The organism is Thermasporomyces composti, assembly GCF_003386795.1.
Taxonomy (GTDB): domain Bacteria; phylum Actinomycetota; class Actinomycetes; order Propionibacteriales; family Actinopolymorphaceae; genus Thermasporomyces; species Thermasporomyces composti.
Map to the genome: position 1 here is coordinate 748,184 of NZ_QTUC01000001.1, position 230,686 is coordinate 978,869.

Annotated in this window: 187 protein-coding genes, 4 tRNA genes, 3 pseudogenes and 1 riboswitch (1 of these 195 only partly in view); of the genes and pseudogenes, 66 read left to right on the plus strand and 128 right to left on the minus strand. The window is 69.0% G+C overall.

What is annotated here, in order from left to right:
* The 3 genes from DFJ64_RS03260 to DFJ64_RS03270 form a co-directional block, all read left to right on the plus strand.
* Positions 1-1,340, plus strand: the 3' portion of a protein-coding gene (locus tag DFJ64_RS03260; RefSeq protein WP_115849098.1) for an MDR family MFS transporter. The gene continues 313 nt to the left of window position 1, outside the view; only the last 1,340 of its 1,653 coding nucleotides appear in the window; its start codon lies off the left edge, out of view; it ends in the stop codon at positions 1,338-1,340.
* A gap of 82 nt (positions 1,341-1,422) precedes the next feature.
* Positions 1,423-2,508, plus strand: coding sequence for an S-(hydroxymethyl)mycothiol dehydrogenase (locus tag DFJ64_RS03265; protein WP_115849099.1), 1,086 nt, complete (start codon positions 1,423-1,425; stop codon positions 2,506-2,508).
* On the plus strand, positions 2,505-3,134 hold the full coding sequence (locus tag DFJ64_RS03270; RefSeq protein ID WP_115849100.1) for an MBL fold metallo-hydrolase: 630 nt from the start codon (positions 2,505-2,507) through the stop codon (positions 3,132-3,134). The genes DFJ64_RS03265 and DFJ64_RS03270 overlap by 4 nt, the downstream gene beginning before the upstream one ends.
* 123 nt (positions 3,135-3,257) lie before the next feature.
* On the opposite strand, the gene DFJ64_RS03275 is transcribed toward DFJ64_RS03270, so the two are convergent.
* Positions 3,258-4,181, minus strand: a complete 924-nt coding sequence (locus DFJ64_RS03275; protein WP_115849101.1) for an SMP-30/gluconolactonase/LRE family protein — start codon at positions 4,179-4,181, stop codon at positions 3,258-3,260.
* A 282-nt stretch (positions 4,182-4,463) separates the two neighbouring features.
* Here DFJ64_RS03275 and DFJ64_RS03280 point away from each other — a divergent pair, with 282 nt between their 5' ends.
* Genes DFJ64_RS03280 through panB form a run of 4 tightly spaced genes read left to right on the plus strand, consistent with a single transcriptional unit; the run spans position 4,464 to position 7,634 of the window.
* Entirely contained in the window at positions 4,464-5,357 is an 894-nt protein-coding gene (locus tag DFJ64_RS03280; protein ID WP_115849102.1) for a Rossmann-like and DUF2520 domain-containing protein, read from the plus strand.
* Positions 5,358-5,368: 11 nt separating this feature from the next.
* Entirely contained in the window at positions 5,369-6,304 is a 936-nt protein-coding gene (panC, locus tag DFJ64_RS03285; protein WP_115851790.1) for a pantoate--beta-alanine ligase, read from the plus strand.
* Positions 6,286-6,711 (plus strand): aspartate 1-decarboxylase, encoded by a 426-nt coding sequence (gene panD / locus DFJ64_RS03290; protein WP_115849103.1) that lies wholly within the window; start codon positions 6,286-6,288, stop codon positions 6,709-6,711. Before panC ends, panD begins: the two co-directional genes overlap by 19 nt.
* Complete coding sequence (gene panB / locus DFJ64_RS03295; RefSeq protein WP_115849104.1) at positions 6,708-7,634, plus strand: 3-methyl-2-oxobutanoate hydroxymethyltransferase; 927 nt, start codon at positions 6,708-6,710, stop codon at positions 7,632-7,634. The genes panD and panB overlap by 4 nt, the downstream gene beginning before the upstream one ends.
* Positions 7,635-7,642: 8 nt before the next feature.
* Here the strand turns inward: panB and DFJ64_RS03300 are convergent, their stop codons facing one another.
* Positions 7,643-8,596 (minus strand): universal stress protein, encoded by a 954-nt coding sequence (locus DFJ64_RS03300; protein ID WP_147304573.1) that lies wholly within the window; start codon positions 8,594-8,596, stop codon positions 7,643-7,645.
* Positions 8,597-8,987: 391 nt separating this feature from the next.
* On the opposite strand from DFJ64_RS03300, the gene DFJ64_RS19150 reads away from it, so the two are divergent.
* Both DFJ64_RS19150 and glgX read left to right on the plus strand, forming a co-directional pair.
* Positions 8,988-10,631 (plus strand): GAF domain-containing sensor histidine kinase, encoded by a 1,644-nt coding sequence (locus tag DFJ64_RS19150; RefSeq protein WP_170152479.1) that lies wholly within the window; start codon positions 8,988-8,990, stop codon positions 10,629-10,631.
* A gap of 85 nt (positions 10,632-10,716) precedes the next feature.
* Positions 10,717-12,828 carry a glycogen debranching protein GlgX gene (glgX, locus tag DFJ64_RS03315; RefSeq protein ID WP_170152448.1) on the plus strand — a complete coding sequence of 704 codons (2,112 nt, stop codon included), beginning with the start codon at positions 10,717-10,719 and terminating at the stop codon, positions 12,826-12,828.
* Here the strand turns inward: glgX and DFJ64_RS03320 are convergent.
* A complete protein-coding gene (locus DFJ64_RS03320; RefSeq protein ID WP_115849107.1) occupies positions 12,825-15,389 on the minus strand; it encodes a GH116 family glycosyl-hydrolase in 2,565 nt (854 codons plus the stop codon). The two genes, glgX and DFJ64_RS03320, sit on opposite strands and share 4 nt — an antisense overlap.
* A 101-nt stretch (positions 15,390-15,490) precedes the next feature.
* Between DFJ64_RS03320 and DFJ64_RS03325 the strand changes: the two genes are divergently transcribed.
* Positions 15,491-15,910: an RbsD/FucU family protein gene (locus DFJ64_RS03325; protein WP_115849108.1), complete on the plus strand. Its 420-nt coding sequence runs from the start codon at positions 15,491-15,493 to the stop codon at positions 15,908-15,910.
* Positions 15,911-15,956: 46 nt separating this feature from the next.
* Here the strand turns inward: DFJ64_RS03325 and DFJ64_RS03330 are convergent, their stop codons facing one another.
* The 6 genes from DFJ64_RS03330 to DFJ64_RS03355 form a co-directional block, all read right to left on the minus strand.
* A complete protein-coding gene (locus DFJ64_RS03330; protein ID WP_115849109.1) occupies positions 15,957-16,820 on the minus strand; it encodes a PhzF family phenazine biosynthesis protein in 864 nt (287 codons plus the stop codon).
* 56 nt (positions 16,821-16,876) lie between these two features.
* Positions 16,877-18,178 (minus strand): ATP-dependent Clp protease ATP-binding subunit ClpX, encoded by a 1,302-nt coding sequence (gene clpX, locus DFJ64_RS03335; protein ID WP_115849110.1) that lies wholly within the window; start codon positions 18,176-18,178, stop codon positions 16,877-16,879.
* 259 nt (positions 18,179-18,437) lie between these two features.
* Positions 18,438-19,115, minus strand: coding sequence for an ATP-dependent Clp protease proteolytic subunit (locus DFJ64_RS03340; RefSeq protein ID WP_211310473.1), 678 nt, complete (start codon positions 19,113-19,115; stop codon positions 18,438-18,440).
* A gap of 28 nt (positions 19,116-19,143) precedes the next feature.
* Positions 19,144-19,752 carry an ATP-dependent Clp protease proteolytic subunit gene (locus tag DFJ64_RS03345; RefSeq protein WP_281268483.1) on the minus strand — a complete coding sequence of 203 codons (609 nt, stop codon included), beginning with the start codon at positions 19,750-19,752 and terminating at the stop codon, positions 19,144-19,146.
* Positions 19,753-20,250: 498 nt separating this feature from the next.
* The gene (gene tig / locus DFJ64_RS03350) at positions 20,251-21,684 is read right to left on the minus strand and encodes a trigger factor (protein WP_115849112.1); all 1,434 of its coding nucleotides are present in this window, start codon (positions 21,682-21,684) and stop codon (positions 20,251-20,253) included.
* 294 nt (positions 21,685-21,978) lie between these two features.
* Positions 21,979-22,052, minus strand: a tRNA-Pro gene (locus DFJ64_RS03355).
* Positions 22,053-22,295: 243 nt separating this feature from the next.
* On the opposite strand from DFJ64_RS03355, the gene DFJ64_RS03360 reads away from it, so the two are divergent.
* Positions 22,296-22,366, plus strand: a tRNA-Gly gene (locus DFJ64_RS03360).
* Between the two features lie 378 nt (positions 22,367-22,744).
* Here DFJ64_RS03360 and DFJ64_RS03370 read toward each other — a convergent pair.
* From DFJ64_RS03370 to DFJ64_RS03380, 3 genes are all read right to left on the minus strand, one after another.
* Positions 22,745-23,650 carry an EamA family transporter gene (locus tag DFJ64_RS03370; protein ID WP_115849113.1) on the minus strand — a complete coding sequence of 302 codons (906 nt, stop codon included), beginning with the start codon at positions 23,648-23,650 and terminating at the stop codon, positions 22,745-22,747.
* 36 nt (positions 23,651-23,686) lie between these two features.
* Positions 23,687-24,289, minus strand: coding sequence for a hypothetical protein (locus tag DFJ64_RS03375; protein ID WP_211310474.1), 603 nt, complete (start codon positions 24,287-24,289; stop codon positions 23,687-23,689).
* A 111-nt stretch (positions 24,290-24,400) separates the two neighbouring features.
* A complete protein-coding gene (locus tag DFJ64_RS03380) occupies positions 24,401-24,940 on the minus strand; it encodes a DinB family protein (protein WP_115849115.1) in 540 nt (179 codons plus the stop codon).
* A gap of 309 nt (positions 24,941-25,249) precedes the next feature.
* Between DFJ64_RS03380 and DFJ64_RS03385 the strand changes: the two genes are divergently transcribed.
* Positions 25,250-26,560 (plus strand): aspartate aminotransferase family protein, encoded by a 1,311-nt coding sequence (locus DFJ64_RS03385; RefSeq protein WP_115849116.1) that lies wholly within the window; start codon positions 25,250-25,252, stop codon positions 26,558-26,560.
* 104 nt (positions 26,561-26,664) lie between these two features.
* Positions 26,665-29,499, plus strand: a complete 2,835-nt coding sequence (locus tag DFJ64_RS03390) for an FAD-binding and (Fe-S)-binding domain-containing protein (RefSeq protein WP_115849117.1) — start codon at positions 26,665-26,667, stop codon at positions 29,497-29,499.
* 42 nt (positions 29,500-29,541) lie between these two features.
* Here the strand turns inward: DFJ64_RS03390 and DFJ64_RS03395 are convergent, their stop codons facing one another.
* Entirely contained in the window at positions 29,542-31,071 is a 1,530-nt protein-coding gene (locus tag DFJ64_RS03395; RefSeq protein ID WP_147304575.1) for a M81 family metallopeptidase, read from the minus strand.
* A 338-nt stretch (positions 31,072-31,409) separates the two neighbouring features.
* Between DFJ64_RS03395 and DFJ64_RS03400 the strand changes: the two genes are divergently transcribed.
* Positions 31,410-32,186, plus strand: a complete 777-nt coding sequence (locus DFJ64_RS03400; RefSeq protein ID WP_115849119.1) for an IclR family transcriptional regulator — start codon at positions 31,410-31,412, stop codon at positions 32,184-32,186.
* Positions 32,187-32,216: 30 nt separating this feature from the next.
* Here DFJ64_RS03400 and DFJ64_RS03405 read toward each other — a convergent pair whose 3' ends face one another.
* The 3 genes from DFJ64_RS03405 to DFJ64_RS03415 form a co-directional block, all read right to left on the minus strand.
* Entirely contained in the window at positions 32,217-33,140 is a 924-nt protein-coding gene (locus DFJ64_RS03405; protein WP_115849120.1) for a sulfotransferase domain-containing protein, read from the minus strand.
* 90 nt (positions 33,141-33,230) lie between these two features.
* On the minus strand, positions 33,231-34,880 hold the full coding sequence (locus DFJ64_RS03410) for an SLC13 family permease (protein WP_115849121.1): 1,650 nt from the start codon (positions 34,878-34,880) through the stop codon (positions 33,231-33,233).
* A gap of 106 nt (positions 34,881-34,986) precedes the next feature.
* Positions 34,987-36,012: a sulfotransferase gene (locus tag DFJ64_RS03415; RefSeq protein ID WP_115849122.1), complete on the minus strand. Its 1,026-nt coding sequence runs from the start codon at positions 36,010-36,012 to the stop codon at positions 34,987-34,989.
* A gap of 413 nt (positions 36,013-36,425) precedes the next feature.
* Between DFJ64_RS03415 and DFJ64_RS03420 the strand changes: the two genes are divergently transcribed.
* A complete protein-coding gene (locus DFJ64_RS03420; protein ID WP_170152480.1) occupies positions 36,426-37,643 on the plus strand; it encodes an alpha/beta hydrolase in 1,218 nt (405 codons plus the stop codon).
* A gap of 94 nt (positions 37,644-37,737) precedes the next feature.
* On the opposite strand, the gene DFJ64_RS03425 is transcribed toward DFJ64_RS03420, so the two are convergent.
* A complete protein-coding gene (locus DFJ64_RS03425) occupies positions 37,738-38,088 on the minus strand; it encodes a hypothetical protein (protein WP_115849124.1) in 351 nt (116 codons plus the stop codon).
* 360 nt (positions 38,089-38,448) lie between these two features.
* On the opposite strand from DFJ64_RS03425, the gene DFJ64_RS19815 reads away from it, so the two are divergent.
* Entirely contained in the window at positions 38,449-38,985 is a 537-nt protein-coding gene (locus DFJ64_RS19815; RefSeq protein ID WP_245941349.1) for a hypothetical protein, read from the plus strand.
* 107 nt (positions 38,986-39,092) lie between these two features.
* On the opposite strand, the pseudogene DFJ64_RS20135 reads toward DFJ64_RS19815, so the two are convergent.
* Positions 39,093-39,770 (minus strand): annotated as a pseudogene (locus DFJ64_RS20135) (lytic murein transglycosylase); the annotation flags it as partial.
* A 147-nt stretch (positions 39,771-39,917) separates the two neighbouring features.
* Positions 39,918-41,216: a glucuronyl esterase domain-containing protein gene (locus DFJ64_RS03435; RefSeq protein ID WP_211310475.1), complete on the minus strand. Its 1,299-nt coding sequence runs from the start codon at positions 41,214-41,216 to the stop codon at positions 39,918-39,920.
* Between the two features lie 1,633 nt (positions 41,217-42,849).
* Here DFJ64_RS03435 and DFJ64_RS03445 point away from each other — a divergent pair.
* Together DFJ64_RS03445 and DFJ64_RS03450 are read left to right on the plus strand one after the other, a co-directional pair.
* Positions 42,850-43,266, plus strand: coding sequence for a hypothetical protein (locus DFJ64_RS03445; protein WP_147304576.1), 417 nt, complete (start codon positions 42,850-42,852; stop codon positions 43,264-43,266).
* A 174-nt stretch (positions 43,267-43,440) separates the two neighbouring features.
* Positions 43,441-43,983: a hemerythrin domain-containing protein gene (locus DFJ64_RS03450; protein ID WP_245940928.1), complete on the plus strand. Its 543-nt coding sequence runs from the start codon at positions 43,441-43,443 to the stop codon at positions 43,981-43,983.
* 22 nt (positions 43,984-44,005) lie between these two features.
* Here DFJ64_RS03450 and DFJ64_RS03455 read toward each other — a convergent pair whose 3' ends face one another.
* The 10 genes from DFJ64_RS03455 to DFJ64_RS03490 all read right to left on the minus strand — a co-directional run bounded on the left by DFJ64_RS03455 (position 44,006) and on the right by DFJ64_RS03490 (position 55,840).
* Positions 44,006-46,591: a carbohydrate binding domain-containing protein gene (locus tag DFJ64_RS03455; RefSeq protein ID WP_115849128.1), complete on the minus strand. Its 2,586-nt coding sequence runs from the start codon at positions 46,589-46,591 to the stop codon at positions 44,006-44,008.
* Positions 46,592-46,799: 208 nt separating this feature from the next.
* Positions 46,800-47,633, minus strand: coding sequence for a hypothetical protein (locus DFJ64_RS03460; RefSeq protein ID WP_147304577.1), 834 nt, complete (start codon positions 47,631-47,633; stop codon positions 46,800-46,802).
* Positions 47,634-47,702: 69 nt separating this feature from the next.
* On the minus strand, positions 47,703-48,404 hold the full coding sequence (locus DFJ64_RS19155; RefSeq protein WP_147304578.1) for a hypothetical protein: 702 nt from the start codon (positions 48,402-48,404) through the stop codon (positions 47,703-47,705).
* Between the two features lie 261 nt (positions 48,405-48,665).
* Positions 48,666-49,064 (minus strand): hypothetical protein, encoded by a 399-nt coding sequence (locus tag DFJ64_RS19160; protein ID WP_147304579.1) that lies wholly within the window; start codon positions 49,062-49,064, stop codon positions 48,666-48,668.
* 231 nt (positions 49,065-49,295) lie between these two features.
* Positions 49,296-49,955: an SAM-dependent methyltransferase gene (locus DFJ64_RS03470; RefSeq protein ID WP_245940929.1), complete on the minus strand. Its 660-nt coding sequence runs from the start codon at positions 49,953-49,955 to the stop codon at positions 49,296-49,298.
* Positions 49,952-50,938: a carbohydrate binding domain-containing protein gene (locus tag DFJ64_RS03475; protein WP_115849131.1), complete on the minus strand. Its 987-nt coding sequence runs from the start codon at positions 50,936-50,938 to the stop codon at positions 49,952-49,954. Before DFJ64_RS03475 ends, DFJ64_RS03470 begins: the two co-directional genes overlap by 4 nt.
* A gap of 208 nt (positions 50,939-51,146) precedes the next feature.
* Positions 51,147-52,007, minus strand: a complete 861-nt coding sequence (locus DFJ64_RS03480; protein ID WP_147304580.1) for a hypothetical protein — start codon at positions 52,005-52,007, stop codon at positions 51,147-51,149.
* Between the two features lie 1,204 nt (positions 52,008-53,211).
* A complete protein-coding gene (locus DFJ64_RS19165; protein ID WP_147304581.1) occupies positions 53,212-54,165 on the minus strand; it encodes a hypothetical protein in 954 nt (317 codons plus the stop codon).
* An 18-nt stretch (positions 54,166-54,183) separates the two neighbouring features.
* The gene (locus DFJ64_RS03485) at positions 54,184-54,642 is read right to left on the minus strand and encodes a hypothetical protein (protein WP_147304582.1); all 459 of its coding nucleotides are present in this window, start codon (positions 54,640-54,642) and stop codon (positions 54,184-54,186) included.
* Between the two features lie 349 nt (positions 54,643-54,991).
* Positions 54,992-55,840, minus strand: a complete 849-nt coding sequence (locus DFJ64_RS03490) for an AraC family transcriptional regulator (RefSeq protein ID WP_115851796.1) — start codon at positions 55,838-55,840, stop codon at positions 54,992-54,994.
* Positions 55,841-55,895: 55 nt separating this feature from the next.
* Here DFJ64_RS03490 and DFJ64_RS03495 point away from each other — a divergent pair, with 55 nt between their 5' ends.
* Positions 55,896-56,333, plus strand: coding sequence for a DUF6157 family protein (locus tag DFJ64_RS03495; RefSeq protein WP_115849134.1), 438 nt, complete (start codon positions 55,896-55,898; stop codon positions 56,331-56,333).
* Here the strand turns inward: DFJ64_RS03495 and DFJ64_RS03500 are convergent.
* Positions 56,314-57,294 carry a helix-turn-helix transcriptional regulator gene (locus DFJ64_RS03500; RefSeq protein WP_115849135.1) on the minus strand — a complete coding sequence of 327 codons (981 nt, stop codon included), beginning with the start codon at positions 57,292-57,294 and terminating at the stop codon, positions 56,314-56,316. The two genes, DFJ64_RS03495 and DFJ64_RS03500, sit on opposite strands and share 20 nt — an antisense overlap.
* A 121-nt stretch (positions 57,295-57,415) precedes the next feature.
* Between DFJ64_RS03500 and DFJ64_RS03505 the strand changes: the two genes are divergently transcribed.
* Positions 57,416-57,781, plus strand: a complete 366-nt coding sequence (locus tag DFJ64_RS03505; protein ID WP_115849136.1) for a VOC family protein — start codon at positions 57,416-57,418, stop codon at positions 57,779-57,781.
* A 359-nt stretch (positions 57,782-58,140) separates the two neighbouring features.
* On the opposite strand, the gene DFJ64_RS03510 is transcribed toward DFJ64_RS03505, so the two are convergent.
* Positions 58,141-58,755 carry a TetR/AcrR family transcriptional regulator gene (locus DFJ64_RS03510; RefSeq protein ID WP_115849137.1) on the minus strand — a complete coding sequence of 205 codons (615 nt, stop codon included), beginning with the start codon at positions 58,753-58,755 and terminating at the stop codon, positions 58,141-58,143.
* 51 nt (positions 58,756-58,806) lie between these two features.
* Between DFJ64_RS03510 and DFJ64_RS03515 the strand changes: the two genes are divergently transcribed.
* Positions 58,807-59,622, plus strand: a complete 816-nt coding sequence (locus DFJ64_RS03515; protein ID WP_115849138.1) for a class I SAM-dependent methyltransferase — start codon at positions 58,807-58,809, stop codon at positions 59,620-59,622.
* A 164-nt stretch (positions 59,623-59,786) separates the two neighbouring features.
* Here the strand turns inward: DFJ64_RS03515 and DFJ64_RS03520 are convergent.
* The 13 genes and pseudogenes from DFJ64_RS03520 to DFJ64_RS03575 all read right to left on the minus strand — a co-directional run bounded on the left by DFJ64_RS03520 (position 59,787) and on the right by DFJ64_RS03575 (position 72,551).
* A tRNA-Ala gene (locus DFJ64_RS03520) sits at positions 59,787-59,860 on the minus strand.
* An 82-nt stretch (positions 59,861-59,942) separates the two neighbouring features.
* Positions 59,943-60,581: a histidine phosphatase family protein gene (locus DFJ64_RS03525; protein WP_115849139.1), complete on the minus strand. Its 639-nt coding sequence runs from the start codon at positions 60,579-60,581 to the stop codon at positions 59,943-59,945.
* On the minus strand, positions 60,578-60,994 hold the full coding sequence (rsfS, locus tag DFJ64_RS03530) for a ribosome silencing factor (RefSeq protein WP_115849140.1): 417 nt from the start codon (positions 60,992-60,994) through the stop codon (positions 60,578-60,580). Before rsfS ends, DFJ64_RS03525 begins: the two co-directional genes overlap by 4 nt.
* A gap of 77 nt (positions 60,995-61,071) precedes the next feature.
* Positions 61,072-61,674: a nicotinate-nucleotide adenylyltransferase gene (gene nadD, locus DFJ64_RS03535; protein WP_170152481.1), complete on the minus strand. Its 603-nt coding sequence runs from the start codon at positions 61,672-61,674 to the stop codon at positions 61,072-61,074.
* Positions 61,675-61,733: 59 nt separating this feature from the next.
* Complete coding sequence (locus DFJ64_RS19340) at positions 61,734-61,877, minus strand: hypothetical protein (RefSeq protein ID WP_170152482.1); 144 nt, start codon at positions 61,875-61,877, stop codon at positions 61,734-61,736.
* A gap of 108 nt (positions 61,878-61,985) precedes the next feature.
* Positions 61,986-63,269, minus strand: a complete 1,284-nt coding sequence (locus DFJ64_RS03540; protein WP_115849141.1) for a glutamate-5-semialdehyde dehydrogenase — start codon at positions 63,267-63,269, stop codon at positions 61,986-61,988.
* 106 nt (positions 63,270-63,375) lie between these two features.
* Entirely contained in the window at positions 63,376-64,524 is a 1,149-nt protein-coding gene (gene proB, locus DFJ64_RS03545) for a glutamate 5-kinase (protein WP_211310476.1), read from the minus strand.
* The gene (gene obgE, locus DFJ64_RS03550; protein ID WP_115849142.1) at positions 64,521-65,882 is read right to left on the minus strand and encodes a GTPase ObgE; all 1,362 of its coding nucleotides are present in this window, start codon (positions 65,880-65,882) and stop codon (positions 64,521-64,523) included. The genes proB and obgE overlap by 4 nt, the downstream gene beginning before the upstream one ends.
* A gap of 187 nt (positions 65,883-66,069) precedes the next feature.
* Positions 66,070-66,324 (minus strand): 50S ribosomal protein L27, encoded by a 255-nt coding sequence (gene rpmA / locus DFJ64_RS03555; RefSeq protein ID WP_115849143.1) that lies wholly within the window; start codon positions 66,322-66,324, stop codon positions 66,070-66,072.
* An 18-nt stretch (positions 66,325-66,342) separates the two neighbouring features.
* Positions 66,343-66,657, minus strand: a complete 315-nt coding sequence (gene rplU / locus DFJ64_RS03560; RefSeq protein WP_115849144.1) for a 50S ribosomal protein L21 — start codon at positions 66,655-66,657, stop codon at positions 66,343-66,345.
* A 139-nt stretch (positions 66,658-66,796) separates the two neighbouring features.
* Positions 66,797-69,322 (minus strand): annotated as a pseudogene (locus tag DFJ64_RS03565) (Rne/Rng family ribonuclease); the annotation flags it as partial.
* Between the two features lie 405 nt (positions 69,323-69,727).
* Positions 69,728-70,492 carry a TIGR03936 family radical SAM-associated protein gene (locus DFJ64_RS03570; RefSeq protein WP_115849146.1) on the minus strand — a complete coding sequence of 255 codons (765 nt, stop codon included), beginning with the start codon at positions 70,490-70,492 and terminating at the stop codon, positions 69,728-69,730.
* A gap of 97 nt (positions 70,493-70,589) precedes the next feature.
* Positions 70,590-72,551 carry a TIGR03960 family B12-binding radical SAM protein gene (locus tag DFJ64_RS03575; protein ID WP_115849147.1) on the minus strand — a complete coding sequence of 654 codons (1,962 nt, stop codon included), beginning with the start codon at positions 72,549-72,551 and terminating at the stop codon, positions 70,590-70,592.
* 189 nt (positions 72,552-72,740) lie between these two features.
* On the opposite strand from DFJ64_RS03575, the gene DFJ64_RS03580 reads away from it, so the two are divergent.
* From DFJ64_RS03580 to DFJ64_RS03600, 5 genes are all read left to right on the plus strand, one after another.
* The gene (locus DFJ64_RS03580) at positions 72,741-73,301 is read left to right on the plus strand and encodes a hypothetical protein (protein ID WP_147304583.1); all 561 of its coding nucleotides are present in this window, start codon (positions 72,741-72,743) and stop codon (positions 73,299-73,301) included.
* A gap of 256 nt (positions 73,302-73,557) precedes the next feature.
* Entirely contained in the window at positions 73,558-74,565 is a 1,008-nt protein-coding gene (locus tag DFJ64_RS03585; protein WP_211310478.1) for a LacI family DNA-binding transcriptional regulator, read from the plus strand.
* A gap of 93 nt (positions 74,566-74,658) precedes the next feature.
* On the plus strand, positions 74,659-76,080 hold the full coding sequence (locus tag DFJ64_RS03590; RefSeq protein ID WP_115849149.1) for a sulfatase family protein: 1,422 nt from the start codon (positions 74,659-74,661) through the stop codon (positions 76,078-76,080).
* A gap of 195 nt (positions 76,081-76,275) precedes the next feature.
* Positions 76,276-77,946: a glutamate--tRNA ligase gene (locus DFJ64_RS03595; protein ID WP_115849150.1), complete on the plus strand. Its 1,671-nt coding sequence runs from the start codon at positions 76,276-76,278 to the stop codon at positions 77,944-77,946.
* Positions 77,947-77,990: 44 nt separating this feature from the next.
* Positions 77,991-78,791 carry a CPBP family intramembrane glutamic endopeptidase gene (locus tag DFJ64_RS03600; protein ID WP_115849151.1) on the plus strand — a complete coding sequence of 267 codons (801 nt, stop codon included), beginning with the start codon at positions 77,991-77,993 and terminating at the stop codon, positions 78,789-78,791.
* Positions 78,792-78,842: 51 nt separating this feature from the next.
* On the opposite strand, the gene DFJ64_RS03605 is transcribed toward DFJ64_RS03600, so the two are convergent.
* From DFJ64_RS03605 to DFJ64_RS03640, 7 genes are all read right to left on the minus strand, one after another.
* Positions 78,843-79,337, minus strand: coding sequence for an alpha/beta hydrolase (locus tag DFJ64_RS03605; RefSeq protein ID WP_115849152.1), 495 nt, complete (start codon positions 79,335-79,337; stop codon positions 78,843-78,845).
* Between the two features lie 312 nt (positions 79,338-79,649).
* Positions 79,650-80,060, minus strand: coding sequence for a nucleoside-diphosphate kinase (gene ndk / locus DFJ64_RS03615; protein ID WP_115849153.1), 411 nt, complete (start codon positions 80,058-80,060; stop codon positions 79,650-79,652).
* Between the two features lie 137 nt (positions 80,061-80,197).
* A complete protein-coding gene (locus DFJ64_RS03620) occupies positions 80,198-80,533 on the minus strand; it encodes a DUF4233 domain-containing protein (RefSeq protein WP_115849154.1) in 336 nt (111 codons plus the stop codon).
* A 4-nt stretch (positions 80,534-80,537) separates the two neighbouring features.
* The gene (locus DFJ64_RS03625) at positions 80,538-81,908 is read right to left on the minus strand and encodes a bifunctional folylpolyglutamate synthase/dihydrofolate synthase (protein ID WP_245940930.1); all 1,371 of its coding nucleotides are present in this window, start codon (positions 81,906-81,908) and stop codon (positions 80,538-80,540) included.
* Positions 81,909-82,029: 121 nt separating this feature from the next.
* Complete coding sequence (locus DFJ64_RS03630; protein ID WP_115849156.1) at positions 82,030-84,663, minus strand: valine--tRNA ligase; 2,634 nt, start codon at positions 84,661-84,663, stop codon at positions 82,030-82,032.
* Positions 84,664-84,836: 173 nt separating this feature from the next.
* A complete protein-coding gene (locus DFJ64_RS03635; protein WP_245940931.1) occupies positions 84,837-85,277 on the minus strand; it encodes a hypothetical protein in 441 nt (146 codons plus the stop codon).
* A complete protein-coding gene (locus DFJ64_RS03640) occupies positions 85,270-85,629 on the minus strand; it encodes a hypothetical protein (protein WP_115851799.1) in 360 nt (119 codons plus the stop codon). The genes DFJ64_RS03635 and DFJ64_RS03640 overlap by 8 nt, the downstream gene beginning before the upstream one ends.
* 324 nt (positions 85,630-85,953) lie before the next feature.
* On the opposite strand from DFJ64_RS03640, the gene valS reads away from it, so the two are divergent.
* The 4 genes from valS to DFJ64_RS03660 all read left to right on the plus strand — a co-directional run bounded on the left by valS (position 85,954) and on the right by DFJ64_RS03660 (position 93,431).
* Positions 85,954-88,653: a valine--tRNA ligase gene (gene valS, locus DFJ64_RS03645; protein WP_115849157.1), complete on the plus strand. Its 2,700-nt coding sequence runs from the start codon at positions 85,954-85,956 to the stop codon at positions 88,651-88,653.
* Positions 88,654-90,889: 2,236 nt separating this feature from the next.
* Complete coding sequence (locus DFJ64_RS03650; protein ID WP_115849158.1) at positions 90,890-91,168, plus strand: hypothetical protein; 279 nt, start codon at positions 90,890-90,892, stop codon at positions 91,166-91,168.
* 108 nt (positions 91,169-91,276) lie between these two features.
* Positions 91,277-92,512 (plus strand): Tm-1-like ATP-binding domain-containing protein, encoded by a 1,236-nt coding sequence (locus DFJ64_RS03655; RefSeq protein WP_115849159.1) that lies wholly within the window; start codon positions 91,277-91,279, stop codon positions 92,510-92,512.
* A 79-nt stretch (positions 92,513-92,591) separates the two neighbouring features.
* Positions 92,592-93,431 carry a phosphoenolpyruvate hydrolase family protein gene (locus DFJ64_RS03660; RefSeq protein WP_115849160.1) on the plus strand — a complete coding sequence of 280 codons (840 nt, stop codon included), beginning with the start codon at positions 92,592-92,594 and terminating at the stop codon, positions 93,429-93,431.
* A 93-nt stretch (positions 93,432-93,524) separates the two neighbouring features.
* Here the strand turns inward: DFJ64_RS03660 and glgP are convergent, their stop codons facing one another.
* A complete protein-coding gene (glgP, locus tag DFJ64_RS03665; protein WP_115849161.1) occupies positions 93,525-96,116 on the minus strand; it encodes an alpha-glucan family phosphorylase in 2,592 nt (863 codons plus the stop codon).
* A gap of 485 nt (positions 96,117-96,601) precedes the next feature.
* Between glgP and DFJ64_RS03670 the strand changes: the two genes are divergently transcribed.
* From DFJ64_RS03670 to glgB, 4 genes are all read left to right on the plus strand, one after another.
* Positions 96,602-98,602 carry an alpha-1,4-glucan--maltose-1-phosphate maltosyltransferase gene (locus DFJ64_RS03670; RefSeq protein ID WP_211310479.1) on the plus strand — a complete coding sequence of 667 codons (2,001 nt, stop codon included), beginning with the start codon at positions 96,602-96,604 and terminating at the stop codon, positions 98,600-98,602.
* Entirely contained in the window at positions 98,521-100,290 is a 1,770-nt protein-coding gene (gene treS / locus DFJ64_RS03675) for a maltose alpha-D-glucosyltransferase (RefSeq protein WP_170152483.1), read from the plus strand. The genes DFJ64_RS03670 and treS overlap by 82 nt, the downstream gene beginning before the upstream one ends.
* A gap of 62 nt (positions 100,291-100,352) precedes the next feature.
* Complete coding sequence (locus tag DFJ64_RS03680) at positions 100,353-101,747, plus strand: maltokinase N-terminal cap-like domain-containing protein (RefSeq protein ID WP_245940932.1); 1,395 nt, start codon at positions 100,353-100,355, stop codon at positions 101,745-101,747.
* Positions 101,748-101,784: 37 nt separating this feature from the next.
* On the plus strand, positions 101,785-104,016 hold the full coding sequence (gene glgB, locus DFJ64_RS03685) for a 1,4-alpha-glucan branching protein GlgB (RefSeq protein ID WP_115849165.1): 2,232 nt from the start codon (positions 101,785-101,787) through the stop codon (positions 104,014-104,016).
* A gap of 76 nt (positions 104,017-104,092) precedes the next feature.
* On the opposite strand, the gene DFJ64_RS03690 is transcribed toward glgB, so the two are convergent.
* From DFJ64_RS03690 to DFJ64_RS03735, 11 genes are all read right to left on the minus strand, one after another.
* Positions 104,093-104,287, minus strand: coding sequence for a hypothetical protein (locus DFJ64_RS03690; RefSeq protein WP_115849166.1), 195 nt, complete (start codon positions 104,285-104,287; stop codon positions 104,093-104,095).
* A gap of 346 nt (positions 104,288-104,633) precedes the next feature.
* Positions 104,634-105,626 (minus strand): DUF8094 domain-containing protein, encoded by a 993-nt coding sequence (locus tag DFJ64_RS03695; RefSeq protein ID WP_147304584.1) that lies wholly within the window; start codon positions 105,624-105,626, stop codon positions 104,634-104,636.
* Positions 105,619-107,118, minus strand: a complete 1,500-nt coding sequence (locus DFJ64_RS03700; RefSeq protein ID WP_147304585.1) for a hypothetical protein — start codon at positions 107,116-107,118, stop codon at positions 105,619-105,621. The genes DFJ64_RS03695 and DFJ64_RS03700 overlap by 8 nt, the downstream gene beginning before the upstream one ends.
* Before the next feature lie 208 nt (positions 107,119-107,326).
* Positions 107,327-108,256, minus strand: coding sequence for a tetratricopeptide repeat protein (locus DFJ64_RS03705; RefSeq protein WP_115849169.1), 930 nt, complete (start codon positions 108,254-108,256; stop codon positions 107,327-107,329).
* 165 nt (positions 108,257-108,421) lie between these two features.
* Positions 108,422-110,137, minus strand: a complete 1,716-nt coding sequence (icmA, locus tag DFJ64_RS03710; protein WP_115849170.1) for a coenzyme B12-dependent isobutyryl-CoA mutase large subunit — start codon at positions 110,135-110,137, stop codon at positions 108,422-108,424.
* A gap of 97 nt (positions 110,138-110,234) precedes the next feature.
* The gene (locus DFJ64_RS03715; RefSeq protein ID WP_115849171.1) at positions 110,235-110,765 is read right to left on the minus strand and encodes a MarR family winged helix-turn-helix transcriptional regulator; all 531 of its coding nucleotides are present in this window, start codon (positions 110,763-110,765) and stop codon (positions 110,235-110,237) included.
* A gap of 24 nt (positions 110,766-110,789) precedes the next feature.
* Complete coding sequence (locus DFJ64_RS03720; protein WP_170152484.1) at positions 110,790-111,746, minus strand: phosphatase PAP2 family protein; 957 nt, start codon at positions 111,744-111,746, stop codon at positions 110,790-110,792.
* Between the two features lie 264 nt (positions 111,747-112,010).
* Complete coding sequence (locus tag DFJ64_RS03725) at positions 112,011-112,664, minus strand: PH domain-containing protein (RefSeq protein ID WP_115849173.1); 654 nt, start codon at positions 112,662-112,664, stop codon at positions 112,011-112,013.
* Positions 112,665-112,680: 16 nt separating this feature from the next.
* On the minus strand, positions 112,681-112,848 hold the full coding sequence (locus tag DFJ64_RS19345; protein ID WP_170152485.1) for a hypothetical protein: 168 nt from the start codon (positions 112,846-112,848) through the stop codon (positions 112,681-112,683).
* Positions 112,849-113,031: 183 nt separating this feature from the next.
* On the minus strand, positions 113,032-114,054 hold the full coding sequence (gene meaB / locus DFJ64_RS03730; RefSeq protein WP_115851800.1) for a methylmalonyl Co-A mutase-associated GTPase MeaB: 1,023 nt from the start codon (positions 114,052-114,054) through the stop codon (positions 113,032-113,034).
* Positions 114,055-114,068: 14 nt separating this feature from the next.
* Positions 114,069-115,262 (minus strand): acetyl-CoA C-acetyltransferase, encoded by a 1,194-nt coding sequence (locus tag DFJ64_RS03735; RefSeq protein WP_115851801.1) that lies wholly within the window; start codon positions 115,260-115,262, stop codon positions 114,069-114,071.
* A gap of 156 nt (positions 115,263-115,418) precedes the next feature.
* On the opposite strand from DFJ64_RS03735, the gene mce reads away from it, so the two are divergent.
* From mce to DFJ64_RS03750, 3 genes are all read left to right on the plus strand, one after another.
* A complete protein-coding gene (gene mce / locus DFJ64_RS03740) occupies positions 115,419-115,982 on the plus strand; it encodes a methylmalonyl-CoA epimerase (protein ID WP_211310480.1) in 564 nt (187 codons plus the stop codon).
* Positions 115,983-116,193: 211 nt separating this feature from the next.
* A complete protein-coding gene (locus tag DFJ64_RS03745) occupies positions 116,194-117,441 on the plus strand; it encodes a hypothetical protein (protein ID WP_115849174.1) in 1,248 nt (415 codons plus the stop codon).
* Between the two features lie 21 nt (positions 117,442-117,462).
* Positions 117,463-118,746, plus strand: a complete 1,284-nt coding sequence (locus tag DFJ64_RS03750) for an AI-2E family transporter (RefSeq protein ID WP_115849175.1) — start codon at positions 117,463-117,465, stop codon at positions 118,744-118,746.
* Between the two features lie 128 nt (positions 118,747-118,874).
* Here the strand turns inward: DFJ64_RS03750 and DFJ64_RS03755 are convergent, their stop codons facing one another.
* The 4 genes from DFJ64_RS03755 to DFJ64_RS03770 all read right to left on the minus strand — a co-directional run bounded on the left by DFJ64_RS03755 (position 118,875) and on the right by DFJ64_RS03770 (position 122,223).
* Complete coding sequence (locus tag DFJ64_RS03755; protein ID WP_115849176.1) at positions 118,875-119,654, minus strand: ThuA domain-containing protein; 780 nt, start codon at positions 119,652-119,654, stop codon at positions 118,875-118,877.
* Between the two features lie 110 nt (positions 119,655-119,764).
* The gene (locus tag DFJ64_RS03760) at positions 119,765-120,916 is read right to left on the minus strand and encodes a Gfo/Idh/MocA family protein (protein WP_115849177.1); all 1,152 of its coding nucleotides are present in this window, start codon (positions 120,914-120,916) and stop codon (positions 119,765-119,767) included.
* A gap of 104 nt (positions 120,917-121,020) precedes the next feature.
* Positions 121,021-121,827 (minus strand): alpha/beta hydrolase, encoded by an 807-nt coding sequence (locus DFJ64_RS03765; RefSeq protein WP_115849178.1) that lies wholly within the window; start codon positions 121,825-121,827, stop codon positions 121,021-121,023.
* 96 nt (positions 121,828-121,923) lie between these two features.
* Complete coding sequence (locus tag DFJ64_RS03770; protein WP_115849179.1) at positions 121,924-122,223, minus strand: hypothetical protein; 300 nt, start codon at positions 122,221-122,223, stop codon at positions 121,924-121,926.
* A 94-nt stretch (positions 122,224-122,317) separates the two neighbouring features.
* Here DFJ64_RS03770 and DFJ64_RS03775 point away from each other — a divergent pair, with 94 nt between their 5' ends.
* Positions 122,318-122,530 (plus strand): FmdB family zinc ribbon protein, encoded by a 213-nt coding sequence (locus DFJ64_RS03775; RefSeq protein WP_115849180.1) that lies wholly within the window; start codon positions 122,318-122,320, stop codon positions 122,528-122,530.
* Between the two features lie 88 nt (positions 122,531-122,618).
* Here DFJ64_RS03775 and DFJ64_RS03780 read toward each other — a convergent pair whose 3' ends face one another.
* Entirely contained in the window at positions 122,619-126,107 is a 3,489-nt protein-coding gene (locus tag DFJ64_RS03780) for a S8 family serine peptidase (protein WP_115849181.1), read from the minus strand.
* A gap of 224 nt (positions 126,108-126,331) precedes the next feature.
* Between DFJ64_RS03780 and nucS the strand changes: the two genes are divergently transcribed.
* On the plus strand, positions 126,332-127,009 hold the full coding sequence (gene nucS, locus DFJ64_RS03785) for an endonuclease NucS (protein WP_115849182.1): 678 nt from the start codon (positions 126,332-126,334) through the stop codon (positions 127,007-127,009).
* A gap of 18 nt (positions 127,010-127,027) precedes the next feature.
* Here the strand turns inward: nucS and DFJ64_RS03790 are convergent, their stop codons facing one another.
* Positions 127,028-127,960, minus strand: coding sequence for a helix-turn-helix domain-containing protein (locus DFJ64_RS03790; RefSeq protein WP_115851803.1), 933 nt, complete (start codon positions 127,958-127,960; stop codon positions 127,028-127,030).
* Between the two features lie 93 nt (positions 127,961-128,053).
* Here DFJ64_RS03790 and DFJ64_RS03795 point away from each other — a divergent pair.
* From DFJ64_RS03795 to DFJ64_RS03800, 3 genes and pseudogenes are all read left to right on the plus strand, one after another.
* Positions 128,054-128,590, plus strand: a pseudogene (locus tag DFJ64_RS03795) (phytanoyl-CoA dioxygenase family protein); the annotation flags it as partial.
* Between the two features lie 112 nt (positions 128,591-128,702).
* Entirely contained in the window at positions 128,703-128,936 is a 234-nt protein-coding gene (locus DFJ64_RS20055) for a phytanoyl-CoA dioxygenase family protein (RefSeq protein ID WP_281268484.1), read from the plus strand.
* Between the two features lie 300 nt (positions 128,937-129,236).
* Positions 129,237-130,214 carry an FAD-dependent oxidoreductase gene (locus tag DFJ64_RS03800; RefSeq protein ID WP_245940933.1) on the plus strand — a complete coding sequence of 326 codons (978 nt, stop codon included), beginning with the start codon at positions 129,237-129,239 and terminating at the stop codon, positions 130,212-130,214.
* A 24-nt stretch (positions 130,215-130,238) separates the two neighbouring features.
* Here DFJ64_RS03800 and DFJ64_RS03805 read toward each other — a convergent pair whose 3' ends face one another.
* Positions 130,239-131,111 carry a 3-hydroxyacyl-CoA dehydrogenase family protein gene (locus tag DFJ64_RS03805; protein WP_115849184.1) on the minus strand — a complete coding sequence of 291 codons (873 nt, stop codon included), beginning with the start codon at positions 131,109-131,111 and terminating at the stop codon, positions 130,239-130,241.
* Positions 131,112-131,203: 92 nt separating this feature from the next.
* On the opposite strand from DFJ64_RS03805, the gene murA (DFJ64_RS03810) reads away from it, so the two are divergent.
* Positions 131,204-132,532, plus strand: a complete 1,329-nt coding sequence (gene murA / locus DFJ64_RS03810) for a UDP-N-acetylglucosamine 1-carboxyvinyltransferase (protein WP_115849185.1) — start codon at positions 131,204-131,206, stop codon at positions 132,530-132,532.
* A gap of 132 nt (positions 132,533-132,664) precedes the next feature.
* On the opposite strand, the gene murA (DFJ64_RS03815) is transcribed toward murA (DFJ64_RS03810), so the two are convergent.
* Positions 132,665-133,933, minus strand: a complete 1,269-nt coding sequence (gene murA, locus DFJ64_RS03815) for a UDP-N-acetylglucosamine 1-carboxyvinyltransferase (RefSeq protein WP_115851804.1) — start codon at positions 133,931-133,933, stop codon at positions 132,665-132,667.
* Between the two features lie 176 nt (positions 133,934-134,109).
* On the opposite strand from murA (DFJ64_RS03815), the gene DFJ64_RS03820 reads away from it, so the two are divergent.
* Positions 134,110-134,688 (plus strand): cob(I)yrinic acid a,c-diamide adenosyltransferase, encoded by a 579-nt coding sequence (locus tag DFJ64_RS03820; RefSeq protein WP_115849186.1) that lies wholly within the window; start codon positions 134,110-134,112, stop codon positions 134,686-134,688.
* Positions 134,689-135,243: 555 nt separating this feature from the next.
* The gene (locus tag DFJ64_RS03825; protein ID WP_147304586.1) at positions 135,244-135,873 is read left to right on the plus strand and encodes a hypothetical protein; all 630 of its coding nucleotides are present in this window, start codon (positions 135,244-135,246) and stop codon (positions 135,871-135,873) included.
* A gap of 197 nt (positions 135,874-136,070) precedes the next feature.
* On the opposite strand, the gene DFJ64_RS03830 is transcribed toward DFJ64_RS03825, so the two are convergent.
* The 24 genes from DFJ64_RS03830 to DFJ64_RS03945 all read right to left on the minus strand — a co-directional run bounded on the left by DFJ64_RS03830 (position 136,071) and on the right by DFJ64_RS03945 (position 159,551).
* Entirely contained in the window at positions 136,071-136,517 is a 447-nt protein-coding gene (locus DFJ64_RS03830; RefSeq protein WP_115849188.1) for a DUF2550 domain-containing protein, read from the minus strand.
* A gap of 170 nt (positions 136,518-136,687) precedes the next feature.
* On the minus strand, positions 136,688-137,080 hold the full coding sequence (locus DFJ64_RS03835; protein WP_115849189.1) for a F0F1 ATP synthase subunit epsilon: 393 nt from the start codon (positions 137,078-137,080) through the stop codon (positions 136,688-136,690).
* Between the two features lie 156 nt (positions 137,081-137,236).
* On the minus strand, positions 137,237-138,694 hold the full coding sequence (gene atpD / locus DFJ64_RS03840) for a F0F1 ATP synthase subunit beta (protein ID WP_115849190.1): 1,458 nt from the start codon (positions 138,692-138,694) through the stop codon (positions 137,237-137,239).
* 5 nt (positions 138,695-138,699) lie between these two features.
* Positions 138,700-139,611: a F0F1 ATP synthase subunit gamma gene (locus tag DFJ64_RS03845; RefSeq protein WP_115849191.1), complete on the minus strand. Its 912-nt coding sequence runs from the start codon at positions 139,609-139,611 to the stop codon at positions 138,700-138,702.
* A 6-nt stretch (positions 139,612-139,617) separates the two neighbouring features.
* Entirely contained in the window at positions 139,618-141,261 is a 1,644-nt protein-coding gene (gene atpA, locus DFJ64_RS03850) for a F0F1 ATP synthase subunit alpha (protein WP_115849192.1), read from the minus strand.
* Positions 141,262-141,370: 109 nt separating this feature from the next.
* Positions 141,371-142,192 carry a F0F1 ATP synthase subunit delta gene (locus tag DFJ64_RS03855; protein WP_115849193.1) on the minus strand — a complete coding sequence of 274 codons (822 nt, stop codon included), beginning with the start codon at positions 142,190-142,192 and terminating at the stop codon, positions 141,371-141,373.
* Positions 142,189-142,725: a F0F1 ATP synthase subunit B gene (locus DFJ64_RS03860; RefSeq protein ID WP_115849194.1), complete on the minus strand. Its 537-nt coding sequence runs from the start codon at positions 142,723-142,725 to the stop codon at positions 142,189-142,191. Before DFJ64_RS03860 ends, DFJ64_RS03855 begins: the two co-directional genes overlap by 4 nt.
* Before the next feature lie 28 nt (positions 142,726-142,753).
* On the minus strand, positions 142,754-142,966 hold the full coding sequence (gene atpE / locus DFJ64_RS03865) for an ATP synthase F0 subunit C (protein ID WP_115849195.1): 213 nt from the start codon (positions 142,964-142,966) through the stop codon (positions 142,754-142,756).
* Between the two features lie 33 nt (positions 142,967-142,999).
* A complete protein-coding gene (gene atpB / locus DFJ64_RS03870; protein WP_245940934.1) occupies positions 143,000-143,788 on the minus strand; it encodes a F0F1 ATP synthase subunit A in 789 nt (262 codons plus the stop codon).
* 76 nt (positions 143,789-143,864) lie between these two features.
* Complete coding sequence (locus DFJ64_RS03875; protein ID WP_115849196.1) at positions 143,865-144,083, minus strand: hypothetical protein; 219 nt, start codon at positions 144,081-144,083, stop codon at positions 143,865-143,867.
* 108 nt (positions 144,084-144,191) lie between these two features.
* On the minus strand, positions 144,192-144,635 hold the full coding sequence (locus tag DFJ64_RS03880; RefSeq protein ID WP_147304587.1) for a Cg1360 family ATP-synthase-associated protein: 444 nt from the start codon (positions 144,633-144,635) through the stop codon (positions 144,192-144,194).
* Positions 144,636-144,722: 87 nt separating this feature from the next.
* The gene (locus DFJ64_RS03885) at positions 144,723-145,856 is read right to left on the minus strand and encodes an MraY family glycosyltransferase (RefSeq protein ID WP_115849198.1); all 1,134 of its coding nucleotides are present in this window, start codon (positions 145,854-145,856) and stop codon (positions 144,723-144,725) included.
* Positions 145,857-145,892: 36 nt separating this feature from the next.
* Positions 145,893-146,534: an arsenate reductase/protein-tyrosine-phosphatase family protein gene (locus tag DFJ64_RS03890; RefSeq protein ID WP_147304588.1), complete on the minus strand. Its 642-nt coding sequence runs from the start codon at positions 146,532-146,534 to the stop codon at positions 145,893-145,895.
* 64 nt (positions 146,535-146,598) lie between these two features.
* Positions 146,599-147,246 (minus strand): L-threonylcarbamoyladenylate synthase, encoded by a 648-nt coding sequence (locus tag DFJ64_RS03895; protein WP_115849200.1) that lies wholly within the window; start codon positions 147,244-147,246, stop codon positions 146,599-146,601.
* A gap of 77 nt (positions 147,247-147,323) precedes the next feature.
* Positions 147,324-148,184 (minus strand): peptide chain release factor N(5)-glutamine methyltransferase, encoded by an 861-nt coding sequence (prmC, locus tag DFJ64_RS03900; RefSeq protein WP_115849201.1) that lies wholly within the window; start codon positions 148,182-148,184, stop codon positions 147,324-147,326.
* Positions 148,181-149,266 (minus strand): peptide chain release factor 1, encoded by a 1,086-nt coding sequence (gene prfA / locus DFJ64_RS03905; RefSeq protein ID WP_115849202.1) that lies wholly within the window; start codon positions 149,264-149,266, stop codon positions 148,181-148,183. The genes prmC and prfA overlap by 4 nt, the downstream gene beginning before the upstream one ends.
* A gap of 113 nt (positions 149,267-149,379) precedes the next feature.
* Positions 149,380-149,616 (minus strand): 50S ribosomal protein L31, encoded by a 237-nt coding sequence (gene rpmE, locus DFJ64_RS03910; RefSeq protein WP_115851806.1) that lies wholly within the window; start codon positions 149,614-149,616, stop codon positions 149,380-149,382.
* Between the two features lie 296 nt (positions 149,617-149,912).
* The gene (rho, locus tag DFJ64_RS03915) at positions 149,913-151,775 is read right to left on the minus strand and encodes a transcription termination factor Rho (RefSeq protein ID WP_115849203.1); all 1,863 of its coding nucleotides are present in this window, start codon (positions 151,773-151,775) and stop codon (positions 149,913-149,915) included.
* Between the two features lie 363 nt (positions 151,776-152,138).
* Positions 152,139-153,083, minus strand: coding sequence for a homoserine kinase (thrB, locus tag DFJ64_RS03920; RefSeq protein ID WP_115849204.1), 945 nt, complete (start codon positions 153,081-153,083; stop codon positions 152,139-152,141).
* 29 nt (positions 153,084-153,112) lie between these two features.
* Positions 153,113-154,192, minus strand: a complete 1,080-nt coding sequence (thrC, locus tag DFJ64_RS03925) for a threonine synthase (RefSeq protein WP_115849205.1) — start codon at positions 154,190-154,192, stop codon at positions 153,113-153,115.
* A 229-nt stretch (positions 154,193-154,421) separates the two neighbouring features.
* On the minus strand, positions 154,422-155,750 hold the full coding sequence (locus DFJ64_RS03930; protein ID WP_115849206.1) for a homoserine dehydrogenase: 1,329 nt from the start codon (positions 155,748-155,750) through the stop codon (positions 154,422-154,424).
* A gap of 132 nt (positions 155,751-155,882) precedes the next feature.
* Entirely contained in the window at positions 155,883-157,283 is a 1,401-nt protein-coding gene (lysA, locus tag DFJ64_RS03935; protein WP_115849207.1) for a diaminopimelate decarboxylase, read from the minus strand.
* 86 nt (positions 157,284-157,369) lie between these two features.
* Positions 157,370-158,581 (minus strand): class I SAM-dependent methyltransferase, encoded by a 1,212-nt coding sequence (locus DFJ64_RS03940; protein WP_170152486.1) that lies wholly within the window; start codon positions 158,579-158,581, stop codon positions 157,370-157,372.
* A gap of 19 nt (positions 158,582-158,600) precedes the next feature.
* Positions 158,601-159,551, minus strand: a complete 951-nt coding sequence (locus DFJ64_RS03945) for a hypothetical protein (RefSeq protein ID WP_115849209.1) — start codon at positions 159,549-159,551, stop codon at positions 158,601-158,603.
* A gap of 212 nt (positions 159,552-159,763) precedes the next feature.
* Between DFJ64_RS03945 and DFJ64_RS03950 the strand changes: the two genes are divergently transcribed.
* On the plus strand, positions 159,764-161,989 hold the full coding sequence (locus DFJ64_RS03950; RefSeq protein ID WP_115849210.1) for a hypothetical protein: 2,226 nt from the start codon (positions 159,764-159,766) through the stop codon (positions 161,987-161,989).
* Here DFJ64_RS03950 and DFJ64_RS03955 read toward each other — a convergent pair.
* Positions 161,986-164,181: a glycosyltransferase family 4 protein gene (locus DFJ64_RS03955; RefSeq protein ID WP_115849211.1), complete on the minus strand. Its 2,196-nt coding sequence runs from the start codon at positions 164,179-164,181 to the stop codon at positions 161,986-161,988. The two genes, DFJ64_RS03950 and DFJ64_RS03955, sit on opposite strands and share 4 nt — an antisense overlap.
* A 267-nt stretch (positions 164,182-164,448) precedes the next feature.
* Positions 164,449-165,342, minus strand: coding sequence for a DALR anticodon-binding domain-containing protein (locus tag DFJ64_RS03960; protein ID WP_170152487.1), 894 nt, complete (start codon positions 165,340-165,342; stop codon positions 164,449-164,451).
* 48 nt (positions 165,343-165,390) lie between these two features.
* Here DFJ64_RS03960 and DFJ64_RS03965 point away from each other — a divergent pair.
* The 3 genes from DFJ64_RS03965 (at position 165,391) to DFJ64_RS03975 (ending at position 169,872) form a co-directional block, all read left to right on the plus strand.
* Positions 165,391-165,462 (plus strand) — tRNA-Arg (locus DFJ64_RS03965).
* A gap of 510 nt (positions 165,463-165,972) precedes the next feature.
* A riboswitch (cobalamin riboswitch) is annotated at positions 165,973-166,188 on the plus strand.
* Between the two features lie 68 nt (positions 166,189-166,256).
* Complete coding sequence (locus tag DFJ64_RS03970; protein WP_281268485.1) at positions 166,257-168,776, plus strand: ribonucleoside-diphosphate reductase subunit alpha; 2,520 nt, start codon at positions 166,257-166,259, stop codon at positions 168,774-168,776.
* Positions 168,777-168,789: 13 nt separating this feature from the next.
* Entirely contained in the window at positions 168,790-169,872 is a 1,083-nt protein-coding gene (locus tag DFJ64_RS03975) for a ribonucleotide-diphosphate reductase subunit beta (RefSeq protein WP_245940936.1), read from the plus strand.
* Positions 169,873-170,002: 130 nt separating this feature from the next.
* On the opposite strand, the gene DFJ64_RS03980 is transcribed toward DFJ64_RS03975, so the two are convergent.
* The 10 genes from DFJ64_RS03980 to DFJ64_RS04025 all read right to left on the minus strand — a co-directional run bounded on the left by DFJ64_RS03980 (position 170,003) and on the right by DFJ64_RS04025 (position 181,925).
* Positions 170,003-170,488, minus strand: a complete 486-nt coding sequence (locus DFJ64_RS03980) for an SRPBCC family protein (RefSeq protein WP_115849213.1) — start codon at positions 170,486-170,488, stop codon at positions 170,003-170,005.
* Positions 170,485-170,862, minus strand: a complete 378-nt coding sequence (locus tag DFJ64_RS03985; RefSeq protein ID WP_115849214.1) for an ArsR/SmtB family transcription factor — start codon at positions 170,860-170,862, stop codon at positions 170,485-170,487. The genes DFJ64_RS03980 and DFJ64_RS03985 overlap by 4 nt, the downstream gene beginning before the upstream one ends.
* 201 nt (positions 170,863-171,063) lie before the next feature.
* Positions 171,064-174,414, minus strand: a complete 3,351-nt coding sequence (locus DFJ64_RS03990; RefSeq protein WP_115849215.1) for a S8 family serine peptidase — start codon at positions 174,412-174,414, stop codon at positions 171,064-171,066.
* A gap of 318 nt (positions 174,415-174,732) precedes the next feature.
* A complete protein-coding gene (locus DFJ64_RS03995; RefSeq protein ID WP_115849216.1) occupies positions 174,733-175,827 on the minus strand; it encodes an ABC transporter permease in 1,095 nt (364 codons plus the stop codon).
* Positions 175,824-176,645 carry an ATP-binding cassette domain-containing protein gene (locus DFJ64_RS04000; RefSeq protein ID WP_115849217.1) on the minus strand — a complete coding sequence of 274 codons (822 nt, stop codon included), beginning with the start codon at positions 176,643-176,645 and terminating at the stop codon, positions 175,824-175,826. The genes DFJ64_RS03995 and DFJ64_RS04000 overlap by 4 nt, the downstream gene beginning before the upstream one ends.
* Before the next feature lies 1 nt (position 176,646).
* Entirely contained in the window at positions 176,647-177,435 is a 789-nt protein-coding gene (locus DFJ64_RS04005; protein WP_115849218.1) for an enoyl-CoA hydratase/isomerase family protein, read from the minus strand.
* Positions 177,432-178,700, minus strand: coding sequence for a CaiB/BaiF CoA transferase family protein (locus tag DFJ64_RS04010; RefSeq protein ID WP_115849219.1), 1,269 nt, complete (start codon positions 178,698-178,700; stop codon positions 177,432-177,434). Before DFJ64_RS04010 ends, DFJ64_RS04005 begins: the two co-directional genes overlap by 4 nt.
* A gap of 189 nt (positions 178,701-178,889) precedes the next feature.
* On the minus strand, positions 178,890-180,137 hold the full coding sequence (locus DFJ64_RS04015; RefSeq protein ID WP_115849220.1) for an ABC transporter substrate-binding protein: 1,248 nt from the start codon (positions 180,135-180,137) through the stop codon (positions 178,890-178,892).
* Positions 180,130-181,065, minus strand: a complete 936-nt coding sequence (locus tag DFJ64_RS04020; protein ID WP_170152488.1) for an ABC transporter substrate-binding protein — start codon at positions 181,063-181,065, stop codon at positions 180,130-180,132. Before DFJ64_RS04020 ends, DFJ64_RS04015 begins: the two co-directional genes overlap by 8 nt.
* A gap of 74 nt (positions 181,066-181,139) precedes the next feature.
* Positions 181,140-181,925, minus strand: a complete 786-nt coding sequence (locus DFJ64_RS04025; protein ID WP_115849222.1) for an SDR family NAD(P)-dependent oxidoreductase — start codon at positions 181,923-181,925, stop codon at positions 181,140-181,142.
* 215 nt (positions 181,926-182,140) lie between these two features.
* On the opposite strand from DFJ64_RS04025, the gene DFJ64_RS04030 reads away from it, so the two are divergent.
* On the plus strand, positions 182,141-183,202 hold the full coding sequence (locus DFJ64_RS04030; RefSeq protein ID WP_115849223.1) for a LacI family DNA-binding transcriptional regulator: 1,062 nt from the start codon (positions 182,141-182,143) through the stop codon (positions 183,200-183,202).
* On the plus strand, positions 183,199-183,810 hold the full coding sequence (locus DFJ64_RS04035; protein ID WP_115849224.1) for a LysE family translocator: 612 nt from the start codon (positions 183,199-183,201) through the stop codon (positions 183,808-183,810). Before DFJ64_RS04030 ends, DFJ64_RS04035 begins: the two co-directional genes overlap by 4 nt.
* 107 nt (positions 183,811-183,917) lie before the next feature.
* Here the strand turns inward: DFJ64_RS04035 and DFJ64_RS04040 are convergent, their stop codons facing one another.
* The 3 genes from DFJ64_RS04040 to DFJ64_RS04050 form a co-directional block, all read right to left on the minus strand.
* Complete coding sequence (locus tag DFJ64_RS04040) at positions 183,918-186,092, minus strand: hypothetical protein (protein ID WP_115849225.1); 2,175 nt, start codon at positions 186,090-186,092, stop codon at positions 183,918-183,920.
* A 464-nt stretch (positions 186,093-186,556) separates the two neighbouring features.
* The gene (locus DFJ64_RS04045) at positions 186,557-189,496 is read right to left on the minus strand and encodes a discoidin domain-containing protein (protein ID WP_115849226.1); all 2,940 of its coding nucleotides are present in this window, start codon (positions 189,494-189,496) and stop codon (positions 186,557-186,559) included.
* Positions 189,497-189,543: 47 nt separating this feature from the next.
* Positions 189,544-191,607, minus strand: coding sequence for a glycoside hydrolase family 2 protein (locus DFJ64_RS04050; RefSeq protein WP_115849227.1), 2,064 nt, complete (start codon positions 191,605-191,607; stop codon positions 189,544-189,546).
* A 412-nt stretch (positions 191,608-192,019) separates the two neighbouring features.
* On the opposite strand from DFJ64_RS04050, the gene dgoD reads away from it, so the two are divergent.
* The 5 genes from dgoD to DFJ64_RS04080 all read left to right on the plus strand — a co-directional run bounded on the left by dgoD (position 192,020) and on the right by DFJ64_RS04080 (position 197,814).
* Positions 192,020-193,165 (plus strand): galactonate dehydratase, encoded by a 1,146-nt coding sequence (gene dgoD, locus DFJ64_RS04060; RefSeq protein ID WP_115849229.1) that lies wholly within the window; start codon positions 192,020-192,022, stop codon positions 193,163-193,165.
* Between the two features lie 91 nt (positions 193,166-193,256).
* Positions 193,257-194,579 carry an ABC transporter substrate-binding protein gene (locus DFJ64_RS04065; protein ID WP_115849230.1) on the plus strand — a complete coding sequence of 441 codons (1,323 nt, stop codon included), beginning with the start codon at positions 193,257-193,259 and terminating at the stop codon, positions 194,577-194,579.
* Positions 194,580-194,680: 101 nt separating this feature from the next.
* Positions 194,681-195,655: a carbohydrate ABC transporter permease gene (locus DFJ64_RS04070; protein ID WP_115849231.1), complete on the plus strand. Its 975-nt coding sequence runs from the start codon at positions 194,681-194,683 to the stop codon at positions 195,653-195,655.
* A gap of 13 nt (positions 195,656-195,668) precedes the next feature.
* Positions 195,669-196,505: a carbohydrate ABC transporter permease gene (locus DFJ64_RS04075; protein WP_115849232.1), complete on the plus strand. Its 837-nt coding sequence runs from the start codon at positions 195,669-195,671 to the stop codon at positions 196,503-196,505.
* A gap of 49 nt (positions 196,506-196,554) precedes the next feature.
* Positions 196,555-197,814, plus strand: a complete 1,260-nt coding sequence (locus DFJ64_RS04080; protein WP_115849233.1) for a cellulase-like family protein — start codon at positions 196,555-196,557, stop codon at positions 197,812-197,814.
* Positions 197,815-197,890: 76 nt separating this feature from the next.
* Here DFJ64_RS04080 and DFJ64_RS04085 read toward each other — a convergent pair whose 3' ends face one another.
* From DFJ64_RS04085 to dnaK, 7 genes are read right to left on the minus strand one after another with little or no spacing between them, the layout of a single operon-like run.
* Positions 197,891-198,154: a UBP-type zinc finger domain-containing protein gene (locus DFJ64_RS04085; RefSeq protein ID WP_115849234.1), complete on the minus strand. Its 264-nt coding sequence runs from the start codon at positions 198,152-198,154 to the stop codon at positions 197,891-197,893.
* 20 nt (positions 198,155-198,174) lie between these two features.
* The gene (gene trxA, locus DFJ64_RS04090; RefSeq protein ID WP_115849235.1) at positions 198,175-198,618 is read right to left on the minus strand and encodes a thioredoxin; all 444 of its coding nucleotides are present in this window, start codon (positions 198,616-198,618) and stop codon (positions 198,175-198,177) included.
* 12 nt (positions 198,619-198,630) lie between these two features.
* Positions 198,631-201,273, minus strand: a complete 2,643-nt coding sequence (clpB, locus tag DFJ64_RS04095) for an ATP-dependent chaperone ClpB (protein WP_115849236.1) — start codon at positions 201,271-201,273, stop codon at positions 198,631-198,633.
* Complete coding sequence (locus DFJ64_RS04100; RefSeq protein WP_115849237.1) at positions 201,249-201,593, minus strand: chaperone modulator CbpM; 345 nt, start codon at positions 201,591-201,593, stop codon at positions 201,249-201,251. The genes clpB and DFJ64_RS04100 overlap by 25 nt, the downstream gene beginning before the upstream one ends.
* Complete coding sequence (locus DFJ64_RS04105; protein ID WP_115849238.1) at positions 201,590-202,522, minus strand: DnaJ C-terminal domain-containing protein; 933 nt, start codon at positions 202,520-202,522, stop codon at positions 201,590-201,592. Before DFJ64_RS04105 ends, DFJ64_RS04100 begins: the two co-directional genes overlap by 4 nt.
* Positions 202,522-203,127 carry a nucleotide exchange factor GrpE gene (locus DFJ64_RS04110; protein WP_115849239.1) on the minus strand — a complete coding sequence of 202 codons (606 nt, stop codon included), beginning with the start codon at positions 203,125-203,127 and terminating at the stop codon, positions 202,522-202,524. The genes DFJ64_RS04105 and DFJ64_RS04110 overlap by 1 nt, the downstream gene beginning before the upstream one ends.
* A 4-nt stretch (positions 203,128-203,131) precedes the next feature.
* Positions 203,132-205,036, minus strand: a complete 1,905-nt coding sequence (dnaK, locus tag DFJ64_RS04115) for a molecular chaperone DnaK (RefSeq protein WP_115849240.1) — start codon at positions 205,034-205,036, stop codon at positions 203,132-203,134.
* Between the two features lie 517 nt (positions 205,037-205,553).
* On the opposite strand from dnaK, the gene DFJ64_RS04120 reads away from it, so the two are divergent.
* Positions 205,554-206,090, plus strand: coding sequence for a DUF7144 family membrane protein (locus tag DFJ64_RS04120; protein WP_115849241.1), 537 nt, complete (start codon positions 205,554-205,556; stop codon positions 206,088-206,090).
* Between the two features lie 104 nt (positions 206,091-206,194).
* On the opposite strand, the gene DFJ64_RS19825 is transcribed toward DFJ64_RS04120, so the two are convergent.
* Complete coding sequence (locus tag DFJ64_RS19825; protein WP_147304589.1) at positions 206,195-209,002, minus strand: winged helix-turn-helix domain-containing protein; 2,808 nt, start codon at positions 209,000-209,002, stop codon at positions 206,195-206,197.
* 650 nt (positions 209,003-209,652) lie between these two features.
* Here DFJ64_RS19825 and DFJ64_RS04130 point away from each other — a divergent pair.
* The 3 genes from DFJ64_RS04130 (at position 209,653) to DFJ64_RS04140 (ending at position 214,992) form a co-directional block, all read left to right on the plus strand.
* A complete protein-coding gene (locus DFJ64_RS04130; protein WP_115849243.1) occupies positions 209,653-210,597 on the plus strand; it encodes a hypothetical protein in 945 nt (314 codons plus the stop codon).
* A 408-nt stretch (positions 210,598-211,005) separates the two neighbouring features.
* On the plus strand, positions 211,006-214,788 hold the full coding sequence (locus DFJ64_RS04135) for a multifunctional oxoglutarate decarboxylase/oxoglutarate dehydrogenase thiamine pyrophosphate-binding subunit/dihydrolipoyllysine-residue succinyltransferase subunit (RefSeq protein WP_115849244.1): 3,783 nt from the start codon (positions 211,006-211,008) through the stop codon (positions 214,786-214,788).
* Between the two features lie 24 nt (positions 214,789-214,812).
* A complete protein-coding gene (locus DFJ64_RS04140; RefSeq protein WP_115849245.1) occupies positions 214,813-214,992 on the plus strand; it encodes a DUF6104 family protein in 180 nt (59 codons plus the stop codon).
* Positions 214,993-215,053: 61 nt separating this feature from the next.
* Here the strand turns inward: DFJ64_RS04140 and DFJ64_RS04145 are convergent, their stop codons facing one another.
* From DFJ64_RS04145 to DFJ64_RS04165, 5 genes are all read right to left on the minus strand, one after another.
* Positions 215,054-215,803, minus strand: a complete 750-nt coding sequence (locus DFJ64_RS04145; protein WP_115849246.1) for a PKD domain-containing protein — start codon at positions 215,801-215,803, stop codon at positions 215,054-215,056.
* Positions 215,804-215,913: 110 nt separating this feature from the next.
* A complete protein-coding gene (locus tag DFJ64_RS19170) occupies positions 215,914-216,276 on the minus strand; it encodes a hypothetical protein (protein ID WP_147304590.1) in 363 nt (120 codons plus the stop codon).
* A gap of 382 nt (positions 216,277-216,658) precedes the next feature.
* The gene (locus DFJ64_RS04155) at positions 216,659-217,627 is read right to left on the minus strand and encodes a zinc-binding dehydrogenase (protein ID WP_115849248.1); all 969 of its coding nucleotides are present in this window, start codon (positions 217,625-217,627) and stop codon (positions 216,659-216,661) included.
* A 132-nt stretch (positions 217,628-217,759) separates the two neighbouring features.
* On the minus strand, positions 217,760-218,944 hold the full coding sequence (locus DFJ64_RS04160; RefSeq protein WP_211310720.1) for an NAD(P)-dependent malic enzyme: 1,185 nt from the start codon (positions 218,942-218,944) through the stop codon (positions 217,760-217,762).
* A gap of 270 nt (positions 218,945-219,214) precedes the next feature.
* The gene (locus DFJ64_RS04165) at positions 219,215-219,544 is read right to left on the minus strand and encodes a S24/S26 family peptidase (RefSeq protein ID WP_115849250.1); all 330 of its coding nucleotides are present in this window, start codon (positions 219,542-219,544) and stop codon (positions 219,215-219,217) included.
* 106 nt (positions 219,545-219,650) lie between these two features.
* On the opposite strand from DFJ64_RS04165, the gene sodN reads away from it, so the two are divergent.
* The 3 genes from sodN (at position 219,651) to DFJ64_RS04180 (ending at position 221,680) form a co-directional block, all read left to right on the plus strand.
* Positions 219,651-220,055, plus strand: coding sequence for a superoxide dismutase, Ni (gene sodN / locus DFJ64_RS04170; RefSeq protein WP_115849251.1), 405 nt, complete (start codon positions 219,651-219,653; stop codon positions 220,053-220,055).
* 213 nt (positions 220,056-220,268) lie between these two features.
* The gene (locus DFJ64_RS20180) at positions 220,269-220,856 is read left to right on the plus strand and encodes an ATP-binding protein (RefSeq protein ID WP_211310484.1); all 588 of its coding nucleotides are present in this window, start codon (positions 220,269-220,271) and stop codon (positions 220,854-220,856) included.
* Positions 220,853-221,680, plus strand: coding sequence for an RNA polymerase sigma factor SigF (locus tag DFJ64_RS04180; protein ID WP_245940937.1), 828 nt, complete (start codon positions 220,853-220,855; stop codon positions 221,678-221,680). The genes DFJ64_RS20180 and DFJ64_RS04180 overlap by 4 nt, the downstream gene beginning before the upstream one ends.
* An 18-nt stretch (positions 221,681-221,698) precedes the next feature.
* Here DFJ64_RS04180 and DFJ64_RS19350 read toward each other — a convergent pair whose 3' ends face one another.
* Positions 221,699-222,085 carry a hypothetical protein gene (locus tag DFJ64_RS19350; RefSeq protein WP_170152489.1) on the minus strand — a complete coding sequence of 129 codons (387 nt, stop codon included), beginning with the start codon at positions 222,083-222,085 and terminating at the stop codon, positions 221,699-221,701.
* A gap of 499 nt (positions 222,086-222,584) precedes the next feature.
* Between DFJ64_RS19350 and DFJ64_RS04190 the strand changes: the two genes are divergently transcribed.
* Entirely contained in the window at positions 222,585-222,836 is a 252-nt protein-coding gene (locus DFJ64_RS04190) for a WhiB family transcriptional regulator (RefSeq protein WP_115849252.1), read from the plus strand.
* Positions 222,837-222,978: 142 nt separating this feature from the next.
* Here the strand turns inward: DFJ64_RS04190 and DFJ64_RS04195 are convergent, their stop codons facing one another.
* Positions 222,979-224,445, minus strand: coding sequence for a sensor histidine kinase (locus tag DFJ64_RS04195; protein ID WP_115849253.1), 1,467 nt, complete (start codon positions 224,443-224,445; stop codon positions 222,979-222,981).
* 235 nt (positions 224,446-224,680) lie between these two features.
* Between DFJ64_RS04195 and DFJ64_RS04200 the strand changes: the two genes are divergently transcribed.
* Positions 224,681-225,589 carry a DUF2785 domain-containing protein gene (locus tag DFJ64_RS04200; RefSeq protein ID WP_115851810.1) on the plus strand — a complete coding sequence of 303 codons (909 nt, stop codon included), beginning with the start codon at positions 224,681-224,683 and terminating at the stop codon, positions 225,587-225,589.
* A 23-nt stretch (positions 225,590-225,612) separates the two neighbouring features.
* Positions 225,613-227,373, plus strand: coding sequence for an acetolactate synthase (locus DFJ64_RS04205; RefSeq protein WP_115849254.1), 1,761 nt, complete (start codon positions 225,613-225,615; stop codon positions 227,371-227,373).
* A gap of 38 nt (positions 227,374-227,411) precedes the next feature.
* Here the strand turns inward: DFJ64_RS04205 and DFJ64_RS04210 are convergent, their stop codons facing one another.
* The 3 genes from DFJ64_RS04210 to DFJ64_RS04220 all read right to left on the minus strand — a co-directional run bounded on the left by DFJ64_RS04210 (position 227,412) and on the right by DFJ64_RS04220 (position 230,428).
* Positions 227,412-227,627, minus strand: a complete 216-nt coding sequence (locus DFJ64_RS04210; protein WP_115849255.1) for a biotin/lipoyl-binding carrier protein — start codon at positions 227,625-227,627, stop codon at positions 227,412-227,414.
* 153 nt (positions 227,628-227,780) lie between these two features.
* The gene (locus tag DFJ64_RS04215) at positions 227,781-229,082 is read right to left on the minus strand and encodes an HD-GYP domain-containing protein (protein ID WP_115849256.1); all 1,302 of its coding nucleotides are present in this window, start codon (positions 229,080-229,082) and stop codon (positions 227,781-227,783) included.
* Positions 229,079-230,428 carry an HD-GYP domain-containing protein gene (locus DFJ64_RS04220; protein WP_115849257.1) on the minus strand — a complete coding sequence of 450 codons (1,350 nt, stop codon included), beginning with the start codon at positions 230,426-230,428 and terminating at the stop codon, positions 229,079-229,081. Before DFJ64_RS04220 ends, DFJ64_RS04215 begins: the two co-directional genes overlap by 4 nt.
* Positions 230,429-230,686: the final 258 nt, after the last annotated feature.

Below are 230,686 nucleotides of genomic sequence, written 5' to 3' on the forward strand. Positions count from 1 at the left end.
TGGGGGCCGGCCTCGCCACGAACATGGGCGGTCTCGTCGCCGCCCGCGCGGCACAGGGCGTCGCCATCGGCGGCGTCCTGGCCATGTCGCAGGCGATCATGGCCGACGTGGTGAGCCCTCGAGAGCGGGGCCGCTACTCCGGCTACCTCGGCGCGTCGTTCGGCGTGTCCACCGTCGCCGGACCGCTCATCGGCGGTTTCCTCGTCGACGGCCCAGGGTGGCGTTGGTGCTTCTACGTCGGGCTGCCCATCGCCGTGGTGGCATCCGTGGTCTTGGAGCGGACACTCCGGCTCCCCGCCGTCCGTCGCCAGACTCCCATCGACTGGTTGGGCGCGACATTCCTCACCGCGTCGGCCAGCTCGCTGCTGCTCGTGCTCTCCCTCGCCGGGAACGTGTTCGCGTGGCTGTCGTGGTGGACAGCGGTCCTGGGAGCGGTGTTCGTGGTGACGCTCGTCGGTGCCGTGGTCGTCGAGCGTCGCGCCGCCGAGCCGATCCTGCCGCCCAGGCTCTTCAAGAACCCCACCTTCTGCCTGACCGGCGTGGCCGGCTTCTTCGTCGGCTTCGCGATGTTCGGGGTCATGATCTACCTGCCGCAGTACCTTCAGGTGGTGCGCGGGAAGAGCCCCACGGAGTCGGGTCTGCTCACCCTTCCGCTCGTGTTCGGCATGCTCGTGGTCGGCCTGCTCTGCGGCCGGGCGATCACCCGCTGGGGACGCTGGAAGATCTTCCCGCTCGTCGGGCTGGTGCTGGTGGCGATCGGCTCCGCGCTGCTGTCCACCCTCGACTCCGAGACCAACCTCGTCGCTCTCTGCGTCTACATGCTGCTCTTCGGCTCGGGTCTGGGCTTCACCCAGCAGGTCCTGGTTCTCGCCGTGCAGAACACCTGCGAACGCCGTGACCTGGGCATCGCCACATCGGCGGCGACCTTCTTCCGCTCCCTGGGTGGGGCCGTCGGCGTGGCCTTGTTCGGCGCGATCCTGTCGGCACGGATCACCTCGGCCATCCCCTCGCTGCTCGCCGAGCGCGGAGCCACGGTGCCGTCGTCCGACTCGTCTCCCCGACTGGGCACGCCCTCGGAGATCGCTGCCCTGCCGGAACCCCTCCGCTCGGCGATCCGTGAGGGGTTCACCCTGGGCCTGGACACGATCTACCTCCTTCTCGTGCCGCTGGTGCTGCTGGCGTTCCTCGCCGTCCTCGCGGTCAAGGAGGTACCGCTCCGAGGGCCGGGTCCGGTTCCGGTCCCCGACGTGACCTCAGTGCGTACGCAACCGACGCCGAAGCGTGGATCCTGGTCTTCACAACCAGGCCAGGATCCAGGGCGGGTCCCGACCGAGCACTAGCGCGGGCGGAGGGTACGGGCTCACCGGCGCCGCGTCGGGTTTGGTCGGGCGCCCGGGTGCGGACACGAAGGAGTGGTGGCCCATGCCCGACGTCAAGGCGGTCATCTCGCGGGAGAAGGACGCCCCCGTCAGCGTCGAGACGATCCGCGTGCCGGATCCCGGCCCAGGTGAGGCGCTGGTTCGTGTGCAGGCGTGCGGCGTTTGCCACACCGACCTCCACTACAAGGTCGGCGGGATCGGCGACGACTACCCCTACCTGCTCGGTCATGAAGCGGCCGGCATCGTCGAGGCGGTCGGACCGGACGTCGACGAGGTCGCCCCTGGGGACTTCGTGATCCTCAACTGGCGGGCGGTCTGCGGGCAGTGTCGCGCCTGTCGCCGCGGGCGGCCGTGGTACTGCTTCGACACCCACAACGCCACGCAGCGGATGACGCTCGCCGACGGGACCCCCCTCTCGCCTGCGCTCGGCATCGGCGCCTTCGCCGAGAAGACCCTGGTGGCGGCCGGTCAGTGCACGAAGGTGGACCCCCGGGCGCCGGCGACGGTCGCCGGTCTGCTCGGCTGCGGCGTCATGGCCGGTCTGGGAGCGGCCTTGAACACCGGCAACGTCCAGCGCGGCGACTCGGTCGCGGTCTTCGGCTGCGGTGGCGTCGGCGACGCCGCGATCGCGGGCGCCGTCCTCGGCGGCGCTACCACGGTGATCGGCGTCGACGTCGATGACCGCAAGCTGGAGTGGGCGAGGCGAGTCGGGGCCACCCACGTCGTCAACTCCCGGCGCGAGGACCCGGTGGAGCGGATCCGCGAGCTGACCAACGGCTACGGCGTCGACCTCGCGATCGAGGCGATCGGGCTCCCCGAGACCTACCGGCAGGCCTTCTACGCCCGGGATCTCGCCGGCACGGTGGTCCTGGTCGGTGTCCCCACCCCGGAGATGACGCTCGAGCTGCCGTTCCTCGACGTCTTCTCCCGCGGCGGGGCCCTCAAGTCCTCGTGGTACGGCGACTGTCTGCCATCCCGGGACTTCCCCATGCTCATCGACCTCTACCTCCAGGACCGACTACCGCTGGACGTCTTCGTCAGCGAGGAGATCGGCCTCGAGGACGTGGAGGCCGCGTTCCAGAAGATGCACGACGGCGACGTGCTGCGCTCCGTGGTGGTGATGCGATGAGCGCGCGCATCGAGCGGGTGGTCACCACCGGGACCTTCAGCCTGGACGGCGGCACCTGGGACGTCGAGAACAACGTCTGGCTCGTCGGTGACGACCACGAGGTCCTCGTCATCGACGCCGCGCACGACGCGGCACCGATCCTGGACGCCGTCCAGGGGCGTGCGGTCACGGCGATCGTGTGCACGCACGGGCACAACGACCACATCACCGCGGCGGGAGCGTTGTGGGAGGCCACCAAGGCGCCGCTGTGGCTGCACCCGGCCGACCGGATGCTCTGGGACATGGTGTACACGGACCTGGAACCGAGCGGGGAACTCCTCGACGGGCAGCGCTTCGAGGTGGCCGGTGTCGAGCTGCGCGCCCTGCACACGCCAGGTCACTCACCAGGCAGCACCTGCCTGTACGCCCCCGAGCTCACCGCGGTGTTCACCGGTGACACGCTCTTCGCAGGCGGGCCGGGCGCGACGGGTCGGTCCTACTCCGACTTCGACACGATCATCGCCTCCATCCGTGACCGGCTGTTCACGCTGCCCGTGGAGACGGTGGTCCACACCGGCCACGGTGAGACGACGACCATCGGCTCGGAGCTGCCCCACCTCCACGAGTGGATCGCCCGGGGTTGGTGAGCGCGGCCAGTCCGCCGCGGTGCGAGAAGTCCCGCGCCGAGCCCGCGCGGCTCACTCCGCTGGGCCGACGGCTACTCGCCGCGGTCCCCAGCAACGCCTCAGTGGCCAACTCGCCCGGTGTGATCAGCGCCGCCACCGGGCGCCGACGACGGGGAGGAGCACCGCGTACAGCGAGGTCGTGGCGGTGATGAACAGGCGGTTGCCCCGTGGCCCGCCGAACTCCACATTGGCGACCGCTTCCGGTACCCGGACCTTGCCCAGGAGCGTGCCGTCCGGGTGGTAGCAGTGCACGCCGTCCTCGGCGCTCGCCCAGATCCGGCCCGCCTCGTCCAGGCGGAACCCGTCGAAGATCCCGGCGGTGCACGTGGCGAACACCTCGCCGCCGGACAACGTGCCGTCGTCGCGGACGTCGAAGACCCGGATGTGGCGAGGACCGTCGGCGACGTGCGTGGCACCGGTGTCGGACACGTACAGACGTCGTTCGTCGGGAGAGAAGGCGATCCCGTTCGGCCGGATGAAGTCGTCCGCCGCGATGCGGCAGTCCCCCGTCGCCGGGTCGACTCGGTAGACGTGGCAGGCGCCGATCTCGCTCTCGGCTCGATAGCCCTCGTAGTCGCCGTCGATGCCGTACATCGGGTCGGTGAACCACACGGCCCCGTCCGAGCTCACCACGACATCGTTGGGGCTGTTCAGCCGTTTGCCCTGGTAGTTGTCGGCGATCACGGTGATCGAGCCGTCATGCTCGGTGCGCGTGACCCTCCGGTTCCCGTGCTCACAGGTGACAAGGCGACCTTGACGGTCCACCGTGTTGCCGTTGCTGTACGCGGCGGGCTGGCGGAACACCCCCACCACGCCGGTCGTCTCGTCCCACCGGAGCATGCGATCGTTCGGGATGTCGCTCCACACCAGGTAACGACCAGCCGGGAAGTAGGCGGGTCCTTCCGCCCAGCGGCAGCCCTCGTAGAGCTTGTCGAGTCGAGCGCTGGTCTTGACGCACTCCTTGAACCGCTCGTCGAAGATCTCGAACGTCTGCTCCCGGTGAGACATCCAACTCTCCACGTCCGCCGATCAAGCTGAATCCCTCGACCAGACCGTAGTCGGCGCACGAGAGCACCGCGAGCGTGGCAGGGCGAACGGCCCAGATCGGCCCCGAGCGAGGCGAAGCCGACTGCCGCGACGAGCGGCCCGCCGCCGGGCCGGCTCCTATACTCGGTGGTGCGCCGCGACCCCCAGGGCGCGGACGGGAGCCGTGGACGGCTCCACCCTCGCACCACAACCACTCACAATCGCCCTCCGGGGCCCTAGATCGAAAGCCGTCTGGTATCTCCGATGCGAGAACTAGAACGGAACCAAGGCGCTCCGGCGCTCACCGGCGCGCCGCCCGACTCGCGCCGACTTGTCGTGGTCGGTCACGGACGGGTCGGGGGTTCTCTTGCCCGCGCGGCTCGCGCGGCCGGACTCGACGTGACGGTCGTCCACCACGGCGACGCTCAGCGCGCCACGGCCGGTGCGGACGTCGTGCTCCTCTGCGTCCCCGATCGTGCGATCGCCGACGTCTGCGGCCGAGTCGTCCAGGCCACTCCTCCGCCGCGCTTTCTGGGGCATGTCAGCGGGGCGAGCTCGCTCGACGTCCTCGACCAGGCACGCCAGGACGGCATCGAGACCTTCTCCCTCCATCCGCTCCAGACGATCCCGCACCCGCGGACCGACCTCACGGACGTTCCGTGCGCGGTGGCGGGATCCACCCCCGAAGCCAGGTCGGCCGCCACGCGACTGGGTATCGACCTGGGGATGAGACCGTTCGAGGTGCCCGACGATCGCCGCGCCGCCTACCACGCCGCGGCGGCGATCGCCTCGAACTTCCTCGTCACCTTGGCAGAGACCGCCACCGACCTCCTGGCCCGGGCAGGTGTCGAGGACGCCCGAGCGATTCTCGGCCCTTTGGTCGCACGCACCGCGGCGAACTGGGCTGAGGCCGGCGCGGACGCGTTGACCGGGCCGATCGCTCGTGGCGACGAGTCAACGGTGCGCCGTCACCTCGCGGCCCTGACGGAGCTCGCCCCTGAGCTGCTGCCCCTGTACCAGGTGCTCGCCGAACGAACGCGAACAGTCGCAGCCTCGGCTACTCGATCGCGGACCGGAGGATCTCCCTTCGCCCCCGGAACGGAGCCCGACGGTCGTCCGACGGCGTGGAGGGACGAGTGGTCGCCCACCCATCCTTGAAGGAGACATCGGTGAACCGACCCACGGTAGTCCGGACCCGAGACGAGCTTCGGAACGTCCTGGCCCCGGCGAGGAGGGCCGGTCGGACCATCGGGCTGGTCCCCACGATGGGGGCCCTCCACGACGGCCACCTCTCGCTGCTGCGAGCGGCCCGCCAACGGTGCGACGTCGTGGTGATGAGCCTGTTCGTCAACCCGATGCAGTTCGGGCCGCAGGAGGACTTCGCCAGCTATCCGCGCGACGAGGAGCGGGACGTGGCGCTCGCCGGACAGGTCGGCGTCGACGTCGTGTACGCGCCCGACGCCGCTCACGTCTACCCGCCCGACTTCGCGACCTTCGTGGAGGTCGGCGGTGGCCTCACCGACGTGCTGTGCGGCGATCCCGGCCGCCGGGGCCCCAGCCACTTCCGTGGCGTCACCACGGTCGTCGCCAAGCTATTCAACGCGGTGGAGCCGGACGTGGCCTTCTTCGGGCAGAAGGACGCCCAGCAGGCCATCGTCATCCAACGGATGGTCCGGGATCTGGAGTTCAACATCGAGATCGTCGTCCTCCCGACGGTCCGGGAGCCGGACGGCCTGGCGATGAGCTCCCGCAACGCGTACCTCAGTCCGGACGATCGAGTCCGGGCGCGGGCGCTGAACCAGGCGCTCACGAAAGTGCTCGAGGTGGCGAAGGCGGGTGAGACGTCGACCGAGCGGGCGCTCGCCGAGGCCCGCGCGGTGCTGGCTGAGGCCGGCATCGAACCGGAGTACCTCGAAGCACGTGACGCCGAGAACCTGACTCCGGTGACGCGGTTCGGTCCTCGCCCCGTGCTCGTCGCGGTCGCCGCTCGCGTGGGTCGGGCTCGGCTCATCGACAACGTGGTCGTCGACGCCACGCCGGCCAACGAACCAATGGCGGCGTCGGTGGACACGACAGGAGGAGCTCCATGCGTCGGACGTTGCTGAAGTCCAAGATCCACCGCGCCACGGTGACCGGTTGCGACGTCGACTACGTCGGCAGCATCACGGTGGACGCCGACCTCATGGAGGCGGCCGACCTGCTTCCGCACGAACAAGTCCACGTCTGGGACGTCGACAACGGAGCGCGGCTGGTCACCTACGTGCTCGCGGGAACGAGAGGATCGGGCACGGTGCAGCTCAACGGCGCCGCCGCACGACTCGTCTCGACCGGTCACAAGGTGATCATCGCGTCGTTCGCGAGCTACGACGACGCCGAAGCCCGGCGGCACGTCCCGACAGTGGTGCACGTCGACCACGCCAACACCATCGCTCGCGTGGACGCCGAGCCCGGTCTCCTGCTTGGCGCCGCGCGCGCGTCCGACGCCGACCTCGGGGAGGTCCCGTCCTCATGAGCACACGACCGCGTGCCGACGACGGCGCCGAGCGTGCGCCACGTCGAGGCAAGGTGACCTTGCCGGAGCTGGCGCGCATGAAGGCGGCCGGAGAGCCGATCGCCATGGTGACCGCGTACGACTACCCGTCCGCGTGCGTCGCGGAGGCCGCCGGCGTCGACATCGTCCTGGTCGGTGACTCGGCCGCGATGACGGTGCTGGGCTACGACTCCACGGTGCCGGTGAGCATGACGGAGATGCTGGTCCTCGCCGCCGCGTGCCGGCGCGGGCTGCGCACCCCTCTGCTCGTGGGCGACTTGCCGTTCGGGTCGTACGAGCGCTCCGACGAGCAGGCGGTCGAGAACGCCCATCGGTTCGTCAAGGAGGCCGGGTGCGACGCGGTCAAGCTCGAACGCGGAGGCACGTCGGTCGATCGGGCGCGGGCGATCGTCCGATCCGGCGTGCCGGTGATGGGTCACGTCGGTCTGACTCCGCAGACGGCGAGCCAGCTCGGGGGCTTCAAGGCCCAAGGGCGTACCGCGGCGAGCGCCGCCCGGATCGCCGAGGACGCCCTCGCCCTCCAAGAGGCCGGGTGCTTCGCGATCGTCTTCGAAGCCATCCCCGCCGCCGTCACCGAGCTGATCATGCCGGCGATGGAGGTCCCGGTCATCGGGATCGGCGCGGGACCCGCCACCGACGGGCAGGTCCTCGTCTTCCACGACCTCCTGGGTGTCCTCGGTGGGCGTACGCCGAAGTTCGTCAAGCCCTACGCCAACGTACGCGAGCAGATGGTGGCGGGCGTGGCGGCGTACGTCCGGGAGGTTCGCACCCGAGCGTTCCCCGGACCGGAGCACACCTACGGCATCGACCCGGAGGAGCTCACCGCTGTGCGACAACGGCTTGCCGAGCTTCGCGAGGAGAGACGACAGCGCGTCGGGGTCTGAGCTGCCCGTCAAGGTCCGGTTGCGCTACGGGCTGGCCCCGCGCCGCCGACCGCCTGGGCACCACCGATCGTCCCGGCCACCGGCCGCCACGAACGGGGGGCTGGGATCCGCGGGACGCCGCATTCCGCGGGAATTGGCACGAGCGCGACGGGACACCGAGCGCGGTTGAGCGCGACACATCCCAGCGCCGACCCGAGGCGCTCGGCGACGCCGGCCCGGCTGCCGTGGAGGCTGCCGACGGCCAAGAGATCCGAGGGTCGCGCGATCCGCAGCGGGCCGGCGATCGTGCCATCTCCGTCGGCGATGGTGACCTCGACCCAGGGCCACGCCAGGGCCTGCTCGGCGACGAGATCCTCCACCACCGCGGGTGGCGGGGCGGCGCCGGTACCGAACGGACGACTCACGCTGGTTGCGAGCTCGGCGGGGCGTCTCGCGAGGGCACGCATGGGGGCGCTCGATGGGACCGGGACGGCGACCAACCCGGCGCCCAGGCCAGCGGCAATCTCGAGCGCCCGACTCACCAGGACCGTTCCCCACGCCGTGCCATCGACTCCGACGATGACCTGGCCGCTGTCCGGCGGGACGTTCGCGAAGGCGGCCGCGGGACCCCGTCGTCGCACCAAGACGACCGGCGTCGTCGGTGTCCCCGCGGCAGCGTCGACCAGGCCGAGCAGCACGCCGTTCCCCCTCGCCGCAACGACGTACCAGCTCGGCGATCGCACCGCGTTCCGGAGCACCTCGACGACGGGGCCCGCGGCCGCCCATGGATGCGCCTCGACCTCGGGCACGGCGGCGGTCGCGAAGGCCGCGCCCTCCTCGGCGCGCCGCCAGGCGCGATCCCGCGCGGCGCGCGCCTCCCGCAGGTCGGAGGCTCCCTGGTGACCGTAGGCATGGCACACGACCAAGGGCTTGCGGGACGCCACGGCTGTCCGAGCCGCCCAGGCCAGCACGGCTTTGTCCACGGGCGTCCGGGCCCCGGCCACGACCCCACACACGACGGCCTCAGGAGGGAGACCTGGTGAAGGTCGTGTCAGTTCCCGCATCGCAAGCCCTCCGTGCCCACCCACCAGGACACGCGGTCGTCCAGCGCGCCCGCTTGACCTGCCCGTCTGACAAAGGTGACGTGCGACAGATTGCTGCGCCACCCGGTCACCTCCATAGGGACACTGGTCCCGTGGGTTGAGGACTTCGCACTGACAAAAGCCCTGGTAGTCGCGAAGGCCCGGAAGAGACGGGCGTCCAGCCTCGGCGAACTATCGTGGAAGCCACGGACCGTCCGCGAGCGGTGGACCTGCGAGGATGTTTGGGCTAAGGGTGGAGCATCTGGACAGCGAGCGGACGCCAGATTCCCCGATGAGCGGCGAGGAGTGGCTCGCCGAGTCGGCCAGGCTCGTCAACACCCTGCTCGGGGACGGCGGCCGCGACTCGGCCATGAGCACCGTCCTGGAGTGGCTGCGCGACCTCACCAGCGCCGACGTCGTCGGCATCAACATGGTCGACAGCCTCGACCCGGAGCATGCGCTCCTCGCACAAATCCTCGGGCCCGGCATGAAACGGCCACTCAAGACACGCGTGGGCCGACGTGGCATGACCGCGCGAGTCCTCCACTCAGGACGACGAATCGTCACCTCCGACGTGGTGCGTGAGCGCGACTTCGCACCTCCGGACGAGTTTCGTGAGGTGCTGACGTCCGTGGGCACGTTGATCATGTTTCCGCTCCGGGCCGGCGATACGACGATTGGCATGTTCTGCACCGGCTGGCTGCGGGGCTCACGGAGTGAGAAGCAGATCAGCCAGGAGTTGTCGCTCATCGAGGCGCTCGGGGAGCACGTGGCCCTCGCGCTGCAACGCGTGGAGGCCGAGGAGGCCCACCGGCGTCGCGAGAGCTACCTCCAGGCCAGCACGGAGCTCACCCGGCTGGGCTTGGCCGACGCTGACCGAGACCGCGTGATGCGGGAGATCATCCAGCGGCTGCGCAAGATCACCGCCTGCGATTACTCCGCGATCATCCTGCGCGACGTGGCCGAGCCGGGGAGCGCGATCACCGCCTACCAGGCGGGCAGCGACGAGATCTTCATCTCGTCCCGCGTCGGTCGCTTCGGACTGGTCTCCCGCGTCCTCGAGACCGCCGAGACCATCGTCACCGACGATCTTCCGCACGAGCAGGGGTACGACCCTCCAGAGGAGTGGCGCCGGCTGCTGATCGACGCGGGCTTCGGTGTGCTGACCCCGCTGGTCGCCTACAACGAGGTCATCGGCGTCTTGTGCGTCGTCTGGCGGCGGGACTCCTGGCGAGCGGTGGAGGCCCGCGGTGAGATCGAGCTCATCGAGATGTTCGCCAACCAAGCGGCGGTCGTCCTCCACCGGGTCCAGGCGCAAGAGGAGCGCTCGTGGCGACGCGTCCTGGAGGACCGCGATCGGATCGCCGGCGACCTCCACGACCGAGTACTGCGTCGGATCCTCTCCGTCGTCCTGCGCCTGGAGAGCGCGGCCGCGCTCAGCACCGAGTCCGAGGTGCGCGCCCGGGTGGAGAAGTCGATCGCCGAGCTGGACGACACGACCCAGCAGATGAGGTCCCTGATCTTCGAGCTTCACCATGCCTCCACCGAGCCCGGCTCGGTGCGCGCGGACCTGCTGCGCGAGGTCGACGCCGCGCGCGACATCCTGGGCTTCACGCCGCGACTCGTGCTGCGCGGCCCGATCGAGGAGGCGCTGCCCTCCCACGTGCGCTCCGCGCTCGCGCCGGCACTCCGTCACGCGTTCGAGAACGTGGCGGCGCACGAGTCGACGACCTTCGCCGAGGTCGCCCTCGTCGTCACCGACGACGAGCTCGCGCTGTCCGTCACGGACAACGGGACTGACGTCGGCGGCGCCACCCAGCGAGCCGCGATGTGGGAGCTGGAGTCGAGCGCGCGCCAGCTCGGCGGCACCTGCTCTAGCCGGACACTCCCCGACGGACGCTGCACGACCGAATGGCGGGTGCCACTGCACCGGTGACCCTGCCCGGTCAGCGGCCCACCGCGTGGACTGTCAAGCCGGCCCAGCTGGCCGACGCGGCGCGGCGACCGGCGAGGATGGGGCCGTGACGACGACAGGTGCCACCCTGTGGCGGCCGGACGGCTGTCCCCCGCGCGGCGCCACGTACGACGGGACGGGTGTGACGTTCGCGTTGTGGGCGCCCTTGGCGGAGCGGGTCGAGGTGTGTCTCCTCGACCCCGACGGCCAGGAGCGTCGCGTGCCGCTCACCGAGCAGACGTTCGGCACCTGGCACACGCGGGTCGCTGGCGTGGGGCCGGGCCAACGGTACGGCTTTCGGGTCCACGGCCCCTGGGACCCCCACACCGGTCACCGGTTCAACCCCGCGAAGCTGCTCGTCGACCCCTACGCGCGGGCCATCACCGGCGACCTCGTCGACCACAGCGCGATCTTCGGGCACCAGGTCGAGACCGGTGACGACACCGTGCGCGACGACCGGGACTCCGCGCCCTACGTCCCGACCTCGGTCGTCGTCGACCCGACCTTCGACTGGGGTGACGACCGGCCTCCCCGCGTGCCGTGGAGCGACACCGTGCTCTACGAGCTGCACGTGCGCGGCTACACGATGCTCCACCCGGACGTCCCACCGGAACTGCGGGGGACCTACGCCGGGCTCGCCCAGCCCGCCGTGGTGAACCAGCTCGTCGACCTCGGCGTCACGTCCATCGAGCTGCTGCCGGTCCACCATTTCGTCAGCGAGCCCCTGCTGCGGGGACGAGGCCTCGTCAACTACTGGGGCTACAACACGCTCGGCTTCTTCGCTCCTCACGCCGGCTACTCCGCCTCCGGGACCCTCGGCCAGCAGGTCACCGAGTTCAAGCAGATGGTGCGAGCCTTCCACGACGCCGGGCTCGAGGTGATCCTCGACGTCGTCTACAACCACACCTGCGAGCAGGACGAGCGAGGACCCACGCTGTCCTTCCGCGGCATCCACAACGTCGGGTACTACCGCCTGGAGGGAAGCGGCCGGCACTACCGCGACCTCAGCGGCACCGGCAACACGCTCAACCTGCGGAACCCCGACGTCGTCCGGCTGGTGCTCGACTCGTTGCGCTACTGGGTCGAGGAGATGCACGTCGACGGGTTCCGGTTCGACCTCGCGGCCGCGCTCGCCCGCACCGACGACGAGGTGGACATGGCCGGCCCGTTCCTCACCGCCATCGGCCAGGACCCGGTGCTGTCCCGCGTCAAGCTCATCGCCGAGCCGTGGGACCTCGGCGTCGACGGCTACCAGGTCGGCGCCTTCCCCCCACCGTGGTCGGAGTGGAACGACCGGTTTCGCGACACCGTGCGGGAGTTCTGGCTCGGATCACCGGACGGCGTGCGCGACCTCGCCTCCCGGCTATCGGGGTCGAGCGACCTCTACCGGCGGCGCCGCCCGTTCGCCTCGATCAACTACGTCACCTCCCACGATGGCTTCACCGCACGCGACCTCGTGTCCTACGAGCGCAAGCACAACGAGGCCAACGGCGAGGACAACCGGGACGGCCCGCATGACAACCGGTCCACCAACTACGGGGTCGAGGGCGAGACCGACGACTCCGCGATCGTCGACCTGCGGGTCCGACAAGTTCGCAACCTGCTCGCCACGCTCCTGCTGTCCACCGGTGTCCCGATGCTGCTCGCCGGCGACGAGCGCGGCCGCACCCAACGCGGCAACAACAACGCCTACTGTCAGGACAACCCCATCTCCTGGGTGGACTGGAGCGACCAAGGGCCGTGGAGCGAGCTGCGGTCGACCGTGGCGACGCTCCTCCGCATCCGCCGCGAGCACCCGGTCTTCCGGCGTACCCACTTCTTCACGGGCCGGCTGGACGAGTCCGGTCGGCGCCGCGACGTCGGATGGTTCGGGCCGTGGGGCGGGGAGATGGACGAGGCGGCCTGGCACGACCCGAACGCGCGGACACTCGGCATGTTCCTCGCCGGAGAGCGCGTGGCCCGGCAGTCCGAGGACGGCCACCCCATCCACGACGACTCGTTCCTGCTGTGGCTGCACGCGGGAGCCGAGTCTGTCAAGGTCACCTTGCCTGGGCCGCCGTGGGCACTGGAGTACTCGGTGATCTTCGACACCAGCGCCTCGGTGCCGCCACGACGCTATGCCGCCGGCACCGAGCTCGAGCTACCCGGCCGCTGCGTGGTCCTGCTTCGCGCCGACTAGCGATCAGGCCTCGTCGAGGCGGTCGGCACGTCCACCTCGACACGGCTGCCCTCGGTGAGCCGCTGCCTCGCCTGGAACGCTCCGCCCGCGGCCGACTCAGTGAGGTCCACCGCACCACGTCCGGTCAGGATGAGCCGGTCCAGACGTACGGAGCCGCCCAAGACCTCCAGGGTCACGGTCGTCCGATCCGTGCTCGGGCGCTGGGTCACCGTCCCCCACGCGTGGCCGGTGGACCAGAACCACCGGACCGGCTCGTCAGCGGCGCCGAACCGGATCGTCCCAGTCACACCGTCGTAGCCGAAACCCGACCACGCCGGGACGGCTCCCCAGCTCGCCATCGCTCGCGCGTAATGGTGACCGCACTCACCCTCGTTGAACGGGTTGCGCCGCCGTCCGTCGTAGCGAGCGCGCACGGCCTCGAAGACCTCGACCGCCTCCTCGCGCAGCCCTTCGTAGATCATCCCGACTGCGGCGGTGTACTCCAGGCCGGTCCAGACCTCGGCGTAGTAGGGGAACGGCCGGTCCGGTCGGTTGCCTCGCGGGTACGACGCAACCAACAGTCCCACCTCGTCACCGAGCACGTAGCTGCGCATCGGGTTGAAGTGTCGACCGGTTCCGTTCACACGGTTGTACCGCAGGATGCTGCGCAACGTGGTCCGAACGTGGTCCGGGTCGAGGAGGTGCCCCAGTCCGGACAGATGGGCGAGCACCTGACCGACGAGCTGGTCGGCCAGGCATCCGTCGCCGATCTGCAACTCGGGGTTGACCAGGTCGCGGGCGCCGATCCCGGGGAGTCGCAGTCCTTCCGCGATGGCCTCCTCGGAGCCGGGCGGTCGAATCTCGTGCCGGTAGTACTCGCCGTTGAACAGGTGCTCGTCGATCCAGGCGGCGCCGCGACGTGCCAGCTCGCCGCACGTCTTGGCGAAATCCTCGTCGCCGAGGTGGCGCGCCATCTCCTCCGCCGCACGCAGCGCGGCGAGGTACCAGACACCGACCTCGGGGTTCGGCCCGAAGTACTCGACGTCCATGGTGTTGTGCTGCGCGCCCTCCATGACGCCGTCGCGGTCGGCGTCCCAGCCCCCGGGAATCCAGGCGAACTCCAGCGCCTTGCGCGCCTTCGGCCAGAGCGCTCGAAGCGCCTCGTCGTCGCCGGACAGCCGCCAGTCGCGGTAGAGCTTGACGAGGCACCCCATCTGGCCGTCGGCGGCCGCCACCCCGTCGTCTCGCGCGCGGTCCAGCGGCTGCTGGATCCGGAAGCTCATGTGACCGTCGTCGCCGGTGCCGTAGCGGAACTCGGTGTCGCGCATCGACAGCGCCAGCTCACCGAACAGGAAGGCGGTCGCCTGCTCGTAGTTCCACACGTGCGTGCAGTTGCCGTGGCACGAGCCGCTTCGGTCGTTGCAGCCCTCCCACCCCCAGAACCGGCCGTCCGGTGTGCGGAAGCAGGTCTGAGATCGCAGGGTGCTCAGGTTCGACAGCGCCGCGTCCTTGACCGCCTCGGGCAAGCCGGAGTTGACGAACGCGTTCACGAACGAGAGTGTTCGGCGCTCCAGCTCGGGCAGGCGATCGGCGGTGTCACAGACCACCTGCCAGGCGTCGGCGTACCTGGTCGTGTAGTAGTTGCCGATCGTCACGTCGCGCCGCCAGCTGAGTCGGTTGGGGAAGTGCCAGCCGAGCAGGAACGTGAACGCGTGCGTCTCACCGGCTGCGAGCCGACGTCGCGCGACCACGGTGGCCATGGGCGCGTCCGCGGTGCTCTCCCGTGGGTCGACGTGGCCGTCCGCGGCGAAGTCGTCCCAGAAGTCCAGCAGCGCGCCACCCCAGCTGTAGTCGGCCCAGCCGGTCCTGGTCGACACGTCGTCCTCGCCGAGCACGACGAGCGCGAGGGAGCCCCACTGTTCCGCCGCGGGGTCCACGCCTTCGGAGTCAGCGAAGACACCGACGCACCGCCCTCCGCGCCGAACGGTGTTGCGGTTGCTCGTGGGCGTGCCCTCCGATCCGTCGGTCCCGACGAAGTTCTGCACGTTGCCCGCGACCGACACGTCCAAGGGTCCGCCACTGGTGTTGGTGACGACGTAGCGCAGGACGGCCACGGGAATGCCGCTGGCGTCGAGGTCACACGGCACGAGCGGGTTGAACGCCTGCAGTCGGACGTCGGCGGGCACGTCCGGATCGTCGAGGACCACCTGACCGAACGGGTAGGCGGCCAGGAACCGGGAGTCTTGGAACCGTGGCAGGCCGTGGTTGGGCACCGCCGAACCATGCGCGCCGGCGTAGAGCACGGGATCGATGGGGCCCTCCAGCGCCTTGACCACGACGTCACGGCTCCGCGTGCCCTCGTCGGCGTCCCCCTCGGCCGGCGCGAGACGGATCGCGAAGAAGCTCGACCCCGGGCACCATCCCTTGGCAGGACGGTTGACGATCTCCCAGTCACGCAAGTCCCCGCGGCCCCCGAGGCTGACCGTCCCAGTGCCGATGCCACCCAGTGGCAGCGCCACATGCAGGGAGTGCGCCTGGTCGTAGGTCCGCAGCACTGGCCAATCGGGGACAGTCGAGGTCACAGCGACTCCTCGGACGGGACTGAGGCCGGATCGCAACGGACCAGACGTTATAGTCCCTGGCCGAACGACGCGAGGTGGACAGCTGACCGAGAGGGGCACTCATGCTGCGGTACCGGCTCATCCATCCGGAGATCTTGGCCGCTCTCGCGTCGGCCGGTCATGGCTCGCGCGTCCTCGTCGCGGACGGCCACTACCCGTTCGTCACCGCGGCCGGACCGAACGCGACGCACGTCTTCCTCAACCTCAGCCCCGGTCGGCTCACCGTACCCGAGGTCGTGGAGGTCCTCGTCGACGCCATTCCGGTCGAACGCGCGACGGTCATGGCCCCGCCCCCAGACCAGCCCACCCCGGAGGTCTTCGCGGAGTTCGAACGGCTGCTGCCCGCCGGAACACCCATCGACCGGCTGGATCGGTTCGCCTTCTACGACGCGGCCCGCACCGACGACGTCGCGCTCGTCATCGCCACCGGCGAGCAGCGCACCTACGCCAACATCCTCCTCACCGTGGGCGTCGCGGCCTAGGCGTCGAGGCCGACCCTCGAGGCAGCGCACGTCGCCTGCGACCCCCTCAGGGTGTCGTCGGGACCACGATCCGACCGCGGGCCACGGGCGCGACGTGACCGGTGACGGTCGTGCGCACCACGTGTCCCCTCGCGGCCGTCACGGTGCACGTCAGAGTCGACGGTCGGCCGATCTCGGCACCCTGCTCCACGGTGAACGCTGTCTCACCCTCGCCGGGCACCACGCCGGATCCGACCAGCCATACGCCGAGCCCGAGCGCGGCGGATCCCGTGGCTGGATCCTCCCCGCCGTCGATGTCGGCGAAGAACAGGCGGGCGTGCGCGAGCCGGCGCTCGGGATCCCACGAGAACACGTACAGAGACTCGATGCCGTGAGCCCTCGCTGCCGCCAGATCGAAGCGTGCCCTGGCCACCGCGTCGGCACGGAGCGGAAGACAGACGTGGGGCAGGCCCGCGCCGGCCTCCCGGACGGGCCATCCGAGCAGGTCATCGGACCGTAGCCGGACGGCGGCCAGGTAAGGCTCGGGATCCAGCGCAGGGCCGAGCGTCGGGGCGCCACCAGTCAACGTGGCGGCGTTCTCGTCGACGGTGACGGGAAGCGCGCCAGCGCCGCACTCCTGCACCACCTCACCGGCTCGCAGTCGGCCGAGTCGGACCAGCGTGACGGCGGTTCCGACACTGGGATGGCCGGCGAAGGGAAGCTCTCTGGCCGGCGTGAAGATGCGGACGCGGTAGTCGCCACCGGCGACGGGCGGGAGCACGAAGGCCGTCTCGGAGTAGTTGAACTCCCGGGCCAGCAGCCGCATCTGCTCGGTACTCAACCGCTCGGCGTCGAGCACGACCGCGAGCGGATTGCCGGCGTACGGCCGGGTGGTGAAGACGTCGACGACCTCGTAGTCACACGCATCCATGCCTGCACGATAGGACGCGCTCGGCCGTCCCCCCTGCGTGCGTGGCGCCGCTGTTCTCAGGCCGTCTTCTCGCGGCGCTCACCGCCGCGAGCCTTCCGCCCGGCCTGGTCACGCGGAACGAGCGTCGGGTTGACGTTGTCGAGGACGGTCTCCCGGGTCACGATGACCCGGGCGACGTCGTCGCGACTCGGCACCTCGTACATCACGTTGAGGAGAACTTCCTCGATGATCGCGCGAGTCGCTCGAGCGCCCGTCCCACGCAGCAACGCCTGATCGGCGATGGCGGCGATGGCGTCCTCGGTGAACTCCAGCTCGACACCGTCGAGCTCGAAAAGCTTCTGGTACTGCTTGACCAGCGCGTTGCGCGGCTCGGTGAGGATCCGCATCAAGGCGGTGCGGTCCAGCGGCTGGACCGTCGCGATCACGGGGAGCCGACCGACGAACTCCGGGATCAGGCCGAACTTCAGCAGGTCCTCGGGCATGAGCTCGGAGAAGATGTCGTCCTTCTCCCGCTCTTCCTTGGTGCGGATCGCCGCGTTGAAACCGACGCCCTTGCGGCCGATCCGCTGCTCGATGATGCGCTCCAGACCGGCGAAGGCGCCGCCGACGATGAACAGCACGTTGGTGGTGTCGATCTGAATGAACTCCTGGTGGGGGTGCTTACGCCCGCCCTGCGGCGGCACGCTGGCGGTGGTCCCCTCCAGGATCTTCAGCAGCGCCTGCTGGACTCCCTCACCGGAGACGTCGCGGGTGATCGACGGGTTCTCGCTCTTGCGAGCGATCTTGTCGACCTCGTCGATGTAGATGATGCCGGTCTCGGCCTTCTTGACGTCGTAGTCGGCCGCCTGGATCAGCTTGAGCAGGATGTTCTCGACGTCCTCGCCCACGTAGCCGGCCTCGGTCAACGCCGTGGCGTCGGCGATGGCGAAGGGGACGTTGAGCATCTTGGCCAGCGTCTGGGCGAGGTAGGTCTTCCCGCAGCCGGTCGGGCCGATCAGGAGGATGTTGGACTTCGCCAGCTCGACCGAGTCGTCCTTGGCGTGCCGACCACCGGACGACAAGCCGGACTGGACTCGCTTGTAGTGGTTGTAGACCGCAACGGACAACGCCTTCTTCGCGTTGTCCTGCCCCACGACGTACTGGTCGAGGAACTCGTAGATCTCCCGCGGCTTGGGAAGATCGTGCAGACCCGCCTCGGAGGACTCGTTGAGCTCCTCCTCGATGATCTCGTTACAGAGCTCGATGCACTCGTCGCAGATGTAGACGCCCGGACCTGCGATGAGCTTCTTGACCTGCTTCTGGCTCTTCCCGCAGAACGAGCACTTGAGCAGGTCTGCGCCGTCACCGATGCGTGCCACCCGGAACGTCTCCTTCGCTTGCTACGCCCGGCAGCCGGGCGTGGTCGAACTGCGTCTGGCGGGCGGGTCAGCCTCCGCGTCACGATCCCGGCCTTGTGAGCCGAGGGGCCGCGCGCGCCTCGAGAGTACAGAGACAGACGGTACTCCCTTCTCGGCGCGCGCGGTCGAGTTCAACCACGCGTCCGGGCACGCAGCCGTCATGTCGGGAACGTCCGACTGCGCTCCGTGCTGACCGCGGCCCGACACGCCGGCGACCTCCTCAGACCCCGATCAGGCTCTTCTTACGAGTGGTCAGGACCTCGTCGATCAGGCCGTACTCCACGGCCTGCTCGGCGCTGAGGTACTTGTCGCGCTCGATGTCCCGCGCCACCTGCTCGATCGGGCGGCCGGTGTTCTCGGCGATCATCTCCTCGAGCATGCGCCGCATGCGCAGGATCTCGTTCGCCTGGATCTCGATGTCGCTCGCCTGCCCGTAGCCGCCCTCGGTGTAGGGCTGGTGGATGACGATGCGGCTGTGCGGAAGCGCCGACCGCTTGCCCGGCGCTCCGGCCGCGAGGAGCACGGCGGCGGCCGACGCGGCCTGACCCAGGCAGACCGTGTGGACGTCCGGCGTGATGTAGCGCATCGTGTCGTAGATCGCCGTCAACGCCGTGATCGAACCACCCGGGCTGTTGATGTAGATCTGCACCTCACGCTCGGGGTCCATGGACTCCAAGCAGAGGAGCTGGGCCATGACCGCGTTCGCGATGTCGTCGGTGATCGGCGTTCCGAGGAAGATGATCCGATCCTCGAACAGCTTCGCGTACGGGTCGATCTGCCGGTAGCCGTAGGGGGTGCGCTCCTCCCAGCGGGGGATGAAGTAGTCGGCGCGCGGCAGGTACTCCCGCGGCGTCACCAGCCCCGGTGGCGGTGCGAGGGCGGGTCGGTTCGTCGTCATCGTGCTTGGTCCTCCAGAGTGCTACCGGTCAGCTGACGGGCCCGGCGGTCTTGACCTGACCGGCGTACTTCACCACATGGTCGATGAAGCCGTACTCACGGGCCTGCTCCGCGGTGAACCACCGGTCGCGGTCGGCGTCCCGCTCGATCTGCTCCACGCTCTGACCGGTGTGCAGGGCGGTCAGCTCGAACAGCTGCCGCTTCAGGTGGAGACTCTGCTGCGCCTGGATCTTGATGTCAGACGCGGTGCCGCCAAGGCCACCGGAGACCTGGTGCATCATGATGCGCGCGTGTGGAAGCGCGTACCGCTTCCCCTTGGTGCCGGCGGCGAGCAGGAACTGCCCCATCGACGCCGCGAGGCCCATCGCGACGGTCGCGACGTCGTTGGAGATGTACTGCATCGTGTCGTAGATCGCGAGCCCCGCGTCGACCGAACCACCAGGGCTGTTGATGTAGAGCCAGATGTCCTTCTCAGGGTCCTCGGCGTTCAGCACGAGCATCTGCGCGCAGATCGCGTTGGCGTTCTGGTCGCGCACCTCGGAGCCGAGGAAGATGATCCGCTCCTTCAGCAGCCGCTGGTAGATGTGGTCGTCGAGGCCCATTTGGCCGTTGTAGCTGTGCGCATGGTACGCGTTCACGTCGTCCGCCTCTTCGGTACACCCTCGATCTTGGTCGCACGAGGTGCGGGCCGCCTCGGGCGGCTCCTGGACACCTTGAGAACCTGATCCCGACCCTAGCCAAGCTTGGCCCAGCAGCAGGCGTCCGCGCGCTTCTGTTCGCTCACGGCGCAGAGCCACCGTCGTCACCTCCGGCTTCTGCCCACACCAGGCACCTGGTCCGCCGATCATGATCGACCCATTGCCGGCAGACGTGACGAACGGCTCCGCTGGCCCAGCCGGGGCCAGAGGAGACCCAACGGGCGACAACCGACGATCCGGCGACAACTGGGCGCTGGTACCCGGCGAGACGACCGCTCAAACGGGAGTGGCCACGCCACCCTCGGCGCACAGCTAGCCGACACATACCGTCGCGGCCCAGTCCCGGAACGCCGCGTCGGGCGCCGAAACCCCGCGGCTGGGTCGGACGAAGCGACCCAGCCGACACGACCTCACCGACCTCCGAAGGCAGGGGGAACCTCAGGAGTCAGAGGACTCCTCCCGCGCCTCGTCGGCACCACCGGCGGACCCCGTGCCCTCGGTCTGGTCCTGGGCCTCGGCCTGACCGCCCTCGCCCTCTTCGGGCGCCAGCGTGCCGTCGGGGCGCAGCCGCTTCAGGTCGACCGGCCGACCGGAGGCGTCGGTCACGACGGCGTTCTCCACCAAGACCCCCAGGGCCTTGCTCCGCCGCACCTCACGCACCAGCACCGGCACGTAGTTCGCCTGCACGACCTGCTGGACGTACTCCTCCGGGCTCACTCCGGCCTGCTGTGCCCTCTGCAGCAACGCCTGGGTGAGCTCCGGCTCACTCACCGTCAACTCTTCCTTATCGGCCAGCGTGTCGAGGACGAACTGAGCCTTCATCGCCTCGCGGGCGCGCTCCTCGAGGTCGGCGACGAACTCCTCCTCCGACTTGCCCTCCGCCTTGAGGTACTGCGCCTCGGTGATGCCGGCGTGGCTCAGCTGGTGTCGGATCGCCTCACGACGAGCCCGCACCTCCTCGGCGAGCGCACCCTCGGGCAGCGGCACCTCGACACGCTCGAGCAGCGCCTTCAGCGAGGCGTCCTGGGCCTGGCGCGCCTGCTGGAGTCGCTTCATCCGGGTCAGGCGCTCTCGAAGGTCGGCACGCAGCTCCTCGAGCGTGTCGAACTCGCTGGCAAGCTGGGCGAACTCGTCGTTCAGCTCAGGCAGCTGCTGCTCCCGCACCGCCTGGACGGTCACGGTGACGTCGACGTCCTGGCCCACGTACTGACCGGAGGCGAGCTGGCTGACGAACGTGGCCGACTCACCCGCCCGCTTGCCTCGGACGGCCTCGTCGAGGCCCTCCAACATCGAGCCACTGCCGATGCGGTAGCTGACGCCGGTGGCCTGGGCGTCCTCGATGGGCTCGCCGTCCTTGCTGCCGGACAGGTCGATCGTGACGAAGTCGCCCTCGCCGGCGGGCCGGTCGACCGTGACGAGCGTCCCGAACCGCTCCCGCAGCGAGGTCAGCTCCGCCTCGACGTCCTCGTCGGTGACCTCGGCGTCGTCGACGCTGACCTCGAGCCCGGTGTAGTCGGGAAGCTCGATCTCGGGACGGACGTCGACCTCGGCGGTGAACTTCAGGTCGGCGCCATCCTGGATCTCTTCGACATTGAGGGACGGCTGGCCGAGGGGCTCGACGTCGTTCTCCTGCAGCGCGGTGACGTAGAACTGCGGGATCGCGTCGTTGACCGCCTGCTGGAGGACGTAGTCACGCCCGATGCGCTGGTCGATGATCGGCGGTGGAACCTTGCCCTTCCGGAACCCCGGGATGTTCACCTGCCGCGCGATCTCACGGTAGGTGGCCTTCAGGCTCGGGTTGAGCTCCTCGAACGGCACCTCGACGGTCAGCCGGACCCGGGTCGGGCTCAGGGTCTCGACGGCGCTCTTCACGATCGTGGATCTCCTCGGGGATCGGGCTCGGGATAACCCGGGCGCCGCCGCACGGCGCTCTCAGGACTGGCAGCTCGGAACCACCCGTGGCACGGCGCGATCCCGACGCGCGCGTGGAAGTGTACGCCAGGGCCCCGCCGACGCGCCCGTGCGGGTGATCGTCGACCGCCCGGTGTCGTCCGTGGCGACCACCGCGGTGCCATCCGGCTCCTGCGGGGCGCCCCTGGGTCCTCGACACTGTCGTGGGCCACGAGCAGGCGGGACTCCAGGCCGCCGGGGCTGGGCCCCGTCGAGTCGGGGAGAGGGGATTTGAACCCCTGGCCTTCGGCACCCAAAGCCGACGCGCTGCCAAGCTGCGCCACTCCCCGTCACGCCCGCACCCCGGCCACCATCGGCCAGGCGCGTGGGCCGGGCATCGGTACGGACTGTGACAATAACGGCCCACTCCACCGAGGTGGGGAGCGGGAGGCACTACGCTGATCTCGTGGTGCCGCCGGCAGCTTAGTCCACCGACCGCGCGCACGTCGCGTGGCGGGCGCGTCGGGTGGCCGAATGGGACTGGCCTCCTAGACGGTCGGGGAGCGGTCCATGGCACCATGGATCGCGCACACGCGGGTGTAGCTCAATGGCAGAGCTCCAGCCTTCCAAGCTGGCGGTGCGGGTTCGATTCCCGTCACCCGCTCGACGCACGGCCCCAGGTCGCGGCCCCCGCTGACCTGGGGTTTCTCGTCTCCACCGCCCGCCCGTCCACCGCCCCGCCGCCTCGAGCGGCCCGAGCCAGCCTGCCGGTACCGGGTGCCAGGCTGACGTCATGCCCGACCCCACCAGTGTCCGACCGGGAGACCTCACGCACGTCGCGGCCATCCTCGCCTACGACCACCTCGCCCGGTCCGGGGACGCCGAGCGGGTGGCTGAGCTGCGTCGAACGCGCCCATGGACGAGCTACTGCGTCGGGAGGGCTGGCGGGCAGCCGGGATGCTCCACGACCTGGACGAGGGAGATCCCGAGGTCTTCTACTACGCGTCGGACACCTCGGCTTCCGCATGATCTCTCGAGGCGGTCACGACGCGGGCACGCCCTCGTGATCCACGCTGGAGGACACGGTGCGCTCGCTCCGAGGCCGCTCGAGGACGAGGGCCAGGCCGGCGAGGACCACCACGGCGCCCACCAGGTCGGTGAGGCCGGGCCGCTCACCGAGCCAGACCCACGCCGCGGTCATCCCCACGATCGGCACTGCCAACGAGTAGGGGGCAACGAGGCCCGCCGGGTAGTGCCGGAGCAGCGTGTTCCAGGCGCCGAACCCGACCAACGTCGACAGACCGACGAGATAGGCCAACGCCAGCACCGCCCTGGGCTCGAATGACGTCAGCGCGCCGACGACCGCGTCCCGGCCCTCCACCAGGTACGACAGCGCGGCCAGCGGGAGGGGCGGAACGACGCTCGACCACACCAGCAGTCCGATCCCCGCGGGCGCTCCGGACACCCGGGTGCAGATGTTGGAGGCCGCCCAGCCGATGGCGGCCGCCACGACCAGGAGGAACGGACCGAGAGGCACCGAACCGCCGCTGCCGGCGGCGACCAGCACCAGCCCGCCGGTCGCGATGGCCGTCCCGGCGACGTGCCGCCGTCCGACCCGCTCCCTGAGCAGGAGAGCACCCAGCAGCATGGTGAACATCGCCTGCGACTGCAGCACCAGCGACGACAGCCCGGCCGGCATGCCGAGGTGGATGCCGAGGAACAGTAACCCGAAGTTGCCCACGCCGAGGAAGATGCCCACCGCGATGATCCAGCCGCACGCGATGGGTGGGCGCCGAACGAACACGATCGCGGGGACGGCTGTGAGGGCGAACCGCAACGCGGCCAGCAGCAGGGGTGGGACATCGCGCAGCGCCACGTCGATGACCACGAAGTTGACGCCCCAGATGACGATGACGACGACGGCGAGGAGGATGTGACGAGGACGCACGCCGTCACCTTCTCGATTTGCTCATGATGCGTCCACTCACCATCCGAACACGGCCGTCACGCGCTCGACCAGCTCATTCTCGGACATCGCGGTGTCCACCTCGATGACGGGCAGGTCCAGTCGCTTCACCTCCGCCCGGAGTCGCTCGGTGAACAGTCGATCGCGCTCGAGGAGGTTGCGCAGAGCCCGGTCGGGGTCGCTGGTCTTCCGGGCGATCTCCCACGTCGACCCTCGACTCTCGAACGCGACTCGGCGGAACTCGGGTGTGGGCAGCAGCCAGACGGCCTGGTTGGGCACGGAGAGAAGTGGCTTGACCAGGTGGGGCAAGAGCCGAAACCCCTCGGCGATCACACCGCGGTGGCGCGGGAGACCGAGCAGGTCCTCGACGATCAACCCGAACCCTTCACCCCGATACCAGTGGAACGTCTCGAGCATGGTCTCCGGTGAGCGGCGCACCCACCGTTCGTCCATATCCATGGCCGCGAACTGATGGAGCAAGGGCGCGTCGGCCGGGGTGCACCGACGCGCGTGATCCGACATCACGTCGTCCGTGGCGTAGAGCTGCAGACCGTACTGGGTGGCGAGACGGCGAGCGACCGTGGACTTGCCACCGCCGCTGCCACCTCCGATCCAGTACACGTGCCGGAGCCTCGCACGCCAGGTCTCGACATCACGTGGACGATCCGCCTCGAGGTCGCCGCCGTTCATCGCTCGTGCACGCCACCCTTCCTCGCAAGTCGGACTTGCGCGTCACTCTCCGGTGAGACCGTCGATCGACTCACGAATGAGATCGGCGTGACCGTTGTGGCGGGCGTACTCCTCGATCATGTGGCACAGGATCCACCGCAGGCTCGGCGTCTCACCGCTGGGTAACGGGCGTCGCGCCAGCTGTTCCAGACCCCCGTTTTCGAGCACCTTCACCACCGAGGAGCGCGAGCGGGTCACGGCCTCCTGCCACAGCGCGAGAAGGGCGTCAGGAGAGTCCTGAGCCGCCAATCGCCAGCCCCAGTCCAGGTTCGCCTGCCAGTCGACGGTGTTCCACGGAGGTCCCAAGTCTCGCCCGAGCAAGCGGAGCGAGAACCAGTAATCCTCGACGAAGGCCAGATGCTTCACCATCCCGCCGAGCGTCATCGTCGATGCACCCACGCTGACCCGGAAACCGTCGGCGTCCAGGCCGGAGCACTTCCACGCCAGCGTGGCGCGCTGGAAGTCGAGGAAACCGAGCAGGGTGGCGGTCTCGTCGGCGGCGAGAGGAGGCTCAGGTCGGCCGTGCTCGTCCACAGGCGTCATGGGCGCCGAGTCTAGGACCACACCGTCGACCAGCGTCTCACGTCGTACGCGGCGGCCAGCCCGACAGTCGCCCGCCCCTCCTCGTGCCCACCGGGACGCCACGCGCACGCACGTGGCTGAGCCGACAGGGGCCGCGTGGGTCGGCTCGTGCGCGTGGCGGCGACCCTTGAACGCACCAGTGTGTGTGCGTGATATTGATCGGCACATCGAGACGGGAGTATCGTGCAGCACGATGAAACAATCATTTCGTTAGCCGAAACGCAGTAAGAGGCTTACGCCCGAACCGGGCACTGCGAGGTGCAGCTCCGAATGGTCATCGAGGCGTGGCCGGCCTCGCGGCAGGCATGGGAACGCACCAAGGCGTCCCTCAGTGGCGGGGTCTCGACCGGTCTCCGTGCCTCGATGAAGCCGCATCCCCTGTTCTTTCGCGGCGGCTCCGGACCGCGTCTCACCGACCTGGACGGCAACTCCTACGTGGACTACGTCCTCGGCTGGGGCCCAGTGATCCTCGGCCACGGCCACCCCAAACTGACCGCTGCCGTCGCTGCCCAGCTCCCCTACGGCTCCACCTACGGTGCGGGCCACCTGCTCGAGGCTGAAGCCGCCGAGGCGGTACTCGCCCGCATTCCCGGCACCGAACGAGTGCTGTGGTGCAGCACGGGCTCGGAGGCCAACCTGGTCGCTCTCCGCTTGGCACGCGCCGCCACCGGACGACGGCGGTTCATCAAGTTCGGCGGCCACTACCACGGCTGGACCGACCCGATGCTGATCGGGTACCGCCCGGGCCCTGACGGCACCCTGGGTCTCGGCAGCCTGGGCCAGAACCCAGCGACGCTGGACGACGTGCGGCTGGTGGCGTGGGGAGACCTGGACACGACAGCCGGGCTGCTCACGACGTCCGGCACCGACATCGCCGCGGTCTTCTGCGAGCCGGTGCTGTGCAACTCGGGTGTCCTCGAACCGCCACCCGGTTTCCTCGAGGGTCTGCGCGAGCTGTGCGACGACACCGGAACGGTCCTCGTCTTCGACGAGGTCATCACCGGCTTCCGCATCGACTCAGGAGGAGCGGTCACACGCTACGGCGTCACCCCCGACCTCGTCGTCCTGGCGAAGGCGATCGCGGGCGGATTCCCGCTGGCCGCGGTCGCTGGCCGCGCCGACATCCTCGACCGCACGACGGCCGGCGTAGTCCACGCCGGCACCTACAACGGCAACCCCGTCGTCTTGGCCGCCGCCATAGCGACCCTCGAGGCGCTCGGCGAGCCCGGCGTCTACGACGACTTCGAGCGCCGAGGTCGCGCGCTCGCCGACGGGATGCGTGCGGCATTCGCCCGATACGACGTCCCGGTCACCGTCCACCAGGTGGGCCCGGTGGTGCAGTGCCTCCCCGGGGTGCGAAAGGCACGCACATTCGACGACTTCCTCGCCGCCGACCAGGAGTTCTACGACCGTCTGACGGTCCAGCTGCTGCGTCGTGGTGTCTTCACCCTGCCAGGCGGACGTTGGTACCTCTCGACCGCGCACACCGACGCCGATATCGCCGAAACGGTCGCGGTGATCGACGAATCCCTCGGCGCTACCCTCGACGAGGGGCCGGGGCCGCGTGTCAGCACCGCCTGAGTGTCGTCGGTCACGGCACTCGGCGCGGCGCACGGTCACCGCTGACACAGTGCCGCCACAGAGAACCGGGCCGCGACGGAAGAGGCCGCGACGGAAGGGTGAGCATGGCGCCAGTCATCTCGGAGTCCACGCTGGAGGTCCTCCGCGGGCTCAGCGATCCCCGTGACGTGCGCACTCGGGCGGTGGATCTGGCGGCGATGGCCCACGACGCCTCGCACTACCTCCTCCAGCCACAAGCGGTGGTCATCGCGCGTGACACCGAGCACGTGGCACGTCTGCTGCGCGCGGCGACCGACCGTGGTCTTCCCGTGACGTTCCGCTCGGCGGGCACGAGCTTGTCCGGTCAAGCTGTCACCGACGGCGTCCTCGTCGACACTCGCCGCCACTTTCGGCGTATCGACGTCCTTGACAACGGCGAACGCCTGCGGAGCCAGCCCGGCGCCACGCTCCGACTCGTCAACGCTCGCTTGGCACCGTACGGCACGCGCTTGGGCCCCGACCCTGCCAGCGAGGGCGCCTGCACCGTCGGCGGGGTGGTCGCCAACAACTCCTCGGGGATGGCGTGTGGCATCCGCGACAACGCCTACCACACGCTCGACTCGATGACGTTCGTGCTGCCGTCGGGCACCACGATCGACACCTCCGACCCGGACGCCGACGATCTCCTGCGAAACCGCGAACCCCGACTCTGGGAGGGCTTGGTCGAGCTCCGGGATCGGGTGCGATCGAACCCGGACTCGGTCGAACGCATCCGGCACCAGTTCTCCATGAAGAACACCATGGGGTACGCGGTCAACGCGTTCCTGGACTTCGACCGACCGGTCGACATCCTCAGCCACCTCATCGTCGGCTCCGAGGGCACCTTGGCCTTCGTCGGCGAGGTGACCTTCCGCACCGTGCCGGTGCGGCCGCACGTCGCGACGGCGCTGCTCGTCTTCGACTCCATCGCCGACGCGACCGACGCGCTCCCCGCCCTCGTCGCCGCTGGTGCCCGCACCGTCGAGCTCATGGACGCCGCGTCGCTCCGCGTCATCCAGCGGGACTCGCGGGCCCTTCCCACGCTCCGACAGCTGGACGTGGCCTCCCACACGGCCCTCTTGGTCGAACTGCAGGCCACCACGGCAGACGAGCTCGAGGCGGACCTGGCACGCGCGAGCGCCACGCTGCGCCGCCTGAGGCTCGCCACGCCGGCCGCGTTCACGTCCGACCCAGCCGAACGCGCCGCGCTGTGGCACCTGCGCAAGGGTCTCTACACCGCGGTGGCGGGCGCCCGCCCCACCGGGACCACGGCCTTGCTGGAGGACATCGCCGTCCCACTCCCCGTGCTCACCGAGACCACGCGTGGCCTCACCGAGCTGTTCGACAAGTACGACTACGACGACGCGGTCATCTTCGGGCACGCCAAGGACGGCAACCTCCACTTCATGATCACGCCGCGGTTCGACGACCCGGAGGAGCTGCGGCGGTACGAGGACTTCACCGAGGACCTCGTCGACCTGGTGCTGGGCGCCAACGGCTCGCTCAAGGCCGAGCACGGCACGGGACGCATCATGGCGCCGTACGTGCGACGGCAGTTCGGCGACGAGCTGTACGACGTCATGCGGACGGTCAAACGGCTCTGCGATCCGGCCGGAGTCCTCAACCCGGGCGTCGTGATCAGCGACGACGACCGCGCGCACCTGCGGAACCTCAAGCTCATCTCGCCCGCTGACCCGGCCGTCGACACGTGCGTGGAGTGCGGCTTCTGCGAGCCGGTGTGTCCCGCGAAAGACGTCACCACCACCCCTCGGCAGCGGATCGTCCTGCTGCGCGAGATCGCCCGGGCCGACGCCGAGGGCGACCATCGACGACGTGACGAGCTGCGGCGGGACTTCGGCTACGACGCGGTCGACACCTGCGCCGCCGACTCGATGTGCGTCACCGCCTGTCCGGTGGCCATCGACACCGGTGCGGTGATGAAGGGTCTTCGGTCACGCCGGCACGGTCGAGTCGCGCGACGCGGCGGAGTGGCGGCCGCTCGCCACTGGGCCGGCACCCTCACCGGTCTGCGGGGCGGCCTGCGCGTCGCCTCGGCCCTCCCGCCGGCGTTGCTGTCGGGGGCGTCGCGAGCGGCCCGGAAGGCGCTGCCCGCGGAGTGGGTGCCGGAGGTCGGTGCCGACCTGCCACGTGCCGGGTCACGGCGCCCCGCGCCCCGACGTCCTCAGGACGCCTCGGTGGTGTTCTTCCCCTCCTGTATCGGCTCGTTGTTCGGCCCGCCCCGCGGGGCGTCCGAGTCGCCGGGCGCCAGCGCGGCCTTCCAGACCCTGTGCGAACGGGCCGGGATCGCCCTCGCCGTGCCGGACGGCATCGCCGGCCTGTGCTGTGGGACGCCGTGGCGTTCCAAGGGACTGGACGAGGGTTACGCGGTCATGGCTCGCCGGACGTTCGAGGCGGTGTGGCGAGCCTCGGACGAGGGTCGGCTGCCTGTCGTGTGTGAGGCGTCCTCGTGCGGCCTCGGTCTGCGCGAGATCGGTGACCACCTGGACGGCGAGGACGCTCGGCGCTACCGCTCCTTGCGGGTCCTCGACGCCGTGAGCTTCGCGCGCACCGAGCTCCTCCCCCGCCTCCAGGTGCGGCGGCGGCTCCAGTCCGTCGCGGTGCACCCGACATGCGCGTCCGAGCACCTCGGCTCCACCGATGACCTGCGAGCGGTCGCGGCGGCCTGCGCCGACGAGGTCGTGGTGCCCACGACGTGGGGCTGCTGCGGCTTCGCCGGTGACCGCGGGATGCTGCGCCCGGAGCTCACCGCGGCCGCCACCGCGCCGCAGGCCGCCGAGCTCGCGGGGAGGGCCTTCGACGCCTACGTGTCCAGCAACCGCACGTGCGAGCTGGGCATGTCGCGCGCGACGGGGAAGACCTACCGGCACGTGCTCGAGCTGGTCGAGGAGCTCACACGATGAGCGCCCGGACGCGGCGCGGGACCCGGTTCCCTGAGTGACACGTCACGGCGGTGTCGTCGTGAACCGTCCGGCCTCCACGGGCTGGGGATACACCGCCTCGGGCTCGAAGGGGTACATCGGACGTCGCCGGTGGACGTAGGCGAGCTCGTGGACTGAGAGGCGGGTCACTCCGGGGGTGTCGACGACGATGAGCCCGTCGGTGACGTCGGCGTAGCCTGCCCTGGGCCCGTTGACCCCCTTGGCGACGATGGCGCGGAACGACAGCGGGTCGAGTCCCACGGCGCGCAGCTGGTTCGGCGTGATCGGCTGCACCAGCTTGGACGTCAGGACGACGGTGATGTCGCCGTCGGTGCGCAGGGCCACCATCTCGCCGGCATCGAAGAACCGGAGCCCACCGTGCGCCATCATCGGCTCCTCGTATCGTCCGTCGGCCCGCCCGATCACGACCGCGTCGAGTGGCACCGGGCGGCCGACCTGCTCGGCACTGCGACCGCCCACCTCGACGCTGACTCTCCGGCCGATCTCGACCCCGGCCAGCGACTCGACCGTCTGGGGGTCGAACAGCACCACGACCAGGCCACCGACGTGACGGCGGACCGCCTCCTCCAACAGAACCGTGGAGTCACCTGGCCCACCACCACCCACATTGTCGCCGACGTCGAGCACAAGCACGGGCTTGTGACCCCGGTGGGCGGCCACCTGGCCGATGGCCTCCTCGACGCTCACCCCGCCACCCTGGAGCGCGTCTCGCGCCTCCCACACCATCCGCGCCAGCTCGCACGCGGCTCGCCGCGCCGCGTCGACCCCGTCACGGTGGGTGACAAGCACGGACATGCCCATCTGGGGGACATCGGCGTAGGGGAATCCCTCGAGGATGCTGGCGTCGAGGACCCCGTCGCGGCGCTCGAGGTCCCGTGCCGCCGCCAGCAGCCCCGCCATGGGCTCCTCCCGAGTGTCCTGGCGGGTGATGGTGACGACGAGCGGCAGCTGTTCCAGGGCGACGGCGGGTCGCTGGCCGGTTCGGATGATCTCCAGCACCCGGCGGCGGCACTCCAGGCCACGCTCTCGCGCGTCGACGTGCGGGTTCGTCTGGTACGCCAGGAGGACGTCGACGTTCGCCACCAGGCGCGGATCGACGTTGGCGTGCATGTCGATCACGACGCCCACGGGCGTGTCGGGACCGACGACGTCACGCACGCGCGCGGCGATCTCGGCGTCGGCGTCGAGATACCCCTCCGCCACGGCCGCACCGTGCAGCCCGAGCAGCACACCGTCGAACGGCCCGGACGCGGCGAGCAGGTGGACCATCTCCCCGACGATCGCCTCGAACGCCTCCGCGGTGATCACGCCGCGTGGGTTGGTCCACGCAGCGAGCAACGGGACGAGCTCGGCGGGCTCCTCGTCGTCCTGAGGCGCGAGGAAGCCGGCGAAGGTCGCTTGGGAGGTCGCGTAGTGCTCCACCAGCTCCGGGCCGCGGTGGATTCCGCCGTCCTCGTAGGTCGCCAGGTCAGCCGGGACCGTGGAGAACGTGTTGGTCTCGTGCCCTAGGCCGAGGACCGCCAGGCGGGTCATCGTGGTCACGTCCTTCCCGACATTCGGCGTCGGCTCGACGGCGGTGTTTTCCAGGGATACACCGGCGTTCGTTCCTCGGATAGAGCCTTTCTGTTTTCCTCGGATCGATCGACCGAGGGCCGCAGGACCTCACCCGTGCTGACCTCGTTCGCGGCCACGTACCATGGAGCGCGTGGGCGCGATGCGGATTCCGCCTGCTGTGTAGTGGCTGGACACAGCGTGGCGACGGGAAGCCGACCGGCGGTCCCTCTCCCTCAGCGCTCCTCTGGCTTACGATCTGACCGGCACCCTGGCCAGATCGGTGTGACGATGCCAGCCTGAGAAATTCAGGGGACGACATGACGCGCACGCTGACCGCCGAGAGTTCCGCGTACCCACTCCGCGCGGTAGACCGGGTGTGCGACATTCTCGATATCTTGGCCAACTCCGCAGACGGTGTCTCCCTTTCCGAGGTCGCCGAATCCACGGGGCTGCCCAAGAGCTCGACGTTCCGCTATCTGTCCGCCTTGGCGGCTCGCCGTTACGTCGAACGCGACCCGGAGTCAGGCACCTACCGGCTGGGGGTGGCGTTCCGACCCCAGCACACCCGCGTTCTCGACCAGCTCACCGACCTGGCACGGCCAGCCTTGGAGAAGCTGCGCGACCAGCTGGAGGAGACGACGAACCTCGCCGTTCTCGACGGCGCGTCCGTGTCCTATGCCGTCGTGGCCGAGTCTCCGCACATGATGCGACTCGCCGCGCGGGTCGGCCAGCGAGGCTACGTCCACGCGACCGGGCTCGGCAAAGCCATGTGCGCCACCATGCCAGACGACCGCGTCCTCTCCATCCTCGCGGCCGCGGACATGCCGCGGTTGACGGACGCGACGATCGTCGATCCTGAGGAGTACCTCCGCGAGCTGGAGAAGGTCCGCTCGACTGGGTACGCGGTCGACGACAACGAGAACCAGCCGTCCGGTCGATGCGTGGCGGTCGCGATCGACGGGGTGGGCTTCCCGGCGGCCATCAGCGTGAGCGCTCCCGCCCACCGGCTTCCGCTGGAGAACGCCGACCGGGTGGCCCGACAGCTCCGCAAGCTCGCCCGGTCGCTCTCGCGCCAGCTCAGCGGCCGACGCTGACCGAGCGCTCTACCCGCGCCCCTCGCCGGTCTACCGTCTCCGCGCGGCCGTCGCGGCGGTGCCACGGTCGCGGTGGAGCCAGCTGAGCAGGTCCGACGGCGCCATTCGGGCGGTGCGCCGCTGGTAGTGAGCGAGCTCCTCGGCGGACAGCACCTCTCGCCCGGCCCCCGAGGACCCGCGGCGGAAGAAGGCCCTTCGATCCTTCAAGACGCCGACCGGGTCGGGGGCAAGCTGGTCGGCGTTGGCCCGCATGTGGTCGAACGTCGCCGCACGGACCAGGTCTGGCCAGCGAGCCTCCGGCACGTCAACGCCAAGGCGCGCCGCGATCCGCCGCATCTCGCCCTCGAGGTCCGTGACCAGGTCGTCGTAGTGCACGAGGAGGACATTGGGCGAGGTACGGCGAGCCCAGGCATCGGACAGGTGCCACATCACGCCTGGGAGTGAATCCATCGACTCGCGTGGGTCGGCGTCGTCATCGATCCAGCGCAGCAACCAGTCGTGGAGCTGTGGTCGCGGGCGCGTTGGACGTTCGGGTGCGGGGTCACCGGTCAGCTGGCGAATCCGCTCTCGGTCGAGGTTTCCACCCTGGTGATAGAGCGAGACCGCCATGTCGAGCGGATGCCGGGCGACCACGATGTAGGTGACACGTGGATCGATCGGGATCCCGTCCAGGGGCGTGTGCGTCTTGATGAACCGCCGGTGACGTTGGGCTTCCAGCCGCGCCACCACCTCGTCCCGCGGCACCACCAGCCAGTCCAGCCACGGCGACAGCTCCGCCAGCGGTGCGGGCAAAGCCGGGGTCTGGAAGACCAGGAGCGCGCAGATCATCTGCATCCAGGTCGTGCCGCTCTTGGACCGGGTGCTGATCACGATGTCACCCGGCCGGAACGGGAAACCGAGCCAGCGGGCGCTGTCCTCCTCCGACGAGCGGTAGCGAACGGGTGGCTGGAGCATCCGGGCACCCTACCGGTTCCGGCTCTCCCCCACCCAGCGCGTCCCCGGACCTCACGGCTTGACCGCCGGTTCCCCCGGTCCCGCACCTCGTTAGCCCGCGAGACCGAGGGCGAGCGACATGAGCGGCAGCAGGAGGACGATCAACACCGCGCCGGCGACGTCGAACGCCGCACCGGAGCGGATCATCTTCGTGATGGGCACCATGCCAGAGCCGTAGACGATCGCGTTCTGAGGCGTGGACACCGGGAGCATGAACCCGAACGAGGCGGCGAACGTCGCCGCCATCGCGGGGACGAGCGGATCGACGCCCGCGCCACCGGCCAGGGAGATCACGATCGGCACGACGACCGTGGCCGCCGCGGTGTTGCTCGTGGTCTCGGAGATGAGGATCGCCAGGAGCACCGCGAAGATCGTGAGCGGGACGAGCGCGCTGATGCCGAACGTCTGCGCCGACGCCGTGCCGATCGTCTCGGCCAACCCCGTCGAGCGCAGCAGGCCGCCGAGGATGATGCCGGTTCCGAAGAGCAGGATCGTGCCCCAGTCGATGCGCGCCGCATCGTCCCACGTCATGGTGAAGGTGCGCGTTCGCCAGTTGACCGGAAGGAGAAAGAGCAGGGACGCCGCGAACACGGCGACCACGCCCTCGTCGAGGATGTTGCTCACACTGGCGTAGACATCCGAGCCGTCGCCGGCGACGAGACCGACCACACCGGGCAGGATCCACAGCGTGACCGCCGTTCCGAAGGCGATGAGCGTGTTGCGCTCGTGTGGCGAGAGCGGTCCAAGCTTGCGGCGCTCGGCCGCGACATAGGCGGCGAGCCCTTCGAGGCGCTTGACCTCCGGCCGGTTCAGCAGCAGGAGCACCACGGCCAAGACGACGAACATGACCGCGCAGACCGGGACCGCGAGAGCCATCCATCGGAAGAAGCTGATCCGGGTACCGGTCGCGTCCTCGATCAACCCGCGGCCGATGAGGTTCGGCGGTGACCCCACCGGCGTCAACAGGCCCCCGACGCTGGCGCCGTAGGCGAGCATGAGCAGCAACGCCACGGACACCCGCGGGTTGCCACGACGAGCCAGGGCCTCTTCGCGCGCCGCGCTGTCAGCGGACCTCGTCTCTCCAGCCGAACCGTCCACGCGACTGGCGCTGGCCACCGTGCCGAGGATCGCGACGGCGGTCGGTAGCAGCATCGCCACGGTCGCGGTGTTGGAGACGAACGCCGACAGCGCGCACGTGATGAGGCCGAACGCCACCACCGTCCGTGTCGTCGAGACGGCCACGCCGCGGGTCGCGAGAACCCGGAACGCGAAGCGGCGGGCCAGGCCGTGCCGCAGCATGGCCTGGGCCAGGACGAAGGCGCCGATGAACGTGAAGATCGTGGACGACCCGAACGGGGCGAGGATGTCGTCGGCGGGCGCGACGTTGAGCAATGTCGCGAGGACGACGCCGATGAGCCCACCGACGGGAAGGGGCACGGCCTCGGTGATCCAGAGGATCATGACGCACACCAGCACCGCGGCCAGACGGTGCTCGTCAGCCTCGAGGTCGAGCGGCGCGAGCAGCAGAGCGAGCAACACCAACGGCGCCAGGAACAACCCGACGGTGCGGCGACCGCGCTCGAACCGTTGCTCCGCGCTCGTGAGGAGCTCGCGAGGGACGCCTGGCGCACCGGACGTCCCGCCTGGCTGGGCAGCGCCTGGTTGGGCCGGGCCATCTGGTCCTGCGACGGACGAGCTCATGGCGGTCACCTCCACACGGCCGGCGGAGACCGATATGGCGTAGTTTGCTCCGATCGAGGAGGACGATGGGGCAATCCCCATCGGCCGGATGTGGCCAGGCGACCCGTCACCAGGCGGGATACCACCGGTCGGCGACCGGCTCGGTGATCTCTCGAATCGTGCGCTGTTGGTCGTCGTCGAGCCGATCGCGCCACGCGTTCGCCAAGGACGCGCTGTCGCGGCGAAGCTCGTGCAGCACGCGCCCTGCGGGGATGACGACGTTCTGGGACCCGGTGTAGTGGTCGACGACTCGACGCAGGTCGCGAGGGGGCCGCAACCCGCAGGTCCGGTAGACGTCCAGCATGACGGCGTACGGGTCGGCCGCGAAGTCCTCCATACGCACGACAGACGCCTTGGCACCCGCCTCGAGCTGGACGTCGAGCATCCGCACCAGGCATGCCCACGTGGCAGCGCCCGCCCGCACGATGTCGGCGTTCTCCCAATCGTGCTTCTCCATGAGCTCACCGACGACGGGGTCGCCGTAGCAGGCTTGCTCGCGGATGGACCGTAGCGCCGCGCGCGGATGCATGGACCGTCGTAACAGGCTCATCACCCACGCGCCGGGATGCCGCAACGTCACGATCGGTGGGCGTTCGCTCAGCGCCGTGTTGATCCAGCCCAACGACATCAGGAGAAAGGGGTCCTTGACGATCGCGACATAGCCCAGTGGTCTCAGCCCACGCACGTTGGCACGGTTCGCGCGCATTCGCTTGTGATTCGCGGGCAGTGGTTGACCGTGGCCCATCCACTGGCCCTGTCCCGTGGTGAGGAAGCGCCGCAGCGTCCGCGCCGGAGCGCTCCCTGTGTCCACAGACCGCAGGTAGGGATAGCGATGGGACACGCCCTGCAGCCCCCAGTCGGGGTTGAACGGTTCGTGCACCAAGAACGTGCGCGGCGCGTGTTCGAGCAGGCGACCCATGATGGTCGTACCGGAACGGTGCGGGCCGGTGACCACCACGACATTACGCAAAGGCTTGTCGAGACCCGGTGAGTCGAGCAGTGCGCAGACCGGCAGTGCGCCGACCACGCGGACGGCCATCCGCTTGACCGCGGAGGGGACCGCGTGACGTACCTTCGCGATCGCGCCTGGCACGTGGACTCAGCTTAGCGACCTCATCGCCGCATCCGCTCTGTTCGACTGCCTCGGTATCGACGCTCAGCTCAGCGAAACCCTTGTGAGACAGGGATGCACGGCTCCGCGTGAATGTCGCACCACGTTCAGCGCACGAGCCACGGCATCGCGGGACTCTCGACCCTCCCGGCCAGGGACCGTCGGGACCGCAGTCGAGCTTTGGGCCCTATGCCAGCACGCTGTCCGACCACCATCGTGAGGAATACCAGCCTCGTCATTCGCGACACCAGCGTTCGCTCGTGCTAGCCGCGTGGGAGGTATCCAGCATGGCTGCCGCCGCCCGCGAAGGCCGCACGCGTCGTCCGCCTTTGCGCCACCGCCTCGTCCGCCGCATCGGGAGCCGACCCTCCCGTCAGCGGCGCGGTAGGCGGCCGATGTACTTGCTCGCGCAGGGCACAGCACTGCTTGGTGTCTCTCTCGCGATCGTCGTCGGCTCAGGAGGTTCGCTCCTCGGGCGCGTCCTGCGCGTCGCCCTCGTGCTATTCCTCGCGACCTACGCGACGTTGGCGGATCGGTGGGCGGAACCGTGGCTACGGGTGGCGATCGCGCTCAGTGGTGGGGTGGCTGGTGTCGTCCTCGGCTACGGCATCGGTGTCGAGCATGCGGTGGCGGCAGGCCTCACCCTCCGTGTCGCCGCAGGACTCCTGGCACTTCTGGTCGGACTGTGCATGATGGCCACCGGCACGGCGACGGCGTTGCGCATGCTGCCCGGGCGCTACAAGGTCCTGGTCCTCCTCTGTGTGCCCTTCAGCATCCAGTTCGTCCTCGCGCCGATGGTCGGTGCCGTCGCCGCGGCTAACCCCATGCCGGGTCAACTGGGCGACATCACTCCCGGAGACCGCGGGCTGGTGTACGACGACGTGGAGTTGCGCGCGAGCGGCGCTGTCGTGCGAGGGTGGTACATCCCCTCACGCAACTCCGCCGCTGTCATCCTCGTCCACGACAGTGGAAGCACCCGTTCCAGCATGCTCTCGCGCGCGGTCGCACTGGCTCGCCACGGCTACGGCGTGCTCCTGTTCGACACACGGGGCAATGGCCTCAGCACCGGGGAGCCGATGGAACTCGGCTGGTCCACCGACCTGGACGTACGAGCGGCGGTGTCGTACGTCGCGGAGCGCTACGACGTGTCTCCCAGCAAGATCGCCGTCGTCGGTGTCGGGCGTGGCGGCGAGGCGGCACTGACAGCGGCGGCCTCGGACGAACGCATCGCGGGCGTGGTGGTCGAAGGCATCGGGCGACGGACCCCGGTCGACACGTTGACCCTGCCGTTCACCCCTCGCGGATGGCTCCAAGCCGGTGTGGAGTCAATGACCTATGTCAGCGCGGCCGTCCTTCGCCAGACATTTCCCCCGCGTTCCTTGCGCAGCGCGATCAAGGCCGTCAACCCACGTCCGGTGCTGCTCATCGCGGACGAGGACTCCGTGCTGACGAGCCGTGTCTACGGGCGGGCGTCGCCGTCCAACGTGCGGGTGTGGGAGCTGCCCACGACGCCCAGAGGCGAGGCATACACACTGCACTCGGCGGACTGGGAGTGGTACGTCACCGGGTTCCTGGCCCGCTCGCTCAACCCCAAGTGGGTGCCGGCTCAGTAGCCAGGTGGCGCGACCTCGGTTGTGTCACACGTGTCCTCGGACGCGGAAAGCCCGCGCACTCTCGGGCGCGCGGGCTTTCGATTCCTCGGCATACCTACTTGCAGTACGAGTAGTCGAGGTGGCCCTTCCAGACCCACCCAGTTCCTGCGTACACCCAGCTCGAGGTGTACACGTCACCGTAGTACGTGCCGTTGTCCGCTGGATCGCCCTTGGTGTACACGAAGATGTAGCCCTTGTTCGCGTAGAAGAGCACCTCCTGCGAGCCCGACAGGTAGGTGTACACCGGCGCGCGCTTCTCGAACTTGTAGACAAGCTTGGTGCATCCGCTGGCGGAGGCGGTGTTGGTCGCGCGAGTGTCGGTGGAGGCGGTGTCCGCCGCCGCGCTGCTCACGCCGACTCCGGCGAAGACAAGTGCTGTCGCCAGGAAGAGTACGAGCTTGCGCACGATGCAACTCCCCCGTGTGATCGATTCCCCGTGCGATCGATGGTCAGCTGACTCCCCTACAGCGCGTGCCCCTGCCGGCGCCTCATGGGCCACTGGCGGGCGAGCCGAATGGCAGGGAGCCTAGATGAAACGTACCGAAGGTCGGCATATCCGTCAAAAAGGTACGTGACGTGACCGCTCGGCTCGCTGCCAGAGTTGAGGCGGGATGCCGACCGCACGCGCACGTCTGACACTCCGGCGGCGCCGGTCTGCTCGGTGTCCTCCTCGCTGTCCGGCGGCAGGCATGTCGGACTCGGCGAGGGGGAGGGATCCTCCGGCGGGATCCGCTCCGTGGGTGTGGGAGACGGCCTGGGGGACGACGTGCCTATCGGAGTCGGCGTCGGGCTGGCGGTCGGGACCGGGCACGGCGTCGGTGTCGGTTCTGGCGTCGGTGTCGGTTCTGGCGTCGGTGTGGGATCCGGCGTCGGTGTGGGGTCCGGTGTCGGTGTTGGCTGTGGCGTCGGCTCGGGGCTCGGCGTCGACGTCGGTGTCGGGCTTGGTCTCGGTGTCGACGTCGGCCTGGGTGTCGGTGTCGGCTCGGGCGTGGGTGTGGGCACCGACGTGGGCCTCGGCTTCGGCCTCGGTGACGAGGTGGGAGTCGCGGTCGGCCTCGCCGTCACGGTCGGAGTCGGTCGCGGCGTCGACGTGGGTCGTGGAGTGACCGTCGGGGACGGCGAGGTCGTCGGCGTCGGTTGCCGCGGCGAGGGCGTGGTCGGGGCGCTCGTGGGTCGAGGCGGGCGGGTCGGCAGCGGTAGCGGCGTGGGTCGTGGCAGCGGCAACGACACGGGTGGGAGCGGAGCCGGAACCTGGTCAGCGCGGCCCCGCTCCGGTGGCACGGGCCTGGCGCCGTCCCGGTAGGTCGCGGCCCACGCGAGCACCGAACGCAGGTAGGCGCTGGAGGGGTTGTAGCGGAGCACGGCTCCGGCCAGGCCTGAGGGCGTGGCGAGGTCCGTCCCGCCCGCGCAGAGGTAGCGTGCCGCCGCGAGCGCCGCGTCGTAGAGGTTGTGCGGGTCCCGCACCCCGTCCCCGTTGCCATCGGAGGCCCAGCGCACCCACGTCGATGGCAGGAACTGCATGGGGCCGATCGCCCGGTCGTACGCCGGGTCTCCGTCGAGGGATCCCCCGTCGGAGTCGGTGACGACGGCCGTTCGCGGGAGTGATCCGTTCAACCGGGGACCCAGGATCTCGCCCCTGGTTCGACCGTTGGCGTCGACTCGGCCGCCACGGGCGTGGTTGGACTCGACCTTGCCGATCGCGGCCAAGAGCCACCACTGCAGGTGGCAGGACGGGTTAGACCGCCGCATCGCCTCCGCCGCCTTGTGGTAGGCGTCCAGGGCGGGCGCGGGGATGCCGGCCGCGGAGCGCCCGACCGCCTGGGGCGCGGTCCCCGTCCCACGGCCCTCGCTCTCCGTCTGACCGGTGAGTGCCTTCTCAGCGGCTCGCTCGATGGCCTCGAGATCGGGCAACGGCTTGCGGGGTTCGGCGAGAGCCCAGGACGACCGAGGGTGAGCGGGATACGACGTCACGCCGGTTGGTGGAGCCCACGCGACGGCGGCGACCAGACCGAGGGCTGTGGCGAGGACGACGCAGAGAAGGCGGGCCGCGAGCAGTCGGAGTCCGGATCGCATCCCCTGCCTGCGCATCGAACCACCTGTCCCCCGGCCGCGGTTGATCAGGGTCCGCTCGACGATCACTGCGACGCTACTGGGGTGGGCACCCGGCAGGGAACCGCCTGGCGCGATCAGGGCCGATGCCGGACGGGAGTCCGCCGGCAGGCCGCGCCACTCGGGCTACCGCCACAAGGTGTCGGCGAAGTCCATGTAGTGGTTCCAGTCGACTTCCGTCAGGCTGTGATCTCCGGACCGGATGTGATAGCCGCGCGGTCCGACGCGCAGAGGGGTGTCGAGCGGAGGCATGTCGTCCGGACCGATCGTCGAATGGCCCCACAGCCCGTAGACCGACGACGCGTGGGCAAGGGAGAGGAACTCGCCGCGCGGGTCCGCCCAGAGGTCCTCGTCCGCGCTCGCCACGTAGACCGCGCGCGGCGCGATCAGTGCGATGAGCATGTGCTGGTCGACGGGCAGCGCATGCTCCGCGTCGTCGTACCGCCGGAAGTTGTCGCAGAACCAGTGCGGGAACCGCCGGTTGATGGCGGCGACGGTCTCCCCGAAGCGCCGGCGGCTCAGCGCCGCACCGCCACAGCCGGACTCGTTGGAGATGACTAGGGCGAACCGCTCGTCCTCCGCACCAGCCCACAGCGCCGCCTTACCGCCTCGGGAATGCCCGAGGACGGCCACTTTCGTGTGGTCGACGCGAGGGTCGGTCTCGAAGTAGTCCATCGCCCTGCTGGCGCCCCACCCCCAGGCGGCCAGGGCCTTCCACGCGTCCGGCGGACGCTCGTCGAGGTCCCCCTCGACGAGCTGGATGATGCCCTCGCGGAAGCGAGCCGGGTCGTCGGGCGCGAGGTCACGGACCTGCAACGCCGCGATGCCGTACCCGCGTGCGACAGCCTCCTCCGCCGGCCAGATCGAGGACGTGCGCTCTCGCGTCGGGTCGGTGTTCTCCGGTCCCGCGATGTTGAGCAACAAGAAGACCGGGACCGGATCGGCGGCCGCGTTCGGAAGGAACACGGTGACCTCGAACTGGTGGGTTCGCGTCGGACGCTCGTTGTCAGCGCGCTCGCTCCGCACGACGACTCGCCGCAGCGTCGCCGCCCCGTCCATGGCCGACGGGTCCTCCTCGACGACGTCGAACCGTCGGCGAGTCCGTGGGTCGTCCCCCGGTGGCCGGTGTCCGTAGACATGGGTGCGGAATAGGTCGAGGATCTCCTGTCGCCGGCGCCGCCAGGCTTGCGGACTGTCGACGACCGAGCCGTCGGAGCCGCGCAGCGGGTCAGGGAGCTCGTAGGACGGGACCTGATCTTCCTCGTAAACGGGGCCGGGTCGCCGTCTCTTGCAACGCTCCACGACGGCCGGGTTCGCCCTCCACCCACGTCGATCGGGACTGTCGCCGGCATGGTCGGCGTCGGCCGGCGACAGGGCCGCCGCGCTCGTCCGTCCGATCTCACCTGGGGCCCGCTCGTTCGACATCTCCGCCTTCCCGCTCGATCGTTCGTGGCTACCCGAGGACCTGCACACCGACATCGCCGCGCGACGACGGCTCACGACGCCCAGCGCTCAAGCACTCGTCGGGACGGTACCTCAGCCACACCATGCAAGGCCTCGTCGAGGGTGCGAACTGCCACACCGGCCTCATGCGACCACCCGGCCCGGCCACCAGCTCTCGTCTCCACTTCGCTCCTCCGGCTAAGCCGCCGTTCAACAACGAGGACGGTCCTTATCCACAAACCACAGACGGTCTCGCCTTCAATCAGACGCCCTCCGTACCATGATCGAAGCCAACTTCGTACTCTCCGAAGGACCGCGAGGTGTCTACGAGAGACGTCGATTACGAGTCGATCGCCGAGATCCACCGCCTCCTTCACGAGGCAGCGGATCACCTGGACAAGTCAGCAGAACCGATGCCTAATGAGATCCACGCTGGACCCTTCGCGCCGCAAGTCACAAAGCTTATCGCCCCTGTCCCGGGCGCCATCGTGGAAGCCATCTTGCGCCTACGCGCTGCCGCGTTCGACGTCAAGATCTAGTCAATGCGGCACAATTTACTATTGCGAACCACACCTTCGCTCAACTCGAAAACATCTCTAGATGGAACGAAGCAAAGTCCCACAAATGGGCAGATAAGGCGGAAGAATCAGCGGGAAGACATCTCGCAAAGGCGGCTCGAGCCCTAGATAGACAGCATTTTCGCACATTCAATGAGCTGCTAGCCCACCTCCATGAGAGTTCGGCGCAGAGGGCGCTTGAGACAGCGGAGTTCGCCCGAAAACTGGCGGGCTACTACTCGTGGAGCGCTCGAATCTGCAAGTTTGGAGGAACTGGCCTCACCGTCGTCAGCATTGGCGTCGACCTCTACACTGGCGAACCAATACTGAAAGTAATTGCATCTACTCTAGGCGGCATCGTGGGAGCAGCTGGCCTATGCTTCATCGTAGGAACCGCGTTCAGCGTTCCGGGTGCGGTTATGGTGATGGTTGCGACAGCCGGCGGAGCTGGTGGCAGCGCAGTGACCCGTGTCTCCTATGACGCTATTACTGAACAAATTATAATTGACGACAATTGGGCCTGGCAACCGAACTGATCGGGAGGACTGCAGCCTCATGAATACGCATTCGTCAGATGGACAGCTAGACCTTCCGTGGCCATATGCTTGGGAGGTAGCTCATAGGAAAACCAGCTCCCTTCGCTTGGCCCGAGTGGCGACAGTGATTTTCCTCGCCGTCACGGCATTGATCTACGTGACCAGGTATCCCTCATTTGCAATCTTCATGCTAGGGCTCGCAACTGTCGTTGGACTACTTCTACTCAAGGGACACCTTGTCACTCTAGCAGCTCGGCGTAAGGGAGTACTAGGCATTTCCCGCGCCACCATCAGCGGTCGCGACTTTTCGATACCTTACCTTGGTTTTTCAAGAGCGGTGACTTACACCGAGACCACCTTGTCTATCGTTACGTTTATCTACGCTGCCACATTACCCCTTTACATGGACGACATACCCTTCGCTTCAACGCACTGGACAGGACGTCACCTTGTCGTAGGTCTAATCGCATCGTTAGCAGCAATCTACGTTGTACCGTTCTTGGTAGCACGCTTGTACCGTTCTTGGTAGCACGCGTTGCGCGCTGGCGACAGCCGTTGGGAATCGCGCTCGCTCCAGAGGGGGTCTACCACTGGTCCTGGTTCGGTCGTCGTTTCCTTCCCTGGGACGACATCACCGAAGCCAGGCCGGTGCTCAACTATGGCCCGAGCATCAAACTCATCTGTCGAGACTCGATCTGGACGTCGCTACCAGGGGACTCAGCGCTGTGCTGGTTCGGCTTCTTCCGGCGCTACATGTGCACCATTCACGCCGGCTACCTCGCGGTCGACCCCGCGATCGCCTACTACGGCATACTCTTCTACCTGAAGAACCCTGACCACCGGCACGAGCTCGCCACCGACGCCGGTGTCGAACGGCTACGCCGTATGGACTTCCCGCCCTCCCTCGCCGAGGAGCTGTCCGACAGCGCGAAAGCTTGAGCCGATCTCGCTGCGATCGCGGTGTGACGGCTCGGATGGCTGAACCGCCGCAAGGCATTGCGCCGTTGACGCATGAGGGGTGTCGTCGCCCACGTCGGACACAGGCTGAGATTCAAGCGTGACGTGCAGGGAAGGATCCCCTCGACCACGCACCGACTGTCGGGGGAGGTCGAGGTGCCTGACGTCGTGGACTTGATCATGTCCGACCACCGCGAGGTGGAACGCCTGCTCACCTTGGTCAAGGACCATCCCGACCAGCGTCCGCTCCAGCTCCCTGTCCTCTCGGCGCTCCTCATCGCGCACAGCCGGGCGGAAGAGGCCGAGGTCTATCCGGTGGCTCGTATCGAGGCTGACGAGGCCGACGAGGTCGCCTTGAGCCAGGAGGAGCACCTGGAGGCTGAGCGCCTGCTCGAGCAGCTGCACGGTCTCGATCCGATGAGCAAGCGCTTCGACTCGGTGCTGGACAAGCTGATCGCCGCGGTCAAGGAGCACATCGAGCACGAAGAGTCAGTCGTCCTGCCCGAGCTGCGGCAGCAGGTGGACAAGGCACGTCGAGAGGAGCTCGGCGAGATCTTCGCGACCGCTCGCGAGACGCACCTCGGCGAGCTCCCGGGCCAGGCCACCCGAGCGGAGCTGGTGGCACAGGCCCGCAACGTGGGCGTTCCGGGAGCGTCCTCGATGACGAGGTCCCAGCTGCAGCAGACCCTACGGGTTTGAACGCGGGAGCGAGTGCGAACGTTCAGCGGCGGCTCGCCTCCCGAACGAACGGTCGTGGGTCGATCCGCAGCAGAGCGGTGGCGCGGTACGTGACGTACAGGTTGTCGTAGGCGTCCAGGGTCAGGTACGGCCCTGCCCCCTCGGTGAGGATCGTGAGCGTGTCCGCCGCTGAGCCCTGGGCCAGCGTGCGGCGCGGGTCGAAGCCGAAGACACGCCCACCCACGTTGCCGTAGATCCAGCCATCGCTGGCGACGACCATCTGCCCGTAGTTGCCAGCGATGCGATCGCCCGGCTTCCAGTCCGGGAAGATGTGCTCGCGGTGGATCCACTCCTCCGTCGTCGGATCCAGGGCGAGCAGCCACCCTTCGGCGTAGAACCACACGACGCCGTCCTGGTCGGTCACCGCCGCGTTGACGGCGCGGGTGTTCGGGATCGGCCACGGCGTCGTCCTCGCCTCCTGGCGCGATTCGTCGAAGATCAGCAGCTTCGCCTGGTCCTCGATCGGTAGGCCGTCCCAGCTGTAGAAGATGGAGCCGCCGCCGAACACCTTGTCCCCGCTCGCGGCGATCGTGTTCACCGACTGATGCCCGACGACACCGTCGAGCGTGGTGCACTCACCGGTCGCCAGGTCCAGCCACCCGAACGCGCCCTCGTTGTGGCCGTACTCCGCCTGGGTTCCGTAATAGATGCGGTCGCCGTGCCCCAGCAGACCGTACGGGCGGTTCTGGCCAGCGCCGATCGTGCAGTCGATCCGAGGTGTCTCGCCGGAGGCAACCTCGTCGTAGGTGAAGGACTCGATGCGCGCGTAAGGGTAGGTCCCTTGGTAGACGCGGCCACGGTAGCTGATCATCGCCTCCGCTTGACCGCCAACGGCGAACGTCACGTGCTCGTCGTCGCGCATCGGCGCCACGCCGCCCAGTCCGCCGGTCAGGTAGCCGGCGCTCCAGATGCGACCGTCGGGGCCTTCGGTGATGCTGTGGACCTGCAGCGAGACGTCAGGGATGCCCTCGACCTTGGTCCGCTCCAGCCGATGGGTGTCGAGGTTGTACTTCACCAGGTAGGCGCCGGAGTTCCAGCCGACGAGCGTGGTGCCCGGCCACGCGGGGTCGTCCAGCTCCACCGCCTCCCACCTGCGCGAGAAGATGCCGGTGTTGGAGTTCGGCATCGTCACTTCCTCGCGAGTCGCCAGGTCGAAGGCGTACAGCGGTTGGCCCGGGTCGTTCGCCTTGGAGTAGTAGACCTTGCCGTCGACGACGGGCGAGGACCCGTTGTAGATCACGCCCTCGACCTCGGCGACAACCTCGGCTTGCAGCTCGTCCGCGTCGTCGCGCCACACGCGCAAGATGACGAGGTTGTCGTCGCCAAGGCTCTGGGAGTCACCAGCCCACGCCATGACGTAGCCGTTGCCGGCGGTGATCCCGTACACCCACGGCGAGGCTTGCAGCTTCTCGCTGAACAGGCCGATGAAGTCCTTGCAGCGCGGCTCCCCCACCGTCGAGCATCCGACGAGGTGCGGCTTGGTGCCGGTGCCGACGAAGACGGTCTTGGTCTGCTCCTCGTAGGCGACGGTGCGGCTGTAGTAGGCGTCGGTGACCAGCGGGTTCGGTCCGAGTGTGCCCTGGAACCCCTCGCCTTCGACGTACCGGTAGACCGCCGCGCCGGCGAAGCCGTCCGTGGGCTCTCCCCAACCACCGCCGTACGCGACGCCGTCGTCGTCGAAGTCGATGTCGTACATGAAGCCCCAGGCCTCGATGGGAGGCGCACCGACGCGGACAGCCTCCGACGCACCTGGGGTGTAGAGCCACAACGCGGGAGCGCTGTAAGTGCCGACGTAGACCGTGCCGGTCACGGGGTTCTGCCGGATCCCCCACGCGCCGGTCGCACCCGGCAGGCGGACGTTGCGGACCACCTCGCCGGTGAGGATGTCGGTCACGGTCAACACCGCCGGGTCGTGCTCGGATCCGGTACCAACCGCGTAGGTCACCGCCCGTCCGTTCTCGTCGACTCCCGCCGCCATGCTGAGGTACGAGGTCCCCTTGGTGATCTGGCGGTCGAGGACGGTGAGCGGCGCGGTGATCAGGACCTGGTCGAACAGAGCTCGATCGGCGGCCGCGAGCTCGACCTGGACCTCGCGGGCTGCCGCCGGCGCCGATGCGGACACCTCGGCCACGTCGCTACCGCGACGCGTCGTACTCGAGGACACCGACACCACGCGGCCTTGCTCGTCGAGCCAGCGGAGCCGGATCGTCGCCGCCTTGTCCGCGTGGACGTGGGCGAACGCGGTGTAGTGCTGCCCCGGGCTGACGCTGACCGACGAGTTCACTGCTCCGACGCGACGGCACGGAGGACGACCCGGGAGCAGCAAGGCGCGACTGCCGTCGCTCGCCCACTCCGTCGTGGTGGTGACAGCGTCCCGGCAGGGTGGGGTGGGCTCGCCGCCACGTCCGTTCGTGGGCGACCAACCGGTGAGGCCGTCCTCGAAGCTGTGGTTCCGGAGGAGCAAGTCACCGTCGTGAAGGACCGGCTCGGCGTCGGTGACCTCGGCCTGGGCGACGCCGCCGACCGCCGCCACCATTCCCGCAGTCAGCAGAACCAGGCCCCGCCTCATCAAGCCACGTGACCTCGTCCGACGCCGTGCCGTGACCGTGTGACCCACGTGTCCGCTCCCCTCACCCGCCAGCTCGAGACGCCTCGTCGGCCCACCGGCACCTTCGCACCCGGCCGGCCAGCGACACGCGGAGTCGAAGACTAGAGGGCCGGCATCGCGACAGGACTGCCCTTGCACGAATCGGACGTCCAGACGCGGCCAACCTTCTCTACGGGCGATCGACCATCGCCCGGAGCGTTCCAGTCGTCTCCAATTCGTCGACCACCTCTGCGAAGTCCAGCCTTTGGATCCGCTGTACGCCCTCCATGGTGGCGAGCTCGTGCCGAAGCTCAGGATGACGAAGGTAGAACACAACCGCCAGGTACACCACGCCAGGGTTAACGTCCAGGTAGTGCAGCTCGATCCGACGATTACGCCGCCTGAATATCGGCCACGACGCGATGAAGTTCTCCTCCGGGTTCAGTTGTATTCCCTGCGGCTCGGCTACGATAAGGTCGAGGCGCGGATACCCTAAGGCGATAGTCAGAACGTCCTTGATCCACTCCCATGCGTAAAAACAACATCCGAACTGTGACCAGTGGTAGATGCCCTTCGGACTAAGCCCGACACCTAGCTGGCCACGCCTTCGAACGAGCCGACTGAACGCGCAGCACAACGCCATCACCCCAAGAACGGGCGCCACGAATGCCAGTGCGCGTAGTCGCGCGTCCGCGCGCGTCCCGGACGGCGGAATCATTGCCATCAAAAAGGGATGACAAATGAGAGTCATTCCCAGCCACAGATAGGCGAGCGGCTCTAGGATCGCGAAGGAGCGCCGATTCCACATCGTCACCGCAAGCCTGCCGTCGCGCAGACGGGAAAGCCGCACACGTGACGAACCTCGCCGCCAGCATGTACCAGTTGTTAGATAGAGCAAAACCGCCCATATGGTGACGGCACACACCAGCAGCGCAAGGAGAAGAAAAAAGTAATAGTCCTTCTCGTAAAATGCAGAGAAGACGACCCAAAGAAGGATAATATAAACCATCAGAAAGGCGGGCATCATTCGCCTTCCTCGCTGATGACCTCGAACCCAGTCGGTCGGTAGTGGAACAAATCTCATCGGAATCCCTCACGAATCTTCCCCGACTGGAGGAACTCGACGCGGGCCCGGATCAAGACTAGGTGTGACAGCTAAGAGTTTTTCTAAGGCGGTGCGATTCTGCTTGTCGTACCACTTTCCCACATACTGAGACGTCGTATTTCCGAGAATCGCGGCCGGGATCGGCGTTAGCCAAAAGGGTGCGCCAAGATACGTTCCGACCCCCATAATCACCGCGGCCGTGGCGATGGCTACCCCTGTTATCAGGACAACTTTCTCCGGCGGCTCTCCTTCGTACAAGGAATATCCGACAGAAGTAATCGTCAAAGCCGCACTTGCGCCGCGACCAAGCAAAATCCTTCCAGTTAGACTAGAGTACAGACGGGGTTTCTTCCGTTTGATTTCATCCACCAGTGCGGACGCTTCTTCGCTCACGATGTCTCCAGCTAAGAATAGAGGTGCGTTCCAGTTATAGGTGTCGTCCCCCACAAGCATTTCGCGAATCAGGTCATGTGCCGAGTCCACCTGCTCTGTGATCTCTTCGTATACTTGCTTACGATGCCGATAGACTAGATTGGCAGCCTCAAGGCTATAGTCTTCTGAGTGCCCGGGCGGGTAAATCTCGAGCTTTGGTGGCCAGATGCAGCCGTCCTCGATTCTCAGTCCTTCTCTCCGGGCGGTATCCGTTGCCCACTCGACTCGATTTTGCGCCATCTCCAATGCATCCGCCATGCGATCAAGCAACCGGGCACGTACTCTGATCGCATCGGACAGCTGGTTGATTTTGACTAGTCCAGCGCCAAGCCTTTCCGCGAAAGCTCGTCCAGCAAGATCATCCCATGAGTCCAAGCGATTACACAAGATGTACCCGACAGCTCTGGACGCCTCTTCAACGAGGGGGGCCAGAGTGCTGCGGAACCAGTCCGCGACCGCTCGGATACTCGCAGGGTCACCGCCAAGCGTGATAGTGGGCGCCTCACCCATAGCCTTTCCCTAGCGTGTTCTCTTCTTATCGACAGACTCCCAAGCTTCACGAATTTCAGGCCCATGCTCAAACCATGAGTGAGCAAACCCTATCTCGATAAGATGAAACTTGCCTTGTTCTATGAGCTCCTGATTCTTCTTCTCTATCTCCCGATAAGCTTTTGCAACTTTGTTAAGCCTGTGAGCCGCGGCCTCTAGACGAAGTATGAGATGCACGTACTGGGCGACTGTAGCCTCGACCATGTCTTCTACTACCGGCGTGAGCGGTCCGGCGTCAATATACTGTGGTTTCCTGCGCTCAGCGCCTGTATCGAGCTCGACTGCAGCCTCCTCGAGAAGCTGACCCCATCGCTCGATCTCGCCGGAATCGAAGTGCACTTCGCCATACAGGGATCCGGAAGTGGCCATTTGCGCCCCTCCTTTCACTATTAACTTCGAAGGCATCGTCAGGAGAGCCTACTTAGAACATTCATAACCCATGGTAGTCAGCTGAAAAACTGCGTGCACTTGTTGTCCACAGCCCACCCACGTGTCCCCAGGATCTATCTGTGAGCCTGGTCACAAGAGGCTCGCGCTATCGGATGCGTGGCCTACCGTCGTCAGACGTCCACTGTCGGATAGATTCGTAACTGCCGAAAGTCACCGCTTGCGGGCGGTGACGAGGGCGAAGGTCAGGTACTCGCCACGGTCCGCCTCGAGCATGGTGAGGACCTCGCCGATACCGTCCGCGTCGCCAGGCCGGTGTTCTCGACCCGCGCGTGCCCACAGCAGCCAGTCCCGCCAACCGTCTCGCTGCACGCGCGCGGATGTCACCGTGACCAGCTCAGTGATGTCCCACTGGAACCGCCACCACTCGGCGGTGTGCCAGGCGATGGCCTCCCAGCCGACACAGGCCTTGATGTGCTCGGGAATGGCGCCCATCTCTCGGACCTCACGGGTCATCGCTGGCGTGGCGATGCCGAGCTGCCCACCAGGCTTGAGGAAGCGGACCAGGTACGGCAGGTAGCTGTCCGCGGTGCCGAAGTACTCGAACGCGTCGATGCTGACGATGACGTCGAAGGACTCGCGGGCGAACGGCAAGGCGTGCGCCTCCGCCTTGATCGCGTGGATTCGGTCGGCGACACCCGCGCTCGCGAAGACGTCGGCCGCAGTGTCCGGAGACACCCAGAGGTCCGCGGCGGTGACCCGCACACCGAACTCGCGAGCGAGGAACACCGAGGTCGCACCCATCCCGGACCCGAGGTCGAGCACACGCATCCCGGGCTTGAGGTCGAGGTCGCGGGAGAGGCGGCCGGTCACCGCACCGTGCTCATCACGGGCGCGATCCGGCCGCTGACGACGCCGTGGCCGATCCCGAACACCTTGTCCCCGCTCGCGGCGATCGTGTTCACCGACTGATGCCCGACGACACCGTCGAGCGTGGTGCACTCACCGGTCGCCAGGTCCAGCCACCCGAACGCGCCCTCGTTGTGGCCGTACTCCGCCTGGGTTCCGTAATAGATGCGGTCGCCGTGCCCCAGCACGGGGTTCTGCCGGATCCCCCACGCGCCGGTCGCACCCGGCAGGCGGACGTTGCGGACCACCTCGCCGGTGAGGATGTCGGTCACGGTCAACACCGCCGGGTCGTGCTCGGATCCGGTACCAACCGCGTAGGTCACCGCCCGTCCGTTCTCGTCGACTCCCGCCGCCATGCTGAGGTACGAGGTCCCCTTGGTGATCTGGCGGTCGAGGACGGTGAGCGGCGCGGTGATCAGGACCTGGTCGAACAGAGCTCGATCGGCGGCCGCGAGCTCGACCTGGACCTCGCGGGCTGCCGCCGGCGCCGATGCGGACACCTCGGCCACGTCGCTACCGCGACGCGTCGTACTCGAGGACACCGACACCACGCGGCCTTGCTCGTCGAGCCAGCGGAGCCGGATCGTCGCCGCCTTGTCCGCGTGGACGTGGGCGAACGCGGTGTAGTGCTGCCCCGGGCTGACGCTGACCGACGAGTTCACTGCTCCGACGCGACGGCACGGAGGACGACCCGGGAGCAGCAAGGCGCGACTGCCGTCGCTCGCCCACTCCGTCGTGGTGGTGACAGCGTCCCGGCAGGGTGGGGTGGGCTCGCCGCCACGTCCGTTCGTGGGCGACCAACCGGTGAGGCCGTCCTCGAAGCTGTGGTTCCGGAGGAGCAAGTCACCGTCGTGAAGGACCGGCTCGGCGTCGGTGACCTCGGCCTGGGCGACGCCGCCGACCGCCGCCACCATTCCCGCAGTCAGCAGAACCAGGCCCCGCCTCATCAAGCCACGTGACCTCGTCCGACGCCGTGCCGTGACCGTGTGACCCACGTGTCCGCTCCCCTCACCCGCCAGCTCGAGACGCCTCGTCGGCCCACCGGCACCTTCGCACCCGGCCGGCCAGCGACACGCGGAGTCGAAGACTAGAGGGCCGGCATCGCGACAGGACTGCCCTTGCACGAATCGGACGTCCAGACGCGGCCAACCTTCTCTACGGGCGATCGACCATCGCCCGGAGCGTTCCAGTCGTCTCCAATTCGTCGACCACCTCTGCGAAGTCCAGCCTTTGGATCCGCTGTACGCCCTCCATGGTGGCGAGCTCGTGCCGAAGCTCAGGATGACGAAGGTAGAACACAACCGCCAGGTACACCACGCCAGGGTTAACGTCCAGGTAGTGCAGCTCGATCCGGCGATTCCGCCTCCGAAATATCAACCAGGATGCCAGGAAGTTCTCCTCCGGATTCCGCTGCCTTCCCGCTGGCTCAACAACGACAAGCTCGATCCTCGGAGACCTCACGACTACAGGCAGGATGTCTATAATCGACTCCCATCTGTAGAAGCAACACCCGAAGTGGGACCAGTGGTAGACGCCCTCGGGACTAAGCCCAATCCCTAGCTGGCCACGCTTGCGGACGATCCGGCTACATGCGAAGCACAAGAAAATCAAGCCCACTACAGTGGAAACATATCCAAGCGCGCGTAACTGTGCATCCGTCCGCGTCCCCGACGACGGAATCATCGCCATGACGAAGGGGTGACTGACGAGAGCAACTCCTAGCCAGGCATAGGCGAGTGACGCCGAGATCGTGAAGGCTGGTCGACTCCACATCGTCACCGCGAACATACCATCACGCAGTCGGGAGAGCCGCACACCTGACGAACCTCGGCGCCAGCATGTGCCAACTGTGACGTAGGACGTCACACCCCCGACGACAATGCCGCCCATGAGCAGGAAGACCAGGAGAAGGTTGTAGAATTCCCGCTCTCGAAAGTAGAAAATGGCCACCCATAAAGACGCCATTGCCAGCACGGCAAGGGTCGGCAGTATCCGCTTCCCATGCTTGTAGCTCAAGACCCATGCTCTAGGCAAAGGAATGTACATTCCTCTTCCTTTCAGGAGCCGTGATCAGTCGACGGAATGCGACGCGGACCTGGATCTAAGCTCGGTGTAACAGCGAGTAGCTTATGCAATGCCGTGCGGTTATGGCTGTCATACCATTTCCCCGTGGCATCCGAGAAAAGTTTTCCAGCAATCACAGCTGGGATAGCCGCTGCCCCTGCCCCCCGAACCCACCGGGCCAGTCAGTATCATCAGTACTCCCGCAGTGGTGGCCCTTGCACGAATCGGACGTCCGGACTCGGCCACCATCCTTACGACCGCTCGCTCGCGACCCGCAGCGTCCCAGTGGCCTCGAGCTCGTCGAGAACCTCCGCGAACTCCAGCTTCTGAATCCGCCGTACGCCGTCACTACTCGCTAGCTCATGGCGAAGCTCAGGGTGACGTAGGTAGAAGACGATCGCCAGATAGACAACACAAGGGTTGACGTTGAGATACTGAAGCCCTATTCGGCGACTATACCGCCGGAAGATCGGCCACGCCGCGAGGAAGTTTTCCTCTGGTTTCGACTGACGTTTCTTCGGGTCGACGACTACGAGATCAAGCGTAGGATACGCTAGTGCAACAGGAAGAACATTCCGAATCTGCTCCCAAGCATAGAAGCAGCACCCAAACCGCGACCAATGGTAGAGGCCTTCCGGACTCAGCCCGACGCTTAGCTCACCGCGTCTTCGAATAAGCCAGCCGGAGGCCCAACACAACGCCACCACACCAAAAACTGGCATCGCGAGTGCCAGTAAGCGCAGTCGCGCATCCGTCCGCGTCCCGGATGAGGGAATCATCGCCATCACGAAGGGGAAACTAACGAGAGTCACTCCCAGATATGCGTAGGCCAGCGACTCTAGGATCACGAAAAGGCGTCGATTCCCAATCGTCGCCGCGAGCTCTCCACCCCTCAGCCTCGAAAGGTGCACGGTTGACGAACCGCGCTGCCAGCATAAGCGTGTAGCGGAGTACACGAGCAAACCCCAGAAAGTGAATACACCTGCTATCAGAGCAAACAATAGCGAGGAGTAGTAATTCTGATCCCGGTATGAGGTAACAATACCTGAGAGGAGTATCGCATAAATGACCACAAGCGCTGGAACCAAGCGCTTCCCCTGCCGATACCCTTGAATCCAACTAGTCGGTCGCGGAACGTACTTCATTCAGATCCACCTCATGAATCATTCTCAACGGGAGGAACGCGTCGCGGCCCGGGATCGAGACTGGGAGTGGCTTTCAACAATTTGTCTAGAGCGGTGCGATTGTATTTGTCGTACCAACCCCCAACGTAATCGGCCACCGCGCTCCCAGTGAACGCAGCAGGCGTCGCCGTCAACCAAGCAGGGATACCCATCCACGCACCAGTCGCGATGATTACTGCAGTCGTCGCGACCGCCACCCCCATCAGCAGGATCACTTTTTCTGGCGGCTCTCCCTGAGCCAGGGCGTAGTCGGCCGCAAGAATCGTCATAGCAGCACCTGCTCCACGAACAAGCAGAACCCTTCCAGTTATTCGCGAGTACAAGTCTGGATTTCGACGCTTGAATTCATTCGCCAACACGCCCACTTCCTCTTTCACGAGATCTCCGGCCAAGAATAAGGGCTCATTCCAGTCATAGCTATCGTCTCCTACGAGCATTTCGCGGATCATGGTGTGCGCTGAGTCCACCTGCTCTTTGATCTCTTCGTATACTTGCTTCTGTTGGCGATATACATAGTTGGCGGTTTCAAGATCGTAATATTCGGAGTGCCCGGGTGGGTAAACCTGGAGTTGGGGTGGCCAGATACAGCCTTCCTCGATCCTCAGTCCTATCCTCCGGGCGGTATCCGTTGCCCACTCGACGCGACTTTGCGCCAGCTCCAGTACATCAGCGATGCGATCAAGCAACCGGGCACGCGCCCTGACCGCGTCGGAGAACTGGTTGATCTTGACTAGCCCGGCACTGAGCCTTTCTCCGAAAAGCCGACCAGCAGAATCATCCCATGAATCCAGTCGATTGCACAAGATGTACCCGACCGCCCTAGACGCCTCGTCGACGAGAGGGGCTAGAGTGTTACGGAACCAGTCCGCGACTGCTCGAATACTCGCCGGATCACCGCCCAGTGTGATGGTAGGAGCCTCACCCATGGCACCCCTTTCTGATGATCACTTGCTTTCGGCGATGGTTTCCCACGCATCACGGACCTCAGGGTCCCAGTGAGGATGGTGGAAGGGCAACATCGCGATACTGTAGCCCAGATTTTTCATGAGTTTCTTGTTCTTTTCTTCGACTTTTCGATAGGCCTTTGCGACCCGATCAAGTTTGTGCGCTGCGGCCTCTAGGCGAAGAATGAGATGCACGTACTGGGCGACGGTAGCCTCGACCATGTCTTCTACTAGCGGCGTGAACGGCCCAGCATCAACGTACTCCGGTCTCCTGCGCTCGGCACCTGTGTCGAGCTCGGATGCAGCCTCCTCGAGAAGCTGGCTCCATCGCTCAATCTGACCAGAATCGAAGTGCACTTCACCGTAGAAGGGCGTGTTGATTGACATCGCGGCCCCTCCATTCACCGCAAACTCTGGAAAGCCTCGCCCGGAAGTCAACGCGGTAAGCGACATTGCCATCGCCGATGGTAGTCACCAAGTTTCAGGCGCATTCGTTGTCCACAGGCCTGCCCACGCCTCGCCAGGACTTCCTGTGAGCTTGGACACACGAGGGGTTCTGCGCGAGCCGGCGTTCGGTTCAGTCAGACGTCCGCTGCTGGACGGATTTGGTGCTGGCGACGTCAGAGCGTGCGGCGGTGGCGGGGCGAAGGAAACGTACTCACCCCGATCCGTCTCGCGCATGGCGAGAACCTCGTCGATCCCATTCGCCTTGCCAGGCCAGTGCTCTCGAAACCGTCCGACCTCACAGCAGCCAGTCGCGCCACCGTCGTCCTGCGCACGCGGACGTCACCGTGACCGCGGCATGACCTCAACCACCCGAGCGTCGCCGACCGGCCCGGCGACGGTAGGTGCCCGGACTCTCGCCGATGATGGCGCTGTAGCGGCGGGTGAAGTGGGCTTGGTCGGCGAAGCCCAGCGCGGCGGCCACGTCGGCCAGCGAGGTGTCGGGATGCTCGCGCAGGACGTGAGCGGCCTGGCGCAACCGGCGGCGGTCGATGAGCCACTTCGCCGTCACGCCGACACGTTCGCTCAGCGCACGATTGAGTGTCCGCACAGCCATCCCGAGGCGCGCGGCGAGGTCGTCCACCGTGAGGACGCTGTCGTCGCTCTCGGCGACCTGACAGATCTCGTTGACGAGCCGTCCGGTCGCGTCGATTCGTTCCGCGTGAGGGCGGAGCCATTCCTCAACCAACGAGCACGCGACGCTCGCCGCGTCGCCCGCCATGTGCGCTCGTACGACGGTCCACGGCCCTCCCGGCAGGGGTTCGTGGCCGTCCACCAGCGCACGAGGTCGCGTCGACGCGAGCACCGCGGTGGCGGCCGGTTGCAGAAGGACTCCGAGGACCCAGGAGCGTCCACGTAGCTCGCGAGTGAACACACGCGACGCCGGGCCGTACAGCGCCGCCTCATCTGAGGTGACGACCAGGTTGCACCCCGGGTAGGGCAGGACACGGTGCCGGCGCACCTGCCCGTCCGGGACGTCCCAGCGGCCGATCCACACGTGTCGTGCGAGATCGCTCAGATCGGGCGAGACGGGCAGTCGCTCGATCCGCAGCGCCTCGTCGTCGGGGTCGAGGTGGCCGCGCGGGCGGCGCGACGCGACCGTGGCCGAGATGTTCAAGACATCCGGCACCCGCCGCCGCGATGGTGTGCGCATAGCCCCAGTGTGACGGCGCGGGGCGAGCCAGCCGACGGTGAGAGGGAGACGGCCGGTGTACAGCACGATCTACCGACAGACGTTCATCCGGGTGGCGGACGACTGTCCGGTCGACGCGGCCCAGGTCCCGCCTGCCGGCAGGACGTCCCCCAGCATCGCCTGGCTGCAGTACCACCTCATCGCCGAGCACCCCTACACGTACACCTCCGACGACCTGCTGTTCGAGGTCCACGTTCGGCGGGCGGGGATCCCGCCCGAGCGGCGAGCGGTCGAGCGAGCCGCCTTCTTTGCCAAGCCACGAGCCTGCCTGCGGGCCTCGCCCCTGGCCAAGCGCTACGGGTGGGGCATCCACCACGACGCCGAGGGCAAGGTCGCGCTGGTCGCGCTCGGCTCCGAGGACTACCGGCGAATGGTGAACGATCCCTCGTTGCGGCAGCTCACCGCCATGCGCAGCACCCGCGCGCGGAGCGGGGTCACGGGCTCGCGGCCGTGACGCTGGCGTGTCGCTGGGCGAGGTCGCGGGCGAGTCGAGCGACGAGGTCCCGGGCCTCGGGCGGATCGAGGACCTCGATGTGGTCGGCGAACTGGAAAAGTTGGCGTACTCCGTCGAGTTGGTCGTAGCCGACGGTGACGCGCACCCGCCCGTCGACCGGCTCGACGCGACGGAGGCGACTGCCGAGGATGCGTCGGGCGATGTCCACGGTGTCGACGTCGAGCAACGCGGTGACCCGAACGGTGTCCTGGTGCTCCACCTCGGCGACCAGCCCGGCGGCTACCTGCTCGAGTGTGACGTCCGGCCGGAGGCGCCTGCGCTCCTCGAGCGGAACCCACGAGTGCAGCCGCGTCACGGCGAACATGCGCGGACGTCCGTCTCGATCCGCGATCAGGTACCAGCGGCCACCCCGCAGGTACAGGCCATAAGGATCGACGACGTACTCCCGCGGATCGGACCTACCGCTGGCTCGGTAGCGGATCCGCAGGCGCCTGCCGCGCCGCAGGTCGCGAAGGAGGTTCGTCACCGGCTCGTCAACGTCCTCCGAGGCGAACCATCCGCGGGTGTCGATGGTGACGATCTCACGCAACGGCAGCAGGCCGCCGTCCGCGTCGACGAGCGGGGTTTGGACGCGCGGCGCGAGCTTCTGGCGGGCGCTGCGCGCGGCGGCCTCCAGTCCCAGCTGACGGACCCGCGTCACGTCCACCCCGACCAGCTGGAGCACCTCCGCCTCACCCCTGGTGAGGCGGTTCACGTCGACCTGCGCTCCAGGCGGGAGCGTGATGCCGCCGTAGCGCCCTCGCTCGGCGAACACCGGCACGTCCGCGCGGGCCAACGTCGCGACATCACGGAGGATCGTCCTCGTCGAGACGCCGAACTGCTCGGCTAGCTCGCTCGCCGTCATCCGCCGGTTCGCCTGCAGCGCGACGAGGATCGCCAGCAGCCGCTGCGTTCGTTCCACCGCCCACCTTCTTCGACTTGTGCCGGCCCTTCTGGGCGCGGAGAACACGACACAGATTGTCAGGTTTTCGTGCGAGTCTGCCGGGCACGACCAGACGCGTGACCGTCAGGAAGGAACCGAGATGGCCGCACCCAACTTGTTCCTGGTCTATGTCACGGACGTCGAGCGAGCCACCGCCTTCTACCGCGACCTGTTCGAGATCGAGCCGACCATGGTCACCCCACGGTATGTGGCGTTCGAGGTCGCGCCCGGTGTGCTGTTCTCCCTGTGGAGCGGCAAGAGCGGGCACGTCACGCCGGATCTGCCACGCACGTTCGAGGTCGGCCTCATGGTCCCGGGCGCCGCGGACGCGGTCGACGCCGTCTACGAGCGGTGGGTGGCGAAGAACGTCACGGTGGTCGAGGAGCCTCACGACGAGGTGTTCGGGCGCACCTTCGTCATCGCCGACCCCGATGGGAACCTGGTCCGCGTCTCGCCCGTGGACTGACGGGTGCGGCAGGACGCTCCGTCGGCCGGGCAGGTGGAGCGGCCGATCCGCCTGCCCGCGCCCACCGCGCTCGCGGCTGGTGGCGCCGCTCTGGCTCGGGCCGGCGCGGGCCAGGGACCTGAGGCGGGCGTCACTCCGTATCGGAGGCGAACCGCTCCCAGGCTGACTGGCGGCTGACTCCCAACGCCTTGCCGATCTACTCCCAGGTATGGCCTTGCTTCCTGGCCAGCTTCACCGCTCGCCTGAGCGGCGCTTCCATCCCCTTGACCCCAGCGCTGATGCCCTCGATGACGACCAGCGGCTTGCGGGACCACTCGCCCTCGATGTTGAGGTCGACACGTACGCGGACAAACCTTCCGTCATCGACCGTCGAAGGGGGCGTCGACGCCGGGCTCAGCGCCGACGACGATGGCCTCGACGACCTCCTGAACGGCGGACTCGTCCGGCAGTCCGCCGAGCTCGCCCGCGAAGAGCAGGTGCCCGGTCCCGATGAGCGCATGGGCCAAGGCGGCGGGCGCGGCCCCGGCCACGATGCGGCCCAGCCTCTGCTCGGCGACCAGGTACTCCGTGAGAGCGCCGACCGCCTCGGTGAGCATCGGGATCCCGCTGGGTGTTCCCGCTCGGAGCCGCGCGCGGAGCTCGTCACGGGTGAACACGAGCCGCACGAGCGCCAGCCCGAGCGGGTCGAAGACCCGCATGAGCGCGGAGGAAACGTTCCCGACCACGGTTCCCTGGCCGGCTCGGTCACTCAGCTCGGCCGCCATGGCGTGGACGGCGTTGATCCGATCCTGTACGAGCGACGCGAGAAAGTCGTCGAAGTCGGCGAAGTATCGGTAGAGGACGCCCTTGGCGACGCCGGCCTCGTCGGTAACGGTCCGGCTCGTGATACCCGCCGGTCCGTCGCGAAGCAAGACTCGCGTCCCCGCGGCGAGGAGCTGGGTGCGCGCGTCACGCAGTGCCACGCCGGTCGGCATGCGTCCTCCGTCCACGCTCGTGAATGGGCGCTTGCCCATTAGAGTGGGCGCATGCCCACTCTACCTCCGACGCCGCTGACCGGCGACGCCGCACACCGCCACCCCGAGATGGCTCAGTCGTGCGGATCGGCCGCCGAGACCTACGACCGGGTACGACCTCGGTACCCCGCTGCGCTCGTGGACGTCATCGTCGAGCGGCTGCCCGGCCGAGCGATCCTCGATGTCGGGATCGGCACGGGCATCTCGGCCGAGCCGTTCCGCGACCGTGGGTTCACGGTGCTCGGCGTCGGTCCGGATCCGCGGATGGCGGCGATAGCGCGCCGGAAGGGCTTCGCCGTCGAGACCGGGCGATTCGAGGAGTGGAACCCAGCAGGACGGACGTTCGACGGCGTGATCGCGGGACAGACCTGGCATTGGATCGATCCGGTCGCTGGTGCCGCGAAGGCCGCGACCGTGTTGCGTCCCGGCGGTCAGCTCGCCCTCTTCTGGAACGCCACCATGCCGGCGCCCGAGATCGCCGCCGAGTTCGCGAAGGTTTTCGAGTCGCTCGAGACAGGGCTCCCGTTCAACCCCTGGGCCACCACGCCACGGGCTGATCCCTACGGCCCGATCATCGACCAGGCAACCGCCGGTCTCGACACGACCGGCGCGTTCGGCGCGGTGGAGCGTCTGGCCGTCGAGTGGCGGTCGACGGTCGGACGGGACGCCTGGCTGGAGCAGACCACGACCGCCGGCGGCATCAACCGCCTTCCGAAGAACAAGCGAGACGCGCTCCTTCAAGGCATGGGCGAGGTGATCGACGCGGCCGGTGGGACGCTCGAGGTCGCCTACACGACGGTCGCTGCGATCACCGAGCGGACGCCTTGATTCCGCCACTCGCCGGGCACGTCCACTCCGACCGCCGTATCCCCGCTCCGCCGCGCGATCGCGGCGGCGCTCCCTCGCCGGCGACTCTCGCCCAGACGACTCTTGCCCAGACGGGGCGCGAAAACGACTGTGCCCCGCCTCGTGGCGGGGCACACCGACATCCGTGGAGCTGAGGGGACTCGAACCCCTGACCCCCTCCATGCCATGGAGGTGCGCTACCAGACTGCGCTACAGCCCCAACCGAGCCCTCGTGGGCCGTTCCCATGCGGGCTCAGTGAGCATATCCGGTCCGCCTCGCGGGAGGAAACCGACCCCCTCGATCAGCGGTGAGCGCCCACGTCGGGTCGCGGCGACGCTCCGACGTTCCACTCCGCGATCCGCCACCCGCGAGGTCCGGGCTCGCACACCACCCAGGCGCAGTTGCGGAGCCCGCCGAGCGCCTCCCAGTACTGCAGAGGCAGTCCGACGAGTCGGGTCACCCCCACACGTGTGGCCATACCGTGCGTAGCGGCCACAACCGTCTCGCCATCGGCGACGAGATCGATCGCTCGCCGGAACGCCTTCTCGGCTCGCTCGCTCAGCTCCGCGAGGGTCTCGCCGTCACCACCCCGGCGTACGTCCTCCCCCGCGGCCAAACGCCGGGCGAGATCTGGATCACGCTCGTGGATCTGGTCGATGGTCAGCCCGGCCCAGGAGCCGACGTCGATCTCCCTGAGGTCGGGGTCGTAGGTCACCTCCAGGCCGGTGAGCTTGGCCAACTCTGCCGCGGTCTGGGCCGCACGCTTGAGGTCGCTGGAGACCACCGCCGCGGGCCGGAAGGTGGCGAGCTGAACGGCGGCCTCCCGCGCCTGCGCCAGGCCTACCGCATCGAGGGGAACGTCGGTCTGCCCCTGCATGCGGCGCTCGACGTTCCACCGCGTCTGGCCGTGCCGCCACACGACCAACCGGGCCGCGCTCACAGATCCGTCCCGGTCCGACGGTTGAGCTGGTCACTCACCGGCCCAGCGTGGACGACATCCTCCGGCAGGGAGATTTCCGGACAGTCTCGCCAGAGTCGCTCGAGGCTGTAGTACTCGCGCTCCTCGGCGTGCTGGACGTGGATGACGATCTCGCCGTAGTCGAGGAGAACCCACCGGGCGTCCCGCTCACCCTCGACGCGGGCGCTCTTGGCGCCGACGGCGGCCAAGCGGTCACGGATCTCGTCGACGATCGCGGCGACCTGTCGTTCGTTCGGAGCGCTACAGAGGAGGAACGCGTCGGCGATCGCGAGCCGGTCCGACACGTCGAACGCGACGATGTCGCGGGCCAGCTTGTCCGAGGCCGCTCGTGCGGCCACCTGAGTCAGCTCGACGGCGTGTGTCGTCGCGGGCACAGCATCCTTTCTCGGCGATCCCGGACAACGCGACCGGGTCACCGCACTCGTCGGGTCGTCCTGACCGTTCCAGGATGTCACGCCCGGCGGTACAGGCGCCTCTTGTTGATGTACTGGACAACCCCGTCAGGTACCAAATACCAGATCGGATGCCCCGTCGCGACTCGCTCCCGGCACTCGGTGGAGGAGATCGCGAGGGCGGGAATCTCGAGCAGCGTGACGGCCTCCTTGGGCACCCCCTCGCCGATCTCGATGGTGTGGCCCGGCCGGGTGCACCCGACGAAGTGCGCCATCTCGAAGAGCTTGTCGACGTGGTGCCAGGTGAGGATCTGAGTGAGGGCGTCCGCGCCGGTGATGAAGTAGAAGTCGACGTCTGGACCGAGCTCAGCCCGCAAGTCGCGCAAGGTGTCGACCGTGTACGTGGGGCCTGGGCGATCGATGTCGACCCGGCTCACCGAGAACCGTGGATTGGACGCCGTCGCGATGACCGTCATGAGATAGCGGTCCTCGGCGGGCGACACCTCCCGTCCGGCCTTCTGCCACGGCTGTCCGGTCGGGACGAAGATCACCTCGTCGAGGTCGAACGACGCCTGGACCTCGCTCGCCGCCACGAGGTGGCCGTGGTGGATCGGGTCGAACGTGCCACCCATCACACCGATACGGCGGCGACGCTCGCTCACCGAACCTCCTCACCTCGCACGTCGACCGATAGGTGCCACCCCTGCTGGCTCACCGGAGCTCAGCTGTGGGGACGGCCCCTGCCGATGGCGAGCGTCACCCCCAAGAGGGCGAGCAGGATCACGAAGGCGATGAGGCCGATGAGGAGCGGATGCACCGGCAACTCGGTGTGGGCCTCCTGGGCGAGGACGACGACGGACTCCATGCCGCGCAGCCTACCGGGCCGACCGGCCCGGCACGTCTCGGTGGTCGCCCACGACGACCGCACCGGCCCGAGCCGTCGGCCAGGTCACGCGGCCGCCCGTGGTGCGGGTCAGCCCCGAACCTGTCCCTCGCCCACGAGGACGTACTTCGTGGACGTCAGCTCCGGCAGCCCCATCGGCCCCCGCGCGTGGAGCTTCTGAGTGGAGATCCCGATCTCGGCGCCGAAGCCGAACTCGCCGCCATCGGTGAACCGAGTCGAGGCGTTGACCACGACCGCCGCCGAGTCGACGCGCTGGATGAACCGGCGAGCCGCTTCCTGCGAGCGGGTGACGATCGCCTCGGTGTGGCCGCTGCCGTACCGACGAATGTGCTCGCACGCCTCGTCGAGCGAGCCGACGACCCGGGCGGCGATGTCGAGCGAGAGGTACTCGGTGTACCAGTCGTCCTCGGTGGCGGGCACGACGGCGGGGTCGTAGGCCTGGACCCGCTCGTCGCCGTGGACGGTCACCCCGGCCTCGCGCAGCGCGCTCAGCGCGCGCGGTAGGAACGCGTCGGCGACGTCGGCGTGCACCAGGACCGTCTCGGCGGCGTTGCAGACGCTGGGCCGCTGGGTCTTGGCGTTGAGCAGGATGGTCAACGCCATGTCGAGGTCGGCGTCGGCGTCGACGTAGACGTGGCAGTTGCCGACGCCGGTCTCGATCACCGGCACGGTGGATTCCTCCACCACACTCCGGATGAGGCTGGCGCCGCCGCGCGGGATGAGCACGTCCACCAGGCCGCGGGCACGCATGAGGTGCTTGGCGGCGTCGTGGCCCTCACCCGGTACGAGCTGGATGGCGTCCGCTGGAAGACCCGTCGCCACGAGAGCGTCGCGCAGCACCGCCACGATCGCGGTGTTCGACTCTCGCGCCGAGGACGAGCCGCGCAGGAGGACGGCGTTTCCGCTCTTGACGCACAATCCGGCGGCGTCCGCGGTGACGTTGGGACGAGCCTCGTAGATGATGCCGACCACGCCGAACGGGACGCGAACCTGCCGTAGCTCCAGCCCGTTCGGCAGGGTGTAGCCACGGACGACCTCACCCACGGGGTCGGTGAGCCCGGCGATGTCCCGCAGGCCGGCGGCCATCGCGCGGACGCGTTGGTCGTCCAGGCGCAGCCGGTCGATGATCGCATCCGACGTACCTGCGGCGCGGGCGCGTTCCACGTCCTTGGCGTTGGCGGTGACGATCTCGACCGTCCTCGCCTCCAGGGCGGCGGCCATCGCCCCCAGGGCGGCGTCCTTGTCGGCGCGGGTGCGGGCGGCGAGATCCACGGCCGCCTCGCGAGCCCGGCGGGCGGCCTCCAGCACCGCCTCTCGCTCGCTCACGTTGGCGTCGGTCGGCTGACCAGTCATGTCCCCGATCCTAGGGCGTCACGATCGGCAGGCCGCGACCGCGGGGAGCACGGGCCCTGGGACAGGCAGTGTCCCTTCGGCGTCCCTTCGGCGTGGTTACGCCGACTCAGGCGGGGTTGAGCCACCGCTGGTCGATCAGGACCATGTCGTCCCGGTGGATGACCTCGCGCTGGTACGCGGGCCCGAGCTCGCGCGCCAGCTCGCGCGTCGACCGACCCAGGAGCGCGGGGAGCTCCTGGGCATCGAAGTTGACGAGACCACGTGCCACCGTCCGGCCGTCCGGGCCGACCAGGTCGACCGGGTCACCGACGCCGAAGTTGCCTTCGACCTCCACGACACCGGCCGGCAAGAGCGAGGCGCGGCGCTCACAGACCGCGCGGACCGCACCCGCGTCCAACCGCAGACGTCCACGTGGGGTCGTCGCGTGGGCGAGCCACAGCAGCCGAGTCGGCCGACGTCGCCCGGTGGCGTGGAAGAAGGTGCCGATCGGCTCCCCCTCCAAGGCCCGCGCCGCGTCGGAGGCGGCGGCCAGGACCACCGGCACGCCCGCCCCGGTGGCGATCCGAGCGGCCTCGACCTTGGTGGCCATCCCACCGGTGCCGACACCTGAGCGGCCCGCCTTGCCGAGCACGACCCCGTTGAGGTCGGCTTCCGACCGCACCTCCTCCAGGCGTCGTGTGCCGGGACGGCGTGGATCGCCGTTGTAGAGGCCGTCCACGTCGGAGAGCAGCACGAGCAGGTCCGCGTGCACCAGGTGCGCGACGAGCGCGGCGAGCCGGTCGTTGTCGCCGAAGCGGATCTCCTCGGTGGCCACCGAGTCGTTCTCGTTGACCACCGGCACGACGCCTAGCTCGAGCAGACGCGCGAAGGTGCGGTAGGCGTTGCGGTAGTGCGACCGACGGGTCACGTCGTCCAGCGTCAGCAGCACCTGCGCCACTTGGAAACCTCGTCGCCCGAACGACGCGGTGTAGTGAGCGACCAGCAATCCCTGGCCGACGCTCGCCGCCGCCTGTTGCGTCGCCAGGTCACGAGGCCGGCTCCGCAGGCCCAGGGGCGCCATGCCGCTCGCGATGGCTCCGGAGGAGACGAGGACGATCTCCGTGCCGGAGGCCCGCTTCTTGGCCAGGACCTCCACGAGGGTGTCGATCCGATCGGGGTCGATCTCACCGCGTGGATTGACCAGCGACGACGAACCGACCTTGACCACAACGCGCTGCGCCCCCGTCACCTCGGGGCGACGTCGGCCTGTCGTCACCGGCCCTCCAGTCGAGGATCGGTACCACGAGGGCCCCGCAGCATCTCCGCTCCTGTCTGCACCGAGGGGTCGTAGTCGAAGACCACGGCGTCGTCCTCCGGACCGATGAGCACCGTATCGCCCGGCTTCGCACCGAGCTCGCGGAGCCGGTCCTCGACCCCCAGCCTGTTGAGGCGGTCAGCGAGGTAGCCGACGGCCTCGTCGTTGCGGAAGTCGGTCTGGCGCACCCAGCGCTCGGGTCGAACGCCGCGCACACGCCACACGTCGCCTTCCCGCTCGACGGTGAACTCGGCCTCGTCGACAGGCTTCGGTCGGATCACGATCCGCTTCGGCGCTGGCGGCGGGGTCGCCGCTCGGCGCGCGTTCACGATGCGCGCCATGGCGTAGGTCAGGTCCCGCAGCCCTTCGTGGGTCGCGGCGGACACCTCGTACACCTCGTAACCGCGCTCCTCCAGCTCCGGGCGGACCAGCTCCGCGAGCTCCCGCGCGTCGGGGACGTCGATCTTGTTCAGCGCGATCAGGCGAGGCCGGTCCTCGAGCCCACCGTGGGCAGCGAGCTCCCCCTCAATGACCTCCAGATCGGTCAGCGGGTCCCGGCGCGGCTCCATCGTCGCGCAGTCGATGACGTGACAGAGCACCGCGCACCGTTCGATGTGGCGCAGGAACTCGTGCCCAAGGCCACGTCCCTTGCTCGCGCCTTCGATCAGGCCAGGGACGTCGGCGAGGGTGAACGTCGTCTCTCCAGCGGTCACCACGCCGAGGTTCGGCACCAGTGTCGTGAAGGGGTAGTCGGCCACCTTGGGTCGAGCCCGCGACACCGCCGCGATCAGGCTCGACTTGCCCGCGCTGGGGAAGCCGACGAGGCCCACGTCGGCGACGAGCTTCAGCTCCAAGACCACGGTGCGCCGCTCCCCCGGCTCGCCGAGCAGCGCGAACCCCGGCGCGCGACGCCGCGCGGAGGCCAGCGCGGCGTTGCCCAGACCTCCCCGGCCGCCGGCCGCGACGACGAACCTCGTGCCAGCACCGACCAGGTCGGCCAGCAGCTCGCCCTCCGGCGTGAGCACCTGGGTGCCCTCGGGCACGCGCAGCACGAGGTCCTCGCCGTCGGCGCCGGCGCGGTGACTGCCCTGCCCCGGCTTGCCGTTGCCGGCTCGTCGGTGAGGGGAGTGGTAGTAGTCGACGAGCGTGGTGAGCCCAGGGTCCACCTCGAGGATCACGTCGCCGCCACGCCCGCCGTTGCCGCCGTCGGGCCCGCCAAGCGGCTTGAACTTCTCCCGGTGGATCGACATGCAGCCGTGGCCGCCGTCGCCGCCCTGGACATGCAACGTGACGCGGTCGACGAAGGTCGGAACCGCCATGGCGCACCTCCTTTCCGCACGACGGCGGCTGTCCTCATCACAACGAACGTGTCACAGCGGGTCCGCCGGGACGGCGTGGTCCGCGTTGGCACTGGAGTGCCTTGGCACTGGGGGAACGCTGGGGGAAACGGAAAGAGGGCGGGCCCCTGTGGCCCGCCCTCCCAACGCCGATGTCGGGATTGCGGTCTTACTCGGCCGGGACGACGCTGACGACCCGACGGCCCCGCCGACTGCCGAACTCGACAGTGCCCGCGACGAGCGCGAACAGGGTGTCGTCGCCACCGCGGCCGACGTTGAGACCGGGGTGGAAGTGCGTGCCACGCTGCCGGACCAGGATCTCGCCAGCGTTGACGAGCTGTCCGCCGAAGCGCTTGACGCCGAGTCGCTTGGCGTTGGAGTCGCGCCCGTTCCGGGAGGACGAGGCGCCCTTCTTGTGTGCCATTCGTAAGCCCTCCTTGGACTAGGGCTGCGTTTCGATGCCGGTCACCTTGAGCTTGGTCAACTGCTGGCGGTGGCCCTGGCGGCGCCGGTAGCCGGTCTTGCTGCGGAACTTGAGGATGTCGATCTTGGGACCCTTGGTCTGCTCGACAACCTCCGCGGTCACCGCGACCTTGTCCAGCGCCGCGGCGTCAGCCGTGATCTTCTCCCCGTCGACCACCATGACGGCTGGAAGCCGCACGGTCGCGCCGACTTCCTCGGGCAGCCGGTTGACCTCAAGCACGTCGCCGACAGCCACCTTGTGCTGACGGCCGCCACTGCGCACGATCGCGTACACCGCTGATCTCACTCTCTTCGGACGTTCAGGGGCCACGTCACACCATCAACGGTGGACGCACGGCAGACGACGCGGACTGCGCCGACGGATGAGAATACCTGAATGCGCGTCATCGAACCCAACGCGGGTCACCCGCGACCTACTCCGCGGTGACTGCCCGGCGACGTCCCCGACGCGCGGAATGCGGCTCGGTGGCGTCACTCGCGGGTTGCTGGGACGCGTTCTCCGGATCCGTCGACGTCGACCCCGTTGGGGCCGGGACGGTCGGCTTCACGCCGTTCGGCACCGGCTCACCAGGCGTCGGCTGCGACTCCGCCGCGGACGGCTCCGGGACGGCCGGGACCGCCGCGTCGGCGGACGGGCCCTCGTCGACGGACGAGCCGGCGGCGACGGGCTCGCCGGCCTGGACCGGTGCTCCGGCCTCGTCGGACTGCCCTTCCTCCGCCGGACCGACGGACTGACCCACGTCTCGAGCCAGGTCGCCCGACTTGTCCGGGCTGTCCCCATGCTCCGGCGTGACGGTGGCGGGCCCAGACCGGTCGTCCGGCTCGCGGGAGTCGGACACCTCGGCGCCACCCGGTCCACCCGCCGGCGCGGGCTCCTGACCCGCACCGGGCGAGCCGGCATCCCGCTCGGGCTCCCCGGCGGACCGCTCCGCGTCCTCACCGGACCGCTCGACCGAGCCGCCGTTGCCGTGACCACGGTGACTGTCGTCGCCGGAGCCATTCGAGCCGTTCGAGCCGCCGCGGCGGCGACGTCGGCGTCGCCCGCCTTCCGACTCCCCGCCGGCGTGGTTCCCGGAGTCGGTGACCTGGTCCATCCGCAGGTGGAAACCGCGGCCACCACAGGCCTCGCAGGTCTCGCTGAAGGACTCGAGCAGCCCGGAACCGATCCGCTTCCGGGTCATCTGAACCAGGCCCAGCGAGGTCACCTCGGCGACTTGGTGCTTGGTGCGGTCCCGGCCCAGGCACTCGATCAACCGGCGTAGCACCAGCTCGCGGTTGGACTCCAGCACCATGTCGATGAAGTCGATGACGATGATCCCGCCGATGTCACGCAGCCGCAGCTGGCGAACGATCTCCTCGGCGGCCTCCAGGTTGTTCTTCGTCACCGTCTCCTCGAGGTTGCCCCCCGAGCCGGTGAACTTGCCGGTGTTGACGTCGATGACGGTCATCGCCTCGGTCCGGTCGATGACCAGCGACCCACCGGACGGCAGCCAGACCTTGCGGTCGAGCGCCTTGGCGATCTGCTCGTCGATCCGGTACGAGGCGAAGATGTCTTTCGGGGTCGTCCATCGCTCGAGCCGGTCGAGCAGGTGCGGCGCCACGTGAGAGACATAGCCCTCGACCATGTTCCAGGCCTCGTCGCCGGACACCACGAGCCGGCTGAAGTCCTCGGTGAACAGGTCCCGGACGACCTTGATGAGCAGATCCGGCTCGGAGTAGAGCAGCGCGGGCGCCTGCGCGGTCTTGGCCTTCTTCTCGATCGTCTCCCACTGCGCCTTCAGTCGCGCGACGTCCCGGGAGAGCTCCTGCTCGCTCGCTCCCTCCGCTGCCGTTCGCACGACGACGCCGGCTTCCTCGGGGACGATGTCCTTCAGCAGCTGCTTCAGCCGCGCCCGCTCGGTGTCGGGGAGCTTGCGGCTGATGCCGCTCATCGTGCCGTGCGGCACGTAGACCAGGTAGCGGCCGGGGATGCTGATCTGGCTGGTGAGGCGAGCGCCCTTGTGCCCGACCGGGTCCTTGGTGACCTGGACGAGCACGGTCTGCCCCGGCTTGAGCGCCAGCTCGATCCGCTTGGGCTGATCCTCGAGCCCCAGGCCGTCCCAGTTGACCTCGCCGGCGTACAGGACGGCGTTCCGGCCACGGCCGATGTCGACGAACGCCGCCTCCATGCTCGGCAGGACGTTCTGCACCCGACCGAGGTAGACGTTTCCGATCAGGGACGTCTGCGACTCGCGCGCCACGTAGTGCTCGACCAGGACGTCGTCCTCGAGGACGCCGATCTGGATGCGATCGCCCTGCTGGCGGATCACCATGGTCCGCTCGACCGACTCCCGTCGAGCGAGGAACTCCGACTCGGTGAGGATGGGCGGCCGTCGGCGGCCGGCTTCCCGGCCCTCCCGCCGCCGCTGCTTCTTCGCCTCCAACCGGGTCGAGCCCTCGAGCGCGCTCACCTCGTCGTTCTTGCGAGGCTCGCGGACCTTGACCACCGTGACCTCGGGATCGTCAGGCGCGGGCTCGACCGCCTCGCCGCGACGGCGCCGCCGACGGCGCCGCCGTCGAGATCCCGTCCCGGTGGACGTCGTCTCACTCTCGTTGGTGGCCGACTCGCCAGCTTCCTGGTTGTCCTGCTCGGCGTGGTCGTGCTGCTCGTCGTCCCGGCCACCCTCAGCGCCACGCTCGTCGCTACCGGAGTCCCGACCGCTGACGCCGGCGTCAGCCGTCTCCTTCCGGGCGTCGGCCCTGGTGTCGCCGTCCTCGTCGCCGCGGCTTTCGTCACCGCCTGCCGCCACCGCATCCGATGCGGCGACCTGCTCCTCACCCTCGTCGGTGGATGTGCCGGCCGCGCTCGTCTCGGTGGTGGCGCCCTTGTTCCGGCGTCGGCCTCCGCGTCGCCGTCGCCGGCGACGACCGGTCTGCTCACCCTCACCCGCGCTCACGTCGGGGACGGGCGTGTCGCCCACATCCTCGGAATCGTCGGGAGGGTCCAGTTCTGGAGGCTGGAAAAGGACGGCGGGTGGTTGGAAGGTCACGGCCGGGACGGCGGGACGGGCCGGACGAGCCGCATCACCAGGACCAGGCGACGTCGCCGACGATGTGGCCTTCTCTTCTGTTCGCGCGTTCTGTTGTGGGTCTTGCTCGTGCTCGAGCATGCAAGTTTTCTCCTCCGGCCCTCGGGCTCGAAAGCCGCACGAGGGCCAAGCCGGTCGTCGACGTCGCGTGGCGACATCGACGTAAGTCGTTGGACGACTCGGGCCGCGAGAACGTACTCTCAGGGCCGAGCCCGACGGCGTACTCGCCAGCGGCACCGGGCCCCGAGGATCGACCCAACCGCGGGACGGCCACCATCACGGACCTGTGACGGCGGCGTCGCGGTCGGGTGCCAACGGATCCCCCACGGTGCCGGACACCTCGTCCCACGGGCCCTGAGCCACTCGCGTCGCTCGATACGACGTCAACGGCTCGATCCCAGACGCCAGGCGGAGCCCGGCGAGGACGTCGTCGGGTCGCACGGCGGGCGTTCCATGCCGGACGACCACTGTCAGTATCGCACAGGCCCGCCCCTCCGCCGGGGAACCGGCCGGACACTGCCCCTCCTGGGTTCCGTCGCCGCCGGCCCCCTGATCACCGGCCGCCATCCGCAGGACAGCCGGCCGAATGTCGAAGACACGGCGACCGCTCTTGGTCAACCGTTCGACCTCGACGGTCTCCCTGGCGAGGAAGCTCTCCACCGCGCGGGCGACCTCGGCCGGCGAGGCGTCGACCTCGATCCGCCAAACGGACGCCTCCAGGCGGTCCGTCAGGGCCGAGTCGCGGGCCTCCACAGCGTCCAGGACGTCGAACCCCTCGGGAAGCGCGGCGTCCAGGGCGCGGCGCACCGACTCTGGGTCGCAGCGCTCGGTCAGGCTGATCTCGACGTACTCGGCCTCGCTGGCAGCCCCGGTGGGCGCCGCGCCGGCGTAGGAGATCTTCGGGTGCGGCGTGAACCCAGCCGAGTAGGCCATGGGGACGCCGGCACGCCGCAGGGCGCGCTCCAGCGCACGCTGGAAGTCGCGGTGGCTGGCGAACCGCATGCGCCCTCGACGGGTGTAGCGGAGCCGCAGCCGCTGCACGGGCGCGGGTGTTTGGCGGTCTGGTGGCGACGAGCTCATGTCCGCCCCCGACCCTAACCAAGACCGATCACCGAGCCAGCACCGCCCACCGCGGCACTCACTCGGTCACACCTGCCCCGCGGACGCCGGCACCCTGTGACACGCCCACGATCGGTAGCAGCTTCTGCCCGGTGGGGCCGATCTGGATGTGGGTGTCCAGACCCGGACACACACCGCAGTCGTAGCAGGGCGTCCATCGACAGTCCTCGACCTCCACCTCGTCGAGCGCGTCCTGCCAGTCCTGCCACAACCACTCCCGGTCCAGTCCGGCGTCGAGGTGGTCCCACGGGAGGACCTCGGTCTCGTCGCGCTCCCGGGTGGTGTACCAGTCGAGGTCCACCGGCTCGTCCGCGAGCGCCTCCTCGCAGGCCTTGACCCAGCGGTCGTAGGAGAAGTACTCGCTCCAGCCGTCGAACCGGCCACCGTCCTCCCAGACCGCCCGGATCACCTTGGCGACACGGCGGTCACCACGCGAGAGCAGACCCTCGATGATCGACGGCTTGCCGTCGTGGTACCGCAGGCCGATCGCCCGACCGTACTCCCGGTCCTCCCGGATCGCCGCGCGCAGCTTCGCCAGACGGGCGTCGACCGTCTCCCACGACGCCTGTGCCGCCCACTGGAAGGGCGTGTGCGGCTTGGGCACGAACCCGCCGATCGACACGGTGCAGCGGATGTCGCGGCGTCCGGAAGCCTCGCGGCCAGCCTCGATCACCTTCCGGGCGAGGTCGGCGATGGCAACGACGTCCTCGTCGGTCTCGGTCGGCAGGCCGCACATGAAGTACAGCTTCACCTGCCGCCAGCCGTGGGAGTAGGCCGTGGAGACTGTGCGGATCAAGTCCTCCTCGGTGACCATCTTGTTGATCACCCGGCGCATCCGCTCGGTCCCGCCCTCGGGGGCGAACGTCAACCCCGACCGCCGACCGTTGCGGGACAGCTCGTTGGCCAGCGTGACGTTGAACGCGTCGACTCGCGTCGAGGGCAGCGACAAGGAGATGTTGCTGCCCTCGTACCGGTCGGCCAGGCCCGTGGCGATGTCACCGATCTCGGAGTGATCGGCGCTCGACAGCGACAGCAGGCCGACCTCCTCGAACCCGGAGGCGGAGATCCCCTTGTGGACCATCTCGCCGATCGTGGTGATGCTGCGCTCCCGCACCGGCCGGGTGATCATCCCGGCCTGGCAGAACCGGCAGCCCCGGGTGCAGCCCCGGAAGATCTCCACCGAGTAGCGCTCGTGCACCGTCTCCGCCAGCGGGACGAGCGGCTTCTTCGGGTACGGCCACTCGTCGAGGTTCATCAAGGTGTGCTTGACGACGCGCCACGGCACACCGCTGCGGTTGGGCACGACGCGACGAATCCGGCCGTCGGGGTGGTACTCGACGTCGTAGAACTTCGGGACGTACACACCGCCGGAGACCGCGAGTCGATAGAGCAGCTCGTCCCGGCCACCCGGCCGCCCCTCGTCCTTCCACTCCCGGATGATGTCGCTGATCGCCAGCACGACCTCTTCCCCGTCACCGAGGACCGCGGCGTCGAGGAAGGGGGCGATCGGCTCGGGGTTGAAGGCCGCGTGCCCGCCGGCGAGCACGATCGGGTGCTCGTCGGTCCGGTCGGTCGCCTCCAGCGGGATGCCGGCGAGGTCCAGCGCGGTGAGGAGGTTGGTGTAGCCCAGCTCGGTCGCGAAGGACACGCCGAGCACGTCGAAGGCCCCGACCGGACGATGCGCGTCGACGGTGAACTGCGGGATGCCGTGCTCCCGCATCAGTCGCTCCATGTCCGGCCAGACCGAGTAGGTGCGCTCGGCGAGGATCCACTCGCGCTCGTTCAGGATCTCGTACAGGATCTGAATGCCCTGGTTGGGCAGCCCGACCTCGTAGGCGTCGGGATACATGAGCGCCCAGCGGACCTGGACGGAGTCCCAGTCCTTGACCGTCTGGTTGAGCTCGCCGCCGACGTACTGGATCGGCTTCTGCACCGAGGACAGCAGCGGTTCGAGACGGGAAAACAGCGACTCCACGGGCATGTCGGTCGGTACGTCTCCAGTCGTGGGCGGTTCGGTGGACGTCGTAGGGCGATTCGATGGAATCAGACGCCAGTGGAATCAGACTAGGCCAGCCGGCCACGAGCCGACGGGCCCGGCCCGGGGTCTGGGGCGACATCGCCGGGTGCCAGGCGCGGCGATCGAGGGGACCTTGGTGGCACGATGGGCGGCATGGCTGCGTTTCTGCTGCTTCCCGCGAGCGCCGATCTGACGCTCGCCGACGTCGAGGCGTGGGTGGCACGGGCGCGTTCGCTCGGGGCCGACGACGACTCCGTGGTCCGGGTCGGTGAGCCTCCGTTGGAGTCGAAGCGCGACGGTTCGCTCGCTCTGTGCGTGCCGGTGACGGTGACCCGAACCGTCCTGCCCAGCGACACGGGTTCGGCTGGATCGGCCACCGGCCAGCGCACCCGGCGGCGTCGTGCCCGCGGGAACACCGGGTCTTCCAGCGCCACGACCGCCGAGACCCAGGTCGGTGCCGAGCCGATCGCGAGCCCGGAGACGGAGGAAAGCGACGCCAGCCAAGCCCCACGCCCGGCGACGGACGGTGAGGAGGCGGCGGGCTCCGGCCAGGCGCCCACGAACTCCGCCCGCCCCGACACCGGCGCACCGACGAGCACGACCGCCGCCTTCACGTTCCGCGCCCACGACGACCAGGACACCCGCTCGGCGAACGACCGCGCTCGACTCGCGCCGCCGCCGCGCATCACGTTCTCCAACCCGGCGGGCAGCTGATCCGCCGCGCGGGCGAAGGGTCTGGACTGCCCGGTGCGGTCGCGGGCGCCGACCGTGCGATGGTCGCGACACCGCGGACGCACCGTCGCCCTCACGGCGTTGGCCACGGGTGCCCGGCATCGGCCGGCCGCTCACCTTGACCGTGTCACAAACTTCTCCTTAAACGTATAACGTGCCAGGGCCGACACAACGCCGGTCGAGCGGACAGGGCCGGGCGAAGCTGAGGACGTGCCCGACCAAGCCCACCTCGCGGGACGTGGCCGCGCTCGCCGGCGTCTCGGTGGCCACGGTGTCGTACGTCATGAACGCCCGCGACGACCGTCGGGTCGGCGCGCAGACCCGTGAGCGAGTCCTCGCCGCTGCCCGTGCCCTGGGCTACGTCCCCCACCAAGCCGCGCGCAGCCTGCGTCGACGCCGCACCGAGCTGGTCGCCCTCGTGGTCGGGTCCATCGGCGTCCCGGCGTACGACCAGCTCGCCCAAGACCTGCACACGGCGGCGGACGCCGCGGGCTACGGCGTGATCACGATCGTCGTCGACTCCCCCCGCCGCGCTGACACCACCATCGACCTGCTGCACCAACGGCTCGTCGACGGCGCCCTCATCGCGCCCTCGGTGCCGTACCTCAGCGACGACACCCTGGGCGGCTTGGCTCGAACAGGCCTTCCCCTGGTCGTGATGAGCAACCACGTCAACCCAGACGGCTTCGACGTCGTACGGGCGCCGGAGAGGCGCGCCTGCACCGAAGCGATGGAGCACCTGCTCTCCTCCGGTCGTCGCCGCGTGGCGTTCGTCGGCCACCGCAACGAGGTCGTCCATCCCCGCATGTCGGAGCGACGACGCGCCTACGTCGACGCGCTCGACAGGCACGGCATCCCCGTACGAGACCGCATCGTCGTCGCGGGCGCCGACAGCCGGGTGGCCGGCTACCAAGCCGTCGCCTCGCTGCTGACCAGGCGTCCGCGACCCGACGCGATCTTCGCCGCGTCGGATCGTGCCGCCATCAGCGCGATCTGGGCCGTCCGGGACGCCGGTCTGCGGGTTCCCGACGACGTCGCCGTGGTCGGCGTCGGCAACCTCGAGGAAGGCCGAGTCATCCGGCCCGCGCTCAGCACCGTCGGGCCGGTGTCCCACGAGTACTCGGCGGTGGCGCGGCTGCTGTTCGACCGCCTGGCCGCGCTCCACGACCCGCACAGCCAGAGGGAGCCACCGCCGGCACGTGAGCTGGTCACCCCGTGGTCCTTCATTCGGCGCGGATCGACCTAGCCGACGCCCTCACGACGAGCCATCCGGACCGGGCCGTGCGAGCCCGACCGCGCCAGCGGGAGCCAGAGCACCGACGACGAGGAAAGGCGCGACATGCCACAGGTCGACCACCCGAACGTGATCGTGGTCTTCACCGACCAGCAGCGTTGGGACACCACGGGAGTCCACGGCAATCCATTGGACCTCACCCCCAACTTCGACACGATGGCGCGGTTGGGCACCCACGTGCTCCAGGCGTTCACGCCACAGCCGGTGTGCGCGCCGGCCCGGGCTGCCATCCAGACCGGCCGCTATCCCACCCGCACCGGTGTGTACCGGAACGGCATCCCGCTCCCCCACGACGCGCGGACACTTGCCCACCACTTCCGCGTCGCCGGCTACCGAACCGGCTACATCGGCAAGTGGCACCTGTCGCTCTCCGAGCCCGTGCCGCCCGAGGACCGAGGTGGCTACGAGTTCTGGTTGGCCGCCAACCTGCTCGAGTTCACTTCCGACGCCTACCGCACGGTGGTCTTCGACGAGTCCGGCGCGCCCGTCCTTCTGCCGGGCTACCGCTCCGACGCACTCTTCGACGCGGCCATCCGGTTCGTTGCCGACCAGGTCGCGCCGGACGGGTCCGGTCGGAGGCGGCCGTTCTTCTTGTTCGTGTCCCTGCTCGAGCCGCACCACCAGAACGAGGTCGACACCTATCCCGCTCCCGACGGCTACGCCGAGCGCTACCAGGGGCGCTGGCTGCCACCCGACCTGGCGGAGCTGTCCGCCCACGGCGGCACCGCCCACCGCCACATCGGTGGCTACCTCGGCCAGATCCGCCGCGTCGACGAAGGGCTCGGCCGCCTGTTCGACGCGTTGCGCAGCATGGGCCTGCTCGACGACACGATCGTGGCCTTCACCTCCGACCACGGCAGCCACTTCAAGACCCGGAACTCCGAGTACAAGCGGTCCTGCCACGACGCCTCGATTCGCGTCCCGTTGGCGCTCCGCGGACCCGGCTTCGACGGCGGAGGAACGCTCACCCGACCGGTAAGCACGGTGGACCTCCCACCCACGCTGCTCGACGCGGCCGGTCTCGACGTACCCGAGGACATGGACGGACGCTCGTTCCTGCCGCTGCTGCGCGACCCGTCCGCGGCGTGGCCGGACGAGGTCTTCATCCAGGTGAGCGAGTCCGAGGTGGGGCGGGCGATCCGGACGTCCCGCTGGAAGTACTACGTCACCGCACCGGACGCCCACCCATGGGACGACGCGAACGCCACCAGGTACGTCGAGACCGCGCTCTACGACCTGGCCAACGACCCGTATGAGCTGGTCAACCTCGCCGGCATGCCGTCCCACCGGAACGTCGCCGAGGAACTGCGCGCCAGGCTGGTGGCCCGCATGCGGGAGGCCGGTGAGCCTGAGCCGGTGATCGAGCCCGCGCCGGAGGTGCCGACCAGTCGGCAGCGGCGAGTCGACCCGACCGTCCACACAGCACGGTGGACGCCGACGCGCTTCGGACACCAGCCACGGGCCTGATCCGCCCTACGAGGCGGCCCCGCGAGAGCAGACCTCACCTCCCGTACGGCCAGAGGCGCTGACGGCCGGTGTCCCGCGCCCTGACAGACTTCGGGGTGCAAGCTTGAGTTTTGGGGCGGCCCGACGCGACGCCGCCCGCGGCCTGGCCCGGACCAGACCGTCAGAAGACAGCACGAACCTGGAGACGACCCACCGATGCTCGAGCGCGCCGAGATCGACGCGTTGTTCCCGCCCGACCTGCCCGAACCGGAGTACTGGGAGCGGCGGTACCCACCCAGGCAGTTGCCGGAGGGCGCGAAGGTGACGCGGTTCGGTCCCTCCCCGACCGGGTTCGTCCACATCGGCGGTGTCTACGTCGCCATGATCGACCGTGCCGTCGCCCACGCCACCGGCGGCCGGTACCTGGTACGGGTCGAGGACACCGACCAGTCGCGTCTGGTCGAGGGCGCGCTCGAGCAGTTCGACCGGGCTTTCGAGCATTTCGGCATCAGCCCGGACGAAGGCGACCTTCCCACGCCCGATGGAGGACGCGCCACCGTCGGTGACTACGGCCCCTACCGTCAGTCCGAGCGCTCCCGGATCTACCTCACCTACGTCCGCGAGCTGCTGCGCCAGGGCAAGGCGTACCTGTGCTTCGCGACGAAGGAGGAGCTCGCCGAGATCACGGAGGCGCAGCAGCGGGCGAAGCTGCCGACCGGCTACTACGGACGGTGGGCGTTGTGGCGGGACGCGTCCGCGGACGACGTCCGCGCCAAGCTCGCCGCCGGCGTCCCGTACGTGGTCCGGTTCCGCGCCGAGGCCCGGCCCGGTCAGCGCGTGCGCTTCCGCGACGTCATCCGCGGTGAGCTCGAGCACGAGGCCAACCGCAACGACGTCGTCATCTTGAAGTCGTCCGACCAGGAGCCTCGGCTGCCCACGTACCACTTCGCGCACGCCGTCGACGACCACCTCATGCGGGTGAACCTCGTCATCCGCGGTGAGGAGTGGATCTCGTCGGTGCCGCTGCACCTGCAGCTGTTCGAGGCCCTCGGCTTCGAACCACCGGAGTACGCGCACATCGCGCCGCTGACCAAGCAGGAGGGCGGCGGCAAGCGCAAGCTGTCGAAGCGGAAGGACCCCGAGGCGTCGGTCGACTTCTACATCGAGGCCGGCTACCCGGTCCCCGCCGTCCACTACTACCTGCGTGGCCTGGCCAACGGTCGGCTGGCCGAGCTGCCGATGGAGCAGTCGCTCGCCGAGCCGATCCGCCTGGACGAGCTCGGACTTGCCGGGCCGCTGGTCGACCTGGTGAAGCTCGAGGACATCAGCGCCGACTACATCGCCACCCTGCCTGGACGGGAGATCCTCGACCAGGTCCGGCGGTGGGCCGCGACCTACGACCAAGAGCTGGCCGCCGTCCTCGAGGCCGAGCCCGACCTCGCCCTGCGCGCCCTTGCGGTCGAGCGGGAAGGCGTCCCCAACCCTCGCAAGGACCTGCGCAAGTGGTCGGACTTCCGGCCGGTCTACGGGTTCTTCTTCCCCCAGCTTTTCCAGCTCGTCGACGACCCGACTGACGCACGCTTCGGCGGGCTCGCACCGGAGCTGGTGCGTACTCTCGCGGCCGACTTCGCCGACCACTACCAGCCGCTCGAGGACCCGCAGGAGTGGTTCGAGCAGGTCCGGGACCTCGCGGCCCGACACGGGTTCGCCCGCAGCACCAAGGAGTACAAGCGCGACCCCGACGCCTACCCCGGCTCGATTCGCGAGGCGGCCCAGGTCATCCGGGTGGCGCTGACCGGCTCCACCCGCAGCCCTGACATGTTCCAGGTGGCGCGAGCGCTCGGCCCCGACGAGGTGCTCCGCCGCGTGCGGGCCCTCACGGCGTAAGGCGTCGGCGAGCGGCGACGCCGCGAAGGCCCTACCCTCGGCCCATGGCGGTGGCCGAGGACCGGCGCGTCACGAACTCTCAGGTGTCGTTGGTCGCGCCGCTGACGTTGGTGGTCGTGCGGATCGGGCTCATCTGGGTGCTCCTCGCGAGCGCCTACCTGCTCTTCCGGTCACGTGGGCTACCCGACGCACTCCCACTCGCCGGCACCACGTCGACGTACGCGGTGACGGTCGCCAACGTCATCACCCTGGCCCTGCTTGCCTGGCTGGTCCGTCGGGACGGCTCGCGGCTGCGGGACCTCCTGGGTTTCGAGCGCGCCCGACTGGCGTCCGACGTCGGCTGGGGCGTGCTGTGGCTCGTCGTCTTCTGGGCGGTGTTCCTCGTCCCGCTCACGCTGGTGCCGCTCGGCCTTGCCCGGCCTGGCTCGGCGAGCGAGGTCCAGGCCGCCTACGAGCAGGTCTTCAGCGGGATGTACGCCGACCTGGTGACAACGGACGCGCTCCCGGCGTGGTCCGGTGTTCTCGTCGGGATCGTGTTTCCCTTCCTCAACGCGCCGGTCGAGGAGCTCACGTATCGCGGATACGTCCAAGCGCACCTCGTCCGGCGAACGGGCTCGGCGGCCTTCGGTATCGCCGTGACGGCACTGGCTTTCGGGATCCAACACCTGGCGTTCGCGGCCAGCTGGCCTGGGGCACTCACCTACGCCGTCGCCTTCACCGGCTGGGGCCTCGCCGCCGGGATCGTCTACCACCGGCGCGGCCGGCTGATGCCGCTCGTGGTGGCGCACGTCCTCACGAACCTGCCGTTCGGACTCCTCCCGGTCGCCTTCACGTTGGCTGGCTGAGCCTCGCGCTTGTCGACGCGGGTTCTAGCTCCAGCAGTCCTGGCGGGTGGATCAACCCGCGACGGCATTCCTGTCCTGTGATCTGACCCACGCGGTGAAGGCCTCGATCGCGTCGATGACGGCCTCGAACCGCAGGGAGTGGAACAGGTCGAAGGCGTGGTGCCCATCCTTCAGCTCGGCGTACACGACGGGGCCGGCCGAGGTCTGGCGTAGCCGGCGGACGAAGTGCCGGGCATCTACCACGGGCACCAACGTGTCCTTGTCGCCGTGTGCCAGGGAAAAGGGCGGCGCGTCGGCGCCGATGTGCGGCTCCGGCGAAGACTCGGGCCCTTGACCGAAATGGGGGCCGTACCAGGCGTTCAGGCAGATGGCGCCGGTCACAGAGGTGTCGGCGTCCTCGAAGCCCGGCTGGAAGGCGGGGTCGTTCTGGGTGAGCGGGGCCAACGCCGCCATGTGCCCGCCTGCCGAGCTCCCCGCGACGAACAGCGTCGTCGGATCGGCGCCGTACTCGTGGGCGTGCTCGAGAAGCGATGGTCGCGAGTCCAATCGCGGTCACGGCGGCCAGGGCCACGGTTGTCCGACCGCCGCGACGAGCGCCACAGGGATCAGATAGCCGATGGGCACGGAGCCTCCATAGCGGTACGCGTGCTCGTCGTCGACGCGAGGCCTTGTCCGCGCCAGGCTCACCATGATGCTCGACGGTGCCCCGGGCATCGCAGAGGTCGGCGAGACCGCCGACTTTTCGACGCCGACAAGGACATCCTGCACGCTCCGCGCGCCGGTGCCAACCGCTGTCGGCTCAGAGACACCACGACGCTGGCTCCACCTCTGTGGTTTCCGGCCGGAGCCGCGTGGTCGTCAGTGGAGATTCGGGAACCACAAGGCGATCTCGCGCTTGGCCGCCTCGGGCGAGTCCGAGCCGTGCACGAGGTTCTCGCGGTTGGACAGCGCCAGGTCGCCGCGAATGGTGCCGGCCGCCGCCTTCCGCGCGTCCGTGGCGCCGTTGAGGAGCCGGACGACCTCGATCGCGTCGTCCCCCTCGAGGACCGCGGCCACCAACGGTCCGCTGGTCACGAACTCACGCAGCGGCGGGTAGAAGGGCTTGTCGACATGTTCGGCGTAGTGCTGGTCCGCCATCGCGCCGTCGATGGTCCGCATCTCCATCGCCACGATCGACAGCCCCTTGCGCTCGTAGCGGCTGAGGATCTCGCCGACCAGGCCACGGCGAACCGCATCGGGCTTGAGCAGGACCAGGGTGCGCTCGGACACGCCTCACTCCTTCGCACGGACGTCGGGAAAGGTCAGCGAGCGGCAGCGTAACCGCCCTCACCGCGGCTCCGGCGACGATCCCCTCCCTGCGGCGACCTGCCCGGCTTCGAGACCGGTTCCCACGCTGCCGGTGGCCGTCAACCGTCGCCCTCACCCCGGTGGGTCTGGGCAGCCGCGATCTTGCGGTCCGCCGCCAAGCACACGAACCACAGGGCGCCGAAGACCACTCCGAGGACGAACATCAACGGCACCACGAAACCGAGCGCCACCGCCACCACCTGCAGGGCCGAGCCCGCCCAGCGTCCGAACGGATAGCGCAGCACACCGGTGGCCACCAGACACGCCGCGGCGACGCCACCACCGACCGCGCCGGCCAGTCCGCCGCTCACCTCGCCGAGTGAGACAGCCACCGGGATCGCGAGGAGGACCACGATCGCCTCGAAGACCAGGATGGCGGAAAGGACCGGCCGCACCGGCTTACCTGCCCTTCAGCAGCACGCGGGCTTCGCCCACCGTGATGACGGAGCCGGTGATGAGGACACCACCCATCCCCAGCTCAGGACTGCCCTCGTCGGCGAACCGCACGGCGGTGTCGATGGCGTCGTCGAGGCGAGGCACCGTCTCGACGCGGTCCTCGCCGAACACCTCCGTCGCGATCGCGGCGAGCTCGGCCGCGGGCATCGCGCGCATGGTCGAGTTCTGCGTGCACACGATCCTCGCGAAGATCGGCTCGAAGGCCGACAGCACGCCCTCGACGTCCTTGTCGCGCATCATCCCGACCACGCCGATGAGCGGGTCGAACGTGAACGCCTCGGTCACCCCCTCGGCGGACGCCGCCGCGCCGTGCGGGTTGTGCGCCGCGTCCAGCACGACGGTCGGGCTGGTGCGCACCACCTCCAACCGGCCCGGCGACCGGACGTTGGCGAACCCCTCACGCACGACGTCGGCGTCGAGTCCCTTCTCCTCGTCGGTACCGCCCGCGAGGAACGCCTCGACCGCGGCGAGCGCGCAGGCGGCGTTGTGCGCCTGGTGCGCGCCGTGCAGCGGGAGGTAGATGTCCTCGTAGACGCCCGTCAGACCCTTGAGCGTGATCAACTGACCGTCGACCGCGAGCTCCCGGCTGAGGACGCCGAACTCCAGCCCTTCGCGGGCCACCGACGCGCCCACCTCAGCGGCGCGACGCAAGATCACCTTGGCGACCTCGACCTCCTGCTGCGCGACCACCGCGACCGCGCCGGGCTTGATGATGCCGGCCTTCTCGACGGCGATCTCCGCGGGCGTGCTGCCGAGGTACTTCGCGTGGTCGACCGCGATCGGGGTCACCACCGCGACCTTGCCGTCCGCGACATTGGTGCTGTCCCACTCCCCGCCGAGTCCTACCTCGACGATGGAGACGTCGACGGGGGCGTCGGCGAACGCCGCGAAGCCCAAGGCGGTGACCACCTCGAAGAACGACAGCGGTCGATCGACCTGCTGGTCGACGAGGTCGACGTAGGGCATCACCTCGTCGTAGATCTGGACGAACCGTTCCGGCGACACCGGCTCGCCGGACAAGCTGATCCGCTCGCGGACCTCCGCGAGGTGCGGGCTGGTGAGCCGACCGGTACGCAAGCCGAACGCCGTGAGCAGGGAGTCGATCATCCGCGCGGTCGTCGTCTTGCCGTTCGTCCCCGTCAGGTGGATGACGGGCGCGGCGTGCTGCGGGTCGGCGAGGGTCGAGCACAGAAGGCGGATACGTTCGATATTGCGCCCTTGGACCGACTTGTGCTCCGGAAGCCGGCCGAGGAGTGCCTTCTCCACCTCGGCGTACCTCGCGTCGGCCCGACGGCCACCCTTGTTCTTCACCACTTTGGTCGCCTGCTCCTTCGTGTCTTCGACAAGTCTGCCCGCACGGGCCCACGCCGAGCGGTAGCAGGCTCCACCGGATGACAGCCGGTCGTCTCTCCCTACGCCCGCCAGGTGCGTCCGGCTAGCGCGGCGACGGCAACGCCGCCAGCTGCGCCTCCAACCGTGCGATCTCGTTCTCGGCGGTCGCGTGCTGGGTGCGGACCTTCTCCACCACCTGCGCCGGCGCCTTGTTCAAGAAGTCGGGGTTGGCGAGCTTGCGCGCCGCCTGGTCACGCTCCTTGCGGGCGTTGGCGAGGTCCTTCTCCAGCCGCTTGCGCTCGGCCGCCACGTCGATCACGCCGGCGGTGTCGAGCTCGACCGTGACGTCGTCGACGAGCAGGGACGCCGTCCGGTTGAAGCCCTCACCCGGCGGATCGAGCCGCAGCAGCGAACGGATGGCGGTCTCGTGCCCGGCGAGCACGGTCCGCTCGATGCCCACCAGCCGGGCGGGGACCCGCTGCCCCGGACGCAGGCCCTGGTCGGCGCGGAAGCGGCGGACCTCGGTGACGAGCCGGCGCAGTCGCGCGATCTCGGCCTCCGCGGCGTCATCGAGCCAGTCGGACTCGGCGCGCGGCCACTCGGCGATCACCAGGGACTCGCCCTTCGTCAACGCCAGCCACAGCTCCTCGGTGACGAACGGCATCACCGGGTGGAGCAGGCGCAGCAGTCGGTCGAGCACGTGCCCGAGCACCGCCCGAGCGGCGTCGGCGGCCTCGCCGCCGGCTGTCAACTCGGTCTTGGCGAGCTCGACGTACCAGTCGCAGAACTCGCCCCACGCGAATCCCTGGATCGCCTCGCAGACCTTGGCGAACTCGTAGCTGTCGTAGTAGGTGTCGACCTCGGCGATCAGGCGGTGGAGACGGGAGAGGATCCACCGGTCGGCGGTCGACAGCCGGTCCGGGATCGGCAGCTCCGTCGACGCGCCGTTCATGAGCGCGAAGCGGGCCGCGTTCCACAGCTTGGTGGCGAAGTTCCGCGCACCCTGGCACCACTCGTCGCTCACCGGGACGTCGGAGCCGGGGTTGGCGCCGCGCGCCAGCGTGAACCGGGTCGCGTCCGCGCCGTAGCGCTCGATCCAGTCCAGCGGGTCGACGACGTTGCCGAACGACTTCGACATCTTCTTGCCGTGGGCGTCGCGCACCATGCCGTGGAGCACGACCTCCCGGAACGGCACGCTGTCGGCCTTACCACGGTGCTGCATGCCGTACAGGCCGAACATCGCCATCCGGGCGACCCAGAAGAAGAGGATGTCGTAGCCGGTGACGAGCACGCTGGTCGGGTAGTAGCGCGCCAGGTCGTCGGTCTCGTCGGGCCACCCCAGCGTGGACATCGGCCACAGCCCGGAGGAGAACCAGGTGTCGAGGACGTCCGGGTCCTGGGTCCAGCCCTCGCCCGACGGTGGCTCCTCGTCTGGACCGACGCACACCACCTGGCCGTCCGGGCCGTACCACACGGGAATCCGGTGCCCCCACCAGAGCTGGCGGGAGATGCACCAGTCGTGCATGTTGTCGACCCAGGAGAAGTAGCGCTTGGCCATCTCCGGCGGGTGGATCGTGATCCGGCCGTCGCGCACCGCCTCGCTCGCCGCGCGCGCCAGCGGCTCGACCTTGACGAACCACTGGAGGGAGACCCGCGGTTCCACGACCGTGTCGCAACGCTGGCAGTGGCCGACCGCGTGGCGGTAGGGCCGGATCTCCTTGACGATGCGTCCCTCGGAGCGCAGCGCGGCGACGACCGCCGGCCGAGCCTCGAACCGGTCGAGCCCTTGGAACGGACCGTGCGCGGTGATCACACCGTGCTCGTCCATGATCTCGATACTCGGCAGGTTGTGCCGCCGACCGATCTCGAAGTCGTTGGGGTCGTGGGCGGGCGTCACCTTCACCGCGCCGGTCCCGAACTCCGGGTCGACGTGGGCGTCGGCGATGATCGGGACCCGCCGGCCGGTGAGCGGCAGCTCGACCTCGCGGCCGACCAGGTGGGCGTAGCGCTCATCGTCGGGGTGCACCGCCACAGCGGTGTCCCCGAGCATCGTCTCCGCCCGCGTCGTCGCCACCACGATCGAGGTGTCACCCTCTCCGTAGCGGATGCTGACCAGCTCGCCCTCGTCCTCGGAGTGCTCGACCTCGATGTCGGAGAGCGCGGTGAGGCAGCGCGGGCACCAGTTGATGATCCGCTCGGCCCGGTAGATGAGGCCGTCGTCGTAGAGCCGCTTGAACATCGTGAGGACGGCCCGCGACAGGCCCTCGTCCATCGTGAAGCGCTCACGGCTCCAGTCGACCGAGTCGCCGAGACGGCGCATCTGGCCGAGGATGCGGCCGCCTGACTCGGCCTTCCACTGCCAGACCCGCTCGACGAACCTCTCGCGTCCGAGGTCGTGCCGCGACAGGCCCTCCTTGGCGAGCTCCCGCTCCACCACGTTCTGGGTGGCGATGCCCGCGTGGTCGGTGCCCGGCAGCCACAGGGTGTCGTAGCCCTGCATCCGCCGCCTGCGAACCAGAATGTCCTGGATCGTGTGGTCGAGCGCGTGCCCCACGTGCAGGGATCCCGTGACGTTCGGCGGCGGGATCACGATGCAGAACGGCGTCGCGTCGGGCTTGCCCGACGGGGTGAAGTAGCCGCGCTCGACCCAGCGCTCGTAAAGCTTTCCCTCGATCTCGGCAGGCGAGAACGTCTGCGGAAGCGGCGGCGCGGAAGCGTCAGGCTGCGAGGCACTCATGCGGTGCAGTGTAGGGAGTCAGCGCGACGAGCTGGGGGCACGGTCACCGGTGCGGACGGGCGGCGGGCGGGGTCGGCTGCTCCCCGTTTGGCTCCTTCGTCCCCCTGGCCACCGCGGCCCGTCTCCTGGCCACCGCTGCGGCGTGGCGGCCCGAGCGGCTCAGCCGGGGCTACTCAGCGAAGCCGGGTCCGTCGCAACCAGGCCAGCCCGAGCACCGGCAGGACGAGCGGGATGAAGAGGTAGCCCTGCCCGAACGCGGACCAGACCGTCTCGTCCGGGAACGCCGCAGGATAGAGCAGGCTGGCGGCGCCGATCACGAGGACACCGACGAGCTCGATCCCACACGCGACCCATGCCACCCGACGGGCGTGCGGTCCGCCGCGCGCCAACGCGCCCGTGGCCACGATGTAGACGACCGCGGAGAACGCCGAGAGGGCGTACGCCACCGGCGCCTCGGCGAACCGGGTCGCGATCTGGACACCCGCTCGGGCGCTGGCCGCCAAGGCGAACACCGCGTAGACCGCGACGAGGGCACGCCCTGGACCTGACGCGGTGTGCGCGGCGAAGCGCGGGCCGGCGTCCACCCGCTCCACACGCTGAGGCTGCTCAGACACCGGTCCACACCTGCTGCATGCGAAGGACGAGGACGACGATCACCAGCCCGGCCACGCCGAGAACGACGCTGCTCCACCGGTCGCGCTGGGCGGCCGCCCAGAGCACCGCGACCGGCACGACCAGGACGGACGCGATGAGGTAGCCCACGAACGTGCCGAGCTCGGCTGGCCGGTCGCCGAGAAGGAGCCGGACGACCGCCACCACGAGCTGGATGAGCAAGACCAGTTCCACCAGCGCGGCGGCGCCGACGTGGAGGGTAGCGGGCGAGCGGTCGCGCACGGCCGCCACCAGGCACAGGCCAGCCAGGAGGAGGCTCAGCACGATGAGCCCAATGGTCACGGCATCGATCACGACTCCACCCTCGCCCGTCCGAATCAGCACTCGACTACGCATCGTAGTAGGCGGGCTGGTGGAGACCTCGAGTCGCCCATGCCCGCGTCGACGTCGATACGCTCAGCGATCGCGCGCTTATACTGACGTGTGATGGCTTCGTACGGATCGTTCTACGTGAGCGCCCGGCTCGGTCGCGGCGGCGCGCGGGCGCGAGTATCCACGCGCCTCTGAGCGCTCGTCGATCCGTCTCATCCTCGTCGTCACTTCCTGACCTTCGTCCTTCTCCGTCGGTCGCGCGTGCCCACAACGGCGCGCGCGTCCCTCCAGACCAGGTGAGCCATCATGCCGTCCACAAGACCAGCCTCGTCGTCCGCAGAGACGGCGACGTCGACCGAGCACACCCCACGCCACGCTCCGAGCCCAGCACGCGTCGCACCCCACGCCCTCGGGCACACCCACCAGGCGGACGCTCGCCCGACCGTCCGTGCCGCGCGAATCCCCGACAAGCCCTCCTTGGACGGGCTGGAGGCGAAGTGGGCACCGATCTGGGAGGAGCGCGGCGCCTACCGCTTCGACCGCTCCGCGCCGCGCGAGCGGGTCTTCTCCATCAACACCCCGCCGCCCACGGTGTCCGGGAGCCTGCACGTGGGCCACGTCTTCTCCTACACCCACACCGACATCGTGGCCCGCTACCAGCGCATGCGCGGGCGTGCGGTCTTCTACCCGATCGGGTGGGACGACAACGGGCTGGCGACCGAACGGCGGGTGCAGAACTACTTCGGCGTCCGGTGTGACCCGTCCCTGCCGTACGACCCGACGTACACCCCGCCCGCGAAGCCGTCGAGCCGACCAGAGACCATCTCCCGGCGCAACTTCGTCGAGCTGTGCCAGCGTCTCACCGCCGAGGACGAGCAGGCCTTCGAGGCACTGTGGCGGCAGGTCGGACTGTCGGTCGACTGGTCGTTGCTGTACACCACCAACGGCGAGATCGCCCGGGCGGCGTCGCAGCGGGCCTTCCTGCGCAACCTCGCGCGCGGCGAGGCGTACCAGGCCGACGCGCCGACGCTGTGGGACGTGAGCTTCCAGACCGCGGTGGCGCAGGCGGAGCTGGAAGACCGTGAGTGGCCGGGCGCGTTCCACCGACTGGCGTTCCACCGGGACGACGGGGGCGACCCGATCCTCATCGAGACGACCCGACCCGAGCTGCTACCGGCGTGTGTCGCCCTCGTGGCACATCCGGACGACGACAGGTACCGCCGGTTGTTCGGCAGCACCGTGCGGACGCCGCTGTTCGGAGCGCGGGTGCCCGTGCTCGCGCACCGGCTGGCCGACCCGACGACGGGGACGGGCATCGCCATGGTGTGCACGTTCGGCGACACCACCGACGTGACCTGGTGGCGGGAGCTGAAGCTGCCGGTGCGGGCCGTCGTGGGGCGCGACGGCCGCATCGTGGCGCAACCGCCGGACGGGCTGTCGGAGGAAGGCCGCCGTGCCTACGCCGAGCTCGCCGGCCTGCCCGTGGCGGAGGCCCGGCGCCGCGTGGCGGAGCTGCTGCGCCAGTCCGGCGACCTGGTGGGCGAGCCGCGCCCCATCACCCACACGGTGAAGTTCTACGAGAGGGGCGACCTGCCCTTGGAGATCGTGACCAGCCGGCAGTGGTACGTCCGCAACGGCGGCCGCGATCCCGAGCTACGTCAAGCCCTCCTTGCCCGGGGACGGGAGCTGGCCTGGGTGCCGCCGTTCATGCGGCACCGTTACGAGCACTGGGTGGAGGGCCTCACCGGCGACTGGCTCATCAGCCGGCAGCGCTTCTACGGCGTCCCCATCCCGGTGTGGTATCCGCTGGACGGCGACGGTCGGCCGGACTACGACCACCCGATCCTGCCGCGTGAGGACCAGCTCCCCGTCGACCCCGCCAGCGACATCCCTGACGGTTACACCGAGGAGCAACGAGGCCAGCCGCACGGCTTCCTCGGTGACCCGGACATCATGGACACCTGGGCGACGTCCTCGCTCACCCCGCAGATCACCTGCGGCTGGGAACGCGACCCGGACCTGTGGGCGCGGACGTTCCCCATGGACATGCACGCCCACGCCCACGAGATCATCCGCTCCTGGCTCTTCTACAGCGTCGTGCGCTCCCACCTGGAGCACGACTCGCTGCCGTGGCGGCGGGCCGCGATTTCCGGCTTCGTGGTCGACCCCGACCGCAAGAAGATGAGCAAGTCCAAGGGGAACGCGACGACGCCGGTCCACGTGCTGCGCCGATACGGCGCCGACGCCGTGCGCTGGCGCGCGGCCGGGGCGCGACCGGGCCAGGACTCGCCGTTCGACGAGACGCAGATGAAGGTCGGACGGCGGCTGGCGACCAAGCTGCTCAACGCCAGCCGCTTCGTGCTCGGTCTCGGCGCGGTGAACCCGGACCCTGGCCTCGTGACCGAGCCGCTGGACCGCGCCACGCTCGCCGCGCTCGCCGACACCATCGACACCGCGACGGCCGCTCTCGACGCGTTCGACTACACGACCGCGTTGGAGGCGACCGAGCGGTTCTTCTGGGAGTTCTGCGACGACTACCTGGAGCTGGTCAAGGACCGCGCCTACGCGGCGCTTCGCGGTGAGGAGGACCCCTCGAACCCAGCCGCGCCGGAGTCGGCACGCGCCTCCCTGGCCCTCGCGCTGTCGGTGGTGCTGCGGCTGTTCGCGCCGGTCATGCCGTTCGTGACCGAGGAGGTGTGGTCGTGGTGGCAGGAGGGATCGGTGCACAACGCGCCGTGGCCGACGCGTGGGGAGCTCGCCGACGCCCCCGGTGACGCGACCCTTCTCGCGGCGGTCGGCTCGGTGCTCAGCGCGGTTCGTGGCTTCAAGTCGGCACGGCGACTGTCGATGCGCGCCGACGTCACACGCGTGGTCGTGACCGGACCGGCCGCCGACGTCGAGCTGCTGACGGCGGCCCGGCGCGACCTCCAGGCCGCGGGGCGCATCGGCACGCTCGAGCTCCTCGTCGGTGACACGGCGGAGATCGACGTGCGCGTCGAATCCTGACGCTCGACGTCTCGCGATCTCATCAGCGCCCGGGCGTGTGTCGACTCGCGCCCGGGCGCCCCGCTCCCGGCCTCAGCCAACCAGCCGCTCGGCATGATCGAACGTCTCCGCTCGGCGGACCTTGCCGCTCGGCCTCCTGCAGCGCCGTGTACCACGCCCAACCTGCACAGCGTCCCTTGTGGACAACCTCCGCATATCAGTTGCCAGGTGACTACGATCGGTGGTGAAACTGTCGTGATGGGAACAGTGCGAGGACCGATATGGGGGCAGAAGACGAATACGTAATCACCCTCGCGGGGGAACGGTACTTCAGTGCTGGCGTGATCGACCGATGGAGTCGACTGCTCGAAGAGACAGCCGGCGTACTTGATAGCCGAGCAGAGCAAGCAAGACCTGAACGAGTCGACGCAGGGCCATTCGCTCTGGTCGTTCAAGACATTATCGAAGCTACAGTTGCTCAGTACGTACACCTTATCATGAGCCTCGAAAACTCCGCTGACAAATTAAGGAAAGTGGCGAAGGTTTATCGGAAAATGGAGGAGCAAAATAATCGGTTCCTATCTCCAATACATGACCGCATGTTGACCTTCGACCCGGAGCTTTTCAGTGCCTGGGGTCTTGGAAGCAAGAACGCAGACCGCTAAGAAGGGGAAGGTGTGGGCGAACCTCCTACCATCGTACTTGGCGGGGATCCCGCCAGCATTCGCGCGGTCGCGGATTGGTACCGGTCACATTTGGCGCCTCTAGCCGAAGAAGCTGAGAGCGCCGTCAGACAGGTCCTTCGGGACCACATCGAATCTTGGCGCGACCCAGCCAGCGAAAGATTCGCCATGAACCTGCGCGAAGGACTACCGACGATCCTTCGCTTCGTCGACGCCCTACACAAACGCGCTCGCCTGCTCGACCACATGGCTGACGTCCTCGAGGCGGCGCAAATCGCATCGCATGGGTGGAGCGCCGCGCCCGAGAGGCGAAGCTCAAGATCGAGGATGGCTGTATATGGCCACCCGAGTTCGAGCTGAACCCCGAAGGATACGAGTAAATGCCTCACCGAAGAAGCCGCTCGCGAGCTATACGAATGGCGTAAGGGTGTCTATGAGGAGATCAGAGACACTGTAGACTCTGTTCACGACTCGATCCGCGAGGTGTTCGTTGGGAACGACAGTTATGACTGGAATCAACTTGCCCTCCCAACTGTGGAAGCCAAATTTGGCCTAACCGAAGCCTGGATCGAAAGGTATCGTGATAAGCACAACCGGCCGCACGCATATGGTTTAACGGGGCGCGTGTGCCGCATCGGAGGACCTGTCATCACTGTACGCGGCGTCCTAGACTCACTCGCGGCCGGAGATCCACCTGAGAAGGTTATCGTCGTGACAGCGGTGAGCCTCAGCGTAGGTGCAGCGTCTGCCGCAATCGCTCTCGCGCTCGCTCCACCCACCTGGTTTTGGGCGGCTCCGCTTGCTGGTGCTACCCTCGGATTTATTGCATCGGAAGCTACGAGCGGATGGTACGACAAAAACTATAGGACCGCTCTAGACAAGCTACTAGCAGTCAGTCCTGGCCTGGATCCGGGGAGCCGACGACTGCCCCCTATTGAACCGGGCCCGCGAAGAGGAGAACGATGCCTATCCCTTTGCCCTCCACTTGGTATCGGCGCAAACGTCTTGCGTGGACTGTATGCTTCGGCGCGATTATTCTAGCGATAGCACTCACCGCAGCCATCCCACGCGACTTTGTAGAACACAGGATTGGGATGGCTATCCTAGAATGTTTCACTCTTGGCTTCGTGGTATTCGGAGGGATAGGCGTCTACCTTACAACGGCGACCTGCTGGCGCCGCTCGGCTTCCGCGGTGGAGCTTACTCGGCTACGTAGCGGCACACACGCGGTAGCCTTGTGGAATTTGCGGCTCGCATCGATCGCGAGATCGTTATCGTTCTTTTTCCTAGCGGTAACCCTTATCAGTTTTCCGTTACTTTTCGACGCTTCGTCGACAGGCGAGAACTGGTGGGGTCATCGGGCGCAAGTCTTCGGCAGGGTCAGCCCGTTCTTTGGCGCGCTTCTTTTGACATGGACAATCGGCGGACTGATTCGAAAACGAAGTACGCTCGGTGTTGGACTAAGTCCGAACGGCCTTCACTACTGGTCTCAGCTCGGCTGCTGTTTCTATTCATGGGACTCGATCAGAGAGGTGCATCCACGCATAGCTGGATCCCCCTATCTTGATCTGACCGTGGTCGAGCGGAAGGACCGCGGCCGAGATCCGGAAGAGAACTTTCTTGGCCGGCTCGCATGGTTCCGGAAGCGCAACCACCAGATTGAGCTTCATCCGCTCCGCGTCAATCCCGGAGTCGTCTACCTGACCGTCGTCTTCTACCTGCGCCATCCCGAGCTTCGCCATGAGCTGTCGACCATGGACGGTGTTCGGCGTATCCAGAACCTCGACTTCGGGGACCTCGTTCACGAACTCGAGACCACTGGGACCCTGCGCGCGGTGGCCGACCACGCGTGAGCCGGCAGCCTCGATCGGTCGTGGTGAACCGGAGCCCGAACGGGAGATCATCGTCTACAGCGCACCTCGCGCCGACGTCACGCTTGTGGTCTGTCTAGGGAGGTCACCGTGCCCACCGTCGTGCTCGTTGGCACCCTCGACACCAAGGGGGCCGAGTACGCCTTCGTCCGGGACCAGCTCGCGAAGTCCGGCATCGACACCCTCGTGGTCGACGCCGGCGTTCTCGGTGAGCCCGCGTTCCCGCCCGACATCTCGCGAGAGGAGGTGGCCGCCGCCGGCGGAGCCGACCTCGCGAGCTTGTGTGCCGCGGGCGACCGAGGCGCGGCCGTGACCGCCATGGCGGCCGGCGCCGCGGCGGTGCTCGCCGACCTTCACGCGCAGGGACGCGTCGACGGCGCGCTCGCGCTGGGTGGGACCGGTGGCACCTCGATCGCCGCGGAAGCGTTCCGAGGCCTGCCCCTAGGCATGCCGAAGATCATCGTCTCCACCGCGGCGTCCGGTGACACCCGCGCCTACATCGGCGAGAGCGACCTCGTCCTGATGCCCAGCGTCACCGACATCGCGGGCGTCAACCGGCTGTCCAGACGGATCCTCGCCAACGCCTGCGCGGCGATCGCCGGCATGGTGACGAGCCAGCCGCCGCGTGCGGAGGAGGATCGACCGCTGGTCGCCGCGAGCATGTTCGGCGTCACGACGCCGTGCGTCACAGCCGCCCGCGGTCTGTTGGAGCAGGCCGGCTACGAGGTGGTGGTCTTCCACATGACCGGCACCGGCGGCCGGAACCTCGAGAAGCTCGCCGCGGACGGCTGGCTGGCCGGCGTCCTCGACGTCACCACCACCGAGCTGGCCGACGAGCTGGTCGGTGGCGTCTTCTCCGCCGGGCCCAGCCGAGTCACCGCCGCCGGTGCGGCCGGCATCCCGCAGGCGGTGTCGGTCGGTGCCCTCGACATGGTCAACTTCGGTCCGCGTGACACGGTGCCGGCCGAGTTCGCCCACCGGAACCTCTACGTGCACAACCCCAGCGTCACGTTGATGCGCACCACCCCCGAGGAGTGTCACGAGCTCGGTGTTCGGCTGGCCCGCCGCGTGTCCACCGCGACCGGACCCGCAGCCGTCTTCCTGCCGCTGCGAGGGGTGTCGGCGCTGAGTGTGGAGGGCGAGCCGTTCCACGATCCCGCGGCCGACGCTGCGCTGTTCGACGCCATCCGCTCCACGCTCGACCAGGAGCGGGTTGAGCTGATCGAGCTCGACCTCGACGTCAATGCGCCGGAGTTCGCCCAGGCCATGGTGGACTGGCTGCGGTCGCGCCTTCCCTCACCGCAGACCGCCGGGTCCCGGGCGTGACACGACCGAGGGAACGTCTTCCCACTCGACTCTGGATTCCGCACACCACTGGACTGCTCGCTGAGATCGAAAGGACGCCATGGCACGCATTCCCCGCGCCGAGATCCTGAACCGTCTGCGCGAGAAGGTCGCCGCTGGCCGCCCCATCATCGGCGGCGGCGCCGGCACCGGCCTGTCAGCGGTCTGTGAGGAGGCCGGCGGGATCGACCTGATCGTGATCTACAACTCCGGGCGCTACCGGATGGCCGGTCGCGGCTCGCTCGCCGGTCTCTTGGCGTACGGCAACGCCAACGAGATCGTGGTCGAGATGGCCCGCGAGGTGCTCCCGGTGGTCAAGCACACGCCGGTCCTCGCCGGCGTCAACGGCACGGACCCCTTCTACGACCCCGACGTCTTCCTGCCCGAGCTGGCTCGGCTCGGCTTCTCCGGCGTGCAGAACTTCCCCACCGTCGGCCTCATCGACGGCGTGTTCCGCGCCAACCTCGAGGAGACGGGCATGAGCTACGCGCTCGAGGTGGAGATGATTCGCAAGGCGGCGACGTACGACCTGTTGACCACGCCGTACGTCTTCTCCGCCGAGGACGCCGCCGCGATGACCGAGGCCGGGGCAGACATCGTGGTGTGCCACTTCGGTCTCACCACCGGCGGGGCGATCGGAGCCCAGACCGCGCGGACCCTCGACGAGTGTGTCGAGCTGGCGCGCGAGTGGTCGGCGGCCGCCCGGTCCGTCCGTGAGGACGTCCTCGTGCTCTGCCACGGTGGGCCGGTGAGCGAGCCGGACGACGCCGCGTACCTCCTCTCCCGCGTCCCCGGCCTCCACGGGTTCTACGGCGCGTCCTCGATGGAACGCCTGCCGACTGAACGGGCCATCACCGCCCAGACCAAGGCGTTCACCGAGATTCAGCTCGCCGACCGCTGACCCGGTGAGCGCCGAACTCAGGGCGCCCTGCGCCCAAGCACGCGCGTGCCGGCGGCCACCAGGGGCCGCCGGCACGACAGAAACGAGCGAGCGCTACCGCAAGTCGCCGTTGGTCATCGCGTGCGGAGGCGGCGGCCAGGCGACGAGACCGAGCTCCGCGGGCGAGGCGAGCAGCGGGTGCGACGGCAGGATCCGCACCGTGTAGCCCACCGGGCCGGTCCGGTCGAAGCGGACCTCGCCGTCGTAGCGGTACCGACCCGCCTCGTAGGCCTCGGCCGGCTTGAGCGAGGTCGTGGACGGCTCCTGGAGCTCGTCGGAGTCGTCCACTCGACCGTGCAGCACCTGGACGTCGACGTCCTCCGGCGAGAGCGTGCCGAGGCTGACGTAGACCCGCACGGTGGCCGATCCCCCGACTTCCGCACCGTCGCCGGGGCCGCTCGACTCCACGTGGTCGACGCGGACGCCCGACCACGCCTCACGCACCCGCTGCTTCCACGCGGCGAGCTCGCGGGCGCCGTCGAAGGAGGCGTTCAACGCGCGGGAACTGGCCGCCGCCGGCGTGTAGAGCTTCTCGACGTACTCGGCGAACATCCGACTGGCGAGCACCTTCGGGCCGAGCGACCGGAGCGTGTGCCGCACCATCTCCAGCCAGCGCCGCGGCAGGCCCGAGGCGTCGCGATCGTAGAACCGCCGGGTGACCTGCTCCTCCAGGAGCTCGTAGAGCGCGGCGGCCTCGAGCTGGTCACGTCGCCAGGGGTCGTCGATCCCGTCCGCGGACGGGATCGCCCAGCCGTTCTCACCGTCGAACCACTCGTCCCACCAGCCGTCCCGGATCGAGACGTTGAGTGCGCCGTTGAGGGCCGCCTTCATCCCCGACGTGCCGCAGGCCTCGTAGGGCCGTAGCGGGTTGTTGAGCCAGACGTCACAACCCGTGACCAGCTGGTAGGCCAGGTCCATGTCGTAGTCGGGGAGGAACACGATCCGGTGGCGGATCTCGGGGTCGTCGGCGAACCAGACGATCTCCTGGATCAGCTTCTTGCCGCTCTCGTCGGCCGGGTGCGCCTTGCCCGCGATCACCAGCTGGATCGGTCGCTCCGGGTCGAGCAGCAGGCGCTTGAGGCGCTCGCGGTCGGAGAGCATGAGGGTGAGCCGCTTGTACGACGGGACCCGGCGGGCGAAACCGACGGTCAGCACGTCGGGGTCGAGGGCGTTGTCGATCCAGCCCAGCTCCGCCTCCGTGGCTCCCCGGGCCAGCCAGGACTCCCGCAGCCGCTGGCGCGCGAAGCGCACGAGCCGAGCGCGCAGGGTGCGTTTGGTCTCCCAGAGCGCCGCGTCGGGAATCGCGTCGACCGCCTCCCACGCCCCGACGTCGGCGCTGCCACGCGCCTTCGCCTCCAGCTCAGCGATCTCGCGCGCGACCCAGGTCGGGGCGTGGACACCGTTGGTGACGTGGGTGATCGGCAGCTCGCTCTGGTCGAAGCCCGGCCACAGGCCCGCGAACATGGCCCGGCTGACGTGGCCGTGCAGCGTGCTCACCGCGTTGGCCCGCTGGGCGAGCCGGAAGCCCATGACGGCCATGTTGAACAGCGCGGGGTCGCCGCCCTCGTAGTCCTCGGCGCCGAGCGCGAGGATCCGTTCCACGGGGACGCCCGGCGAGGCGTTGTCGCCGCCGAAGTGCTGCGCCACCAGGTCGCGGGTGAACCGGTCGATGCCGGCCGGGACAGGGGTGTGGGTGGTGAAGATCGTCCCCGCCCGGGTGATCTCCAGCGCCGCGTCGAAGTCGAGTCCGCCCTCCTCGACGTACTCCCGGATCCGCTCGAGTCCGAGGAAGCCGGCGTGCCCCTCGTTGGTGTGGAACACCTCCGGCTGCGGCGCGCCGGTGATCCGACAGTAGGTCCGAAGCGCCCGAACACCGCCGATGCCGAGCAGCATCTCCTGCAACAGTCGGTGCTCGGTGCCACCGCCGTAGAGCCGGTCGGTCACGTCACGCTCGGCGGGCGCGTTCTCCTCGACCGAGGAGTCGAGCAGCAGCAGAGGCACCCGCCCCACCTGCGCCACCCAGATCCGCGCGGCCAGCTGGCGGCCGCCCGGCAGACCGACGCTCACTCGCGCCGGCGTGCCATCGGGCTCTCGCAGCAGCGTGAGCGGCAGCGCCTGCGGGTCGACGATCGGGTAGTGCTCGAGCTGCCAGCCGTCGGCCGTGAGCGACTGCCGGAAGTAGCCGTAGCGGTAGAGCAGGCCGACACCGATCAACGGCGCGCCCAGGTCGCTGGCGGTCTTCAGGTGGTCGCCGGCCAAGATCCCCAGACCGCCGGAGTACTGCGGCAGGGCGGCGCTGATGCCGAACTCTGGCGAGAAGTACGCGATCTGCCGGGGCGCCTGGGGGCCGAGCGTCTGGTACCAGCGGTCGCCGGTGAGGTACTCCCGCAAGTCGGCGGCGGTCTCCTCCAGCCGGGCGAGGAAGCTCCGGTCGGCGCTCAGCTCGGCCAAGCGCTCCGGGCTCACCTCCGACAGCAGCCGTATCGGGTCGTGCCCCAGGGCTTCCCACTTCTCGGCGTCGACGGCCGCGAAGAGGTCCTGGGTGGGGGCGTCCCAGGTCCAGCGGAGGTTCATGACCAGCTCACCAAGCGGAGCCAGCGGCTCGGGTAGCACCGGCCGAACGGTGAATCGACGGATCGCACGCACGAGGGGACACGCTAACCCAGGGTCCCCTCCGACACGCCGCCGACCTGCCGTGGAGTTGCAGTCCAGGCAAGGTTTTGCAGGCGTTGGCGGGGAACGACCCCTTTATGAACCTCGGCGTGCTACGCCTGGCGGTGGCGGCTGTATGGTCGACCCACCCTGCGGTGCGGCCGTGCTCGGGGCGCCTGCACACTACTCCCGGCACGACGTTGTTTCGGTTCACCGCTGGACCTCAGCGCCGACTTTGCCGACCAGCCCACCCACTCCCCTCCCCCCACACCACCATGGCTGCGCACGACAAGAAGACTGCCCACCCGACGCCAGCCCGTCGGAGGTCGACCAAGCGGAAGGCGACCCCGGATCGGTCGCCAGTGACGGCGGACTCGCGCTCGACGCACCCCAGCGCCGCCGTCAGCTCGTCGACACCGGGTGTGACGGCCCCGGCGGCTCACGCCACCGAGGGCGACGTCTCGTTTCCGCCGCGGACCGTGATCGGGCGCATCCCGATCACCGATGTCCAGCCGGTCGTCGCGGGGGGACGGTTCCCCGCCAAGGCCGTCGTCGGCGAGGCGATCACGGTGTCCGCCACCGTGTTCCGTGAAGGCCACGAGGCGCTCGGCGCCAACGTCGTCGTGGCCGGACCGGACGGGCGAACGCTCGGCTGGGTGCCGATGTGGTGCCGGGAGCCTGGAGCCGACCGCTGGGAGGCCGAGATCAGGCCCGACGCGGAGGGCGACTGGACCTTCACGATCGAGGCCTGGAGCGATCCGATCACCACGTGGCGCCACGCCGCCGAGGTCAAGCTGAACGCCGGTGTCGACGTCGAGCTCATGCTCACCCAGGGCGCCCTGCTGCTGGAACGGGCAGCGGGCGACCTGCCGGAGGACCAGACCGTGGGACGGGAGCGCCTGCGCGCCGCGGTGCTCGCGCTGCGCGACGTCTCCCGCCCTGCCGCCGCCCGCTTCCAGGCGGCCACGGCGCCGGAGGTGCTCGAGGTCCTCGCCGCCCACCCCCTGCGGGAGCTCGTGACCGCCTCGGAGGCGTACCCCCTGCGGGTGGACCGCGAGCGGGCGCTGTACGGGAGCTGGTACGAGTTCTTCCCCCGCTCGGAGGGCGCCTACCAGAAGCCGGACGGCAGCTGGGTGTCGGGGACGTTCCGCACCGCCGCCGAGCGTCTCCCCGCCATCGCCGAGATGGGCTTCGACGTCGTCTACCTGCCCCCGATCCACCCGATCGGCCGCACCAACCGGAAGGGCCCGAACAACAGTCTGACCGCCGGCCCCAACGATCCCGGCTCCCCGTGGGCGATCGGCGCCGCGGAGGGCGGTCACGACGCCGTCCACCCCGACCTCGGCACCCTCGCCGACTTCGACGCGTTCGTCGCGCGCGCCCGCGAGCTCGGCCTGGAGATCGCCCTCGACCTGGCCCTCCAAGCCTCACCGGACCACCCCTGGGTCAAGGAGCACCCGGAGTGGTTCACCAAGCTGCCCGACGGGTCGATCGCCTACGCCGAGAACCCGCCCAAGAAGTACCAGGACATCTATCCGCTCAACTTCGACAACGACCCCGAGGGTCTCTACCACGAGGTGCTGCGGATCGTCCGGCACTGGATGGACCACGGCGTCCGGATCTTCCGGGTCGACAACCCGCACACCAAGCCCGTGCAGTTTTGGGAATGGCTCCTGGCCGAGGTCCGGCGCACCGACCCCGACGTGCTGTTCCTCGCCGAGGCGTTCACTCGGCCAGCGATGCTCCAGACCTTGGCCAAGGTAGGTTTCCACCAGTCGTACACGTACTTCACCTGGCGGAATACCAAGCAGGAGCTGGAGTCCTACCTCACCGAGCTCAGCCGCGACACGGCGGCGTTCCTGCGACCGAACTTCTTCGTCAACACCCCGGACATCCTCACCGCCTATTTGCAGGAAGGAGGGCCGGCGGCCTTCAAGATCAGGGCCGTCCTCGCCGCCATGCTCTCCCCGACGTGGGGCGTGTACTCCGGCTACGAGATGTGCGAGCGCCTCGCGGTCCGACCGGGGAGTGAGGAGTACCTGAATTCGGAGAAGTACGAATACCGCCCACGCGACTGGGCGGCCTACGAGGAAGGCGGGGAACGCGCCGGCCAGTCACTGGCTCCGTACCTGCGCCGGCTCAACGAGATTCGGCGGGCCCACCCCGCACTCCATCGCCTGCGTAACCTACGCTTCCACTATGTTCCCGACGACAGCTTGATCGCCTTCTCCAAGCGCGAACAGCTGCCCGACGGACGTGACGACACCGTCATCGTCGTGGTTAACCTCGACCCCCACGGGACCCGTGAGTCGGTTGTCTCCCTTAACATGCCCGAACTGGGCCTGGATTGGGATGACTCGTTCGTCGTCCACGACGAACTCTCTGGCGACACCTGGCGATGGGGCCAGCACAATTTCGTCCGACTCGACCCCACGGTCGAGCCTGCCCACATCTTCACGCTTCAACGGGGAACCGGATGAGCCAACACGTTGCGGGTAGCTCTGGCTCGGACCCTGAGTGGTACAAGCGAGCCGTCTTCTACGAGGTCCTGGTCCGGTCGTTCTACGACTCCAACAACGACGGCGTCGGCGACCTGCGCGGCCTCATGGCGAAGCTGGACTATCTGGAGTGGCTCGGCGTCGACTGCCTGTGGCTACCGCCGTTCTACGTCTCCCCCATGCGGGACGGCGGCTACGACGTGGCCGACTACACCGCGATCGCGCCTGAAGTCGGAACGCTCGACGACTTCGTCGACTTCGTCGACGCGGCGCACGCCCGTGGGATCCGCGTGATCATCGACTTCGTCATGAACCACACCTCGGACCAACACCCGTGGTTCCAGGCGTCACGCACCGATCCCGACGGGCCGTACGGCGACTTCTACGTCTGGCGCGACACCGACGAGGGTTACCCGGACGCGCGGATCATCTTCGTCGACACCGAGACCAGCAACTGGACCTACGACCCGGTCCGCAAGCAGTACTACTGGCACCGGTTCTTCTCCCACCAGCCGGACCTCAACTACGAGAACCCGGCGGTGCAGGAGGCGATCATCCAGGCCCTGCGCTTCTGGCTCGACCTCGGCATCGACGGGTTCCGGCTCGACGCGGTGCCCTACCTCTACGAGGAGGAAGGGACCAACTGCGAGAACCTTCCCAAGACCCACGAATTCCTCAAGCGGATTCGGAAGGAGATCGACCGGGACTACCCCGACCGGGTTCTGCTCTGCGAGGCCAACCAGTGGCCCGCCGACGTCGTGCAGTACTTCGGCGACGTCGCCAGCGGCGGCGACGAGTGCCACATGGCGTTCCACTTCCCGGTGATGCCGCGGATCTTCATGGCGGTCCGCCGCGAGTCGCGCTACCCCATCTCGGAGATCTTGGCGCAAACCCCGAAGATCCCCGACCGCTGCCAGTGGGGGATCTTCCTGCGCAACCACGACGAGCTCACGCTCGAGATGGTCACCGACGAGGACCGCGACTACATGTGGGCCGAGTACGCCAAGGACCCGCGGATGAAGGCCAACATCGGGATCCGGCGCCGACTCGCCCCGCTGCTGGAGAACGACACCAACCAGATCGAGCTGTTCACCGCGCTCCTGCTGTCCCTGCCGGGCTCGCCGATCATCTACTACGGGGACGAGATCGGCATGGGCGACAACATCTGGCTGGGTGACCGCGACGGCGTCCGTACCCCGATGCAGTGGACGCCGGACCGCAACGCCGGGTTCTCCAACGCCGACCCCGGCCGGCTCACCCTGCCGGTGATCATGGACTCGGTCTACGGCTACCAGGCGGTCAACGTCGAGGCGCAGCTGCGGAACAGCTCCTCGCTGCTGCACTGGGTGCGCCGCATGATCTGGATCCGCAAGCAGAACCCCGCGTTCGGCTTGGGGACGTTCACCGATCTCGGCGGAAGCAACCCCAGCGTCTTGTCGTTCGTTCGAGAACTAGGCGATGAAGCGGTCCTGTGCGTCAACAACCTCTCCCGGTTCCCGCAGCCGGTGGAGCTGGACCTCCGACGCTGGGAAGGCGTGGAGCCCATCGAGTTGGTGGGTGGTGTCCGTTTCCCGAGGATCGGGGAACTGCCCTACCTGCTGACGCTCGGCGGCTACGGCTTCTACTGGTTCCGCCTGCCTCGACCCAGGTCTGAGGAGTCCATGGCGTAACGTCGGCCGGGGTACCCGCCGCGCGATCACCGCGCCGGCAAAGCGAAGGAAAGGCGAGGATGATGAACGCAAGGGAGACCTCCGGACTCCATGAGTTCCTCGGACGCCAACGCTGGTTCGCCGGCAAGGGCAGGGACTTCCAGATCGAGGGCGTTCACTACCTGAGCTGGCTGTCCGAGCCGGGAGCCTGGCCGGCAGTGCGGATCGCGCTGGTGACCGTTCGCTACGCCGACGGCCGTGACGTCGACGTCTACCAGGTGCCCCTGTCGTACCACCAGGAACAGGTGGACGCCCTGGCCCACGCGTTCGTGGGTGAGTGGGACGAACCCGACCTCGGGCGGGTGTTCGTCCACGACGCACTCCACGACAAGGCGGCAACCCGGACGTACCTCGGCGGCCTGTTGAAGGGCGCGACGGAGCCGGACGTGACGTTCCACCGGATCGGCCCCCTGGACGTCGACGCCGAGCTGCCGTCGCTCGTCCTGACCGGCGAGCAGAGCAACACCTCCCTCGTGTTCGGGGAGGACGTGCTCATGAAGGTCTTCCGGAGGGTCCACCACGGCCGCAATCCGGACATCGAGGTGCACGAGGCGTTCGCCCGGCACGGGTGCGGAAACGTCGCACGCATGTACGGCTGGCTCGAGGGCGAGTGGCCGGACGCCAGCGGTCAGCGGCGACGTGGCGACCTGGCGATGTTCAGTGACTTCTTCCGCACCGCGACCGACGGGTGGGCGCTGGCGATCACCAGCGTCCGGGACCTGTACGCCGAGGCCGATCTCCATGCCGATGAGGTGGGTGGCGACTTCGCGGCCGAGTCCCACCGCCTCGGCGCCACGACGGCGGAGGTCCATGCCGACCTCGCCCGCTATCTCCCCACCGACGTGTGGGGACCGGCCGAGCTCCAGGAGCTGGCGAACACCATGCGCGCTCGGCTGGACGACGCCGTCGAGGCGGTCCCGGCGCTCGCCCCCTATGCCGACGGGCTGCGCCGGGCCTACGACGCCCTGGCGGCGACCACGACACCCACCCCGGTCCAGCGCATCCACGGCGACTTCCACCTGGGCCAGACGATGCGCACCGTCGGCGGGTGGCGGATCATCGACTTCGAGGGCGAGCCGGCCCGCCCCTGGGCCGAGCGTGGCCGGCTCGACTCCCCCATCCGTGACGTCGCCGCCATGCTTCGGTCGTTCGACTACGCCGCGCAGCACCTGCTCGCCGGTCACGACCATCCCGACGAGCACCAGCTGGCCTACCGAGCCACCGAGTGGGCGGAGCGCAACCGTTCGGCGTTCTGCGAGGGCTACGGTGAGGTGGCTGGCGCCGACCCGCGCGAGAACGCCGTCCTGCTGCGGGCGTACGAGACCGACAAGGCCGTCTACGAGGTCGTCTACGAGGCACGAACCCGTCCCGACTGGATCGGTATCCCGCTCACCGCGGTCCGCCGGCTAGCCTCGTGACGGACCGAGACCGCTCCGCCCGTCCGAAGGTCGTCACATGCCCCACAGCCGCTCCGGATCCACCACCCCGCAGCCGGCGAGGGTCGCCCGTGACGAGCTCGCCCGTCTCGTGGCGGGCGAGCACTACGACCCGCACCGCATCTTGGGTCCGCACGTCACCGACGGCTCGGTCACCGTCCGGGTGCTGCGGCCGCTCGCCGAGCGGGTCTGGCTGATCATCCACGCCCGAGGCGCGGAGTCGACGACGTCGGAGCAACGGGTCGAGCTGGCGCACGAGTACGAGGGCGTGTGGGTCGGCGTGCTCCCGGGCACCGACATTCCCGACTACCGGCTGGAGGTCCAGTACTCGGACGGGGTCACGGTCTTGGCCGACGACCCCTATCGCTTCCTGCCGACCCTCGGCGAACTGGACCTGCACCTCATCAGTGAGGGCCGGCACGAGGAGCTGTGGCGGGTTCTCGGCGCCCACGTTCGGTCCTACGAGACCGTGTCCGGGACGGTGACCGGGACCTCCTTCGCGGTGTGGGCACCCAACGCCCGGGGGGTTCGGCTCGTCGGCGACTTCAACTTCTGGGACGGGCGCGGCCACCCGATGCGCTCCCTCGGCAGGAGCGGGATCTGGGAGCTCTACGTCCCCGGGATCGGCGACGGGACCCTGTACCGGTTCGAGATCCTCGGCCAGGACGGTGTGTGGCGGCACAAGTCCGACCCGTTCGCCTTCCGGTGCCAGGCGCCCCCGGAGAACGCCTCGATCGTCTACACCTCCACCTACAGGTGGGGCGACGACGAGTGGCTCGCGCGCCGAGCCCAGCGCCAGCCGCACGCCGAGCCCATGAGCATCTACGAGGTGCACCTGGGTTCGTGGCGGCGGGGCCGAAGCTATCGTGACCTCGCCCACGAGCTCGTCCCCTACGTCGCCGACCTGGGCTTCACCCACGTCGAGCTGCTGCCGGTGATGGAGCACCCCTACGGGCCGTCGTGGGGATACCAGGTCGGGTCGTACTACGCCCCGTCGGCCCGCTGGGGTGAGCCCGACGACCTGCGGTACCTCATCGACTCCTTCCACCAGGCCGGCATCGGCGTCATCATCGACTGGGTGCCCGCCCACTTCCCCCGCGATGACTGGGCGCTCGCTCGCTTCGACGGCACGCCGCTCTACGAGCACGCCGATCCGCGTCGGGGCGAGCACCCCGACTGGGGCACTCTCGTCTTCGACTACGGCCGGCCGGAGGTCCGCAACTTCCTCTTGGCGAACGCGCTGTACTGGCTCGAGGAGTTCCACGCCGACGGTCTTCGGGTCGACGCCGTCGCCTCGATGCTCTACCTCGACTATTCCCGCGCCGACGGCGAGTGGACGCCGAACGAGTACGGCGGGCGCGAGAACCTCGACGCGGTGCGGTTCCTGCAGGACGTCAACGCTACGTGTTACCGGAAGGTGCCCGGCATCGTCACGATCGCCGAGGAGTCGACCTCCTGGCCGGGCGTCACACGTCCGGTGCATCTAGGCGGGCTCGGTTTCGGGTTCAAGTGGAACATGGGCTGGATGAACGACTCCCTGGCCTACATGCGCCACGACCCGATTCACCGCCAGTACCACCACCACCAAATGACGTTCTCGCTCGTCTACGCCCACTCCGAGAACTTCGTGCTACCGCTGTCTCACGACGAGGTGGTGCACGGCAAGGGCTCCTTGCTGCGGAAGATGCCCGGTGACCGGTGGCAGCAGCTGGCGAACCTGCGGGCGTACCTGGCGTTCATGTGGGCCCATCCGGGCAAGCAGCTGCTGTTCATGGGCGGGGAGTTCGCTCAGGACGCGGAATGGTCGGAGGCGGGCGAGCTCGAGTGGTGGCTCTTGGAGCACCGCGAGCACCAGGCCGTCCAGCAGCTGGTCCGCGACCTCAACCGCATCTACGCCGAGGCGCCGGAGTTATGGGCCACCGACCACGTTGCCGAGGCGTTCTCGTGGATCGATGCCAACGACGCCGCGAACAACGTGTTCAGTTTCCTGCGCACCGGACCCGGCGGGGAAACGTTGGTGTGCGTGTCGAACTTCGCCGCCATTCCCCACGAGAACTACCGGATCGGGCTGCCCACAGCCGGGACCTGGCAGGAGATCCTCAACACAGACGCCGACGTCTACACCGGGTCGGGCGTGGGCAACCTCGGTGCGGTGGAGGCGGTGTGGGAGCCGTACCACGGACGGCCCGCCTCAGCGACCCTGCGACTTCCACCGCTCGGGACCCTCTGGCTTCGACGTACGCCCGAGTGAATGAATTCCTCATCCCGGGCACGATTCGGCGGTCGGGACGAGGTGGGGAGCCTCGCCCCGACCGCCGCACGCTTGGTCAGCAGGCCTCGCTCCGCGCGGCCGACTCCTCGAGACGTTCAGCGACCCGAATAAGCCGGATCCCGGTGCCACGCAGCGACCGGGCCACCCACTGACTACCGTTCCGCTGGGCTGGCACGCGGAGCTCGGTCCGAGCCCGCTCCTCAAGCCGCTCGGTGTAGTCGTTGGCGAAGTTGGCAATGGCAGGCCACATCGGTTGGTTGTTCTCCAGATTGTCGCCGTGATGTCGGCGCGAAGGATCACCCCACGCCGACGGGGTTAACGGGTACGGGTTTGCGGTAGAGGGGCAGACGCCGTTGTTACCCCCCACGTGGACGCCCGCGCGCTACAGCCGCGGGCTCGCAGGACCGACCTTCGTCATCGATGGTCGTCTGGGAAGGTGTCCGCGAGGTTTCGGTGACGCATCAGTCAGATGGCGGCATGTCGAGATCCCCCCGTGTGCATCACCCAAAACAAGAGTACATGGTGCCGCGACAACCCTCGCGTCCGCAAGCGATTTTCTGATCACGAGCTGCCACCAGCGGCGGCGCCGGAGCCGGCTACCTCATCTTCGCCGACTCGAGTGACCGCTCGACGCCGAGCAGTCGAATTCGTGGGTCGGGCGCCCCCTTGGGTGGCACGACCGCCACCGCTTGCCACACCCACGAGGTGCGGAGGTAGGAATCACCCTCCGCTCGTCCAGTGTACGCGGCCACCGCGTCGTTGCGGTCAAACCGCAAGCGAGCGTCCTGCAGGGACAGCTCCTCGTTCTCCTCGAGGGTGAAGAGGACGAAGGCGCTCCCGTCCGCGACCGCGAGTGCCCGGACCGAGACCACGCTGACCTTCTGGTCGTAGGTGAATCCGGGCTGCTCCTTGTTCCGCTGTGTCGCCTGGTGGGAGCGAGCGGTCTGGGGGTGCGGGTGGAACGCCGCGGCGTGCGGCGCGTCCGGTCCGGCCATGAGCAGGTTGGCGTACGCTTGCGCGGCCTGCCAGGGCGAGCGCACCAGACCTTCGTTCGAACCGGTGTCGAGCGCTACCACCTTGCCATTGCGCTCGACGAGCTCGGGAAGCTGAGCATCGTCGTCCAACGCCACCGACTGGGTCATGTGCCACAGCGAGCCGGCGTTGCTGCGGACGACGAGGCTGACCGTGGTCCGCCCCTCATCGGCGAGGTCCGAGACAGCGACGAACCACACGGGATAGTCGGCCAGGTCAGGGATGTAGATGCGCTGGTTGGTGTATCGCGCTCTCGTGGACCGGCTCGTGCGATCAGGGTCCAGCCGGTTGGCGATGCGAAACTCGGCCCGGGTGGCGCGCAGCAGCGGGCCGGACTCCACTTGAGCGATGAGCTCGGGGTCGCGGGTCTCGCTGGCCTTGTTGCTGACCTGCTCGTACCGCTTCAGGAACGTGAGCGCTCGCTCGCTGGTCACCGGGGACCACGCGACGGTGCGACCAATCCGAGCCTCCGGCATCGTCACACACCCGCTCGCGGTCGCCCAGACGGCGACGACCAGAGCGCCGATCCCGACACTTCTCCTCAGCCGCCTAGCCACGGTCCGCGCTGTCCTTCCGTTCGCCAGGCGCTGGGACCACCGGGCTCACCGGACCCGGAAGCCACGGCGGCGGCTCGGCGTAGTCGGCACCGAGCGCGATACCGTCGTCGAGGTGAGATCGGTCGAGGTGGGACCTTTCGACGTGGCGTCCGCCGGGCACGTCGCCTGAGTGGGAGGAACCGGTGAGGCGGGGTGCCCCCTCCTCGCTCGGCTGGTTGAAGGCGTCCCCCACCACGCTCCGTGGTGCCGACGGGGCCGGTGGCGGCTCGACGTGCCCCTGCGCCATCGGACGACTGGGCATCGTCGAGGACGACGCGTCCGGGCGGAACGAGCCCGGCTCCCCACCAGGTGTCCCTCGGGTCTCCGAGGGGCGTGCGGGCCGATCGAGAGGGCCGACGTCCCCGGGACCCGCATGCCGCGGCGCCATCCGCATGGGGGGAACTGCTGACGACTGTGGCGTCGACGTCGGCGGCGCCGGCGGGACCGCCGGTGGACGACCGTCCGCCGGCGTCGGGTGAAAGGCCCGAGGCGGCATCGGGGCTGGCGGTCGCTGGTGTCCACCGTAGGGAGGCGGTGGCCCGTGTCGTGGCACAGGTCCGGGTGGTTGATCGTGGGTCGTGGGAGGCGGCGGGAACGCCGGAGGGCCTTGGCGCGGCCCGCCTGCCGGTCGGTGTTCCAGCGGCGTGGCGGGGCGCTGCGCATTGGGCGCCTCGGGAGTACCGGCCGCACGGCCCAGCTCCATGGGGTCGCCGACCGGCGTACGGGGTCCGGTGACCCGAGGCGCGGGCTGGGAGGTCCGCCAGAACTCGTTCTGACTCCAGGCCTCCCCGCCGTCCCACCGAATCTCGTCGTCGTCATCGACCACGGGAGGCCGCCGACGGAACACCCCCGTGATCACGAGTCCCAGCGCCAGGACCACCAGACCGCCCACGGCGACCAGCAGTGCGGTGCGGAACGCGCCTGGCAACTCGATACCGAAGGAGACCTGCACCGCGACCGGCGCGTCACCGTCGGCGTGCATGATGACGAGGTCGTAGGGACCGTCTTCCAGCCGCCAGCTCAGTGTCTGCTTTCCGGCGCCGGTCGTCTTCACCATCCACCAGTCGAGGGACGCTGGTGGAATCACCCGGCCGCGGTCCCCGGGCACCTCACGGGTCGTCAGCCGCAGCGGGTATTCGACCTCGAGGATGCGGAGGTAGCGCGACTCCGAGAGGTAGCTGCGAACGTCGACATCGTGAGCCACGCCGATGAAGACATGCCGGTCACGGTCGACCGGCTCCACGGTCACCTCCACCCGGTTGCCGTGGTAGTCCAGGAGGTCGGGTGGCGTGGCGATGGCCACACCCTCGGTCTTGAGCTCTCGCGGGCTGGACGCGATGACGTCGTCCGGTCCGATGTACTTGAACGCGGCGAGGGCGCCGACCACCAACACCGTGAGTCCGACGAGCGCGACCACGGAACCCGTGATGACCCGGAAGACGCGCATGCTCACCTGAGGACCCCAGTCGGTAGTGTCTGTGGGCCGATAGCCTAGCTAAGGGTCGTGACCTTCGCGTACGACGAAAGCTCCGCGGTGGATCGCCTCGGCTCGACACCGACCGAGGGCGGGGGCCGTCGGCTCACCCGTGAGGATCCGCGCGCTCCGGTGAGGGAACCGCGGCGCCGGCCAACCATCGCGGCGCCCCGGTGCGTGCACCAGGTCAGAACAGCGCGGCGCTCAGGTCACGGCGGCTTCGACGAACTCGCTCATCATCCGGGCCGACGACGTCGTACAGCTCCAGCAGGTGCCTGCGCGCCAGGTCGCGGTCGTCCCCCGCGGTGCGCCGGACAGTGTCGACCAGACGACTGAAGGCGTCCTCGACGTGCCCGGCCGCCAGGTCGAGGTCGGCGACCATGATCTGAGCCTGCACGTCGTCGGGCTTGGCTGCCGCGTCAGCCCGCGCCTGCTGGGCTGGAATCTCCCGCACGCGGCGCAGCAGCCGCGCGCTCGCCAAGCCACGCTTGGCCTCTTGGTCGTCGGGATTCTGGTTGAGCAGCTTCTCGAACGCGGCGATCGCACCGTCGAGGTCGCCGCGCTCCAACGCCGCGTCCGCCTCGGCGTACCGGGGGTCGCGCGCGGGCGGCGCCCCCGCCTGGCCGGCGCCCGGGATCGGCTGGGCGGTCCCCGTCACGCCCTGGCTCGCGGCGAGTCGCAGGAGCTCGTCGAGGTACTGCCGAACCTGCGCCTCGGGGATCGCGCCCTGGAAGAGCGGAACGAGCTGGCCTCGAACGACGGCCACGACGAGCGGAATGCTCTGGATGCCGGCCGCCTGGGCGAGCCGTGGGTTCTTGTCGACGTCAATGGTGGCGAGGACGAAGCGACCACCGTACTCGGCCGCCAAGCGTTCGAGGACTGGGCTCAGCTGCTTGCACGGCTGGCACCACGTGGCCCAGAAGTCGATCACCACGGGGACGGTGAGCGACCGCTGGACGACCTCCTTGTCGAAGTTGGCCTCCGTGACCTCGACGACGAAGCCGCCACCGCCGGCCGCCGACGTGCCACCAGACCCCGGCGCCTGCCCGCTGGACGCGCGCTTGGCGAGGTCGGACAGGTCGACGGCACCAGGACGCGAGAAGCTCTGCGACGTCATGCGGCCAATTCTCTCGGATCAGCGACCGACTGCCTACTCGAGGGGCACGACAACGCCGAAATGTCGCTTTCGCGAGCGGGACCTCACCGATGCGGTGGACGCCTGGTTGAGGCGAGCAGTTGAGGCGAGACGCCTGGGGCACCGCACCCAGGCGTGCGCAGGACGTCAGAAGCTGGCCGGCTCGCGGTACTCACCCCACTCGGCCTTGAGCACACCGCAGATCTCACCCAAGGTCGCTTCCACGCGCGCCGCTCGCAGGATGTGGGGGACCATGTTGTCGTCGCTCCGCGCGGCCTTGGCTAGGTCGCGCAGTGCCGCGTCCACCTCGGGCTGTGATCTCCTGCGACGCCGTTCCGCCAGCGCTCTTCGCTGCTCGCGCTCGACTTCCTCGCTCACCCGAAGGATCTCGACGTCGCCGGTGACCGTGTGAGTGTGCACGTTGACCCCGACGATCTTCCGTTCACCCTTCTCCACGGCCTGCTGAAAGGCGAACGACGCCTCGGCGATCTGGTTCACGAACCAGCCGTCGTCGATTCCACGCAGGAGGCCGGAGGTGATCGTGCCGTCGTCACCCATGGCGATGATCCGCGCGAAGATGTCCTCCGCCTCCGCCTCGAGTCGGTCGGTCAGCGCCTCGACGTACCACGACCCGCCGAGTGGGTCAGCGACGTTGGCGACGCCGGTCTCCTCCATGAGCACCTGCTGGGTGCGCAAGGCGATCTCGGCCGCCTCCTCGGAGGGCAGCGCCAAGGTCTCGTCGAGCGCGTTGGTGTGCAAGGAGTTCGTGCCGCCGAGGACGGCCGCGAGAGCCTCGACCGCGGTGCGGACCACGTTGTTGTAGGGCTGCTGTGCCGTGAGCGACACCCCCGCTGTCTGCGTGTGGAAGCGCAACCACTGCGCGCGTTCGGTCTTCGCGCCGTAGACGTCGCGCATCCACCGAGCCCAGATACGCCGGGCCGCGCGGAACTTGGCGATCTCCTCGAAGAAGTCGATGTGCGCGTCGAAGAAGAACGACAGACCCGGCGCGAACTGGTCCACGTCGAGACCTCGGGACAGCCCGAGCTCGACGTAGGCGAAGCCGTCGGCCAAGGTGAACGCCAGCTCCTGGGCGGCCGTCGCACCCGCCTCCCGGATGTGGTAGCCGGAGACCGACAGCGGCTTGTACGCCGGCATCTCCTTGGTGCAGAACTCCATCAGGTCGCCGATGAGCCGAAGGTGCGGCTGCGGCGGGAAGAGCCACTCCTTCTGGGCGATGTACTCCTTGAAGATGTCGGTCTGCAGCGTGCCGTTGAGCTTGCTGATGTCGACGCCTTGCCGTTCGGCCGCCACGAGGTACATGCAGAACACCGGGACCGCGGGACCCGAGATCGTCATCGACGTCGTGACCTCGCCGAGCGGGATGCCGGCGAAGAGCTGGTCCATGTCCGCCGCGGAGTCGACCGCCACACCGCAGTGCCCCACCTCGCCGAGGGACTGCGGGTCGTCGGAGTCCCGACCCATGAGCGTCGGCATGTCGAACGCGACGGAGAGCCCGCCACCCCCGTTCGCCAGGATCATGTGGTAGCGCTCGTTCGTCTGTTTCGCGCTCCCGAAGCCCGCGAACTGCCGAATCGTCCAGGTTCGCCCCCGATACCCGGTGGGGTACAGCCCACGGGTGAACGGGTACTCGCCCGGCCAGCCGATGCGCTCGAAGCGAGGGTCGTCGGCGCCCTCCGGCGGGCCGTAGACCGGCTCGAGCTCCACGCCCGAGATCGTCGTTCGGCGCATCGGACGATCGCCGGCGCCGCCGACGGAGTTCTTGGCCTTGGCCAGCTGCCGCTCCGCCGCTTCGTAGCGCTCGCGCCAGCGCCGGTATCCCGCCTGGATGTCCTCGGCCCTCATGGGTCCTCCCGATCGAGGCTCTCCCCCACGATAGTAGGACGTCCAACTAGTTCGCGGGTGAAGCGCACCATCGGGCCCGGAACCGGGGACCGACGACTCAGGACGCTGGCTCGCGCGAGATGAAGTCCCCGGCGTCGCGCCGGATCGTGGTCAACAGCGCGTGGATCGTCGCGAGACTCTCGTCATCGAGGGGATCGAGGCCGAACCGCATGTCCACGAGCTCCTTGGTGGTCGTGGCGACGACCGCCCGACCCTCCGGCGTCACCTCGGCCAGGACGCCCCGGCCATCCTCCGGATGAGGGAGCCGCCGAACCAGGCCGTCGCGCTCCAGACGTCGAACGATGGAGGTCACGGAGGTGGGGTGGATCTGGAGGCGCTCACCCATCTTGCCCAGGGGCAGCGCGCCGGTGCGAGTGAAGGACAGCAGCACCAGGGCCTCATAGCGCGCGAACGTCAGGTCATGGCGCCGCAGCACCTCGTCGAGCCGACGGAGGACGATCTGCTGCACCCGCATCAACGAGGTGACGGCTCGCATGGGTTCGAGCGCGGCGTCAGGACCGAAGTGGGCCGCCCACTGACGCGCCGCCTCCTCGATCGGGTCGAATGGCAGGGGCCTCCTTCTCGCCATGCACGGGAACGTAACAGGCCACGCCTAGGGTCGACCGTGCGGGCCCGCCACCTGCTCCCTCTGGCTGCTCTCACCGGACCGGCCGCGGGGCAGGCGCGATCGAGGCGGCGAGGCCGCCTTCGACGTCGAGGACATCGGGTCGCCGGTCGGTGTTTCCAGCGAGCGCTCCTGGTGGGCCGAAACCCGGTCGGCCTCAGAAGGCTCGAGAACCGTGCGGTGCGCGGGCGACGCCGGCATCACGCGTCGCCGTACCACGGCCACACCCCATTGGACGACCCCCCACGCGGGGCCACTCAGCCTGCGCACCAAGCGGACCACGCCACTCCACCCGCGATCGATGTCCAGCGAGAGCTGGAGCACCGCGCCACCGATCATCGCGCCGGCGATCAGGTCACTGAACCAGTGCGTGTGCCGGTAGACCGAGATGACGATCATGAGCACGAGGATCAGTCCGACCGCGACGACGAGCGCCCGGCGCACACGGGTGGGCACGTGGCCGTAACGGACCAGGAGCGCGGCCGTCAGGCCGTAGACGAAGACGACGTTGGCGGTGTGGCCTGACGGGAAGAGCACGTTGTCGCCCACGAACAGCTCGGGACCGCCCGTGCGTGGGCTCTCCCGCCCACTGGCTAGCTTCAGCACACCGACGACGAAGTTGAGGAACAAGGTCGCGCCGACGGCGAGCACCAGCGGTCGGATCGTCCCGAGGCGGCGAGCCAGGAAGAACGCGACCCCGAGGAGGAGCGGGAGGCAGACCAAACGCTGCCCGATGCGGTCGAAGGCGTCCGCCACCGGGTACTCGTAGGGGCCCTGGAACGTCCAGATGCTGGCCACCCACACGTCGAGACGCAGCAGCGGCCCCTGGCGCGCCAGGTCAGCGAAGATGGCCAGAACGGCGACGAAGAGGACGAGCGGAAGGAGACGCCAGGCAGACCGGCCCGCGGGCTCGTCTCGGTGAACCCCCTGGCGTCGGGCTTCCATGAAACCGCCGACTCCTCTCGCGATCGGTAACACGTGGATGGCGCGAGGGCCATCCATGACGAGTACCGACCATAGACGGAGTACGGCAGGTCACCACCCGGAACCTGCGACTCGACGAGCAGCGTTACGCAACTGTTCACGTCCGTCGCACCCGGTCGCCCCTCGCGCCCCCGCACCATCAGGGCGATGCGATGTCATCGTACCCAGAGTGGGACGGAGCCAGAGGCGGTCACAGTATGTGACCCGCGTCCGAAAGGTGACGACTCAGCGGGGCAGACGCCGCGCCGTCGGCGGCCCGGGACGTCGGGGATGGTTCGCGCGTGGACGCCCTCGAACGACCGGGACGGGGGTGGGTGCGGGCTGCTGCTCTTCCTCCTCGTCGTCCTGCTTGGCGGTGGCTCGCAGACCGGAACGCTGGAGCAGGCGCTGAATGGTGAGGTCACGCTGGTCAGGGTTGCCGACGTACCTGATGTCGCGCAGACCTTGTTCCTGGGCCGCGGACTCGAAGACGAAGTGGCCGTACCCGAGGATCCGGCCGATGAAGGGCTTGTCGACGGTGATGTCAAGGATTCGCGCGATGGGCGTCGTCGCGATCTTCTTGGTGAGGACGCCACTCACGCGGAACACCCGCATGTTGGTGATGACGAACCGGTCCATGTGCTCGTTGAGAGCCCGCCACCCGGCGTGCACGAGGATCACGAGAGCCGCGGCGAACGGGATCCAGGCCGCGTCGACGGGGACCTTCAGCATGACCACGAGCAACGCCAACGCCACCACGCACTCGAGCATGGGGACGACGTAGACGACCCAGTGGTGCCGCACCTCATCGACGACGACCTCACCCTCGTCGGCGAGGAGATGTCGGACGATCTTCGGATCAGCGATCGCGCGCCGAAGCCAACGGATCGGCCCACTCACGACCGGCCTGCCTCGTTCACTCGAAGACCGTGTTGAAGAACTCGATCAAGGCCTCGAATCCGTCGGCGATGAGACCTCCCGCACCGCGAACGGCACCGCCAGCCTCTTCAGGATTGGTCACGAGGTAGAAGGCGACGAAAGCGATCACCAGCCAAGTGACCACCTTCTTCGTACCAGGTGTCACGTCCGCACTCCTCCCTAGGGCCCGCCGCCGGACGCTTTGCGCTTCGTAGTCCGACCCGAACTGTGTGTGTCATTGTGCCCAACACAATTGGGTCGATGGAGCGCATGTCCAGCAGTTGGTACCAAAGCCTAGGTGATCGCACGGCCGGATGCGGGCAACAGCCGTGAGGAGTCACGCGGCCCGTCAGCGACGGCCGGGGAGACCGTCGGTGTCCGTCGCGGTCGACGTCGCAATCGCCTCACCGGTGAGCTCGGCGACCAACATGTCCGCAGCCCGGTAAGGGTCGAGCTCGCCGGCAAGGACCCGAGCGGCGAGGGCGTCCAACCGGTTGTCCGGCAACAAGCTCAGCCGGCGGCGAAGCTCGACGATGGTGAGGGTCTCGATCTCCTCTCGCGCGCGCCGCGCGCGCCGAGCGGCGAGCTCCTCGCTTCGCCGAAGGTGTTCTCGATGCGCCTCCACCGCCTCGACGAGCTTGTCGAGCCCGTCCCCTGTGGTGGCGACCGTCCGGATGACCGGGGGCGTCCAGGCGCCCTCGGATCGCTCACCCAGCGACAGCATGTGACGAAGCTCGCGGCTCAGCCGGTCGGCGCCTTCCCGATCTGCCTTGTTGACCACGTAGACGTCGCCCACCTCGAGCAATCCGGCCTTCGCGACCTGCACCGCGTCGCCCATGCCCGGGGCGAGGAGCACGATGGTGGTGTCGGCGAGATCGGCGATCTCCACCTCGGACTGGCCGACCCCCACGGTCTCGACCAGCACCACGTCACATCCGGCAGCGTCGAGCACCCGAAGCGCCTGGGGGGTCGCCCAGGCGAGGCCGCCGAGGTGGCCCCGCGACGCCATCGAGCGGATGTAGACCTCGGGGTCCGTGGCGTGTTCCTGCATCCGCACCCGGTCACCGAGGAGCGCGCCACCGGAAAAGGGTGAGGACGGGTCGACGGCGAGCACGCCCACGCGCAGGCCTCGCCGCCGGTAGGCGGCGACCAGGCCGGAGGTGCAGGTCGACTTCCCCACCCCGGGCGCACCGGTGATACCGACGACAGCGGCTCGACCCGTGTGCGGCGCCAGGGCCGCCGCCACCTCCCGGAGCGCGGGCGCAGCGTCCTCGACCAGGGAGACGAGTCGAGCGACCGCACGTGGGTCACCCGCCCGTGCCCGGTCGACGAGCTCGGGCACCGAGTCGCGCCGGCGAGCCGGCCGCGTCATCGTTCGCCGGTCCGTCACGGCTGTTCGCGAGGGCCAGCCCGCACGATGAGGGCGTCACCTTGTCCGCCACCGCCGCACAGCGCCGCAGCGCCCACGCCACCACCGCGGGCCGCCAGCTCGAGCGCCAGGTGCAGGACCAGACGAGCACCGGACATCCCCAACGGGTGCCCCAAGGCGATGGCGCCGCCATGGACGTTCACGCGGTCCTCGTCCAGGCCGAGCTCTCTGATCGAGGCGAGCGCCACCGCGGCGAAGGCCTCGTTGATCTCCACCAGGTCCAGGTCCGTGGGCTCGATCCCCTCCTTCGCGCACGCCGCGCGGAGGGCGCGTGCCGGCTGCAGCTGGAGGGAGGAGTCCGGGCCGGCGACGACGCCGTGAGCACCGATCTCCGCGAGCCACGACAGCCCCAGCTCCTGGGCGGTCTCCTTGCGAGCGACCACCACCGCGCAGGCGCCGTCGGAGATCTGGGAGGACGATCCCGCGGTGATAGTGCCGTCGGCCCCGAACGCGGGTTTGAGCCCGGCCAACCGGTCAGCGGTGGTGTCGGCCCGCACCCCCTCGTCGATCGTCACCACGATCGGCTCTCCGCGCCGGGTTGGCACCTCGACCGGCGCGATCTCCCGTTCGAAGACCCCGTCCTTGATGGCTCGGGCGGCTCGCTGGTGCGAGCGGGCGGCGAAGGCATCCTGCTCCTCGCGACTGATGCCGTACGCGGCGTTGTGTCGCTCGGTGAGCTCCCCCATGGCGGCGCCGGTGAAGACGTCTCGGAGTCCGTCACGAACCATCGCGTCGACCAGGGTGACGTCGCCGTAGCGCGTCCCCGTCCGCGAACCGGGCACAAGGTGCGGCGCGTTGGTCATCGACTCCATCCCACCCGCGACCACCAGGTCGAACTCGCCGGCGCGGATGAGCTGGTCGGCCAGCGCGATCGCGGACAGGCCGGACAGGCACACCTTGTTGACGGTGAGGGCGGGCACGGTCATGGGGATGCCCGCCTTGACCGCCGCCTGACGGGCGGTGATTTGTCCGGTGCCGGCTTGCAGAACGTGTCCCATCACGACGTACTGCACGCGGTCGGGCGGGACTCCGGTCCGGTCCAGTGCGGCCCTGATGGCGATGCCGCCCAGGTCGACGGCCGAGAAGTCCTTGAGCGAGCCCAGCAGCCGCCCCATGGGTGTGCGGGCACCACCGACGATGACGGAACTCACGTCTGCCACCCTACGCTCGCCCCGTCACCGGGCGCAGCTGTCGCGCCTCCCGGGCCCACCACCACCGGGTGTCACACACCACACGGTCGGGAGCCCAGCAGTCGGGTGGAACAACACCCAGGCATGAGCGAGGCGGCGATGGCGCAGGATGGAGGCATGGCTGACGAACCGCCACGACCCTTGCTCCAGACGATCGACCACGTGGGGGTGGCCGTCCACGATCTCGACGCGGCGACGAAGTGGTACTCCGAGACCTTCGGCATGCGGGTGATCCACACCGAGGTCAACGAGGAACAAGGGGTACGCGAGGCGATGCTGAGCGTTGGCTCCGGCGAGGGCCCGCTCCTCCAACTACTCGCACCTTTGAACGACGCCTCGCCGGTGGCGCGGTTCCTGGCTTCCCGCGGAGAGGGACTCCACCAGGTTGCCTATGCGGTCGACGACGTGGACGAGGCGACCGCGATCCTGCGCGAGCGCGGGCTGGACCCTCTCTACCCACACGCCCGACGCGGCACCGCTGGCACGAGAGTGAACTTCCTGCACCCCAAGAGCGCCGGTGGCGTCCTCGTCGAGCTCGTCGAACGCTCTCCTCACCGAATCGACGGCCGGGCCGACCAACACGTCGACCGGCAGGTCGGACCTGCCACTGTCCGACACCCGGGTGAGACGCGAGGGGATGCACCGCACGAGGAGTCCGACCGCCCGGGCCGAGAAACATGAGAAACCCTCGCGGTGCCGCCCCACGATGAGCTATCGCGTGCCATGGTTGACACCGAGGGCAGGTCCGAAGGACATATCCAGATGGATTCGTCCACGGGACGTCGCCGAGCACCGGGCAGGACCCACGACACCTCTGTCCTGGGAAGAGGCCTGGTGATATCACGGGATGGCAGGCACCATGGGCAGACCGGCGAGGCGGTGAGGAGAGCACATGTCTGAACCCGACGAGGGCCTGTACCTTCTCGACCACGGCAGCGCGGTCGGCACCTTCACCAATGTTCTCCTCGGGTACGACCGGCAAGAGGTCGACGCAAGCATCCGCACCCTTGAGGCGCGACTCGACGAGCGAGACCGGACGATCGCCCAGCTTCAGCGCGACCTCGTCGCGATGCAGCGCGCGCTCGAAGCCGCCGGCGAGCCGACGTGGGCCAAACTCGGGAGGCGTGCCCAGGAGATCCTGCGCCTGGCCGAGGAGCAGGCGATCGACATCGAGACCCGGGCCGAGGAGACGGCCGCGGAGCTCCGGGCCGCGGCGCAGGCCGAGGCTCGACGGGTGACGGACGACGCCGAGCGGATGGCGGCCGAGACACGCCGACGCGCGAGTGACGAGGCTGAGAAGGTACGCAACGCGGCCGAGGAGGAGGCGGACCGCATCATCAAGGCGGCGCAGAAGCGTCGCGAGGACATCCTGGCGCAGGCCAAGGAGACCGCCGCCCGCCAGCTTCGGGAGCTCGAGAAACAGCTGGAGAGCCGGCGCCAGAGCGCCGAGCACGAAGTGGCGACCATGCTCGCCACCGCCGAGCGCGAGGTGGCCGAACGCCGCAGCAAGGTGGCCAGCATCCTCGAGAAGGCGCAGCGCGAGGCGGCCACCATCCACGCCAACGCCGCGGCCGAAGCCGACCGCATCACCGAAGAGGCCGAACGGGTCCTGCACGACGCCGAGAAGCGGGCCCGAGAGATCGAGGAGGCGACCGAGCAACGCCTGCGCGCCACGAACGACCGGGTGGCGCAGGTTCTCGCCCGAGCTCGTCGCGACGCTGAGCAGATCCGCAAGGACGCCCGCGCCGAGGCCGAGCGGATCATCCGCGACGCGCACGCCCGAGCGCGCGAGGACCTCACCGCGACCGAACGCCAGATCACCAGCCTGCGCCGGCAGCGTGACGAGCTCATCGAGAGTCTCACCCGGCTGCGTGACAATGTGCAGGCCATCACAGGAGTTCCCGACCAGCCGCGTCCAGGCGCCACGGGACGCTCAGGTAGCGTCGCGGGTGCGGCAGCCGGGTCGGGTGTGACACCGGGCGGGGGCGCTCCAGCGCGCTCCGCCGCCTCCCCCGACGCTCCTCGCGCGGGCGGCGGCGGCCCCTCCGAGGCGCAGAAGACCGCGCCCGGCCTGCCACTGCCACCTGAACGCGCCGACCAGCCGGGGGCGGGCCTCGTCAAGCACCACTGGGCCCGCTGACGCAGGCCAGACAACCACGGTATGAGCGAGAACGATGTGACGACGCACGCTGCCTCCGACGCCTCCCACACGTCAGGCGACGCGCCGCGCACCGCCACACCAGACTCCGCCACACCGGAAGCTGTGGTCGTCGACGAGCCGAGTGGGCCTACCCCCGAGGCGCCCACCGGCTCGACGTCGGCTGTGTCCACTCCGCCGGGCCCCGAGAGCTCGACCAACGGGACGGCGAGTCCCGCCGCGGACGTCCCGCGCCTGGGCACGCCGGGACCACGGCTGAGCCGGCGGTCGCCGTTCTACATCGGGTTCTTCGGCGCGCTCGGCGCCCTGCTGGCGTGGCAGCTGGCCAACATGCTCGCCGAAGTGCGTAGCGTGCTGCTGCTCTTGGTCGTCTCGCTCTACCTGGCCGTGGGCCTCAACCCGCTCGTCGAGTGGTTCGTCCGACGCAGGATCCGCCGTGGGCTCGCCGTCGCCCTCGTCTTCCTCGGCTTGCTGGTGATCTTCGGCCTCGTCGGGCTCGCGATCGTGCCTGTCGTCGTCGAGCAGGGCACGGTGCTGGTCAACGAACGGGTCCCCGGTTGGCTGAACCAGCTGCGCACCGACCCCAACTTCGTCCGGCTCGATGATCGGTACAACATCACCCAACGAGTCCAGGACTACCTGAGCGGCGACCTCTTGGACGAGCGCCTCTTCGGGGGTGTCTTGGGCGCCGGACGGATCGTCTTCAGCACGCTCGCCAGCGTGTTCACCGTCCTGGTGCTCACGCTGTACTTCCTCGGCTCGCTGCCGGCCACCAAGCGGGCGCTCTACTCGCTGGTGCCACGCTCCCGCCGGGATCGAGTCACCCGCCTGGGTGACGAGATCCTCGACCGGGTCGGTGGCTACGTCGGTGGTCAGATCGCGGTGGCGGCGGTCGCGGCGACCGCGGCGTTCGTCTTCTTCATGATCGTCGGGCTCCGCGACTACGCGGTGGCGCTCGCCATCGTCGTCGCGGTCCTCGGCCTCATCCCCCTCATCGGTGGGGCCATCTCGGCGGGCGTGGCGACCCTGGTCGGGCTGCTCACCGACCCGAAGATCGGGATCGCCTGCTTGGTCTACTTCATCGTCTACCAGCAGGTCGAGAACTACCTGGTCTATCCCCGCATCATGCAACGGTCGGTCAACGTGCCCGGCGCCGTCATCGTGATCGCGGCCATGGTGGGCGGCTCGCTGCTCGGCATCGTCGGTGCGCTACTCGCCGTGCCCACGGCCGCCGCCATCTTGTTGATCGTCCGTGAAGTGATCCAACCGCGGCTCGACGCCAGCTAGCTCCCGTCCGCGACGTCGGCGGGCTCGGACCCGAGCACGAGCGTCGAATGCGAGCGGGGTGACGCCGAGACGACGAAGGGCCCGACGTCGAGGACGACGCCGGGCCCCACGGGAGAAGAGGGTCTGCGTTACGCCAGACGTGGGTCCTCCGCCGACAGGGTCTCCCCGGTCTCGAACCACCCGGTCGGACGACGCGAGACGTGCGGCAGCGTGCGCTCCGTCGAGGTGGGTGCGGCCCACTCCACGGCGTTCGAGATCACCCGCAGCACGTCGGGGTGGTGGTAGACGGGGTACTCCTGGTCGCCTGGGCTGAAGTAGAAGACCCGTCCCCGACCTCGGCGGTAGACGCAGCCGCTGCGGAAGACCTCACCGCCACTGAAGGAGCTGATGAAGATCAGCTCGTCCGGCGCGGGGATGTCGAAGAACTCGCCGTACATCTCCTGCTGCGGGATGATGATCGGGTTCGGGACGCCCCGCGCGATCGGGTGGTTGGGAGCCACCGTCCACACCAGCTCACGGTCGTTCGCGCTCCGCCAGTCCAGGGAGCAGGTGGTCCCCATGAGCTTCTTGAAGATCTTGGAGAAGTGACCGGAGTGCAGGACGATCAAGCCCATCCCCGACAGGACCTGCGCGTGTACCCGGTCGACCACCTCGTCGGAGACCTGGTCGTGCGCCGCGTGCCCCCACCAGGTGAGCACGTCGGTCTCGGCCAGTACCTCCTCGGTCAAGCCGTGCTCCGGCTCCTGCAAGGTCGCTGTCCGAACGACCACCCGGTCACCGAGGTTCGCGGTGATCCCGGCGGCGATGGCCGTGTGCATGCCGTCGGGATAGATCTTCTTGACCGACTCGTCGCGTTGCTCGTGGACGTTCTCGCCCCAGACCGTCACCCGGATGGGGGACACGCTCATGTGCTGCTCCTTGGGAGAAAGACGTGGGGGTGTTGATGGCCTCGAAGGACACTCGAAGGACGGTGGCACGGCACGGTTGCCGGCCGCCCACGGACCCTCGTGGTCGGTGGTCAGAGCCTGTCGACGACCGCGACCTCGGTGCCCTTCAGGGCCGACTCGTAGCACGCGTCGATGATCCGGGCACGCGCCAGCCCGTCGCGACCGACGTGTGACGACCAGTCCCCGCCACGGATGGCGGCGACGAAGTCACGGACGACGGCGGCGTGTCCGCCGCTGCGCGGCACGACCGGCCGGACCACCGCTGGCTCTCCCGCCACGTCGGTGTAGATGCGAAGAGTGTCCTCGTTCTGGTAGTTCTTCACGGCGATCTCGGCGCCGCCGTCGGTACCGAACAAGGTCACCCCGAAGTGGTCACTGGGGTCGCGATACGTCGCCCAGCTGGTCTCGAGCGTGAGCACGCTGCCGTTCTCGAGCCTCAGGAACGCCGTCGCGAGGTCCTCCACCTCATAGGCAGATCCGACGACCTGCTTGGCGCTGTAGGAGGCCCCACCGAGCCCACGCGGGCCAAGCTCCGCGAAGGTCGACGCGCTCACGCTCAGCACCCGCGGTTCGCCGAGCAGGTGCAGCGCCATGTCGAGCACGTGGACGCCGAGGTCGATGAGAGGACCGCCACCGGCCATCTCGCGGTTGGTGAACCAGCTTCCCAAGCCGGGGATGCCGTTGCGCCGCAGCCAGTGCGCCTTCGCGTAGTAGATCCGGCCGAGGGCACCGGAGTCGATGTGCCGCTTCAGCAGGGTGACGTCGCCACGCTGGCGATGGTTGAACACCACCTTGAGGACGCGGTTGGCGTTCACCGCCGCGTCGACGATGGACTGTGCCTCGTCGCCGGTGCGCGCCAGCGGCTTCTCGCACAGCACGTGGCACCCGCTCTGCAGCGCCGCGATGGCGATGGGCGCGTGCAGCTGCGTCGGGGTCGCCACGCTGACCGCGTCGAGATCCTCGCGCTCGAGCATGTCCTCCCAGTGCTCGTACAGGCCTGGGATGGAGTGCTGCTTGCCGAGCTCGGCGAGACGGTCCTTCTCCAGGCCCGCCAAAGCGACGACCTCGACGTCAGGGAGTGCAAGGAAGCCTTGCAGCGCCGCGTTGCCCGCGAAGCCGAGGCCCACGATGCCGACGCGGAGGGGACGGGACGAATCAGAGGAACCAGGCTGTTCAGACTGAGCGGCCACCGATGTGGTGGCCGCCGACATATCACCGCTCATCGGCGACAAGTCTAGGGAGCCGTGCGGGTCGGCCTATACCGCCGCAGGCGGCTCCTTCGTGGCCGATCTCGGTCAGCGACGTGACCGCGGTCGGACATTTCACCTCATCCGGACGGACGCTCCGGGAGGGGGACGTCGGCGAACGCGGCGACCGTGCGGTCCGCGTACGCGCTCGCGTCGGCGTACTCCATCGGGCCGGCCCACGACGTCGGGAGCGGTCCCGCCTCGGGCGCCACACGGGCCACGATCTCGTCGAGAACCCGCTCGGCGTCGCCGACCCAGAGGTGCTTGGCGCCGTCGACGCCGACAACCTCGGCTTGCGGAATGGCCGCGAAGCGCTCTCGCGCCTCGTCAGGACGCAGGTAGTCGTCCAGCTCCGGGACCAGCGCGGTGACCGGTTTGCCCGACTGGGCCCAGGCGGCCAGGTGCTCCGGCTGGGAGAACCGGAGTGAGGGGGAGAGCAGGATCGCGCCCTCCACCGTGGGGTCGCACCCGTACATCAAGACCAAGTCCGAGCCGAACGACCAGCCGACCAGCCAGATCCGCGGCAGGCCGGTGAACTCCGCGTACTCGATGGCCGCGGCGACGTCGAAACGCTCGCCCCGCCCTCCGTCGAACTCGCCTTGGCTGCGCCCCTGCACGCTCTCGGTCCCCCGGGTGTTGAACCGCAGGACCGCGATCTTGGCGAGGGCCGGGAGACGGTACGCCGCCTTCCGATAGACGTGGCTGTCCATCATCCCCCCGTGGGTCGGTAGGGGATGGACGCAGATCAGTGTCGCGACCGGATCGTCCTCGAGTGGCACGGCGAGCTCGCCGACGAGCTCGAGGCCGTCCGCGGTGTGGAGCGTGATCGGCGCACGCCGAGCCGGCAGGACGCTGTTGGCTCGGATCGGTTGGGCGGGGTTGGACACGTCTCCTGATTGTGCCGGCCAGCGCTGCCCGCGTCGGCGCCGGCCTCGAGCGCTCGTTCGCAGGCACCGGGCGAGCCTTCTCGCCGCGCCCGCGGTCTAGCGACGCCACCGGCGGTCGCGGGCGCGCCAGCAGGAGGTGTGCCAGTGGCGGCGCTCGTCGAGGCCGGACCCAACGAAGGAGAGCGGTTCGACCGGCCACGCCACGATGTGCGGGGTCGCCGGCGGGATCAGCTGGTCACACCCCGGACACCGGTACGACTTCACGCTCGTCGATCCGGTGATCTGCCGAACGACCCACTCCCCGTCCGGCCATTCCTCCACGCGCTCATAGCCACCCGCCAACGGCCGCGGCTGCTGGCCCGAGCTGCGGCGACCCCGAGGACGGCGACGGCTCACCCTGCGATTCTCTCCCTGCTGTAGCAACACCAGTGTCTTTCACGGTCGCAGGCATTCTCTCCACCCGCCGTCGTCGCTCGCCTACCCTGGTCGCGTGCCCCGATACGAGTACCGGTGCCGCTCCTGCGGCGCGACCTTCGAGCACACCAGGCCGATGAGCGAGGCCAACCTGCCGGCGACCTGCCCGCAGGGCCACGACGACACGGTCAAGTTGCTGTCGACGATCTCCGTCGGCGGCCGCGCCACGAGCGCGAGCGGCTCCGCCGGCGGTGGCTGCTGCGGCGGGGCGTGCGGCTGCGGCGGCTGAGCTCCTCGGGCCGCTGACGGCGAGGGCCGAGCCATCCTCGGCTCGGCCCGCACACGCCGTCAGGTCGAGGCCTGGAGGGCCACGACCCTCAACTCTCGCCCCCGACCAGGCCGTAGGCCCGGATCGAGGTCCACTGGACTCGATGACCCCGGTTGTCGTGCGCGCGCAGACGCAGGGAGACGAAACCCCCAGGGTTGTCCGGATGCGTCACCGTCGCCCGCCACCGACCGGCCGGCGTCCGCGTCACCGAGGCCTGTCGCCAGGTCTCGCCGTCGTCGTACGACACGTCCAGCGTCACGCTGGTCACCTGCCCCACGTCCTCCGCGGGGAGCGGCAGCAACTCCAGGACGAACGGCTCACCCGCCGGCGCGCGGCCGGTGAGGTCGAAGTCCCCGGTGGCCGCGACGTTCAGCAGCGGGAGCCTGACGTCATCCACCGGACCCACCATGGGGAACGTCCACCGCGCGTCCACGCTGGTGGCGTACCGAGACCACGGAACGTCCTGCGTCGCGGTGAGCTCGACCACGTAGGTGTGGCGTCCGTCGAGTGGCACCTCCGTGTCGAGGAAGAACGGATCGGCGGACTCCGCGATGACCTCACCGTCGCGGGCCAAGGTGACCCGCCCCTCGACGCCGTTGAGGCTCCAGACCGAGAACGGCCCCTGCCCAGGTGACGGGTTGCCCGGTGTGAACCAGAGGCTCGTCAGGCCCTCGATGGAGGCGCCGTCCCCTTGGGGACGGAAGGCCGCGCGTCCGTACGCGCGTCGGACCCGTGACCCCGGAGCGTGCGACCTCGCCAGATCGAACTCTGTGTACGCGATGTCCACAGCCGAGGGACCCGCATCGAAGTCCGCGGACCACAGCAGGACGTCGCTGTCGAACCTCGCGCTGGCCAGGTGCGTGCGCGAACCCGGCACGGGAACGTCGTAGGACCTCCCGACACCGACGGTGGTGCCACCGGGGAGCTCGGCGAACCGCGTCCAGCTCCCCCACCAGTCGATGTCCGCGCCCGGCCGGGCGAACGTGGCCTCATCCCGGAAGAGGTCGGCGTTGCGGACGGCGTAGGTCGGGTCGTCTGGTACCCGCCCTTGCTCCCCCACGACGAGCTCGTAGGTCGCGTCGTCGGTCGCCATCACCTGGTACACGACGAACAGGTACGTCCGGTCCGTGACCGGCTCCGTCGCCAATGCGTACAGCGGGGACCGCTGTGCGCCGGGGACCTCGACGAACGTCGTGGACGGGTAACCGCCCAGCAGCTCCGTCGTGCCGAAGGTGGTGGCCTCGGTTCGGGCGTCCCGCGCCTCGACGGTCGCCTGCACCCGCTCCGCGGCTCGGGCGTCCAAGGTGATGGTCACGTCCTTCGCCACCGCGATGATGGGATCGGCCAGGTGGGTGAAGCTCGGCGGCTTAATGGGCCCGTGACGGGTGACGAGGATCGTGCTGAACGTGTAGGTGCCCTTGGGCACGCGCGCCACGAGGCCCTCCTCGCCCGCCCGTAGATCGAAGATCCGACCGGACTCGGGGTCCGCGACGAACGGGGGTACTAGGAACGCCTCGTCCACCCGTTCGACGAGCTCACCGTTGCGGTCCAGGATCCGCAGGGTGAGGTCGTAGGACTCCCGCTCGATCGACACCGCCAACGGGGTCTGGATGACGACATCCCCGGAACCCTGGGCGGTGATCCGACCACCGTAGTAACTCCCGGCCTCGCCCTTGCGGGGATCGACGGTGACCTCGACCTGGGCGCGGCCGCGCGCCGGCACGACCAGCGTCGTGCGGTCAAGGGTCACCAGCCCGTCCGGAGCGGGCTCGCCCTCAGCGTCGGTGACGGTGAGCTGGAGCGTCAGCGTCACGTCAGTCGCGCTGGTGTTGCGGTACGTCAGCGTCTGGGTCCGTGGCGCCTGGTGTGGCCACCGCATGAACATCGAGAGGTTGGCTTGCTCGGCGTTGACCCGCTGGGTGACCGCTCGGGCCGCGTCGAGCTGCCCGGCCCCCTGGTCGAAGACACCCTCGCCCGGGGTGGGCGATGCGGTGCTGGTGAGCACCGCCTTGAGCTGGGCCGGCGTCCAGGTCGGCCGGAGCTGAGCGAGCAGCGCGGCGGCGCCCGCGACGTGCGGCGCCGCCATGGAGGTGCCGCTCATCCGCGCGTAGTGCTCACCTACCGGTTCTTCCGGCTCGGTCCCCGTCGCTCGAGCGGACACGATGCCCACGCCGGGCGCGGCGATGTCGGGCTTCAGCGCGACGTCGCCCGCACGTGGGCCGCGGGAGGAGAACTCCGCCGTCCTCCCCTCGGAGTCGACGGCTCCCACGGTCAGCGCCGCGTCCGCCGCGCCGGGCGACCCGACCGAGAACGGGCTCGAACCGTTGTTCCCGGCCGCGACGACGAAGAGCGGGCCGTCGTCGGTGCTCAGCCGGTTGAGAGCGAGCGAGACCGGGTCGGTGCCGTCGGACGCGTTCCAAGTGCTGATGCTCATGTTGACGATGCGCGCGTCCTGGGCAGCGGCCCACTCCATGCCGGCGATCAGGCTCGACTCGGTGCCGGTGCCTTCATCGTCGAGCACCTTGCCGTCGAGGAGCACGGCGTCGGGCGCCATGCCCCGGTAGCGGCCACCGGACGCGGCTCCGCTGCCGGTGACGATGCCAGCGACATGCGTACCGTGGCCGAGGCCGTCCCTAGCCTCGTCACCACCAGTGATGAAGTTGCGCTCGGCGACCACGGCACCCTGAAGGTCGGGGTGGTCGTTGTCGATCCCGCTGTCGAGGATCGCCACGGTCACGCCCTTGCCGGTGAACCCGAGCTCCCAGGCCTGCGGCGCCTTCGTCTGCGGCACGCTCTGGTCGAGGCTGGCGTGCACCGGGCCGTCGAGCCAGACCTTCGCCACGCCGGACTCGAACGCTCCCCCGCTCGGGGTGGTTCGGCCCGGCTGGCCGGCCGAGGGGCCGGCCAGCCACCGCCAGAACCCGCCGGCGTCGGTCTTGCGGACGGTGTACGCGGTAGCCCGGACGCTGGCGAGCGTGTGGCCGGCCCGCACCGTCCGAGGCGACGGGACGGACCGCTGACCGGGGGCGTACTGGACGATGACCGGGAGCCGCGGCATGGCGGCGTCGTCGTAGCCGGCGGCGACGAGGTCGGTGACCTGGAAGAGTCGACGGTCGAGCTTGCCCTGGAGCAGGAACGGCGCGGCGTCGGAGGGTACGACCTCGATCCGCTCGCCGCGCTGGTGGATCGCGAACTGGATCCCCTCCCGACCAGGGCCGGGCATGGGAACGGCGATCGTGTGCCCGTCCCTCGTGACCAGGCGTACCCGGTCGCCCGTGATGAGGGTGACGAACGCCGCTGTCGGGCGCTCGTCGCTTGGCCCGGAGGTCGTCCGGCCCTTGCCCGGCCCGGCGCCGCTTGACCCCGTCTCCCCTGGCCACGCCTCGGTGGACAACACGTCGGCCACGTGGGACGGCGGGCTGGTAACGGGGCCGAGGGCTACCGGTGAAGCCGCTGTCGCCTGCGCGTTCGGCAACCCAGCGGCTGCGAGAGCGCACGCCACGACGGCGAGTGAGACCCTGCGAAGCAGTGCCCGCATCGTCAATCCCCCTGTCTTGCTCGGGCCGCTTCGCTACGGACGACCCTCACCAAGGATGTCAGAGATGCCGCTTTGTCGCCGTTTCGGGCACTGACTCCGCGTGTCGAGGAGTCCGCGTGTCGAGGAAACACCAGGAGAGAAGCCGCCGTCCACGTCGCCGGCGCGCGTCAACGCCTCGCCGCCAGGCCGTGATCGTCCGGGCGCGGCCCGCTAGTCTCCCCTGGGTGCGTCTCGTCATCGCGACCTGCCAGGTCGACTACGTCGGACGGTTGACCGCCCACCTGCCGCCGGCCAAGCGGCTCATCCTGGTGAAGGCGGACGGCTCGGTCTCGATCCACAACGACGACCGCGCCTACAAGCCGCTCAACTGGATGAGCCCGCCCTGCACGCTCGTCGAGGAGCCGGCGACGGAGTCCGAGCCCGCGCGCTGGACGGTCACCGGCAAGGACGGCGGGCAGCTGGTCATCACGATCGAGGAGATCTTCCACGACTCCACGCACGACCTCGGCGTCGATCCGGGGTTGCAAAAGGACGGCGTCGAGGCGCACCTGCAGGAGCTGCTCGCCGAGCACCCCAGCGTCCTCGGTGAGGGCTGGACGTTGGTTCGCCGGGAGTACCCGACGGCGATCGGACCGGTCGACTTGCTGCTGCGCGACGCCAACGGCGCCGCCGTGGCCGTCGAGGTGAAACGTCGAGGCGAGATCGACGGCGTGGAGCAGCTCACGCGGTACCTCGAGCTGCTCAACCGAGACCCGTTGCTCGCGCCGGTCCGAGGTGTCTTCGCCGCCCAGGAGATCAAACCGCAGGCTCGGGTCTTGGCGAACGATCGCGGTATCGAGTGCGTGACACTCGACTACGACGCCTTGCGCGGCATCCCCCGGGACGAGATGACGCTGTTCTAGCGCGCAGAGCCGATGTCGTCACCCGCTCGGCGGACGGCGGGCGCCGGCTCGGTAGTCCTTGGGCGGGACGCCGAACCGCGCCCGGAACAACCGACTGAAGTGGAAGGCGCTCACGAACCCTGACGCGGTGGCGACGCTCTGCACAGGCAGGTCCGTACCCTCGAGGAGCCGAGCCGCGTAGCGGAGCCGGGCATCCTGCAGCGCCCGCGTGAGAGTGGTCCCGGTCTGCTGCGAGAACAGGTGGGACAGCCGCGACGGCGACAACGCCACCTGCTCGGCCAGCGAGCGAACCGTGTGCGGCGCGGCGGGATCGGCGAGGAGCATCGCCTCGATCTGCCGAACCCGCGGGTCAAGACCCCGCCGGGCGGGCCGTCCCGGTTGTGAGCCCGCCGTCGCGAGGAGCAGGATTTCCTCGACGCGGCCGAGAGCGAGCTCCCGAGCGGCCGTCCCGACCGCGACAGCGGGCCGAACCCTTGTGTGGCTGGCCGGGACAGGGGCCGGCGGTGGGCCGTGCCCGGACCAGCGGGCGTCCGCGTGCAGGGCGCGAAACGCCCGGCTGAGGCGTGGATGGAGATACGTCGGCACGCGCGTGCGAAACACGCGGTCGCCACGTTCGTACGGTGACAGCCACGACCGCCAGGACGCCCGCGGCGGACAGTGCACCCACCAGAAGGACCACGCGGTCGCGCCGGGCGCCACCGCGTAGCTGTGGGGCAGATCGGGGCCGAGCACCACGAGGTCGCCCGGTCGGGCGATGACCTCGACACCGCCCTGCTGAAGACGTCCGGCGCCCGCGAGCGTCCAGGTGAGCAGCCAGTTCGACGCTCCGCGGATTCGGTCGACCGCGTAGCCCGGTCGCACGTCGAACCGCGCCACGACGAGCAGCTCCGCTGGCGGCGCGGGCGTCCCGTGCGTAGCGGGTTCTGGCAGGTCCTCAGCCTTCACGGTCATCCCCTCCGGCACCCACACGCCCTAGCGTGGGCCGTGTGGCGGCAACGGAGCCGACGACTGTCCGACGGCACGAATCAGCGAGGAGGCAGTGCCATGTCGACCCTCCCACCGCAGACGGGTACCTCGGCGCCGCCGGCCGACATCGGCCGAGCCGGGTCCGGCCAAACGCCTGCCTCGCGGCGTCAACACCGGCTCGACGACACCGAGCGACGGCGCTTCGACGAGGAGGGCTTCGCGGTCGCCCGGGGCCTGTTCAGCGCGGAGGAGGTGGCAGAGCTACGCGACGAGTTCATGGCGATGCACGCCGCCGGTCCGATCCCCGGTCACTTCGAGCCGGTCCCCGACGCGGAGGACGTACTCCGCGCCTACCCGCGGATCATGCACCCCCACCAGGTCAACGGGGTGGCGCTGCGCTACCTGCTCGACCCCCGGATCCGCGACGTCCTCACCGACCTGTTCGGCGAGGAGCCGTTGGCCGCGCAGAGCATGTTCTACTTCAAGCCACCCGGGGCGCGTGGCCAGGCGCTGCACCAGGACAACTTCTACCTGCGGGTCGAGCCCGGTACCTGCATCGCCGCGTGGCTCGCCTGCGACGTCATCGACCGCGCCAACGGCGGCCTGGAGGTGGTGCCCGGCACCCATCGGATGGACCTCTTCTGTCCCGAGGAAGCCGACCCGTCGGTGTCCTTCACTCGTGAGTACGTTCCGCCCCCACCCGGGCTGCGTCCTGTCCCCGGTCGACATGCGGCCGGGCGATGTCTTGTTCTTCAACGGCAGCCTCGTGCACGGGTCGGGCCCGAACACGACGACGGACCGGTTCCGCCGGTCGTTCATCTGTCACTACGTCGGCCGCTCCGCCGAGCGAATCGCGCGCTTCTACCAGACGTTGACGATGGACGGTGAGCCCGTCGTCCTCGAGGAGAGCGTCGGCGGGGGCCCGTGCGGAACCGAGGACGTCATCACCGGACCCCACTGAGCGCGAGGACGCCGTCCGCGCGGCTCTCACGCCCTGAGACGCCGTCGCGGCGGGTCGGACCGCGCGGTCAGGACGAGGACACGCGAGCTCCCCAGATGGTGCGCCACCAGGCTCTAAGGTGGTGGGCGTGGGATCACCCCCGAGGGTCCACCATGCGCCAGGCCGCGGCGTCCCGCCGCGCGCCCTGCCGAGCCCTTCCGGAGCATCACGCCTCCCAGGAGCATCGGGCCTTCGAGGAGAACCACGATGGCTGCGGACAACCCATCGACAAGAGGCGCCTCGACCTCTGGGGAGGACGCGGTGCCTGACGTGATGGGACGACGCGGCGGGCGTCCACCCAGGATTCTCGTGATCGGGGCCGGCGTCATCGGCCTCAGCTGCGCGGTCCGGTTAGCCGAGGCTGGCTACGACGTCCACGTGCTCGCTCGCGACCTGCCGCTCGAGACGACCTCGGCCGTGGCCGCCGCACTGTGGTACCCGTATCGGGCAGCGCCCCCGGAGCGGGTGAGCGCCTGGTCGGCGACCTCGTACCGGGTGTTCGTCGGCCTGGCGGAGGCCACGCCCGCCGCCGGCGTGCGGATTCGGACCGGCCGCGAGCTCACCACGTCCGCCGGCCCACCGCCCTCCTGGGCGGACGCCGTCCCGAACCTGCGGCCCGTGCGGACGCCACCGCCCGGGTACGCCGGAGGTTGGGAGTTCGAGGCACCCGTCATCGACACCAGCGTCTACCTGCCCTGGCTGGTCGAACGGCTGACCGACCTGGGAGGGACACTGTCGCGCCATGCCTTCGCCGAGCTGCCCAACACCGCACCCGTCGTCGTCAACTGTGCCGGTCTGGCGGCGCGCAAACTGACCGGCGACCCCACCGTCGTCCCAATCCGCGGCCAGATCTGTTACGTGGAGCAGGTCGGCCTGACCGAATGGGTGGTCGATGAGAGCGACCCCGACCGCCCCGTCTACGTCGTGCCCCGGTTGCACGACATCGTGGTCGGCGGCACCGCCGAGGAGGGTGACTGGGAACGCCAGCCTCGCCCGGAGACGACCGAGGCGATCCTCGCCGCCGCGCGCCGCTTGGTTCCCGAGCTCGCTGACGCGCGGGTGCTGGGGCAGCGGGTCGGCCTGCGACCTTTCCGCCCTCGCGTTCGCCTCGAGGCCGAGCGAACAGGGGACGACCGTCTGGTCGTCCACTGCTACGGCCACGGGGGCGCCGGGGTCACGATGTCGTGGGGATGCGCGGACGAGGTGGTGTCCTTGGTGCGCGCCCACGTCGCGGCCTGACCGCCTCGAGCCTCGCCGCGCGGCTCACGTGCCGTCGTCGTAGCGGTAGAAGCCGCGTCCGGACTTCCGGCCGAGCTCCCCCGCCTCGACCATCCGCGTGAGCAGCTCGGGCGGGAAGAACTTCGGGTCGGCCGTCTCGTTCCAGATGTTGAGCGTCGCGTGGCGGAGGACGTCCACGCCCGTGAGGTCGGTGGTGGCGAGCGGCCCCATCGCGTGTCCGAAACCGAGCCGACAGGCGGTGTCGATGTCCTCAGGTGTGGCGACACCGCTCTCGACCAGCCGGACCGCTTCCACGACGAGGGCGGAGATCAGTCGAGTGGTGACGAAGCCCGCGACGTCGCGGGTCACGACGATGCACGTCTTGCCCACCGACTCGGCGAACTCCCGGGCACGGGCCAAGGTCTCGTCGCTGGTGCGATGACCACGCACCAGCTCGCACAAGGCCATGAGCGGCACCGGCGAGAAGAAGTGCGTGCCGACGACGTCCTCCGGCCGTTGGGTGACCGCGGCGATCTTGGTGATCGGGATGGCGGAGGTGTTGGTGGCGAGGACGACGCCGGGTGGACAGATCCGGTCGAGCTCGCGGAACACCTCGTGCTTGACCTCGAGACGTTCGAAGACGGCTTCCACCACGATCGAGGCGCCGGCCACCGCCTCGAGGTCCGTGGTCGTGGTGATGCGGGCGAGGGCGGCGTCGGCGTCCTCCCGACTCATCCGCTCCTTGCGAACGAAGGTCGCGAGGGACGATCCGATGCCGGCCAGACCACGCTTGACCGCGTCTTCGGAAACGTCGTGCAGAGTGACCTGCCAGCCAGCACACGCGGCCACCTGAGCGATGCCGGATCCCATGAGACCGGCACCGACGACCGCCAACGCGCGAGGAGTGAGTTCGGCCATGGGGGCACCCTACGAGAAAACAGCGCCGCCGTTACGGTATGTCGTGGTCTCGAAGCGATCGGACACGGGGGACGTCAGCCTGGAGGATGCCCATGGCCGTCGACACCCTTGTCGTGTCGGGCGGAACCCCACTCATCGGCGAGATCGCCGTCAGAGGAGCCAAGAACCTCGTCCCCAAAGCCATGGTCGCCGCGGTTCTCGGCGACGAGCCGTCAGTCCTGTCCAATGTCCCCCGCATCAGTGACGTCGAGATCGTGGGGAACCTGCTCGAGCTGCACGGCGTGGCCGTGAGCACTGGCGCCACGCCAGACACGCTGGTGCTCGACCCTTCCAGCGTCGAGCAGGCCGCCTCACCCGACATCGAGGTTCACGCGGGATCCAGCCGAGTCCCGATCCTGTTGTGTGGGCCGTTGCTCCACCGGCTTGGCCGGGCGTTCATCCCGAACCTCGGTGGCTGCCGGATCGGAGACCGACCGATCAACTTCCACCTCGACGCGCTTCGCCAGTTCGGGGCCGTGGTCGACAAGCGTCCGGAAGGGCTGTACCTCAGCGCCCCGAAAGGACTCACCGGTGCCCGCATCCACCTGCCCTACCCGAGCGTGGGCACGACCGAGCAGGTGTTGCTCACCGGTGTCCGCGCGCGTGGTGTCACCGAGGTGACCAACGCGGCCGTCGAGCCTGAGATCATCGACCTGATCTGCGTGCTCCAGAAGATGGGGGCGATCATCAGCCTGGACACCGACCGCACGATCCGCATCACCGGTGTCGACCACCTCGGCGGCTTCATCCATGAGGCGCTTCCGGACCGGATCGAGACGGCGTCCTGGGCGTGCGCGGCGCTGGCGACAGGGGGCGAGGTGTTCGTACGCAACGCCCGCCAGGTCGACCTCATGACCTTCCTCAACGTCTTCCGGCGCGTCGGCGGAGAGTTTCAGGTCACCCAGGAGGGCATTCGGTTCTGGCACCCCGGCGGCAAGCTCCAGTCACTGGCCATCGAGACCGACGTCCACCCCGGTTTCATGACCGACTGGCAGCAGCCACTCGTCGTCGCCTTGACGCAGGCGACGGGCGTGTCGATCGTGCACGAGACGGTCTACGAGAACCGCATGGGCTTCACCGAGGCCCTCGTCCGCCTGGGCGCGCAGATCCAGGTCTACTCCGAGTGCCTGGGCTCGACCCCGTGCCGGTTCGGCCGTGGCCGCTATCTGCACTCGGCGGTGGTGGCGGGACCGACCTCCTTGCGTGGCGCGGAGCTGCAGGTGCCCGACCTGCGTGGCGGCTTCTCCTACATGATCGCCGCGCTCGCCGCGCAAGGCCGCTCGATCGTCCGGGGCACCGGCATCTTCCAACGGGGTTACGAGAACTTCCTCACCAAGCTCGAGCAGCTCGGGGCCCAGGTCGAGCCGGTCGAGAAGGTCTGACGCCGACCTCAGGTGCACACCCACGACGTCGGCGTCCCGTGAGGGGCGCACTCGTGGGACCCGCCTCGGAGTGCCGGCACGCGCCGGAGCTCGCGGCGGCGGGCGCGTGCGGCTCCTTGGCGACCGCGTGCGCTACTTGGCGAAATCGTCCGGCTCCCGCTCCACGTGCGCTCCCAGACCGCGCAGGACGCCGGCCATGTCCGGGTACCCCCGGTCGATGTGGTGGACACCGGACACGACGGTTTCCCCCTCCGCGACCAGGCCGGCCAAGACGAGTGCCGCGCCCGCGCGAATGTCGGTCGCCTCCACCGGCGCCCCCGACAAGGTCGGCCTGCCACGCACGACCGCGTGGTGCCCGTCGGTCTCCACGTCCGCACCGAGTCGGGCGAGCTCCTGGACGAACCTGAACCGGCCGTCGAAGAGGTTCTCGGTCACCATCGACGTGCCCTCGCTGACCGCCGCCAGCGTCACCATCATCGGTTGCAGGTCGGTTGGAAAGCCCGGATACGGCAGGGTGACGATGTCGACCGCCCGTGGTCGCCGGTCCATCCGGACGGCGAACCCGTCGTGCGTCGTCTCGACGTCGGCACCGGCCTTCGTCAGCTTCTCCAGCACGATGCTGAGGTGGTCGGCGCGCGCGTTGCGCAGCCGCACGTCGCCTCCCGTCACCGTGGCGCCGATGGCCCACGTCCCAGCGACGACGCGATCCGGAACCACGGTGTGCTCCACCGGACTGAGCGACGCCGGCCCTTCGATCTCCAGGGTGGACGTCCCGATCCCGCCGATCTTGGCGCCCATCCGCGACAGCATCTCCGCGATGTCGACGATCTCGGGCTCGCGGGCGGCGTTGTCGATGATTGTCGTCCCCTCGGCGAGGGTGGCGGCCAGCAGGAGGTTCTCCGTGGCGCCGACGCTCGGGAAGTCGAGCAAGATCTCATTGCCGCGCAGGCCGCCGGGCGCCTCCGCGATCACGTACCCGTGCTCGACCCGGATGTCGGCGCCCATCTTCGCCAGGCCCGCCACGTGCATGCCAAGCCCGCGGGATCCGATGCTGTCGCCACCGGGCAACGCGACCTGAGCTCGACGACAGCGGGCCAGCAAGGGTCCCAGGACGATGATGGACGCCCGAAGTCTCCGCACGAGGGTGTAGTCGGCGGCGTAGTCGACCTCGTCGGGCACGTCGATGACGAGGGTCCCGCCCCGGCTCTCGACCCCGCAACCGAGCCGCTCCAGCAGCTCACCCATGTAGCGGACGTCAAGGATGTCTGGCACGTCGTGCAGGACGGTACGACCGCGCGCCAACAGCGCCGCCGCCATCAACTTCAGGACGCTGTTCTTGGCGCCGGTGACGGTGACCTCGCCGACGAGGCGGGCCCCTCCCTGGATTCGTAGCCGTTCCACGCCGGGCATGCTACGAGCCCAGCCGCCTGGTCGACGGGTGTACCCGGAACAGGGCCGTCTCCCCCCGTCGGGAAGGTCACAGGGAGCGACGATGCACGACCGCGTGGTGTCCGCGATTCCTGAGCGAGGCGCAGCGCCGTGACCCCCGGCGAGGAGATCGCGCGTAGGCTGCCGGCATGGTCAGGCTCACCCGCATCTACACCCGTGCCGGCGACAGCGGCACCACCCGGCTCGTCGACAACAGCAAGGTGTCGAAGACCGATCTACGGCTTCAGGCGTACGCCGACGTCGACGAGGCGAACGCCAGCATCGGTGTGGCCCTGGCGCTGGGTGCTCTTGACGACGACATCGCCGCCGTCCTCGTCCAGGTGCAGAACGACCTGTTCGACGTGGGCGCGGACCTCGGCAATCCGGTCCGTCCGGACGAGAGCGGTGTCCTCCGGGTGACGCCCGCCTACGTCGAGCGACTCGAGGCCTGGTGTGACCAGTTCAACGAGCGTCTGGAGCCCTTGCGGTCGTTCGTCCTGCCCGGCGGAACCCCTGGAGCCGCGCTGCTCCACGCCGCGCGCACCGTCGTCCGACGCGCGGAGCGGTCCGCCTGGGCGGCCGTGGAGGCGCACGCCTCGACGGTCAACCAGGAGGCGCTGAAGTACCTCAACCGGCTGTCGGACCTGCTCTTCGTGCTCGCCCGGGTCGCCAACAAGGCGACGGGAGACGTCGTGTGGCGGCCGGGAGGTCGTCCCGAGTCGGCGTAGGCGTCGTGTCGCCCGGCCGGGGCAAAGTACCCCAGCCTTCGCTTTCTTGGTCGAACCACTCGCGATTCCGGCGCCGACCCGCTATCTTGATCTTTTGCGCCTAGGGCGGCGATGCGTGCGCTTGCCCCGGGCCTGATGGACCCGGCTACGCGTGTGACAGGAGCCGGACGACCGAAAGAGGCGGAAGTGGACGGTAGACGTCCCCGAGGAGCTCACAACTCGTCGGCCGCGGAGCGGACGTGGCGCGGCCGCGGTGAGATGACGTGGCAAACCGCGCAAGACGACACTCAGGACGTCCTCGCGCAGCCGTGGCGGGAGGAGCGCCGGGCGACGTCGGGACGACGGAATGTCCGCCGCCGTTCCCGCGCGAGGCATCGGGCACGCCGGGCGCCCTCGCGGCAGGCGCGGTGGGCGCGGCAGATCGCCGTTCTCGTGCCCCTGGCCTTGGCTTCCAGCTCCTGGGCCACGCTCGGGAGCTCGGCGGCTCCCACGCCTTCGTGGTTCCCTGAGGGCTTCCGTGTCGCGCTCGGATCCGCCCCGTCCACCACCACGACCGTGACCGACGACTCGGAGCCCGTGAACGACGACGGCGAGCGCATCACCGGGTCGCGCCAGCCGGCGAGCCGGAGCCCGGAGAAGGCGTCGCCCACGGCGACCGCCAGCCCGACCGCAGCATCGGAAGCTGAGCGCACTCGGCCATCGGCTCCTGGGCCGGATGCGGAGGAGCACAAGCGGCACGAGGAGCAGGAGGAGCCGGACCACCAGCTGCCGGAACCGACGTCTGAGCCAGAGCCAGAGGAGCCGGAGCCCGAGCAGACGGCGGAGCAGCCCCAGCCGCCGCCCAAGGACTTCCCCCAACCGACGCACGACCCGGAGCCCAAGCCCAGGCCGACGCTGTCGCCTAAGCCGGAGCCGACGCCGGTACCTCCGAAGCCTTCTCCGGTTCCGCCGACGCCGACACCGTCGCCATCGGAGACCTGCTCCTTGCTGCCCATTCCGCTTCCGATTCCGTTGCCGCCGTTGCCCTGCCCCTTCGCGGACCAGCCACATCCGGACCTGCCGCTGCCGTTGCCAGTGCTCCTCCCTGAGGATCCAAAGGGCTACTACTACCTGCCGTGGGTGCCACCCACCGCCACGACGACGGTCGACGGCCACGTCGGGACGACCATCGACACGGAGGAGTGACGAGGGTCGCGCCACAGGCGGATTGGCGTCAGTCGTCAGCTCGGGGCGAGCTGCTGCGCCGCGCGGAGGATACCCCGGTGACGCCGCAGCTCGCCCTTTCGTCAGGTACGGAAGATCGATGCCGGCCCGTGTCGGCGACGGCGGTTGGGCCTAGGCGCCACCGAGGCAGAGACGAGCGAGTGGCGGCAAGACGTGCCTCACAAGGTGAGAGGACCGCGGGTGCGTCCAGGTGGGGCTGCCTCGAGCCAGGCGAGGAAGCCAGTCAAGGCGTCTTCGGCCATCGCCAGCTCAACGATCGTGCCGTCTGATCGGACGCACTCGACGACGACGTGCCCGGCGTACAGGCCGACGGCCTCCGTGGTCATCGGCTCGCGGCGAGATCGGACGACGAGATCGTTCCGCGAGAATCGGCGCTTAGGCCGAGGACTGAACGAGAAGACCCGGAACCACTCGACCGAGTCGCCGGAGTAGCGGGCGATTCCCAGGACCCAGCCCTTGCCGCTTCCCCGGTCGCGTAGTCGGACACTGCAGTCGAAGGTGCCGCCACGCCGTTGGAGGAAACGTCGCCGGAACGCGAATCCGGCCAACACGACAACAACCAGGGCGAGGAAGATTCCCGCGGCGTCGAGGATGATCTCGATCATCCGGCGCCACCTTGCCCTCGTACCCGGACAGGCAGCTCATCGTGTCGGCGCGGCGACAGGAGCGAGACGTGACCGGCGCAGCGCAGCGTCGGAGCGTCCCGACATGATCCTCGCGGCGATGTCGCCTCTCCGAACGCTGCCACCACGCCTACCACGTCCGACTCGAGAGCCTATGTACTGCGCTCGGCGGCGCGGATTCGGGCTTCGGCCCGACGCACGCGTGCGAGCGCTTCCTCGGTGAGTTCGCCCGCTTCCCGGGCGCGTTGCAGGTCGCGTCGCGCCTGCTCGAGGTCGATCTCGTGAGCCAGCTCAGCGTACTCGGCGAGGATCGAGACCCGGTCGTTCGCGACGGACAGGAAGCCGCCGTGGACGGCGGCCACCCACTCCTCGCCCTCCGGGGTGCGGATCTCGACCACGCCGTCGGCCAGAAGGCCGAGGAACGGTTCGTGACCTGGCAGGACGCCGAGGTCGCCCTCGGTCGTACGCGCCACGACCGTGGCGGCCTCCCCTGACCAGACCGTGCGGTCGGGCGCCACAAGCTCGACGTGCAAGGGCTTCGCCACCGTAATCCTCCTGGCCTGAAGTGTTCTGGGGAGAATACCCGTCTCCTGGTACACCCCCACGTGGCGCCGTCCGCCGGGTCACTCCAGCCCAGCGGGCGGTGCCTGACCTGTGGGGCCTCCGGACAAGGTGTCCGGAGGCCCTCCTCGTACGTCCGGTCAGAGATCCTTCTGAATCTCCGCCCACTTCCGCTCGACGTCCTCGATACCGCCGACCATGTAGAAGGCCTGCTCGGGGACGTGGTCGTACTCGCCGTCGCAGATTCGCTTGAACGACTCGACGGTCTCCTCCAGCGGGACGAACGAGCCCGGAATGCCGGTGAACTGCTCCGCCGCGAAGGTGTTCTGCGACAGGAAGCGCTGCAGCTTCCGCGCCCGAGCGACGGTGATCTTGTCCTCTTCGGGCAGCTCGTCGATACCGAGGATCGCGATGATGTCCTGCAACTCCTGGTTGCGCTGCAGGATCTGCTTGACGCGGATCGCCGTCTCGTAGTGCTCCTGCGAGATGTAGCGCGGGTCGAGGATCCGCGACGTCGAGGTCAGCGGGTCGACCGCTGGGTAGATCGCCTGGGCGAACAGCGCCCGGGACAGCTCCGTGGTGGCGTCGAAGTGGGTGAACGCCGTGGCCGGGGCGGGGTCGGTGTAGTCGTCCGCGGGGACGTACACCGCCTGCATCGAGGTGATGGAGTGACCCCGTGTGGAGGTGATCCGCTCCTGCAGGGCACCCATCTCGTCCGCGAGGTTCGGCTGGTAACCCACCGCGGAGGGCATCCGGCCCAGCAGCGTCGAGACCTCCGCACCGGCCTGGGTGAACCGGAAGATGTTGTCGATGAACAGCAGGACGTCCTGCTTCTCGACGTCGCGGAAGTACTCCGCCATCGTCAGACCCGCGAGCGCGACCCGGAGTCGGGTACCCGGTGGCTCGTCCATCTGGCCGAACACCAAGGCGGTGTCCTTGATGACGCCGCTCTCCTCGAAGTCGAGGATCAGGTCGTTACCCTCACGGGTCCGCTCACCCACGCCGGCGAACACCGACGTACCACCGAAGTTGCGGGCCACCCGGATGATCATCTCCTGGATGAGCACCGTCTTGCCGACGCCGGCGCCACCGAACAGGCCGATCTTGCCACCCTTGACGTAGGGGGTGAGAAGGTCGATGACCTTGATGCCGGTGACCAGCATCTCGGTCTTACCTTCCAGCTGGTCGAAGGCCGGCGCGGGCCGGTGGATCGGCCAGCGCTCCTTGATCTCCAGGCGCTCCCCCGGCTTGAGGTTGAGGCACTCGCCGGTGACGTCCCAGACGTGACCCTTGGCCACCTCACCCACCGGGACGGTGATGTACTCACCGGTGTCGATGACCTCCTGGCCGCGAACCAGACCGTCCGTCGGCTTGAGCGAGATCGCGCGCACCACGTTGTCGCCCAGGTGCTGCGCGACCTCCATCGTGATGGTGTTGGTCTGGTCGCCGAGCTTCACCGTGGTCTTGAGCGCGTTGTAGACATCGGGCAGCTCGCCGGGCGGGAACTCGACGTCGACGACCGTCCCGATGACGCGTACGATCCGGCCGACTCTGGCCTGCGCCTCCTCGGCGGTCTTCTCGGTAACCGTGGCAGTCATGTCTCTCACTCGCTCCCGGCAGTTGCGTCGGCGAGCGCGTTCGCACCACCGACGATCTCGCTGATCTCCTGGGTGATCTCGGCCTGGCGGGCCTGGTTGGCCTCACGGGTGAGCGTCCTGATGAGCTCCTCCGCGTTCTCGGTGGCCGACTTCATGGCGCGCTGCCGGGCCGCGTGCTCGCTCGCCGCCGCTTGCAACATGCAGTGGTAGATGCGGTTCTCGACATAGCGGGGCAGGAGCGTGTCGAGCACCTCCGCCGCCGACGGCTCGAACTCATACAGCGGCAGCGCCTCGCTGGGCTCCGGCGGTTCCTCTCCCTCGACGACCTCCAACGGCAGCAGGCGGATGACCTCCGGCCGCTGGCTGATCATCGACACGAACTGCGTGTAGACGATGTGGATCTCGTCGACACCGCCCTTGTCGGATCCGGCGAGGAACGCGTCGATCAACGTCTCGCCGACCTCCTTGGCGTGGGCGTACTGCGGGTTGTCGGAGAAGCCCGTCCAGTCCCGCACGATCTCACGGCGGCGGAACCGGTAGTACGACACCGCCTTGCGACCGCAGACGTAGAGGGCGACTTCCTTGCCCGCCCCGCGGAGGAGCTCGCCGAGACGTTCGGCCTCGCGGATCACGTTGGCGGAGTAGGCCCCCGCCAGGCCGCGGTCGCTGGAGATCACCAGGACCGCCGCCCGCCGTGGGTTCTCCCGCTCGGTGAGCAACGGGTGGTCGACGTGGGAGAAGGTCACCAGCGCCGACACCGCGCGGGTCAGCTCACGCGCGTACGGCGTCGCCGCCTGCGAGCGCTCCTGCGCCCTGCGGATGCGCGACGCGGCGACCAGCTCCATCGCTCGTGTGCTCTTCTTGATCGTCGACACCGAGCGGATGCGCTGGCGGTAGAGGCGGATCTTGCCTGCCATTGAACGTCAGCTCCGCTTCTGCCGAACGATCTTCTCCTGCTCGACGGATTCCTCCTCCAGCGCCTCGAACTCCTCCCGTCCCGGCTCGAGGAGCCGGCCCTCGGAGGTCTCGAAGGTCTGCTTGAAGTCGGTCACCGCCTCTTCCAGCGCCTTGATCGTGTCGTCGGTCAGGTCGAGCGTCTCGCGGATCGAGTTGAGGATGCCGGGACGCTCCCGACGCAGGAAGTCCAGCAGCTCCGCCTCGAACCGACGCACGTCCTGCACAGGCACGTTGTCGAGCTTGCCGGTGGTGCCGACCCAGATGGAGACGACCTGCTCTTCCACCGGGTACGGCGAGGACTGCGGCTGCTTGAGCAGCTCGGTCAGGCGCTGACCACGCTCCAGCTGGCGCCGGGACGCCGCGTCCAGGTCGGAGGCGAACATCGCGAACGCCTGCATCTCGCGGTACTGGGCCAGGTCGAGCTTGAGCTGACCAGCCACCTTCCGCATCGCCTTGGTCTGCGCCGAGCCACCCACCCGGGAGACCGACAGACCGACGTCGATGGCCGGCCGCTGGTTGGCGTTGAACAGGTCGGACTGGAAGAAGATCTGCCCGTCGGTGATCGAGATGACGTTCGTGGGGATGTAGGCCGAGATGTCGTTGGCCTTGGTCTCGATCACGGGGAAGCCGGTCAGCGATCCCCCACCGAGCTCGTCGGAGAGCTTCGCGCACCGCTCGAGCAGGCGGGAGTGGAGGTAGAACACGTCTCCGGGGTACGCCTCACGGCCGGGCGGCCGCCGCAGCAGCAGCGACATCGCGCGGTACGCCTCGGCCTGCTTCGACAGGTCGTCGAAGACGATCAGGACGTGCTTGCCCTGGTACATCCAGTGCTGGCCGATCGCCGAGCCGGTGTAGGGGGCGATGTACTTGAAGCCCGCCGGGTCGGACGCCGGGGCAGCGATGATCGTCGTGTACTCCATCGCGCCGCCCTCTTCGAGCGTGCGCTTGACCTCCGCGATCGTGCTGCCCTTCTGCCCGATCGCGACGTAGATGCAGCGAACCTGCTTCTTCGGGTCGCCCGTCAGCCAGTTCTGCCGCTGGTTGAGGATCGTGTCGATCGCGACGGTGGTCTTGCCGGTCTTCCGGTCGCCGATGAGCAGCTCACGCTGGCCCCGCCCGATCGGGATCATCGAGTCGATCGCCTTGATACCGGTCTGCAGCGGCTCCTTCACCGGCTGCCGCATCATCACGCTCGGCGCCTGCAGCTCCAGAGCTCGCCGCTCGGTCAGGCCCTCGAGGGGTCCGAGGCCGTCGACCGGGTTGCCCATCGCGTCGACGACGCGGCCGAGGTACGCCTCACCGACCGGCACCGAGAGCACCTGTCCGGTACGGCGGACCGTCTGGCCCTCCTCGATGCCGGTGAAGTCACCCAGGATGACGGCACCGATCTGCCGGACGTCGAGGTTGAGCGCCATGCCGAGGGTGCCGTCCTCGAACTCCAGCAGCTCGTTCGCCATCGCCGACGGCAGGCCTTCGATGTGCGCGATGCCGTCACCGGCCTCGACGACCGTGCCAACCTCCTCGGCCGCAGCCGCCTCCGGCTGGTAGTCCGAGACGAAGCGCTCCAGTGCGTCCCGGATCTCCTCCGGGCGAATCGTCAGCTCCGACATCTGTGTGGTCCCTGCTCTCTCGGCATTTGTGGTTGTGCGGGGCTCGAGGCTTATCCCTTCGGCACCGCGTCTTCTCGGTCCATGTCGGCACGCAACGGCGACCGTGCGGTCAGCCGACGAGCCGCCGCCGTGCGTCCTCCAGGCGGCCCGCGACGGTGCCGTCGATCACCTCGTCGCCCAGCTCGACCCGCAGGCCGCCGATCACGCCGGGGTCGACCAGGACGTTGACATCGACGTTGTGGCCATACCGACGGCTCAGGACGCGGACCAGCCGCTGCCGATCCGCCTCGCTGAGCGGAACCGCGGTGCGGACGGTCGCCACGAGTCGTTGCCGCCACGCCGCCGCGGTTCGGCTGAAGCCGTCAAGAGCCTCGACGAGCGACAGGCCCCGTGGCGCCACCACGGCTTGCTCCACCAAGCGTACGGCGGGTCGCACCGCCCTGCCCTCCAGGAGGGTCCGGACGAGCTCCGCACGCCGCTGGCCGGGGAACTTGGGGTCGGTGAGGGTCCGCAACAACTGGTCGTCGCTCTCCACCAACCTGGCGAAGCGGAAGAGATCGTCCTCGAGGTCGTCAAGGCGACCTTCCACCTCCGCCGCGCGGACCAGCGCCAGCACCCCGAGGTGTTCGAGAGCGTCGGCGAGGTCACGCACCCGCGACCAGGACAACCTGACCGCGGCGAGGACCAGCGAGAGGGCCACCTCGCTGATCCTCGACCGCAGAAGCGTCGCGATGAGCTCCGCCCGGTCGTCGGGGCGGCGCGCCGGGTCGGTGAGGGCCCGGCGAAGAGGTGCCTGCGCGTCGAGCGTGCCCGCGACGGCGAAGAGCTCGGCTCCGGCCGTCTCCAGCTGCCCAGCGGTGGCTGACAGGTCGCGCAGCTGGTCGCGAAGCGTCGCGAGCGAGTGACGCGAAGCACCGCGGAACTCGATCATCGGGGCTCCCCAGCAGGTTCGCGCTCGATGTCCTCCAGGAACCGCTCGACGATGCGGCGCTGGCGAACCTCATCCTCCAGCGCCTCGCCGACGATCCGGTTGGCGAGCTGGATCGCCAGCTCACCGACCTCGGCGCGGAGCTGGCTCACCGCACGCTGGCGTTCCGCCTCGATCTGGGCCTGTGCCGCAGCGAGGATGCGCTGCGCCTCCTCCTGTGCCTGTGCCCGCATCTCGGCGACGATCGCGGCCCCTTCCTCCTTGGCCTCCTGCCGGATGCGAGCGGCGTCGTGCCGGGCCTGCGCGAGCTGCTCCTGGTACTGCTCAAGAGCAGCCTTGGCCTGGGCCTGCATCTCCTCCGCCTGCTTGAGTCCGCCCTCGATCGCCTTGGTGCGCTCAGCGAAGGCCTGCTCGAAGCGCGGCGTGACGAACTTCGACACCAGGAAGAGGAGGATGAGGAAGACCACGCCGCCGAGGATCATCTCGGAGACGTGGGGAACCAGAGGGTTCACTTCCTCTGCGGCTACAAGGATCATGGCGGACTATCCGTTCGTGACGGCTGTTTCAGCTGGACGGAAGGGCGAACGCCAACGCGATACCGATGATCGCCAGCGCCTCGATGAGCGCGAAGCCAAGAATCGCGATCGACTGGAGCCGGCCCTGTGCCTCAGGCTGCCGGGCAACACCGTTGATGAACGCGGCGAAGACCAGACCCACGCCGATACCGGGACCGAGGGTCGCCAGGCCGTAGCCCAGCATGTTGAGGTTGCCGATCATGCCTGTGTCGTTCCTTTCGGTTGATCACACCGGTCAGTGCTCTTCGGCAAGAGCTCCGGAGATGTACATGGCAGTGAGGAAGGTGAAGACGTACGCCTGGAGCACCTGCACCAGGATCTCCAGGAAGCCGATGAGAATGCCGAACACGAACGTCAGGAGTCCCGCTGGCTTCGCGATCAAGCCGCTCGCGTGGAGCAGGAGGTACTCGCCCCCGAGCGCGAACAGCATGATGAGCAGGTGACCCGCGAACATGTTCGCGAAGAGCCGGAGTGAGAGCGTGATCGGCCGGAAGATGATGTTGGAGGCGAACTCCATCGGGATGAGCAGCGGCAAGATGAACGCCGGGACCCCCGACGGAATCGTGCTGTGCTTCAAATACCCGAGGAAGCCGTGCTTGCGAATGCCGACCGCGTTGTAGACGACCCAGGAGATGAACGCGAGCACGTAGGCAAAGCCGACGTGAGAGAACGTCGGGAACTGGATGCCTGGGATCGTGGCGAAGAAGTTATTGAGCAAGACGAAGAAGAACATCGCCACGAGGAGCGGGACGTACTTGATGTACTCCGTCCCGCCGATGATGTCCCGTGCGACGCTGTTGCGGACGAAGCCGTAGGCCAGCTCACCGACGTACTGCAGCTTGCCGGGCACGATCGCCGCCGGCCGCGCGCTGGAGATGAAGAACCAGGCCACGAGGATTGCCGACAGCACGATGAGCACCATGGGCTTGGTGACGCCCGCGACGATCGGTGGCAGGTCGAAGGAGGCTGGACCTGGTGCGACGAATCCGTCACCGCCGGCGGCGCTGACGACTACCGTGCTCACATGCACTCCTCTCGGCCGGGTTTGGGATCGACGCACGAGGGCTGGAACGGTGACCGCCTCAGGAGCTCATCGCGTCTCAGGACGTCCGACCGTACTTCGTGATCACGAGGTACAGCGACAGGACGGCACCGAGGATGAGCCCTACCGGAAGGAGGAAGGACACCCCCAACCAGCGGTCGAGGAACCAGCCCAGCCCGCCGTAGACGGCCAGACCTGACAGGACGTAGCCGAACGCGCCCCACGCGGCGTTGGATGCCCTGCCGGCCGACCGACTGGCCGGCTCGTTCTGGTTCATCGCGCTCCGGACTGTAGCAGGAGACACAGGACCTGGAGCGCCCAGGGTAAAGGAAAGGTAATACGAGGTCGCCAGGCCCCGGGGGCAACGTGCTCCGGTGCGCCGCGCTCATGGCGCACCCCCCGACGTCGACGTGGTGGGTTCGTCGAGGTCGTACGTCGGAATCCGAAGCCGCCCGAACGCCCGGATTTCGCCCGCCATCCAGGCGACCACGCACGCCACCACGCCGACCACCGTCGCACCCCGGTGCAGCACCGTGTCCACGTCGTCGATGGCGTTCGCGGCCTGCAGCGCCAGCCCGAAGAGGATCACCCGGGCCAGGAAGCTGCCGAGGACGACCACTAGGAGAACGCTCGGCGCGGCACCCCGTGCCACCCGGACGGCGAGCAGGCCGGCGCCGGAGAACACGACCACGATCCCGGCGCCGACGAGGGCACCGACCGCGCCCCGGCTTCCGGCGAACAGCGCGCTCGCCACCGTCACCAGGGCCGCCACGACCAGGGTCGGCACCAGGGCCCCGCGCAGGAGTGCGCTGACGTGATCGGTCCTCATCCGGATCCCCAAGCGTCGCGACGAAGGTTTGTGAAACTTAGCACAAGCGTCGTGGAGCACCGGCGGCGGGCGCGCCGGAGCGACGCCTCATCGACCGCGCGTCACCGCCACAGGGACCGCGCGCCGCTTCGGCAGCATCGCCGTCACGGCGATCGCGACCACCACCGCGCACGCCACCACGCTGACGGTCAGCCAGGTCGCCCACAGACCCACCGCGACGACGCCGAAGGCGAGCAGACCAGCCCAGAGGTACATGACGAGGACCGCTCCCCGGTGCGAGTGACCGAGCTCGAGATGCAGCCGGTGGTGGAGGTGCTTCTGGTCGGCGTCGAACGGGTGACGTCCCGCCTTCGTGCGCCGGATCACCGCCAGCACCAGGTCGATGAACGGCAACGCCAGCACGGCGATGGGGAGGATGAGCGGGAGGAGCGCGGGGAGCAGACTCTGCCGGACACCATCGGTGGCCATCACGCTCGGATCGAGCCACCCGGTCAAGCTGATCGTCGAGGCGGTGAGCAGCAGGCCCAGCAGGTAGGCGCCGGAGTCACCGAGGAAGACCCGCGCGGGGAAGAAGTTGTGCGGGAGGAAGCCGAGGCAGGCGCCCGCGACGACGACGGTCACGAGGGTGGCGGTGGTCGCGCGGTTGAGCGAGCGATCGACCGCCAGGAGGTACGAATAGCTGAAGAACGCCGCCGCTCCGAGTCCGACCACGCCGGCCGCGAGTCCATCCAGGCCGTCGACGAAGTTGACCGCGTTGGCCATCGCGATGATCGCGACCGCGGAGATGATGGCGCTCTGGGCCGGCGAGAGCGACAAGGTCGTCCCGTTCGGCAACGGCAGCCAGTTCAGCTGCACTCCCGAGACGACGAGGATGCCGGCTGCCACCGTCTGTCCCGCCAGTCGGGTGATCGCGTCCAACTGGACGAGGTCGTCGACCGCGCCGACGAAGGCGATGACCGCGCCGGCGAGCAGCAGGCTCCAGGCGTCACCTCGGATCTCGGGCAGCATTCCCAGGAAGGGCAGCTGGGTGGCCACGACGAACCCGGCCACGACGCCTCCGAGCACCGCGAGGCCCCCCAACCGCGGGATGGGAGCGGCGTGGACATCTCGGTCGCTGATCGGCTTGATCGCGCCGATGCGCGCCGCGAACCGCCGGGCCGCCCCGCCTAGCAAATAGGTGACGGCGGCCGTGACGAGCAGAACGAGCAGATACTCACGCACGAGCGGTCCGTGGTCGGGTGAGGGGACGTGGACGCATTAGCACCTGCCCACCAAAGCCGTGATCGACGCGTCGACCGCCCGAGCGATGACGTCGCCGATCGACTGGTAGACGGCCATCGGCTGCCCTATGGGGTCAGCGATGTCGTCCTCGTCTGGACGCGTGGGTCGCACGGTCCCACGTCGACGTGCGACGATCGCCACCACGGCGTGGGCTCGCTCGACGAGGTCCTGAGCCGGCACGCTCTCCTCCACCTCCCGGCAGATCTGCGCGAACCCTACCTCTCGAGCGACGCGGGCGAACTCCGTCATGGTGAACACGCGACGCAAGGCCGACGGTTCCAGTGTGACCACCTGGCTGCGGTGAGCCCTCGTGGCGGTGAGGACCAGGTCGGCCTCGGCGATCAGGTCCGCGGTGAGCTCGGTGGAGACGAAGCCCGCGGGATCTGCGCCGTAGGCCGCCACGACCGCCGCCGCTTCGGTGGTCATCGGCCATCCGGACACCGCGTGCGTCCCCGCACTGTGGATCCTGAAAAGGTCGGCCCGGGGACCCAGACGACGGCGCAGGGCGGCCACCGCCAGACGCTCGGCCATCGGCGAGCGGCACAGGTTGCCGGTGCAGACGAACATGATCGAGAACCGGCTCATCGTCCGCTGCCCTTCCACCGCCGCGTCTCCCACCCCGCGCACCGTGGCCTCGGCATGGTCTCCCGTCGGCGCAGCGGGCCGCGTCCTCGACCACCAGTCATGACTCGAGGACCGCGAGCTCCGGCACCACGGCCCGCAGCCGCCGGATCTCGAGCGCACCGGTCCGCAGCACTCGCGGCGTCGGGCTGGTCAAGTCAACGATCGTCGACGGCACCGAGCCGGGCGTCGGCCCGTCGTCGAGGTAGACCGCGACCGACTCCCCCAGCTGCTCCTGAGCCTGCTCGCACGTGGTCGCGGGCGGCTCACCGGTGCGGTTGGCGCTGCTCACCGCCAGCGGCCCGGTCTTGGTGAGCAAGTCGAGCGCGACCGGGTGGTCGGGCATGCGGACCGCGACCGTCTCCCGGGTCTCGCCGAGATCCCACGCCAGACTGGGCTGCTGGCGACAGATCACAGTCAGCGCCCCAGGCCAGAACGCCTCGATGAGGCGCCGGCCCACCTCGGGGATGTCGGTGGCGATGCCGTCCAAGGTCTCCAGCGATCCCACGAGGACCGGCGTCGGCATCGTGCGGTCCCGGCCCTTCGCCTCCAGAAGCTTGGCCACCGCCTCGGGCACGAACGCGTCAGCGCCCACGCCGTAGACGGTGTCGGTCGGCATGACGACCAGATCACCACGCCGGATGGCGGTCGAGGCGATCTCGAGGCCGATGGCTCGTTCGTGCCGGTCCTTGCAGGCATACCGCTCCACAGTCGCTCATCGTGCCACGGTCCGACACGAAGGCGAGTGGCGACCTCACGGTCGCGGCCGACCCCTCGGTGGGGGCGCTAGGACGCGAGCCGACGTGGGGAACGACGGGCGGTGACGAAGCGCGGCCGGCCCGCCAGGTCGGGGTGGTCCCGCACGGTCAGCCACCAGCCAGCCGAGGCGAAGACGGCCGGAGCGCTCTCCCCCTGCACGTCGGCGTGCTCCACGACCACGAGGCCGCCGGGGCGTAGCAGCCGCCGGGCGGTCCGTTCCACCATCCGCACGGCGTCGAGCCCGTCGGAGCCCGACCACAGCGCGGCCGCCGGGTCGTGGTCGCGCACTTCCGGTTCGACCGAGTCGTAGGCGTCCATGGGGATGTAGGGCGGGTTGGACACGACGACGTCGACCGTGCCGTCGAGCTCCGGCAGGGCGACGGCGGCGTCCTCTCGGACCAACGTCACCGAGCTGCCGGCCAGGTTGCGCTCAGCCCAGGCGCACGCGTCCGGATCGAGCTCGACGGCGTAGACCCGGGCGTTCGGCACCTCCGTGGCGATCGCCAGCGCGATCGCGCCTGATCCCGCGCACAGGTCCACCGCCACGGGGGTGCCACCCATGGCCCGCAGCGCGTCGATGGCGTACCCGGCGACGACCTCGGTCTCCGGACGGGGCACGAACACCCCGGGTCCCACGGCCAGCTCGAGGTAGCGGAACGGAGCCCGACCGGTGAGGTGCTGGAGTGGAACCCGTGCCGCGCGACGTTCCACCAGCTCGACGAACCGACGTCGGTGCTCCTCGCTGACCTCGTCCACACCGACCAACGCGCCGCGAGTCAGGCCGAGGACGTGCGCGAGCAGCTCCTCGGCGTCGTGCCGCGGCGAGGCGACACCCGCGTCGGCGAGCTCGTCGGCGGCGCGCTTGACCAGGGCACGGACGGTGGTCATCCCGGCTGGCTCTCCAAGGAGGCGAGACGTTCTGCTCGGTCGGCGTCGAGCAGCGCCTGGATCACCCCGTCCAGCTCTCCGCCCAGCACCTGGTCGAGGTTGTAGGCGGTGTAGCCGATCCGGTGGTCGGTGATGCGGTTCTGCGGGAAGTTGTACGTACGCACCCGCTCGGAGCGATCGACCGTCCTCACCTGGCCACGCCGGGCCTCCGCCGCCTCCCGGTCGGCCTGCTCTTGGGCCATGGCGAGGAGCCGGGCGCGCAGGATGCGCAGCGCCTGCTCCTTGTTCTGCAGCTGGCTCTTCTCGTTCTGGCAGGAGACCACGATCCCGGTCGGGAGGTGGGTGACGCGGACCGCGGAGTCGGTGGTGTTGACGCTCTGCCCGCCGGGGCCGGAGGACCGGAAGACGTCGATGCGCAGGTCCTTCTCGTCGATCTCGACCTCGATCTCCTCCGCCTCCGGCAGCACGAGGACGCCCGCCGCCGACGTGTGGATCCGACCTTGGCTCTCCGTCACCGGCACCCGCTGAACCCGATGGACGCCGCCTTCGAACTTCAGCCGCGCGTACGGCGACTCGTCCGGCTCGGTCGTCGCCCCCTTGCTCTTGACCGCGACGGTCACGCTCTTGACGCCACCCAGGTCCGACTCGGTCAGGTCGAGGATCTCAGTCCGCCAACCACGGCGCTCGGCGTAGCGCAGGTACATCCGGAGCAGGTCGCCAGCGAACAGCGCCGACTCCTCGCCGCCCTCGCCGGCCTTGATCTCCACGAGGACGTTCTTGTCCTCCATCGGGTCGCGAGGCAGCAGGAGCAGCCGCAGTCGCTCCTCGAGCCGACGGCGCTCCTGCTCCAGTCGCTCCGCCTCCTCGCCGAAGCTGGGGTCCTCCTTGGCCAACTCGCGCGCCGCGGCGAGGTCCTCGCCGGTCTTCTGCCAAGCGGTGTAGACACTCACGATCCGCTGCAGCTCGGCGTAGCGCCGACCGGCGCGACGCGCGGCCGCCTGGTCAGCGTGGAGCGCAGGGTCGGCGAGTCGGCGCTCGAGTTCGGCGTGTTCGGCGAGCAGAGCCTCGACGGCTTCGAACACGACAGGCCTCCTTCAGCGCGAGCGGACCGTGACGAAACAACGCCGACCGGGCGGCACCCGTCCAGGGCCCGCCGGTCGGCGTGTCAAGACTTCGGCGTAGCGACGACCGCCCGCTACTTCTTCCGCGCCTTCTTCTCGGCGCCCTGGGACTTCGCGTAGCGCCTCTCGAAGCGCGCCACCCGGCCGCCAGTGTCCAGAATCTTCTGCTTGCCCGTGTAGAACGGGTGGCAGTTGGAGCACACGTCAGCGTGGAGCACGCCGTTCTTGGCGGTGCTACGCGTCACGAACGTGTTGCCGCAGGTGCACGTGACCGTGGTCGGCACGTACTCGGGATGAATGCCAGCCTTCACTTCAAGACCTCCGCTTCGTCGGCGCCGGGTCGCCTCGCCCGCGGCGGGCGTGAACCGGAGCCCAGCGATCCAGTGTGCCATTCCCGGCACGTCCTTGCGCAACCGCCCCGGGCGTCCTCGCATTCCCGGCCACGGTTCGCCCGGCGCCGGCGCGACCCACGAGACCACCCAGGGACCCCTCCGGGACCCCCACCGGGGGACATGGTCGACACGCCGGCGTCCGGACGACGAACAACCTCAAGCGACTCAAGGTCGCCATCGTGACCGCACGGCTCACCCGCGCGCAGCGACCGCGATCAGTCGTCGTCGCGGGAGTTGAGGGAACCGCCGGAGTTCGGCATCGTCTTGTTGATCTGCATGAGGAACTCGACGTTGCTGCGCGTCTTCTTGAGCCGCTCGAGCAAGAGCTCCAACGCCTGCTGACTGTCCAGCCCGGACAGCACCCGACGCAGCTTCCAGACGATGGCCAACTCCTCGCCGCTCATGAGCAGTTCCTCGCGGCGGGTACCGGTCTGGTCGACGTCGATCGCGGGGAAGATCCGCTTGTCTGCGAACTCCCGACGCAACCGGATCTCCATGTTCCCGGTGCCCTTGAACTCCTCGAAGATGACCTCGTCCATCTTCGAGCCGGTCTCGACGAGCGCGGTCGCGATGATGGTGAGCGACCCGCCGTTCTCGATGTTCCGCGCGGCACCGAAGAAGCGCTTCGGCGGGTAGAGCGCGCTGGAGTCCACACCACCGGACAGGATCCGCCCGCTCGCCGGCGCAGCGAGGTTGTACGCCCGGCCCAGTCGGGTGATCGAGTCGAGCAAGACGACCACGTCGTGGCCGAGCTCGACCAGTCGCTTCGCGCGCTCGATGGCCAGCTCGGCGACTGTCGTGTGGTCGTCGGCCGGACGGTCGAACGTCGAGGCGATCACCTCGCCCTTGACCGCCCGCTGCATGTCAGTGACCTCCTCAGGCCGCTCGTCGACGAGCACGACCATGAGGTGCACCTCGGGGTTGTTCTGGGTGATCGCGTTGGCGATCGCCTGCATCATGAGCGTCTTACCGGCCTTCGCCGGCGAGACGATCAGCGCGCGCTGCCCCTTCCCGATGGGTGCGAGCAGGTCGATGATCCGGGTCGTGAGGTTCCCGGGGTCGGTCTCCAGCCGCAGCCGCTCCTGCGGGTACAGCGGGGTCAGCTTGCCGAACTCCGGACGCTGCTTGGCCAGCGCGGGGTCGGCGCCGTTGACCGTGTCGACCCGCACCAGCGGGTTGAACTTCTCCCGGCGCTCCCCTTCCCGGGGCTGCCGGATCGCGCCACTGATGGCGTCACCCTTGCGCAGCCCGTACTTCTTGACCATGGAGAGGGAGACGTAGACGTCGTTGGGTCCGGGCAGGAAACCACTCGTCCGGACGAAGGCGTAGTTGTCGAGGACGTCGAGGATCCCAGCGACCGGGATGAGGACGTCGTCCTCGCTGACGACCGGCTCGGCGTCCGCGCGCTCCCGTCCACGCCGGTCACGGTAGCGGTCGCGGGACCGACGACGCCGGCGCCGACCGCCTTCCTCCTCCTCACCGTGCTCACGGCGGCTCTCCCGCTGAGCGGCCTTGCCGCCCTCGTCACGAGCGTTGTCACGGGAGTCACGGGAGTCCTGGCCATCGCGGCTGTCACGCTTGTCGCCGCCGTCGGATTCAGCCTGCTCGGTGGTCGGCCGCTCGCCCGCCGAGGTTTCCTCCACGACCTCACTGACAGCGGCGCGCGGGGTCGCATCGCCGCGGTCGTCGCCATCGGTGGCGCGCTGACCCTCGGCGGCGCGGTTCTCATCCGAGGCGGGCGCGGCAGCGGGTTGGTCGCCCGGAATGTCGAGCTGCGTCTGCTCCGGCTCACGGTCGCCACGGCTCGACGCGTCACGCTCAGCGGGCGCGCCCCCTTCGCCAGCCTGGGCGGCTTGTGCCGCCTTGATGGCCTCGATCAGCTGGCTCTTGCGCATCCGCGCCGTTCCGGTGATGCCCAGACCCTGCGCCATCTGCTGCAGCTCAGCGAGCACCATGCCCGTCAGTCCGCTCGCGCGACGCCGTCGGGTGGTGGTGCCGCCGTCGGACGACGACGCCGCGGCCGTCGCGCCGTTGGCGTCAGGGGCCCGCGAAGTGGTGAGATCAGTGGTATCGGTCACGTGAGGTCCTTCCCACGCGTGATGTCGGCCGCCTCGATCGCGTACCGACCCTGTCAAGCCGGCTTTGTGCCGGTCCTCCTTGTTGGAGTCATGCGTCTGGGGCGCACGTGTGACGAGCTCTCGACGAGTCCAGGTCCACCGACTGTGACCTTGGTGCACAAAAAGTGCTTAGGCCTCAGATGGGGCCGCCACAGACACCTGATGGCAGCGAAAGAAACGCTTCCCGGAATCGTGGCGAGATGGCACCAGGCCATAACAAGGGCTCCGGCCCGTCATGGAGCCTAACAGAATCTCTTCGACCTGGCTTCTACCCCCCGTACAACAGTCGCGGGGAGCCGCGCATTCCCTCCCCTCGTCCGACGTCTACCTATCCACTGCGAGGACTTGCGCCCCGGCCCGGTCGACCGGCAACACCATGGCCGCGAAGCCCTGCGGAGCCCGCTTCGGTAGCCCGCCCGACTCGCCTACGCGGGTGAACGCCAGCACTGTAGGGCCCGCCCCCGACACAACGGCGGGGATGCCGCTGGCGCGCAGCTCCGCCACGAGAGCGGCCGACGCGGCCATCGCGGGAGCCCGGTAAGGCTGGTGGAGCCGGTCCTCCGTCGCCGCGAGCAAGACGTCGACGTCGACGTCGTCGCCCGCCGCACCTGCCGCCGCACCGGTGAGCGCCGCGACGAGAAGAGCCGCCCGACCCGCGTTCGCCGCCGCGTCCGCGTGCGGGACGGTGGGTGGCAGGAGGCCTCGCGCGACCTTCGTCGACAACGCCTCGCCGGGGACGAACACGACCGTCTCCACCGGCGCCGGCTCCAACCGGACACCGCGGGCGCCGGCCTGGTCCGTCCAGGCCACCACCAGACCGCCCAGCAGGCAGGCGGCCACGTTGTCGGGATGCCCCTCCAACTCCGAAGCCAACCGCAAAGTCGCCGCCTCGTCCAGAAGCTTGTCGCCCTCAGGGGCCAGGGCTCGGGCGGCCACGATCCCCGCGACGATCGCCGCCGCTGACGAACCCAGGCCACGGCCATGGGGAATCCGGTTGACGGAGCGCAGGACCAGTCCGGGCAGATCCGCTCCTAGTACCTCTAAGGTGGCACGAAAGGATCGAACGACCAAGTGGTTCCCGTCGCGCGGAACGCTCGTCGCACCCTCGCCCGCCACCTCGACCGTGAGGCCGCTCGGGACGACCGTCGCCTCCACCTCGTCGTACAAGCCGAGGGCGAGCCCAAGCGCGTCGAATCCCGGACCGATGTTCGCGCTCGTCGCCGGGACCCGAACTCGAACCCGTGCCCCGACCGGAAGCGATCCCGTCATCTCACCTCCTCCGCGACAGGTCGGCCCGGTCAGTCCAGCTCGAGGGCTCGCGCGGCGGCGAGCGGGTCGGGTGGCACCACGAGCTTGGTCACCTCACCGACCCCGGCCAGGGCGGTGTCGACGTCCTTCAACCCGTGGCCGGTGACGGTGATGACGACGACCTGCCCAGGGTCCACCAGGCCCGCCCGATGGTTGCGGAGCAGCCCGGCCACGCCGACCGCCGAGGCGGGCTCGACGAAGATCCCCTCCTTGGCCGCGAGGTCCGCCTGGGCGCGCAGGATCTCCTCGTCGGGGATCGCGTCGATACGTCCCCCGGACTCGTCGCGCGCGGCCACGGCCTCCGTCCACCGTGCCGGGTTGCCGACGCGGATCGCTGTGGCGACGGTCTCCGGCTCCGCCACCGGCTTGCCCTGGACGATCGGTGCGGCACCCGCCGCCTGGAAGCCCCACATGCGGGGGCGCCGCGTGGCTCGACCCGCCGCCGCGTACTCCCGGTACCCGGCCCAGTAGGCGGTGATGTTCCCAGCGTTTCCGACGGGGAGCAGGTGGAGGTCAGGTGCGTCACCGAGCTGGTCGACCACCTCGAACGCGGCGGTCTTCTGACCCGCGAGGCGGTGCCCGTCGGGGTTGGCGGAGTTCACCAGGACGACGGGGTAGCGCTCGCAGAGCTCACGCGCCAGCGTGAGGCAGTCGTCGAAGTTGCCTTGCACCTGGACGAGTCGAGCACCGTGCAGGATCGCCTGGGCCAGCTTGCCGTGCGCGATCCGCCCCTCGGGGACCAGCACGACTGGTGTCAAGCCGGCCCGGACGGCGTAGGCGGCCGCGGAGGCGCTCGTGTTGCCCGTCGACGCGCAGAGAACCATCGTGGCGCCCGCCTCGGCGGCCAGCGACACCGCGACGGTCATGCCTCGGTCCTTGAAGGAGCCGGTGGGGTTGTCGCCCTCGACCTTGATCCACACCTCGCATCCGGTCAGCTGGGACAGCCAGGCTGACGGCACGAGGGGAGTGCCGCCCTCGCGCAGCGTGACTGCTGGCGTGGTAGGCCCGACCGGTAGCCACTCGCGGTACTCCTCGATGACGCCCCGCCAGAGCCGGGCCGCTGCTGCCATCAGGCCATCTCTCCTTGCCGTCCCACCGGATGCCGTCCACCGGCTCCATGCCGTGTCGCCGGTCGTCTCTGACCGGTTGCCATGCCTTGGGTTCTCGAGGACCGGATCGGTCCGGAAGTCCGTGGATGTGGAGCGCGACCGACCGGACCACTCGAGTGGAGCTGGTCCTCACGGGATCATCGTCGAGACCGAGTGTCGTCTCGTCCGGATCCGCGGCCGAGACCGACCGTCAGTCGTCGCCCCATCCTTCCACGCGCATCACGCTGGACACGTCGCGGACTACCTCCAGTCGCTCGAGGTCCTCGACGGTAGCCGTCAGAGCACGGTCCGTGGCCTGGTGGGTGACCACCACGAGCTGGGCGTCGGCGCCCCGGCCCTCCTGGCGAACCGTCTGAATCGACACCTCGTGCCGGGCGAACACGTCCGCGACACTCGCCAGGACGCCGGCGCGGTCGACGACGTCGAGGGAGATGTGGTAGCGGGTCAGCGTGTCACCCATCGGGTGGACCTCGACCGAGGCGTACGTCGACTCGCCGGAGCCCCGGTGACCCCGTACCCGGTTGCGGGCCACTGTGACCAGGTCACCCAGGACGGCGCTGGCGGTCGGCGCGCCCCCGGCGCCGGCCCCGTAGAACATGAGCTGACCGGCCGCCGCGCTCTCGACGAAGACCGCGTTGTACGCCTCCCGCACGCTGGCCAGTGGGTGGGTCCTGGGAATCATCGCCGGATGGACTCGAACGCCCACGCGCTTGCCGTCCGGCGTCAGCTCGGCGATCGCGAGGAGCTTGACCACACAGCCCATCGCCTTCGCGCTGGCCACGTCGGTCGCGCTCACCTGGGTGATGCCTTCCCGGTGCACGTCGGAGGCGGTCACCCGCGTGTGGAAGGCGAGCCCGGCCAGGATCGCCGCCTTGGCCGCGGCGTCGAAGCCTTCGACGTCCGCGGTCGGGTCGGGCTCGGCGTAACCGAGGGCTTGGGCCTCCTCGAGCGCCTCCTCGAAGCTCACGCCCGACGTGTCCATCCGATCGAGGATGTAGTTGGTGGTGCCGTTGACGATGCCGAGCACTCGGCGGATACGGTCGCCGGCGAGCGACTCGCGCAAGGGCCGGATCAGCGGGATCGCCCCACCGACGGCCGCCTCGTAGTACAGGTCCACGCCGTTGCGGTCGGCGGCAGCGAACAAGGTCGCGCCGTCCGCCGCGAGCAGAGCCTTGTTGGCGGTGACCACCGAAGCGCCGTTGTCCATCGCCGCCAGCAGGAGGGACCTCGCCGGCTCGATCCCCCCGATCACCTCGACGACGAGGTCGACGTCGGGACGGCGGACCAGACCGGCGGCGTCGGTCGTGAACAGGTCGGGGTCGACCGGGACGTCGCGGTGCCGCCCGGGCCGCCGGATCGCGATCCCAGCCAGTTCGAGCGGGGCACCGATCCGCGCCGCGAGATCACCGTGGCTCTCGACCAGGAGCCGCACCACCTCGGTCCCGACCGTGCCGCAGCCGAGCAACGCGACCTTGAGCGGCTGACCCGGCTTGTACGGCTTTGACGACTGTTCACCCATCGACCTTCGGCCTTTCGTCTCCCGCCTCACCGATCGCCACGCACAGTCTCCGAAAACCTGGAGAATCTTGCCCGCACCGTCCGGATTGCGAGATGACGTCTCAGGTTCCGGTGCCAGGCCGGGAAGACGTCCTCACCACACGTCCAGCCGGAGGAGATCCTCCTCGGTCTCCCGACGGACGATGAGCCGTGCGGCGCCATCCCGGACGGCGACGACCGGCGGCCGGGGCACGTGGTTGTAGTTGCTGGCCATCGACCGGCAGTACGCGCCCGTCGCGGGCACAGCCAGCAGGTCACCCGCCCGTACGTCGCCGGGAAGAAACTCGTCCTTGACGACGATGTCACCGGCCTCGCAATGCTTGCCGACGACCCGGCTGAGCACAGGTGGAGCATCGGAACGTCGGGAGGCGAGCGTGCAGGAGTAGTCGGCGTCGTACAGCGCGGGACGGATGTTGTCGCTCATGCCGCCGTCGACGGCGACGTAGGTCCGTGAGGCGCCGGCGTCCAGCTCGACCACCTTGACCGTGCCGACCTCGTAGAGAGTGAACACCGCGGGCCCGGCGATGGCCCGTCCCGGCTCGATGGACATGGTCGGCACCTGGACGCCGAAGGCGCGGCACTCGTGCTCCACGATCGCGGCGAGCTCGGTCGCCAACTGAGCTGGGGGCGCCGGGTCGTCCTTCGTCGTGTAGGCGATACCGAAGCCCCCGCCCAGGCACAGCTCCGGCAGCGTGACGCCGTGCTTGGCGCGGACCTCGGCGTGCAGGCCGATCACCCGGCGGGCCGCGACCTCGAACGCCTGGGTGTCGAAGATCTGCGAGCCGATGTGGGAGTGCAGGCCCTTCAGCTCCAGGGCCGGTTCGTCGAGCACCCGCGCGATCACGTCGGCGGCTTCCCCACCGGCGAGAGAGAAGCCGAACTTCTGGTCCTCGTGAGCGGTCGCGATGTACTCGTGGGTGTGGGCCTCGACGCCGACCTTGACCCGCACGAGCACCGAGGCACGGACACCGCGGTCGGCCGCCACCTTGCACAGTCGGTCGATCTCGTCGTAGGAGTCGATGACGATGCGCCCGACGCCGACGTCGATCGCTCGGGTCAGCTCCGCCACGGACTTGTTGTTGCCGTGCAGCTTGATCCGCTCGGTCGGGAAGCCCGCCCGCAGCGCGGCGGCGAGCTCACCGCCGGTGCACACGTCCAGGTACAGGCCTTCCTCGTCGACCCAGCGCACGACCGCCCCGCACAGGAACGCCTTGGCCGCGTAGTAGACCTTCCAGCCTTCGAACGCGTCCCGAAACTCCCGGCAGCGGGCTCGGAAGTCGTCCTCGTCGACGACGTACGCCGGCGTGCCGAACTCCTCGGCCAGCTTCGTCACCTCGACGCCCGCGACCGTCAGGACACCCTGGGCGTTCTTCGTGACATTGCGGGGCCAGAGCGAGGGAACCAGCGCATTGGGGTCTTCGGGCGGCTGGAGCCAGGCGGGACCACGGTGGCCGACCTCGGCGTGCAGGGCCCCGGCTTCGTGCGCTCTACTCACCCCTCCATCCTGACGTATCGCTTCCCGGCCGTGACGCCGGGCCGCGCGCCGGTCAACCCAGCGGGGTCAGCGCCGGTCCGGCGGGGTCAGTCCGAGGCGAGAGCGGTGACGGGACGCGTGTCGGACGCGGGAGTCACTCCGGTCGCGAGGGCCTCCGGCCGCCCCACCGCGTCCTTCGCGTCAGCGTGCTCAGCGGCCGGTTCGACGCTCTCGGCCACCGTGTCTACCGTTGGCGTCACCGGTGCCGGACGACGGCGGAGCACCGCGGCGTTCTTCTCGAGTCGGACCCGCTCGACCTCGTAGGAGGGGAACATGCGTTGCCACTCCTCGAGCACCTCCTGCTCGTCCGTGCGGATCAGGTCGTCCAGGACCACGACCGCGTCCGCGTTCAGGTGGTCGTCGAGCAGCGGGAGCGCCGGAAGCCGGGCGTGTCGGCCCACCTCACCGGGCGGACCGTCGACGAAGAGCAGGTCGATGTCGCGGAGGTCCTCCCACTGGGCCCGGCTGTACCAGGAGTAGCACTCAGAGCCGATCCGCACAGGCTCCAGCGGAGCGTGGCGCACGTCGACGTAGTCCGTGAGCTCGTGCTGGTCGACCAGGCCACGGGCCCGCTCGACGAACGCGGCGTCGTGCTCGAGCGCGACGAGACGGCCGTCGATCTCGAAGCGCCGCAGCAGCATCGCGAGCCAGACGGTCGACGTTCCACTGCCGCACTCGACGATCAGCGAGGGACGGCCGCGCTCGACGAGGTTGGCGAGCAGGAGCAACAGGTCCGGCGACGACGCCCATCCCCGCGTCGGGGGCATCGGCCGGTTGACACCCGCGGTGGCGTAGAGATTGAGCAGCGCCTCGAGTTGGCGATAGGTGAGCAGCAGGTCGACGGCCACGCCCTTGCGGGTGCGGGTGATGACGTCGGCGCCGTTGGCCTTCAGCGCCGCCGTCAGGTCGGCGCGTGTCAAGGACTCCTTGGCCGCGAGCTCCGTGGTCGAGGCCAGGAGCTGTGTCGACAGCGCCGCCACGCTGTCAATGGCCGTGGTCAACTCCGCGTGCGCGGTGCGACCGGACGCCGCGAGGCGTTTCAGCATCTCGGCCTGACGGTCGAGCCGGCGCATCACCACCCGTTGGTCTCGCCGCGCCTGGACCAGGCCGGCGACCAAGGGCCCCAAGGCGAGCAAGATGGCCACCGCGCCCACGTCGACGGGCGCGAGGACGGCGAACACCAGGACACCGACGGTCCAGCAGAGGAGGGCGCCCAGCACCCAGCGTCTGGTCCACGCGCGCGGGGCGTCGTCGCTCATCTCCTCGTCACGCCCTTCGTCACGCTCCCCCGCTCGGGCCGACCAGCCCCCGAAGCTTCTTCCGGAGCCGCCAGTAGCGGACGGTGAGCGTCCCGAGCTTGGAGCTGAGTAGTCGATCGTGTCGCTTTTCGAGGTCCTTGTACCGCTTGAGGAGGGTTTCGTAACGCCGGTCGGCGGCACCTCGCCGCCGGCGTTCCTCCTCGAGAGCGTCCGCGACGGAACGCAGGTGCGCGAGCAGCGCCGCCTCGCTGTCGTGCCGCTCTCGCCGGTGAGCCTGGCACTCGACACGCCAGCGCTCGGTGAGGAGGTGACCGACCCCGGTGACGGCCTGCTCCAAGGTGGCGAGTCGGCCGGCCACGTCGTCCGCCGAACCCGGGTCCTGCTCCCGGTGAAGGCCCTCCTCCCGACGAAGGATCGCGCACAGCCGTCCGTCGAGCGTGCCGACACCCCGCCAGCGCAGACCAGGTACTGACCTGGACAGCGTCTCCCACGTGGTCTCCCACGTGGACCACGCGGGCGATCCCGGCGCCGCAGCTGCCGTGGCTGGCCCCGGAGCGTGGTCCGCTGCCTCGGCTGGCGCGTCCGAGCCCGCCGGTGGCGTCCCGGACGTCGACGCGACAGCGCGGGCCACGTCCAGCGCAATGACGACGCGACCGCCAGGGCGGACGCTCTCGACCGCTCGGCGCAGCACGTCACCACGACGGCGGGGATCGAGGGACTCCGCGTCGAGCAGCACCGTCTCGTAGCGGCCGGGCGTCAACGCGTCCAGAGCGCCGCCGACCTCGGGGTCATGGAGCCAGACCACGCGCGCCCGGCTGAACGGCAACCGCAGGCCGACGACCGCGAAGGCCGGGTCGGCAGTGACCACCGCGAGGTCGTCAGCTCGCCCATCCTCGTCACGTGCGGCCAGGTCGCGACGATCGGCCCACGTCGTGTGATCCTCCGCGGAGGGCGTGGGAAGCGGTGCCATGTGGGGCACGCTGGACCTCCTGGAACCAAGCGGCGCGTCAAGGGAAACGCACCCAGCCGTAGGGAATACCTTAGAGCGACAGGGCTCGGGCGCGCCGGTGGATTGGTAGCGTACGCCGACAGCCCCGGACCATGCGGGCGCCACACGCCGACCGCCGGCTCCCGCGGAGCCGAGCGCCTTGACACTGAGCCGCCCACCCGGGGGTGTGACAGATGAAGGGATCCGCCGAGGGCAGCACGAGCCCCGCCGACGGCATCGCGGCCGCACCGTGGCTGGACACCACGCGTCCGGTCGACACCGCGCTGATCGCGGAGTGGCAGGGCCACCTTGACCAGCTCCGCGCGGCCTCGACTCCCCAGACGTCGACGAGCCCGACACCCGCGTCACGCAGCGTCAGCGTCGTCGTCTCGTACCGCCCCGGCGACGACCTCGCCACGTCCCTCCGCTGCCTCGCGGACCAGACGCTGCCCGCGGACTGCGTCGAGATCGTCGTGGTGGCGGACGGCGGCATCGATGACGTCGAGCCGGCCATCCAGGAGTGGTCGGCGACAGGAGAACGCGCTCCGCTGCGTGTCGTCGAGCTCCCAACCGGCCGAGTTCCGGTCCGCGCCGCCACCCTCGCATCGGTGCGGCATCCCTTCAGCGCGTTCATCGCCGCCGGCGATCGTGTCTCCCCCGCTTACCTGGGGACGCTCCTCGCCCACGCCGACGAAGCCTCGATCGTCGTGGCGCACCGGCAAGCGGATTTCCCGTCGGCTCCGACCTCCGGGGAGGCGCCCGAGATCCTGGCGGGCAGCGAGCCGGCGAGCTTTGGTGAGGACTCCTCCCCTCTCCTCGGCACTCTCCTGCCCACGCACCTGGCCCGGCGGGTCGAGGGGGACCTCCCCGGGCCCGACCGTGCCGACGCTCTCCTCCTCCTGAGCCTGCTCACCCGTCACGGGTGCCGGCTGCGACAGCTCTCCGAGGCCGACGGGGCGACCTACCAGCGTGCCGGCCGGGCGCGTCACGACGTCCCCGACGACCCGGACCCCGGACGCGTGGCGGCGCGGATCCGGCTCATCGCCGACCTGGACGCGCTCGCTGCGACGTGCGACGCGACCACGCGCCCCCTGGTGCGGCGGGTCCAGGACGCCGAGTACGACCGCATCAACGCGCACCTGCGCCACCACCCGGACGACCGCGCCCGCGTCGTCGCCCTGATCGACCGGCACGACATCGACTACCTGCCCTCGGAGCGTCTCAACGCCGGGCTCGCCCGCGCCCTCGCCGTCGCGTACTGCTTCGCGCCGTACAACGACTCCAGCGCCGTGGTGATGGCCAAGCGAGTCCGCGAGCGCGGCGACGTGGTGGACGTCGTCTACAACAAGATGGACGGCAAGCGCGAGGTCGACCCGAGCATGCGCCGCATCAGCGGCCCGTTCGTCGAGAACGAGATCGCGGTCGAGACCCCGACCTACTTCTCGGCGTGGCCGGCGATCGAGGCGTTCTGTACGCGAGGGCTGGAGCGCATCGACGAGCTCGAGCGCGTGAAGGGCCCGTATGAGCGCCTCTACAGCCGCGTCATGTGGCCGGCGTCCCATTTCCTCGCCGCCTTGTACAAGACGCGTCGTCCGTCGGTGGTCTGGACGGCGGAGTTCTCCGACCCGGCCTCGCGCGACGTCACGGGCCAGGTGCGCAGCGCGCCACTGGAGCCGAGCGCTCTGCTGGACGAGCTGAGAGCGGAACTGAAGCGTCAAGATCTTCCTGTCCCACAGTCGGAGAACTGTCTGGACTGGTGCGAGTACCTCGCCTACGCGTTGGCCGACCAGCTCGTCTTCACCAACGAGAACCAACGCGACTACATGCTCGGCTATTGTCCGGTGCCGGAGGTCGCCGCCGCGGCTCGTGCCAAGAGCGTGATCTCACCGCACCCCACGCTGCCGCCCGCCTTCTACTCGATGGCGCGGTCGCACTACATCCTCGATCCCAGCGTCGCCAACATCGCCTACTTCGGCACCTTCTACGCCACCCGTGGCCTGGACGACGTCCTCACCGCGCTGGCCCGCCTGGACTCGGCCACACGTGACCTGCTGAGGCTGCACGTCTTCACCTCGAAACCGCAAGCCCTGCGGGAGCGGGTCGAGGAGCTGGGGATCAGCGGCCTGGTGCGCATCAATCCCTACGTCCGCTTCCTTGTCTTCCTCAACCTCACCACCAAGTTCGACTGCTTGATCGTCAACGACGCCCTGACGACAGAGCACCACGAGCGCAACCCGTACCTGCCCTCAAAGTGGAGCGACTACCGCGGCAGCGGTCGCCGGGTGTGGGGTCTGGTCGAGGAAGGCAGCCCGCTGAGCGCCCGACCCTTGGATTTCGCCTCGCCGGTCGGTGACGTCGAGGCGGCGCAGGACGTGCTGCGCAAGATCGCCGCCTTGACGGAGACCAGGGCGAAGGGCTAGGTCGGCTGCTCCCGCGTCGGCATGGGTGAGCCCGGACCGAGCAGCGCCTCGCGGAACCTCGGCTCGACCACGGACCAGTCGTAGCGCTCGACGACGTAGTCGCGCGCCTCGGCTCCCGCCCTGTCCCGCCGCTCCGCGTCGGCGTGGGACAGGATGCGCTTGGCCGCCTCCTCGACGCTGCCGACGACCCAGTCGCTCGGGAAGATGCCTCGGGCGCCGTCGTAGGCGGCGTAGAGCGGCCAGTCGCGGATCACCGGGACCGCGCCGGAGGCCGCCCCCTCGGTGGGACCGACCGGGAAACCCTCCCGTCGGCTGGCGCTCAGGATGAAGCCGGCGTCGCGCAGTGCCTCCGGAAGGTCGTTGGTGTAGGGGACGTAGACGATCCCGTCGCGGACGTCGTCCTCCTGGGCCCGCGCACGGAACCGATCGCGGTACCGCAGCGCGCCGAGGTGCTGGTGGTCGGAGAAGTCGTGGCCGATCAGCATGAGCCGCCAGCGTCGATCGACGGCTCGGAGCTGAGACAGCACCTCCAGCGCCCAGATCGGGTCCTTCACTCGCTGGGCCCACCCCACCATCGCCACGGTGCGCTCGGCGCCGGGGCGCTTGGGCAGCCCGAATCGCCGCAGCCGCATCTCGTTGGGCACGACATGGATGCGATCCACCTGGGCCAAGCCGGGGACGGCGCGCTCGACGAGCTGGCGCACGTGGTTGCCGACGAAGATCACATCGGAGACCCGTGACCAGTCGATCATGTGGGGCTGGGGTGAGATCGCCTCCAGACTGTGGAATCGGACGACGAGACGGGCCTTCCTCGGCGCGTGGATGGCGACCCACTGGGCGGCGTTGTCACACCAGTCCACGAAGATCGTCTCGGCCCAGTCCAGGAGCTCGACGTCGCTCTCGCTCAAGCCCGGCACCTCCAGACCGAGCGCGTCTCGGAGCCGGTCGCCGATGAGGATGGGCCGTTGGTGCCGACGTGGCGGCGCTCCCGGTTCCCGGAGGTAGAGCACCCGCAGGTCGACCTGGTCGTCTCCGGCGAGTGCGCCGATGATGCCCTTGGTGAAGTGCGGATAGTCACCGGGGACGATCAGCAGCCGATGTGGCCGGCGTCCGGCGGTCGAAGCCACCGAACTGGCGACTGAGGTGGGCGCGCCAGCCGTTCGCCGCGCCGAGGCGACCGTCTGGTCGGCGAGCAGCCCGCTCATGCTCCCGGACGGCGCGCCCAGGGCACGGTAGGTCTGCGACTCTCGCAGCGGCGCCAGGAAGCCAGCGGGGTCTGACACGAGAGGGCTGACGAGGACGTCGGCGTGCAGCTCGCGGTGGAACACCGCGTCGGTGACCTCCATCACCAGCGGCACCACCTCGTCCACCCGACCGACCCGGAGAGCATCGTCGGCGTGCCTCATCACGGCGCGCACCCGCTCAGCGAGATCACCGGGATGCTCGCCGCTGACGATGCGGAGCGTCGCCTGCTGCAGGCGCAGGCGATCCCGGGTCGTCTCCGGCAGGTCGAGGCCCAGAGCGGACCGGACGATGGAGTCGGCTGCGTCGAGCATGTTGTGGCGCCGCAGCGTCTGCACGAGGGTGAGGACCTCGCTGACGTAGTGCCGCACGGCGGGGTCGTCGGGGTCGGCCTCGACACGCCGCCAGGCCTCCACCACCTCTGACGGATCGACGCCGACCTTCCCGGTCCGCAGGACCCGCTGCAGCGGGGCCACCGCGCGGATCAGCTCCAGACGGGTACGGAGTCGGGGGTCGTCCGCGAGCATGACCTCGGCTCGGGGATTGAGCTGACCGGCCCGTCGAGCGGCCGGTAAGGCGGTCCGATCCGCCGCCACGATGAGGTCGGCGTTCTTGGCCCTCCGACGCAGCCACGGGTCATACCGCGCGAGCAGCCAGGTCCGGCGTGGCGGCGTGGCGACCCGCACCCACGCGCGCACGACGGCGTTGCGGGCGACCACCCGGGCCCAGTCCGCGGAGAACCTGGGCACTTTGGCGCCATTGCGTCGGCCGGACAGGCTCATGCGCAGGCGGCGCGCCTCGACGCCGTCGACGACGTCCATCCCGAGCTCGGCTGGATCGCCGGTGGATGCGATGCGGACGGTGAAGCCGGACGTCTTCAGCTGCCGAACCAGTCTCGTCACGACCGGATGGTTCGTGCGATGGCCGGTGATGAGAAGGATGTCCGTCACTTTGTCTTCCCTGCCCGGACCGAGGACCCGCCACGCACCACGGGCGGCAAGATTATCGGGCTGTGCCTCGGGGTGAGCTCGCCCGACGACGGTGGTCCTCACGAAGGACGCGTTCACCGAGGCCAACGTTCCCGGCGGACGCCTCCTCGTCCGGGATCGGCTCCGTCCGATCGACCTGGGCGAGCGTCCAGCGGGCCGACCAGGACCCGAAGTCGGGCGACGCGAACCGGCGGACGCTGCGGCCGACCCGCGCAGCTGACCAGGGCCTCACATCCGGTCGGGCGCGGGGAGTCCACACCAGGCGAGGGCGCGACCGGCGACGACGCGGCTCGCCTCGGCCACGAGGAGCCGGGCACTGTGCGCGGGTGACGGCTCCTCGTCACCCCGAGGCAGCGGGCCCGCGCCCGCCTCGAACCTCTCCACCGCCGCCAGGAAACGGGCCACGTACGCGTCGAACGCCCGGGGACGCGCGCGCCCGCTGAGGTACCGCGCCACCACGCCGGGATAGTCGGCGAGTACACAGATCAGCTGGCGCGACTCCTCGGCTTCGAGCGCGGCGGGGTCCAGCCGCTCCGGGTCGCGATGCACGCCGAGCGCGTCCCCCGCTCGGAGCAAGCCGGCCAGCCGCGCGTGGGCGTACCGCAACGCGTCTCCAAGCCTCGGCGATAAACGGTGGCGTGGGCCGCGCGCTGCCTCGTCCTCCGCCACGGTGGCCTGCCCTGGCGGTGTGCCGTAGCTGGGCCCGGCGCGGAGGATCTCCCACACGATCGACGCGAGCGCGCCACCGCTGAGGCGGAGGTTGACGAACCCGGCCTCGGCCCAGCTGGCGTCCACGGCGTCGAGACGTTCCAACCGCTTCGCGACCAGCTCCGCCAGTCGGCTCGCCGTCAGCCGCGTGTCGGGGACGTCACCGGTGTGCGAGCGACGGCTGATCGACTGGTCAGCCTGGTCGATCGAGGACGAGCCGGAGGCGCTACGGGCTGTGGCGAGAAGTGGCCCCACGGGAAACGCCAGGTCACCCCGCGTGCCGGGGCGCTCGCCTACGTGGGTCGGTGGGACGAGCCGAATGCCGGCGCGCGGGTCGGTGTCGCACCGCGTCGCGTCCGGGACCACCTCGATGAAGGCGACGCGGATCTCGTCGGCCAGCCGGTCCAAGACCACCGCGTCAGCGTAGCCGGCTGGCGGCCTGGTACCCTTTTCGAGCCTCGAGCCCCCGTAGCTCAGGGGATAGAGCAACGGCCTCCGGAGCCGTGTGCGCAGGTTCGAATCCTGCCGGGGGCGCCCATCGGGTGCAGCGCATCTCAGGCAACACGCCGACAGCCGCTGAGACGATTCGCTCGTCCACTGCGACGACTCGCTCGTCACGGGCAGTCAGCTATGCCCAGGGCACGTGACGTTTGACCGATTCGAGGCGTCCGGCCTCTGCGTCGTTGCGTCCTCACACCGCTCTTCGGTGTGCTCGTGGCGGTGCCTAGGGGACGACACCCAACCCGATCGCCGGTGGCCAGGGCGACCGGGACCGGTGAACCCCCGCCCTGATCGTCGGCTACCCGGTCCTCACCGAGGCCGGCAAGGACGTCTGCAACACCCACCTCATCGCACCGGTCGCCCAGTCACGTGAGCACGGTGCGCGTCGGCTGCACCACTTCGCGGCGCTGTTCAGTGACTTCGCGGCGCTGTTCAGTGACGCGGGGCGACCGCCTCTGAGCACCCCGCCTGGGCCATGATCTCGACCCATTGCGACACGCCCACATTTTCTAGTGTTCTGTTGCAAACCCCGACACAACATGTAGTGTCTTCTCCGCTGGTGGTTCGCCCTGGCCGGTTGGGCTGGGGCGAGGCAAGAGGGAACCCGGTGAGAGTCCGGGACTGCCCCGCAGCGGTGAGTGGGAACGACCGCCGTCACCGAAGCACTGGACGGGTTCGTCTGGGAAGCGACGGCCAGTAGGTCCACCGGATCGGTGGGTGCCCGCGAGTCCGAAGACCTGCCATCAGCCCGTGCTCTGTCCCGAGCGCGGAAGTCCGGCGTGTCCGCGCCGGCACCAGCACGAGCTCACGAGGGGAGAGCTGTGACTGTGACACGGTCTGCTGCGACACCGTCTGCTGTAACACCGTCTGCTGCGGCACCGCCCGCTGAGGGGACGACGGACACTCCACTCATTCGTCGCGACGGGACGCCGTCGCAGGCGACAAGCGCACCCATCCCGTGGACCTGGATCGAGCACGTCGTGACGGAAGCCGTCGCCGGGATCGACGACGTCGCGACCGAGCCAGTGCTCGCCGAGGTCCGTCGCACCGTCTATCCCGGCATCGGCATCGGAGAGCTGGCCACGGCGCTCATCATGGCCGCGCGCACACTCGTCGAGCGGGAACCCAACTACTCGTTGGTGACCGCGCGGTTGCTGCTCAGCAAGCTGCGTGACGAGGCGCTGTCCTACCTCGCGGGCGAGCCGCGCCACATCAGCCACGCCGAGCTGGACTACGCGAGCTACTTCCGCGACTACCTTCGTCGGGCGATCGACCTCGACCTCGTGGACGGGCGCCTCGCAAGCTTCGACCTCGACCGTGTGGCGGCGGCCATCCGCCCGATGCGGGACCTCGACATCGCCTTCCTGGGCCTGCAGACGCTCTACGACCGTTACCTCCTCCACCACGACGGCACCCGCTTCGAGCTGCCACAGGCGTTCTTCATGCGGGTCGCCATGGGGCTGGCCGTGCATGAGGACGAGCGCGAGGCCCGCGCGATCGAGTTCTACGACCTGCTCTCGAGCTTCCGCTTCATGGTGTCAACACCCACGCTGTTCAACGCCGGAACGCCACGTCCACAACTGTCCTCGTGCTTCGTGACCACGGTCGAAGACGACCTGGACTCGATCTTCCAGTCGTACCGCAACAACGCCTTGCTGGCCAAGTACTCCGGAGGACTGGGGAACGACTGGACGCCCGTGCGTGGCATGGGCGCGCACATCAAGGGCACGAACGGCCGGTCCCAGGGCGTCGTGCCGTTCCTCAAGATCGCCAACGACACCGCCGTCGCGGTCAACCAGGGCGGAAAGCGTAAGGGAGCGGCCTGCGCGTACCTCGAAACGTGGCACATCGACATCGAGGAGTTCCTGGAGCTGCGGCGCAACACCGGTGACGAACGGCGGCGCACGCACGACATGAACACCGCGAACTGGATCCCGGACGAGTTCCTGCGCCGTGTCGAGGCCAACGCGGAGTGGACGCTGTTCTCCCCGGACGAGGTGCCCGACCTCCACGATCTCTACGGCAAGGAGTTCGCCAAGCGATACCGCGAGTACGAGGAGGCCGCCGACCGCGGTGAGATCAGGGTGTTCCGCAGGGTGCCGGCCGTCCAGCTGTGGCGCCGCATGCTCACCATGCTGTTCGAGACCGGGCACCCGTGGATCACGTTCAAGGACCCGTGCAACCTGCGCTCTCCGCAGCAGCACGTCGGCGTGGTGCACTCGTCGAACCTCTGCACCGAGATCACCCTCAACACCAGCCGTGACGAAGTCGCTGTGTGCAACCTGGGCTCGGTCAACCTGGCGCGCCACGTAACCCCGGAGGGACTCGACACGGAGCGTCTGCGGGCCACTGTCGCGACGGCTGTGCGGATGCTGGACAACGTCATCGACATCAACCTCTACACAATCCCGCAGGCACGTCGGTCCAACCTGCGGCATCGCCCGATCGGCCTGGGGATGATGGGGTACGCCGACGCGCTGCTGACTCTCGGGCTCCCAGTGGACGACCCCGCCGCCGTGGAGTTCGCCGATCGCAGCATGGAGCTCCTGTCGTACTACGCCATCGCCGCGTCGAGCGACCTCGCTGCCGAGCGAGGAAGGTACGAGACGTTCGACGGGTCGCTGTGGAGCCGGGGAGTGCTGCCCATCGACTCGCTCCGGCTGCTCGCCGACCACCGTGACGGCGACCTCGACGTCGACTACTCCACGACGATGGACTGGGCCGCGTTACGCGAGCGGGTCCGAACCGTCGGGATGCGCAACTCCAACGTCATGGCGATCGCGCCGACAGCCACCATCGCCAACATCTGCGGCGTGAACCCCTCGATCGAGCCGCTGTTCTCGAACCTCTACGTCAAGTCCAACATGTCGGGCGACTTCCTCGTTGTCAACCCTCACTTGGCGCGCGAGCTCAAGGAACGCGGACTGTGGGACGCGGCCATGGTGGCGGACTTGAAGTACCACGACGGGAGCGTGCGCAACATCGATCGGGTGCCCGACGACCTCAAACGTCGTTACGCCACCGCGTTCGAGATCGACCCGGCCTGGTTGATCCGGGCCGCGTCACGGCGGCAGAAGTGGATCGACCAGGCACAGTCGCTCAACCTCTACGTCCACGCGCCGAGCGGTCGCAAGCTCGACGAGCTCTACCGCATGGCCTGGCGCCACGGCCTCAAGACCACGTACTACCTGCGCTCCCGAGCCGCCACCAGCGTGGAGAAGAGCACCCTGCGCGGTACCGACGGCAAGCTCAACGCCGTTCCTGTCGTTCGACTTGACTCCGCTCACCCAGCCACGGCCGAGGCGGCCTGCCGTGTGAGCGATCCCGACTGCGAAGCGTGCCAGTGAGGAGCCCACCACCGTGACCCACACGATCGATCCGGACATCGTGAACACCACAGGCCTCGGCGAGATCCGACGCGGCGCCGAGCGGGTGAGCGTCGACGACAAGGCCATGATCAACGCTCGCGCCGACGTCAACCAGCTGCTTCCGTTGAAGTACTCGTGGGCCTGGGAGAAGTACCTGGCGGCATGCGCCAACCATTGGATGCCCACCGAGGTCGCGATGCAGGCCGATATCGCGCTCTGGAAGTCGCCCGACGGCCTCACCGAGGACGAGCGGCTCATGGTCAAGCGCAACCTCGGATTCTTCGCCACAGCCGAGTCGTTGGTGGCCAACAACCTGGTGCTGGCGGTCTACCGGCATCTCACCAATCCGGAATGCCGTCAGTACCTCCTCCGACAAGCCTTCGAGGAGGCCGTTCACACCCACACCTTCCAGTACATCTGTACCAGTCTGGGCCTGGACGAAGGCGAGCTGTTCAACGCCTACCGTGAGGTGCCCTCCATCGCCGACAAGGACGCGTGGGCGCTGCAGTACACCAGGAACCTCGAGGACCCGGGCTTTCGCACCAACACGCCGGAGGCCGCCCAGGCCTTCCTGCGGGACCTGATCGCCTTCTACGTGGTGTTCGAAGGCATGTGGTTCTACACCGGGTTCGCGCAGATCCTCTCGCTGGGGCGGCGCAACAAGATGGTCGGCATCGCCGAGCAGTACCAGTACATCCTGCGCGACGAGTCGATCCATCTGAACTTCGGTATCGACTGCATCAACCAGATCAAGCTCGAGAACCCGCACCTGTGGACGCCGGAGTTCGCCGCCGAGGTCCGCGGCATGCTCGTCGAGGCGTGTGAGCTCGAGGTCGCCTACGCACGCGACACCATGCCTCGCGGCATGCTCGGACTCTCCGCTCAGCTGTGCGAGCAGTACATGCACTTCATCACGGACCGCCGTGCCCAGCAGATCGGGCTGGACCCCATCTTCGGCGAGACCGAGAACCCGTTCCCGTGGATGGCGGAGGCCATGGACCTCCGGAAGGAGAAGAACTTCTTCGAGACCCGAGTGACCGAGTACCAGACCGGTGGCTCGCTCGACTGGGACTGACGCGCGAGTCGAGCAGGGGTGCGCCGGCGCGCCCGAGCCGGCGCACCCCATCCCCGCAGTTGGGCCGTCCTGCCCGCCGGCATGGCGGCGCAGCGCACGAGGGCGAGAGGAACGTGGACAGCGGCTGGACTTACTGGCGGGCGAGGAGGGCGTCGAGCATCGCGTAGCCCTCGACGACGCCGGCCTCCATCCCACTGGCGATCATCTGGTCCCGTGCCTCGATCGAGTCCAGGACGGACAGCGTCTCGAGGCGGGACCGCCCGTCGCCGAGGTCCTCGAACGTCGCGAACTCCAGGCTCACCATGTCCGGCATGCCCTCGTAGGTGAAGGTCTGCACGACGCGCTCGTGGGGCCGCACCTCGTGGAAGGAGCCATAGAAGGCGTACTCCTGCTCGCCTTCGATGTTGACGAACCGGTAGCTGCCACCGGTGCGTGCGTCCCAATGGTCGATCCGCGTGCTGGCCGAGGCGGGTCCCACCCACTGGGCGAAGAGCTCCGGCTCGACGTGGGCCCGGAAGACCCGCTCCGCCGGCGCGTCGAACTCGCGCGTGACCCGGATGGTCGGCAGCTGGGGGTCGACGTCGATGTGTGTCTCGTGCTTCGTCGAGGCGATCATGATGCTGCTCCTTGGTGGCGATGGCGCGTGGTCTGGTCGTCGTCCGCGCCCTCCATGTCCATGGCCGCCAGGACCGCGTCGAGACGGCGGTACCGCTCCTCCGCGCGCCGCCGGTACTTCTCGATCCACGCGGCCATGAGGTCGAGTACCTGCGGTTCGAGGCGGCACGGCCGGCGCTGCGCTTGGCGGCTCCGAGTCACCAGCCCGGCGTTCTCCAAGACCTTGAGGTGCTTGGAGACGGCTTGGACCGACATGTCGTAGTGCTCCGCGAGCTGGCCGACGGTCGCGTCACCGCTCGAGAGCCGAGCCACGATGTCCCGACGCGTGGGGTCAGCGAGAGCCGCGAACACACGGGACAGCTGGTCGTCGGTCACCGCTCGTCCTCTCAGTTCTCAACCAATCGGTTGTCAGCCACCGTACGCTGTGCCGACCTCATTGTCAACCGATCAGTTGTAAAACTGACTGGTTGACTAGCGTCGTCCATCGGGTTCGCCCACACGAAGCAGGCACAAGACGGACGAGCCAGTGACCCCACCGGAGGCAGAGCCACTGGCTCGTCGATCAGGCGGTGCGTACTACCTCACCGCGTAGGCGCGGATGATGGTCTGCTCGACCTTGTTGCCCCTGGTGTCGCTGGCCTTCGCGCGCAGCGAGACGTAGGACGCGTCGCGGTCCTTGACGACGGCCACCGCCGCAACCCAGCGGTCCTTGCCGACGCGAACCGCCCGCACGGGACGCCAGGAGCGGCCGTCGTCGGTCGACACCGACACCGACAGGCGGCGGATCACGCCGACCTTCGCGCCGTCCTGCGCCTGCAGCTTGATCGGCACCACCGTGGCTCGCTTGCCGCGGTTGGTCTGGTCGACCTTCGGGTCGAACCGCACCGCCCACAGCGGCAACGGTGTGGGCTCCTCGACGTGCTTCGACCGGAACGTCCACGTGGTCTCGACCTCGGTCGAGAACAACGAGTACGACGGCCTGGTCGCGCTGACCTTGAGTTGGTACGTCGACTCCTCGACCGGGACCGTGACGGTGTCGAGGTACCCGGGGTACTCGGTCTCCGCCACCTTCCTCCCGTCGCGGTACAGCGTCGTCCGCGCGGTATCGGTGAGCGATTCGCCGGCATGCCCACTCCCGTCGCCATACATCGGGATGCCGACGGAGATGGCGTCACCGTCGCGTTCAACGAAGGAAGCCGACCCCGTCACCGGAGCGAACACCGCGTCGTTCCACTGCTCGACGTAGCGGTGCCCCTTGCGGTATTGGCGGTCCTCAGACCACAGGGTCGTCTGGGGAACCGGCCAGCCCTCCTCGTCACGGACGAACTCCTCGACGTCGAAACTCCACGTCACCGACGCGGGCTCGAGATAGCTCGTCACCGTGTGGGGGAGATCCATGACGAGGCCGGGAATGATCCCGCCACTCATCGATTCAGCGACACCGAAGGCGAAGCGCATCGCCTGCCGGTCCGGCAGCTGGCGAGCGATGCGGGTGCGCACCGTGGCCAGGTCACGGTCGCGGACCGTCCGGTCGAAGCCGGTGTAGTACCGACCGTCCTGGGTGTCCACCAGTCCATACAGGTAGGGCGAGTTGGCGAAGTCGCCCTCCGGCCCTGGCACCGCCCACTGGCTGGTGACGTGGGCGGAGAACATCTCGCCCGACGCCGCAGGTCCCAGGTGAGCGGTGTACAGGCCGTCGAACGTGTCGCTTCCGAGTGTCGAACTCCCCTGGATGTGGTCGGTGCGCACGTCGTAGCCGACGGTCACCATCGCCGGACGCACCGACGGGCGTTCGACGGTGGTCGACAAGGGCTTGCCGAGCCGAGAGTCCGCGATGATCGTCTGGTCGCGGTCGAGGGTGAGGACGGGCTGGACGAGCAGGGTCAGCTCCCTCTCGTCCTCGTCGAACACCATGGTGTCGACGAGGTACCGACCGGCGGGCAGCCGGATCCGTGTCCTGCCGTCGACGACCTCGGTGAACTCCCACACCGACGCGTCGAGCCCCAGGATCATGCTGTCCGCGTCGTTCGTCGGCTGACCGCCGCGGTCCAGGTACTCGATGGTGAGGTCGTAGCTCTCGACCTCCTTGTTGACGCCGATCGGTGTGGCGACCGACACCCCCTCGGCGGTCGCCGTGAGCCGGCCACTGTAGAAGCCGTCCGGACCGTCGTGGGCGGTGTGGGAGGTGATGTCGACCGACGCGGAGCCGCCCGCCGGCACCGTGAGCGAGGTCTGGCTCAGCTCCACCGCCGACGCCGGCGCGGGCTCGCCGTCCGGCCCGGTGAGGGTCACCGCCAGCTCCAGCGTGACGTCGCTCGACCCGCTGTTGTGGTAGGTGACCGTCTTCGTCACCGGCTCGTCATCCTCGTGCGGCCACTCGGCCCGGCCGAACGACAGGCTCACCGGATCGGTCGTGACCGTCTGCGTCAACGCCCGGGACACGTCGACCCGCCCGGCGCCCTGCTCGAGCACGGTCACGTCCGGGTGCGGGACGGCCGACGCGACGAGGACTCGCTTGAGCTGCTCCCCTGTCCATTCCGGGTGCTGCTGGGCGAGCAGCGCCGCGGCACCAGCGACGTGGGGCGCGGCCATGGAGGTCCCGTCAGCGGAGACGTAGTGGTCACCCACCGGTGGCCCCATCTCGGTGCCGGCCGCCCGAGCCGCCACGATCTCCACACCCGGCGCCGTGACGTCCGGCTTGATCGCCCCGTCGCCGACGCGTGGCCCGCGGCTGGAGAAGAAGGCGAGCTCGTCGGACTTGTCCACCGCACCAACGGTCAACGCCGCGTCCGCGCTTCCCGGCGACTCGACGCTCTCCTCCTCCGGACCGCTGTTGCCAGCGGAGATGACGAACAGCGCGCCCGTCTCCTCGCTCAGCCGGTTCACCGCCTCCTCGAGCGGGTCCACCTCCGGCGTGTCCGCGCCACCGAGGCTCAGGTTGAGGATGTCGGCCTGCTGCTCGACCGCCGCCCACTCCATGCCGGCCACGATCGCCGACTCGTCGCAGAAGCCGTCCCGGCCGCACACCTTCGCGTCCAGCAGGCTGGCCTCGGGCGCCACGCCGGTGTACGTCCCGTCGGATGCCGCACCCGTGCCGGCGATGGTGGAGGCCACGTGCGTGCCGTGCCCGAAGTCGTCACCGAGGCCTTCGCCGGTGAAGTCCTTCGCCGCCTTGACCTTGCCGTCCAGGTCAGGGTGCGTGGCGTCGATCCCTCCGTCGACCACCGCGACGGTCACACCCTCACCTCGGTAGCCGGCGTCCCACGCCGCCGGCGCACCGATCTGCGGCACGCTCTGGTCGAGCGCCAACCGACGCTTCCCATCGAGCCAGACCTTCTCGATGCCCGCGGCGAACGTGCGAGCGACGCCGTTCCGTTCGACGACGAGGTCGTTCCAGAAACTGGTCGCCGAGTCCTTGGCTACCTCGAGCGCCGTGGCGTCGATGACCGGGAGCGACCTGAGGTCCGTGCCACCCGCCTCCGCCAGGTGACCGCGTCCGCGTGTCCGGGCGGTGTCGCTTCCGTACGCGACGATGAGCGGGACGGCGCCCTGTCGCCGGTCGTCGTAACCCGCCTCGACCAGGCCGGTCACGTCGAACAGCCGACGGTCGAGCACGCCCTGACGGAGCAGCGGCAGCGCGTCGAGAGGGATGACGTACAGGTGCCCGTCGACGACGCGGGTGAGGAAGCGGGTGCCATGCCGGCCCGGGCCTGGGACGATCCCCGCTGAGGTGGCCGTCGCGGACGGCAGCACGACCCGGTCTCCGGTCAGGAGGGTGACCGACACCCGCGCTGGCGCCTGCCGAGACACGCTCTCCGACGTCGGGACGTCAGGCCCCCGCCCAGCGGAGACCTGTCCCACGGCGGGCGCCACCGGAGTCATGGCGACCGCCAGCCCAGCCAGGCCGGCGACCGCGGTGACGCACACACGCCGCCACCATCGGACAGCACTCGCCGAACGGCTGGCTACCCCCCGACGCTCAGCAGACGTCGGCCTCCGAACCGCTGGGAACTCGTTTCGACCCCGACCACGCCGCGGTGGTGGACGCATGCGCTACCTCCCCGTCAACGAACACGGGGACGCGACAGCGTCCCACCGGGCCACCTGTCTGAGCCCCCGTGTCCTGTGGCGACCCTGACGTTGCCGTCAGGTAACGATCAACGCCCCAAGGATCACTGAGGTGATCGACTGTATCCAGGCACCGCGGACGAGCTTTACCGATTCGTGATCACGATCGAGCGTCGCTCAGCTACGCTCCCGGGCACGTCGGCGCACCTGGTCCAGGTAGACCGCGGCGATGAGCACGGCACCAACGGCGACGTTCTGCCAGTACGGGTTGACGCCGATGGTGACGAATCCGCTCTGCAGGACAGCGGGGATGAGGACGCCGACGACCGTGCCGGCCACCTTGCCGACCCCGCCGAACAGGCTCGTCCCCCCGAGGACGACGGCCGCGATGGCGGCGAGGTTGTCCGTGCTGTGACCGGAGATGGTCGTGGTACTGAAGTGCGCGAGCGACATCACCCCGGCGAGACCGGCGAGCGCCCCCATGAGCGCGTAGACCTTGACCAGGTGCCGGTCGACCCGGATCCCGACCCGTCGCGCGGCCTCGGGATTCGACCCGATCGCGTACGTGTACCGCCCGAATCGAGTGAACGCGAGGACCAGGCCGAGGACGAGGGCGACCACCCCGGCGATCACCACGAGCCACGGCACCACCCCGAAGGCCAGTCCGAAGCCGAGCGTGCTCACCAGGCGTCGTGGAACACCCCGGACGTCGGTCCCGCCGGTCACCAGGTACGAGGCGCCGAGGGCCATGCCCAGGGTGCCGAGCGTGGCGATGAGCGGCGGCACCTTGGCCTTGGCGACCAGGAGGCCATTGACCACGCCCCAGAGCAGGCCCGCGGCGAGACCGGCGAGGACGCCGACGACGACCACACCCCACCCCGCCTCGGCGGCACCCGCGTCCGGGTTTGTGGGGTCGCTGCCGAGCGCGAGCATCGTCTTGGCAGCGACCACACCGGAGAAGATGAGCACCGACCCGACCGAGAGGTCGATCCCCGCGGTCACGATGACGAACGTCATGCCAACGGCGAGGACGAGCAGAGCCGCGTTGTCGGCGGCGATGCTTCGGATGTTGACCGGGTTGGCGAAGTTCGGCTCGACCGCGGTGAAGAAGACGACCAGCGCGAGGAGCACGGCGAAGATCCATGCGACGTTGCTCGTCACGAGCCGAGCCGCGAGGTGACGCGACAGCGACCGCCGTGGGGCGTCGGCCGGTGCCGCTTCCGCGTGAGTCGACGCCGCGTGGGTCGACTTCTGGTTCGTGGTGTCAGTCATGCCAGCCCTCCGGGCTCGCTCTCTTCTGACCGCCCGTCCGCTGACTCCCCCTCGACCGGAGGGCGCTCGGTTCGCAGGGCGCCCGTCATGGCGGCGACCAGGTCGTCGAGGGACGCCTCCCGCGCGGTGAACCGCGCGACCCGCTGACCGAGCCGGAGCACCTCCACTCGGTCGGCGACCGCGAGGACCTCGGGCATGTTGTGGCTGATCAGCACCACCGCGACGCCGCGGTCGCGTACCCGGCGGATCACGTCGAGGACCCGCTCGCGCTGGACGACGCCGAGCGCCGCCGTCGGCTCGTCCATGAAGACGACCTTCGACGCCCACGCCACCGCCCGGGCCACCGCGATGCTCTGCCGCTGCCCGCCCGAGAGGGAGGCGACGGGGGCGCTCGGGTCCGGCAGCTCGATGCCGAGGTCGCCGAACGCCTTGGTCGCCCGGCGTCGCATGTATCGCCGGTCGAGCACACCCAGACGGCCCAGCAGGCCGGGGCGCACGGGCTCACGACCGAGGAACAGGTTGGCGGCCGGGTCGAGGTCCGCGGCAAGGGCGAGGTCCTGGTAGACGACCTCGATGCCGAGGCGGCGCGCCTCCGCGGGGCTGTCGAGGCTCACCACCCGGCCGTCGAAGCGGATCACCCCCGCGTCGGGCCGCTCCGTCCCCGACAGGCACTTCACCAACGTGCTCTTGCCGGCTCCGTTGTCGCCGACCAGAGCAACGACCTCCCCTGGGTAGACGCTGAAGTCGGCGCCGCGCAGCGCCTGGACGTGGCCGTACGTCTTCACCAAGCCGATGGCCTGCAGCCGAGGCGTCGCCATCTCAGCGTCCCACGAACACCGGCTCGCGCTTCTCGATGAACGCGCGGATTCCCTCGCGAGCGTCCTCGCTCGCGTAGAGCGCGGACAGCACTCGTTGCTCCAGCGTCCACGCGGCGCCCAGTGGAGCCTCCACCCCATCGTCGACGAGTCGCTTCGCTTCTCGCACCGCGAGTGGCGCCCGTTCGGCGAGAGCGTGGGCGAGCTCCAACGCGGCGGGCAAGAGCTGGTCCGGGTCGACGACGCGGCTCACCAGTCCGCGCCGCTCGGCCTCGTCCGGGCGCATGGCGCGCCCGGTCATGACCAGCTCCTTCGTTGCCCGCACGCCGATCGCCCGGGCGAGTCGTTGGGTGCCCCCGCCGCCGGGGAGCAAGCCTAGCTTGACTTCCGGCAACGCGAACCGCGCCGCGGTCGAGGCCACGATGAGGTCGCACGCCAGCGCGACCTCGAAGCCGCCACCGAACGCGTAGCCGTTGACGGCCGCGATCGTCGGCTGCGGCAAAGCGGCGAGCTTGCCGAATGCCGCCCGACCCAGCCGCTGGTAGGCGTCGAAAGCCGCGTGGGAGACTCCGTCGTACTCGGAGATGTCGGCGCCGGCGATGAACCCGCGCCCAGTGCCGGTGACCACGAGGACCCGCACGTCGTCGTCGTGAGCCAGCTCGTCGAGATAGGTGACGAGCGTCTCGAGCATGCTTCTGGACAACGCGCCGAGCTTGTCCTCGCGCCGTACACGCAGGACGGCGACAGCACCGTCCCTCTCCTCTGCGAGGTGCTCGTGCAGGTCTCGCGTCACGACTGCCCCCTTCCTCTCGCACCCGTTCCTCTCGCGCCCTGCTCGTCACGCCTCGCGCCTTCCCCGGCCCTTCCCCGTGCGGCCCCTGGCGCACTGGCCGCCTTTCCCAGCACCTTGGCGAGCCGGTCAGGGTCGAGCACCTCGGCCAGCACCTCCTCGGTGTGCTCGCCGACCAGCGGTGGCGGCTGACGCACGGTCCACGGCGTCTCCGTGAAGGTGATCGGGCATCCGACCAGCTCGAGTGTCCCGGCGCGCGGATGCTCGACCCGGCACAGCAGAGGCGACTCCTCCGCGCGCAGCTCGTCGACCGCATCCCGCAACGAGCGAACCTCCGCCGCCCAGAGCCCAGCTGGCAGCAGCAGGTCGAGCCAGTCCTTCGTCGTGCGCCGCGGTGTGATCCGCTCCAGTCGCTCCTTGATCTCGTCCCGGTCGATCCAAGGGTCCAGCTTCGACAGCGACGGCTCGTCGAAGACGCGGGCCACGTCCGTCACGTCCGCCATGGCGAGCGCGAGCCACCCGTCCGCAGTGGGATAGATGCCGCACGGGGCTGACAGCCAGGGTGAGGCGATCCCGGCGCGGGAGCGTTCGAAGGTCTTGTGCTGGTTGACCATCGCCGAGATCTCCTGGCACTGCACCGCGATCGCGGTGGAGTACAGGTCGACCTGGACCCACTGGCCGATCCCTCGGCGTTCCCGCGCCAGGAGTGCCGCGAGGATCGCGACCGCGAGGGTGAGCGAGGTGCTGGCGTCGACGATCGAGGTGCCGGCGAACGTGGGTGGACCATCAGCGCGACCAGTGTTGGCGGCGAGCCCGGACATCGCCTGGATCAGCAGGTCCTGACCCGGTCGGTTCTCCTTGGCGAACGTGCCTTCTTGGCCCCATCCCGAGCCCGAGCAGTAGACGATGCGCGGGTTGACGGCACGGAAGTCCTCGTACCCCAGGCCCAGTCGGTCCATGACCCCGGGTCGGAAGTTCTCCACCACGACGTCACAGGTGCGGCCCAGCTCGAGCAACGCGTCGCGGGCGTCCGGGTCTTTGAGGTTGAGCGCCACAGACCTCTTGTTACGGTTCATGGCGAGGAACGCCGCGCTGTCGCCCGCGACCAGCTCGCCCATCATGGCCAGGCCGCGTTCCCACTCGCCGGTCTCCGGCCGCTCGACCTTGATGACGTCGGCGCCCATGTCGCCGAGCATCTGGGTGGCGAACGGACCGAGCATCATCTGGGTGAAGTCGAGGACCCTGATGCCGTCGAGAGCGCCGGGCATCGTCGTCGTCCTTTCTCGGTGTTCGGTTCCCGGTGTTCGGTTGTGGTTCTTGGTTCTCGGTGCTCCGTTTCCTGTGTTCCGTTTCTCTGTGCCGTTTCTGTGTGCCGTTCCTGTGTGCCTTTTCTTGGGGGCTCCGTTCTCGGTGTCCGGTTCTTGGGCTCACCGGTCGTCGCTGGTGCCGGGACGGCTTCAGCGGCCGTCCCTAGCCCTCCGGTGGTCGTCGAGGAGTCGGTCGAGAACGCGGACGATCTCGGCGGGTGCCGAGCCGGCCGAGAGCTCCTCGGCGAGGAGTCCGCTCGCCTCCTCCTGAAACGCCCGCCACCAGGGAGTGCGGGGACGGGTCCAGACGGCGTCCATCGTGGCCCTGGTATCGCGAAAGAACCCGCCCACCAGGGCGTCGGCCTCCGGATCCGACCAGGTGGCCGCGCTCGCCGGCTGTCCCTCGTTGGGGAGGACGACGTACCGCTGGGCGGTCGTCCCACTCACCCAGCTGGCGAACGCCGCCGCCTCGACGCGGTGGGCGCTCGTGGCCGAGACGCCGATACCAGCCCCGCCAAGGGTTGACCCGCGTGGGCCGGTGGCCTCGCCCGTGCCGACGGCGGACGCGTCGGCGCCGCGCGCGCCCGTCGTGGTGAGATGCCGCGCGCAGCCGCCGGGGGAAGACGCGGTGGGGATGCCCGTGGTAGGGATGTTGGTGAAGCGCACCGGGCGGCCGCTCGTGGACGGCCGCGAGTAGTTCGTGTAGCCGAACAGCAGCGGGACGTAGACGATCGCGTCGTCGCTCGTCATCCGGTCGAGCAGGGCTGGCGGATTCAAGCTGAACGACGAGCGGTCGACCACCTGCGCGAGCGTGGCGAGCAGTGCCACCGCGTCGCGATGGAAGCCGGACGCCTCGGCGTCCAGTGGGGTCCCGAGGCTGGCCGAGATGGTGAGCAGGCTGCAGAACGCGTCAGCCGGGTACAGCGGCAGGACCACCTTGCCCGGCAAGGCGCGCGCCAAGGCCACCACGTCGTCCCACGTGGCCGGGACCTCGACCTCGTGGGCCGCCAGGAGATCGGGGCGGAACGCGGCGACCTGGCAGGCCGCGTCAACGGCGAGTCCCCACTGGTGACCCGCGTACTGGTAGCTGGCGTGGCTCCCACCGACCGTGTCCGCCGCATGGGCGTCGAGGACCTCGTCCGGCAGGAGGTCGTCCAGCGGAGCCAGGCATCCGGCGCGCGCGGCTGCCCCGACCATGGGGTGGTCGAAGACGATGAGGTCGTAGTCCGCGGCGAGCTCCTCGACCGCTTGGTCGTTGAACGCTGACAAGGGCCGGGCGTCCCACGCCACCTCGACACCGCGGACCGACCGCCACACAGCGGCCGCGGCAGCCATGGGTTTGACACAGCGGGCGTGGTCCCAGCAGATGCCGCGCAGACGCACACGCTGATCAGGCACCAGTGCACGACTCCCGGTAGAGGTACTTCTGGGTCTCCGGATCGTCGAGGTTGTCCTTCGTCGCCACGAACGACCCGGTGCGGATGAGCTTGGTGACCGGCTTGCCGGAGAGGGCGTTGACCGCTTGCTCCACGCCCTCGGCGCCGATGTCGAGCGGCTTCAGGACGACCTGGCCTTGCGCGGATCCGTCGCGCAGCGCCTGCACACCGCTGGGGTTGGCGTCGAAGCCGATGAGCTTGATCTCCCCGGATTTGTGGGCGTTCCGGATACCCGTCGCCGCGCCCTGCCCCGTCAAGGTGTTGGTGGCGAACACAGCAGCCAGGTTGGGATGGGCGGCCAGGGTCGATGTCACGACTGAGCTGGCCTTGGCCGCGTCGTCCCCGGCGAAGCGCTCGCCGACGTACTCGATGCCGGGCTCCTGGGCGAGGCGCTTCTCGAATCCGCGGACCCGAGCCGCCACCGTGGACACTCCTGGCTGGGTGTTGATCGTGACGACGGCGCCCGTGCCGCCGGTGAGTCTGATGACCTCCTCCGCCGCCTTCTCCCCGGCCAGTTCGTCATCCGAGGTCACCTGGGAGACGGCGAAGGAGGGGTTCTTGACGGTGGTGTCGACCAAGACCACCGTGATGCCGTGCGCGGCCGCCTGCTCCAACGGCGCCTGCAAGGCGGTGTCGTCGACGGGTGCGATGAGGATCGCGTCCGGACGCGCGGCGATGACCGAGTTGAGGATCGGGATCTGCTCCGCCGCGTCCCACTTGTTGGGCCCCTGGACGTCGAGCTCGACCCCGAGCTTCTTCGCGGCCTGGCGGGCGCCGCAGGCCAACGATCCGTAGAAGTCGTCACCCTTCAAGCCGACGATCAGGCTGATCCGATAGCCGTCGCCGCCGGACCCTGTGTCCTCCGCACCGCAACCCGCCGCACTCGCCACGACGAGGCCCACGGAAAGGAATGCCAGGAAAGCTCTGCGCAGCGGATGCAATTGCTCCTCCCTCCCCGCGGGTGTCATCGCGCGGCGGCGCGCGATCCGAGGACCGTGAGGCCACCATCGACGGGCACACACGCACCGGTGATGAAGGACGAGTCCTCCGACGCAAGGAAAGCCACGACGGCGGCCACTTCCTCGCACTGTCCGAAGCGTCCGAGGGCGTGCATGGCGTTCCAGCTCTCGATGAGAGCCGCCGGATCCGGAGCGGTGCGGAAGATCTCCTCGTTCATCGGGCTCATGATCGTCCCGGGCGCGATCGCGTTGACCCGGATGCGATCCGGTGCGTACTCGACCGCGGCTTGCTGAGTGAGGGAGATGATCGCGCCCTTCGTGGCCGCGTACGCCGCCCAACCGGGGAAGCCGCGAAGCGCCTGCGCGCTCGATGCGTTCACGATCGACCCACCACCCGAGGCGCGCAGGTGCGGGATCGCGTACTTCATCGCGTACCAGATGCCTTTGAGATTGACGGCGAAGACCCGGTCCCAGTCCTCCTCCGGCATATCGGTGACGGATCCGCCGACGGCGATGCCGGCGATGTTGACGAGGACGTCGAGCCGCCCGTACCGGTCGGTGACCGCGCGCACCAGCGCAGCGACGTCGTCCACGCGGCTCACGTCGGTCGGGACCGCCATCGCCTCACCGCCGTTGTCGATGATCTCGTGGAGCACCTTCTCCAGGCCGGTCACGTCGACGTCGGCGAGACCGACCGTGGCCCCTTCGGCGGCGAGGCGAAGAGCGCAGGCGCGACCGATGCCCTTGGCCGCACCCGTCACGATGCCGATCTTGCCGTCGAACCTGCGCATGGACGGCTCCCTTCGTGACGTCGCCGGGCCGAGACGTGGAACACGCGGGTCCAGCGCCGTCGGGCTGAGGAAAAACGTTTTACTGCGACCGGTCCTCATTCTCGGCGCGTCGGGCTGCCAAAGTGTCCCGGACGGCGCGAACGTGGCCGCACCCGGTCGTCCGCCGAGCCGACCGGGTACTCGTTCCGCCGTCCGGACCGCTCGAAGGGAGGTCGATGGCCACCATCACCGACGTGGCACGCCGTGCCGGGGTCTCACCCTCCGTCGTCTCGCGTCTGCTCAACAACGACCCGACGCTGCGGATTCGAGACGACACTCGTGCTCGTGTGCTCCGAGTGGTCGAAGAGCTCGACTACGCGCCACACCACGCCGCCCGGGCTCTGCGCCGCTCGCAGGTCGGCGCCCTCGGCCTCGCGGTGCCTGACATGCACAACCCCGTCTACGCGGCCATCCTGGAAGGCGCGCGACCGGCGGCGACCGAGCACGGGTACTTGCTCATGCTGACCAGCCTCGACGATCTGGCGTCCAACACCACCATGTCCCGTCGGATCGTCCGCGGCGGGGCGATCGACGGGCTCCTCGTGCAGCGAGACAGCCCGACTGCAGCGCGAGTCGTCGATCGCATCACCGCCCGCCGCATGCCGGTCGTCGTGCTGAACGAGCGGGTACGCGCACCCATCGCGGGCGTTGCGGTGGACGACCGTGCCGCGGCGAGACTGGCCACGAGACACCTGCTCGAGTTGGGGCACACCGAGATCGCCCACCTGCGCGTCCGTGGCAACAACTCGCGCTCGCGGGACCGAGAGGCCGGGTGGCGAGACGCGCTGAAGGAAGCGGGCCTGACGCCTCGCGCTGAGCTGGTGGCCAACGGTGGCGCCGTTCCAGAGAGCGGCTTTCACGGCCTCCTCGAGCTGCTCCGACGACCACGCCCTCCGACCGCCGTCTTCGTGGGGAGTGTTCTCGCCGCCGTCGGCGCCCTCACCGCCGCTCGCCACGCGGGCCTCACCGTGCCCGACGACCTGTCGATCATCGGCTATCACGACACCTGGCTGGCCGAGCACGTCGACCCGCCCCTCACCGTCGTCCGCTTGCCGCTCGTCGACATGGGACGGGAAGCCGTCCGGCTCCTCGTCGACCTGATCAACGGCAGGCCCGCCCAGCAAGTGCTCCTCGACACTCCTACGCCCGAGCTGGTCGTCCGCGCGTCCACCGCGCCACCACGCAGAGCCAGGCGGGCGGGCGCGCGCCCGCGGCACAGGGAAAGGAAGCGCCCATGACTGTTGAGTTCCTGCTGACCTCGCTCATCGTTGTCGCCAGTCCTGGCGCCGGTGTGCTGTACACGGTGGCGACCGGCCTCGCCCGAGGCGCACGCGCCAGCCTCGTCGCCGCCGTCGGCTGCACGCTCGGCATCGTCCCGCACATGGCGGCGGCCGTGACCGGTCTCGCCGCGCTTCTCCATACGAGCGCCCTGGCGTTCCAGACCCTCAAGTACCTCGGCGTCGCCTACTTGCTCGTCATGGCGTGGCGCACTCTCAAGGACACCGGCGTGCTAACGGTCGAGGCGGACACGAGACCGCGAACGGCCATCCAACTGATCGTCTCCGCCATCCTGATCAACATCCTCAACCCGAAACTCACGATCTTCTTCTTCGCGTTCCTGCCGCAGTTCGTGCCCACCGGTGAACCCGACGCGCTCGTCCGCATGGTCGAGCTCAGCGCCGTCTTCATGCTGCTCACGCTGATCGTGTTCACTTGCTACGGGTGGTTCGCCGGCAGCATCCGCTCCCACGTCATCTCCCGACCCGGTGCGCTGCGCTGGATGCGCCGCAGTTTCGCGGCGGCGTTCGCCGCTCTGGGAGCCCGCCTGGCGTTCACGGACCGGTAACGAGTGGCTCCGCCTCGACTGGCGTGGCGCACGGTCGATCGGGCATCGTTCTCGCCTCCGCTTCCCCCGAGAGCGCTCGGATCCTTGCGTCACCCGTCGGCGACGGCTCAGAACGCGACGGTGAGACGCGGCCGCCGGCGCTGGTCCGCCGCCTCAGTGCCGGCGAGGACGGCACGGCGACCGTCGTCGGCCACGTCGTCGTCGTGACGTCGCTCCCGGATGAGCAGGAAGCCGACCGTATCTCCCCGCGCCTGCCGGAGGACGTCCGTGACGTCGAGCCGGAGCACCGACAGCGCACCCAAGGCCGACACTTGCCCCGCGGGGAACACGTCTCGTCCCACGTCGGTCGGATGGACCGTCGTCGGATCCAGGTATGGCGCGCTGTCCCAGTCGAAGGACGTCCCCGCCCATGAGGTGTCGGTCAGCGCGTAGACCATGAACGTGAAGGGTGCGTCGTCCGCGCTCGCGCCGACGAGCTCGAGGTGGGCGTACCGCGGCCGGCGGGCCACCGCGTCGATCTCGAACGCCACGTAGCTGACCTCGGTGGGTCCGGAGCCGGTCAGGTCGAGCGACACCGCGAGGGTCCGCGCGTTCCGGCTCCCGTCGCGGCGGACGCTCGCGCTGGCGAACGCCTCGTAGGTCCGCACCGGACCCGGTCCGGCGATGGTGACCAGCCACACCGAGTCCGAGGGCTGGTCGAGACTGACTCGCTTCGTCGCGGGTACGGCCAGCGACGCGACCACTCCTCCACTGTGGGACGGGCTCACTTCCTCCACGATGACCCGCGAGGTGCGTGCTGGGATCGGCAGCTGCCGCAGGTCCAGGTTGACGCGCACGCTGGGCTCCCCCGAGGGGCGAGGCAGCCACAGGTAATGGCAGCGGTTTGCGACGTCGTGGGCGACGGCGATCGTGCGACCGTCGTCCGCCGCAGCGGAGAGGAGGTCCCTGTCACCCTTGAAGCCTTTGGCGAACAGCCGCTGCACCTCTCCGGCCTTGGTGACTCCGCGGATGTCGTGGACGCCGGTGTGCTCGACGTAGTAGAAGCCCGTGCCGTAGGGGATGCCGTTAGCGCGCAGAGTGTTCTGAAACTTGAACGAGATCATGCCCTCGACCTGGCCGAGCACGGCGGTGGCCCAGATCGCAGCGAGGTCACAGTAGATCAGCGGTGTGTTCAGGTCGTCCTCGCTGGTCTCGAACGCCGAGGTGTTCCGCCGGTTGAACTCCGAGTACACGATGGGCAACTCGACACCGGTCGGGGTGTACTCCCGCATCTTCCGGCGCATCATCGCGATCTCGTACGCGTACGTCTCGGCGGTCTTGTTGTACAAGTGGGTGTCGAAGACGTCGAACAGGTCCTGGTCAACCGTCCGCCCGTGGTAGTCGGTGCGGAGGTTGAGCAGTGCGATCTGTCCCCAGCCGTACTCGTCATCCCGCGGGTCGGCGTCGGGATCGGCGTCCATGTGGTCGTCGCCGCGTGAGCTCGAGACGTGAGTGAGGACGGGCGCCTGGACGATCGCCCGGAGCGACTTCCCGTAGCGGGCGTTCACGTCGGCGATCGCGCACCGGATCGCGTCCGAGGCGATCTGAAGCCCGCGGATGTAGACCGTTTGGTCGACGATGTCGTGCGCGGCACTCGAATGGTCGGGCTCGTTGATGAAGTTGTACCGCTCGACGTCGTAGTGCCTGGCCAGGTGGTAGGTGAAGGCGTAGTGCTTCTGCCACTGCCGCCAGAGCCCGGACCACGGCGCGTTCCAGCGCAGCTCGGCCGCCTGCATGATCGGTGTGATGCCGAGCCGCCTCAGCTCGCTGACCTGGTAGTTGAGCCGGTAGTGGTTCGTGATCGAGTAGACGTGGTTCTCGAAGCGGTCCTCAAGCAGGTCCCAATGCAGGAACGGGTTGTTCTCCGGGTCGCGGCGCAACTCGGCTTTCCGCGCGTCGAAGTCCGCGACGGTCTCGACGCCATCCCCTGGGTCCACGGCCTCGTCGGGAGTCCACTCCGACAGCGAGGCGAAGAACCGGACGGCGTTGACCCGTGAGTACGCCAGCCAGGCGGAGGTGTTGCTCCCCGGCAGGTAGTGGCCGGTGTTGTACCCGACCATGGGCATCCCCGTGCCGACGCGCGTGTTCCGCACCACGACGCCCAGCTCTCGCTGGGCGGAGTCCGTGGCCGCCGCGTACGCAGAGGTCCCGGTCAGCCCGACGACAGCGGTCGCCCCGAGGCCACCCAGGAGCGTCCGCCGGCGGAATGGTGTCTCGTCGGATGAGCGGATGGTGGTCGGCATGCGTGCGCTCCTTCGCCGCCGGACGAGAGCCGCGTCCGGGCTCGCCCCACAAAGGGCTCGTCGTGATCAGGCGACCACCACGATCGACCGCACGGCGCCGGTCGGCAACCGACCGGCACGACCAGTCCAGGACAGCGATGGCGCTCGCGTCTCGTCACTCGTGCGAGCAGCGGCATCCCACCGCGTTCTCATCCAGTCGCCATCTGCCGCAGCGACTCCGCGCTTCGCGCGAGCTGCCGCGACAAGTCCCGCGCACCTACCGCGTCAGTGAGGCGAGCGCTCCAAGCGAACCACCGCCCGCTGCCTGGCCGCACACAACGCGAGGCTGAAGCGCGCAGAGGAATCCTCCTCGTCGAAGTCCCAGCCAGCCCAACGACGGCTGGCGTGATCTCGCTCAGAGCGTTCGTCGGCGAGAGTCGTCCATCCTCGTGATTGGTCGATGGTCCCAATCGCGCGACGGCGCTTCAGCCGGTGTGCGCGATCGCAATCTCCGCCGCCGACACGTGCCCGTTGACGCCAGACCTCGCGGTCAGCCGGACGTACCGTGCCGGAGTGGCCGACCACTCGGCGACCTTGACGCTCGCGTCGGCCGTCCAGCTGCCCTCCGCCACGGTCTGGAAGGAGACACCGTCCCGGCTCACCGCCACGTCGTAGTCGGTGATCACGCCGTTGGCGTTGCCGTCCTGGCGGGGCTGGTAGACGAGCGCGATGGTGTTCCAGTCACCGCCGAGGTCGAGCGTCAGCGACTGCGGTGGCGGCGTGTAGGGGCTCCACGACTGGTGCCACATCGTGCCACAGTTGCCGTCGATCGCCCTCTCCGCCTCGTACCCCGGTTGCTGGCTCGTCGCCGTCGCGGTCATCCGGGACCGAGGCACCAGGTGCGGGAAACGCGGGCCAGGATCAGAGGGCGGCTCTCCCTGGCCGAGGACCGGCAGCGGAGTCCTGGACACGTTGATCTCCGCGACGATCGGTGCCTGGGGGCAGCCGTGAACGGCCGTCGCCTCCAACCGCACATAGCGCGCCTGAACCGGCCGCTCGAAGGCTGCCGTCTTGGTGGCGAGTGTGGCCTGCCAGTAGCCGTTCGTGACCTCGGTGAAGTCTGTCCCGTTCCCGCTCACCGCGACCGTGTAGCCCACGATGACGCCGGCGGAGGCGGTGACCGCGGGCGTGTAGGTGATGCCCGCCACGGTTGTCGGCTTGCCCAGGTCGAGCGTGATCGCTTGCGGCAAAGGCGCGACCGGGTCGAACCGCGACCGCCAGGTCGACCACAGATGGTCGTCGATGGCGTGCTCAGCCAGGTAGTTGTGCCCGAAGTCGTTCTCCGGGTGCTCGCTCGTCGCGGTCGCGGTCATCGTCGAATGGGGAACGAGCGACGGTCGTGGCCCAGTTGGCACCACCCGGAGGTTGTCGAATTGCGCCCGCTGCCAGCCCCCAACACGCAGGCCGACCTGGCCCGTCGTGTGCTCGGCGTCCTCGACCGTGTCGAGCACCGCACCATCAAGGACTGCGGTGACGTGCTCCCCGCGGAACCGCAGGGCCAGCCGATGCCAGCGCTTCGTCCCCAGTGGCTGGGTGGTCCCGGACGCGAGCGTGCGGTCCTGACCGCGCACGTCCTGACTGAACAACGACCACGTGCCGTCGTGGGCGACTCGCAGGTGATAGCCCGCGGCGTTGTGCTGCTGACTGTCCACACGACCGAGCAGCTCGACGTGTCCAGGCCGGTCGAGCAGCGCGTCCACGCTCACCTCGTAGTCGCCCCACCAGCGAGGGTCGCCCACGATCGTGGTCGGTGGCATGGCGGTGTTGTGCCAGGTGAGCGGCTCGATCGTGACCTGCTGCTCGTAGCAGCGCCCCCGCCGCCCGCCCGCGCACGGCACCGCTTCGAACGCGCCGTGGACATCGGCGAAGTAGCGTGCGAGACCGAACGGGCCGACCCGCTCGAAGTCCTCGGTGTACGGCAGACGTAGCTGCTCACTCGGATCGGCGTCGGGTCGTGCCGTGCCCTTCACCTGGCCGCTCGTCGTCGACAGCGTGTAGAGGTGGCCGGGCTCGACAGTGATCTCGTACCGACCGTCGACCGGCTCGACCGTGCCGAGCGCGATGAAGTCGTCGTCGGTCGACTCGGTGGCGAGGTCGCTCGACCATACCGACACGGGAACGGTTGACAGGCCGCCGGTGACCTCAACGCGTATCGTCTCAGGCTCAACCGCGTCGAGTGTCTCGATGATGATCGAGTAGTCGTCGCTCGTGGGTGAGCGCAACGCGACGTGGCTGGCTCCGCCCGGGCTGTAGCCGCTCGCGCTCTCCAGGTAGTGCCATCCCGGATCGGTGAACTGCGTGGTGTGCGCGTCCACCCAGACGCTGGGACCCACCTCGTAGTAGCCCGACCACGGCCGCTCCGCCACGATCAGGCCCGTGCCACCGATGGGAAAGTTGTCGTACCACGCCGACACCAACGCCCAGTTGAGGTTTCCGGTGATCTTCGCGTCGATGTAGTGGCGGTTCATCGCCCGGGCCAGCGGCTGAGCACCCACGTCATAGTCCTGGGTGCTGTTCTCGCTGTCCCAGAGCGGCCTGCCGGAAGCCAGCGCCTCCCCGCTGGCGTGGCACTCCCGCTGGAGCGTCCGCCACACGCACACGTCGTGCTCGCCGAGCACGTCGACGGCGGCGTCGAGCTCGGGATCGGCCAGGATGTCCGGGACGGCGAACCAGTAGTTCGGCGGGTTGTGGTTGTCCGTCGCGACGATCTTGACGTCGCCGAACCCCTGCTCCTCGAGCGCGCTCGCCAGACGCTTGGTGACCTCGGCGTCGAACCCACTCTCGTTCGCCGCGCCGAGGTAGTCGATCGTGAAGCCGTTCTCGCGCGCGCACTCAAGCCACGCCACGAGGTAGTCGACCCGATCCTTCGACCAGTACCCGCCCTCGAACCAGCCGGGCGCGCCCCACGGCAGGCCGTACAGCGCGATCTCAGGATTGCGCTTCTTGGCCTCGCGCATCAGCCACCACTCGTAGCCGCGCGAGCAGTCCACCTCGTCGGGCGTCCGCATGTGGCTGGCCTCAGCGCCGACGGTCGCGTCGACGTCGCCACCGATCTCCACCTTGAGGATGTCGAGCGAGGCGCCGTAGTTGGGCTTGAAGAGGTAGTCGAGGATCTGGCTACGCTCGGGTTCGGGATAGTCGAGGAGCAAGCGCGACGAGCCGCCAGCGCTCACACCGCCGACTCCGTCGAACCGCCGCCCGAGGTCCGTCCCGTCGACACGAATCGTGTGGACGGCCTCACCGTTGGAGTCGTTCGCCCGGCCGCCGGCCTCGGAAGCCGCCGGGCTCATCGCGAAGGGTGCTGACAGAGCGAGGACAAGCGCGTGCGACCCGATCGCCCACCGTAGTCCCGTCGTCCGGGCCATGGCCTTTCTCACCTCGAGCCGTCTGGAGTGCTCAGTCGGGCGACCGATCACAGCGTGGCGTCGCGGATCGCGTCGTAGACCAGGCGCTTGGTACGCGAGTCGAACGCGAGCGTGCCCATCTCGGAGATGCCGTTGTACTGCTGGTTGTAGCCCGCGCGAGTCTTGTAGTCCTTGAGCACCCAGAAGAAGTAGCCGGCCACGTAGTCGGTGCGTTCGGCGACTTGCACCCAGTGCGCGCGGAAGTTCGCCGCCTGCCACTCCTCCGTGCCCACCTCGTCCTCCGGCCCGTGGTGACCGAAGAACGACCACGAGCCGTTCTCGGTGATCATGATGGGCTTGTCCGGATAGGTCTCGTGCACCGCGTCGAGGGTCGGCCCGAGGTCCTCGTTCTTGCCGTAGAAGTAGCCGAAGTACTCGTTGAAGCCGACGATGTCAGCGAGGTCGAACGCCGGGTCCCAGCTCGTGTGGGACGCCCACGTCACAGGGCGGTCCGTGAGGTCGACGGCTTTGATGGCGGCCTTCATGTCCGCGAGCCAGGCACGGTAGATGGGCGCGCCGTCACCATCGATCTCCGACTCGTTCTGGATGCACCACACGACGACCGACGGGTGGTTGTGGTTGTTCCACGCCATGGCGAGCGCGAGCGCACGGGACAGGCCGTACTGCTCGGTGTGCAGCTTCTCCTGCGCGGTGTTGATCCACATGTTGTCGAGGTCGTCCATGACGTAGACGCCGTGCTCGTCCGCCCAGTCGTACGCGTACGGGTGGCGGGTGTAGACGGTGTTGCGGACGGCGTTCGCGTTCATGGCGAGGACGTGGCCGAGCTCGTGGTCGTACTCGCTGCGTGTCATCGACCGACCGTGGGCCGCGCTCTCCTCGTGCCAGTTGAGCCCCTTGAGGAACGCCGGCTCTCCGTTGACCAGCAGCTTGGCGTCCCGGATGGCGACCGTGCGCATCCCGTAGCGGTCGCGCAGGACATCCACCGCATGCCCGCCATGCCCGGCGCCCGTGAGCAGCGTGGCGGTCGCGGTCAGCAGCGCGGGCCGCTCCGGACTCCAAGGCGACGCCTTCGGGATGTCGACGTCGAAGCGGACGACGGCGACACCGTGGCCCGGAACTCGAATGGGGCGACTCACCGGCGACGCGCCACTTCCCTCGCCCGCGTCCAGGACGACACGGCCGTGGAAGTCGTCGTCTCGGTGGTTCTCCACGACCACCCGTGCCTGCAGGCGTCCGTCGCCGGCCGCCAGGAGCAGCTTGGCCACCGTGACGGTCGGCACCGCCTCCAGCCACACCGACCTGGTGATCCCCGCATACGGCCAGTAGTCCACGGGCTTCCAGGGGATCGCGTACGGGTCGCTCACTGCTGGGCTCTCCGGGTCGGTGTAGTCCTCCCACGAGGCGAGCCGGTGGACGCGGACCGCGACGACGTTCTTCCTCCCTGGCCGCAACGCGTCCTTGACAGGAAGCGCGAAGGGGGCGTAGCCACCCTCGTGGGCCCCGACGTAGTGGCCGTTCACCCAGACGTCGGCGCGGTAGTTGACGGCGAGGAAGACGAGCCGAACGTAGCGTGCGGCCCACTGGCCGGGCACCTGGACCGTCGTTCGGTACCAGGCGTAGCCGTCGACGAACGCGGTTCCCTCGCCGAACCGGCTGCCGTCGTAGTCACCGAACCCAGGCGTGTCCTTCAGATCCCACGCCGAGGGAACCGAGATGGAGTCCCAGTCGGCGTCGTCGTGGTCCGGCCGTTGCCAGCCTTCGTCCTCGCCGGTGCCCTCGGGATCGAAGCGGAATCGCCACACCCCGTCGAGCATCCGGTAGCTCCGGGTCGGTTCCTGGCGACGCCAGCCGCCGAAGTCCGGGACGACCGCGCCGTACTGGAACACGACGCTCGTGCCGTCGATCTCACGCAGGGTCGTGTCCGCCGGCTCCCGCTCCCCATGCGGCGGTGGCTCGGTGGCCGAGCCAGCGGCGACCGCGAGGGCGGCGCCCAGCAACCCGGACCTCGCCCCGCCGTGGAGCGGACTCGCGTGCGCGACCCCTGAAGTCAGCCCGACCACGGGGGTGAGGGCGGCCGCCTGGAGTACGACTCGGCGCGGGACGGGACGCATGGCTGGCCTCCTGGCAGGCAGTCGTCCGACGTGGCGATCTTGCCGCCCGAGCATGACCAGCCGACTGGCGCTTGTCAAGATGTAGTCATACTTTATGTCTTGTTCTAGGCTGACGCCCGACCGAGATGGGACACGACAGGAGGACCGTGGCCAGCCCCATCCCCGACACCGCCGCGCGGCTTCACCGCAGGCGTGGGCCGACGCGCCACGGTCTCGTGCGGTCGGGCCGAGGCCTGGACAGCGATGTGATCCGCTGGAAGCTCGGGAACGATAAGGACGACACGTTCTTGAAAGCCACGCACGAACTGCGCGCCACCGACGACTCCTCGCGCCAGACCGCACCCGTCCCTGGCGCGGCCGTGAGCCACCTCGGGCTCGCTCTCCGAACCACGGCGAAGGAGGGCGAGAGGCGATGAAGATCACCGCATTGCGCACCTACCCCGTCCCGCCCCGGTGGCTCTTCCTCCGCATCGACACCGACGAAGGCGTGACCGGCTGGGGCGAGCCCATCGTCGAAGGCCGACTCCGGACAGTCGCCGCCGCCGTCGCCGAGTGCGCCGAGTACCTGGTTGGAAAGGATCCCTTGCGGATCGAGGACCACTGGCAGGTCCTCACCAAGGGCACCTTCTACCGCGGCGGCCCGGTCCTCTCCAGCGCGGTCGCCGGCATCGACCAGGCGCTCTGGGACATCGCCGGCAAGGTCCACGGAGTCCCTGTCCACGTCCTCCTGGGAGGACCGGTCCGCGAGCGCGCCCGCGTCTACAGCTGGATCGGCGGCGACGAGCCCAACCACCTCGCCGAAGCCGCGCAGGCCCGCGTCGACGAGGGCATGACCGCGGTCAAGATGAACGCATCCGCGCAACTGCGCCTGCTGGACACACCCGCACAGGTCCGCGCCATCGTCGAACGGGTCGAGACCGTCCGCGAGACCGTGGGACCCGACGTCGACGTGGCGATCGACTTCCACGGCCGACTCAGCCTGGCGATGTCCCGTCGGGTGCTCCCGCTGCTCGAGCCGTACCTTCCGATGTTCGTCGAGGAACCGATCCTCCCCGAGCTGAGCCACCGGCTCCGGGAGGTTGCCGCGTCGACGAGCGTGCCGATCGCGACCGGCGAACGGTTGTACTCGCGCTGGGACTTCCGCCCGGTTCTGGAATCCGGTGTCTCCGTGATCCAGCCGGACCTGTCGCACGCGGGCGGGATCTCGGAGGTCCGCAGAATCGCCGCCATGGCCGAGGTCTACGACGTCGCCGTCGCGCCACACTGCCCGCTCGGCCCGATCGCCCTCGCGGCGAGCCTGCAGGTGGGATTCGCGACGCCGAACTACCTGATCCAGGAGCAGAGCATCGGGCTCCACTACGGTGAGGGCCACGACCTCCTCGACTACCTTGTCGACCGCTCGGTCCTCACCCACAAGAACGGCTTCATCGACCGCTTCGACGGCCCCGGACTCGGTATCGAGATCGACGAGCGGGTCGTCGAGCGCGTGTCGCGGTACGCCGACGAGTGGCGAACACCGATCTGGCGACGCGACGACGGCTCCCTCGCGGAATGGTGATGGTCGACGCGTCGCCGCGCCCGAACGCTGAGCCCTCTCACTGTTTGACTCAGACGAAGCCCCCAGGAGGGATCACGAAGGAGTAAGCGACATGCAGGAAGCCAGACGTGGCGGGACGCCGGGACTGACCCGACGGCGGTTCCTGTCCGCCAGCGCGGGCATCGGCGCGGGGGCGTTCATTCTCGGTGCCTGCGGCAGTGACTCGGGCTCGGGCGACGAGGAGGTCGGCGGCCAGATCACCGTCTGGACCTGGCCCGACAACGACAAGACGTTCGAGAAGACGGTCCCGATCTTCGAGAAGGCTCACCCCGGCGTGACGGTGAAGGTGCAGGCCTTCGCCAACGACCAGTACGACAACAAGCTGCTCGCCACCCTCGTGTCCGGCTCCGGACCCGATGTCGCGATGGTCGAGATCACGAACGTCGCGAAGTACAAGGGCAAGCCGGGTTTCGTCAACCTCGCCGAGGAGCCATACAACGCGAAGCGGTACGCCGAGAACTACGCGGACTTCGCGTGGAGCTACGTCTACGACGAGGAGCAGGACCGGGTGTTCGCGCTCCCCAAGAACACCGGTCCCGCTGGGCTCTTCTACCGCCGAGACGTGTTCGAGGAGGTCGGCCTGCCGACCGAGCCTGACGAGGTTCACGAGATCTTCAAGACCTGGGACGACTACCTCGCCAACGGCAAGAAGGCCGTCATCAAGGACGTACGATGGCTGGTCGACACGCCGATGGCCATCGTCAACGCCATTCGGGCGCAGGCCGGCGTCTCCTTGTTCGACGAGTCGGGTGAGTCACAGCTGACCTCACCTGTGATCACCGAGGCGGTGGAGTACGCCAAGCGGGCCTACGACGCGGGCCTGGTCTCCCCGTTCGAGGCGTGGAGCCAGGAGTGGGGCGCCGCGATCAAGAACGGGACGGTCGCGACCTTCCTGACCGGGAACTGGTTCGGCGGATCGGCCAAGAGCATCTACGCCCCGGAGACCGCCGGGAAGTGGGGTGTGGCGTTCGCGCCGGAGTACAACGGCAACGCGGCCTTCAACGCCGGCGGCGACTTCATCGGCATCCTGCAGACCAGCAAGAACAAGGCGACGGCCTGGGAGTTCATCAAGTTCGTGACCCAGAGCTCCGACAGCCTGCGCACCATGTACCGGGAGAACGACCTCTATCCGGCGTGGGAGCCGGTGCTCGACGAACCGTGGATGAACCAGCCCGACGACTACTACGCCGGGCAGAACGTCAACGAGGTCTTCGCCGAGGTCTCCGCCAACATGAAGCCGCCGGTCACCAACCCTGAGGACGGCGCGGCGGCGGAGGCGCTTGGCGACGCGGTCTTGGACGTCATGCAGGGCAAGGCCAGCGTCACCGACGCCCTGGCGGCAGCGCGACGCCGCGTGGAAGGTCGTACCGGCTGACGGCCGGAACGGAACCTCCACGCCCGGAGGAGTCGGTCACAACACCACCGGAGCAAACCCTGGTGCCGGCACGAGCGGCCGGCACCAGGAGAGGATCGACGATGAACGCTGACACGCGCACGGTCGGCTCCGCGGCCGCGCGGAGCCGACGGTCGTCCTCGGTCGGCCGAGGGCCCGGCCAGAACCGCCGGTCGTTGCGGGCCCGGCTACGGGAGAACCGCGCCTTCTACCTGACGATCGCGCCGTTCTTCGTGCTCTTCGCTCTCTTCGGCGCGTTCCCGATCGTCGCGTCCTTCGCGGTCAGCTTCGTGCGTTGGGACGGCCTGAGCGAGCCGGAGTTCGTCGGGCTGGGCAACTACCTCATCCTGGCCGAGGACCCGGTGTTCCGGAAGGCGATCTGGAACACGATCTACATCTGGCTCGGCTCGACCGTCGCCACGATGGCCTTGGCGTTCGGCCTGGCCTACCTCATCAACGAGTACGTCCTGGTCGCCAAGGGCTTCTTCCGGGTGGTCTACCTGTTCCCCTTGCTCGTCGCTCCGGCCGTCACCGGGATCATCGCCAGCGTGATGTTCTCCTCCCACGCGGGAATCGTCAACGCAGTCCTCAGTCTGCTCTCCGACGAGCGGGTCACGTTCGACTGGCTCCGATCCACGTTCTGGATCAAGCCGCTGGTCATCCTGCTCATCGTCTGGCGGTGGACCGGTTGGCACCTCATCATCTTCATGGCGGGGCTCCAAGCCATCCCGCGTGACCTCTACAACGCAGCGCGAGTCGACGGCGCCAACGAGCGTCAGGTCTTCCGCCACGTCACGCTGCCATTGATGGTGCCGTTCATCCTCTACAGCGCGATCTCCTCGACGGTCGGTGCCTTCCAGCTGTTCGATGAGCCGTACGTGCTCACCAACGGCACCTACGGCACCGCCAACTCCGCCCAGGTACTCGGCACGTACCTGTACCAATCCGCATTCCAGGAGTTCAAGTTCGGCTTGGCCTCGGCCACGTCGTACGTGATCTTCGCGCTCATCCTGGTGTTCTCGTTGATCAACGCCCGTCTGCTGCGGCGACAGGCGTGAGGAGGACGAGCCGATGAACGACGTCGGTCACCGTGGACTGCGGTGGGTGGTCACCGTAGCGGTCGCGCTGACCACCGTGGTCTTCGTGTTTCCGCTCTACTGGATGGCGGTGCTGGCCACGCGCTCGACCGCGGAGGTGTTCGACTTCCCGCCGCCGCTGCTGCCCGGCTCGGCGCTCGTGGACAACATCGCCAAGCTGCAGGAGTCGCTCGACATCGTGCGGGCTCTCGGCAACACCGTCTACGTTGCGGTCACGCACACCCTGCTCGTCCTCCTCGTCAGCTCACTCGCCGGTTACGGCTTCTCGCGCTTCCGCGAGGCTCCTGGGCATCGCTGGCTGTACGGCTTCGTCATGCTGACGATCTTCGTGCCGCCCGCCGCGGGTCTCATCCCGTGGTTCGTGGAGATGAAGACGCTCGGATGGATCAACACCTACTGGCCACTGATCCTCACCGGCGCTGCCACCGGATTCGGCGTCTTCTGGATGCGCCAGGTGATCGACGCCGCGGTGCCGGTCGAGTTGTACGACGCGGCTCGCATCGACGGCGCGGGCGACCTATGGATCTACTGGCGTGTGGTCCTCCCGATCATCCGTCCCGGTCTCGCGGCGCTCGCGGTGTGGAGCTTCATGATGAGCTGGAACAGCTTCCTCATGCCACTGATCATCCTCAACGACTCCGAGAAGTTCACGCTGCCGTTGGCCCTGACCCAGCTCAACACCGCTGCCGGTGGCTCCGACGTGGCGACGGTGATGCTCGGCACGACCATCGGAGTTCTGCCGGTGTTCGTCGCGTTCGTGCTCGCCACCAAGCAGTTCATCGCCGGGCTCACCGCCGGAACCGTCAGGTGAGGCGGTCACGCGAGGTCGTCACGTGAGGCCGTCACAGAAGGAAGGAACCATGACGTTCGACATGCCAGCCCACTTGCCGAGGCGACTGACCATCTCCCTGTGGGACTTCAGCTGGTTCACCCAGACCATGCCGGGCGAGCCGTTCGAGGACTTGGACCGGGCGTTCGCCGAGGCGGTCGACCGGGGCTACAACACCGTCCGCATCTGCGCGATGCCGTACACGCTCTTTGGCGGCGACCAGGAGCCCAAGCCGCTTCGGATCGCCAACCTGGGACGAGGCTTCGGCCAGAGAACCCGGTGGTACAACAACCGCGGTGGTGCCGTCCTCGACGGCCGTGCCCACCTCCTCGAACTGTTCCGCGCCGCCCGGCGACACGACTGCTACGTCATCGTCTCCAGCTGGGAGTACCAGCAGACGCCGAGCTTCTTCGCCACCCCTGAGCAGCACGAGGCGCTCCTCGCCATCCCGCCCGAGCGCCGGTGCGCGGCCCTGGCCGACGCGCTCGCCGGGCTCCTCGACTTCCTCAAAGACCACGACCTCGCCGACCGGGTGGCCTACGTCGAGCTGCACAACGAGGTCGACAACCCCGGCACCAAGCTCATCGAGGTCGCGCGAGCGGGCGAGAACGTCCAGGCCGCGGAACGGCCATACATCGAGCAGGCACTCGAGGTGCTGCGCAAGCGCCACTCCGACATCCTGCACACCGCCTGCTACTCCGACCCAGTGCCGCATCGTCTCGGCGACCTCGCCGGCAATGTCCAGGTCGCTCACTTCCACCTGTACGTCTACGGCGTGCTGCGCCGGCTGTTCGAGGAAGCCGGTCTGTGGTCGGACGTGGAGTTCCCAACCCCGCTCGTCCGAAGCATGCTTCGCGCCGACGCCCCGCCCTACGACGAGTGGCGGCCTGACGAGGAGTGGCGGCTGGCCGCCACCGGCGTCCAGCGTCGGCTGTTCTACGCCCACGACTGGGTGGACCCGGTCAAGTGGGACCTCTACCTGTACGAGCACTACCACCTGTACCGGCAGTCGATGCGCGACATGATCGCCAACCGCCTCGCCGCGTACGCCGACTTCGCCCGGGACCGTGGCGTGCCGGCGGTCATCGGCGAGGGCTGGGTCGGCTACACACCGCTGCACGCCACTTTCGAAGAAGGGCCGGTCGGCAAGGACATCGCGGAGTTCGCGGTTCGCGAGTGCCTACGACACGACTACTGGGGCGTGATCCTCTGCAGCAACGCCGCCCCACACCACCCGTTCTGGCAGGACGTCGCCTGGCAGCGCGAGGTCAACAGCTGGATCACCGGGTGACGGGAGGTGCCGGCCGGCGAGTCGTGAGCGCTCGCCGGCCGGCACGGTCACGAAGATCACCTCGCGATGTGGCACGTCACACGTACTGCTCGTCGACGTAGCACCACCGCCAGCTCTTGCCCGGCTCGAACGCCTCGACGATGGCGTGGCCGGTACTGAGCGCGTGCGCGCGTGCGTGCCGCAGCGGTGACGAGTCACAGCAACCGACGTGCCCACACGACAGGCACAGGCGCAGGTGTACCCACGGCGTGCCCTCCCGCAAGCACTCCTCACACCCTTCGGGTGTGCTCGGCTTGACCGGACGAATCTGGTCCAGGTGTGGGTCCTGGACTCCGACCATGGCGTCCCTCCTTCCACGGGTCACCGCGCCGTGGCCAACGCGTCCTCCAGCCATCGACGTAGCGCCGGTGCCGGCGCCGCGCCCGCCTGCGTGGCGACCACCCGGTCGCCACGCATGACCAAGAGCGTGGGTACGGCACGAATGTCGAACTGCTGCGAGAGGCCGGGTGCGCGGTCCACGTCCACCTTGACGAGCTTGATCTGGCCCGCGAACTCCGCCGCCAACCGCTCGAGCACCGGGCTGACCATGCGGCACGGTCCGCACCACGCCGCCCAGAAATCCACCACCACCGGGATTCGCGACCGCTCGACGACATCGGCGAAGCTGTCGTCGTCCGCGTCGACGACGAACGGCAAGGCAGCCCGGCAGCGCCCGCACCGAGGACCGTCCCGACCGTTCGCCGGCACCCGGTTCGCCTGTCCGCACGCCGGGCACCGAATGGTGGCCACCTCCGTCGTCCCCATAGGTCGTCCCCCTCAGGCCGCTTGAGCGTCCGCGCCAGGTGGTGGGTTCTGATAGCCGACTGCCAGCTCGTCCCCCTTGACCTCGACACGGATCACCGCGCCGTCGTGGACGTCTCCACTCAGCAGCGCGCGACCGACCCGGGTCTCGACCTCGCGCGCGATGAAGCGACGTAGCGGTCGCGCACCGAAGACAGGGTCGTAGCCGCGCGCCGCGATGTAGCGGACAGCCTCCGGGGTGATGTCGAGGGTGATCCGCCGCTCGGCGAGCCGGTCTCGCAGCTGGTCGACCATGAGGTCGACGATCCGTTCGATCTCGGCCTGGGTGAGCGGTTTGAACAACACCACCTCGTCGACACGGTTCAAGAACTCGGGACGGAAATGCGCCCGGAGCTCGGCGAAGATCCGCTCTCGCGCGAACTCCTGGACCTCGCCACCGGCCACCGCACCCTCCTCGAGGAGGTACTGCGAACCGATGTTGGAGGTCATGATGATGACGGTGTTCCGGAAGTCGACGGTCCGACCTTGCGCGTCGGTGAGACGCCCGTCGTCGAGCACCTGGAGCAGAGTGTTGAAGACGTCGCTGTGCGCCTTCTCGATCTCGTCGAACAGGACGACCGAGTACGGCTTGCGCCGGACCGCCTCGGTGAGCTGACCACCCTCCTCGTATCCCACGTAGCCAGGCGGGGCGCCGACCAATCTGCTGACCGTGTGCCGCTCCTGGTACTCGCTCATGTCGATGCGCACCATGTTCTCGTCGGTGTCGAACAAGGCCGCGGCGAGCGTCTTCGCCAACTCCGTCTTCCCCACTCCGGTCGGGCCGAGGAAGACGAACGACCCGATGGGCCGACGGGGATCCTTGATGCCGGACCTCGCCCGGATGATCGCGTCGGCCACCAGCTGAACGGCCTCCTCCTGACCGACGACCCTCCGGTGGAGGATCTCATCCAAACGCAGGAGCTTCTCCCGCTCGCCCTCCTTGAGCCGGGTCACCGGAATCCCCGTCCACCGCGACACGATCGAGGCGATCTCGTCCTCCGTGACCACCTCCCGGAGCAGCCGGCGGTCACCTAACCTGCTGGCGAGCGTCTCCTCCGACGCTTCGAGCTGGCGGCGCAGCTCAGGCAGGCGGCCGTGCCGGAGCTCCGCCGCTCGATGGAGGTCGTACTCGCGTTCGGCCCGCTCCGCTTCCTGCCGGGTCCGCTCGATCTCCTCCCGCAGCGACTGGACCCGTTTGAGCGCCCGACGCTCGCTCTCCCATTGGGTTCGCATGGCCTCCGTCTGCGCCCGCAGGTCCGCGAGGTCACGGCGCAGCTCGTCGAGTCGGCTCTGGCTCGCCGGGTCGGTCTCCTTGGCCAGCGCGGCCTCCTCGATCTCGAGGCGGGTGAGCCGTCGGGTGAGCTCGTCGAGCTCGGCCGGCATCGAGTCGATCTCGGTTCGCAACATCGCGCAGGCCTCGTCCACCAGGTCGATGGCCTTGTCGGGGAGGAAGCGGTCGGAGATGTAGCGGTGGCTGAGCACGACAGCCGCGACGAGCGCGCTGTCTTGGATCGTGACGCCGTGGAAGACCTCCAGCCGCTCCTTCAACCCACGCAGGATGGAGATGGAGTCCTCCACGGACGGCTCGTCGACAAGGAGCGGCTGGAAGCGCCGTTCGAGCGCGGCGTCCTTCTCGATGTGCTTGCGATACTCGTCGAGGGTCGTCGCGCCGATCATGTGAAGCTCGCCACGCGCGAGCATGGGCTTGAGCATGTTGCCGGCGTCCATCGCCCCTTCGGCGGCGCCGGCGCCCACCACGGTGTGCACCTCGTCCACGAACAGCAGGACCCGTCCTTCGCTCGCCGCGACCTCGTTGAGGACTGCCTTCAATCGTTCCTCGAACTCCCCGCGGTACTTCGCGCCAGCGACGAGCGCGCCCATGTCGAGCTGGAAGATCGTCTTGTCGCGCAAACCCTCCGGGACGTCGCCCTGGTGGATCCGCTGGGCCAGACCCTCGACGATCGCGGTCTTGCCGACCCCCGGGTCGCCCACGAGGACCGGGTTGTTCTTGGTCTTGCGGGACAGGATCTGGATCACCCGGCGGATCTCGGTGTCTCGTCCGATGACCGGGTCAAGACGACCGGCGGCGGCGTCGGCCACCAGGTCCCGTCCGTACTTCGCCATCGCTTCGTAGGCCACCTCGGGGGTGGCCGAGGTGACCCGTTGCGCGCCGCGCACGGCGGTGAGGGCCTGGAGGAAGCGCTCGCGGGTGACACCGGACTCGTGTAGAGCCCGCCCCGCAGCCGTTGCCGTCCCCTCGTCCAGCAAGGCGAGAAGTAGGTGCTCGGTCGAGACGTACTCGTCCTTCAACCGCTGGGCCTCCCGGTCGGCCGCCTCGATCACCCGGGCGAGCCGCTGGGTCAGGAACACCTGGCCCGGCGCGGCAGCCGGCCCCGTGGTCTTGGGACGCCGCTCCAGCTCGGCCTCGACGCGGGCACGCAGCGGCTGCGGATCCACGTCCGCTTGCGCGAGCAGGCGGGGGATGAGGCCGTCCGTCTGGTCGAGGAGGGCGAGCAGAAGATGTTCCCCGTCGACTTCGGTGTGGCCGAGACGCACGGCGATAGCCTGCGCGTCCTGCAGGGCCTCCTGCGACTTCAGCGTGAGTCGGTTCGGGTCCATGGTGCCCCTCCGGTCGGTGGTCTGCTCCTCCGGACAGTCCGGAGCTCGGCCTCCAGCTCCGCGATCCGGTCAAGCAAGTCGAGGACGAGTCCGATGGCGGCGTAGTTGAGGTCACAGCCCCGTCGCAGTCGTTCGATGCGCGCGAGCTCCGCCAGCTGGTCCGCGCCGAACCACCATTCACCGCGCTCCCTGACCGGCTCGAGGAGTCCAAGCGCGACCAGCCGGCGCACCAGGTCGGGGTGGACACCGGCGTAGCGGGCGAACGACTCCAGGTCGAGGCGGAGGTCGCCTCGCCGTACTCGAACGAGAGCGAACGTCACGACGTCCTCCTCGGGTCGAACGCCGACGTCGCGGCGAGCTCCTCCCACAAGCGCCGTTCTTCTGGTGTCAACTCGGCCGGGACGGCGATCTTGACCTCGGCGTACAGATCGCCGGCCTCACCACGTGGGCTTCTCAGCCCGCGGCCACGAAGCCGCAGCCGGCGCCCCGTCGACGTTCCCGGCGGAACACGCACCTTGGCCTCGCCGCCGGGGGTCTCGACCGGGACAGTGGTGCCCAGCGCCGCCTCCCACGGGGCGAGGGGAAGGTCCACATAGAGGTCGCGGCCGTCCACGCGGTAGCGGGGATGGGAAGCCAGCCGCACGATGAGATAGAGGTCACCGGGTGGGCCACCGTCGATGCCTTGACCGCCTTGCCCAGCCAGGCGAATGCGTTGTCCCTCGGTCACACCAGGCGGGATGGTCACGTCGTACCGTCGTGAGCCAGAGGCACGCGGGATCATGATCGAGCGACGCCCACCGCGGTAGGCCTCCTCGACACTCAGGACCAGCTCGGCCTCCTGGTCGGGCCCTCGTACCGGTCCGAATCCCCGCCCACCTGTGAACCAGCCACCGAACAGGTCCTCCAGGTCGATGTCGCCGAAGGACCCGAAACCCGCGGACCAGCCACCCCCCGCCCCAGCACGCCCGGCACCGGCCCGAGCACGCCGCGCCCCCGCCCACGTCTCTGGGTCGACGTCAGGTGGCACCTGCCGAAACTCCGGGCCGAACGCGTCGTAGCGCCGCCGCGTCTCGGGATCGCGCAGCACGTTGTACGCCTCGGTGATGTCCTTGAAGCGCTCCTCCGCCTCGGGGTCCTTGTTGACATCCGGGTGGTATCGGCGAGCCAGCCGGCGGTAGGCGCGCTGGATCTCATCCTGGCTCGCCGTCCGTGAGATCCCGAGGATCTCGTAGTAGTCCCGCTCGGCCATCACTGTTTCCCGCTCGACACCACGACCATCGCCGGCCGCAGCTGGTTGTCGCCCTCGCCGTAGCCGGGTCGTGTCACATGGACGATCGCCCCCTCAGGGATCTCGTCGTCGGCCACCGTGGCGACCGCCTCGTGTCGAAGCGGATCGAACGAACTGCCGGGCTCGGTCTCCTGGCGAGGGAAGCCAAAGCCCTCCAGGATCCGAAGGGCCTCGTCGCGAACGGCTCGAACTCCGTCGACGACCGAGGCGGGCGCGGTGTCGGCGTGCTCGAGAGCGCGGTCGAGGTTGTCGACGACCGCGAGCCACTGGGTGCACACCCGGATGCGCTCGCGATGCGCGACCGCGGCCAGTTCCCGGGCCATCCGCTTGCGGTAGTTGTGGAGCTCGGCGACCGCCCGGCGCCAGTTGTCCTCCAGCTCGGCGACCCGAGCCTCCAACTCCTCAACCCGCTCCGCGGGCTCGACGACCGGCTGGCCGGTCTCATCCGCCGTCGCCCGCTCGTCACCCGTGGTCGCCGTCGGCGCCCCCTCGGCCTGGGCGGGCGCGTGCTCTGTTCGCCCGTCCCCACCCGGGGCCTGGGGCTCGTCCTTCGTGGAGTCAGCCATGGTGTCAATCCGTGGTGAACTCGGCGTCGATGACGTCGTCGTCGCCAGACCGCTCTCCCGACGAGTCGCGACCGCCCGGCCCGGTCCCGTCAGGACGCCCTCCCTCGGGGCCACCGCGGACTGCTCCGAGGCCGTGGTAGATCTGCTGCAGCTCACCGGTGAGCGACCGCAGTCGGTCGAGCCCGACCGCCTCGTCCTTGATGGCTTGGCGCGCATCGTCGATGAGCATCCGTGCTCGCGCGCGCTCGTGCTCGGGTGCCGCGTCGCCCAGCTCGTTCAACCGCCGCTCCACCTGGTACGCGGCGGTGTCCAGCTGGTTCCGCGCCTCCACCTTCTCACGCAGCCTGGCGTCCTCTTCGCGGTAGCGCTCCGCCTCCCGGACCATGCGCTCCACTTCGGAGCGGTCGAGGTTGGAGCTCCCGCTGATGGTGATGCGCTGCTCGGCGCCGGTGTCCTTGTCACGTGCGGAGACATGCAGGATGCCGTTGGCATCGATGTCGAACGTCACCTCGATCTGCGGCTCGCCGCGCGGCGCTGGCCGAATGTTCTCCAGCCGGAACCGGCCGAGCACTCGGTTGTCCGCGGCCCGCTCGCGCTCCCCTTGGAGCACCACGACGTCCACGGCTTTCTGGTTGTCCTCCGCGGTGCTGAAGACCTCGGTGCGCCGGACCGGGATCGTCGTGTTTCGCTCGATGATCTTCGTCATCACACCGCCCAGCGTCTCGATGCCCAAGGACAGCGGTGTGACGTCGAGCAGGAGGACGTCCTTCACCTCGCCCTTGAGGACGGCCGCCTGGATGGCGGCGCCGATCGCGACCACCTCGTCCGGATTGACCGACATGTTGGGGTCCTTGCCGCCGGTGAGTCTCCGGACCAGGTTCTGGACGGCCGGGACGCGGGTCGAACCGCCGACCAGGATCACCTCGTCGATGTCGTTCGCCGTCAGCTTGGCGTCGGCCATCGCCTGCTCGACCGGGCCCTTGCAGCGTTCGACGAGATCGTGGATGAGCTCTTCGAACGTCGACCGCATCAGCGTAGCGTTGAGGTGCTTCGGGCCTGACTGGTCAGCTGTGATGAACGGCAGGCTGATGGCCGTTTGGGCCACCGACGACAGCTCGACCTTCGCCTTCTCGGCCGCCTCGAACAAACGCTGGAGTGCCTGTGGGTCTTGGCGAAGGTCAATGCCGTTCTCGCGCTTGAACTGGTCGGCCAGGTAGTCGACGATCCTGCGGTCGAAGTCGTCACCGCCAAGGTGCGAGTCGCCCGCAGTGGCGCGGACCTCCACCACTCCCTCGCCGACGTCGAGCAGGCTCACGTCGAACGTGCCACCGCCGAGGTCAAACACCAGGACGGTCTCGTGCTCTCGCCGATCCAGCCCGTACGCCAGGGCAGCCGCCGTGGGCTCGTTGATGATCCGAAGCACCTCGAGTCCCGCGATGCGCCCAGCGTCCTTGGTGGCCTGCCGTTGCGCGTCGTTGAAGTAGGCCGGCACCGTGATGACCGCTTCAGTGATCCGCTCACCGAGCGAACGACTCGCGTCCTCGACGAGCTTGCGTAGGACGAGCGCGGAGATCTCCTCGGGCGAGTAGGTCTTCCCTCGAACGTTGAAGCGAGCGGTGCCGTCGGGGCTCTCGACCACGTCGAAGGACACCGCCTTCATCTCCGTGGTGACCTCGTCGTAGCGGCGACCGATGAAGCGCTTCGCGGAGTAGATCGTTCCTTTCGGGTTGAGTATCGCCTGACGTCGAGCGAGTTGCCCAACCAGCCGCTCACCTTGCTCGGTGAAGGCCACCACCGACGGAGTCGTCCGAGATCCCTCGGCGTTCGGGATGATCGCGGGTTCTCCCGCGGTCACCGCCGCGATAGCGGAGTTCGTGGTGCCCAGGTCGATACCGACTGCCTTGGCCATCGCTCCAACATTCCTCTCGTGTGGCGCCTCATCCGGCCTTCTGCGGCCTGGAGTCCCTGCTGTCCAGGACTAGTTGACATCCGCGCGCACGGCGGACGACCTATCGACCTCCCGCGTGGCCAGGAAGGATTTCAGTCCTACGAGCCTCGCTCTCGAGAGAGCGGGTGCGAGAAGCCCGGCGCGGCGCTGGCCGTGACGGGACGGCCAAGACGTGGCGGCCCACCCATCCGCGGCATCGTGTGGCACGCGGCCCGTCCACGCCCAGTGTCGCCCCGCCGTCGGGCGCGAACAACCCTCCGCCATGACGGACCGCGCTGGAGAACAAGGTCCCACCGCGCGAGGGACCTCCGCCTCCTCCATTCCGATGGCGCCACTCTTGGGACTACGACCGGTCCCAAGTTCACCCCGGTCGGGTGAGGAAGCTCAGCGATGTCGCGCGCAACGGTGGGTCATGACCGCCCGCCGTTCACACGAGCCAGAGCGGGCGCCACACGACCAGGGGGTTGGCATGGCAGACATGGGACGCCGCGAAACCGGCGCCTCGGCGCAGGAGCAACAGCAGCAGGCCGCGGAGACGGGCCGGACTCCGACCGTCCCGCAGGCACGCCGGTCCGCCGAGGAGACCACCGCCGCGCACGGCCCGTCCGCGATGGCCGCCCGCACTGGCGTCGGCTGGATGGTCTACGCCGGTGCGGTCCTCATCGTTCTCGGCTTGTTCCAGGCGATCTGGGGACTCACCGCCCTGTTCAACCTGGGCTACTTCATCGTCGCCAGCGATGGGCTGGCGGTTCCCTTCGCCTACACGGCGTGGGCGTGGATTCACATCGCCGTGGCGGCTCTTCTGGTCATCACCGGCCTCGCGGTCTTGGCTGGGCAGACCTGGGCTCGCTATGTGGGCATCGTGATCGCGGGTCTCGCGGCGATCGGGAACTTCCTCACCTTGGCGGCGTTCCCGCTGTGGTCGCTCGTCATGATCGCCGTGGACGTGCTTGTCATCTACGCCCTGACGGTGCACGGGAACGAGATGAAGGCCTTGCGACAGGCGCGGGGGTGACGGGCGCACGGTCCGTTCGAAGGGGGCAGGCGAAGGGCCACCCGGAGAGGGTGGCCCTTCGTCGTGTTGTCCCCCGTGGTGTTGTCGCGCCCCTCCGACTGCTGCTACCGCAAGAGCTCCAGCTGCATGGCGCGCGCGATCGCCTCGCGGCGGGAGGTGACACCCAGCTTGCGGTAGAGCGTGCGTAGGTGTGACTTGACGGTGTTGACCGACAGACACAGGTCCTGCGCGATCTCCTCGTTCGTCAGATGCGAGGGCAAGTAGCGCAGGACAGCCCGTTCGCTCCGAGTGAGCTTGGTCCGCTGTTCCGGGGTCTTCCACGTCGCCGTCGGCTGGATGTCGAAGCGATGCAAGAGGGTGCCCCGGAAGCTCGCGTGCGGACCGTCCGGCGCGATCGCGACGGTCAGGAGGGCCCGGATGCCGCGGCCGGCGTCAAGGAAGACCCTGATGAGGCCGTCCGCCTCGGCCAGGGCGAGGGCACGTTCGAGATGGCTCGCCGCGGCCGCCTGGCTACCGAGCCGACGGTGCGCACACGCCGCGACCAGCAGACCGGCTACGGTGTCCAGCAACCGGGTCTGGAGGGCGGTGCCGGCCACGCAGGCGGAGACCGCCTCCAGCGCAGCGGCGGGCTCCCCGTCCGCGAGGTGCAACCGGCCGGCCAAGACAGCGTCGGCCGCCACGGTTGGGGCCGCGCGGGAGGAAAGGATCTCCCACGCCCGCGCCGTTCCCCCCTCGTGCAACGCGATCTCGGCCTCCAGCAGCGCGGCGGAGCGCTCGATGTGGTCGCGCAGCCGGCTGGGCGCGGCCGCGGCGGCCGCAAGCTCGGCCTTGGCGGCGGCCACGTCCCCTTGGTAGAAGCGCACACGCGCCCTGAGCAGACCGAGCGTCTCCTCCAGAGGTGGCGCGGCCGGGTCGGCGTGCTGATCGTCGTGAAGGTGCGCGACACGTCGAGCCCCGACGATGGCCCAGGCCTGATCGAGACGGTCCCGGGCCAGACAGATGTGCGCGCGGGCGAGATCCACGGCCGGGTCCGGCGTCTCGTGGGAGCTGCTGGCCGACAGGCTGGCCAGACCGCGCTCGGCCGCGGTGAGTCGCCCGTCCACCGCGTCGACGAAGACGTGCCACACTCTCGCGCGACGTGCCCACAGCGTGAACCCGGCGTCGACCAACCCCGGCAGGGCTTCGGCGAAGGCCTCTCGCGCGGCGAGCAGTCGGCCTCTCCAGAGCTCCGCCATCCCAAGCCAGTAGGTCAGCGTGCTCAGACGCGGCGCCTGGATCCCGCCGAGGCCACCGCGTCGAGCCTCCTCGCGGAGCTGGTAAGCGGCCCGGACGACGCCACCGTCGATCTGGCCACGCAGACAACACTGGTGCAGTCGGAGCTCCACGGTCGCGAGCCGTTCGGTGAGGAGCGAGGACCGGGCACCTGAGAACGTCGCACCACTCGCGTCGGCACCGGTCTCCTTCGCCTCGACGGCACGGAGGAAACCGTCGGCGCCGTCGGCGTCGTTGTCGCTCAGCCGAGCATGGGCGGAGACGAGGGCCAGGTTGGTGTCACTGCGTGCCGCCTCGGTCGGGATAGCGGAGAGCATGGCGATGAGCGAGGCACCCTCGCCATTGGCGATCACGCGGTACCCGTCCTGGGCGAGCAGTGACCCGGCGAGCGCCCAGTCGCCGGCCGCCTGAGCGTGGCGTTCTGCCTCCACCACGTGACCGTTGGCGGCGAACCAGCGCGCCGCGGACCGATGCAGCGAGGTGACCTCGTCGGGGTGATCTCTGCGGAGCCGGTGCAGGAGGAACTCCCGCAGGAGAGGACTGTACTGATACCAGGTCCGGTCCGGCCCAGCGTGGACGAGGGCGTTCTCGCGTTCGAGCGACTCGAGCGTCTGCCGCCCGTCGTCGTCTCCGGTGAGCGCGTCGGCCAAGTCTCCGTTGACCCGATCCACGACGCTGGTGCGGAGCAGGAAGCGTCGGACCTTGGCCGGCTGGGGGGCCAAGACCTCCTCGTCGAGGTACTCGGCGACCATCGGCTCGGCACCTGTGAACGACGCGAACTCGCGCCGCCACGGTGGCTGGGTCTGTCGCCACAGAGCGGCGAGCCGAAGCCCCGCCATCCAGCCCTCCGTCCGCTCGAGGACGGTCGCCACGTCCTCGGCGTCCAGCTCCACTCCCACCAGCCTGAAGAACTCCTGCGCCTCGGCTGTGGTGCAGGCCAGGTCCTTCGGCCCGATGTCGGCGAGATCCCCGGTCACGCGGAGCCGAGCCAACGACAACCGCGGGAGGCCGCGCCCGGAGAGCACCAGCCGCAGGGTCGCCGGCGCGTGGCGCGCCACGACGTCGAGGCCAGCGAGCACCCTGCTGTGTCCGATCCGGTGCGCTTCGTCGATCACGAGGACGACCGGTGTGGTGAACGCGGCCGCCGCGTCGAGCAACCGCGCGGGAAACCGTTCATCGTCGGTGTCAGCGTCGAGCAACCGATCGATCTGGTGGGACTCGGCGCCGCACGCTCGCCGCAGTGCCTTCACCACGCACGCCCAGAAGACCTTGGGCGTGTCGTCACCTGGGTCGAAGGACACCCATGCGGCGCGGCGCTCCGCCGACCAGCTGAGCCACGACGCCAGCAGCAATGTCTTGCCCGCGCCGGCCGACGCGTTGACCGCGGTGACGCGCCGCTCGCACGCCCGTTCCAGCGCCTGGAAGAGTCGCGGTCGCGGCAGGATCGGGACGGAGGGAGCCGGCACCGTGACCTTGGTGTCGGGGACGTCGGGGCCGAGCGAGGCGGCGTCGAGCTGAGCCGAGGCGAACGGGCTCCGGGCTCGCGGAACGAGGCGACCACTGGTCACCTCGTGTGCCCCCGACTCTCGGACCCCCGACTCTCGGACCCCCGACTCTCGGACCCCCGACTCTCGGACCATGGTCCTCCTCCCCACAGACGTCCTCGCCCGGTCGCGGTGACGTCTCGTCAGGCTTCTTCGACTATGCGCCGCCTCGGCATCGGCCGCCCGCGCTTCGCGGTTGTTCACCACGAAAGGCCTTTGCTGGTGAGGGATTCACCGCGGCGGCATAGTGGGCAACGGGGCTGATACCCGGGCACCGCCAAGCCGACGCGTGAGGAGACCGGCCGCGTGAACCCGCCGGCGAGGCCGCGGGGAACCGGGGGGATCGGACGCATCGGCCCGATATGGCTCGAAGCGGGCAAAGTGGGACCGGCCTCGACCGGTGCCGTCGCCGCCCGTGCCGACCATCGGACCACGGCACGCCCTCGCGGTCTCACCTCCCGGATGAGACGGAACCTGACAATCGGTGATCACACCGCTACGAGGAGTACGAAAATGGAGATCGCGCCACGTCCGTCGGCGCGCGCCCCTGGCCGCCCGGACCCTAACGGGACACCACGAATCGGGCGCTCGATCGCGTCTTGCGATGATCAGACGACCCATCGCGAGCTTCACGGCGAGGTGGAATAGTCCGGCTTGACACGGACGTCCTTGTGCTGGAGGCTCGCCGGGGTTAGTGGTGTACATCAGTGGTTCCGCGCACGACAGCGGAAGCAGGAGGCACGTCGATGCGGGACGTCCAGAAGGGCAGGAAGTCGTGGCTGGAGAGGCTCACCTCACCTCCTGAGTCCGACAGCGACGACAACCTCCAGAACGAGCCGCACCCCTTCGAACGCACCCTCGAGAATGGCCCCCACCTGCCCCCGAGGGACGCGAGGTTCCCCGAGGGCTACGAGGCCTTCGCACCCCCAGGGCTTCGGCCGCCGCCTTCTGAAGACCTCAAGAGCACACCACCGGAACGCGAGCGGGACCGCGAGCGCCCGCACGACCGACCCCACGACGTGCCGGGCCCTGGCTTCGACGCGGGGGCCGGCACGTTCGACGGCGGTCCGGGCAGCGGACCTCACCACGGCGGCTCGCCGCATGGCAACGGCGCGGGACCCTTCGAGCCGAAGTCCGACGACCGTCCGGCATCGCCGGCGTCGGGGCGGGACGCCTGGGACGCTCCGACCGTCACGACCCCGAGAGCCGAGGAGTCCAGCAACGGCGTCGACAGCACGGCCCTCTCCAGCTCCTCGTCCTCGAACGCGGCCACCTCGACCTCGTTGTCCTGGCAGCCGGAGCCGAGCGCCGACGATGCGGAGACGAACCGTTCCTCCAACGGCTCCCAGCCTGAGCTGCTGATCCAAGAGGAGGAGGAACCGTCCGGGCCGAGCGAGGCCGAGCAGCTCGAGGCCGCGCGGCGCCGTCACATCGAGGAGCTCCAGCACCGCTGGCTCGTCACACAGGCGCAGCTCCTGGACGACCCGCGCGACGCCGTACGCGAGGCCGGGCTGCTGATCGGTGACGCCATGCAGTTCGTGACGTCGACCTTCAGCGAGCACCGCGACCGCATCGAGCGGGAGTGGAAGAACAACGAGAACCTCAGCACCGACGAACTCCGGATGATCATGCGGCGCTACCGGAACCTCTTCCAGTACGTCCTGTCCGCGTCGCAGCTCCCAGATCTGTGACGTCTCCCGCCCGCATCGCGTCCTTTGTCGTCCTCCAGCCGGGCTCGTACCAGCCGGTACGGGCCCGGCTGCTTGACGTGCGCTCGACGCGAGCTCCCGGGCCGCACGTGCCCCTACCAGGCCACCAAGGCCCAAGCACCGTCACGACCACCTGACGTCGGTCGCGAGTGCGCGCTCGGTTACCCTTCGTCTAGGTTTGCTACCACCCGGTGTACGAATCTGAGCCGTGAAACCACCGCCTGGTTGTTCACCAGCCTCGCACGGCCTCGATGGAGGTCGTCCGAGGTGCCAACGCATACACAACCGCTACCTCCGTGACCAACGGAGTTGAACACGACGACTAGGCTTAGGTGGCGAAGCCAAAGACGGTCTAAGCGATCCTGCTGAGCGGAAGAGGCGATTTGCGCCGTGGCGTCCCAGTCCTCGCATAACGACCCGCTGTCCCAATTCGGGACCAACGAGTGGCTCGTCGACGAGATGTACCAGCGCTACCTGAAGGATCCTGGTTCCGTCGACGAGGCTTGGAAAGAGTTCTTCCGCCAGTACAAGCCCGAGACGAACGGCCAGCCAGCCGGCGGGAGTCCCGCGGGCCAGCCAACGGCCAGCGCCTCGACCGCTCCGCCGCCGACGAGCGAACCGGCACCCAGCACCGCGACCACACCCCGGTCGGCCGAGACCGCGCAGCGCGCGACCGGAGCACGAGCCGGCGCCACGGCCGGCACTCAACCGAGCCGAACCGCCCGACCGAGCCAGCGGACCAGCCAGCCCGCCAGCCCTGGGCGCGCTCCATCGCCCGCCACCGCCGCACCGGCGGCGGCTGATGAGCGAAAGGAGCCGAAGCGGGAAGAGCCGTCGATCGTTCCGCTCCGCGGCACACCGGCCCGCACCGCGGTCAACATGAACGAGAGCCTCACCGTGCCGACCGCTACCAGCGTGCGGCAGGTTCCGGTGAAGCTGCTCATCGACAACCGGATCGTCATCAACAACCACCTCGCCCGCTCGCGCGGCGGCAAGGTGAGCTTCACGCACATCATCGGCTACGCGATCGCCCGAGCGGCTCGGTCCATGCCGGAGATGACCGTCGGCTACACCGAGATCGACGGCAAGCCGGCCATGGTCCAGCCGCCTCACCTCAACCTCGGACTCGCCATCGACATCAAGAAGTCCGATGGCAGCCGGCAGCTGGTGGTCCCCAACATCAAGCGCGCCGACACCCTGAACTTCGCGGAGTTCTGGGCGGCGTACGAGGACATCGTCCAGCGTGCCCGCACCAACAAGCTCAAGGTGGAGGACTTCCAGGGCACCACGATCACACTCACCAACGTCGGGACCATCGGCACGACGCACTCGGTTCCGCGGCTGATGGCCGGGCAGAGCGCCATCATCGGCATCGGTGCCATGGAGTACCCGGCCGAGTACCAGGGCGCCTCCGAGGAGACCCTGACCCGCCTGGCGGTCAGCAAGGTGATGACCATCACCTCGACCTACGACCACCGGGTCATCCAGGGCGCGCAGTCTGGTGAGTTCCTCCGTCGGATCCACCAGCTCCTGCTCGGCGAGGACGGCTTCTACGACGACATCTTCACCGCGCTACGCGTTCCCTACGAGCCGGTTCGGTGGGCGGTCGACATCTCGACCAACCACGACGACGAGATCGGCAAGCAGGCTCGCGTTCAGGAGCTGATCCACGCCTACCGGGTCCGTGGTCACCTGATCGCCGACATCGACCCACTCGACTACAAGGTTCGGCGCCACGACGACCTCGACGTCGTCAACCACGGCCTGACCCTGTGGGACCTCGACCGGGAGTTCGCGACCGGCAACTTCGGTGGCGGGCAGAAGCGGTTCATGAAGCTCCGCCACATCCTCGGGGTGCTCCGCGACGCGTACTGCCGGACGGTCGGCATCGAGTACATGCACATCCAGGATCCGGCGGAACGCCGCTGGATCCAGGAGCGCGTGGAGCGACCCCAGGAGCGTCTGCCCCGTGAGGAGCAGCTGCGGATCCTGTCCAAGCTGAACCAGGCAGAAGCGTTCGAGACCTTCCTGCAGACCAAGTACGTCGGCCAGCGCCGGTTCAGCCTCGAAGGCGCCGAGTCGACCATCCCGCTGCTCGACGAGATCTGTGAGCAGGCGGCCAACGCCAAGCTCGACGAGGTGACCATCGGCATGGCCCACCGCGGCCGGCTGAACGTGCTCGCCAACATCGTCGGCAAGAGCCCGGCCCACATCTTCCGGGAGTTCGAGGGCAACATCGACCCGCGGACGATCCAGGGCTCGGGCGACGTCAAGTACCACCTGGGCGCGGAGGGCGTGTTCACCGCCGCGAACGGCGCCACCGTGAAGGTCTCGGTCGCGGCGAACCCCTCCCACCTGGAGGCGGTGAACCCGGTCCTCGAAGGGATCGCGCGAGCCAAGCAGGACATCCTGAACCGCGGCTTGGAGTTCCCCGTCCTGCCGGTGCTGGTGCACGGCGATGCCGCGTTCGCCGGCCAGGGCGTGGTCGCCGAGACGCTCAACCTGTCACAGCTGCGCGGCTACCGGACCGGTGGCACGATCCACGTGGTCATCAACAACCAGGTCGGCTTCACCACCGCTCCCACCTCGTCGAGGTCGTCGACGTACTGCACCGACGTGGCGCGGATGATCCAGGCTCCGATCTTCCACGTCAACGGCGACGACCCCGAGGCGTGCATCCGGGTGGCCCGGCTGGCGTTCGAGTACCGCCAGACGTTCCACAAGGACGTCGTCATCGACCTCATCTGCTACCGGCGGCGGGGCCACAACGAGACCGACGACCCGTCGTTCACCCAGCCGCTGATGTACGACCTCATCGAGCAGAAGAAGTCGGTCCGCAAGCTCTACACCGAGGCGCTCATCGGTCGAGGCGACATCACCGTCGAGGAGGCCGAGCGGGCGCTGCGGGACTACCAGGAGCGGCTGGAGCGGGTGTTCGCCGAGGTCCGCGCCGCGAAGGACACCCCGCCCGAGGACTACGTCACGGTCCCCGAGTACCCGGAGAAGCCGCCGGCCGAGCCCGAGACCGCCGTGCCCTTCGAGGTGCTCAAGAAGGTCGCGGACGCCTACGTCTCGGTGCCCGAGGGGTTCACCGTCCACCCGAAGGTGCTGCCACAGCTGCAGCGTCGCGCGGCGGCGATCACCGACGGCCCGATCGACTGGGGTTCGGCGGAGATCGTCGCCTTCGGCTCGCTGCTGCTCGCCGGGCGTCCGGTGCGTCTGGCCGGCCAGGACTCCCGCCGGGGCACGTTCGTCTCGCGGTTCGCCACGATCATCGACCGCAAGACCGGCGAGGAGTGGACCCCGCTGCAGCACCTGGACGAGAACCAGGCTCCCTTCTACGTCTACGACTCGATGCTCAGCGAGTTCGCGGCCATGGGCTTCGAGTACGGCTACTCGGTGGCACGGCCTGAGGCACTGGTCGCCTGGGAGGCGCAGTTCGGCGACTTCGCCAACGGCGCGCAGACGATCATCGACGAGTTCATCTCGTCCGGTGCGAGCAAGTGGGGTCAGCAGTCCGGCGTGGTCCTGCTCCTCCCCCACGGCTACGAGGGACAGGGGCCCGACCACTCCTCGGCCCGCATCGAGCGCTACCTCCAGCTGTGCGCCGAGGACTCGATGACCGTCACCCAGCCGTCGCTGCCGTCGAACTACTTCCACCTGCTGCGCTGGCACACCCTCGGGCCGGTGCACCGTCCGCTCATCGTCTTCACCCCGAAGTCGATGCTCCGGAACAAGGCGGCCACGAGCGCGCCGTCTGAGTTCACCTCAGGCTCGTTCCGGACAGTGATCGGCGACGACACCGTCGACCCCGCGCACGTGCGGCGCGTCATCCTCTGCTCCGGCAAGGTGGCGTGGGAGCTGCTCGCCGAGCGCCGGCGCCGCGAAGGCGAGCCGCCTCGTACGGCGATCGTTCGGGTGGAGCAGCTGTACCCGCTGCCGGTCGAGGCGATCCAGGCCGAGCTCGCGAAGTACCCGAACGCCGAGCTGCTCTGGGTGCAGGAGGAGCCTGCCAACCAGGGCGCGTGGCCGTTCATGGCGCTCAACCTCGTGCCTGAGCTGGACCGCAAGGTGCGCCTGGTCTCGCGGCCTGCCTCCGCCGCTCCGGCGGTGGGCTCGGCGGCGGTGCACCGCGAGGAGCAGGCAACCCTGCTCGCCCAGGCGTTCAGCTGACCGACAGAACCGTCGAGGGTCGTTGTGTACTTCACGGACCGCGGTATCGAGGAGTTGACGGAACGGCGCGGCGAGGAGGAGGTCACGCTCGCCTGGCTCGCCGAGCGCCTGAGGGACTTCGTCGACCTCCATCCAGAGTTCGAGGCGGCGGTCGACCGGCTGGCGACCTGGCTCGCTCGACTCGACGACGAGGACGACCAGTAGGGGTGACGGGCACTCGTCGCCCCTCGCCTCACGGCCGGATCGAGCGATCTGCGCGAGCGCGCTAACGGCTCAGAACCGGCGCTGCCTCGACCGCCGTGACCTCGAGGAGCGCCGGGCCCTGGGTGGCTGGGTCGTCGATGTCGTACGGGCCGAAGCTCCCGACGGTGAACCGCCCCCACCAGCGGGTGGTCAGGGAGACCGTGCGCGTTCCTGGCGTCTCGTACACGTGGGAGACCACGGGGTTCGCGTCGTCGTACCTGCTACCGGGCACGTGGAACGTTCTGGTGACACCGGGCTCGAACGTCCATTCCCACTCGCCCTGCGCCGCGACCGTCACCTCGAAACCAAAGACAGGCACCGTGGTAGGCGGCATCCGCGCGGGTTGACCGGAGTGGAAGTAGGCCGGCAGGTGCACCAGCGTTCGGCCGTCGGCCGGCTGAACGGACACCCGCTGCTTGGGCACCCACACCTGCCACCGCCGCCTCACCTCGTCGCCGACGTCGGCGGTGGTGACGACATCGTCTTCGTCGGCGATGCAGAAGGCACCTCGCAACGTCCATCCAGTGCCAGGCCGGCGCAGGAACACGTCGTAGAGCGTGCGTAGGTCGCCTTCCTCCGTCCGCCCACAACGCGCTACCTCGCTGCACGTCACTTCCCCGCCGAGCTCACACGCCGGAGCGATGCGCCACTCACACCCCGGGCACGACGACCCAGCCCCTGAGTCCACGACGCTGCCGTCCTTGGTGAACAAGGCCGCCTGGCCGAAGAACCGATCCTGCCCTCCCTGAGGCGGCTCCGGCAGCGGTGGCACAGGATCGTCCTTACAACGCGGACAGCCGCGAACGTCTGCGTGCGCTTCACCTGCGGTCGTGATCGAGACGCCAAGACATGCGGCGGCAACGACGAAGGTCCACAGCGCAGTTACGAGCCGAAGCGCTGCGAGGCGACGAGCCACCTGTCTCCTTCCCTGACGAAGGTGATTCTTCCTTCAGCGCCACCGGCGGGATACTCCTCGACGGTCCGCCCTTCGCGGTCGACTTCCTTGCCAGCAGGCGCGTCGAGCCGGAATGTCACCACCTCGGTCGCATTCGAGGCGTCTTGCAGCCATGCGAACTCACTGACCGTGAACTTCGGGGGAGGAACGAGGCGATGCCCTTTCCTCTTCAGCTCCCGGATCTCCTCGATGTACCCGCCTCCGGCTCCGCTGTTCGGGAGCACCACAGCTTCGATCAGAGACGGATCCATCTCCTCATAGGCACGAGTGACCGCCTCGTAGAAGTTCACCGTGGCGGCGTACAGCTCTTGCTCCAGGGAGCTGGTCGGTGTGGCTGTCGTCGTGGACGGGGTCGGTGACGCTGTTGGCTGCGTGGCCGGCGACACCGTGGGCCGTGGCGAGGACTCCGCGTGGTCACGCTCCAGCGGCGCAGGCTCCGACGTCCCACCGCATCCGGCTCCCCACACGACAAGCAACGCCGCCAACCCCGCGACCGCGGCCCGACCGGACCGACGGCGCACTCCAGACGAACCAGTCATAGTGCGCGCCAGAGTACCCAAGCGATCACCGCATGCGAGGCGCTATCCACACCAAGCCCTCACCGGCCCCACAGGTCCCGGGTGCGGAGACCATGCCCGGCCTGTTCGTCCGGACAGCCGAAAAGCCGGCAGATCACACGGTCGCGACGATCTTGCCGAAGACCTTGCCCGCCGCCAGCGCGGCAAGGCCCTTTCCGATCTCGGTCAGCGGAAGCACGTCGTCGATGACCGGTCGGAGGCCGGCGCGCTCGCACAACGACAGCAGGCCGACCAGCTCGTCACGCGTCCCCATCGTCGAGCCGACGACCCGAAGTTGAAGGAAGAACACGCGGTTCAACTCCGCGGGCGGGTTCGCACCGCTCGTGGCGCCGGAGACCACGAGAGTGCCGCCTGGACGCAGCGCCCGCAGCGAGTGCCCCCACGTGGCCGCCCCGACGGTCTCCATCACCGCGTCGACCCGTTCCGGCAGCCGCGTGCCGGGCTCGAACGCCGCGTCGGCACCGAGCTCCTCCACCGCGCGCTTGCGCTTCGCGGCGCTCCGGCTCGTCACCCACACCCGGTGTCCGGTCGCCTTCGCCAACACGACCAAAGCCGTCGAGACGCCGCCGCCCGCGCCCTGGACGAGGACCGTGTCTCCGGGCCGCAGCCCGGACTGGGTGAACAGCATGCGGTACGCCGTCAGCCACGAGGTCGGCATGCAGGCCGCCTCCTCAAAGCTGAGGGACGCGGGCTTGGGCACCAGGTTCCTGCGCGGAACCACGACCCGTTCGGCGAACGTGCCCTGGTAGCGCTCCGACAGCAGCGAACGGCGCGGGTCGAGTGTCTCGTCACCCCGCCACTCCGGGTCGCTGATGACCGAGTGCACCACGACCTCGTTACCGTCCTCGTCGATGCCCGCGGCGTCGCAGCCGAGAATCATCGGCAACTGCGACGCGCTCAGACCGACGCCGCGTAACGACCACAGGTCGTGGTGGTTGAGGGAGACGGCCCGGACGGTGACCGTGGTCCAGCCACTCGGACACTCCGGCTCCGGACGCTCGCCGACTTCCAGCCCTCTCACGGGGTCATCGGGATCGATACGCGCGGCATAGGCGGCAAGCACACCACGACACTACCCAGGACCAAGGAGTCGTGGGCGGGCATCGGCACAAGCGTCTCCGCGGCCGTGCCTCGTGCACACGAGCGTCGTTCAGGCACGACATCAGCCCACCCGCGTGGGCCACCCGAGTGGCGCCTACCGCGGTGTGAGTCCCTCGCGGCGAGCGGTGTCCGCCACCGCGGACGACACCGCCGGCACCACCCGCGGGTCGAACGGTGAGGGAATCACCCGCTCCGGCGCCAGGTCCGATCCCACGATCTCGGCGAGCGCCGCTGCCGCCGCGAGCTTCATGCCTTCGCTGATCCGCCGCGCCCGAACGCTCAGTGCACCGTGGAACACGCCTGGGAAGGCGAGCACGTTGTTGATCTGGTTCGGGTAGTCCGACCGCCCGGTCGCCACCACCGCCGCGTAGCGAGCGGCCACCTCGGGAGGGACCTCCGGGGTGGGATTGGCGAGCGCGAACAGGATGGGGTCGTCAGCCATGCTCGCCACCGCCTCCTCGGGCACCTGGCCGCCCGAGACCCCGATGAACACGTCCGCGCCGCGAAGCACGTCCACCAGACGCCCTGTACGCCCACGAGGGTTGGTCGACTCGGCGAGCGCACGCTTGACCGGGTTCAGGTCCGACCGGTCGACGTGCAGCGCGCCGCCGCGGTCCGTCACGACGATGTCCTCGTATCCGGAGGCGAGCAGGATGTTCGCCACGGCGACACCGGCGGCGCCCGCGCCCGAGATCACCACCTTCGTGTCGATGGGCTTGCGACCGGTCAGCTCGAGCGCGTTGGTGAGCGCCGCCAGCACGACGATCGCCGTCCCGTGTTGATCGTCGTGGAAGACCGGGATGTCGAGAAGGTCGCGAAGCCGACGCTCGATCTCGAAGCATCGAGGCGCCGCGATGTCCTCGAGGTTGATGCCGCCGAACGCCGGCGCCAGCCGCACGACGGTCTCCACGATCTCGCTCACGTCCGTGCAAGCCAAGCAGATCGGAACGGCGTCGACGCCCGCGAACTTCTTGAACAGCAGGGCCTTGCCCTCCATGACCGGCAGGGCAGCTTCGGGTCCGATGTCACCGAGCCCTAGGACCGCCGTGCCATCCGTGACGACCGCGACCGTCCTGGACTTCCAGGTGTACTCATGCACGAGCTCGGGCCGCTCGGCGATGGCGGAACACACCTCGGCGACGCCGGGAGTGTAGGCGAGGGCCAGGTCGGAGCTCCCGCGAACGGGCACGGCCGGGGACACCTCCAGCTTGCCTCCGCGGTGGAAGGTGAACGCGGGGTGCTCCTCGTCGCGTGTGGCCGAGGACGACGTCGAGGACATCGGAACGAAACGATCGGACATGCGGGGACCCAAAGAGGTGACGAGACGGTGGCGTCCAGGCGGGTGCCCGGTCACAGCACCGCGGACGGAACGGATGGAGAACAACCTCGACGACCAGGTCCAGGGTCGACGTGGCTCGACGGGGGTCACCCGTGTGAACAAGAGTGTGTCATATCACGGCCACGCTGCGTGGCAGACGGCGGGAAAGAGCGACGGGAGCGCGCCTTCCGGGCGAGCGCCACGGACCGGCGCCGGCCGCCACCTGAGGGCTCAGCGTCGCCCCCGCGCCCGCTTCACACATCGAGCCACGAGGGTGAGGAGACGTAACCGGGCGACCACGACTCCGACCAGGTCGCCGTCGGGCACCGCACCCACGGTCCACGAGTCGATGCCCTCGCGCGGGTTGTCACGCTCGACCCACCAGCCCTCCGGCTCCCGGCGCAGGAGACGCTTGACCGACAGCGGCCGGCCAGGCAGCCGGACGAGCACGAGGTCGCCGGGACGGGCCTGGTTGGTGTAGCGCACGAGGACTCGATCTCCGTCACGCAAGGTGGGGAGCATCGATCGACCGCGCACGATGGCCAGCCCGTATCGCGGCATGGTCCCTCCGACGTCTGGTGGGAATCCGGTAGTAGTGTCGCAAGAGGCCCATCCATGAGCTGACGGTGCACGTCACTCGGACCCGGTTCAGGAGGTAAGGACGAGGATGCTCTCGCGTCTGTTCGCGCCGACGGTGGAAGTCTCGGCGCACTGCGACCTGCCCTGCGGCGTCTACGACCCGGCGCAGGCTCGAATCGAAGCCCAGTCGATCAAGGCGATCATCGAGAAGTACCACGCGAGCGACGACGCCGACTTCCGGACACGGGCGCTGATCATCAAGGAGCAGCGCTCCGAGCTGGTGAAGCACCACCTGTGGGTGCTGTGGACGGACTACTTCAAGCCCCAGCACTTCGAGCAGTACCCGCAGCTGCACCAGCTGTTCAACGAGGCGACCAAGCTCGCCGGCGCCGCTGGCACCAAGGGCTCGAACGACGTCGCCGTCGCCGACCAGCTCCTGGCGAAGATCGACGAGATCGCCGAGATCTTCTGGGCCACCAAGAAGGCGTCGTAGGTCGCGAAGCGACAGGACTTCCGCGGGAGGCGGACCGTGCCGGCCACCCTCGCCGGCACGGTCCGCTTTCGTCTTGATCAGACACTTTTCGCGACGCTACGTTGTCATCCCCATACTCCGCGTCCACGATCGGCCGACGCGCGATAGTCTCCGGGCATACGGTGAGGCTGACTCGCCAACCAAGCGGTCCACACCCACGGCGGAGGAGCATCCGTGACCGACGTTCCCGGCAGTGCGCCCACGGCAGGCGGAGACCAGGAGGTGGACGTCGTCGAGCTCGGCGTACCAGCCCGGACCGCCTACGTCTCCGTGCTTCGGACGACCGCAGCGGCGCTGGCGGCGCGGCGCGACTTCACCCTCGACGAGATCGAGGACCTCCGGATCGCGGTCGACGAGGCCAGCGCCCTCCTGCTCAGCCAGGCGATCCCCGACTCGCAGCTGACCTGTCGTTTCGAGCTGGCTGGCGACGAGCTCACCGTCTCGGTCTCGGTGCGGTCGCGCAACCCGCGCGTGCCGAGCCGGAACTCGTTCGCGTGGACCGTGCTCACCGCTCTCGCCGGGAAGGTGGAGACCTCCGTCGACCCAGACGAGCAGCGGGCGACGGTGACCCTCACCAAGCGAGGCGAAGCCGTCCGCCGACCACGCCACGACACCTCGTCCGCCGAGGTGCGCAAGCTCGACGAGGCCCGTCAGGCGCGGAGCCGGCGGGCATCGGACCGGGCCGGAGCGCCGCGTGACAGCGCACGCGGGTCCGGCACGACGCAGCTGCCATCCCACGAAACGGGTGCGGTGGAACAGTGATCGACCAACAGCCGGCGACGCATGGCCTGGGCTCGGCAGGAGACGACCTGCCGCCTCTGGACGGTGTGGTCGACACCCGGGCCGTGACCCGCGAACTGTTCGAGCGGCTCAACGCACTCCCGCCCGACAGCCCGCATCGCGCGAAGATCCGTGATCGGCTCGTCGAGATGCACCTTCCACTGGTCGAGCATCTGGCGCGGCGCTTCCGTAATCGGGGTGAGCCGCTGGACGACCTGGTCCAGGTCGGCACGATCGGACTGATCAAGAGCGTCGACCGGTTCGACGCCAGCCGAGGTGTGGAGTTCTCGACGTACGCGACACCCACGATCGTGGGCGAGCTGAAACGCCATTTCCGCGACCGAGGGTGGGCCATCCGTGTTCCTCGCCGTCTGCAGGAGCTGCGCCTCTCGCTGGCCACGGTCACCGGCGACCTCACGCAGGAACTCGGGCGAGCGCCGACGATCGGCGAGCTGTCCGGCAAGCTCGGCGTCAAGGAAGAGGAAGTGCTGGAAGGGCTGGAGTCCGCCAACGCCTACAGCACCCTCTCACTTGACGCGCCCGACCAAGGACAAGACGACGCTCCCGCGGTCGTCGACTCGCTCGGGACCGAGGACGAGGCCCTCGAGGGCGTGGAGTACCGCGAGGCGCTGCGACCACTGCTGAGCCAGCTTCCCGACCGAGAAAAGCGCATCCTGCTGTTGCGCTTCTTCCGCGGCATGACCCAGTCCCAGATCGCCGCGGAAGTGGGCATCTCTCAGATGCATGTGTCGAGGCTGCTGTCGCGCACTCTCGCCCAGCTCCGGGAACGCCTGCTGCAGGACTAGCGGGCTGTCACGCGACGATCACACGCGGAACCTCTCGGTCGACCGTGGCGCGAGGATCAGCGCCAGTGCCACGACCGCGCAGACCAGCATCGCCGCGCCGACCGGCCACGTGCCGCCGGACACCAGCTCGTATCCGAGCGGCAATCCGAGCAGCTGGAGCGCGACGGTGAGCCCTCGACTCCACCGCCGAACACGGGTCAGGCCATAGGCGAGGACGCCCAAGCCGACGCCCACGGCGAGGACGAAGATCCCGCTCGAGACAGCGATGCCGAGTCCGCGCGGACGCTCCAGCAGCGTGGCGACGATCAACCAGGCACCGACGTAGATCGCTCCCACGGCCTCGATCGCGACCACGACCGCCGCTGCCCGCAATGTCCACGGAAGCCCGGATCGCGCCGTCCCCACACGGTCCGCTCCGGTAGTCGACGACGTGTCCGATCTCTCCGGGCGGCGATCCGCGGTGCGACGCTTCGCCATGGGGCGAAGAGTATCGGGCGGTCGCCGGTCGGTAGCCGCCCGCTACCACCCCCTCGACGGTTACGCCTATACTGAACGACTCGTTGTGCCGGTGTTGTCCGACAGCGCAGCCGTCACCTTCTGTGAGGCTTCGGTCCGCTCTGTGATGCACATGACACCGATTTTTCTGTGGTTCACCACGGAAAGGGTCTTGTGTATCTGTGACAGAGTTGAAACCATCGAGCCTGCAGAGAGGCGCGGCGCCGTACGGTGCCGAGCGCCGGGGGCTGACGCAAGCGATCACACTCCGTGTGGGTGCAACCGGGACACCGGTGCCTCCGTGCTTTTATGCACGTGATCGTGAAAGTGTTCACATAGCAAAACCAAGACCGAACCGCCATGCGTTGTCGGTGGAGGCCGACACGCGCGAACCGAGGAGTAAGCCTTGATGGACTGGCGCCACCGGGCCGCCTGCCGGGACGAGGACCCTGAGCTCTTCTTCCCCATCGGGAACACGGGTCCTGCGCTCCTGCAGATCGAGGAGGCCAAGGCGGTCTGCCGTCGTTGTGAGGTCATTGATTCCTGCCTGCAGTGGGCCCTTGAGACGGGACAGGATGCCGGTGTGTGGGGCGGCATGAGCGAGGAGGAGCGCCGAGCCCTCAAGCGGCGCGCCGCACGCTCGCGGGCCCGGATCATTTGATCGCGCGAAGCTCTTCACAGGCCCTCGCCACGGCGCTCGGCGGGGGCCTCGTGGTTTACGGCTCCCCACGGCACCTCGCCCTGGACGTCGCCTCACCGCGGACGCGGTGCCGCGTCGCCGAGTGGCGAACCCGTGGGATTCGTCAAAGCTCGTCGGGAATATCCAGGACGACGCGGGTCCCTTCGCCGTCCTCGCGTCCGCCGATGTGAAGTCGGCCACCCATCTCGCTTTCCACGAGCGTGCGGACGATCTGCAGACCCAAGCCTCCTGAGGTGTCGAGGTGAAAGTCGGGCGGCAGCCCTCGACCGTCGTCCTCGACAACCACCTTGAGCCGGCCGTCGCTCCGATCGACGATCACGTCGACTCGACCGCCGCGTCGGCCGACACCATGTTGGACGGCGTTCTGGGCGACCTCCGTGATCACCATCGCGAGGGGCGTGGCGCGCTCCGCGTCCAACATCCCGAAGGTTCCGACTCGTCGCGGAACGACCCTCGTTTCCGGGATGGAGACCTCCGCCACCATCGCGAGGACCCGGTCGGCCACCTCGTCGAAATTGACCCGCTCGTCGAACCCGGTTGACAGGGTCTCGTGCACGATCGCGATCGTGCCCACGCGACGGACGGCCTCCTCGAGCGCCTCGCGACCACCCGCTGTTCCGATCCGGCGCGCTTGCAGCCGTAGCAGAGCCGCCACCGTCTGCAGGTTGTTCTTGACGCGGTGGTGGATCTCTCGGATCGTCGCCTCTTTGGTGAGCAGCTCCCGCTCGCGCCGGCGCAAGTCCGTGACGTCACGCAGCAGAACGACCGCGCCGACGGGCGTCCCTTTGGGCATGAGCGGGATGATCCGCATGCTCACCACGGCGGCGGAATTCTCAATCTCCGTCTCCCGAGGAGCCCGCCCCGACATGATCGCCGCGAGGGCTTCGTCGACAGGCCTGCGAGACGGCGGCACGAGGGCGGCGGTCGTCGTGCCGAGGTGACAGCCGAGCAGATCGCCGATCAGGCCGAGTCGACGATAGGCCGACTGCGCGTTGGGACTGGCGTAGGTGACGATCCCGTTCACGTCCAGGCGGATCAGCCCATCGCCCACACGAGGCGCGGCCCCCAGGTCGACTCGCTCCCCCGGCAACGGGAAGCTGCCCTCACTGATCATCTGGGCGAGATCGGTCGCGGTTTTCAGGTAGGTCAGTTCGAGTCGGCTGGGCGTGCGAACCGAGAGCAGATTCGTATTGCGGGTGATGACGCCCAAGACACGGTCGAGGCGACGGACCGGGATGCATTCGACCCGCACGGGCACCGCGTCGCGCCACTCCGGGTCACCGTCGCGGCAGATCCGACCCTGGTCGAAGGAGGCGTCGAGCAGGGAACGCCGTCCCCGAGGCACGAACGTCCCGACCAGGTCGTCGACGTGCGCGGTCGGCCCGGTCGTCGGCCGCATCTGCGCGCAGGCCCAGAAGCCCAACCCGTCGCGGTCGGGAACCCACAGGACCAGGTCCGCGAAGGACAGATCGGCCAGCATCTGCCACTCGGCGACGAGCCGATGCAGCCATTCGCGGTCGTCGTCGTCGAGGTCGGTGTACCGCTGGACGACGTCATCGAGGGAGGGCACGCCGGAAGCGTATCCCCGGGCCCGACCTGGGTCCCGACACAACGTTCGGCCTCCGTCGTCGCGCTCCGCCGAGGGCGGCCGTTCAGGACGACCGGAGCTCGGAGGCGTGCGGTCGAGAGGTCGCGCGACCGGTTCCGGCCGTCCCGACGAAGCCCCGTCGCGGTGCGTGTTCACCGATGATCGACAGGCCCCACCTACCCTCGAAGCGACGAAGGTCATCTGGAAAGATGTCCGCGTGGGGGTTCGTTCAGCCTATTGGGAACAGGTCCGCGCGAGCGGCTTCAGGCTGCCCGACGACCGCCCGCTCGACGACCTCACGACCGAACTGGTCGAGATGTTGGGTGACCCGGACCCGCATACTCGACAGGGCATCGCCTATCCCGTGCTGTCGACCTGGATCAGCGAGGGCGTCTACGACGACCTGCTCGCTGGCTTCGGGGACGGCATTTCCGAGGGTCTGTTCACCGGTCTCGGCGAAGACGGCACCGACAGCGTCCTGCGTCGCTCCTACTCGGCGTCGCTCCTTGCCAGCGCCATCATGCGCGACCACGTCGCCCGGGTCGTCCACTCCGACGCCATCTTCCGCTGGGGAGACCGCGCCGCGTCGTGGTTCGTCCGGGAACGCGACCTGCGCGGCTACATCGAAGGGCGCGGCTGGGCGGCGGCGGTCGCCCACGGCGCGGACTTGATCGGCGCTCTGGCCCGCTCCCCGCACTTCGGCAAGCTGGAGCTCACGGTCCTGCTCGATGTGGTCGCCGATCGCCTGCTCACGCCCACGCGGTACCGCTTCGTGCACGGTGAGGACGACCGGCTGGCGTTGGCGATCATGGCCGTCCTCCACCGCAACACCCTCGGCATCGATGTCCTGGAGCCCTGGGTGGAACGACTGGCGACCGGGCTCGTCCCACCGCCTGTGAAAGACGGCGACCCGCCTCCGGAGTGGCCGACCCCGACGGCCGGCAACACCGCAGCCTTCCTCCGGGCACTCCACTTGCAGCTCGCACTCGGCGTCCAGGGTTACCCCACGCCCCAGGACGCCGCGCTCTTCGCCAATCCCCCGCACGTGCGGGCCGACTTGCTGCTGGTGCTGATCCGGGTCCTTCGGTCCAGCCAGCCGCACCTCTTCGCGCAACCGCGGCGCTAGTCGCCTTGACCTGGGAGGTACCCATGGCCGTGTCCCCTGCCGACAGGTCCACGGGGGCCCCGCGCGAGAGGTCCACGGGTGACTGGACAGGCGTCGACGAGCGGTCGGAGCGTGAGCTCCTCGAAGGCCACGGTGGTGACCTCGCGGTGGCAGTCGCCCGTGCGCACGGGGTCGAGACGATGTTCACGCTGACCGGCGCCCACGTCTTTCCCCTCTACGACGCGGCGGTGGGCGGTCGGGACCGTCCGCAACCTCCGCCGATGCGTCTCGTCGATGTGCGGCACGAGGCGACCGCGGTCTTCGCCGCGGAGGCGACCGGCAAACTCACTCGCACACCCGGCTTGGCGGTCGTCACCGCGGGCCCCGGCGTCACCAACTCGGTCAGCGCGATCGCCCAGGCCTACCAGTCCGGCTCACCACTGGTCGTTCTCGGTGGTCGCGCCCCGAGCCATCGCTGGGGCTCCGGTAGCCTCCAGGAGCTCGACCACCCTCCGCTGCTCGCGCCCATCACCAAGCGCGCCCGGACCGTCGCGACGGTCTCGGAGCTGCCGAGCGCCGTCGACGAGGCCTTCCGTCTCGCCGGGTCACGCCATCGCGGACCCGTGTTCCTCGACATTCCCATGGACCAGCTCTACAGCCGGACCAGCGCGGAGGTCCCACTGGCATCGACCGCTGGCTCGGCGGCAGGCGACGTCGACCACGACACGCTCGCCGAGGTGGCGACTCTCCTCGCGCAGTCCGCCCGCCCGGTGCTCGTCCTGGGGTCTGACGTCTGGCTCGATGGCGCGGAGGCCGCGGCACTCGAGGTGGTCGAGGAGCTCGGGGTGCCCGTCGTCACCAACGGGATGGGACGGGGCGTCGTCCCCCGGGGACATCTGTCGCTGGTCTCACGGGCGCGTGGCGTGGCCTTCGGACGCTGCGACCTCGCGCTGGTCGTGGGGACGCCGCTGGACTTCCGGCTCAACTTCGGGGCCTTCGGCGGCCGGGACGGCGCGCCGCCAGCCCAGGTCGTCCACCTCGTCGACGCCCCGGACCAGGTCGCCTCGCACGTCGACCTCGCCGCCTCGGTCGCCGGCGACCTCACCGCGATCCTGACCGGGCTGGTGGCGGCGTGGCGGCAGGTTCTCCGTCCGCCGGACTGGTCGGCGTGGCACGCCGAGCTGCGCGCTGCCGCGGACGCCGCCCGGGAGCAGGACGCCGCGCTCCTCACCGCCGACACCGACCCAATCCATCCGGCCCGGGTCTACGGCGAGCTGCTTCCCCTGCTCGACGACGACGCCGTCATCATCGGCGACGGTGGCGACTTCGTCTCGTTCGCCGGACGATTCCTCTCCCCCGGCGCTCCCGGGTGCTGGCTCGACCCGGGCCCGTTCGGGTGCCTCGGCGCCGGCCTCGGCGCGGCGATCGCGGCACGGATCGCCCGTCCCTCCTCGCAAGTGGTGGTCCTGCTGGGTGACGGCGCCGCCGGCATGTCCCTGCTCGACGTCGACACGCTGGTCCGGCATCGGCTGCCCGTCCTCATGGTGGTCGGCAACAACGGCTGCTGGGGGTTGGAGAAGCACCCGATGCGCATGCTCTACGGCTACGACGTCGCGACCGACCTGCGACCCGGCACACCGTACGACGCGATCGTGGCGGCGCTGGGTGGGGCCGCTGAGACGGTGCGGCGTCCGGCCGAGTTGGGCCCCGCGCTCCGGCGTGGGTTCGCCAGTGACGTGCCGTACCTGGTCAACGTGCTCACCGACCCTGACGCCGCCTACCCGCGCTCCACCTTCGGGATCTGACCACGCTCCCCGCACCCTGGCCACGGGCGAGCGCCGAGCTACTCGAGCACGACGAGCACGTCGCCTTCCTGGACGACCGTGCCGGGGGTCACGGTCACCTCACGGACCACTCCCGCCGATTCCGCGACCACCGGGATCTCCATCTTCATCGACTCGAGCACCAGGAGCGGCTGCCCCGCCTCCACGGAGTCCCCGGGCGCGACGTTGACCTCGAACACGTTGGCGACCATCTCCGCACGAACCTGCTCAGCCACCAGCCCTCCTTCCGTGGACCCCGTCATCCAATCACGATGCGCCGGCCACCTGCCCGCGCCACACGGCGAGGCAGCCTACGGCGAACCGCGGCACAGCCGTCCGCGCCCTCCCTCGCCGGCGCGGCACCCACGCCCCGTGAGCGGTGTGGTCACTCACCGTGGGATGAGGTTCGAGCGGCTCAGGACCCGTGCCAGCGCCGCGACCACTTGGGGGTCGTACTCGTACGCCATTCCCAGCCGGAGCCCTTCCAGCGCCTCCAACCGGGCGTCTTCGGTGGTGGCGGTGCCGACGAGGTCGTCGTAGGCGTTGACCACCTTGATGATGCGGCTCTCCAGGGGAACCGAGCTGTCCTCCCACAGGTGCGGTCGGCGATAGGGCTCCGCCTGAGCCTCCACGATCCGGGCCACCTCCTCAGGCATCGCCGCCTTGCGCGCCACCTCCGCCCCGAGCGTCGCGATTCGGCGACGCTCCTCCGGCGCCAGCAGCACCGTCGCACCTCCCGGGATGGGATCGGTCAGCGAGAGCTGTCCCACGTCGTGCATGAGGGCCGCGTACTGCAGGTGCCGAAGGCGACGCTCCGACAGCCCCAGCTCCCGACCGATCGCGAGGGCGAGCTCGGTCACGCGGCGGGCGTGGCCCGTCTCGGTGTAGCCACCCACCTCGGTCGCGCGCGACAGGGCGCGGATGGTCTGGACCTGGGTACGTCGGATTCTCGCGTACCGGCGGTAGGCGAACTGGGCGAGCAGCAGCGGGATGATCACGAGAGGCAACGCCCAGAGCCCGACCTCCCAGGTGGCGAGCGGGATCAGCACGCCGGTCGACGCGATGGCGGCCCCGATGCCGAAGAACGCGACGAGCTCGTTGCGCAGCAGCGCGAGGAACGGCCCCGCGTGACGACTGGCCTCCACCCCGGCCGCCAGGACCGCCTCGAGCGGCCACGCGACGAGGACGGCGAGGACGGTGAGGACCACGCACGACGGCGGGTGCGCGTCGAGCCAGGCGTACCAGTCGTCGGCGAGGACGAACGGGCGGAATACGGCGGCCACACCGGCGACGACGATCACGCGCCGCGCGATGCCCTCGAGCTCCGTGGCCCGGCCAGCCAGAGCGTGCGGCAGCGCGCCGACGAGCATCCCGACGGAGGTGACGGCGACCGTCTGGAGCACCGTGTGGGCGGCGCGCCCTTCGTGGGGCAGGTGGCTCAGGAGCGCGTAGCCCAGAGCGGCGGCGAGTCCGATCGGAGCCTGCACGCGGTCGTCAGGCAGTCGGAGACGCACCACCTCCCCGACAGCGATCAGGCAGCCGAACGTCACCGCGACCATCGGGGCGACCAGGCCACGCACCGCGGTCTGCGCCACCGCCGTCACGGTGAGCACGGAGGCGCAGGCGACCACGACCGCTGAGCCATCGAAGAGTGAGGGCGACCGGATCGACGCCAGTGAGGAGCCGCTCATGAGGACTCGCCGGACCTCTCCTCGACCTGTGGCGGATGCGTCGGGTCGTCATGGTCGTACGCCGGAGCCGTCGCCTGCGCTGACGGAACGTGGGGTACCCGTGCGGGTGTCCACCCGTCGCGACGGATCACCGAGACGAACAGGTCGACCAGATCCGGGTCGAAATGGGTGCCCCGGCAGCGGATGAGCTCCTGAAGAGCTTCCTCGACAGGTCGGGCGGGACGGTAGGAGCGCAGGCTGGTCATACAGTCGAACGCGTCGGAGATCGCCAGCACGCGGGCGAAGATGGGGATATCGGCGCCCCGAAGGCCCGACGGATAACCCGTCCCGTCGTAGCGCTCATGGTGATGCATGATGCCAGCGCGGGCGTCCTCGAGGAAGGCGATGTCACCCACGACCTCCACCCCGTGGAGGGGGTGCAGCTTGATGGCGTCGTACTCGTCCTCCGAGAGCCGGCCGTCCTTCTGCAGGATGCGTGTGGGGACGCCGATCTTGCCGACGTCGTGGAGCAGCCCCGCCTGAGCGAGCGCCTCGAGGCGCGCGCCGTCCCAGCCCATCTCCGCACCCAGCATCGTGGCCGCCTTGCTGACCCGCTCGCCGTGGCCCCGGGTGTAGAGGTCCTTGGTCTCGATGGCCTGGGCCAACGCCTGGAGGGTCGCCTGGTGCGCCTTCTGCTCGGCGCCGTACTGCGCGAACGCCCAGTTCGCCACGAACAGCGGCGGGAGAAGGAAGAGGGCGGCGAAGGGACCGAGCTGGCCGAGCCAGAGCACCCCCATCAAGAACCCGAGGTAGGAGAACCCGATGAAGGCGCCGAAGGTCTTCGCGAAGAGCGACCGCCACACGCGGAGCGGTCCCGCGCCCATGTCGAGCCGCAGCACTCCGGCAAGCAGCGCGTAGTTGGCCAGATGCCACACCAGATTGGCTGCGGTGATCGGCACCAGGATGTAGGGAAAGTCGCTGGCGTCGACGGCGCCGACGTCGCCGCCGAGGCCGACGTACACGACACCACCGAGGAACGTGCAGACGACGTTTTGGGAGACGTTGTAGACGCGTTTGACGACGGGGGTCGTGGTGCGGAAGACCAGCAGGCTGGCGAGCAGGACGGGTGCGCCCCACATCCCGAGAACCGGGTACGTGGCGACGGCGATGACAGAAGCTAAGGAAGCGAGCAGATCACCTTCGGCACGGGACTGGACGCGCGCCTTGGCCTGTTCGGCGAGGAAGACCAACGCGGCGAAGAAGGCCACGTCCACTGGCGCCGCCACGTTCGCGACGGACACCACGGAGACGACGAGGGCCACGGCTGCCAGCGCGCCGACGTAGAGGCAGGTCGCGAGAGTAGGCATGGGCAGAGAACCTCCTCGTGGCCCTGGAGCTCCGGTCGCGCGTGGCGAGACTCAGTGTGGCTCAGCCCCACTCCAGGCCACCACGTGCGGTGACTGTCCTCACGTCATCCTCCTCCCATCGGCGATGCATCGATCGGCGGCTCTGTCAGCCCCACTCCAGGCCGCTACCCGCACGGCGGACGTTCACCACAGCCTCCTTCGCGTCGGGTCTCATGCTCGAGGAAACTGACTGGGATGACGCAGAGTCTTGACCAACCT

Bases quoted from the DNA above. Each gene is read 5' to 3' on its own strand.
- mce (WP_211310480.1), top strand. From the start codon at position 115,419: ATGGCTGACGAACCGCCACGACCCTTGCTCCAGACGATCGACCACGTG.
- DFJ64_RS03995 (WP_115849216.1), bottom strand. From the start codon at position 175,827: ATGACTGACACCACGAACCAGAAGTCGACCCACGCGGCGTCGACTCAC.
- DFJ64_RS03980 (WP_115849213.1), bottom strand. From the start codon at position 170,488: ATGATCGCCTCGACGAAGCACGAGACACACATCGACGTCGACCCCCAG.
- DFJ64_RS04110 (WP_115849239.1), bottom strand. From the start codon at position 203,127: ATGGCTGACTCCACGAAGGACGAGCCCCAGGCCCCGGGTGGGGACGGG.
- DFJ64_RS03860 (WP_115849194.1), bottom strand. From the start codon at position 142,725: ATGATCCTTGTAGCCGCAGAGGAAGTGAACCCTCTGGTTCCCCACGTC.
- DFJ64_RS19160 (WP_147304579.1), bottom strand. From the start codon at position 49,064: ATGGCCACTTCCGGATCCCTGTATGGCGAAGTGCACTTCGATTCCGGC.
- DFJ64_RS19150 (WP_170152479.1), top strand. From the start codon at position 8,988: ATGAGCGGCGAGGAGTGGCTCGCCGAGTCGGCCAGGCTCGTCAACACC.
- DFJ64_RS03270 (WP_115849100.1), top strand. From the start codon at position 2,505: ATGAGCGCGCGCATCGAGCGGGTGGTCACCACCGGGACCTTCAGCCTG.
- DFJ64_RS20055 (WP_281268484.1), top strand. From the start codon at position 128,703: ATGCGGCCGGGCGATGTCTTGTTCTTCAACGGCAGCCTCGTGCACGGG.
- DFJ64_RS03780 (WP_115849181.1), bottom strand. From the start codon at position 126,107: ATGCGGGCACTGCTTCGCAGGGTCTCACTCGCCGTCGTGGCGTGCGCT.
- trxA (WP_115849235.1), bottom strand. From the start codon at position 198,618: ATGGGGACGACGGAGGTGGCCACCATTCGGTGCCCGGCGTGCGGACAG.
- DFJ64_RS03820 (WP_115849186.1), top strand. From the start codon at position 134,110: ATGGTCAGGCTCACCCGCATCTACACCCGTGCCGGCGACAGCGGCACC.
- DFJ64_RS03505 (WP_115849136.1), top strand. From the start codon at position 57,416: ATGGCCGCACCCAACTTGTTCCTGGTCTATGTCACGGACGTCGAGCGA.
- DFJ64_RS04030 (WP_115849223.1), top strand. From the start codon at position 182,141: ATGGCCACCATCACCGACGTGGCACGCCGTGCCGGGGTCTCACCCTCC.
- DFJ64_RS04105 (WP_115849238.1), bottom strand. From the start codon at position 202,522: ATGGCCGAGCGGGACTACTACGAGATCCTCGGGATCTCACGGACGGCG.
- DFJ64_RS03930 (WP_115849206.1), bottom strand. From the start codon at position 155,750: ATGGGTGAACAGTCGTCAAAGCCGTACAAGCCGGGTCAGCCGCTCAAG.
- DFJ64_RS04040 (WP_115849225.1), bottom strand. From the start codon at position 186,092: ATGCCGACCACCATCCGCTCATCCGACGAGACACCATTCCGCCGGCGG.
- DFJ64_RS03390 (WP_115849117.1), top strand. From the start codon at position 26,665: ATGGCGCCAGTCATCTCGGAGTCCACGCTGGAGGTCCTCCGCGGGCTC.
- DFJ64_RS03680 (WP_245940932.1), top strand. From the start codon at position 100,353: ATGAACGCAAGGGAGACCTCCGGACTCCATGAGTTCCTCGGACGCCAA.
- DFJ64_RS03690 (WP_115849166.1), bottom strand. From the start codon at position 104,287: ATGTGGCCTGCCATTGCCAACTTCGCCAACGACTACACCGAGCGGCTT.
- DFJ64_RS03405 (WP_115849120.1), bottom strand. From the start codon at position 33,140: ATGCTCCAGCCACCCGTTCGCTACCGCTCGTCGGAGGAGGACAGCGCC.
- DFJ64_RS03595 (WP_115849150.1), top strand. From the start codon at position 76,276: ATGCTCGAGCGCGCCGAGATCGACGCGTTGTTCCCGCCCGACCTGCCC.
- DFJ64_RS03580 (WP_147304583.1), top strand. From the start codon at position 72,741: ATGGCTGCGTTTCTGCTGCTTCCCGCGAGCGCCGATCTGACGCTCGCC.
- DFJ64_RS03380 (WP_115849115.1), bottom strand. From the start codon at position 24,940: ATGACGCCTGTGGACGAGCACGGCCGACCTGAGCCTCCTCTCGCCGCC.
- DFJ64_RS04130 (WP_115849243.1), top strand. From the start codon at position 209,653: ATGCGGGACGTCCAGAAGGGCAGGAAGTCGTGGCTGGAGAGGCTCACC.
- DFJ64_RS03630 (WP_115849156.1), bottom strand. From the start codon at position 84,663: ATGAGTGCCTCGCAGCCTGACGCTTCCGCGCCGCCGCTTCCGCAGACG.
- DFJ64_RS03660 (WP_115849160.1), top strand. From the start codon at position 92,592: ATGGCACGCATTCCCCGCGCCGAGATCCTGAACCGTCTGCGCGAGAAG.
- DFJ64_RS03845 (WP_115849191.1), bottom strand. From the start codon at position 139,611: ATGGCAGGCAAGATCCGCCTCTACCGCCAGCGCATCCGCTCGGTGTCG.
- atpD (WP_115849190.1), bottom strand. From the start codon at position 138,694: ATGACTGCCACGGTTACCGAGAAGACCGCCGAGGAGGCGCAGGCCAGA.
- DFJ64_RS04075 (WP_115849232.1), top strand. From the start codon at position 195,669: ATGAACGACGTCGGTCACCGTGGACTGCGGTGGGTGGTCACCGTAGCG.
- DFJ64_RS04000 (WP_115849217.1), bottom strand. From the start codon at position 176,645: ATGGCGACGCCTCGGCTGCAGGCCATCGGCTTGGTGAAGACGTACGGC.
- DFJ64_RS03410 (WP_115849121.1), bottom strand. From the start codon at position 34,880: ATGAGCTCGTCCGTCGCAGGACCAGATGGCCCGGCCCAACCAGGCGCT.
- DFJ64_RS03720 (WP_170152484.1), bottom strand. From the start codon at position 111,746: ATGGAAGCCCGACGCCAGGGGGTTCACCGAGACGAGCCCGCGGGCCGG.
- DFJ64_RS03385 (WP_115849116.1), top strand. From the start codon at position 25,250: ATGGTCATCGAGGCGTGGCCGGCCTCGCGGCAGGCATGGGAACGCACC.
- DFJ64_RS03400 (WP_115849119.1), top strand. From the start codon at position 31,410: ATGACGCGCACGCTGACCGCCGAGAGTTCCGCGTACCCACTCCGCGCG.
- DFJ64_RS03745 (WP_115849174.1), top strand. From the start codon at position 116,194: ATGTCTGAACCCGACGAGGGCCTGTACCTTCTCGACCACGGCAGCGCG.
- DFJ64_RS03855 (WP_115849193.1), bottom strand. From the start codon at position 142,192: ATGATCGAGTTCCGCGGTGCTTCGCGTCACTCGCTCGCGACGCTTCGC.
- DFJ64_RS03790 (WP_115851803.1), bottom strand. From the start codon at position 127,960: ATGACCGTGAAGGCTGAGGACCTGCCAGAACCCGCTACGCACGGGACG.
- DFJ64_RS03460 (WP_147304577.1), bottom strand. From the start codon at position 47,633: ATGCCCGCCTTTCTGATGGTTTATATTATCCTTCTTTGGGTCGTCTTC.
- DFJ64_RS03940 (WP_170152486.1), bottom strand. From the start codon at position 158,581: ATGAGCGACGACGCCCCGCGCGCGTGGACCAGACGCTGGGTGCTGGGC.
- DFJ64_RS19340 (WP_170152482.1), bottom strand. From the start codon at position 61,877: ATGGAGTCCGTCGTCGTCCTCGCCCAGGAGGCCCACACCGAGTTGCCG.
- DFJ64_RS03510 (WP_115849137.1), bottom strand. From the start codon at position 58,755: ATGCCGACCGGCGTGGCACTGCGTGACGCGCGCACCCAGCTCCTCGCC.
- DFJ64_RS19155 (WP_147304578.1), bottom strand. From the start codon at position 48,404: ATGGCGGATGCATTGGAGATGGCGCAAAATCGAGTCGAGTGGGCAACG.
- DFJ64_RS03330 (WP_115849109.1), bottom strand. From the start codon at position 16,820: ATGGATGCGTGTGACTACGAGGTCGTCGACGTCTTCACCACCCGGCCG.
- DFJ64_RS03600 (WP_115849151.1), top strand. From the start codon at position 77,991: ATGGCGGTGGCCGAGGACCGGCGCGTCACGAACTCTCAGGTGTCGTTG.
- DFJ64_RS04220 (WP_115849257.1), bottom strand. From the start codon at position 230,428: ATGCCTACTCTCGCGACCTGCCTCTACGTCGGCGCGCTGGCAGCCGTG.
- DFJ64_RS04035 (WP_115849224.1), top strand. From the start codon at position 183,199: ATGACTGTTGAGTTCCTGCTGACCTCGCTCATCGTTGTCGCCAGTCCT.
- sodN (WP_115849251.1), top strand. From the start codon at position 219,651: ATGCTCTCGCGTCTGTTCGCGCCGACGGTGGAAGTCTCGGCGCACTGC.
- DFJ64_RS04190 (WP_115849252.1), top strand. From the start codon at position 222,585: ATGGACTGGCGCCACCGGGCCGCCTGCCGGGACGAGGACCCTGAGCTC.
- DFJ64_RS03760 (WP_115849177.1), bottom strand. From the start codon at position 120,916: ATGAGCGGTGATATGTCGGCGGCCACCACATCGGTGGCCGCTCAGTCT.
- DFJ64_RS03275 (WP_115849101.1), bottom strand. From the start codon at position 4,181: ATGTCTCACCGGGAGCAGACGTTCGAGATCTTCGACGAGCGGTTCAAG.
- DFJ64_RS03755 (WP_115849176.1), bottom strand. From the start codon at position 119,654: ATGAGCGTGTCCCCCATCCGGGTGACGGTCTGGGGCGAGAACGTCCAC.
- DFJ64_RS03750 (WP_115849175.1), top strand. From the start codon at position 117,463: ATGAGCGAGAACGATGTGACGACGCACGCTGCCTCCGACGCCTCCCAC.
- DFJ64_RS03435 (WP_211310475.1), bottom strand. From the start codon at position 41,216: ATGTCGAACGAGCGGGCCCCAGGTGAGATCGGACGGACGAGCGCGGCG.
- murA (WP_115849185.1), top strand. From the start codon at position 131,204: ATGGCCGTCGACACCCTTGTCGTGTCGGGCGGAACCCCACTCATCGGC.
- DFJ64_RS03280 (WP_115849102.1), top strand. From the start codon at position 4,464: ATGCGAGAACTAGAACGGAACCAAGGCGCTCCGGCGCTCACCGGCGCG.
- treS (WP_170152483.1), top strand. From the start codon at position 98,521: ATGGGGCCAGCACAATTTCGTCCGACTCGACCCCACGGTCGAGCCTGC.
- icmA (WP_115849170.1), bottom strand. From the start codon at position 110,137: ATGAGGGCCGAGGACATCCAGGCGGGATACCGGCGCTGGCGCGAGCGC.
- DFJ64_RS03950 (WP_115849210.1), top strand. From the start codon at position 159,764: ATGAAGGGATCCGCCGAGGGCAGCACGAGCCCCGCCGACGGCATCGCG.
- DFJ64_RS04120 (WP_115849241.1), top strand. From the start codon at position 205,554: ATGGGACGCCGCGAAACCGGCGCCTCGGCGCAGGAGCAACAGCAGCAG.
- DFJ64_RS03455 (WP_115849128.1), bottom strand. From the start codon at position 46,591: ATGAGGCGGGGCCTGGTTCTGCTGACTGCGGGAATGGTGGCGGCGGTC.
- DFJ64_RS04025 (WP_115849222.1), bottom strand. From the start codon at position 181,925: ATGCGCAGGTTCGACGGCAAGATCGGCATCGTGACGGGTGCGGCCAAG.
- DFJ64_RS03420 (WP_170152480.1), top strand. From the start codon at position 36,426: ATGTACTTGCTCGCGCAGGGCACAGCACTGCTTGGTGTCTCTCTCGCG.
- DFJ64_RS19165 (WP_147304581.1), bottom strand. From the start codon at position 54,165: ATGGGTGAGGCTCCTACCATCACACTGGGCGGTGATCCGGCGAGTATT.
- thrC (WP_115849205.1), bottom strand. From the start codon at position 154,192: ATGGCAGCAGCGGCCCGGCTCTGGCGGGGCGTCATCGAGGAGTACCGC.
- DFJ64_RS04080 (WP_115849233.1), top strand. From the start codon at position 196,555: ATGACGTTCGACATGCCAGCCCACTTGCCGAGGCGACTGACCATCTCC.
- DFJ64_RS03945 (WP_115849209.1), bottom strand. From the start codon at position 159,551: ATGGCACCGCTTCCCACGCCCTCCGCGGAGGATCACACGACGTGGGCC.
- DFJ64_RS03475 (WP_115849131.1), bottom strand. From the start codon at position 50,938: ATGAGGCGGGGCCTGGTTCTGCTGACTGCGGGAATGGTGGCGGCGGTC.
- panD (WP_115849103.1), top strand. From the start codon at position 6,286: ATGCGTCGGACGTTGCTGAAGTCCAAGATCCACCGCGCCACGGTGACC.
- DFJ64_RS04045 (WP_115849226.1), bottom strand. From the start codon at position 189,496: ATGGCCCGGACGACGGGACTACGGTGGGCGATCGGGTCGCACGCGCTT.
- dgoD (WP_115849229.1), top strand. From the start codon at position 192,020: ATGAAGATCACCGCATTGCGCACCTACCCCGTCCCGCCCCGGTGGCTC.
- DFJ64_RS03340 (WP_211310473.1), bottom strand. From the start codon at position 19,115: ATGACGACGAACCGACCCGCCCTCGCACCGCCACCGGGGCTGGTGACG.
- DFJ64_RS03715 (WP_115849171.1), bottom strand. From the start codon at position 110,765: ATGGCGAGAAGGAGGCCCCTGCCATTCGACCCGATCGAGGAGGCGGCG.
- DFJ64_RS04050 (WP_115849227.1), bottom strand. From the start codon at position 191,607: ATGCGTCCCGTCCCGCGCCGAGTCGTACTCCAGGCGGCCGCCCTCACC.
- DFJ64_RS04065 (WP_115849230.1), top strand. From the start codon at position 193,257: ATGCAGGAAGCCAGACGTGGCGGGACGCCGGGACTGACCCGACGGCGG.
- DFJ64_RS03540 (WP_115849141.1), bottom strand. From the start codon at position 63,269: ATGACTGGTCAGCCGACCGACGCCAACGTGAGCGAGCGAGAGGCGGTG.
- glgB (WP_115849165.1), top strand. From the start codon at position 101,785: ATGCCCCACAGCCGCTCCGGATCCACCACCCCGCAGCCGGCGAGGGTC.
- DFJ64_RS03880 (WP_147304587.1), bottom strand. From the start codon at position 144,635: ATGAGGACCGATCACGTCAGCGCACTCCTGCGCGGGGCCCTGGTGCCG.
- DFJ64_RS03805 (WP_115849184.1), bottom strand. From the start codon at position 131,111: ATGGCCGAACTCACTCCTCGCGCGTTGGCGGTCGTCGGTGCCGGTCTC.
- valS (WP_115849157.1), top strand. From the start codon at position 85,954: ATGCCGTCCACAAGACCAGCCTCGTCGTCCGCAGAGACGGCGACGTCG.
- atpE (WP_115849195.1), bottom strand. From the start codon at position 142,966: ATGATCGGCAACCTCAACATGCTGGGCTACGGCCTGGCGACCCTCGGT.
- DFJ64_RS03515 (WP_115849138.1), top strand. From the start codon at position 58,807: ATGCCCACTCTACCTCCGACGCCGCTGACCGGCGACGCCGCACACCGC.
- clpB (WP_115849236.1), bottom strand. From the start codon at position 201,273: ATGGACCCGAACCGACTCACGCTGAAGTCGCAGGAGGCCCTGCAGGAC.
- DFJ64_RS03485 (WP_147304582.1), bottom strand. From the start codon at position 54,642: ATGGCAATGTCGCTTACCGCGTTGACTTCCGGGCGAGGCTTTCCAGAG.
- DFJ64_RS03590 (WP_115849149.1), top strand. From the start codon at position 74,659: ATGCCACAGGTCGACCACCCGAACGTGATCGTGGTCTTCACCGACCAG.
- DFJ64_RS04205 (WP_115849254.1), top strand. From the start codon at position 225,613: ATGGCCGTGTCCCCTGCCGACAGGTCCACGGGGGCCCCGCGCGAGAGG.
- DFJ64_RS04165 (WP_115849250.1), bottom strand. From the start codon at position 219,544: ATGCCGCGATACGGGCTGGCCATCGTGCGCGGTCGATCGATGCTCCCC.
- panB (WP_115849104.1), top strand. From the start codon at position 6,708: ATGAGCACACGACCGCGTGCCGACGACGGCGCCGAGCGTGCGCCACGT.
- DFJ64_RS04085 (WP_115849234.1), bottom strand. From the start codon at position 198,154: ATGGTCGGAGTCCAGGACCCACACCTGGACCAGATTCGTCCGGTCAAG.
- atpA (WP_115849192.1), bottom strand. From the start codon at position 141,261: ATGTCGGAGCTGACGATTCGCCCGGAGGAGATCCGGGACGCACTGGAG.
- DFJ64_RS03395 (WP_147304575.1), bottom strand. From the start codon at position 31,071: ATGACCCGCCTGGCGGTCCTCGGCCTAGGGCACGAGACCAACACGTTC.
- DFJ64_RS04010 (WP_115849219.1), bottom strand. From the start codon at position 178,700: ATGCCCGGCGCTCTCGACGGCATCAGGGTCCTCGACTTCACCCAGATG.
- DFJ64_RS04160 (WP_211310720.1), bottom strand. From the start codon at position 218,944: ATGTCCTCGACGTCGTCCTCGGCCACACGCGACGAGGAGCACCCCGCG.
- DFJ64_RS03490 (WP_115851796.1), bottom strand. From the start codon at position 55,840: ATGCGCACACCATCGCGGCGGCGGGTGCCGGATGTCTTGAACATCTCG.
- meaB (WP_115851800.1), bottom strand. From the start codon at position 114,054: ATGACGCGGCCGGCTCGCCGGCGCGACTCGGTGCCCGAGCTCGTCGAC.
- DFJ64_RS03325 (WP_115849108.1), top strand. From the start codon at position 15,491: ATGCTGCGGTACCGGCTCATCCATCCGGAGATCTTGGCCGCTCTCGCG.
- rpmA (WP_115849143.1), bottom strand. From the start codon at position 66,324: ATGGCACACAAGAAGGGCGCCTCGTCCTCCCGGAACGGGCGCGACTCC.
- prmC (WP_115849201.1), bottom strand. From the start codon at position 148,184: ATGACCACCGTCCGTGCCCTGGTCAAGCGCGCCGCCGACGAGCTCGCC.
- DFJ64_RS04215 (WP_115849256.1), bottom strand. From the start codon at position 229,082: ATGAGCGGCTCCTCACTGGCGTCGATCCGGTCGCCCTCACTCTTCGAT.
- obgE (WP_115849142.1), bottom strand. From the start codon at position 65,882: ATGGCGGTTCCGACCTTCGTCGACCGCGTCACGTTGCATGTCCAGGGC.
- DFJ64_RS03575 (WP_115849147.1), bottom strand. From the start codon at position 72,551: ATGCCCGTGGAGTCGCTGTTTTCCCGTCTCGAACCGCTGCTGTCCTCG.
- DFJ64_RS19825 (WP_147304589.1), bottom strand. From the start codon at position 209,002: ATGGTCCGAGAGTCGGGGGTCCGAGAGTCGGGGGTCCGAGAGTCGGGG.
- DFJ64_RS03875 (WP_115849196.1), bottom strand. From the start codon at position 144,083: ATGAACCAGAACGAGCCGGCCAGTCGGTCGGCCGGCAGGGCATCCAAC.
- dnaK (WP_115849240.1), bottom strand. From the start codon at position 205,036: ATGGCCAAGGCAGTCGGTATCGACCTGGGCACCACGAACTCCGCTATC.
- DFJ64_RS03830 (WP_115849188.1), bottom strand. From the start codon at position 136,517: ATGATCGAGATCATCCTCGACGCCGCGGGAATCTTCCTCGCCCTGGTT.
- DFJ64_RS03265 (WP_115849099.1), top strand. From the start codon at position 1,423: ATGCCCGACGTCAAGGCGGTCATCTCGCGGGAGAAGGACGCCCCCGTC.
- thrB (WP_115849204.1), bottom strand. From the start codon at position 153,083: ATGACGGGATCGCTTCCGGTCGGGGCACGGGTTCGAGTTCGGGTCCCG.
- DFJ64_RS04070 (WP_115849231.1), top strand. From the start codon at position 194,681: ATGAACGCTGACACGCGCACGGTCGGCTCCGCGGCCGCGCGGAGCCGA.
- DFJ64_RS03705 (WP_115849169.1), bottom strand. From the start codon at position 108,256: ATGACGTCGCAGAGCTTCTCGCGTCCTGGTGCCGTCGACCTGTCCGAC.